This is a genomic window from Gynuella sp. (assembly GCF_050297175.1).
GTDB lineage: Bacteria > Pseudomonadota > Gammaproteobacteria > Pseudomonadales > Natronospirillaceae > Gynuella.
The window spans coordinates 1-229,111 of record NZ_JBNKSF010000034.1; the positions used below are offsets into that span (position 1 = coordinate 1).

Consider the following 229,111-nt stretch of genomic DNA (forward strand, 5'->3'; position numbering starts at 1 on the left):
GAGTTCGCTTACTGATAATTCTCTTATGCGTCTTACCAGCCAGCGCCCACACGAATTGCCTGATTAACTTTTAAAGATCATGCCCAATCAAGGGTCTTAGTTGCTTCAGCGGTTACCCCCGAAGCGAGGCGCGCATTCTACCGAAACGGAGTCAGCTGTCAATACGCAAGTTATTAATTAATCTAATTTTTTTAAAAATAATTTAAAAGCAGACCAAAACTACTTAACAACTTTAAGCGTTGGCTTCGTTTTGGTGGATTCTTCCCGATCAGAATCTGGATCAGGTTCAACAGGAGCCACATCAAAAGCCATACCCTGGCCATTCTCTCTGGCAAAAATAACCATAATGGACTCAACAGGCACAAACAGATGCTGCGCCACACCACTAAATCTGGCTGAGAAACTTAAAAATTCGTTATTGAACTCGTAATCTCTTATCGCCGTAGGAGACACATTCAGTGTGATCTTGCCATCTTTAACAAATTCCTGGGGCACTTCGACCCCAGGATACTGAACATCAACAACCAAATATGGCGTACAGCCATTATCAACGATCCAGTCGTACAACCCTCGAACCAGATATGGTTTATTTGAAGTCATAGCCTGCAAAATCAGTCTCTCATCTCACGTTCGACTTCTGATAGGCTAACCTGGAATGACTCTCTCTCGAAAACCAGATCCATGTACTTAAACAAATGCTTAGACTGTTTTTCCGGCAGCTCAATTCCCAAATCATTTAAACGCCACAAAATAGGCGCAACACAACAGTCTACAAGAGTAAACTCCTCACTCATGAAATACGGTTTTTCTTCAAATATCGGGGCGGTGCTCAAGAGACTCTCTTTCAGCTCTTTTCTTGCCCGATTTACACCTTCTTTGGTCTTCGCCGCAACAATAGTATCTACAAGCTCACACCAATCTCTTTGAATGCGATGCATAAACAACCGACTTTCTGCACGAGCTACAGGATAAACTGGCAGCAATGGAGGATGAGGAAAACGCTCATCAAGATATTCCATCATCACGTTTGGCTCATACAAAACCAACTCACGGTCAATCAATGTCGGTAATGTTTGATAAGGATTTAGCTCTCGAAGTTCTTCAGGAATGTTATCTGGATCGACATCTTTGATCTCAACAGCGACACCTTTCTCAGCCAATACAATACGAACACGATGACTATAATGGCTGGACGGATCAGAAAAAAAAGCCATTGAAGAACGTTTGGTAATAACGCCCATCGAAGTACCTCATAAATATACAGTTAACAAACGAGTGTGGACCTCTATAAGGCCCACACCAAAATCAGCGAATTAAAGACACTATTAATGAATGTCTTTATGCAACTCGCGCGTATACAGGAACGAAACTGCATACAGCACAATTAGAAATGCAAACACCATTATGCCAATTCGCTTTCTATCCATCTGGGCCGGTTCCCCCATATACTGAAGGAAGTTAGTAATATCATAAACGGCGGCGTCATATTCCTCACTACTCAGACTTCCCTGAATTGCATATGACTCACAACTTTCATCAGACATGACATTACCGGTCAAAGGATCAAACTTGGTTTCACCAGATATCTCTGGTGCCGAAGCACACAAACCTTGGAGGCCTATCAATACATGAGGCATTGCCACATCTTTGAACACTGTGTTATTAACCCCCCAAGGGCGGGATTCATCAGCATAAAAGCCTTTTAGGTAGCTATAAATCCAATCAGCACTACGAAACCTTGCTTCCAGAGTCAAATCGGGAGGAGTTGCTCCAAACCATGCCTTAGCGGACTTTGGCGGAATAGAGTTTTCCATCAACTCCCCGGTCTTGGCTCCAGTAAATATCAAATTTTCTGCAAACAAGTCATCAGGAATATCCAGGTCTTTGGCTATCCGATTATAGCGAGCGTACTTAAGACTATGACACCCTATACAATAGTTCATAAAAAGCTTTGCACCATTCTGCAAGGATTCCTTATTGGTCAAATCCGTTTTGATATGGGCCAGCTCCACCTCTTCTTCAGCTGCAAATACAAACAAAGGAGACAGCAGCAACACTACAGCAATAATCACTCTTCTCATCATGAAACCCTCTCTGGAACCGGCTTCGTCTTTTCAATTTTCGTATACCAAGGCATTAGCAGAAAAAAAGCAAAATAAACTGCTGTCGATACACGAGCAATCAATGTATTCAATTCTGTCGCCGGTGCCGTTCCAAGATAAGTCAGTACACAAAAAGCAATTGCAAACAACACAATTGCCAGCTTGCTCAGAATTCCTTTATATCTCCACGACTTCACAGGAGAACGATCAAGCCATGGCAATACAAACATAATCGCAATCGCAGAAGCCATCATAATCACACCGCCCAATTTTGAAGGTATGGCTCTCAAGATGGCGTAGAAGGCGCCATAGTACCAAACAGGTGCAATGTGCGGAGGAGTTTTAAGATTGTTGGCAGGTTCAAAGTTGGCATGTTCCAGGAAGAAACCACCACCTTCCGGATAGAAAAATATAATTCCACAGAATACAAACAGAAAAATAACAACTGCAGGTAACTTACCCAAAGTGAAATAAGGATGGAACGGAACACCATCAAGTGGCACGCCATTTTTATCAAGGTGTTTCTTGATATCAATGCCTTCTGGGTTATTGGAACCAACTTCATGCAACGCGAGAACATGCACCACAACCAACAATGCCAGCACCAGTGGCAACGCAATGACATGTAACGCAAAGAAGCGATTCAGTGTAATTCCAGAAATCAGATAATCACCACGAATCCATTGTTGCAAGCCTTCACCAATATATGGAATGGCTCCGAACAGTGAAATAATAACCTGAGCCCCCCAGTAGGACATGTTGCCCCAGGGCAGGATATAACCCATGAAGCCTTCTGCCATCATGGCAACATAGACAAACATACCAAACAACCAGATCAGCTCACGTGGTTTCTGGTAAGAACCGTATAATACACCGCGAAACATGTGCAAATAGACCACCAGAAAAAACATGGAGGCCCCTGTAGAGTGCATGTAACGGATAAGCCAGCCGAACTCCACATCACGCATGATGTATTCTACAGAACGGAAAGCTTCTTCAGATGATGGCACATAGCTCATTGTGAGCCATATACCCGTAAGAATCTGGTTGGCAAATACAATCATTGCCAACAAACCAAATACATACCACCAGTTAAAGTTTTTAGGAGCGTAATATTTGGACATGTGCTTTTCATAAGCACTGGTGACAGGCAAACGCTGATCAATCCATACCATCAAAGGGTGTTTCTTTGCTGCCATTATGCTGCTCCTCCGTCTTCACCTACGATCAAAGTGGAACCATCATAATGATGTGGCGGCACGACCAGGTTTGCAGGAGCAGGAACCCCCGAAAATACCCTTCCAGACAAATCATATTTTGAACCATGACATGGACAGAAAAATCCGCCAGGCCACTTTGGATCAAAGGACTCCGGTTGAACCTCATAGAATAGTTTGGGCGCACAACCGAGGTGGGTACAGACACCCTCGACAACGAGAATATCGCTGCCATCAATAGCCCGCGCATCATTCTTTGCATAAGCAGGCTGTTGCGCCGCATTATCACTCTCAGGGTCCAACAAGCGACTCTTAAGAGCCTGAGAATCCAATTCTTTCATAACTTCAGGCGAACGTTTAAGAATGTATATAGGCTTGCCTCGCCACTCCTCCGTGATCATTGCACCTACATCTATTTTGGATAAATCAACACTAACGGGACCCCCAACCGCTTTCGCTTTTTCGCTGGGATTCCATGATTTCACAAATGGGACAGCCACCCCGACAACACCAACAGCGCCGACAGCCGCTGTTGCTGCACCAAGGAAACGACGCCGACCCTTATTTACGCCGCCTTGAGTCATTAGATATTCCTCTACCTAAATCTAAGTCTGGAAGATAATAATAGTTATAAGAAAACTGAGGGCATTTATTGGGCACAGCATGGTAAAAAAAAACACATTCGCTTACAAGAACAGTTGTAACTCTCTTGCAAAAAACATTAAGCACATATAAAAACGCCCGCAGTTGCGGGCGTAACCGATACTTAACGTTTTGAGAACTGTGGCTTTTTACGCGCTTTGCGAAGACCCACTTTTTTCCGCTCTACAGAACGGGCATCACGAGTCACATAACCTGCTGCACGCAACGGTGAACGTAAATTCTCATCATATTCAATGAGAGCACGAGTCAGACCATGGCGAATTGCACCCGCCTGACCGTTACCGCCACCACCAACAACATTCACGAATACGTCAAACTTATCAGTCATTTCAACTAGCTCAAGCGGCTGACGAACAACCATTCTCGCGGTTTGACGACCGAAATATTGATCCAGAGGGCGATTATTAACTACGATATCGCCTTTACCGGGACGTAAAAAAACTCTTGCGGTAGAGCTCTTACGACGACCAGTTCCATAGTACTGTTGTGTCATACCAATTCCCCGTTAGATATCCAGTTCTTTAGGTTGTTGAGCAGTATGAGGATGCTCAGAACCTGCATACACTTTGAGCTTTGAAAGCATCGCCCGACCCAGAGGATTACGGGGCATCATACCTTTCACAGCCAGCTCGATTACCTGCTCTGGCTTATGATCGATCAGCTTTTCAAAAGACATCTCTTTGATACCGCCCGGGAAACCTGTGTGACGGTAATACATTTTATCTTTTGACTTCTTGCCTGTGACGCGCACTTTTTCTGCGTTCACAATCACAACATAGTCTCCAGTATCCACATGGGGAGTATACTCCGCCTTGTGCTTACCTTTCAGGCGTCTAGCCACTTCTGTTGCCAGACGTCCCAATGTGCGACCTTCTGCATTTACTACATACCAGTCACGTTTTACTGTTTCATTTTTTGCGTTAAAAGTTTTCATTTAACTCCGCCTACTAGTGTGGGGGGCTCGGGGGAGGTTAAATTCACCGATATTTAAGGACGCGCGATGATACATAAGCTACCCCGGAGACACAAGCCCAAAATACTCTTTTTAGTCTGAACAGGATTGCCAGGAAGTAGCCGAAACATACACTTAAAGAAACTGCTGCTTTTCTTTTAGCTTGATCAACCCCACCGCCAGTACCGCAATACATAATGCAGTTACCACAAACATACCCGCCGTCGACTGCTGAATGCCTTCTGCGACCACCTCCGGATCAATGTGCGGAGCCGCAAAGTATGCTACCGATACAGAGATAAATGTCACAATAAACATCCAGACCATGAAATAGCCCTTTGCATCACGCTCGGTGATTCGACGATGATCAATAGTTCCCTGCAACAGCAAATAACCGCCACCGCTCAACAACAACACCAAAATGACAAGACCAACAAAATAAACCAGCATACTTGTTCACCGTACATGTATGATCATATCAACATTGACGGAGCAACACTGGCCTCACATGAGCCAACAAGCTAATGATTTTTGTATTGTATTCATTGCTTCATCAGCCCAAATGAACGACCTTTTAGTGCTCTCGGGTTTTATCAAAGCGCACTTTGGGATACTTTTCCACCGCCAACTGCAAATTCACCATATTGGGAGCGATATAAGTCAGATTGTCGCCACCATCCAAAGCCAGGTAGTCGTGAGCTTTTTTCTTGAAATCCTCAAGATCAGCTTCACTGTCCGCGCTGACCCAACGCGCCGTGGCTACGCTGATAGACTCATAGCTCGCCTCAACTTTATATTCCGTTTTCAAACGATGCACCACCACATCAAATTGTAGGGTTCCTACAGCGCCGACAATAAGATCATTGTTTTTGAGAGGCCTGAAAACCTGCACAGCACCTTCTTCAGACAACTGAATCAATCCCTTATGCAACTGCTTGGCCTTAAGTGGATCCCGCAACTGGATGCGGCGAAATAACTCGGGCGCAAAATTAGGGATCCCAGTAAAACGAAACATTTCACTTTCAGAAAAAGTATCACCAATCTGTATTGTTCCGTGATTATGCAGACCAATAATATCCCCGGGATAGGCTTCTTCAACCTGTGCTCGGTCTCCCGCCATAAAGGTCAACGCATCTGAAATTCGCACGTCCTTATTAATACGTACGTGCCGAAGCTTCATTCCTTTCTCATACTTACCTGAGCATACCCGTAAAAAGGCAACACGATCGCGGTGATTAGGATCCATGTTTGCCTGAATTTTGAAAACGAAGCCAGAAAAGGAAGAATCTGTCGCAGCAACAGGACCTTTATTAGTCTCTCGCCCAAGAGGGGCAGGCGCCCACTGAACCAGACCGTCAAGCATATGATCAACCCCGAAGTTTCCGAGCGCGGTACCAAAAAACACCGGGGTCATCTGCCCGGCCAGAAACTCTTCAAGGTCAAATTCATGAGAAGCAGCCCTAACCAGCTCAACGGACTCGCGAAGATCATCAATATCGTCTTTCAGCAACTGCGAAGCCTCTTCGGAATCCAGCCCCTTAATAACTCTAAGTTCCTGAATGGTATGCCCCATACCGGACTGATACAGAATGATTTCATCTTTATATAGATGATATACCCCTCTGAAGCCCTTGCCTGAACCAATTGGCCAAGTAATGGGTGCACAGGAAATTTTCAGCACATCTTCCACTTCGTCCATTAACTCGATGGGATCCCTGATATCACGGTCCAGCTTATTCATAAACGTAATAATGGGCGTTTCGCGCAGCCGAGTAACATCCATCAGTTTAATGGTCCGCTCCTCTACCCCTTTGGCAGAGTCGATCACCATCAAACAGGAGTCCACTGCAGTGAGAGTACGGTAAGTATCTTCAGAGAAATCTTCGTGTCCCGGGGTGTCCAGCAGATTGACCAGAGAGCCAGCATATGGAAACTGCATGACTGAGGTTGTCACCGATATACCACGCTCACGCTCCATCTCCATCCAATCTGATTTGGCTGCCTGACCGGACTTTTTACCTTTTACCGTACCCGCTGTCTGCAAGGCCTTTCCAAACAGAAGCACTTTCTCGGTAATGGTGGTCTTACCCGCATCAGGGTGCGAGATGATCGCAAAGGTTCTACGTTTATTGATTTCGTCAAGAAAATTCTGATCTGCCATTTAAACAATCTTTTTTTGGTTTGTTAGCAGGATTTGTCCACCGCCCTGAAAACATTCATTCAGCGCATCAAGCAAACCCAATCCTTCTGGTGGGTGAAATTGGGCGCCATTCTCGCTGATCTCGACCTCTTAGACAATCAGTCCTTTCTATAAACGCACTCACTACAGGACCGCTAAATATCCAATAACCCAAAACAGCAACAAATCAGGATGGTACCGAAATCGCATAAATTATGTACATTGTGTCGAAACGGGCTTATCAATCGACTTACAGAACTAAAGCGGGAAGACCGCTTCGTATCATTGAGTAGTATTTTTTAACACCAGGCTTAAAGATGACCGTTAAACTGCAAACACCTGAGGATTTTCTGCTAGCGGCAAAGCATGCCGAAATCAGAAGCTTCCGACAACTGGCTATAAACTGCGAGCTGACTCTTGGAGTCAGTCTGCTGATACATGCTCTGCAAAGAGAGCGAGGCCTCTCCAACGGCTATCTCAAATCGGTCGGGCAACGATTCAGTCAGCAGCGAATGACTCAAATTGAACTATGCCAGCAAGCAGAACAACAATTTCGCGACTCGCTGAAACTGATCACAGAACCCAACCCGTTTCATGACAGCAGCCGCCTATTAAGTAGCATCGCCTTTGTCATACAGTCGCTCAATGAACTGCCCATATTACGCGAAAAGATAACCTTATTACGATCCAATGCTATTGAGTCCACTCAGGCGATAAGCAGTCTGGTTGCCGGATTACTGGCTGTGGTATTTGAAACGGCAGATATTTCAACTGACCCGGACATTACCCGGGCACTGGCAGCCATGTTTAATTTTATGCAGGGTAAAGAATATGCCGGACAGGAGCGCGCCTGGGGGGCTATAGGTTTTACCGCCGGACAGTTTGAACAGGAGCAGCTCGACCGACTGAAAAACATCCTGCATGCCCAACAACGCTGTTTCGATATATTCGAACAGCTTGCCTCCCCCTCAATCAGCCAAGAGTGGTCACGTCTTGTTTCAAACGACCTTGCGACGGAGATCCAGAAACTGCGTACGGTATTACAACGCCTCTCAGCACAACAAACGGTTTCAACCGAGCTAAGTGAGATCTGGTATGACCTTACAACAGAGCGCATAGACAAGATGCATGTTTTGGAACAACAACTGTCCACCGATCTTATGCAATTGAGCCAATCAAAGTTAAAAGATGCAGAACAAGAACTTAAACACTATCAAAACCGCATTGAAACCAGCGCCGGCATTCAACCACCTACAACAACATTACTGAACCTCCCCTTGGAACCTACAATCCCCCAAGCAGCAGACACTACTATTTACCACCTGCTTCAGGATCAGACCGTCCGTTTGCAACAACTCAGCAACGAACTGGCAGAAGCACGCCAGGCACTGACTGAGCGCAAACTACTGGAAAGAGCTAAAGGCCTGCTGATGCAGTATCGACAATTGACAGAGGAACAGGCTTATAGACAACTACGTGAGAGTGCCATGGAATCCAATCAGACACTTACAGTCGTGGCACAGAAAGTTATCAAAGCAATAAATCACATAAAGTCCTCTCAATGACCTTTGACAGAGCATTGCTCCTGATGCTTGAACCGGAAAAGTGCAAAACCAAGCCGACAAAAATCTTTCATTACACCGACCACTCTTGTAATCCTGCGACATACAAGGATTTTTAAGAGCTGGCACTATCTTTGATTATGCTTACCACGGAAAGGTTAGTTTTATAGCTGATGAATGACTGAAGACATATTGATGACACGGTCGATACGACTTCTACATTTTTTAGGCTGACAATTTAGGTTTTTGGATAACGGTGTCCATCAGTCCTTCTTACATAAAGAGAAGGGTTGGCGGATGCCGTTTTTTTTTGCTTATTCAAAAGAGGCTCCCGGCATGAATAACTTCGGACGCAAAAAGCTGGTTGTGATCGGTAACGGCATGGTCGGCCACCACTTACTGGAAACCCTGGCGGACCAGCAACAGCTGTCTTCCTTTGACATTACGGTTTTCGCTGAAGAACCACGCTTGGCTTACGACAGAGTGCACCTGAGCAGCTACTTCTCCGGCTCAACTGCGGATGATCTGTCACTGGGGTGCCTCGACCAGTACCAACAATGGGGTATTACCGTACAACTAAATGAACAGGTAACAGGAATTGATACTGAGGCACAAGAAATCATTTCTGCATCTGGAGCCGTTACCCACTACGACAAACTGATCCTGGCTACCGGCTCTTATCCCTTTACACCTCCCATTAGCGGCAAGAACGATACAAACAGCTTGGTATATCGAACCATTGAAGACCTTGAGCGAATAAAATCAGCGGCAACTGATAGTCGCGTTGGCGCAGTTATCGGTGGCGGCCTGTTAGGGCTTGAAGCCGCCAAAGCACTGAGGGATCTTGGTTTGGAAACTCATGTAGTGGAATTTGCCCCCCGGTTGATGGCCATCCAACTGGATGAAGATGGCGGCAATCTATTAAAGGAAAAAATCACGGCACTTGGCGTTCAGGTCCATACCGGTAAAAATACGCAAAGCATTGGTCCGGGAGAGCAGCACAAATATCGCCTGAATTTTGCTGATAACTCGGCACTGGAGACTGACCTGATACTATTTTCCGCAGGTATTCGGCCCAGAGATGAACTGGCCAGATCATGTGGTCTCGCCGTTGGTGAACGAGGCGGCATTGTTATAGACAGCAATTGTCTGACATCCGACCCCAACATTTATGCCATTGGCGAGTGTGCCTTGTGGAATGGTCGCATTTTTGGCCTGGTAGCTCCCGGATACAAAATGGCGAAAGTGACCGTTGCCCACCTTACCAATCAAAATGATCAGTTCATTGGTGCAGATATGAGTACCAAGTTAAAACTGCTGGGGGTAGACGTCGGTTCGATTGGCGATGCTCATGGTCACAGCGATGGCTGTATCAACTATCGCTATCTGGATGAGGCCGCGCAAAGTTACCGACGTATCGTGGTCAGCGCCGACAAGAAGCGCCTTCTGGGTGCAGTTCTGGTAGGAGACAACAGTCGTTATGACACACTATTACAATATGCGCTGAATGGGATAGAGCTACCTGCCCAGCCAGAATCTCTGATCCTCCCACTGGCGGAAGGTTCAGCGCCGACTCTTGGTCCCGGCTCACTTCCTGACAGCGCAACCCTTTGTTCCTGCTTGAATGTCACTAAAGGTGATATCCAGGCAGCGATCGATGCCGGCGCCATGAGCCTGACCGATGTTAAAAACACCACCAAAGCATCCAGTGGTTGTGGCGGCTGTGCTGCGTTATTAAAAAGCGTCGTAGATCATGAGCTCGCACAACGTGGAGTCGAAATAAATAAAGATCTCTGTGAGCATTTCAGCTACACACGTCAGGACCTTTACAACCTGGTCCGGGTGGAAAACATTCATTCTTTTGACGAGTTAATTCACAAACATGGAAACGGACTGGGATGCGATATCTGCAAACCCACCGTCGCGTCGATTCTGGCCTCCTGCTGGAACGAACACATCCAGATCCCGAGACACGTACATCTACAGGACACTAACGACACGTTCATGGCTAACATGCAAAAAAATGGTACATATTCCGTTGTACCTAGAATTGCAGGAGGAGAGATCACTCCGGCCAAGCTGAAAGTGCTGGCAGAAGTGGCAGATAAATATCAACTTTATACCAAGATTACCGGTGGTCAGCGCATCGACTTATTCGGTGCACAATTGCATCAATTACCACTGATCTGGGAGGAATTGATTGCAGCCGGTTTTGAGACCGGCCATGCCTATGGTAAAGCCGTACGCACGGTTAAATCCTGTGTTGGCAGCACTTGGTGTCGTTACGGCCAGCAGGACAGCGTTGGTAAAGCAATTGACATTGAACACCGCTATAAAGGCCTGCGAGCACCTCACAAACTAAAATTTGCCGTCTCCGGTTGTACCCGCGAATGCGCTGAAGCTCAAAGCAAGGACATTGGTATCATCGCTACTGAAAATGGCTGGAACTTGTATGTCTGTGGCAATGGCGGTATGAAGCCTCGGCATGCAGATTTATTTGCTACAGATCTCGACGATCAGACACTTATTCGCTACATCGATAGAATTCTAATGTTTTATATCAAAACCGCCGATCGTCTCCAACGCACGTCTACCTGGCTGGATAACCTTGAAGGAGGTTTAAGCTATTTACAAAAAGTTGTTATCGACGACTCTCTAGGCATCTGCCAGTCACTTGAACAACAAATACAGGACACAATCGACACATATCAATGTGAATGGAAAAGTACAGTTGAAAATCCTGAATTACGGAAGCGCTTCCGTACATTTGTAAATGATCCTGGAGGTGATAACCGTATCGTCATGATTGAAGAACGTCAGCAACTACGACCAGCCTAAAACCGGAGGTGATTCAATGAATACGAAAAAACAGTGGACCAAAATCTGCAAAAAAGACGACCTGGTGGCGTGGTCAGGCGTGGCCGCTCTTGTCGACGGACAGCAAATTGCATTGATTTACCTGCCCGACCCATGCGAGCAGGTTTATGCCATCAGTAATATTGACCCATACTCAGGAGCCAGTGTCATGGCTCGCGGCATTGTCGGCAGTCTGAAAGGTAAAACCATCATTACTTCACCTATCTATAAACAACATTTTGATTTGGAAAATGGCCAATGCCTTGAAGATAGCTTGGTAAAAATACCTATCTGGCCTGTACAAATTTCACAACAACATGTGGAGATTGGATTTGAGAACAGGATGTTGTCCGTTAACGACTAACCGACTTCTATCGATAGCCGTTTAAGCGCCAACAAGAAGATAAACTCAACAGAAAACGAGGTACAACATGGCTTACTTAACACCTTCTGAATTCGTGACCAAAATGGTTGACGCTGGCGAGTCTAAGATCTACATGTCGACTCGTGACACCTTGGTAAGAGCCTATATGGCTGGCGCCATTCTAGCTCTGGCGGCCGTTTTTGCAGTGAGCGTTGCCATCGCCACAGGGTCGCATTTAGTAGGCTCTATATTATTCCCGGTCGGATTTTGTATGCTCTATCTAATGGGTTTCGATCTGCTGACCGGTGTCTTCATGCTGACGCCACTGGCATGGCTGGACAAACGCCCCGGAGTCAGCATAGGACAAATTCTTCGCAACTGGGGCCTGGTATTCATCGGTAACTTTGCTGGTGCTCTCACCGTCGCTTTTATGATGTGCTTTATCTTCACGTATGGTTTTAATACCGACGGCGGTGCTATCGCCGAGAAGGTGGCCGGCATTGGAAAAGCACGAACACTGGGCTATGCCGAATATGGACTCGCTGGATGGTTTACTATCTTCATCCGAGGCATGCTATGCAACTGGATGGTTTCTCTTGGTGTTGTAGGTGCGATGGTTTCTTCACATGTGAGTGGTAAGGTACTGGCGATGTGGATGCCCATCATGCTCTTCTTCTTCATGGGGTTTGAACATTCCGTTGTAAATATGTTTTTATTTCCTTTCGGCTTAATGATGGGTGGTGAATTTTCCGTGGCTGATTATTTCATCTGGAATGAAATACCAACCGCACTTGGCAACCTTTTCGGCGGCATTGCATTCACTGGTCTCACACTGTTCAGCACCCACTATAAGACAGCTCCCAAACGAAAACTAACCAGTAGAGCCCGGAACATAGCAGCCTGATAATACCAACATAATGAAGGATAACGCTTAAAGGGTCTCTGAAAAATAGGAATAGTTTTGATGCAGGCGAGAAAGCACCACTCGCAACACCGCAATTTACGGGCGTAAATGAGGGTGTGAGACTGGGGCTGACAACGTCCTTCGCGAAAATAGACCATTTTTTAGAGGCTCCCAAATATTTATTAACCCGACAAAACACGGGTCGGGTTAATAATTCTATTAGCAGAATACTCGAAGCCGCTTTATAAAGACCATTTATTATCAAGGTAAATTAGCGGTCTCAAATTTAGCTACATCCCTTCTCGGTCTGGTCAGATAATCTGCCCAGCGTAAATCTCCATCAAGAAAGGTTTTCTGAAATGCCAGCGCCAGCTCTGCCACATAGTCATTGGCCTGGGTTGGAGTTCCCCATGAAAAATGGCCAGCACTCACCACTTCATAAAACAGTTTAGGGACACCAGATGGAATATTGTCATACACCCCATCAGACTGTCCCAAACCACCTAAAATAGTAAGATCCAGAGCACCATTAAAAAGAATTGTCGGGCATCGGGTTCCATATCCTTTTGAGTCCAGATCTATCGCGGTCAGATTGTGACCCGCCAGTGACATAGCGGTTCGCAAACCATCATATTCGGCAGAATTGATCCATGTTGCTCCACCTCCCATTGACCATCCAACAGCACCCAACCGATCAGTCGCTATCTTGCCATAGAGCGGACTGCCCGCACGGGTATTTTCTTCTTTCATAGTATCCAGGACAGACTTTTGCTGCCGAGCACGAGAATCAACCTGATCCAGTATGGTACGAGTATCCATTGTCACCATAACTATGCCATGAGAAGCAAAAAATGGTCCCCATGCCCGGTACATAATTTGTGTCCCGCTTAAGGGAGGGGTAAAGACCAGTACTGAGAATGGTGGCTCTGCATTGGTTGGGTAGTATACCGACGCACCGCCGGGCGTACTTCCAAACGGCATATTATAATCATCATAACGATAAGGACCTTTATCGCTATACTTCCCTGGTGCCAGATCATATCGACAAATTGCATCAGCCGGGCAATCAACGGCTAACACATCAAATGACCATAGCACCATTAGCATAAACAATAACAACTGGGAAAAATAACTTCTCACCGAAAATTTCATATACAAGCTCTCCTAAGGTTTGTTTTTTATCTCAATCCCTTATCAACTACCTGCGTATAAATGAGAAATATCCACAAAAACATTAAATATGCGTCCCATATATGACATCCGCACACAACTCCAAAAGTCCATAAATAAACGAAATTCATAGACTCAATAAACTACTTGCAACTTAAACAATAAAGTTAACAAGACAACATACTAGAACAAAAAATGTTCAACAACACATCCTACTGTTGATGGATATTTAAAATAAAAAAAACAGAAACCAACAACAGGCAGCAACATTTTTTCAAAAAAATTCAAACCATAATCACTGCAACAACAAAGCAAACTCTCATAAAAAAGGATGACCAAGTAATTTTCACCCAACCTTAAGACCTTGTAATACGCTGATTTAAAAAAGATATGGAATCTCAGAGACGAATGAAAAGCAGGTTTCAGACAGCAATCATCAAAACATGCTTGATTTATGGTGACAGAGGCACTTAAATTACTCCCTAAACCTATTTTAATAACACGCTAACAATCGACCAACTTATGGCTTTCCAATACCATCATGGCTTTATCCAAGAACAAAAATAGAAAGCACAATATTTTTTCTAACAGGCGCAGTATCTATGGCATAGCCATCGGAATCTGCATACTGGGATTAGCTTTTGGTATTTATAATAACGACAAAAAGACGAAAAAAAGTGAAGCCAGCCAACGGATTGAAGCGCCTGTCAAAGACAACGTGCAACCAAAGATAGAACAAAATTCTCTGCTAGCCGGTAACTCATCTCTCCAGAATTCGGAACATCCTGTAGAAAATATTTCTCCAGAACCGCCAAACAATAAGGTTGCATCCTTACTAAAAGATATCCCTAAAGATAAGCAAGGGAATATTGTAGTCAATGGATATTTACTGAGATCGCTAAACCAGCTGTATGACACTCTGCCTCACAGTGAAGATATGACAGAATGTTCGAAGTGGATAGAAAACTCATTAGCCAGTCTGGAGGATCCAGCCAAAGCCCAAACCTCGGAGATACTTAACGCTTACTGTAACTATCGCACAGCCTTGCTCATATCAGCACTCGACTCACAAAAAGCCGAGAATTCAAGCTCTGCAACGAGCCTTAACGATCAAATTTTTGAGTTGCGCCACCAATATTTCGCACCGGATGTTATTAATAAGCTATTTGCAGAGGAAGAGATACAGAGCCGATATATGCTGGCAGCAATGAATACACTGAACGATCCATCTCTAAATGGAGATGAACAGAAAATCCGGCTCCAGGAATTACAAGAGCGTTTTAATTCTGATATCAGCGAAATTGACTCCCCATTGGCAGACATCCAAAGAGCATATGAAGTTGAAAAACTAAGAGAACAAGGAGCATCGGAGTCTGAAATATTTAGTTATAGATCGAGGTCGATGGGGGCCGATTTTGCAATAGAAAAATCTGAAGAAGACCTGAAAATTCGAGAACTCACCTCTCGCTATAACTATTTTCTTGAACAACGACAACAAATTGAAAATTCCGGTCTTGATAGCAACGATGCCAACGAACAAATTTCAACCCTGTTAAAAACCATGTTTACCCCTGAAGAACTTCAGCTTCTTCACACCAGCCATTTCGAACAACTGGAAAACTGATTTTTTAGTAAAAACCAGAAAGAACGATAGCATCACGACCTCTCTATTGATGTGACATTTCCGAGTCAACTCACACCCGGTTTTACCGGCAGCAAAAGCGCACGGGGAAAAAGCACTATATAGACTTTATTTTTAACATAGCAATCACTTATTAACACTCACAGCATTCAGCGATCAAACAAACACTTTTATTTATTTTTCTCAATAGTCACAAAAAAATCGTCAATGTTTCCGTAAATTCACACCTTTATATATTATGTATCCATTTTGTATATTTTTCATACAATCAAGCTACGGCAACAACCATTGTTGCCATCCAGAACGATTTTAAAAATAACAATAAACAGGAACAAATCATGAAAACCTTACCATCAGAAAACCTCAGGAGAGAGAATAAGAAAGTCAGCATCTGTGCCAGATATATTGTCTTGCTCATTGTAAGTAGTTTGATATCGGCGTGCGATGGTATCGGCAGCCTGGTCAGTAACACGACAGTTTCAGAAGCCGATAACAACCAGGTAATCACCATTGGTGACTCAATTTTCGCGTTATCCGGCGAATTACAGGACAATCTCGAGTCATACGCGGGCGAGACATTTCGCCGTTATACGTTATCTGGAGCAGAACTCAGTGGTGGAAACATAGCCACTTCCATAGAAGATCAATATCACAATGCCCGCCAGGATAATTCCGACATTGATCTCGTTCTAATGGATGGGGGCGGTAATGACATTTTGATTCCAGCCATCATGCTGGATCCCTATAACTGCAAGACTCAATGGTATGACTTTGGTCGGCTCAGTCAGCGTTGTATGGAACAGCTTGATGACATCTATGTGGAAACTGTCAATCTGTTGAATCAGATGTATGTAGATGATGTTAAAAGCGTAGTCTTTCTTGGCTATTACTATACCAAGAACGCCCTTCTCCTACTCGACAGCATGGAAGAGGCTATCGATTACGGTGACACGAGGCTATCGCAGGCCTGCGATTTTTCGGTAGTCAGCTGCACATTTATTGACCCAAGAACAGTGATTAATGACAACGATATCATTCTTGACGGCATACACCCGAGTCATTCAGGTTCGCGAAAATTAGCTGACCTCACCTGGCCAGTACTGAAGCAGTTACTGTAAAAAATCTTCAGCGTCTGTATTGAAAACAACAGTCAAAACTGCAGTGTTTACCAATCAACAACTATCAGTTCAGTTGACAGTATGATTGTTGTTTTCCGCCGCATACATCAATATCGATTTCGACAAGACGATAATCATGATAACTAAAATATCAATAATAGCACTCATTGCAGTGATGATGGCCATATGGGCCAGCAATCAAATCCACACACCATACACAGCTGAAGCACAGAGACAGATAACAGACCAAACAAGTGCCTCAGTTCCGACGAAAGAAAGTCAAACTTATGCCACTACTGATAACAGTTTGCATTCTGCACTGGCCCAGAAGTTGACCCGTTTATATGGAGATCGGATAGCCGATATTACGGTACAAATCACGCTATACCAATTGCGCCAGGGTCTAATAAAGAAATATCCTACCTTAGGAACCGAATACTTTAATAGCGCAGTCCGTCAGGCTTTTCCAAATGAAGCCAATGACATTATCGCCTTGATGGAAAAACTGGATCGATATCATGAATGGTTATCAACACAACAGACACAGTTATCAAGGCTTTCATCTCTTGAACGATATGGAACTATATGGAACAAACGCCATGAAATATTCGCAGAGGATGCGGATCTGCTCTGGGCGGAAGAACGCCATGAGATAGAGAGAAAACAACAACAAGTTCAACTGATCCTTTCTCAAGTCGACGCTAATTCCAGAATTTCTTTGGAAGAGAAGTTATACCAACTGAATATTCAGCTTGATGAGTTGCTGTCAGAATCCACGGTTCAATATGGCAATCGCGAAGACCTGATCACACAGGTTTACTTTTCCCTCGATTCTGTTCAACAGACACTCAGTCAATTGCCACCCGATCAACGACAACAACAGATTGACAACCTCCGTCGACAGTCAGGTTATAACGAAACCAAGATCAACGAGCTAAGACATCTCGACCAGAAACGTAACCTACGCTGGCAAAGGGGTCTGGCATATATGAGAAAACGGGAAAAGCTGATTGATCATTTAAACGGAGAAGCACTAGCAAAGGGGCTCAATGACCTGAGAGTGGAGTTTTTCGGTTATGAAGCCAAAACCATAGAACAAGAGGAACTTAGCGGCTTCTTCCGCTATCTCAGACCACGGATGTATGGCCGGAATTAAGCCTGACAGGAACATCATTATACTGACGCTTCTGGATATGACATGCGCTTTCTTCATTCTGGTTGCCAGCATAAGTATTGGCATCAGATAATCGTATGCGTCTCACAGTACAGCAATATATCCATTGATATTTATAATCCATTTTAGCAGTATTGTGGCCTTATAATTCAGCACTCAGTCAGGGACTTGGCCCTATCACGCAAGGATGAATATCATGATACAGAAATGGTCCACCCCCGTTGCCGCCGATTGCGTTCAGCACGAGATGGCCGATGTATTTACCGCCGGTCAGAGAAATCACCATATTTCCAACACTGCATACCCAATTGCTCACGGCACAACCTGGCGTCCATATCGCGTAAAGCAGAGCGAACATGAGTCCAGGATGGTTGAGGCTTTTGAACATCTCACCCACTTTTCTCTGTATTCTCATATTCCGTTTTGTGAAACCCGTTGTTATTTTTGTGAATACACAGTCGTCGGAAAATCAGAACTCGATCAAACCAATGAGTATATGACCGCGCTGAATCGGGAGTTATCTTTGTACGGTCATCTGTTTGGCCGCCGCACATTAATTGGTTTCGACATCGGTGGCGGCACACCATCTTTTGTTGACGCAGGACTGATCGATCAGCATATAAACCAGGTCAACCAGCATTTTACCCTGACCAGCGACTGCAACATTAGCATTGAGACAACCCCCAAAATTGCTTCCCGTGAACCAAACAAAATTCATGCTTATCGTCAGAGCGGCATCAAAAGGATCAGCATGGGTATTCAGGTCACCCAGCCCGATCTGCTGAAAGCATTGGGACGAGAAGGCAATGGCCTTCAACATATTCAAGTTGCAACAGATCATATTCGCCAGGCGGGATTCGACGACTTCAATATCGACCTGATGTATGGTTTCGCTGATCAGAGTATGGCTTCCTGGGAATCCACTCTGGCCTACGCAATAAAGCTCAATCCTGAGCATATCACCCTCTATCGAATGCGTTACAAGCTGACCCGGATATCTCATCAGGCCTCGCAGGTCGAACTGGCCAGGGTGATGGAACAGGCAAAGATGGCAAAGACAATGCTGGCCGCCGCCGGATACCACGCCAATCCCGGCAAAAATACCTATACCCGACTGCAGGGACAGACGGGCACCAGCAGCTACCTGACGAGTCGGGTGATCCAGGGATCCGCTTATCTCGGTATCGGTCTGGGTTCACAAAGTTTTTCCGACACAACGATTAGCTACAATGCAGGAGCAGCTGGAAAAAATCTCTCACCCTACCTCAAGGCCATTCATCACAATGAACTTCCGATCCAGGATTGTTATCAGCTGCCGCAAACGCATATGATGGCCAAAATGGTCGCTGTCAGCCTCTACTTTGGCGAGATCAATCTGCAGTATTTTCAGCACAAATTTGGAGTTTCGCTGGAACAGGCTTATGGCCCGGCAATTGCGTATGCTCTGGAACACGAGCTGATGCAATACACCAATTCTGACAATGGCAATATCTACCAACATTCAACGATTACGGCATTTGGAGCCCACAATCCCCGTTCCCTGTCTCTGACAGTAAAAGGTGCTCAACATTTTGCGGGGACTATTGCATTGTTTTTTGCCCCTTCCGTGCAAACTTTTTTACTCCAAAGAGATCCAAAGCTTGCCGAAGACATGCACAAAAACAAAATAATGGCAGAAAAAGTATTTGCCCGAAGTCAGTAGCAGGCTATTGAAGACATCACCCCTGGAGACCTGGCACGGAAAAACGACAACGGCATCATTAGTAGAAAAATTTTTAACTCATGATGCTTCATCGCAGTCTAATAAATATCTCATATCCATGGCAGTCTTTTGTCATGTTAAAGTCCCGAATCAACGTTACCATTGAGATAACAATCAGGCCGTTCTACATTCTCGTCCCAGGCAACATTAACGCCCGAACGCTTCATGATGGCGTAACATGATAAAGTTTCTGGACATCAAATTACTGACCACCTCCTAAAATTTGTTATACTTTCGCGCCTGGATTTTCCAACCTACCCTCCATCATGCCTTTCCTGGCGTGGGCACTCGATTAACTGAAAAACCAACATATAGAGAAACTGCATGCTTCGTTTTTTTGAAAAACTGACCAATCCATTTCCCATCTCGGAACCGGACCAGCCGCCAGGTAAATTATTGGCCTTTTGTCTGCATTACTCCAAAGGCATGTGGGGATCATTAATTGCCATGTCGATAGTGACTTCACTGATCGCCATCTTTGAAGTCTCGCTGTTTGGCTTTCTGGGTAAGCTGGTGGATTGGCTGGCGGTCAAAAATCCAGCAACATTACTCACGGATGAATGGCCCACACTCACCACCATGGCATCAATCACACTGATCGGCCTGCCTCTGCTGGTGCTACTGCATGGTCTTGTGGTCCACCAGGCACTGCTTGGCAATTTTCCCATGTCCATTCGCTGGCAGGCCCACCGGTATCTGCTGAAGCAAAGCCTGTCATTTTATCAAAATGATTTCGCCGGACGGGTAGCCACTAAAGTCATGCAGACCTCACTCTCATTACGGGAAACCGTTATGAAGTTATTGGATGTCTTGGTGTTTGTCAGTGTTTACTTCGTCACCATGGTCATATTGATTGCCCAGGCCGATATTCGGCTGGTGGCACCGGTTGTACTTTGGTTGCTGGGCTATATCGCCAGCCAGTTATACTTTGTCCCGCGGCTAAAACAGGTATCCGCAGAACAAGCGAACGCCAGAGCCCTCATGACCGGCCGTATCGTTGACAGCTACACCAACATTGCCACCGTCAAACTGTTTTCCCACACCGCGCGGGAATCAGACTATGCCCATGAAGGTATGACTGAGTTTCTCGGTTCAGTCTATCGGCAGATGCGACTGGTGACCGGTTTTAATGTTTCGGTTCAGGTACTGAGCTATGTGCTGACATTTGCAGTGGCAGCGTTGTCGGTTTGGCTTTGGGTAAACGGCAATATCAGTGCCGGCGCCATTGCTATTGCCATCAGCCTGACTCTGCGTCTGAACGGCATGGCACAATGGATCATGTGGGAGGTCAGTTCGTTGTTTGAGAATATTGGTACCGTCGCCGATGGTATGGACACTTTATCCCAACCGCAGCAAATCAATGATGTTAAAGAGGCCCGTCAGCTGACCGTTGATCAGGGAAACATCCAGTACCAGAACATTGGTTTTCACTACGGCAAAGGCTCCGGCATCATTGAAGCTCTGACACTCAACATCAAACCCGGCGAAAAAGTTGGTCTGGTTGGCCGGTCTGGTGCTGGAAAATCGACGCTGGTCAATCTACTGCTCCGTTTCTATGATCTCGAATCCGGAAAGATTCTGATTGATGATCAGGATATCAGCCAAGTCACACAAGAAAGCCTGCGTAGTAAAATCGGCATGGTGACCCAGGATACTTCTTTGCTGCATCGTTCAGTTCGCGACAATATCCTCTATGGCCGTCCGGACGCTACGGAAGAGGAAATGATTGCCGCCGCCAAACAAGCCGAAGCACACGAGTTCATCCTCGGGCTCAGCGATCCTGAAGGACGCACCGGCTATGATGCTCAAGTCGGTGAACGCGGGGTGAAATTATCCGGTGGCCAGCGCCAACGAATCGCCATTGCCCGGGTGTTACTGAAAAACGCTCCTATACTGGTTCTGGACGAAGCGACTTCGGCACTTGATTCAGAAATCGAATCCGCGATTCAGCACAGCTTGTATAAGCTGATGGAAGGCAAAACCGTGATAGCGATTGCTCACCGACTATCCACTATTGCCGCCATGGACCGGTTAATTGTTCTGGATCAGGGGCAAATTGTAGAGCAGGGAACTCACCAGGAGCTGGCCAGGTCCGATGGAATATATGCTCAGCTATGGGCGCACCAGACAGGTGGTTATCTGGGGATAGAAACGGAAGAAGAAACGGTTTGATACACAGGCCCGAATATGGGCCTGAAACGATGAATCCGGCCAGAGCAGACAGCCTGGCCTTAGCTTATTCCGGCTGACTTTCCTGATGCTGCCCCACCAGCATTTCTTCCATCTTCAACCCGGTCATATTCTTTAACTGCGTCATCATGTACCAGAGCCCGGCAAATAGCACCACCATACTGGGCAGAGCAATCACGGGATAACTCAGTGCCGTCATCTTGGCCAATTCTTCGGTATAAGCCTCGGTGCCTGCGGGGCTAACCATAATCCATTTGGCCAGAACATAGTTCAACACCGAAGACAGAAAGAAAGAGCTGGCAATGATGTAGGATACATTTCGTAACTTGCTGGCAAACTCGCTGTCCAGGCCGCGCTCACGAATAATCTCCTTCACTTTGGCAACATCAATCACCTGCTCGTTAAACAGGAATAAGTTGACCAACGGATAACGGCTGCGCTGGCTTAAAATAACCATGATACCGATCAGAGCCGGAATCGTGGCCTCTTTGATGGCGATATATTTGGGGTCCAGTTTAAGTAAACTGATACCGCCGGTGAGAAATACACTGACAATCCCGAGAATGGACATCGGGTTGACCTTACCGGAATCCTTCAGCTCCCAGATTCCATATAGAATCGGGAATGCCAGGGCCACAACAATAGACCACATGGGACCAAGGGAGTCTTCGCCATTAAACTTACTGAGAATGACGACAGGAATAATGATATTAAACGCAAGATTGGCCAGAAAACCCTTCTGTTTCTTGGGCGCTTGCTGTTGTTGACTGCTCATTTGACGGATTACCATACCCACTACGTATTATTCAGCGGCAAATAGTCCTGAAAAACCGCAGCCATTGCAAATAATCTCGCCGGCTTTTCTATTTCATCAATTCCACTGCCTGAATTCACTCCTTCACAAAGTAGATAACACCTTAATATTTATGGGGCCTCTGAAAAATAGGAATAGTGTTGATGCGGGCGAGGCAGCACCACTCGCAACACTGCAATTTACGGGTGTAAATGAGGATGTGAGGCAGGTGCAGACAACGCCCTGCGCGAAAATAGGCTATTTTTCAGAGTTTCCTTATCAAACAGAGTCTCAGATTGCACTGCACTAACGCTTCTGATATATAAGATCTTCACATGCCCATGAGCATGGTTTGAATCACTCCAACAATCATCGTTGAGGTTTTTATGTACCCCAGAACAAAAATACCTGATTGGTACACTCTGGATTTTAAAATCGCCTTCTTCTTTCCTCATATCTGACCTCCTGTCCCTGTACTTCTGCAGTACACAGTCATTGCTGTCATCTCGCTTCTTTTTTTAATGCTTTTGAAGCGGCGGTGATCATTCATCATTTTTTTCACTGATCATCCAGTTGGAGATCGGTACCTGCGTCTGTCCCTGCACAGCCGTTATGAGGATTGAATCATGGAAAACTTTAAACATCTGCCAGAACCTTTTCGCATCCGCGTTATAGAACCCGTTAAACGTACTACCCGTGAATATCGTGAAGACGCTATTCTGAAAGCAGGAATGAACCCTTTTCTACTCGATAGCGAAGATGTGTTTATCGATCTGTTGACTGACAGCGGTACTGGTGCAGTCACCCAGAACATGCAGGCCGCCATGCTATGTGGCGATGAAGCCTACAGTGGCAGTCGCAGTTATCACCGGCTGGCTGCGGCAGTCGGTGACATCTTTGGTTATCAATACACCATTCCCACCCACCAGGGGCGTGGCGCCGAGCAGATCTATATTCCCGTCCTGATTGCCAAGCGCGAGAGGGAAAAAGGCCTGGACCGGAGTAAGATGGTGGCCCTGTCAAATTACTTCTTTGATACCACCCAAGGGCACACTCAACTGAACTGCTGTGTCGCCCGAAATGTGTATACAAACGACGCTTTCAATACCGCTGTTTATGCTGACTTTAAGGGCAACTTTGATCTGCCCAAACTGGAAACGGCTATTCAGGAAATCGGTCCGGCCAATGTGCCTTATATCGTCAGCACCATTACCTGCAACTCTGCAGGTGGGCAGCCGGTATCACTGGCTAACTTGAAAGCAGTTTATGAAATCGCCCAACAATACGATATTCCAGTGGTCATGGATTCTGCACGGTTTGCTGAAAACGCCTATTTCATCCAACAGCGCGAACCTGGCTACCAGAATTGGAGTATTGCCGAGATTACCCGGGAAAGTTATCGCTACGCCGATATCCTGGCCATGTCAGCCAAAAAAGATGCCATGGTCCCGATGGGCGGATTGCTGTGCTTTAAAGACGACACCCTGTTGGAAGCTTACAACGAATGTCGAACCATCTGCGTGGTCCAGGAAGGCTTTCCAACTTATGGCGGCCTGGAAGGTGGTGCCATGGAACGACTGGCGGTTGGCCTTTACGATGGCATGCGCCAGGATTGGCTGGAATACCGCATCAGACAAGTGGCCTATCTGGTAAAAGGTCTGGAAAGTGCAGGCATCGCCTGTCAGCAAGCTGGGGGTCATGCAGCATTCGTAGATGCCGGCCGTCTGCTGCCGCACATTCCGGCAGAACAATTTCCAGCTCATGCGCTGGCCTGTGAACTATATAAAGTGGCCGGGATTCGCGCTGTCGAAATCGGTTCATTGTTACTGGGTCGTGATCCGCTCACCGGCAAGCAACACCCTTGTCCAGCGGAACTACTGCGCCTGACCATTCCCAGAGCCACTTACACCCAAACTCATATGGACTTTATTATTGAGGCGTTTGAACAGGTCAAACGGAATGCCGCTAACATCAAAGGACTGACATTTACTTACGAACCCAAGGTACTGCGTCATTTTACGGCCCGCTTGCAGGAAGTCACTTCTGCTTCCATCCAAACCCGGTCTGAGGAGTGCGAAGCGCTCTGAGTATACAAAAACAGCCACTGAGTTCTGTGGCTGTTTTTTCGAATCGTGAATCAAGTTAACCGAAGGCTCATTACCTGTGTAACTTTGAGCGATTTTGATAAGGAAAAATACCTGATAACGCCAAATTAACCGTTAATTGGAACGGATTACGATACCCAGTCCCACAGAGTTGGCACTATATCCATCCAGAGTGAAGTGAGTGAAGTCCGCATTTACCCCAATTCGATCAGTAAACATATATGAGAGAGATGCATTGGCATAGAGATCCTTTCCATCCTCAGTACTGCTATCATCCCATGTATGCCGATCATCCGATCCTTCGTCAAGAGTCACTCTTATATCTGTAGACGCTTGCCAAAACAATAACCCCAACTTAGGTGAAAAAATCAACGAATCCGTAATATGGAATGGTTTGCGAACATATAGACCTATACCGCTCAGGTTTAGTCTCCCTGTTGCCGACAGCTCTTTATAATAACTACCCCAGTACCTGTCCAGACCTCTATTTTGTTCGACCGTTGCTTCACCAAAGTGATAAAAAGTTGCCCCTATATCGAGAGCACTAAAGGAATAATTTACTCCCACATACATGCCCAGAGAATAAGTATCCTCAGAAGTTCCTTGATCAGAAATGGTGTAATTAGCAGAACTATTCGCGTAGTAATACAAATCAGCATGCATAGAAACCGCACTTGTAGTAATCAATTCTGACTGATCGACTACCATCGGCCCGGCTTCTAGTTGCCATTGTCCACCAGATTGAGATGCACTGTATCCAAAGCTGGAAATGCCTACCATAAGACCCACCAGTATCTGCCCGTGCTGCATATATAAACTCCTTTATATAAAACGCCAACGAAAGGCATAAATGATACCGAAACTGAGATCCAGTAAAAACATATTATTCTCGGACAAAGCCCACTTTATGTCAGCATTTCACCGTTCATCTGGATCTATTTCAATGGGAGCCTCTGAAAAATAGGAATAGTTTTGATGCTGGCGAGAAAATATCACTCGCAACACCGCAATTTACGGGCGTAAATGAGGATGTGAGACGGGGACTAACAACGTCATGCGCGAAAATAAGTCATTTTTCAGAGGTTTCCAATGGTCTTTTTCCATCAAGAACTCAAGCATGACTCAATGGCCGGTTACAAAGTAACCGCTATCGAAGATAACAATCAAAAACCGCTCTACACCAAAAACTATTAGAGTTTCTTATTATCATACAATCGCATCATCAATGCCGGCGAAAGCAGAAAATCAGCAATCAGTGCCAGCGCAATGGTGATTGAAATCAGCAAGCCGAAATTACGGACATTTAACATACTGGAAGCCAACAAAGTACCAAAGCCGCAACAGAGCACAATAGAGGTGGTCAGCATGGCTTTGCCGGAAGTATGCAGGGTTCGGGTTATGGCATCCCGTACATCGTGACCATTACTGTAGTATTCGCGAAAATGGTGCATAAAGTGAACGGTATCGTCCACTGCAATACCAATGGCAATCGACGCAACGAGTATCGTGAACATGTCCAGTGGAATATCCAGATAGTGCATCAATCCCATCATGCACACGATTGGCAACAGGTTGGGAATCATCGCAATGAGTCCGAGACGAATGCTGGATAACATGATCATTAACATGATCGCAATCACCGCAAAAGCAATGGCATAACTGCGTGCGGTGGTGCGGATCACCGAGTAGAGGGTTTTTCCCAACACTGGCGCGACACCGGTAATTCCCACTGTCGCCAGTCCCTCGAACTGCTGTTGCAGTCGGGCTGATATTTCATCCTGAAACGGACGATACAACGTCGTGTCTATCCACGGCATAATTACGACCATTCGGGTTTGCTGAAACTGACTGTCGACAATGCGTTTCAGTTCATCAGCACCAGAGTTTTCAAAGATAAACAGCTCGTTGGCAATGACAGCACGATCATCCGGAATCAAATACTCAGCCGGGTCACCATTATGCAAAGCCTGATTGCTCTCTTTGATCACATAGGTCAGGCCAGACACTTTGGCAACAGCAAAATCACGGGTTTTATAATGCTCAAGCCAGGTTACCGCTGCGTCCATCTGGTGAAGTACATCGGGATTGTACAAACCATTTACAACACCGGTATCAATTATAATTTCCACCGGAATTGAACCCCCCATATGTTCGTCAATGGTTTCAATCGCATGTCTGGCCTCCATATTTTTGGGCAGCCATTTTAACGGGTTATGAGAAAATTCAAGTTGCCTGATCCCCCACCCCGCCAGCAGAAAAAATCCAACCGCAATTACCATAATCGTGACAGGAAAACGAATACTGGTTCGAATATGCCAGTTAATAAACCTGGCAATGACAGTATGGTTTGAAACGGCGGGGATGCTTTTACGTTTTATGTCAAACCGACTGATGAGCGCCGGGATCAGTATCAGAGAATATGACAACGCAATAACAACACCAATTGCAGAGAAAAATCCCAGATAACTAAGAGGAATAATGGGAGCACCAACAAAAGACAACAGCCCGGCCGCCGTTGTCAAACTGGTCAGAATAATCGGAATCGCCGTCAGCCGCATGGTTCGTTTCAATGCTTCCAGCTTCTCCATACCCTGATCATAATAATCAAAAAAAATCGACATGAAGTGAACTGCATCGCCGATGGTCACTGTCAATATGAATGTCGGTACAATCATCATCGGTAGCATGATTGGAACCCGCAACATACAAATTAAACCAGCCAGGGTCAGCATCGTCAGCAACACCACGACCATGGGAAACTGCACACCTTCACGGCGACGGAACAATAACCCCAAAAAGATAACGATAGTGATCATCGCCAGCGGCATGAACAGGAGCATTTCCCGAATCATAGAGCGTGTCAGCCCGTGGGAAACCACAGGCATCCCCCCCATATACACTTCCATTCCCTGCTGTCGGTAGGGTTCGATAACCGCTGCAACCTGATCCACCATGGCATCCAATTTTGCCGCTGGCAACAATGGCCTTTCCACAGCTGTATCCATCAGCTCAGTCATATCACTGCTAAATGCCATATCATCAAATGCATCGCTGGGCACGGCATGTTCATCGATATCATACGTCACCGGTCGGATTGTCATGGTGGTGTAATAACCATCGTCAGAAATCACCAGATCCTGCAACAATGGATCTGCGACGATTTTTTTGCGAATGACATCAAGCTGCTGTTGGGTCTCCGGATAGGGATCAAAGTAATCACCCACCACAAAACCATCACTGGTTCCACGGGTCTCGCGCGCGGTTAGCAAACTGTCGACATCATCCACCCAGCTGACATGATTTTCGAGATCATCCTGCAAAGTCTGAAGACGGGTCAGAAATTCGAAGCTGAAGATTTCATCCGAACGGATAGTCAATAAGATAAAGTCAGAACGACCGTATTGTTCCCGGGAGGCATTCAGCGCCAGAATGTCAGGATCCTGATCTGACAGAAAACTTTCTGTGGAAGTATCAAAACGTACAAACCACAACTGTGTTGCCATTAATAAGGTAAATACAACAACAGCGAGGATAAAACGTTCGGGGTAATGGTGGATAGTTTCCACCAGATGAACCAGTTTCAGTTCGATGATATGTTTCCACTGCTTCATAATTGTCCTGTCAGTCAAGAATGCGCGGGATTCAGAACGCCATGCATGAGCAAGGTTATTTGTGCTTGCGCCAAGCGCTCACGGTTTTCCTCATTGAACGGGTAATCGAGAATTTCCTCACCGATTGGCTGCATGGCTAATGGGAAGATCAATAATGCCGCCAACAGAAAACTCAGCAGCTTTGGATCCTCTGCCGGATCAATCAGGTTATTATTCTGCAGCTTGGCCAACACCTTGCGTAGTCGTAAATTCACTGGCCGGGCCAGTTCATTGACCACCAGATTTTTCAATAACTGATTGTCTGACAGCAGCGTTCTGATAATCAGTCGTGCCATATCTGCCGGGATGCGTCTGGATACTGTCAGCATCAGCTGCTTCAGAAATTCGGGAGAGGGGTCCTGAATGGTCTCATTCAGCAATGTCACCACCGGCGACAGCATTTCCTTCATGGCATTTTCGAACAGGCCGATTTTATTCCCAAAATAATACGCAATCAGTGCCGAATTCACTCCGGCAAGATTAGCTATTTGTCGAGTGGAAACATGATCAAAATCATGCTTTAAAAACAACTCTTGAGCAGCTGCAATCAATGCACTTCTGGCATCTGTTTTTTCGCTCTGCCTGGGTCTGCCGGTTTTCATAGCGGTAACGGTTGCTTTTATTGTAAATAGAAGGACACTACGCCAATCAAGAAACTAAGCAAGCGATTAAATTCATCATTTTTAATCAGCCGATTAATCCCTGCTGATGAATATAGCCTGTTTCAGTGACAATGACATTGCTGAACTCATGGGAAAATGATTTCAGCACCGATTTTCCATATGACGCTACGTAGAGAGCACTGGAAATCATACCAACAATAATATTGGAGGAGACATCATGAACATTTCCACACCTGATTTATGCGACGAATTTGAAGAAAGCCTGAGTATCCTGAGTCCGGGTTTTAAGGATTTTGGTGGTATACACCAGTTTTATGGTCAGGCGGTGACCATTAACTGTCTGAACGATAACTCCAAGATCAAGGCCATGTCCGTCACTTCCGGACATGGCAAAGTTATGGTAGTGGACGGGCAGGCATCGATGGATTATGCCCTGCTGGGCGATATGATCGGTGATGACCTGGTCAAGAATGGCTGGTCCGGTATCATCATCAACGGCTGTATCCGGGATGTAGAAGCACTGAGAACTCTGCAACTCGGTATCAAGGCATTGAACAGCATACCGCGCCGATCACTCAAGCGGGATCAGGGCGAAGTGAATGTTACATTACAGTTCTCAGGTGCCACTATTGATCCGGAAGACTGGGTTTACGCCGATGAAAGCGGCATTGTGGTGTCAAAACATAAGCTCATTTAAAGTATGTTCCAGCAGCTCTCCCCAGCGTTAATCTGGGGATTCTGCTCTGATTCATGAGTAATTCACATCTGCTTGATCATACTGCCCTCCCCAATCCATATTGCGCAAGGACTCCAAGCAGTTATGTTACGTCTCGTGTTACTCGTCCCCATCATTTTGCTCAGTGGGTGCATTTCCACCCGTCCTGATGTTATTCGTTCAAGTTCACTGGACGATGCAGCAGAAACGGCCAGTCGAGAAAACCCGGACGAGCGTCATCTCAACAGCGACGTGACATGGAATGAAGACCAACACCAAGACAGGCCGGCAGAGATTGAAAAAAGTACGTCCACACACTGGATCAGATCACCCAACAGTTTAACTGACGACGACGACGCCATTGGATTTGCGCTGGAACTGGGCACCATCAGCCCATCATTCACAGGTCGCAGCGATGGACGGATCACCGTGGATCAGCAGTATCTGGCCCGAGCCTCAGTGATTTCCCTGATCAATGACCGCTGGCAGGCCAAACTGACCGCCAGCCTGGGAGCGGGTTCAGCGGATATCGATGCACCTGTCAAAAGTGAGAGCTACCTGGAATGGGGATTTGATCTGCTGGCCGTCCGGCAACTCAGCCCGCATCTGGCGGCAGAGTTTGGTGCCGGCTATTTCGGAGGTGCCGTCTATTTTAATTATCAGAACCCCATCATTGATGCCGGCCAAAGCATCAACAGCGATTTACTGGGTTATGACGGAATTCGAACCCCCATCGGCCTGACGCTGAACTATGGCCATTTGACCACCAGCCTGTATGCCCTTCCGGAATTGGCCTTCTACAACGAACATTCTGTCGAAGGTTTCCGTAATGACTGGCAGCAGGTCGATTATCGAATTCGCGCCCAGTGGTTATTCGGCTGGCGTTTCTGACATTTCAGATTGCGGTGCCTTGTGCTGATTCTGGAACCATAACGCTGCAACGATTACCAATAATCCAACCACAGTCAGGCTGCCAATTTTTTCTCCCAGCACCTGACTGATCAGGATCAGCGACACAAACGGTGACAGAAAGATCAGATTGGAGATCATACTGGTCCTACTGGTACTCTTCATTGCTTGCAGCCACAGCACAAACGTAATACCCATTTCAAACAGCCCCACATAAATCCCGGAAAGTGTGCTTTTTAAAGTCCAGACACCCGCCTGATCCTGCAACAAAAACAGCAGCGTGGTGAATGGCAATGCTGCAAGAAAATTCTGAAAGATAGCGGTGGTTGGCTCCCGCTGATCTTTGGAGTTCATCAACCAATAACCCGCCCATAAGAAGGTACTGAATAATGCCAGCGCAACACCGGTCATCGTCACCGGCTGGCCGGACGAACGGCCACCCAGACTGATCAACAGAACACCGCCATAGGCAGCAACCATGCTGATCAGATCGCGACGGCTGAAGCGGTGTCCCAGTACCGGAATTGCCAGCAGCGACAACGTAATGGCCCAGGTATAGTTGATGGGTTGCGCCACCTGCGCCGGAAGACGCTGGTAAGCAGAAAACAATACCAGGTAGTAGCACAGGGGGTTAATGAAGCCCAAAACCAGCGCCATTTTCGCGTGCCGACGAAAATCCCGCAAAGCACTCCCCAAACGACGCTGCAACAACAAAATAACAGCGACAGCGGCAACCGTGGTCAGATCCGCCAGCCACAACAGCTGTATCAGCGACTGCTCCGCCAGAGCCAGCTTAAAAGCAGTGGCAACTGTGGACCACAGGGCAATGGCACAAAGCGCATAAGTCATCGCCTTTTTGTCGTTTACATGCATGCAATATTTCCTGTTGTGACTGCTAAAAAGAACGTAAGCTTATCAGAATCTTCAGACTGTCATTAAAATGGGACCGGCTATGAAACGGGGGATAAAAATTATGTGGGTAGTCATTGGGATTCTACTGTTACTGATCGGTATCGGCTTTGCCAGAATTTATATCCAGAACAACCAGGTTCCGCCATTGGGTCTTCATGCTGGCCAGCTGGCTGCAGTCCCACAATCACCAAATGCAGTCTCCACCCAAACCGATGACCTTGGCAAAAAAGTCAGTCCGTTGCCCTTCAAACATGACCCCGAAAGCACCATGGAAGCCATTATTGCCGCGGTAAAGCAATACGGTGGAGCAAAAATCATCAAACAGGAGCGCGATTATCTCTACGTCGTTTTTACCACACCGCTGATGAGGTTTCATGACGATGCGGAATTCTATCTTGACGAAACCAACCGGCTGGTACATTTCCGTTCCTCCAGCCGGGTTGGATATTCAGATATGGGCCTCAACCGAAAACGCTATGACATGCTGAAAGAATTTTATCTGACAAAATAGGCTGATCAGCGTCGAATGAGTTCCGGCAACAGGGTCATATCATCAAACGAAACAACCTCATCAAACTCGCAGGGCTCATCAAAACGATTAAAGAAAAATGTTCTGGCTCCTGCCCGGTAGCCAGCTTCGACTCCCACTAGCGAATCATCTACCACGGCACACTCGGCAATATCATGACCCATTGCCCGGGCCGCCGCCTGATAGATTCCCGGATCCGGCTTCCAGATACCCAGTTCATAAGAACTGAAAATATTGTCCCCGAAATAATCTGCCAGCCCACACAGTCTCAATGACTGGGCTATTTTGGGTGGCGGGCCGCTGGACACGACCGCCTTGGGATAGGGTAACTGCTCCAACGTGGCAACAATGCCGTCGATTGGTTGCAGCTCTGATTCAAACAAATCGGCAACCACGGCGCGATAAGATGGAATAAAGTCATCATCAAGGGTGAGCCCATATTGCCCGGCAATGGTGGCCAGAGTACGGTCCAGTTTCCAGCCACGATAACGAACCACCAGTTCATCGACATCCAACGTCACCCCCAGGTGTTGAAATTGAATGACCAGCCCAAGATTACACAGCCGTTCACTATCCACCAGGGTGCCGTCACAATCAAACAGAAGACAGCTCGTCATCAAACCTCCGCCATATGCCAAACCAGAAACCACCGGTTAATACCATATTGATGATCAGGAAAACAAGGCCCGGACCTTCGACGAACTGGAGATTAATGGCTTACGACAGAAACCATTCACAGACAGGAAACGTCCGGCAAAAAGCGATTAGTGGATACCGGCGTCACCAGAGCAGCTGGCGAAAGACCAAATTAACAGCGCTCTTCCGGCGCAGCCCCTGTGGTGGGCCCAGGGCTGGATAGTCGTTGCCGGGCCATAGTGCGAACTTCTTCATCCGGATCATTTTGCAACGCGCTCATTAGCGCCTGCGGTGCCCGGGCTGCCACTTCCAAACGCACGGTCCAGTCATCGTCATCAACAAATAACGTCAGCTGCTCGGGCATCAGCCGGCTGGCAACCACACGGCGCACTTCCGGTTCACTATCATCAGCCATCAAGACCAGACTTTCTGCGGGCAATCGCTGGGCGACCACTTTTCGTACCTGCCGGTCCGGATCGCGAATTAACCGGAACAGCCGACCGGCTGGCAGGCGCTGAGCCACATAAGCCCGGACCAGATAATCACTATCGGCCACCAACCGCTCAACCTGATCAATGGCGATCCGATCTGCTACCGTAATTCTGACTTCACGGTCAGGATCATCGATCATCGCCAACAACTGATATTTCGGCAGCCGATAGGCCACCGTCCGGCGTACTGCCTCGTCCGGATCGGCAAACATATGCTTCAAATATTCAACCGGTGCATACCGTGCCGCCAATGCCCGTCGCTGCCAGACAATATCCGTCAAATAGCCTATCGACTCTTCCGGATTAGCGCGGAAGAACCGTTCAATCTGGCGACCACTGATAGACATAACGCAACGATCTCCAGGTTGACAATGGCCTTCCATTAATAGCGTCTGCCGGTGTCGACAAGCTGAACAGTCAACGGATTCAGAGTGAGATTCCAATGTCGCCTTATGACTATCTGCATTGCTCACGACTCACCACTCCTCCCCAATTTCAGCAAAAACGACACCCGACGCATGCTCAGGCTGAGTAGTCAACTGAGCACAATGATCGCTGGAATTCACCAGGTAGACATTAAAGTCATCGCGCTCACGAACCGGTCGGGCATTACCCATGTCGTCATCAAACGCATACGTAAAATGCCAGTCAGGATATACCTGTTTGAGGGAAACAATCGTCGCCTCAGACAAACCAGACCCGGCCACATAAGCAATCACATCATCCAGTTGCTGCTCACTGATCATGACACACATGCCTCCGATTGAGTTTGCGCCATAATTTTTGCCAGCCACGGTGGCGGTGATTCAGCCAGTACCACACGTAACCGTTCGGCCTGCTCAGTCACCGCACCGCTTTTGGGGAATTTTATCGGAAATAATCCGGTCTTGATGACTTTAGCAGCAGCCGGACCACCAATCGACATGGTGTACAACACCTGACAATCGGCAATCACCGCCGCCCGATATTCATTCTTATCTTCGCCTTCCGGTTCCTGATCCGCACTGCGAATAGCGATCAAACGACTCTCTTCGGCAGAGATCTGATAAATCATAAAATATCGGCAGGAACCGAAATGACCGTCAATCTGATCACCGGTGTTGGAACACATGGCAACCCGAATCGATCCCGGCATATCACCATCGTGATAGGGATCTACCTCTGGAAGCCCTGATTTGCCGTCCAGATCCATATCCAGGCCTTTTAAGAAACGCACTGCTTTTTTTAAATACTGGGTATCGACATCGGCAAAAACATCACTGGCCTGTTGCAACCGGTTAACCCGGACTTTTGCCAGCTTACTGGTTGTCAGGGGTTCACCTACCAGTGAAATAAGCGCCTTTAGCAGTGTCGCTACCTCACATTCCGGGATCTCCCGTGCGGCCAGCGCGATACGCAACGCGGCTTCATGGGCAATTGCGCCTTCGCTCATCACTCACCTCCTGCACGCCTGGCCCTGACAGTGACCGGTAACCGGGGCATTTCCGCCATGGGCTCAAAATAGTACTTGCTGCCATCGGACAGCTCGAACTCTCCACCCCAGTTTCCCGGACCTTCAAATTCCATGGCAACGATCACATCTTCAAGATCTTTCTTGGCCACATAACAGGTTAACTGGCCACTTTCATTATTACGCAGTATGACATTCGGCATAATCAAACTCCCAAACAAGAATGAGGGGGCAAACCTCAGTCAGCCCCCTTGAGCATGTAACTACGAACTAACGAACCAGATCGTAGTTGTAGTCAGTGGTTTGCATGCCGCGAGTGTCATCATCCAAACGCTCCAGTACTGCATTAACTAATGTAGTCAATATCTGCATGGCTCCTTCGTAACCGAGAGTGGTTTGACGGTGCAGGTGATGACGATCGAAGATCGGGAAACCGATTCGAATCAATGGCACTTCATGTTCTTTACCCTTATGCAAGGTATCGCGCTGGATAAACTTGCCATAAGAGTTACCGATCATGAAATCCGGCTTGTTGGTAAATACCAGCGAGCGCATGTGCCAGAGATCTTTACCGATATGCACTTCACAATCGTTGCCATACGGTGATTCTGCCAGAATGGCATCCATGGCTTTTTTCCAGCGCTTGTTGGCATTGTTCGCCAGAATATGCGTCGGTTCAGCGCCCAGCTCCAACAGGAACTTGCTCATTCCCATGACAAAATCAGGATCACCCCAAAGTGCATACTTCTTGCCATGCAACCAGGTGTGGGAGTCTGTCATCATATCAACCAACCGACCACGCTCGGTCGCCAGCACTTCAGGGATGTCCTGACCGGTTATCTCGGAAACCTTCATCAGGAATTCATCCGTCCACTCAAGGCCCATAGGAATGCTCAGCTTGGGCACTTCATGATGCCAGGTATTGGTCACATATTTTTTGGACTTATCAGACTGCCAGGGCTGTAAAAAAATCGTGTTGAAAGCATTCGGCGCATCTTTGATTTCGTCCAGAGTTGTGCCACCTTCATACATACGGTACTGGCCATCCGCAGGTGTATCCAGAACTTCGGATGGATCAGACAATAAAGACAGAGAAACTCCCATGTCCGACATCATCCGTCTGATTACCCGGTAGTTACCCAGATAAGTTTCAAACCCTGGCACGATGTTCAACTTGCCATTGCTACCCACTTCTTTGTCTTCCATATAATTGAGGGTAAAGTAACGGGCAATACCTTCGAACATATTATCCCAACCAGTCGTATGACTACCGACAAAACTGGGCGTATGCGCAAAAGGCGTTGGAAACTCTTGGGGAATATGACCTTCATTCTTGGAATTACTGATAAACGCATTGAGGTCATCACCAATCACTTCGGCCATACAGGTGGTGGAAACAGCAATCATTTCCGGTTTGTACATGGCCTTGGCATTTTCCAGACCATCCTTCATGTTACTTTGACCACCAAATACCGCGGCATCTTCAGTCATGGAATCTGAGACACAGGCAACCGGCTCTTTAAAATGACGGTTAAAATAAGTACGGAAATAAGCAACACATCCCTGACTACCATGCACGTAAGGCAGCGTTTTTTCAAACCCCAGAGAACACAATACAGCGCCCAGTGGCTGACAGGCCTTAGCCGGATTGACAGTCAACGCCTGACGCTGAAAGTTAAGCTCCTTATATTCTTCAGTCGTCGTCCACTGAAAAACTTCCTCAATTTTTTCTTGAGAGTGTACTTCTTCAAACTGCTCACGTTTGCTGGCCAGCAGATCGACGTACTCCTGCTCACGGAACAACGGATAGCTGGGTTTGATATCTTCAACTTTCTGACTCATGTTTTTACCCTCCCGCGCCACTAATCTGTGGACTGACGGTTATCGATTTTTCGGGGCAGGCATTGCCGAGACAATGCCCGTTTACAATCACTGTGACATCATTGATCAGGCCGTCGCCGCTTCCAGAATGTCTTCCTCTTCAGTTTTTTTCCAGGGCGCTTCCAGCTTCTTCCAACACGGATTATTCAGGGTCATGTCCATATCCTTGGCAAAAATGGCGAAACCATCAAAGCCATGATAAGGACCGGAATAATCCCAGGAGTGCATTTGTCTGAATGGCACACCCATTTTCTGGAAGATATATTTCTCTTTGATACCAGAACCGATCAGATCCGGTTTGACCTTCTTAACGAACTCTTCAAATTCGTAGCCAGTCACATCGTCATATAACAGCGTTGCACTGCCCATTTCCTTGAGGGTACGGTCATAGTCATCATTGTGGCCAAACTCATATCCGGTACCCACAACTTCCATGCCCAGATCTTCATAAGCCCCGATCACGTGGCGTGGACGCAAACCACCTACATACAGCATTACCCGTTTGCCTTCGAGACGTGGACGGTACTTAGCTACCACCGCTTCCCATTCGGGTTTGTACTTCTCAATCACTTCCTCGCATTTCTGCTGGATGCTTTCATCAAACTGAGCAGCAATTTTACGCAGCGACTCAATGGTTTTGGTGGGACCGAAGAAGTTGTATTCCAACCAGGGGATACCATACTTCTCTTCCATATGACGGGAGATGTAGTTCATGGAACGGTAACAATGCACCAGATTCAGTTTAACTTTCGGTGTCAGCTCCATTTCAGAAATAGTGCCATCACCGGACCACTGTGCAACCACCCGCAACCCCATCTCTTCAAGCAGGATACGGGAAGACCAGGCATCACCACCGATGTTGTAATCACCAATAATTGCAACATCGTAAGGCGTTGTGGCAAAGCTGTTATCATCGTCACGTTTGCTTAAAGCCCAGTCACGAATGGAGTCGTTGGCAATGTGGTGACCCAGAGATTGGGAAACACCACGAAAGCCTTCACAACGAACCGGCACAACGGTTTTTCCGGTTTCTTTGTTTTTCTTCTTGGCAACAGCTTCGATGTCGTCACCGATCAAACCAATCGGACATTCTGACTGAATCGAAATCCCTTTATTCAACGGGAACAACATTTCAATTTCATCAATCAGTTTATCGAGCTTCTTATCACCGCCAAATACGATATCCTTTTCCTGGAAATCAGACGTGAAATTCATAGTCACAAAGGTATTCACTCCGGTGGTGCCGATATAATAATTACGGCGTCCAGCGCGGGAATATTGCCCGCAACCAACGGGGCCATGGGAAATATGAATCATGTCCTTGATAGGTCCCCAGACCACACCTTTGGATCCGGCATAAGCACAACCACGAATGGTCATTACACCTGGAAGGGATTTTTTATTGGAAGTAATACATTTTTTGGACTGTTCAAGCTCAGGGTCATTTGGACTCAAATGCTTGGCGCGGTCTTTCTGTGCTTTCTCAGGATAAACTTCCAATACTTCCTGAATCAAAGCGTCTGTTTCTTCACGAGTCATGCCAGCCATGATCTGTCTCCTATAACTGGGTAACAGGGAGTCGAAATATCAATTATTCCGTCCTGATAGGGCTAATCCGCCCTATCCCGTTTTAAATGTGTTTCACATAATGTGCTGAAACATCTCTTGTCCGGCACTCTCGATACCGGACATATACGCACCTTCTATCAGGCTTCCAGCTCAGTGGCTGTTTTACCAATGATGCTTTCATCCTCTTCATCCAGAATGCCGAATTCCATCAACAGTTCTTCCAACTCATCCATAGTCAAAGGATTGGGGATGACAAACGTTTTGTTTTCAATGATCTTATTGGCCAAAGCCCGGTACTCGTCAGCCTGACCGGCTTTTGGATCGTACTCGATTACAGTCATACGGCGAATTTCCGCGCGTTGTACAACATTGTCACGAGGAACAAAATGAATCATCCGGGTACCAAGCTTGGCAGCCAGCGCTTCGATCAGCTCATCTTCACGATCCGTATTACGTGAATTACAGATCAATCCAGCTAAGCGCACACCACCGGAGTTAGCGTACTTCACAATACCTTTTGAAATGTTGTTGGCAGCATACATTGCCATCATCTCACCGGAGCAAACGATGTAGATTTCCTGAGCCTTGTTTTCACGAATAGGCATGGCAAATCCACCACAAACCACATCACCCAATACATCATAAAAAACGAAGTCTAGATCTTCTTCGTAAGCGCCTTCTTCTTCCAGGAAGTTGATGGCTGTAATCACACCACGACCAGCACATCCGACACCAGGCTCAGGGCCACCGGACTCAACACATTTGACATTGCCGTAACCGGTTTTTAATACATCTTCCAGCTCCAGATCTTCTACGGTACCCGCTTCAGCCGCCATCTCCATAATGGTATTCTGAGCTTTAGAATGCAGCATCAGTCGAGTCGAATCGGCTTTCGGATCACAACCAACGATCATGACTTTTCTACCGGCCTCTGCTAACGCGGCAACCAGGTTTTGAGTAGTGGTAGACTTACCAATACCGCCCTTACCATAAATTGCACATTGACGTAGTCCCATTTTGGAATCTCCTCTGTTGTCGGTCCCCACTCCCATCATGAAAGCAGGGTTAGAAAAATGCCTGGAAGCCACTTACCATACGAACCAACATGCAGGTGGCAGCTTCGGGCCTTACAGGACAACAACACTGGTGCAGGCACTGTGCCACTACACCAGAATCAGATAACTTGTTGATTTTTATTAATTTTTATCAAAACAAGGGCATCAGGATGTATGCTTTCTTCATGACAATGCCACCTGACATCGTGTTGCAATGGTGACAAACCGACACGACAAACAACTGTTCACGGATACTCACCACAATGCCGGTTACTACGGCGTTCTAAGTAAGTACTCGCTGCGTGGAATCCGACCCAGATAGGTTTTTGAGTATCACCGCATCTACGTTCAAAGTCTTACCAGACAACCGCCCGCGAAAAAATTATCAAGCTAAGAAAACATACATCCGAATGCTCCCCCCCTTCTGTCAGCACACTCCCAACTAATGAAGGATGGAAGTTATTTCGCGCGTGTGAAAACATCTCAACTATTATTTAGATTTATCTAATATAAATTGTAATCTACGGAACAATCAAAAATGATCAACGAAATGCTAGGTGGTTCATTAATAGGTATATCCGCTGCGCTACTATGGCTCGGTATTGGCCGGATCAGCGGTGTGAGTGGCATGGTCTCCTCATCATTTACATTGCATATGCCGCGTTATCATTGGGTTATCTGGTTTTTGATCGGCATTATCATAGCTAACCCTGTCTACCGGTTTTCAGGTGGTCAAGTTAACATTCAAATGAACGACAATATTCTGATTCTGTTGTGTGCAGGTCTATTGGTTGGTGCCGGTGCATACATCGGCAATGGTTGTACCAGTGGTCACAGTATCTGCGGTGTTGGCCGGTTATCCGGCAGATCCATCGTTTCAACCATTGTCTTTATAGTAACGGGAATGATAACTGTTGCTATCACAGGTTAGAGGAGAAATTACGAATGACACACACGGACAAACTGTTTGCCAGGGTTTCAATTTCATTGATCAGTGGCGTTGTGTTCGGTCTTGGTCTGCTGATCTCCGGCATGAACAACCCCAGCAAGATTCGTGGTTTTCTGGATATTATGGGACCATGGCAGCCACAGCTGATTGCCGTGATGATTCCAGCAGTGTTGATCTTTGGGTTCGCTTTTCGATATAGCCGAACATTAAATTCTCCCTGGCTGCATGACGTTTTCCATTTGCCCAGTCTGACCGGAGTTTCACTCAGGCTGCTGGCCGGTGCGACACTATTTGGAGTTGGTTGGGGTTTGATAGGACTTTGTCCAGGTCCGGTATTGGTGGACCTGGCAAGTTTTCAATGGCCAGTGTACGGTTTTCTGGTTGCTATGATAGCGGGTAATCGCCTGGCCCATTATTTGATCGGCCCGGCGAAACAAGGCAAAAAACCGTGATAATCATCAGAGTCTAAAGCGACCCACAAGACTGCGCAGTTCATCGGCCTGAGCAAACAGCTGACCGATATTGTCTGATGCATTGGCCGTATGTCGCAGAGTAGTATTACTCACCTCCACGATGTGTTCGAAATTGCGGCTCAACTCTACTGCAGTCGCTCCCTGTTGTTCTGTGGCGGCCGCGATTTGCAGGTTCATGCCTTCTATATTGTCTATAGCAACCGAAATGGCCTGCAACGCCTCATGTGCAGCTTCTGCTTCTTCAACACTTTGTCTGGAGCGCTCCGAACTGGTATGCATGACACTGACGGCACGGGAGATACGTTCCTGCAGCGCTTCAACGGTTTGCTGGATCTGCTGCGTGGATTCATGAGTGCGCCCCGCCAATTGCCGAACTTCATCAGACACCACAGCAAAACCGCGACCGGCATTACCCGCACGGGCAGCTTCAATGGCCGCATTGAGCGCCAGTAGATTGGTTTGCTCAGCGATGCCGCGAATCACTTCCATCACCTGACCGATCTGTTGACCTGACTGTTGCAATGCCGATACTTCATCCGCACTGCTGCGAATCAATTCTGCCTGTTCAATGATGACCTCCCGTACCCGGCCAACCCTCATTGAGCCTTCTCGTGCCTGTGTATTACCTTCCTGCGCGGCAGTCGAAGCCGTCTGTGCGTGAGATGCCACTTCACGAACAGTGCTTTCCATCTCATTCATGGCGGCGGCAATCTGATCCACTTCGGATTGTTGTTTATGTACGTTGTCTGACATGTCATTGCGACCAGTCTGCAACCGTGCGGCGCTGTCATTCAATTGATCGCAGGTCCTCACAACCTGCAGCATTAATTGATGAATACAATTGGCAAACTGATTAAAACCGTCTGCAAGCTGCGCCAGTTCATCGTTACCTTCCACCGGCAGTCGTTGAGTCAAATCACCTTCACCCTCGGCAATATCCTTCAACATATTGGCCACCCGCCGAATCGGTTTGACAATCATCCCCGAGATCCCAATCAATACGATCACCAGCGCAATAAATGCCAGAACCATCAATGTGATAGTGTTTCGCAGAATAGTGTAGGTTGTTTTAGTAAAATTTTTGGCTGGCACGGACAAACCGATCACCCATCCTGGGCTGGCTTTGATTGGAGAAAAAATCATGACGAATTTTTCACCATCTGGACGCCAATAACTGCCAACGCCACTACGACCACTGAGAACTTCCCGACTCAGCACCGTCATGCCATGAAACCCATTTTTATCACCTTGAGTAATATTCAGCTTCATGCGCATCGTCTTATCAGGATGCGCAACCGCAACACCACTGGCATCAACGACCCATCCAAATTCACCGCCCCCGGAACTGTCAGCCAGTTGATTAGCGACATTGGACAGTTCATCCAGTGTCAGGGCGACAGCCAGTATACCAACAGTACGGTTACGCTCTATCACTGGCACTGCAATTACCGCTACGCCATGGCCGGTAGCTCTGGAAATCATTGGCTGGGAAATAATACCCTTACGACTACGACTACTTATCAGCTTCTGAAAATACTCGCGATCACTCAAATCCAAACGTGTGGCGCTTTTTTGCGTGACAGCCTCACCATCTGCATTGGCAAAAAACAAAACGTCAATGGCTGGATCATTGAGCATATAACGCTTCAACCAATTTGACCGTTCTTCATCGGACATCGGCTGCCGGAGAGATTCATTGTTGGCCAGACTGGTGAGCCATTCCATATAACCGGTAAGCCAGCGGGATATTTCTGACGCTCGAGATTCCACATTATTGCTCGTAGCACTTTCATGCATATGAGTCAGCGAAGAATCCAGCTGAAATCCAATGATCGCTGTTAAAATGCCAAATGTCAGTATTATGGGAACAATGACTCCAAACATTAATTTGTGCGAGAGAGTCAGATGCTTCATTCATTACTCCTGTGTTAAAAGGTCAAAATCCCCCCATCATCAGACAGCGTCATAATGTTGGGTTATGCATTAGTTCGATGTACAAAAAACATCACATCATTCGATTATTTAAGAAAATCCTGAACAACAGCATTTTTCATACTGTGTGCGAGGTTTCTGCTGATCAGTATTCCCTCATCGATTTTTCAGCAATACCTATATTTGCAGGTTCTGACAAAGGTGCCACATTCAGCTCGCCTGAAAATTGCGAGAGCCAATCCATTTCATTTTTTCTAAAACCCGTAAAATTATCTTCGTATTCAAGATTTACAATAGGTTTCAAACATTATCCCAATCATAAATATTAGCCTCTGATGCCTCTGCAAATAATTGTTTTGGCACAGGACGTTATCAGGTCTACACCCTCTCCAATCCTCATCGATACCGGTAAACTGCGGTTTGCAAGCGGTGTTTCCTGGGCGGCATCAAAACCATAGCTATTTTTCGGTGACCCCTTAAATTTCCACACAATTGCTCAGGTATTTTGAAATTTCTGAAACCTTTTGAGCACAGTCTATTCCACTAGTTCAAAGCACGGAGTGTTCGAATAAAAGAGACATTATCCTGTGTGTATGCTGGAAATTTATAATTTATAAAGTACGGAAAACAATCGTCTTTTTAGATATTGAACAACATTTATAAAAATCAATAGCTCGTGACACATATTCATATTTTCACTGAAAATTTTCGTAACCGAATATTTACCAACAACATAAATCCGTCACTAAAACCGGCAAAAAAGCGTCATTTTTTCTAACCTTTAAAATTTCTAAACTAGCACAGATATCGCTATTGAAGCATACAGGTCGACGCAGTATTTACCGATTCAGGATTTCATAAAATCAATACAGGAATATCGAAAAACAGGAATATGGAAACGACACTGAATGATACTGACACGAACAGTGATGGTGACTGCCGGATCACGGCAATTGGTTTTTGAGCTTTCGAAATCACAGACAATCAATATGGCTTGCCCTTCTGAAGTGGCACGATGTCTCAACCTTGCCCCTGTCTGTATTGCAGCCATCACAGTAAATGCTCATCGCAGCCAAGTATGAGAAGCGACACATCACAAGCCCCGGCGGAAATACTGGTCACCCCTTATTCAAACAGATTATTTTGATCCATTTGAATAGTTAGGTCAGTATCGGTCTCCCCCTGCTGGACCGTCGCGGTACTCGCCATTGAGGGAAGCTGGCCGTATCATGCAGGTCTTTTTCATCCAGGCGGGAATTCACAGTGCAACAACAGACCCCTACATCCAGTATCAAATTGACAGAATACAGCCATGGTGCCGGCTGCGGCTGCAAGATTTCGCCCAAAATCCTCGACAGTATTCTGACCTCATCGTTATCGATCCCGGCAGATACCAAACTGCTCGTGGGTAACAACAGTAAAGACGATGCTGCAGCCTACGATCTGGGCAACGGCCAGGTGATTTTGAGCACCACGGACTTTTTTATGCCGATCGCAGATGATCCTTTTGATTTTGGCCGTATCGCCGCCACTAACGCCATCAGCGACATCTTTGCCATGGGTGGCAAGCCATTAATGGCCATCGCCATTTTGGGTTGGCCGGTCAATGTACTGGCGCCAGAAGTAGCACAACGCGTAGTGGACGGCGGCCGCCAGGCTTGTGCAGAAGCCGGAATTCTCTTGGCTGGTGGCCACAGTATTGATTCACCGGAACCTATTTTTGGCCTCGCCGTCACAGGCATCGTCGCCAAAGAGCAACTGAAACAGAACAACACAGCCACGCCCGGCTGCCAACTCTACCTGACCAAACCTCTGGGCGTAGGCATACTGACCACTGCCCAGAAACAGAAAAAACTGCGGCCAGAACATGAATTTATGGCCCGTGATGTCATGTGCATGATGAATTCAGTCGGCGCACAGGTATCGCAGTTGGATGGTGTGGAAGCCATTACCGATGTGACCGGTTTTGGTCTGATGGGTCACTTGCTGGAGGTATGCGAAGGTAGTGGTGTAAACGCAGTACTAAGGGAGAGCAGTATTCCCCTGTTAACACCCGTGCGGGAGTACATTGCACTTGGCTGTCTGCCCGGAGGCACCTTACGCAATTTTGATTCGTACGGTTACAAAATTGCGCCATTGTCTGATGAACAGCAGGCATTATTCTGCGACCCCCAGACCAGTGGCGGACTGTTGATCGCAGTTCAGCCTGAACAGGCTTCGGCGTTGGAAAAGCTGCTCACAGATGCCGGCGTATATGCTCAAAGTATTGGCGAACTGGTTAATGCTCGAGACGATTACCGCATTGAGGTTGTTGCATGAGTCGTCCGGATACTGATGACTACGCGGCTATTTTTCTGCACGACACTCCGATGATAGACACCCGTGCACCGGCAGAGTTTCTGAAAGGCGCCTTTCCACACACGGTTAGTCTGCCACTGATGACAGATAGCGAACGGGCCAAAGTCGGTACCTGCTACAAACAGGAAGGCCAACAAAAAGCGATTGAACTCGGGCATCAACTGGTCAGCGGCAAATTGAAAGAAGAACGAATTCAACGCTGGCTCGAATTCGCCCATGCTCATCCGGATGGCTACCTGTATTGCTGGCGGGGAGGCTTACGCAGCCAAATCGTCCAGCAGTGGCTGCAGCAGGCCGGCTGTGATTATCCGAGAATCAAAGGCGGTTATAAGGCGCTGCGACGATTTCTGATCGATACTCAGGAGCGTATTGTCAGCAATACTCGTTTTCGTATACTGGCCGGCCGTACCGGTTGTGCCAAGACCGATCTGCTGACGGCGGTTCCGGGGAGTATTGACCTTGAAGGTCTCGCTCATCACCGCGGCAGTACCTTTGGCAAACGCCCTGCCGGCCAACCGTCACAGATCGACTTTGAAAACCGCCTGGCAATTGCGCTGCTTCGGCAGAACCATAAATATCCGGGAGCCTCAATTCTGCTGGAAGACGAAAGCCGGCTCATCGGTCGCTGTGCCCTGCCGGAAACACTGCGCCGATGCATGGCGGAGGCACCGCTGATCATTGTCGAGAGAACGCTGGAACAACGGGTTGAACACAGTTTCCGCAACTATATCCTGAGTAAGCTGGCGGAATGGCAACAGGCCAAAGGGACTGAGGAAGGGTTTACTGCATTTGCCGAAGACCTGACCACGTCGCTGTTCAAAATTCGTCGCAGATTGGGCGGCTTGCGCTATCAACAGCTGAACGCTCTGCTGGAACAGGCACTGAAACAACAGCAACAGGGTGATGACTCACTGCACCGGGAGTGGATTCGCATACTACTGCGGGACTACTACGACCCCATGTACGATTATCAGTTGTCGCAAAAACAAGGACAGGTGGAATTCCGCGGAACCACCGAAGACATTCAAGAATATCTGTTAACTCACTAAGGTTTGTATTATGAAAAAACTGACCAGGCTGGTAACCACCCTGACCCTGCTGTGCACGGCTTTGACAACCGTTGCCGATACATTTGTATTTACCGCCATTCCGGATGAGGATGAATCCCGGCTGCAGCAACGCTTCAACAAAGTGGCTGACTATCTGGCAGGCGAACTGGGTGTGGAGGTGCAATACGTCCCGGTCAAATCCTATGCGGCAGCCATAACTGCATTCCGCAACAACCAGGTACAACTGGCCTGGTTCGGTGGTTTATCCGGAGTACAGGCCCGTCGTCTGGTACCCGGCTCAAGCGCCATTGCCCAGGGCTATGAAGATCAGTTTTTCAAAACCTATTTTATCGCCCATCACAGCACAGGGTTGCAGAAGACCGATCACCTGACGGACGCTCTGAAAGGCAAAACATTTACCTTTGGGTCGAAAGGCTCCACCTCAGGCCGGCTAATGCCCGAGTTCTATTTACACGAAGCATTTCAAGCGGCACCCGGGGATATTTTCGCCCGGGTCGGGTTTTCTGGTGACCACAGCCGCACCATCGCTCAGGTGCAGTCAGGTGCCTATCAGGTCGGTGCGGTTAACTATACGGTTTGGGAAAACGAACTGGCCGCCGGCAATATTGATCCCGACAAAGTCCAGGTGATCTGGGAAACACCAACCTACCCCGATTATCAATGGACCATACGCGGTGATGTAGACAACGCTTTTGGTGCCGACTTTACCGACAAAGTCCGTGAGGCGTTGCTGAATATGAAAGACCCCGATCTATTGGCCAGCTTCCCCCGGCAATCGTTCGTACCAGCCTCCAATGATGACTACGCACCGATAGAAACCACCGCCAAGGCCATTGGTCTGATTGATTGAGTATCACCGCCCGATGTTGCAGAACGTTCTCAGCACACCGTTGTTTTCTCTCACTCAGGCCAATCTGGACATAGGCAGAACCCGGGTTCTGCACAACATCAGTTTGACGGTTCATTCAGGTGAGAAAATTGTCCTGATCGGACCATCCGGGGCGGGTAAGTCGAGCCTGCTTGAGTGGTTGTATCAACAACAGGCCAGCCGTATTGCTTTGTGCCCACAAGCATCCGGACTGGTGGATAGCTTGTCGTCCTATCAGAATATTTTTATGGGCGGACTGGAACGACATGGTTCTTTTTATAACCTGTGGAATCTGATCAAACCCAGAATCGCTGACCGGCAGCAAATCACCAGCCTGGCCACAGACCTGGGCATCGCCGACCAGTTATGGAAATCCGTGGATCAACTCTCCGGCGGGCAACGGCAGCGGGTGGCCATCGGTCGGGCACTGTTTCGTCAGCAACCAATTTTTTTCGGTGATGAACCGGTCTCGGCACTGGATCCGGCCCAGAGCGAAATCATTCTGCGGCTACTCATGGACCGTCATCAGACATTACTGGTGAGCTTGCATAATCGTCGTCTGGCACTGGATCATTTCGATCGGGTTATCGCCCTCAAACGCGGCCGCATCCAATACGATGGTCCGGTTTCCGGATTAACATCTGAGGCACTGAATGAATTCTATGCCTGAGCGGATGACAGCCCCTCCCGCCAGTACCGGTAAACGTCTGCTCCGCCTCAGCCTGCTGTTGTTGGTCTCCGCAGTCTTATGCCTGCCCTGGGCAGATCTGCAACTTTACCCATCCGAACCCTGGCGGGAACTGGGTCGTATTGGCTGGGGATTTATCACTCCCTGGTGGCATGATCCGTCGACATTGATCAATGCCCTGGGCCAGACCATTGCCTTTGCACTGCTGGCGGTGGTATTGGCAGTACCAGCTGGTTTGCTGTTGGCTATGTACTGGCACTGCCGACTGCTACGCATCCTGGCAGCATCGATACGGGCTGTTCACGAGATCTTCTGGGGATTGTTGTTCATGCAGATCTGGGGATTGAGCGCCACCACTGGATTACTGGCGATTCTGGTACCTTATACCGGTGTGTTTGCCAAAGTCTTCGCAGAAATTTTCTCACGTCAAAACCGCCAGCCGGGACTGGCGATATCTCCAGATTCCCAGCGTCTGAGTCGCTATGCCTATACCTTGATTCCGCAGTCACTGACGGAGTTGTCTCATTATGTTCGCTATCGTTTCGAATGCGCCCTGCGCTCCAGCGCGATACTCGGCTTTATCGGTTTACCCACTCTGGGGTTCCATCTGGAAACCGCGTTTAAGCAAGGCAGTTATAGCGAGGCAGCAGCCCTGTTATGGCTGTTTTTTCTGTTGATCGCCACCATTCGCTGGTGCCTTCGGCCGATACTGATACCCCTCTATACCGTGGTGGCTCTGTGGTTACTACCGGCAATGCCCGCTACTCCCGATGGTCTCTTCTGGCGGTTTGTCTCTGAGGATATCTGGCCGCAATCACTCCAGCAGTTAAACTGGCAGGAAACCCTGCACTGGTACAGTTCTGTCTTCCGTCGTGAGGCCTGGCCGGCACTGCTGCAAACGCTGTTGTTGACACAACTGGCCCTGGTGCTTACCGGCATCCTCGCTCTGGTACTCTATCCTTTTGCCAGTCAGGCCATCGTCGGTAAAGGGCGGGCAGCCGGTCAATGTCTGTTATTAATCATGCGCTCCACACCGGAAATGATCTTTGCATTTATCTTCCTGCTGCTGTTTGGCCCATCAGGTTTGCCAGCGGTACTGGCGCTGGCGGTTCACAATGGTGGTCTGATCGGGTTTCTACTGACCGGTCATAGCGAAAAACAGCCTCATCGCGCCGATGATCCAACCGGACTCAACCGTTATTTGTATCTGCATACACCGCGACTGTATCCGGGGTTTCTGGCGTTTTTGTTGTACCGCTGGGAAGTGATTTTGCGCGAAAGTGCCATCATGGGCATTTTGGGGATTACCACGCTAGGGTTCTATATTGACTCCGCATTTGAGGAAATCCGCTATGACAAAGCTTTTTTTCTGATCCTCATAACCGCCCTGCTGAATGTGTTAGTGGATAGTATATCGAGACAGTTACGTCGGCGTGCAGGTGCAGAAAATATTGGCGACACCAGTTATTAGTGGAATCCCCCCAATAGTGTTCTGCACTCATCACTCATCATCGACAACCGCATAAAACCATTGATAAACCTTCTCTATGACGGTGAAACCAAAGAGCGGTTGGAGAGACAAATGATCTGTACCCAACCCGGCCATATGATCGAGCTCAATACGCTAAGGAACCATCTGAAAAATGGCCTGTTTTCGCGCAGGACGTTGTCAGCACCAGTCTCACCTCCTCATTGACACCGGTAAATTGCAGTGTTGCGAGTGGTGCTTCCTCGCCTGCATCAAAACTATTCCTATTTTTCAGAGGCCACTAACGTAGGGGCTCAAATAAAACGCATATTTAAATGGGCCGCCGAATTCACTTCTCAACTCTACGTTAAGTTCAGCAAACGGCGTCCCACTCTTCGAGAAGCCCTCGATACGCCCACCGCTTCGTTCCAGCTTTTGACAAAGGAATAACCATTGCCTGCGAGCTGCGCCTCGCTGTGAACATCTTGAGGTGCTTTGTTAATATAGGTTTTATTCAAGACACCACACTAACAATCTTCTGCTCTAACAATAGATATGCTTCTCCGGCTTCATTAGAATACGGCTTTTTTCCAGGTATTATTTTTTATGATAAGTGAACTAGTAGGCGGTACCCTGATTGGTACAGCTGCGGCACTGATATGGCTCGGCATTGGCCGGGTCAGCGGAATGACCGGCGTGATCTCATCGTTATTTAGCTTACAGATTTTCCGCTACCGCTGGACATTGTGGTTTCTGGCAGGAGTGATCATTGCCAACCCGCTGTATCGTCTCGCCGGTGGCCGGATATCCATTGACATGAATGACAGTCTGCCATTATGGCTAACCGCTGGCGTGCTGGTCGGATTCGGAACCTACATTGGCAACGGTTGTACCAGCGGACATGGGGTCTGTGGTATCGGTCGCTTATCCCCTCGTTCCATTGTATCAACGGTTACCTTTATCGCGACTGGCATGATCACAGTCACGTTGATGAATGGAGTTGCCGGCTCATGAAACTGAAATCGACCATCACAACTCTGATTCCGTTTTTCGGTGGGACGCTGTTCGGAGTCGGGCTGCTGATTTCCGGAATGAACAACCCCGCCAAGGTTCGTGGGTTTCTGGATATTCTGGGGGCCTGGCAACCAGCCCTGATTGCGGTTATGGCTTCGGCAGTCCTGATTTTCGGGCTGGCATTTCAGTTCAGTAAACGCCGGAAAACACCATGGTTCGGAGATATGTTTCATTTACCAAGCCTGAGTGATATTTCATTCCGACTGCTGGCAGGTGCTGTACTGTTTGGTATCGGCTGGGGATTGATTGGTCTGTGCCCTGGTCCGGCTCTGGTGGATCTGGCCAGTCTGCACTGGCCAGCCATTGGTTTTGTGGTTGCCATGATCACCGGAAATCGCCTGGCGCATTATCTGGTTGGCCCAGCCCGATAATATTTCCTGGTGAATGCCATTGTCGCATTCACCACATTGTGAAAGTCACGTCATAACGACAATCCCTCTGCTCCTTCAAAATTCGGGCTTTCATGCCGGTTCCGAACACTTTCCGGCTGGTCCGGAAATTGCCATACCCCTGTCTGAGAACATACTTTGGAGCACAGCTAATGGATATTCAACAACTTGAATGTTACCGGCAACAAATCGAACAGGGGCACCTGATTCCGTATATCGGCCCAGGTACTTTACGGGGAGTGATCAATCAGGATGACGGTTCGCCGATTCCCGCCGATAGCGATTCACTGATCCTGGCGATGAATAATGGCAGACCCATGGCACCAAAGCTGATGTACGAATTTCCGCGTGCGGCAATGAATCTCGAACTCAAGCGCGGGCGCAGTTTCGTGGAACGTTTTTTGACGCAAACCTATAGTGAAAAACAGTGGAGCCTGTCCACGCTGCATCAATGGCTGGCATCCCTCGAGGCCCCCTATATCATCGATATCAACCGCGATACCCAACTGCAAGACCTATATGCTGACCGCGAATATATTCTGGTGGTCGGTTGTGCCCGCATCAGTGGAACCCAGTATCGTTTTCAGATCTACCATCATTCACACGGTAACTATCAGGTTATCGAACAGCATCAGGTCAATCCCGATCTGCCGGTATTGTTTAAACCCATGGGAACACCGGTTCCTTCACCCAGTTATATCGCCTCTGATGCCGATTATGTGGATTACATTACTGAACTGATGGGAGGCTTTGCTATTCCGGCATTTCTGAAACTGCGCAGACAAAACAAGCAATATCTGTTACTGGGCATGCATTTGAATCGCGATACCGAGCGGATGGTCTTCAGCGACATTATTTATGGTGCAAACGAACAACAGGCCGGCTGGGCACTGATTGAAAATGCCAATGATAAGGAACGGCGCTTTTGTCGTAAAAAACAAATCGAAGTGATTGATCTCGAATACGGCCCAGAACAGGAAGCGGTTGAGGCAGTCTTCTCCTGATACTCCCATTGTCTGGAGAGGGCTTTCCGTCCTCTCCGAAGCCCTGATAGATAATCAACAGCCATGACAGAACTGAACCTTATTTCGCAGTTGGAAGAAAACCTCAAAGCATTCATCAAACTGATTCCGGTTGAACCGGTGTCCAGCCAGTGGCAATTGGAAGTGCAACTATTCTATGCCGGTGAATCGGCCGGAAAAACCAGTTTTAATCTCTATGGATATAACCAGGAAGAAGCGGAAGCTATTGCCCGAGGGGTTAAACAAAATTCTTTTTTGATGAAGGAAATTGACGAATATCTGTGGGGAGACAGTGATTAAGGTCCGGGATAAAGATTCCCGGACGCATCACTTGTAATTTATAAGGCAGTGGATTTTTTCTGCCATTCAGCCGGGGTCATCGCCTTAACAGAGATGGCATGCAACGTACCCGAAGCAATCAGCTCCTGAACACCCGCCAGCACTTTCTGTTGCCGCTTCACCGGTGTCAGACCGGTAAACTCTTCACTAACGACCTGCACAGTAAAATTACACTCTTCCCCCAGGAAGCTGACTTCAGCATTTTCGAACTCTGCTTCAATCAGAGATTTGATCTGTTCCTGCATGATGTTGCACCCTCATTTCTCAAAATCGGGCGCTATTAAACACCGTCAGTCTGTAATAATCCAGCATCGGCCAGCATGGCTTTCAGGCTACCATCGGCCACCATTTCACAGACGACATCACAGCCACCAACCAGCTCTCCCTGCACAAATAGCTGTGGATAGGTCGGCCAGTTGGAAATCGCCGGCAGCTTCTCTCGAATGAATGGTGCCGCCAGCACGTTCACATACGTGAACTCAGTAATAACTGTTTTCAGTGCTGCGGAAGCCGTTTTGGAAAAGCCACATTGAGGCTCTTCCGGTGTGCCTTTCATGTACAACAGCACAGGATGAGTGGCAATCTGTTGCTTGATCTTGGTGGTAGTATCAGACATGTTATTAGTCGCCTTTTGGTATGATCAGGTTGTTCCGCCCCAAATAGCGGACTAACCAGGTGGGTAAATGTGTTCTTCATTGCCATAACAATCATTGAAGCTCTGGCATTCCTGACAGCTCGGTGCCCGGCATACATAGTCTCCACCGCGCTCACACAGCTGCCGGTACAGAAATTTTTTCCACTTCATATCATGGACATTCTGCTGTGCCAGTGATGGAAAATTAGAGCTCAGGAGCTCATTCAGCATAGTGCGATTAGGCAATCCCAGGTCATGCCAGAGATGTCCGCCGCCCATGCAACCGGCCACGACCATCTGTGCGATCCACAACTCTGAATCACATGCCCCCCGACGATGATCCACCAACAAAGCACTCAACTCCTCACACTCGTCCTGTCGTTGCTCCAGCAACAATTGCCGAATATCTTCTTCGACAGGCGGTTTGAGGTAATCGTCGTTGATCAACATCCGGGTCGACACACAACTCTTACAGGCATCTACAAACTGTTCCGGAGTCAGCCCAAGATAGAAAGGCAGACATGACTGCCCCTGCCGCTGGGATGACAACATCTGCCCAAACCAGCGGCAGTTCAACAACCATGGCATGGTTTCGAATGAGTCTTTTGTGGCCAATAACAATTTGGTTCCCTCGCTGTGATCATCAACGAGCCTGGATTTCAGCCATCGCTTTCGCCATCAGCTCCGGCGGAATCCCCGTCAGAGATCCCGGTGGGTTTATGGCTTCTCCCCCGGCATTCAGTATGGCGCCCTCGATCGGACAAATACTGGCGCACTGGGGATCAGCATAATCTCCATCACACTCCGTACATTTTTTCGGGCTGATTTTAAAATGTGTCTCAGCCATGGAAATGGCATTGCTTGGGCAGACATCCACACAGGCCCAGCAGTTTACACAGGATTCGATAATTGACAGCGCCATTGTCTTCTCCTCATTGCGTTCAAAGACAGGGAAGCAGGCTTCCCTGAATATCAACAGATTAAGCTGTTTCAGTCATGACCGTGGCAGCAGGATCCAGTTTTCCAGCGGCATCCATTTCCTGATATACCTGCGCGACAGCTTCTTCGATCGGCTCCATGGCATGCTCGCCATTCGGTTGTATACCGGCCTGTTCCAGTTGTTCCCAGGGCTCATAACCAATTTTGGCACAGAGCACGACCTCGCAACCTTTTAAAGCCCGGATACTGCCCGACAATGCCGATTCCTTTTCACCACAAGTATCATTGCCGATACAATACTGATCGACCTTGCGATGACTGATAAAACGCACACCTGTCGAAGACGCTTCATACACCAAAAACTCAGTGGCATGACCGAAGTGCTGATTGATCAAGTCACTGCCAGTGGTTGCCACGGCCATTAATACCGGGCGTTTTTCCGATTGGCTGGCAGATGATCCAAACATACTGGACAGTCGTGCTTTTTTAGCCCGTTTTTCATCCAGTTCCTGCTCAATGGCGGCATGCACGACAGCGCGTTTTTTCATCGCTTCGTCGTAATCGATGTCCATGGATTCTATTTTGTCGATGGTGAACTCCTCACCACGGTCTTCACCGAGCAGCCCCACGGCATCTGCACGACACTGACGACAATGGCGCATCATATTCATGTCTCCGGCACAGGCATCCTGCAGATCCTGTAACTCCTCCGGTTCTGGTGAACGCTGCCCCATGACACCATAAAACGTACCATGCTCAGCTTCCGCAATCAGCGGCATGACGTTGTGCAGAAAGGCACCCTTTTCTTTGACGATACGACTGACTTCTTTAAGATGCTCATCATTGACACCGGGAATCATGACCGAGTTCACTTTCACCAGAATGCCTCTGGCTACCAGCATTTCCAGGCCTTTCTGTTGTTGTCTGATCAGAATTTTCGCAGCTTTCTCACCGAACACCCGGCGATTATTCCAATAAATCCAGGGATAAATTTGAGCCCCGATTTTGGGATCCACGCAATTAATCGTGATCGTGACATGATCAATATTGTGTTTTGCCAGTTCGTCTACCGATTCTGGCAACGACAACCCATTCGTGGAAACACACAATTTGATATCAGGCGCCTCCTCTGACAAACGCCGGAAGGTATCGAATGTACGTTCAGGGTTCGCCAGTGGATCACCCGGACCGGCAATACCGAGTACCGTCATTTGTGGAATATTGGCAGCAACCGCCTTGGTCTTCGCAACTGCCTGCTCCGGAGTCAGTAACTCCGAAACCACTCCTGGACGGGATTCATTACTGCAATCATATTTACGATTACAGTAGTGACACTGAATATTACAAGCCGGTGCGACTGCCACATGCATTCGTGCAAAATAGTGATGAGCATCCTCTGAATAACAAGGATGGTTGAATACCTTTTGCCGGATTTCTTCCGGCAAATGCGACATTTGATCATCTGTACTGCCGCAGGATCCGGTACTGCACCCGGACGCTTCCGCAGGTTTGGCCGATGAACCGATAACCGTTAATTCCATCCTCTCTCACTCCTCTGGTGGATTGATCCGTCAGAGTTGTTGCAACGCCTGTACCGTTATGGCGACTAACAAAAACATTTTTAATATCAATAGTTTATGGATATTTTCGTGCCCGGCAGGAGTGTTGTATTAATACAGATGTTCGAACAATGTGGGCTTTGTGACAGAAGCAGGACATACTAATGAGATGTTTAAAATAAATATCCCTCGTTTCAGACCAAATGCAGCATGGAGGCTGCATTCGAGCTTATAGAGATGTATTTATGGCAGGCCTGAGACGGGATATATTCATTATTTTTCCCGGTAGCAGCTATCAGACAATCTGGCGGGAAACCCGCCAGGTTCGATGACGCTCACTCAAGACAAAATAAAGCGATTGAAATAATGACGGTTTTTTTCATCCAACGGGGTGGACTTGCGAGTTTCCGGATCCATGGCAACAACAACCGTCTCAGCAGTGGCAACACACTGTTGCTGCTGAAAAATCGCCTGATACATGGTGATTGAACTACGACCAAGGCGCACAATCCCAGTGCCAATTTCAACCTCTCCCGGCCAGGTAATCTCAGCAATGAAATCAAGACTGAGATGCGCCACCACAAACATTGAATTGGCCAGTTCAAACTGTCCTTCCTGATTCCAGAAAATATTCACGCGGCCAGTTTCCAGAAAACTCGCAAATACAGTATTGTTAACATGCCCGAGGCAATCCACGTCACTAAATCGGACATTCTCCCGGCTGCGCGCGGGAAATTCATCAATACTTAATTGTTGCGGTGTTTTGTTTTTCAAACTCTCTGTCATCGTCACATCCGGCATTTATGTTATTAAGGCTTTGATAACACTTTAAAAGACACGCCGTCAAAAATCATGCTTTCCCGTGAGTTGATGACGTTTTGATCACACTCATCCCGTTGCCATACAGATTAGCGCATCGCCGGAAATATTAAACAGGGAGTAATCGACAATCGAATTAAGATTATGGTCGATCAGCCAGCAAATCAGAAACAATATTTTGCCAGGGCTTTTTAACATACCAAACTATAGTGACCCGCCACATTCGTTCACCCCAGGCCTTTACTTCTCTGCCCCAAAAGACTTCCAGACCAGATGAATACGCTGTTAAAAAGTCGTTCTTAAGTATGAATCACACAAATACTCGCATACTTTTTTTTATAAAAATCGTTTTCAACAGTTCTCACAGCAAAATAACTATTTACTATTTTGAGAAAAACCTTATCGTGTTTAGTATGACGTTTAATTTTGAATACTATATAGCCTAATAATTACAAGACATATTCAAAGAAAACTCATTTTATAAATCAGGTGCTCCGTTGAACTTAAGTAGAAGACAGGATCAGCAGCTCAGGGAAGCCATAGACAAACTTCACCACTACGAAGGAAAAAAAAGTGCACCTGCATTATTTAACCAAGTACTCAAAGATCTTGCACACATTACCCAATCCAGGCTTTCTTTTGTTATTCTGATAACAAAAACAGAAGATCAGATCACCCTGTTAAAAATCTCCTGCAGTTATGACAAAAACCGTGATATTGCCATTCAACATGACATATTGCTTGAGCCAAACACCCGAATTTTTAACCGCCTGAATGCAATCAGCAACAGCAATATACCAGAGGTTTTTCAGCGTCCGTCACTATCACAGCTACCATATGACAGACTTGGATGGCATCCGCTTGAAAATATGATTGCCCTGCCCCTTATCGACAGCCAACAAAGCATAGGCATTGTCTGTCTTGGCAACAGTAACAATGGCTATTCCATCGATATGGCAAAGCGGTTCTGGCCACTACTCATTACCACCGTATCTATTTTTAATGGTATCCGTAAAAAGCAGAAAAAAGCTGTTCAACTGCCAAGTAAAGATGAAGAAACAGGTGTCGCATTACAGAAAACCCAATATGACTGCCCATTGGCCACCATCGAAATCAATAAAAACCATAAGATCACCAGTTTCAACCCTGCTGCAGAAAGCCTGTTTGGAGTGACTGAACAGTTTGCCATCGATCGGGAAATCACCTCCTTTCTGCCTGAGCGATTTCCAAACGAACATCGTATTTATACTTTCAGTCCACTCAATCAACAGATCTACTGCCAGGCGATCAATGCCGTCGGCGCGGAATTAATGGTAGATATCACCATAACCCCCTACGAACGGAACGGACAGATACATTATTTGTTGTTCATCCAGAACAACAGCGAACTACGCTCCTTGCGTCAACAGTCCGAGCAGGAAGCCCAACGCTTTGAAGCGGTTTCCAATCTCGCGCCTGTCGGTATTCTACAGATCAATCGAAACTGGGCATGCACCTATGTTAATCATCACTGGTGTGATATTTGTGGATTGACGGAAGAGAAGCTACATGGCCATCAATGGATCAATCTCATTCACCCGGGTGACTTGAAAAACACCATGACGGCACTGCAACAGTCCATTACCCAGAAAAAAGAGTTTTCCATAGAGTGTCGTTTTAATATTCCACGAGGCGACACCATCTGGGTTGAACTGAATGCCAGAGCTTTTTTTGGCATGAATAAAGAGCCAGTGGGGGTTATTGCCACCATCACCGATAATACCTATCGCCATCATGCTGAACGGAAACTGCGGGACATGGCCGAACTTGATCCATTGACCGGGCTTCCCAACCGGACATTGTTTCAGGACCGCCTGGAAAACGCTCTCAATCAGTCATTGCAGGAAAAAGGTATTATTCTTCTTTACCTGGATCTGGATGAATTTAAAAACATCAACGACAGCTTTGGCCATGATGTAGGGGATGAATTGCTAACAGAGGTGACGCACCGATTACAACAATGTGTGCATGCTGATCACACCATTGCCAGAGTTGGGGGCGATGAATTTATGATCCTGATGGAAGGGATCGAACACTCTTGCCTTGCCTCTGAAATGTCAGAAAAAATCATGTCACATCTGGCACAACCTTGTCTGATTCAAGAACATGAACTATTTATCACCACCAGTATCGGCATTACGTTCGCTTTCAACAACGTAAACACCGGTAGCAAAACGCTGATCAAACAAGCGGACATCGCACTTTATCGGGCCAAATCAGAAGGTAGAAATAATTACCAGTTTTATTCACCGGAACTGGAACGGGCTTCCAAAGACCGAACCATTATCCGTAACAGCCTGCACAATGCATTGGATCGTGGGGAAATGGAGGTCTATTACCAGTTACAGGCCGACGTGAACAGTGGCCGTTATGTTGGATCAGAGGCACTGTTGCGCTGGCGCCATCCAACTCGTGGGTTAATCAGCCCCACCTCGTTCATTGCCCAACTGGAGGAAACGCGGTTAATTATTCCTATCAGTCACTGGCTGTTACAGCAGGTTGTGAGCGCTTACCTACAATGGCAGTCAGATGGATTATTGGACCCAACCGCTCACATATCGATAAATCTGTCTCCCCGGCAATTATATGACCGGCATCTGGCGAAATCTTTTAAACAGGTATTAAACGAATCAGGACTACCCGGTGACGCATTGGTAGTGGAGATTACCGAGTCTATCCTGCTGGAAGAATCCTCCAGCACCCTCAAGTTGTTGTCTGATCTCAAGGACCTCGGAATTCAGATCGCACTTGACGATTTTGGCACCGGATATTCATCACTGACTTATTTAAAACGCTATCCGATTGACTATATAAAAATAGATCGCTCCTTTATGAGTGACATTTTGTTCAATCAGGATGACGAATCAATCGTCAAAGTCGTGATTGCGCTGGCGCATTCGCTCAAACTGAAAGTGATTGCCGAAGGTGTGGATAATCATGAGAAAGTGGTTCGCCTTCAGGAACTGGGATGTGACTACTTCCAGGGTTATTTACTGAACAAACCGATGGATATGACTCAAACTGCGAACTTGTTGTTTAAACACAAACAACAGCACATCATTAACCTGAATCATCGTCAAAGCGGATCAGGCAACACATAAGCACCGTGGGACGGTCAGATCTTTTACTCTTAGAATATCGAACTCAAAGCTCATTTCTCAAAGCAGCCCATTTCATAGCGCTGGATGAACAGGATTTCAAAAAAGCGAGACGGGGAAAATAGAAAAACTTCATCGTGAGTATTTTTAAACAGAAAAGGCAGCGTTGTTCACACTGCCTTCAATCACAAGCATGGCAACGAAACTATTTCAGCTGAATTCGCTCATGAACTTTTCGATAGTCTCAATCATTGCCGGTGATCCGACAAAAAATGGCGTACGCTGATGCAATTCAACCGGATCAATCTCCAAGATTCTCTGCCCAGGGCCAGAAATAGCTCTCCCTCCTGCGGCTTCAGCGAGAAATGCCATTGGGTTACATTCATACAACAGCCGTAATTTTCCACTGGGATAACGGCTTGAAGTTGGGTATAGATAAATGCCACCTTTTATCAGATTACGGTGAAAATCAGATACCAAAGAACCGATATAGCGAGATGTGTACGGTCGCTTCGTAGCCTCATCCTCCTCCTGACAATATTTAATGTATTTTTTAACACCATCAGGAAAATGAATGTAATTACCTTCATTGATGGAATACATCGAACCATTATGAGGAAACTTCATGTTTGGATGCGATAGACAAAACACACCCAGTGTGGGGTCGTAGGTGAATCCATTAACATCCTTACCAGCGGAGTAGACCATCATTGTCGATGAACCATAAATAATATAACCGGCGGCTATTTGATTGACACCTTTCTGCAGAAAGTCGGCTTCGGTCACCGGCGTCCCCACCGGGGAGATCCGTCGGTAAATTGAAAAAATGGTACCGACCGATACGTTGACGTCAATATTCGACGACCCATCCAGAGGATCGATCAATACCACATATTTTCCATCGATATTCTTACCCTCTTCAAAGCGGACGAAATCCTCTTCTTCCTCCGATGCCAGTCCACATACGACACCTCTGGCCGCCAGAGCGGTTTTAAATTTTTCGTTTGCGTAAACATCGAGCTTTTGCTGCTGTTCACCCTGAACATTTTCCTCCCCGGCCGCCCCGGTAATATCTGCCAATCCCGCCTTATTGATTTCACGATGCACAACTTTAGACGCAAAGCGTATCGACGCAAATAAAGCAGAAAGCTCACCGGTAGCACCTGGATATTCTGCCTGCCGGTCAATTATGAACTCTCCAAGGGTTTTTATAATTTCCATGTACGTAACTCTCGCGATGCAAAAAATGGAGGAATTAGCTCATTTTGCGGCGAAAATATGTCATGTCAACAAATGAAATTCTGAAACGTTTAAGTAGAAAACAGCAAATGACACATCTATGACAGCATGAAAACGTTTTTAGGGATATAGAAGAAAAATAAAAAAGAAGAGAACAAATGAATATCAGACACTCTGAGACGGACCGGATGGTCCGTCCGGCAAGTAGCTTTATTAAAATAGCAGCTGTACAGACCCGTGCAAATTAACGGACAAACTTGACTCACCAGCTTCAATGGCAGGACCCGCTGCAGAAAAAGAGTTGCCTATTTCAGATCTGAACTTCGCTTGGAAAGGCAACATCTGACCACCTTCATTGATGCTTACATTCACAATCCGATAGTCATTCGCACCCATTTCCTTGACCAGAAGGTCAGCTTTATCTTTAAAAGAGCCTAATGCGTCCTTGATCAAACTATCAGAAACTTTCTTTTGCAGGTCATCACTGACTTTGAACTGCATGTTACTGATATTGAGTTTCTGTTGCAGCCGACCACTCAATTCCGCCAACTTTTCAATCTCACTGCTTTCCAGTCGCAACTGCTGACTGACTGCCCAGGCAATGATCCGGTCATTCCGATATACAGGCTGAGTAGTGTAATTAAGCGTCGACACCTTAAGGGCTGACCGATCCTTAACCTGTGACAACGCCCAATTCATATCCTGATTAACTTCCTTACTGGCATCCTTTGCCTCATCTGACTGATGCCTGGCCACTAACGTAATGACCAGAATATTATTCTCAATTTCTTGCACGGAATTGGTTTGAATTTGATAAATATTGAACTGCTGGTCGTCCGCAAGACCCAACACACTTATACACATACCGGAAAACAGTACGATTGCCTTCACAATTCTTGACATTGTTAATGTTCCGTTGGTGATTGATAAGTCAATGATGGTTTACCAATGCAGGGTCATAACCGAACCAGTCTCCTGCATATCCATCACCCATATATTGCTTAAGGTGCCACTGAATAACTTACGGTGTCGCCAATACCGTATTATAAATCTGCTCAAATCCATCATTTATGGTGAATAAATGTCTGCTTTTACAGATTTTCACTTTGTTCTGACTTCCTCGACGACATAACTCTGAGGATCCTCAAACAAGAACCACTTATAAAAAGTTGCCATAACTTAGGACATGTATTATCGGCCATATACACCTGCCAACCTACTACGCTTATGAAATGCAATCGTAAATATCAGTCAAGATATCATCATGACAACCGGTATAGGACAGATGCCACCCCCACACTGATGATTCAGAACATGCAACATTAAGCAAATATAAGAATCTCCAAGATCACCGATTGTGACATATCTCACGGATTTTCAGCGTTTTATATCAGTAGTTTTGTAGTGATATCACACACTGCTGACAGGTTATCTCAGAAAACTTTATTGTTATTATCTGCATAACCAATAGCACCGGACACCAGTTTGCCCGAATTATTCAGAAAGGCAATAACGACACATAAAAAATAAGGAAAAAAATTCACCAGAGAAGGGAGCTACAGGCACCGAATGGTGCCTGCGTGTTCGTATTAAACAAAAAATTTAAGCTTTGGAGGGTAATGGGTTTCTAAACCTCCGCCATATTACCTTTTTCTTCGAGCCAGCTTTTGCGGTCGCCACTGCGTTTTTTGGCCAGTAGCATATCCATCATTTCAAACGTTTGTTTATCATCTTCGATGGTCAGTCTTACCAGTCTGCGGGTATCCGGGGCCATGGTGGTTTCACGCAGCTGCAAAGGATTCATTTCACCCAGTCCTTTGAATCGGGTTACCTGAGGTTTGGCTTTCTTTTTCTCGGCTTTTATGCGATCCAGAATGCCATTAAGCTCACTCTCATCGAGTGCATAGGCTACTTCTTTGCCCACATCAACACGATATAATGGCGGCATGGCAACATATACATGACCGGCTTCGACCAGGGCGCGAAAATGCCGAACAAACAGTGCACATAGAAGTGTGGAAATATGCAGTCCATCGGAATCGGCATCGGCCAGGATGCATACTTTACCGTAACGCAGGCCTTCGAGGTCATTGGAGTCTGCATCGACTCCCAGCGCGACCGCAATGTCATGAACTTCCTGCGAAGCGAGAATTTCATTGGAGTCCACTTCCCAGGTGTTCAGGATTTTTCCACGCAACGGCAGAATAGCTTGAAATTGACGGTCACGTGCCTGTTTGGCTGATCCGCCGGCGGAATCCCCTTCCACCAGAAACAACTCTCCGGCCATTGCATCCGCACCGGCACAATCAGCTAGTTTACCGGGCAATGCCGGGCCGCTGGTAACCTTTTTACGAACAACTTTTTTGGCGGCCCGCATACGTTTTTGAGCATTATTCACCGCCATTTCGGCAAGCAGGTCGCCGACATCGGTATGCTGGTTCAACCACAGCGCAAACGCATCTTTGACCACTCCGGATATGAATACGGATGACTGCCGGGAAGACAGACGCTCTTTTGTTTGCCCGGCAAACTGTGGGTCTCGCATTTTGGCAGACAACACATAAGAACAACGGTCCCAGATATCTTCCGGTGATAATTTAATGCCTCTGGGCAGCAGGTTGCGGAATTCACAATATTCACGCATGGATTCCAGCAGGCCGGTTCGAAAGCCATTTACGTGAGTTCCACCCTGGGCAGTGGGAATCAGGTTGACATAGCTTTCCTGTAACAGTTCCCCGCCTTCGGGTAACCACTGCACCGCCCAATCCACACCTTCTTCCTCAGAGGAGAAGGAGCCATGAAAAGGCTCTTCAGGTATCGTTTCATAGAGTTGGGTGTTCAACTTGAGATAGTCACGCAGGCCATCTTCATAGAACCACTCATCGTTTTCCTGTTTTTCCTGATTCTCGAACGTGACTCTCAAACCCGGACACAACACCGCCTTGGCGCGCAGAATATGGCGCAATCGGGAAACCAGGAATTTATCAGAATCGAAGTACTTCGGATCAGGCATGAACCGAATCAGGGTACCGGTCGTTTTTTTGCCACAGGTACCGATTTCCTCAAGCTCAACGGCCTTGTCACCGTTTTTGAACCCCATGCGGTATACTTTACCATCACGTTTAATGGTCACTTCGAGTACTTTGGACAGCGCATTGACGACGGAAACCCCCACGCCGTGCAACCCCCCGCTGAACTGATAGTTTTTACCTGAGAATTTTCCACCAGCATGCAACCGGGTCATGATGAGTTCGACACCGGAAACTTTTTCCTCCGGATGAATATCGACAGGCATGCCGCGTCCATTATCTTCAACGGATAACGACCCATCGGAAAATAAGATAACCGCAATGTGGTCAGCATGACCGGCCAGAGCCTCATCCACCGAATTATCAATCACTTCCTGGGCCAGGTGATTGGGGCGGGTGGTGTCGGTATACATCCCGGGGCGCTTACGGACCGGGTCAAGACCGCTCAGGACTTCAATGGATTCAGCGTTGTAGTTTTGATTCGTCATGGAATGTCTATTTATTTAAATTTAAAAAATGACTGATGGCGGGAAGTGTGGTTTCAAACTGTTCAAAGCGATGACTTCCACGGGGCTGAATAAGTGCCTGAGAAACCGGGAACCGGTTAAGTGCATCGCGGTAATCCAACACCTCATCACCTGTCTGCAGCACAAGCATAATCTGTTTGTTTGGTATCCGTCGAGTCTCCCGCCATTTTTTCAGAGTTTCGGTAACGTTTTGATTTATATGGAGTGTTTCACCGGTATAGGGATTTTGAACAGTGTCAGGGTATTGTTGTAAGGAGATATCCGGTTGTACTGCAGGGTTTACCAGTACCGCTTTGACAGCAAACTCTGCCGCTAGTTGCCAGGCAAAAAAACCTCCCAGGGAACTGCCGATAAACACCGGCTCAACATGGTTCCGACGACTCTGCACCACCAGATCAGCCAGCATAACCTGAGCACGCTCCAGATCCAGCGGAATCTGTGGAGCTTCAAAGCCAAGGGCCTGGGGAAACAACTGCAGATTATGACGTAAAATCTGCGCCTTTTCAGAGTCGGGGGAACTCAGGAATCCATGTAGAAAAACGAGTTTTTTCTTCAGAAAACAATCCTGCCCTGGTATTTAGTGAGGGTTTTCAGTAGTGCTCAATAGCCTTTGACGCTGTAATCTATTTCAAATTCCACATTTTGCACTCTGGATACACCGGTTTCTATCGAGCCATCGTCATACAATGTCAGCCAGCGGTAACCGGGTCCGGTTTTATCAATTGAGAAGTCTTTAGAATGAGGCTCAAACTGAACACAGGTGGATGGTGTGGAAATAAATCGCAGTCCATCAATCACCTCATCCCGCTCCTGATGTACGTGCCCCCACAATAGCGCTTTAATATTGGGGTACTTACGAACGATTGCTAACAGCTCACTGCCATTTTTTATTTGCTGATGATCAATCCAATGACTTCCCATTGGCAAAGGATGGTGATGGAAGGCAACCAAAATATGTTTATCAGGGTACTTACCAGCCACCTGATCAACGAGTTCAAACTGGTCATGATCAAAACGACCATATACTTTGTGTGGAACACTGGAATCCAATAATAAAATTACCCAAAAATCTGTCACGATAATTTTTTCAATCAGTTCAGATTTTTCGGCCACCCGGTTCATGGTGTTTTTATTATCATGATTACCCGGGCACCAGCGGATGGTCACTCCAAAACCTTCCAATATGGTTTTAAAGCGCTGATAAGCCTGCAGGGAACTATCCTGTGCGATATCACCTGTTGCTATAAGTGCATCAATAACCGGCTGCTCTTCCCGAATTTTATCGAGTACCAGATCAAGACTTTTCTGTGTCTGTAATCCTAATAAGGTACCCTCTTCGCCTGCGTGAAGATGAGGATCGGTAATTTGAATAAGCTGAAAAGGAATTTTCTGACTCAAAACATACAGTATCCGTTTATCCTAAAGCCATTTTTACATACTTATTTTTATAGTCATAGACTCACAACAGGAAAAAAACCAGGATAGTTATTGTATTTAGAAGTTTTAATCACATTTGTGAAAAAAGTCTATCCAGAACAGCAGACTCTACAATATGACCATCGCTCAGACATTGGCTCAAACATTCTGAGACAAAACGATTCAATTGGGCTTTCTCATCCACCTGATACATTTGCTCATTGGGATACGGATAGACTCCGTTGTGCTGGCGCCCGCTTTCGCCTTTTACAACTTCCGCCATCCTGGCATCCTGATACACCCGGATCAAAATACTTTTGCTCATAGGCATGACCGAACTGATTTCCATCTGTACGGTTGCGGTGTACGAAAAGCACTCTCGAACCTTTAATCGTATTCTGGCATATCTCTGTCTACCGTCATGCAGGTCGAGTTCCAACTGCTGATTCTCCTCCATCTCAGGAAAAATCTTCTGCAATTTGGCATAGTTCCCCTCACACGTGGCCCCATCATGCGCCAGGTCCGGAACATATTTCTTTTTCGGGATACGGAATGAGGACAAGATTCAATGACTCCAGAGTGATTGCAAACGTGTTTTGTGCAATTGTAACCATTGCAAAGCCATAATACCGGCTGCGTTATTGATTTTTCCGTTTTCCAGGGCAGAAAAGGCCTCGGCTGTTGTTAAAACGTGAACTTTAATATCCTCCCCTTCCTCTTCTAGCCCATATATGCCGCCAGCATTGGCACTGTCCACTTCAGCGGCATAGAGAAAGACTTTTTCATTTGAACCGCCAGGAGACGGCAGATAGTCGCAGATTTTCTCCATACGTCCCAGAGAAAGCCCGGCTTCCTCCATGGCTTCACGCCGCCCTACCTGCTCCGGTGTTTCGTCTTTATCAATCAGTCCGGCCACCAGCTCCAGCAGCCAGGGATTGCCGTGAAAACTGGCTGCCACTCTGAACTGCTCCACAAATACCAACTGATCGAGTGTCGGATCAAACAGCAATACACAGACGGCATCTGGCCGCACCATTACTTCACGCACAATTTCTGCGCCCATGCCACCATTAAACAGCTCATGTTGGACCCGAAAACGATCCAACTTATAAAATCCATCAAATACCCGTTCCCGATTAATAATTTTGAATTCCAAAAATAACCTCCATCATGCATACTTTATATTAGAAAAAACAAATATATAAATGAGTTTTTATTTGCTCATTCATACGTTAGATTGGCAAAACACGTCCAAGTGCTGGCAACACATTCGGCAAACCCGACAGTGATTAGATACACAAACGCACATCCTGTCCCACATACACTTTAAAGCGGTGTGTTTAACCCAATTAAGCTGTAAAAGTCGGGTAAACCAAAATTAAAAAATACTGCCTTTTTTATAATCCTGAGGCATTAAGTAAACCAACTATGGAATTCCACATGAGAAAGATCTTAGCACTTTTGTTGGCAGGCACTGCATCCATGAGCTATGCCGAGTCAGATCTCATCAGCTTATACAATCAAGCCGTCGAGTCTTATCCATCCCTGATCATCAATACAAATGACGAAAAAATCGCACAATCCCAGGCAAAACAGGGACTGGCCCGACTCATGCCCAACGTTGCAGGTACCGTCACTTATGGTGCATCTTCCGCCACTGGCGACAATGATGCAGATGTCCGTTTTGACGAAGGGGTCATGAAGTACAAAGTTGAGCTGACCCAGGCTATCTTCAACCTCTATGCGATCAAGTTGTATGATGCCTTCAAAGAAAATGTCACTGCAACCAAATACAAAACCCTTTCCACTCAGCAGACAATGATGGTCAGTGTAGCTGAGAACTATTTCTCAGTTTTGACAGCCAAAGACACGGTTGAATCGGTCAATAGTCAACTGGAAGCCGTCAAACGGCAACTGGAGCAAACAGAGCAACAATATGAGGTTGGTTTAGCAGCCATTACTGACGTACTGGATGCACAGGCTTCATACGACGCCACTCAGGTTTCCCTGATTGAAGCAGAAGCGGCTTATGACACGGCACTGCAGAATTTTGCGGTTTTGACTGGTCAAATACCAGACAAATTGAAGGTACTACCGAAAGAAGTTTCTCTGCCTGCCGTTGAAAACAGTGGTGTCAACGAATGGGTCAGCGTGGCATTAAAAACCCACCCGGATGTCCGCTCTGTCACCCAAACCACCAAGTACGTTGAGAAAAATTATAGTGCCAGTAAGGCAAACCGCCTACCGACTCTTGGCGGTTCGGTGTCTTATACATATTCTGACTATATGAAAGAAAACCCCCTTCTGAGAGCCGAAGACGGCGGTGTCACGGAAGTGGGTATTTCTCTGGCTATTCCAATCTACACTGGTGGACAAACCAGTGCAGAAATTATGGAGGCCGGCCTCAAGTACAATACTGCATTGCAGAATCTGGAATTTACCAAACGTAATGTTGAGTTGGCAGTCAGACAAGCGCATCGTAAGTTGACCGCAGATATTGCAAACGTGGCAGCCAAGAAAAAAGCGGTGGAATCGAGCAGCAAAGCTCTGGATGCAACCCAGGTAGGCTATGATGTAGGCACCCGTAATATCGTTGAAGTATTGTCAGCACAAAGCACCCTTTTTTCCAGCAAGCTGAGTTTTCAGACTGCCCAGTATGACTATCTGCTGGATATCCTGAAGCTGAAGCAGGCCGCGGGTATCATTACTGAAGATGACTTGGTTTCACTGAATAATATGCTGGTGTCAGAGTAATCGGCTTGGCCAGTATAAAGAGATGCTGTGTTATCGCAGCATCTCTTGAATAATATCAAACTGCCGGATAACAGCCCCCCTGCTACGATCGACCACTTGTCTGCCAGCATCTGCCAGCTGTTCTCTGCGTGACGGGGATTGCAGCAGCAAGTCCACCTCCTGAAACAGCGAATCACTCCTTACCCTCACCAACCCACCGGCATCACTCAATTGCTTGCAAATATCTTCACACTTGAACGTTTCTGGCCCCACGAGCACAGGTTTCCCCAAGGCAGCCGGTTCTAACGGGTTATGCCCACCAACGGGTACCAGACTACCACCCACTAAACAAATGTCGCTGGCCTGATAGTAGCTGATCAAGCGACCTAATGTGTCACCCAAAAAAACCTGGGTATCCGGCTGTGGTATCTGTTCCTGGCTGTGACGCACAAAGACCAGACCATGGGACTCAACCTTGTCAGCCACCATATCAAACCGTTCTGGATGCCTGGGTACCAGAATCAGTAAAAGATTCGGATAACTCTGCAGTAATCGTTTGTGCACTTCCAGAGCCAGGTCCTCCTCTCCCTGGTGCGTCGACGCTGCAATCCAGACAGGACGCTGCCACTGCAGCTGCCATTGTTTTCCAACATTGATTTTGTCTTTATCAAACGACTGATCAAATTTTAAATTACCACACAGAATAAGCTGTTCTGAGGCAAAACCAAGGCGTACAAACTGCAGGTAATCACTTTCGGTCTGAACGGCCACTTTTTGAATAGCAGCAAACATCGGCTCAGTCAGAGCCGGTACTTTTAAATATCGACCCGCAGATTTCGGGTTCATCCTTCCATTCGCCAGCAGAACAGAAATATTCTTTTTAACACACTCATGCAGCAGATTTGGCCACATCTCAGTTTCCATGATAATCAATATTTTCGGATTAAGTTTCTGTAGAAATCGGCGAACAACCCATGAATGATCATAAGGCAAGTACTGACGATAAACTCTATCACCAAAATGCTTTTGAATATATTCAGCTCCGGTGGCCGTTGTGTTTGTGATCAAAAATTCAAATGATGTAAGTTCTTGCAGACATCGTTCAATCAAAGGGGTAGCGGCAACGCTTTCACCAAGCGAAACAGCGTGAAACCAGATCACATTCCGATGTTCAGGCACCACGCATTTCCCAAGTCGTTCAGACCATCCTTTTCCATACCCTGGAGATGATCTTGACTTTAACCAAAGACGAATAAAAATAAGAGGCAGAGCAAGGGAAAGCAGAAAGGTGTATAGCCGGCGCAACATGATATGATTTTGTCTTCAAATATGAATCGATGGGAATAATACGGGGATGGTATCTTATTTTGCCTTTAAGATCGTCTTCTACGGCTATGCTGCACAAAAAAAGGGATGGCGGAAAACCATCCCAAAACATGGGCTTAGTTATATCGAATCACTACACTGCTAAATAATAACGGCCATTCTTGAGTCGCGTACCCTGGCCAGACCTTTTACTGAACCGGAAATCGGGGCCCACCGACCATCTGGAACAAAGGTCAGAATCTCATCCCAGCGTGGGATAAAAACGTCCTCACCATTCACAGCTGCCCACATCTGATATGAAGTCCCCTTGGATTCGCTGATAAATAATCCCGGAACCGCATGATAGGACGGATTCTCTTTGATAAAAGCCAGTACATCCAACGCCGAACTGTTAGTCATCTTAATGCTTCCTGCCAGACACTTTTTCATCATTTCTCAACTGCTACTATTTGGAATGATAGAACAAGGCCGTATCATTGCCACTCAATTTGGTGAAAAAATGTTATCCCGAATGTTAAGTAGTTTCCAAAAACGAAATATTTTTTATTATCATGTTAATAATTTCCCACTTTGAAATCCCTGTCATCAAACTCACTATTTTTTTGGTACAGATGGGAATAGCTGGGCAATTTCATCCAATATCTCAGGATTAGCCAGAGCTGATTGGTTTTCAATCGAACGCCCCGTCAATGCATTCAAAGCCGCCAGTTCAACTTTTTTTCCACTGCGGGTATAGGGAATATCCGAAACCTGAAACACATATTTTGGTACATGCCTTGGGCTGGCGCTGCGCCGGATAATACTTTTTATATTTTCGACCAACTCCACCGTAAAAACCGTCTCTGCAGTTAACTTCACCATTAAGACAATCACTATATCTCCGGCCTCCGGCATACCCACCACCAGACTGTCCAGAACACCGGTAATAGTCTCTACCTGCCGATAAATCTCTGCCGTACCAATTCGAACGCCACCAGGATTCAGAGTGGTATCGCTACGTCCATAAATAATCGCACTGCCATCCTGATCAAATTCAATATAATCACCGTGCACCCAAACTCCCGGATAACGGTTAAAATAGCACTCTCGATAACGGTTATGATGTTTATCATTCCAGAAACAGACTGGCATGGATGGAACCGGGTTCAAACAGACCAATTCCCCTTTTTGCCCAATCACTGCGTTTCCGTGATCATCATATGCTCGCAAATTCATGGCCAGTCCGGGCCCCTGGATCCGGCCTCGACGAACTGGAACAAAAGGGTTACCCAGCACAAAACAAGAAACAATGTCAGTTCCACCACTGATTGATGCCAAATGTACTTGCGGCATGTACTGATAAACCCAGTCAAAATCCTCAGGCTGTAATGGTGAGCCCGTTGATAGCAACATTTGCAGAGACGTCATTCGCAACGACGCCACAGGGATATTTTGAATCCTGCAACTGGAAATATATTTTGCACTGGTACCAAGATGTGAGATGTCAAATTGCTCTATCAAGCGCCACAAACGGGTGCTATCAGGATAGCCTGGGTGACCATCAAATATGATGAGTTTCGCCCCCGTTAACAGCGCAGATGCCTGAAAGTTCCACATCATCCAGCCGGTGGTGGTGAAATAACTGAAAACAGAATCCATCGTGAGATTGGTATGCAGCTGCAGTTCCTTGGCATGCTGGAGCAATGTCCCACCGGCACCATGAACAATGCATTTCGGCTTCCCGGTGGTTCCGGATGAAAACAGGATAAAAAGAGGGTGATCAAAAAGACCATGAAAATAATCTATCTTGGCATCCTTATTTGCCTGCACCCCCTGTTCTATAAACTGTTTCCACGATAAAGACTGACATTGGATATCAACAGCAACACCAGACTCAATTGGAATTACACAGCTCAAAGATGGTGACAATGCGTCCACCAGCTCTTTTATCTCCCGTCTGCGATCATACTCTTTACCACCATAACGATAACGGGTGTTGGCAAACACCACTTTCGGTGAGATCTGACCAAAACGATCGATGATACCGGCAGCACCAAAATCCGGTGAGGCAGACGACCAGACAGCACCAATGGCGGTGGTCGCCAGCATAGCCACCAGAGCTTCATGGGAATGGTTCAGGTATCCAGCCACCCGATCTCCGGGTGCTATCCCAAGTGTCCGTAATGCCGACGCAACAGCAGCCACCTGCTGATATAAACATTCGCCGGTAATTTCCCGGGTGACACCTTGTTCATTAACAGTAACCGCGATAACCCGATCCGGTTTCGCAGTCGCAAAGCGCAACAGATTTTCAGCGTAATTAAGCTTTATATCCGGAAACCACCCCCGTTGTTCAGCATTCCCTGGATCTCCGGTAAACCCAACCTTGGGTTCGGTTAATGCTTTCAGATCACTGAAACGCCAGAATTGCAGCCAGAAATCATTCAAATAGTCGATCGACCACTGATGCAACGATGGATAATCACCAAAACGCGGATATCCCTGCGAAAACAGATAATCACAAAATAACTGCATATTAGACTGACGCCGATATTGTTCATCCGGCGTCCATAAGACATCATCCATCGGAGCTTCCTGTTATTATTTTTGTTCTCCAGCGCTTTGCAGGATTTTTCAGGATTTCAGAAATAACTGATGAACATATGTCACCAGACGATCGACATTTGCCGTGCTGGTACCGTTCTTCTCCAGTATCTGAAAACCATGTTCATTCAGCGCCACTCGTACCAGATTTTTATCATCATACTGACCATTATGCATCAGACAAAAGACATAGCCATTAGTCGAATAACCAGGAAAGATCTGTATTTCCCCATGAAACTGACCTAATTGCCATTTCTCGTTATAGCGGTTTAAGCATGATATCGCTTCTTCCACTTCGACCCAGTGCAGTCGTGCACCAGGTTCTGGAGTCAGGTTATGAATATTCTCCAACCGGGTCAGAAAATAGTGCCCTTCAATGCGAAAATGTCGCTGATAAACCGGAGAATAACGACAGTCATCTGCGGCCAACAGATAATTGAACTCGGTTACTGAGGCTCCTAATTCTTCACGAATTTCACGAATCAGGGTCTCGGTCAGATCTTCTCCAGGATCCTGACCGCCACCAGGAAGAAAAAATCCGCTATCTTCCTCAACGACCAATACCTTTCGTTGCGGATCAAAGATGAGACCGTAGGCTCCTGGCCGTGACTGATATTGTTGCTTCTGATCCGCTACGTACAGCAAGGGTCGAAATGAAAGCGGGACAAATGAATTCATGGCAATGCCTTATGTCATGTGATTTACGTGGATACGACTAACCTGGCTTGGGCTGGTGACCCAGGAAGGCACATCCATGGAACACACGATTAACCAAGTATTTATTGTTATCAGGTTAATAGCTTAGTCGGTATTGACGCCAGCTGAATCAATAATCATCTCGCGTCAGTTACCGATAAAATCCCGGTTCTCCTTCAGGTCGCGTTTTAAAGCGCTTATGCAACCATAGATATTGCTCCGGATGTTCCCTGACCCGCTGTTCCAGAAACTGATTATAGAGCCGGGCGTTTTCTTCATCATCATCAGTTTCCGGCCAGGGTGGGTAAAACTTCAACACATAACCGCCGTTTTCACGATGAGCAAAACAAGGCACGACTGTAGCACCACTTAACTGTGCTAACCGCGTGGTGGAGGTTATCGTCGCAGTGGCAATATTGAAAAATGGTACGAATACGCTGTTACGACGACCATAATCCTGATCTGGTGCATACCATAGAAACTTTCCTTTTTTGAGCATCCGGATCATGCCCCGCAGATCCTTACGGGACAAACAATGATGACCGTTACGCTCACGGGCCCGAGTCATAAACAGATTGAACAGTGGGTTGTCATGGCTGCGCTGAACAACTTCCAACCCGGTGTTATGCAGACTGAATAGCGCCGAAGCCAGGTCAAGGATAGCAAAATGACCGCCGGCTAATATTACACCACGGCCATTGCGCTGGGCTTCTTCAAGAATCTCTTCGCCTTCAAAAGTGGTTTTATCTGCCAGTCGTTGAGGATTCAGAAACCAGGACATGGCGGTTTCCATCAGCCCTTTGCCGTAGGAAATAAAAACGCTTTTGACCAACTGCTGCTGCTCTACTGCAGACAGCTCTGGAAAACACATCCGAATATTCACTTCGGTCACCCGCCGGCGACCTTTAACGAGATGATACGCCAACCACCCCAGACCGGCGCCCAACTGCAACTGCATACCCATCGGCAAACGGGTCAGTAACCATAGGCAGGTCAGCATCAGCCAGGTCGGCCAGTAACGCGGGTGAGTGAAATTTCGATAGGACTGCTGATGAACAAGGTCAGAATTTCGATGTATGGACATGAATAATCGATCAATATACTTAACAGGTTTAAGGTAACGGATTTTAACCCACAAAGATCCAAGATACTGGATAAAATTCCAACACCTATGCAAGGGATCTGAAATGGCGGTTGCGACAACTCAGACAATCCACTAGGGTAAACTATTGATATCAATGGAGACTGCATGAATACGATTTCATTATCGTGCTGCAGTCATATGACACCTAAGGACTGTCATAAACAATAACAATAATGGGACGACAGAACTTATTTTTCTAGAGGAAAAGCAGTTGTCGATACGTTTAGCACAAACTCACGATGCCGAAGCAATTTCCCGGCTGTCAGAACAAATGGACTATTCCATCACCCCTGAAACCTGCGCCGAGCACATTGCTTACATGTCTCACCATCCCGATGTTTATCAGCTGCTGGTGCTGGAAAAAGACATGGAAGTGGTCGGCTACATGCAATTAACCGTTGTCAGACATATTCAAACACAAAGTTATGTGGAAATTTCCGCTCTGGTGGTGGACGAGCGGTTTCGCTCACTCGGCATTGGCAGCAAACTGATCCAGACAGCCAAAGCCTGGGCCCAGGAAGTGGGGTACGAGCGCCTGGTCGTCAGAACCAATGAAAACCGTGAGCGGGCTATTCGTTTTTACAGTCGCGGCGGTTTCCGGGAACTGAAAAAACAAACCACCTTTCAGATCAACTTTTAAACAACAACTCTGCCTTGTCGAGTACTGTCTGTGGCTTCATCTGCTCCATGCACACAACCGAATCAGGATCATCCGCGATTTTGCAAATCTTTTTCCGACACGGGAAACAAGGCAGTTCACTACATAGATTATCACTGCGATGTCCGGTAACTCCGGTGTGTTTCGGTGTCGTAGGACCAAACAGCCCCAGGACCGGTTTCTGCATGGCTGAGGCCAGATGAACAAACCCAGTATCCACTCCCACCACCCAGCTGGCATGGGCAATCCACCGCGCCATTTCGGCAAAACTCAGGCGTTCAGAAAACACTTTTGCCGTCGTCTGTTGTTGACTGATCCGTTCAGCCAACAGCCGCTCCTGTGGGCTGCCCCAACCAACATAGACAGCATCATCAATCGTCTGTCGATCCAGAAACTCCAGCCAGTATGACTCCCGCCAGTGTTTGGTTAGCCAGGTAGTACCCGGAAACACCAGCCCATATCGGGCTGGGGCTTCAGTTGGGCGTAACCATTGTTGCGGATCGAGCCCGGATTCAGGCAGATGTAACAACTGTTGCTGATAACCCAACACCTGGGCAAATAACTGGCGGATACGATCCACAGCATGCTGGTCAACGGCTACCGACAATTTGTGCTGATAACACAATGATGCAAGACTTTCCCGAGCTGATGACCAGTCATAACCATAGCGAACCCCATTGAGCCGGTAGCTCAACCAGGCACTTTTCATCAGTCCCTGGGCATCAATAATGTAATCATAACGCTCTTGTCTGAGGCGCCTGAGGGTCTCACGCAATTGCTGCTTTAATTCAGCACTGGCATTTTTCTTAAGAGCCCGAAGGGGAACAGCATGAATTTGTTCCACTCCCGGGTGCCAACCGGCAATTTCAGCGAACTGTTGATCCACCAGCCAGTCTACCCGGGCATCGGGATATATCTGTTTGAGATCGGAGATTGCTGGATAGGTGTGAAAAATATCCCCCATGGAGGAGAGCTTCACTAACAGAATTTTCATGAATAACGCACGGCCTTCAACTTAATAAGCTTGGTAGGATTTTTCTTCAACCAGTTCGGAGCCAAACGCCAGATTGATTTCTTTTTTCACCGCCGCACGCTTGTCGTTAGTGAAATACACACTGCGCGCCAGTTCAACAAATTTTTCCCCAAAATCCTTTTGTCGCTCACAGTCACGAATATCATCTTCAATCTTCCAAAGACTCTGATTGATTTCCTTCAACCGTTGTTTGGGAGATTGCAGTTGGGTGAGCTGCTGTTCATTCATGCATTGATCAATGACCTGTTGCAACTGCGACAGTTCGGCCGAGATGTTTTTCAGCTTGTCAGCATCCGTAATGTTGTCCTGTTTAATTTCCAGGATTGTAATTTTATCGATGACTTCACCCAGCGATACCGGTGTATGAATCAGCATAACAACTCCAAAAAATAATGGCTCCCCAAGCGGAAGCCCGTTCAATTACCCCCCGATATCAGGAGATCAATCATTTAACGTAATGTAACCATTCAGTATTGACGGTACGCTTCCCATTCACCTGGTCAAAGTAACGGCTCTGAATTTGCGTTGTCACAGGTCCACGTCTGCCAGTCCCAATCATACGTCCGTCCACTTCACGAATCGGCGTTACTTCCGCAGCGGTACCGGTAAAAAATGCCTCATCGGCAACGTACACTTCATCGCGGGTGATCCGTTTTTCCCGAACTTCTATGTCGAATTCTTCAGCCAGCTTGAAGATGGTATGTCGGGTAATGCCGTCCAGTGCAGAGGTCAGATCAGGGGTATAGATAATGCCATCGCGCACAATGAACACGTTCTCGCCACTGCCCTCTGCCACATAACCTTCTGTATCCAGCAGCAGAGCTTCTTCGGCACCGCAATCCAGGGCTTCCTGCAGAGCTAACATGGAGTTGATATAGTGACCATTGGCTTTGGCCTTACACATTGAAACGTTCACATGATGACGACTGTAAGAAGAGGTTTTGACCTTGATGCCCAGTTCCTGAGCCTCTGGTGACATATAAGCCGGCCATTCCCACGCCGCAACCATGACATGCGTCTGCAGCTGATCGGGGCGCAAGCCCATGGATTCTGCGCCGTAAAAAACCATCGGTCTCAAGTAAGCATGAGCCAGATCGTTTTTCAGAATCACCATTTTCTGAGCATCATTTATCTGCTCCTTACTGAATGGCATCGGCATTCGCATAATATGGGCACTGCGAAACAGCCGGTCGGTATGTTCCGTCAATCGAAAAATAGCCGGTCCCTGCTCAGTCTGATACGCCCGCACACCTTCAAACACCCCCATTCCATAGTGCAGGGTATTGGTTAGCAAATGTACTTTGGCATCGCGCCAAGGGATCATATCGCCATCAAACCATATGTAGCCATCACGATCGGCCATTGCCGGCATCACCATGTTATCTCTCCTGTCAGACCTGCCGCCTCAGTGCGCCAAGTCGTTGGTTATTCGAGCCGGGCAGTGTATAAACTTACCTCCATATCTGACAACCGGCAGGGATCAAAAAGAACGTCATTTTTTCAACATCCGCAGGGTTCATTCAGCCAGACAGCGACTCTCCTGCTTCCATTACGTTTGTCCATATTTCGCGAACTGCCAGCCGATGTTCATGAAAACGTTCAAGATCCTCAGGCGTTTCAAGCAACGAACTTTTTTGCTGTAACATGCAGTAATGACCCTGAGCCCGATAAGCCAGATAAGCATCCAGCAACTGTCTCGCCTGTTCTGTCGTAAAAAAACCGGCCTGTTCAAGACTTTCAATCAAGCGGACATTATCAGTCCAGCGGGTTAATTCCGGTAACAACTGTGCACGGGCCAGTACGCCGTACTGAACCATAAATTCGATATCGACAATACCGCCTGGATCCTGTTTGAGATGAAACACCTTGGTATCGTTTTTGCCTTTTGCCCGGCTACTAAGATGAGCACTCATCTTTTGGCGCATTTCAACAACTTCGGTGCGCAGCTTTTCAGCATCCCGCGGCATACACAATACCTTATGCCGAACAGCCTCAAACGCGGCTTTCAATTCCTCATCACCGGCAATGCAGCGAGCTCTTACAAGCGCCTGATGCTCCCAGGTCCAGGCATCCTGCAACTGGTATTTTTCAAACGCCGTCAGGCTACTGACAAGCGGGCCTTTGCCACCGGATGGCCGCAGCCGCAAATCCACTTCATACAAGGTGCCGGATGTTGTCAGCGCACTCAGGGTATGGGTCAGCTTTTGTCCCAGGCGGATGAAAAACAGACTGTTTTCAATGACCTTTGGCCCTTCGGTTTCCAATTGACCATGAGCATTGTGGATATACACCAGGTCAAGGTCAGACTCGTAATTGAGTTCGAGACCTCCGAGCTTGCCATACCCCACTACAATAAAATCAGGATTGCAGGGCTCCTCCCGGGTTTTCATTGGTCTGCCATACTTGGCGGTCAACTGCCGCCAGGTGGTCCAGACACTCTGTCCGACCACCGCTTCAGCAGTATGCGCCAGATAGTCACTGATTTTCATCAGTGGCAGCGCATCAGTCAGTTCACAGGCAGCCGCCCGCAATATACGGCCGTGACGAAACTGCCTCAGCACTTCCATCTGTTGTTCCAAATCGTCTTCCGGCCAACGCAGTAGATGTGCCCTTAATTCATCATTCAGCTGCCGCAGGCTGGGCAGCGAATACAATGCTTCCTGATCGGTCAGTTCATCCAACAAATAAGGTTTATCGCGCAGTATTTCAGCCACCCAACTACTCAGACTCATGAGTTTCAGCAATTGTCTCAGAGCATGCGGATGCTCCCGCAGCAACAACATATACACACTGCGCCGAAGTATCGCATCGAGGAATTTCTGGACCCGCTGCCAGACCACCATTGGCTGATTGAACGCTGACAGCTCCTTTAGCAACAGCGGAAACAGCGCGTCCAGTCGCTCACGGCTTTCAGCCTGCATGCGGCCGACCGGATCACTGTTGATGTATGTCTGAATCTCAGCCCGAAGTTCGCTGTCAGGCACCAAACTAAAATCCTGTCGTTGCCAGGCCTCAATCCAAGGTTGATAGGCCTGCCCTTCAGTCACCTCGTCAGCAGCAATGAATCGATCAAAATGATTGGAAATACGCTGTCGACATTGCTGAATGAGTAGCTTGGTTGCTTCAATCCCCGTCAATCCCAACACCGCAGTCAGTCGCAACCAGCCACTATCATCATCGGGTAGCAACTGGGTCTGCTTGTCCTGCCAGGCCTGCTGGGCATGTTCCACCCGACGCAACAGAACATAGTCCTGACGCAGTTCATCAACCACCTCTGCCGGCAGGTACTGATTGTCACTGATCACGTTACAGATGCGCCAGATATTCGGTTGCTGCAGGTTCAAGTCCTGACCACCACGAATCATCTGAACCGCCTGGACGATAAATTCCACTTCCCGAATACCGCCGGCACCGAGTTTAATATTGTTGTCCCGACCCTGTTTGCGGACTTCCGTGGCGATCATGGCTTTCATGCTGCGCAGTGCGGTCAACGCTTGAAAATCCACATAACGCCGATAAACAAATTCATTGAACACTTGCATTAACTCGACACTTGCCTGTTCATTACCCGCAACAACTCTGGCCTTGATTAACGCATAACGTTCCCAGTCCCGCCCCTGTTCCCGGTAGTAATTACGCATAAAGTTGAAATTGGCAGCCACTGGCCCGCTCTGCCCCCAGGGGCGCAGACGAATATCGACCCGATAAACAAAACCATCAGCGGTTTGAGTGTCCAGCAGCTGCACCAGTTTTCGGCTTTGTTTGATGAAATACTCACTATGACTCAAACCACCACTTGCCTCCCCTTCCCGTGGAAACGCAAACATCAGATCGATATCCGACGACAGGTTCAGCTCCATCGCGCCGAACTTACCCATGGCCACCACACACAGTTTCTGTGGTTGTCCTGAATACGGACACAGTGCCGGGGTACCGTGTTTTGCCAAAAATTGCTTTTCTATCCAGAGCAGCGTCTCATTGACGGCTGTTTCGGCCAGATGAGTCAGCTCCGCCGTCAATGCTTCAGGGTCCAATACGCCGTTGAAGTCTTTGAGAATCATCAGTATCTGGTAACGGTTGCGCCAGCCCCGTAACAGTTTCATAACGGCTTTTTCATCATCTTCATCGGCCAGCAGCTGTTGTAACTGCTGTTCCGGGGAAGTTGCCTGACCAAGTTGCTGCTGTAGCCAGTCCAGCCAATCAGGATGGGCTTTGAGCTGCTGCTGCACAAATAACGACAATGGCCAGGCCCGGTTCAACCAGCTCATCAGGGTGTCGGAGACGGTGACGGTCTGGCTCTCCAGCCAGGTTTCAAATTCGGTCATCGGCGCGCCTTAATAAATATTTGAAGGAAAGATACGAATGTGAACAATTGTAGCGGTAATCCGGACGATAAGCAGGTCATGCACAACGCCTGCAGTTAAGGGAACTTTATTGCCCTGCTGCTGTCCCAATACGCAACGACTTTTTTAACCAAGGACATTTCCATGCGCATACGTCTCGCAGTTCTATTTTTTATCGCTTTGACAGCCATACTATCGGGCCACACGCTGGCCGCCGACTGGCAGCAAATTCAACAACAGGCCCGGGGCCAGACAGTCTACTTTAACGCCTGGGGAGGCTCGGAAACCATCAACGATTATATTCGCTGGGCCGGCAAGGAAGTAAACCAGCGTTACGGCATCAAACTTGAGCAGGTCAAAGTCAATGACGCCGCTAATGTCGTCAGTCGTATCCTGGCCGAAAAAACTGCCGGCCGGACCACCGACGGCACTGTCGATCTGATCTGGATAAACGGTGAAAACTTTCGTGCCATGAAAGAGAATGGTCTGTTATATGGTCCGTTTACCCAGGACCTGCCCAACTATGCTCTGGTCGACACTGAACACAAGATCACCACGCTGTATGACTTCACCACCCCGGTGGACAACCTCGAAGCCCCCTGGGGCATGGCACAGCTGGTGTTTATGTACGACTCTGCCAGAATCAGTAAGCCACCACGGAGCATGACAGAACTGCTGGCTTTTGCCCGCCAGCATCCAGGCCGTTTTACCTATCCCGCACCCCCGGCATTTCACGGCACCACATTTCTGAAACAAGCGCTTTATGAGCTGGCTCAGGATCCCTCAGTATTGTCCAAACCGGTCAGTGAAGCGGATTTCGACCAGGTAACCAAACCTTTATGGGACTTCCTGGACCAACTCCATCCACTGATGTGGCGTCAGGGTAAAACCTTTACCTCGGGCTCAGCAGAAATGCAGCAGTTACTGAATGACGGCGAAATTGATATTTCCCTGTCCTTTAACCCCAATGATGCCAGCAACGCAATCGAAAGTGGCGAACTGCCGGACACCATTCGCAGTTATGTGCACCGCAGCGGCACTATCGCCAATACCCACTTTGTCGCCATTCCGTTCAATGCCTCAGCCAAGGCAGCAGCCATGGTTGTCGCTAACTTCCTCATGTCACCACAGGCTCAGGCCCATAAAGCAGACACTCAAATCTGGGGTGACCCCACGGTGCTGTCCATGGACAAGTTAAGCAGTGCTGATAAAGCGTTGTTCGATGCCCTGCCAATCGGCAAAGCGCCACTATCAGCTCAGGATCTGGCCAATGTCATTCCGGAACCCCATGTCAGCTGGGTGGAACCATTGGAACAGGCCTGGCAGCAACGCTATGCACATTAAGGCCTGACTATTGAAAAACAGCCACCTGCGATGGTTTCCACGACTGACACTGGCAGCGTTCCTGCTGCCACTGGGGTTTGGTCTGTTTGCCACCTGGTTGCCGGCAGTGGGATATCTGCCGGCCATTGGGGCTCATCAACTGAGCCTGACACCTCTGCAGCAGGTGTTCAGTCACCCATCGGCCATCAGTGCTCTTTGGCTAACCCTTAAAACCGGATTGTTATCTGCCGTATTCGCCACACTCCTGAGCCTGTTACTGTTAATGCTACTCTACGACACTCGTTTCTGGCGAATCATTCAATGGCTACTGGCACCGGTACTGGCATTTCCCCATGTGGCCTTCGCTGCGGGGCTGGCTCTGCTGATTGCACCGAGTGGTTGGCTGATGCGCTTGATCTCGCCAGGTCTGAGCGGTTTTGAAACACCGCCGGACTGGCTGCTGGTCAAAGATCCGGCCGGTTTCAGCCTGATTCTCACCCTGACCCTCAAAGAGTTACCTTTCCTATTGTTGATGGGTCTGTCTGCGGTTCATCAGCTGGCCATCCGCAAAAGCCTGATAGTTGCCCGCAGCCTGGGTTACGACCGCTGTCAGAGCTGGCTCAAAATTCTGCTACCTCAACTCTGGCCACAACTACGTCTGCCGATACTGGCAGTACTGGTTTATTCGCTGTCGACGGTGGAACTGGCGCTGGTGATCGGGCCAACTACCCCACCAACCTTTGCGGTATTGATCCACCGCTGGTTTAACGACCCGGATTTGCAACAACGACTCACGGCCTCCGCTGCTGCTACGTTATTGCTGCTGATCTGCATAATGGCAGTGGCAACGGTACTGATCGCAGAGAAACTCATGCAACGATACTGTCGTGGCTGGCTGATCAATGGCCGTCGAACCAGTTATCTGAAAATACTCAGACCGCTGGCCGCCCCGGTTGCGGCCGGACTGTTGATCATTACCGGTCTTAATCTACTGGTTACAATACTATGGAGCGTGACCCGGCGCTGGCGCTTTCCCGATGCCCTGCCTTCGCAGTGGAGCGGACGATACTGGCTGGCCAGCCTGGAACAGCTACAGCAGCCACTGTGGAACACCCTACTGGCAGGGATGGGAACGGTGCTGATTGCAATAGTGCTGGTGATCGGTTGTCTCGAATACGAACCGGTTCTTAAGCGTCAAAATACACGTTTTGACCCCAGCCGCACCCTGTGGCTGTTATACCTGCCATTGCTGATCCCACAGATCGCATTTGTGTTCGGGCTGCAGACGTTGTTGCTGACCCTGCACCTGGAAGCCAGCTGGATCAGTCTGATCGGGTCTCACCTGATCTTCGTCTTGCCTTATACTTTTTTAACACTGGCCGGACCTTACCGGGCGTTTGATGAACGTTACCAGACCCTGGCCATCGCTCTGTGCCACTCCCGCTGGCGTGCATTCTGGCAGGTCAAACGAGCGCTGTTGATGCGCCCACTACTGTTGACCATGGCCGTGGGATTTGCCGTCAGCGTGGCGCAATATCTGGTGACGGTGTATGTCGGTGCCGGGCGCATTCCGACCATCACCACCGAAGCCGTCAGTCTGGCCAGCGGCAGTGACCGCCGGGTCGCCTCAGTTTACGTGCTCTGGCAACTGCTGATACCTTTGGCCGGCTATACTTTGGCATTGTGCTGGCCCGCCTACGGAAACCGACATTCATGACCCTGATTCTGCAACAACTGACAATCTCCACAACCGGCCGACCGCCGTTAATCAGGCATTTCGATCTGGACATTCCGGCCGGCACCATCGCTACAGTCATGGGTCCCAGTGGTTGCGGTAAATCTACCCTGCTGGCTGCTATCAATGGCAGCCTAAGCCATGACTTTCTGCTACAGGGACAAATTCTGCTAAATGGCGAAAATATTCATGACCGCCCCATGGAGCACCGACATATCGGCACTCTGTTTCAGGACGACCTGCTGTTCCCACATATGGATGTGTTTGAAAATATGGCCTTCGGTATTCCACCAGGCACTCATCGCAGGGAACGACAGTTACAGATTGAAACAGCCCTTCAGGAAGCGGGTCTGGCAGGGTTCGAACGTCGCCGTATTGATACCCTGTCGGGGGGACAACGAGCGCGAATAAGCCTGTTGAGGACATTACTGTCACAGCCAAAAGCCATCCTCCTCGATGAACCCTTTAACAAACTCGACCAGCAACTACGCTCGCAGTTTCGACAATTTGTATTTGACCAGATCCGCGAGCGACAGATACCGGCGCTGCTGGTGACCCACGATTCCCAAGACCGGCCAGAATCCGGACAACTGATTCAACTGGAGAATAACCATGCTTGACCGCTGGACACTGCCATTGCTGAAACGGCCCTGGCACTTTCTCGCCATCAGAATGGCGGCTGCTGGTATTAAAGCCAATGAAGTTACCCTGGCCGGCTTCACCATTGGCCTGCTGGCCGTACCGTTGCTAGCAACCCAACACTACCTGCTGGCACTGCTGGTCATTGCCCTGAACCGGATCGCCGATGGCCTAGACGGCGAACTGGCACGTCTGCAGGGTAGTACCGATCACGGTGCCTTTCTCGATATCGTCCTGGATTTTATCTTTTATGCCGCCGTGGTATTGGGATTTGCCCTGGCAGCACCGCAGAACAATGCCCTGGCAGCATGTGCGCTGTTATTCGGGTTCATGGGAACAGGGTCAAGCTTTCTGGCATTTGCCATTATGGCGGAAAAGCTTCAGCTGAAAAGCCTGATATATCAGAACAAGGGGTTTCACTATCTGGATGGTTTGGCTGAAGGCACCGAAACCATTCTGTTTTTTGTGGCATTCTGCCTGCTGCCGGAACACTTCACTTTGCTGGCGTGGGTCTTTGCCGGCATCTGCTATGTCACCACCGCCACACGGGTCTGGTCAGGCTTTTTGACCATTCAATCAACAGCTACCCGCGGTAATGTCGCAAGCCACTGCGAAACCAAGAATTAGGGTCAGGATTTGCATCGACGACAAGCGATACTTGGGTGCACAGTATCGCGTCCATGATTTTATCATTGTCGATATTGTTATTCGGGAATGGCAAGAACAGTTGCCAAAATTTCTGACATTTATAGCCAATCCAAACGGCGGGTATCTCAAATGTCACAGCGGCCAGATTAACCTGCTTTCTTGGCCCGGTCGGTCACATTAACATAATAACTATCGTAAACGATTATTTGCCACCGCCCATATAGCCATATAAATGCTAAACCGTGCAGTCTTAATTTGGCAGTTCGCATGGAAAATCAGAACGATCGCGAGCCATCCTGTTCCCACAATTATCAGTCTGACTGAAATTATCCGTGTGATTGTCAAGTACAGCAGATATCCATCAGTCACATGCTGCAAATGAATTTCATTCACACGGGCACTGAATAAAGAAACAACAACTCCAGAGATTATATAAGAGAATACTTGATCCCAAAGTCGTTTAACGGAATCATTCACGCCAATTTTTTAATACTGGCACAGGAACTTCTATGGACATTCTGGAGACTGCACGTAACGTCATCAGTACCGAAATCGATGCGCTGATCAGCATGAACAAACGCCTGGATCAGCGTTTTGAAAAAGCAGTCGAAATTGTTGAGCAGTCAAGAGGGAGGGTTGTCGTAGTGGGAATGGGCAAGTCAGGCATTGTCGGACATAAGATTTCGGCAACACTTGCATCCACTGGAACGCCTTCATTTTTTGTCCATCCTGGCGAAGCGTTTCATGGTGACCTGGGAATGATCCGTCCTATGGATGTTGCTCTGTTAATTTCCAACAGTGGCGAGACCGAAGAAGTGATTCGCCTGCTGTCATTTTTGGAATATCAACAAAATGCGGTCATTGCCATGACTGGAAACCTGGACTCCACCCTGGCCAGACACGCCGATACCGTGCTGGATATTTCGGTTAGTCGTGAAGCCTGTAGTAACAACCTTGCACCCACCTCTTCCACGACTGCCACACTGGTCATGGGGGATGCCCTGGCAGTGACGCTTTCATCACTGAAGAATTTTCAGCCGGAGGATTTTGCCCGTTTTCACCCGGGAGGCAACCTTGGTCGCCGCCTGCTGACCCGGGTCAGGGACGTCATGCACAACCGGTCTCTGCCGGTCTGTTCTCCGGAAGCGACTTTCCGTGAAGTCGTACATGTGATGACAGAGGGACGCTTGGGCGTCGCTCTGATTATGAGTGGGCCATCCTTGCGGGGGATCATTACTGATGGAGATGTCCGGCGCACGCTTGAACGCAACGATAATCCTCTGGCACTACTCGCCTCAGAAGTCATGACCTCAAATCCCAAAACGATCAATGAAAATGAGCGTTTTGCCGTGGCTGAAGAACACATGAACCAAAACAAAATCAATGCTCTGGTCGTAGCGAATGATGAAGGTATAGTGACCGGTATATTGCAAATTTACGATCTGCAAAGAAGTAACCGCTGATTTGCGCAAGGGATAAAATCATTCGATGCTGGGACTGACTTCCAGAGGCATTGCACACATACCATTCCTGAGCCGTTTTCTGGGCGAAGGAGTTATCCGTATCAGGCGCTGGCAACGCTCGTCGATAGTACGGGCAATCATAGGCTGGGGACAACGTCCTTCCACGCGGCGTTCGCGCGCCACAGCAAAACGCCTCAACGTACCATTTATAGCCCTGGAAGATGGCCTATTGCGCTCCTTCGGCACCGGTCGCTATTTTCCACCACTGTCTCTGGTCATCGATCACAGTGGTATTTATTACGATGCCAACAATGCTTCAGATTTGGAAAACCTGTTGAATTCTGATCGCTCACTACTGACGTCAGAGAGTCTCGATATTAAAGCGGAAATATGCCGCTTAAAGCTCAGTAAGTACAATCATGCTCCCGCAACCCAGCTGAAATTAAAGCAACCAGCCATACTGGTGGTCGATCAGACCTGGGGTGATATGGGCGTGACTTTGGCCAATGCAGATGCCCGGACCTTCCAGACCATGCTGGCCGCAGCCATCGCCGAAAACCCTGGCGCAACGATTTATATAAAAACCCACCCGGAAGTTTTATCCGGACAGAAAGCAGGCTATTTAACAGATATCGCAGAAACCGATAAAGTTATCAAAATAACCGGATCAGTGAATCCCATGAGCCTGATTGAACAAACCGATAAAGTGTATGTGGTCAGCTCAACCATGGGATTTGAAGCATTACTGTTGAACAAACCCGTCAGCTGTTTTGGACTTCCCTGGTATGCCGGCTGGGGGGTTACCGAAGATCGCCAGCAATGTCCACGTAGACTGCGACAACGTTCCATCGATGAATTGTTCAGCGCGGCATATTTGCATTACTGCCGTTACCTTGATCCCTACACTCATCAACCCGGACAAATTCGCGATGTCATCCACTGGCTCCAACATCAACAACAAATGACGCATCAATATTCCGGCCGGATGATTGCCATTGGCTGGCGCCGCTGGCGGGCTCACAACCTGAAACCACTATTGTCGCTGTATCCGGAAAAGGTATTGTTCGCCGATACCTGCAACAAAGCGGCAAAACTGAAGCCCCAGCCGGATGACTGTCTGCTGATCTGGGGCCAGAATGAACCAGACGGTTTGCAGCAACTGTCCCAAACCAGTGGTGCCAGAGTCTTGCGTATTGAGGATGGTTTCATTCGCTCAGTAGGTTTAGGGTCTGATCTGATCCGGCCAATGTCTCTGGTATTCGATGAACAGGGTGTATACTTTGATCCGCGCTATCCATCATCCCTTGAAACCATATTGAGCGATAGTCGTTTCGATGACGAAGAACTGTTACGGGCACAAAATGTGCGTACATTTATCGTCAATCATGGCATCAGCAAATACAATGTTGAGAGCCGAAAACCGGTCAACTGGAACAGCCAGGGTAAAAAAATATTACTGGTACCCGGGCAGGTCGAAACAGATGCGTCTATTCTTTATGGATGCACAACTGTGAAGACCAATCTGGGCTTGTTGCAGGCAGCCCGATCTGCTGATCCTGATGCATTCATTGTCTATAAACCGCATCCGGATGTCATGTCACTGAATCGGCGCGGCCGATTGGCAATGACTGCAGCAGCCAAGTGGGCAGACCATATAGAGACTGAATCATCCGTTGTCAGTTGTCTGGATGCCTGTCATGAAGTACATACCATGACATCATTGACAGGATTCGATGCGCTCTTGCGAAATAAGAAAGTCGTTGTATATGGTCAGCCATTTTATGCCGGCTGGGGGTTGACTGTTGATAAAGAAAGTGACGGAATTGCCTTTACCCGCAGACAGCGCATGCTGTCTCTGGATGAACTGGTAGCGGGCTCACTCTTACGCTATCCGATTTATTGGGACTGGTCACTGAATGGCTACACCAGTTGTGAATCGGTCTTAAGAGAAATCGTGGAACAGCGCTCCACACTGGAGCAAAATGGGAGATTGCAAACATTACAACGCGGCTACCTACGACGCCAAGGCCGGAAACTCCGCGTTCTGATCAGCGCCTGGACAGCGAAAGTATGATATCACCGGGAGTGCAGAGCTTCTCCGGTAAGAGAGTTCTGTTGCTGCAGGGACCGATTGGACCTTTTTTCCGTCTTCTTGCAAAAGACTTAAAGACTGTTGGCGCAAAAGTATTCAAGGTCAATTTCAACGCCGGAGATTGGCTATTCTATCCTAAAGATGCCCTGAACTATCGTGGCACTATGGATGATTGGCCTCTGTGGTTTGAAGATCTTGTGCTACGACTGAAAATAGATACAGTTTTGCTGTTTGGAGACTGTCGTCCAATTCATCGTGCTGCCCATGCAATTGCCACCAAACTGAAACTGGATGTCGGCGTATTCGAAGAAGGCTACATACGGCCGGACTACATCACGCTGGAACGCTCTGGCGTTAACGGTCATTCAAAAATTCCCAGACAACCAGAGCTGTTTAAGAAAGTGACAGCCCCGGTTGCACAAACCCATCCCATTCCCAAAACTTATAACCTGATGCTCTGGTATGGCTTCTGTTACTTCACCATTGGCAGCTTTGGTACGCCCTGGTTTCTTCACTACAAACATCATCGCCCTTTGACCATCCTGGAAGCATTACCCTGGCTGCGTTCCGCCTGGCGTAAACTGAAATACAAATGGCTTGAGCATAATCAACAGGATGATTTGGTACAAAACTGGAGCAATCACTTTTTCCTGGTACCTCTGCAGGTATTTAACGACTCACAGATCACCGTTCATGCGGACTGCATCAATATCCGGCATTTTATCAAGCAGACATTGAACTCGTTCGCCACTCATGCACCAGCCAATACGCTACTGGTTTTCAAACATCATCCGATGGACCGTGGTTATTGTAACTACCAGACCCTGATCAAACGGCTGGCTGACCGCGCTGGAATATCCGATAGGGTCCGTTACATTCATGATCAACATCTGCCGACGTTGCTCGATCATGCTCGCGGGGTGGTAGTGGTCAATAGTACGGTAGGGTTTTCTGCGCTTTATCACGATACGCCCACCAAGACCTGTGGCCGGGCCTTTTATGATATGGAAGGACTGACGTACCAGGGATCTCTGGATGATTTCTGGCAACAGGCAGAGAATATTCAACTGGATAAGCTGCTGTATAAAAATGTCCGGAATTACGTGATTACCCGAACCCAACTCAATGGCAGTTTTTATAAAAAAATCAAAAATGCCGGATTCTATTCTGGCGTTATTTTCCCAAACTCACCCAAAACCCGCCCTTAGAGATCGTCCGCTACGATTCGGTTTCCGGCATACTGCCGGACCGGGCAGACCCAATAGGAGCAGTATGACTGTGACAAGCGTTTTTGACAGACAATACAAACCTTCCCACACCAGATACGACAATATGGGCTATCGCCGTTGCGGCGCCAGTGGTGTGCAACTTCCGCCATTATCCCTAGGACTGTGGCAGAATTTTGGTGCCGTGGACTCGTTGGAAAATGCACGTACCATGCTGCGAGGAGCGTTTGATCTTGGTATTACCCATTTTGATCTGGCCAACAACTATGGGCCACCATATGGCTCAGCCGAGCAGACCTTCGGACACATTTTCGCTGAGGACCTGAAACCCTATCGGGATGAACTGATCATTTCCTCAAAAGCTGGTTACGACATGTGGCCCGGTCCTTACGGCATCGGCGGTTCACGTAAATACCTGATTGCCAGTATTGATCAGAGCCTGAAACGTACCGGACTGGACTATTTTGATATTTTCTATAGCCACCGGTTCGACCCGGACACCCCGTTGGAGGAAACCATGGGCGCGCTGGACGCGATCGTCCGCTCGGGCAAGGCCTTATATGTGGGGATTTCCAATTACTCACCCGAACAGACTGAGCAGGCCATTGCCATTCTGAACAACCTCGGTACACCGCTACTGATTCACCAGCCTCGTTATAACCTGTTTGATCGTCACATTGAGAATGGTCTGACCGACACTTTGCGCCAACATAAGGTAGGCTCGATTGTGTTCTCACCACTGGCTCAGGGGCTGCTAACAGATAAGTATCTGCAAGGTGTGCCACAAAACTCAAGGGCCGCCCGTAAAGAACAGATCTATCTGTCAGAACAGGATATCGCTGCCAGCAAGCTGGATAAAGTCAGACAATTGAACGAAATCGCCAACAGCCGAAACCAGAGTCTGGCCCAACTGGCTCTGGCCTGGGTACTGCGCGACGAAGTGGTCACCAGCGCAATCATTGGTGCCAGTCGCCTAAGCCAGATCGAGGACAGCGTTGGAGCGTTGAAGAACCTTTCTTTCAGTGAGGATGAACTGGCAAACATTGAAGCCATTCTCGGCTGATCATCACCAGCTGGCTATCGCAACAAAAAAATGAACTTCAGTTCTTTTTTGGCGCAGGACGTTGTCAGCCCCACTCGCCTGCATCAACACTATTCCGAGTGTTCAGAGGCCCCCTAACGTTTAACAGCTACCAGAACCATCAGTTCTTTTTACCGCCAAACCAGCGTTTAAACCAATTCTGAACCGGTTTGGTAACTTGCCCGGCACAACCATCTTTGGCCTTCGGGGCAGTACCTTCACGAAATGGAATCTGGATGGCATCCGGACAGTTTTTGGAGGTGCGATGTCCGTCTTTGGCATTGACCCACTGCCATTCAATACCTGCCGGTTCACGACTCAGATAAGCTTGCGGCTTTATCGCGCCCATCACGTCAGTCCAGATCCGCAAGGCACCGGTCGATCCGGTTAACGGTGTCATTTTGTTATCATCGTTACCGACCCAGACCACGGCGAGATAATCAGAAGTATAGCCAGCAAACCAGCTGTCGCGTTGATCGTTGGTGGTACCGGTCTTACCGGCAAGTTTTAACTCTGGATCCAATCGTCGATAAGCATATTTACCGGTTCCTTCACGCATGACATCCTGCAACGCATACTGCAACAGTTCCATATCCACCGAGTCCACAACCTGTTTAAAACTGAAATCGAATGTTTCCAGCACACTGTCGTCAGATGTGGTGACAGCACGTATGGATTTGACCGGTGTACGAAAACCATTAGCCGCAAATGTTCCGTACACATTAGCCACCTCCAGCGGACTCATACCTTGTGCCCCCAACAATGTGGCCGGATAGGCATCAATATGTCGTTCAAAACCAAGATCCTGCAAATTAGCCATGAACTTTCCAAGCCCGATCTGCATACCCAACCGCGCGGTCGCCTGGTTATAGGAGTGACTCAGAGCCTGTAACAACAGTGGCTGACCATGACTGCGGTGATCAAAATTCGCTGGCTGCCACTCAGACCCGTCTTTCCCTGAGACCACCAAAGTAGAGTCATCAACAGGCGTGGCCAGGGTGTAGCCATTCTGCAATGCGGTCAGATAAACCACCGGTTTCAATAACGAACCGACAGGACGACGACTGTCCAGAGCCCGGTTATAGCCATCAAAACGAACCCGTCGACCTCCCACCATTGCCAGTACTTCACCTGACTCCGGCTGAGTGATGACAAGCGCTCCCTGAAGGAAATCATCACCCAGTTTATAGTTTTGTTCCAATTGGTGTAGCTGATCAATGACAACCTCTTCGGCCCGGCTCTGAATACGAGGATCCAGAGAGGTATATATTTTCAACCCTTCACTGGTGAGATCTTCTGGGCGATAAAGACTCTGCAACTGACGCCGAACCATGTCCAGAAACGCCGGATAACGAATACGCTGACGGCCGGAACGAATATCCAACGGCTGTTTCTTGGCCCAACCAGCCTGATCAGCCGTTACCACCCCCTGGCCAGCCATAATGTCCAGCACCAGGTTTCGACGCTCCAGCGCACGCTCAGGATGCGTCATTGGGTTATAAACAGCCGGTCCTTTAATCATACCGATCAACAATGCCATTTGGTGCAACCGCAGCTCCCGCAGCGGTGCCCCAAAAAACTCCTGCGCCCCAAGCCCAAAACCATGTATCGCCCGGGCACCATCCTGAGCCAGATACACTTCGTTCATATAGGCTTCGAGAATCTGGTCTTTGGAGTAGTGCCACTCCAGTAACATGGCCATAAGCGCTTCGTTGCCCTTACGCCAAAGTGATCGTTCTGAGCTGAGAAAATAGTTTTTGACCAGCTGTTGAGTCAGCGTACTGCCTCCCTGAGCAACATGCCCGGAAACAACATTGGCCCATAGTGCTCTGAGTATCCCGGTGGGAGAAATGCCAAAATGATGGTAATAGTTGCGATCCTCAACTGAAATCAATCCCTTGATAAAAACATCCGGAACATCGCTTATTTGCAGCAGAATTCGATCTTCTTTCTGACCGGGGTAAATACTGCCGATCTGAAGCGGTTGCAGCCTGGCCAGAATCGCCGGGTCACCATGGTTGTTGACCACCCGTTCAATACCATCACGATTGAAATCCAGTAACAGATGCTGAGATGGATTCACACCATCCCAATGGGTGAACTGGCGGGTAACCATTTCCATGGTCTGGCCGGTAATGGAGTATTCTCCAGAGCGTACCGGGTTGATAACCTTGCGATATCCCAACCGCCGCAACTCCTGTTCCAGATCCCCCCTCCCTATGGTTAGGCCCTGATACAACTCCAGCGGCCGGGCAAACACCCGAGCTGGTTCAGCAAACAACTTACCGGTGAAACCGGTGGTCACTCTGGCATTCAGATAAATCGTCCAACAGATCAGTAGTGCCAGAAAAACAATAACCAGTTTCAGCAACAACCCGAAGATAGAAAACCGTTTACCGGTTTTTCCCTTTCGGGTATTTGGAGGATTGCGTCTGCCAGGTTTCGAGCTTCGGGACGAAACTTTTTTTGCTGGTTTTCTGGTAGTGGATTTACGGGTGTTGCTAGAACGGGGTTTACTTGCCAAGGGGATATCTCAACCATCAAACGAGCGGGCATATTACACGATTAGGTCACAATCTTGCAGGTGACCAGCTACTGAATTCTGTGTTTTTGATAGCATGTGTTATCTTTATCTGAACATATTATTCCACGGATGTTATTAATTGGAGTCATCATGCGTCCATCTCTCATTATTTTGATGTTGCTTGTGTCTGGCATGGGTTATGCGGAAAACAAAATCTATACTTGGGTCGATGCTAACGGCGTCACTCAATACGGTGACCGGCCGCCGATGAGCAGCACGGCCAAAGAAGTTAAAGTGGATGGTTACCAGACAGCACCTGTCAATGTTGACGTTGAAAAGCTGCCCGGTCACTGGAGTCTGGCAGCGACCAGCGGCCAGTTGCAAAAATGGGAAATCCTCAAAGATGGCCAGGTACAGATTGATTACCAAGATAACGGTGATCGCACGATCATTACCGGCAAATGGGTTTTGGAGGGGTCGGTTTTAACCATTGAGAGCAGCTCCATTCAACAACGCATCAATGGCCTGACGACGGTTAGCACCAGCCCGATTCAATACGTTTATAAATTTATTGAATTTGAAGATGATCGTTTCCGGGTTAGTAATAACAGCGGTACCCTGCGTGCCACTCGGAAGTAAGTACCATTCAGCCAGACTAGCCCGTGTAGCACTGACAAGCGTCACTACTGGCTGAAGGCCTTTCGGTTTCAGAGCACTTCGCCCGGCATCGCAGCACACAGGGAATACTGACATCAGGACAACAGTATCTGATTGACGTGCTGCCTGATGCCCTCTGGATTGCCATAAAACAGAGAAATCGGAACAGGCAACAGTTGGCCATTTCGTTCTATTCCCAAGGTGGGATAACCGCTTCCACCAAGCTGCCTCAACCAATCCTGACTGTCATTCAGGTGCTTGTTCAGATCAACGTCATCGTACGCACTGACGAATGCAGGTGGCTCTATTTCCTGCTCTAGAGCCAGATCCACCAGTAATTTTTTGTCACCAACCCAAAGACCATCACGGTAATGTGATTGTTGAATACGGTGCAGCATGGTCAAGCCATTTCCACCAAGCATCACCAAGGCCAGAATGGCACGAATCGGTGGCTCAGAATCGATTCTGAGACGACTATCAAGCAGTAGCTCGTTGAAGTAACGTTCACCGAATGGCTGGCCGGTCAGTGATTCAATACGTTCATCGTGAGGACGAACATAATCCCTTAGTGCTTTGCCCATCGGTTGTCGACGGTTACCGAGCCACAATCCACCTGCATGCAATTCAATGGATACGTCGGATAAAACTGCCAACTCTTCGAGCAATGGGGCTGCGCCATAACACCAGCCACACAAAGGGTCGAATAGGTAGTGTAATTTAACCTGATTCATTCTCTCTTTTATCTCCTGGATCAGACCGTAACCGGCCATCAACAATCACTATGTCTTCTCGCCCAGCACTTATCACCAGAGCATCGTTTACCACTGACGCCCGCTCTATCTCGATAATGAATACCGGTGAGCTTTTGAATTTTGCCAAAACGCAGCGTCTTCATTCGGACAAAAAACCATGGTGTCAGTGCTTTCTGAACATGTATCAGAAATCGTCATGCCATCCGGTAATAACTCTGAATATTTATCGTGAAATCTTCGCTATTTAATTACGATTTCATTCTAATGCAGCGATTTTCGATTAAATACAACATAATACTGACATAACTGTTGCATATTTCGAGCAAATCAAATGGATCGATTAACAGCATTAAATGTATTTGTCTCGGTAGTTGAGCAAGGCAGTCTGACCGCAGCGGCCAACCAGTTGGGTATATCACGGGCCATGACATCCCGTTATCTGGCTGAGCTGGAGGACTGGATGGGCGTAAGATTACTGCACAGAACCACTCGACGGATGAGCCTGACAGGACCCGGAGAAGAGTTTCTCAGACACGCTCGCAGTATGCTGGCTCTGGGTGAAGAAATGGAGCTTATCAGCGCTCGCGCTGAAGGAGTGCCCAAGGGGTTGTTACGGGTAACCTGCAGCTACTCGCTGGCCGAAGCATTTCTGATACCCGCAATTAACGACTACCTGAGGCAGTGGCCTGGAGCTGCTATAGATGTATTGATCATTGATCGGGCCATCAATCTGGTGGAAGAACGCATTGATCTCGCCATTCGTATTACCAATGACTTGGACCCAAACCTGATAGCGCGAAAACTTGGCTACTGTCGCTCGGTCATATGTGCAAGTCCTGACTATATAAACGCCAGTGGTGAACCACACCAAGTACAGGAGCTGGCGTTACACAACTGCCTGACCTATTCATATTTCGGTAAAAGCCTCTGGAGTTTTAATGGCCCGGACGGACCTGAATCGGTACCTGTCAGCGGTAAATTGAGTGGTAATATCTCCAACCTACTACTGGAAGGTGCACTGCTCGGCACCGGCATCACTATGCAACCGCTTTACTCTGCCAGACCCTATCTTCAAAGGGGTGAACTTATTCAATTGCTACAAGACTTTGAACCCGCAGTGTTGGGAATTTATGGGGTGTATTCAAACCGCAAGCAGATGTCTCCCTTATTAAGGAGTTTCATCGACTATCTGGTGGAAAAAATGTCTACAGACCCATTGTGGCAATCACCTGACGGACAAGCCTGTTGACATTAGTGGACTCCAAAACATAAAAACCGCTTTCATGACAGCACTACTGTATAGCGCCTGTTGCTGCCACTCCTGCCAGCCACGACAAATGCAACTTGCGGGACAGCCTCCGAGTAATATTACAACAGTGGAATTTGCTTCTCTGTCAGATTTGCAAACGAATCTCCGGTAAACATGAAAATCGCTTCTGCAATAGGGCGAACCTGTTTCTCCAGATAGAAATCATAGTCCAATGCCGATTGTTGAAACTCCGTTGGCTCCACGCCATTCACAGTCATGACATATTCAATCCGGTTGATCCGCCGATTGGGATAATGCTGCTGCCATAACCGAGCAGCCTGGACATGTGGCGGAACATTTTTTTGATATTGTTCGACCGGCTTGCGTAAACGCCGGCGATAAACCAGCAGATCGTCACTTTGACCCGCAAACAGATCCTGAACAAACTCACTGACATACTGCTGATAGTCCTGTTCGAGAAACACCTTACGATAAAGGTTCTGCTGAAAAATTTTGGCCAGTGCGGTCCAATCGGAACGCACCGATTCCAACCCTTTGAAAACCAATTTGGGTTGCTGCTGGTCATCCACGATCATACCTGCGTAACGTTTTTTACTGCCGGTATTTTCTCCCCGGATGGTCGGCATCAGAAAACGCAGATAATGGGTTTCAAACTGTAGCTCCAGAAAACTGTTCAATTGGTAACGCTGCAATAATTCCTGTTGCCAGCGCACATTCAGATCGTGAGCCAGCTGTTTGCCGATGGACATTGCCTGACCGTGGTCGACATCTTTTTCAACCCAGACAAACACCGAATCCGTATCACCATATATCACCTGATAACCCATCTGCTCTATCCATTGTTTGCTCTGCTGCAGAATCTGATGCCCTCTCTTGGTAATCGAACTGGACAGGCGCGGATCATAAAAGCGGCACAAATGCGATCCCAGTATGCCGTAAAAAGAATTCATGATGATTTTGATTGCCTGGGACAGTGGTTGGTTTTTTTGCAATTTTGCCTGATCCCGCCGGGCCGATAGATCTCTGATCAACCCCGGCAGAATATGCCGCTGACGATCAAACAAAGCACCGTCGAAACCTTCCAGAGGATCATCACTCAAGCCCGCCAACGCTTCGGCCATACCATAAGGATCAACACAGAATGTCTGGATGATACTGGGGTACAGGCTCTTGAAATCCAGCACCAGAACGTTCTGGTAGATTCCCGGTACCGAATCCATCACATAACCTCCGGGGCTGTGAAAGTTCAATACCTGAGAACCCACGCTTGGAGCCACGTAACCGTTACGATGCAAACGTGGCAAGTACAAGTGACTGAATGCGGCTGCACTACCACCAATACGATCCAACGACAGACCGGTGAGATAACTGCGTTCCACCAGAAAATCGAGCAGTTTTAACTGATCAAAGATATCCAGCACCAGCACACAGTCTTCCAGGTTATACGCGACCAGTTGGTCGGTATTCTCATGATAGAGTTGTTCTATTGCCTCAGCCCGATGGTCTCCCTCAAGCAACTTGCCACGCCCCAGCACCTCATTGGCGACTGCATCCAGGGCATAACTGTCAAACTGATAAAAAGCCGTACGCAGTGAGTCAATGCCATCCAGTACCACACGTCCGGAAATATCACAGCGCCATTGATCACGATGATCAAACGGCTGAAACCACCGGATCTTCTGTTGGTCACGACCCATCACAAAATCAAGACCAAGCTTGTCTGCCCATTGCTGTAGTATCCGCAGGTCGAAATTAACCACATTCCAGCCAATAATGATGTCTGGATTCATTTGTTCAACCTGATCCAGAAACGCTCTGAACAGCTGCTCCACGGTGTCATATGCTTGCGCATCGCTATGACGGCATTGCTGCTGTGGCTGCTGACACACCCATCCGACCCATTGCCGTTTTCGGCTGACCAGCGCAATAGAATATAGTTCCGGAAGGGTTCCCGGCTCCCAAAAACTGGTTTCGATGTCCAGCGAGACAACATCGAACTCAGGGCGAACTTCCATTGGTCGGAGCACAACTTTATCTTCCTGGCGGCGAACCTCGACACCGGCTGTAATGAACCGCTCCATCAGATAACGGTCACTGGGGTGAATATCATCTTCCCAGACCCGTATGCCCTTTTTGGCCAGTACGCGAGTAATTTTTCTAAGCTGCGCCCATTGCCGGCAATAGAGCCCGGCCATGGGATGCTGATTGAAATCCTTGAGTGTCAGTGTCCGGATCTCAGCTTCAAAACGCTGTTGGCGCAGTACTCCTTTGACCCGGTCAACATCCTCACTTCTAATGAATCCGACACTGGCTTCGGCAGTAATATCCAGCGACTGGCAGGTTCCCTCACGGGGTTTTAACCAGAAGCGCAGTATCTGACCATCCCCCTGGTAAATCAGTTCCCTGGTTAATACAAATCCATTCTGCTGATCTGGCATATGTTTTTTTTACCGTAAAAAATGGGACGATAGTCTCGCTATTTAACTACAATATTCAACATTGTCTGTGATACGAACTAACATGATATATTGCGACATCAATACCATAGAGGACAGATTCACATGTATTTTTTAGGTGAGCGCCCCGAATATACTGAGCAGCTCTTCAATCGGATTCGTAAGATCAGCAGGCACCTGTTTGCCGATCTTCCTGAACCTGATGAAATTATCAGCTTGGCGGAGGTGGAGGATCTGTACCAGCAGTATGGTTCTGATTCGCTCTACATAGTAGCTGTCGGTACAATTCAGGGTAGTTATGAAGATAACACTGTGATCGTTTATGAAGAAGGCGATTTGATAGGTCTGACCAATTGTTATGATCTACCCAGTCTGACACTGACCAGTGAAGATCAGGTGGAACTGAAAAAATACGATGCTACCAAATTGTTACGATTTGTCACCGAAACCAGAGAGCGCCAGTCTATCTGGACATCTTATCTGGTTTCCATCAATGCCGTGCTGACCGAGAGCTACTCCCGTGATCTGAAATCACAGACCCACTTGAGTACCGGTTTTCTACATTTTTCAAAAGGCGAAGTTATTATCCGGGAGGGTGATGACGCTAACGATGTATACACGATTATGCAGGGCCGTGCCGATGTATTTGTGGAAGGCATAAAAGTCGGTGAGGTATTACGTGATGAGATTTTCGGCGCGATGGCGGTTTTTACCAGCAGCAAACGTTCTGCATCTGTGATTGCTGCCGAGGACTGTACCGTTCTGGCTGTTCCCAAGAATGAATTTGTGTCGTTAATCCAGAATCATCCTGAAACCACCATGACACTGATTGAAAATATGGCCCGGTGCATCATTTCGCTGAACACCCAACTGGCCGAGCATGTGGAGGCAGACCCGAGCAACAATATCATTTAACAAACGATAACATTGTTTAAAATACTCAGTAGCCTGCCTACCTCGCAGCCATTGCAGCACGACAGCAAAGAGATTGAGCCACCATTAAGTCAGCAAGAATGACATCATCCAGCGTGTGCCGATATTCTATAAATCGGCAATCACTTCAAGTACCTGCTGCAATGACTCCAATGACCATAACTGAACATCATCACTTACTTTCTTGGGTTTATTGGCAGCAGGCAGAATGATACGTTTAAAGCCGTGCTTAATGGCTTCCTGTACCCGCTCCTGGCCACTGGGAACAGGACGCAACTCACCCGACAAACCCAACTCACCAAACACCACCAGATCCTGTGGAAGAGCCCGGTCACGCAAGCTCGATAATATGGCCAGCAAGACCGCCAGATCAGCACCCGTTTCACTAATACGGACACCACCGACGACGTTTAGAAACACATCCTGATCACCGGTAAATACCCCCCCATGTCGATTCAATACCGCCAGCAGCATGGCCAGTCGATTGCTGTCCTGACCAACAGCCACCCGGCGGGGATTACCAAATGGACTCTCATCCACCAACGCCTGAATTTCCACCAACAGCGGCCGGGTACCTTCCCAAATGATTGTCACGAGACTCCCCGGCGCAGGCTGACTGGCCCGATTGAGGAAGATGGAACTGGGGTTTTTGACTTCTCTCAAACCGGAATCCAGCATGGCAAACACGCCCAGTTCATTGACCGCACCAAAACGGTTTTTAATGCCTCGAAGGGTGCGAAACCGGGTATCTCCTGAACTTTCTAACATAATGGAGCAATCAATCATGTGCTCCAGCACTTTTGGACCTGCTAGCGAACCATCTTTGGTCACATGACCGACTATAAACACGGCACTGCCAGTCTGCTTGGCAAACCGCGTCAACCATGCAGCCGCCTCACGTACCTGAGAGACCGAACCCGGTGCCGACTCGACATCCGGAACATGCATGACCTGGATAGAGTCCACCACCATGATATCCGGCTTCAGCTCCTGCGCTACCTGACAGATCGCTTCAACGTTAGTCTCTGATAGCATTTTCAGTTTCTGCACCGGCAACCTGAGGCGATTGGCACGCAAAGCCACTTGTTGCAAAGACTCTTCGCCGGTCACATACAGTGCTGAGCGCTGCTCTGCCAGTACACACATGGTCTGCAGCAACAGCGTACTTTTCCCTGCCCCCGGATGGCCTCCCACCAGGATCACAGAACCTTTGACGATGCCACCACCGAGCACCCGGTCAAACTCTTCCATACCGGAACTAAAACGGGGCTGATCCGACAGATCCACATCAGATAACAACTGTACCGATTGGGACAACTGACCTGAATAGCCATTGAAGCTGACGGATCGGCTCTTGCTGCCAGACGCTTCTTTAAACTCTGTCAGAGTATTCCATGCCTTACACTCTGCACATTGCCCCTGCCATTTGGAAAAACTGGCACCACAGTCTGCACAGACAAATGCCAACTTTGCTTTTGCCACAGTTACAGCACCCTGGTTTCAAGTGTAAACCGCTCTTCCAAACTGCAACGCAGTTCATCGCCAGACTGTAATGGTCCGACACCAGCAGGTGTTCCGGTTAAAACCACATCACCGGGCAACAGGGTAAATATGTGACTCATATAAGACAGCAGCATGGGTATTTTGAAGATCATATCTGAGCTGCGGCCATGCTGCTGCAACTTGCCATTCCGGTGTAGGGTAAAGACCTCTTCCCGACGGGCGTCAAAATGCTCCACCTTCACAAAACCGGACAATGGACAGGAACCATCAAATGCCTTGGCCACTTCCCAGGGCTGACCTTTCTGTTTGAGTTCATCCTGAACATCCCGCAATGTCAGATCAAGAGCAAGGCCAATACCACCGACAGCAGCAACGGCCTCTTCCTCAGAAGCCCGGGTCAGCGGTCGGGTAATCAGTAATGCCAACTCCAGTTCATGATGAACGGCGCCTTTATTTTGAGGAATCTGGAAGGGCTGCAGTAGCGAGGTGGCTGCAGTCGACGGTTTGATAAATATCAGCGGTCGTTGTGGTAACGGATTATTGAGCTCTTTGGCGTGCTCCGCATAGTTACGTCCCACACATAGAATTTTCCCCTGCATCAGCCCGGAAAGACTGTTATCGGTATAGCGATGCTCAAACATGAATGCTCACTCATTGTTAAACAGGGCGACAAGATTAGCCGAGATGAACGCTGATGGAAAATGCAGATCCGCAAACGAGCAGAAAAGGCAGCCCGGAACCGGGCTGCCTGGATTAACTCCAGATCAGTGAATTTCGATTTTTTTCACCTCGTGTTCTTCCACCCCTTCCCGGCGAGGTAGGGTCAGCTTCAATACGCCGTCTTTCATACTGGCCTGAATTTCTTCCTCAATCACATCATGAGGTACAGCCAGGGTTCGACAAAATGACCCATAGCTGCGTTCGACCCGATAATAATGGCGGTCTTTTTCTTCTTTCTGTTCCTGTTTCTGACCGGTAATGGTCAGCACTCCGTCTTTTAACTGAATATTCATGTCATCCTGTTTCATTCCCGGTGCTTCAAGGGAAATCTGATAACTTGTTTCATCGCTGGAAATATCCAGTTTTGGACGAAAATCGGCGTTAACAAAATGCCCCATTTCCTCTCCCAAACGACTGGAAAGGGAAGGGAAACCGAATTGCCGCAGGGCATTGTCAAACCAACGATCCATTTCATGATGCATCGAGAACAACGGGTACTCTGAACGACTGCCAGACAAAATGGACGGATCGGTTTTATTGACCGGAAGCTGGCTCAGCTCTTCATGTTTAAACCAGTTCCAGGGGTTGATTCTCTGAAGATCCATAATGCACCTCCAATTAAATTTAAAAATAGCTCCTCTTGATAAAGCACTTAACTAAACCTTCAATACAGGTTTGTTAAACGCCAATATGGGATGACAAAACTAAATTTCAAGACATCACCGCTGCCTCCTTGACGGATGTCATATAACACTGACATCCATAACAGAAGCATCATTTACGGCACTCGTTATGCAGACAACCGCTGGGTTTATTCGTGGTATTTAGGAATCAGAATATCAGGCAGGTAACGAACCAGAAGCAACATCAGGATAACGACTGGCAGCGAATACAACAGTGCAAAAGCAGCAAAATCCCCCCATTGAATATGTTCGTCATTGATAAACTGTGTCGCGCCAATACTCATGGTAAACACATCTGGCTCGGTTAACAGCACCGATGCCAATGGATACTCATTTATGGAAGCAATAAACGAACACAAAGCCACCATTACAAAGGCCCGTGCACAAATAGGCAGATACAGATAACGAAACTGCCCCCAAAGCCCGGCACCGTCGACAATCGCCATTTGGCGCATTTTAAGACTGACACTCCGGAAAGCGTATTTCAATAACCAGACACTGAAGATCACCATCGTCAGATTGAAAATCACCAGCGTCCAGAGGTTGTTAAGACCTCCAACAGTACGGGCAATAACAAACAACACCGGCAGGTAGAGCACACTCGGAAAAAACAGAACACCGCGCAACATGGTCGATAGTGAACGATGCCGGTGACTGTGAATCTGACTAAGTTCCAATGCCGCAGGTGTTGCTATAAGGATAGAAATCACCGCGGTGGCAACACTGACCAGCAACGAGTTGATAATCCAGTTAACTATTTTATATTCAGGCTCACGGACATATAGCTCATCGAATATGGCATGGATATCCCCTTTACTCAAATCACCGATCAGCAGCTCGCCTTCAGCCACCATATTCGGAATAATATATATCACACCATTTTGCATTCTATCCGGCATTTCCGCGACCATCTCCAGAATCTGAATATATCTCGCCAGCAATGTTTCCCCTGTTTTTACCACCAACCCTATCTTCAGTCGCTTCGGTAGATATGTGGCTTCTGGCTCACTTATCGGGGTAAACAGCCACTTTCCCCGCCGACTGAGCTTGACCTCACCAAAACCATTATCAAAGACGATCGTGCTCTTCTTGAAACGCAGCTCCCGCTCAATGACACCGACATATTTTTGGCCCAGCGCTACATACCAATGCTCCAGAGTTGGTTGTTTGGGAATCCAATCATCGACGGCAAAGTTACCTTGTCGGAATGACACTGAAATCAGCGTCACCAACGGTGACAATACCAGTAATATAAATCCACATAGCAGCAAATGTACCCACAGTGCATTAATCCGTCTTAACATTAATGCTCTCCTGCATACCACGCTCGATATCACGCTCAGAACGTCGCAAACGAGTATGAATCAAAATCCATGCCCCCATTAGCAAAAACAGACAACTCGCGAGCGCACTGGCAAGGCCAAAGTTAAAACGGTCATCATCGAATACCATATGATAATTCCAATGCACCAGTGTATCAGTGGAACCAACCGCCGGATTGGAACCAAAGATAACGGGCCCCCCATCTGTCAACAACTGCACCAGTGTCAGATTATTAAAGGAAAACGCAAAAATAATAGACAGCAACGGTAATAACTCCCGCAGCAAAATCGGTAAACGCAGGTTCCACCACTTGCGAAACCAATGGACGCCGTCCAGCGTGGCATGCTCGATGATTGCAACCGGAAGTCGTTGCAGTAGTTTTTCACTGGCAATAAAACAGATGGGATAACAGATCCATATGTTGGCGATAATGACCAACGCACGGCTTAACCAGGGATCATCGAACCAGGGTAGTTCCTGTTTATAAAAATACCCCAGCAATCGATTGATATCACCATAACCACTCCCAAGCAGACCTTTAAACATCTGACTGCTGATGACAACAGGAACCGCCACCGGCAACACCAGAAGCATTCGGTACAGATTTCGAAATGACAGACCGCGATAGTTTATCAATGTTCCCAGTACCAGTCCGATCACGAAGGTTGCAGCTACAGTGACGGATGCCAGAATCAAAGACCAACACAATACCTGCAACAATGGCAACGCCAGATCGGGGTCGGTAAACAGTCGCCCATAATTACTCCAGCCCACCATGGTAATAAAACCCGGCGTCAGCACCCTGTCTGTATCACTCACGTAAAACCCACGTCGTTTGTCGACCCGGTACCGTATCCCGGAAGTGGTCTCAAGCAACGCCCCATCGGACTGCAATTGATAGGCAGGCTGCCCACGATAAAACATTCCTTCCTGATAGATCAGAGTGTCCTGTTCCGGTGTTTGTAAGCGAATATCATTCAGCCAGGGATGATCCAGAGACTCATCCTTCAAAGCCCTGAATTCAGGTTCTGGCTCATGCTCAAGCAGCGACAAAACATTGCCGCCTGATGACGGCGAAAATGACTCTGAGAGATAGGACGTATCGGCTGATACATTCTGTACACGCAGTCTCAACCGATCATCCGGCATGGTCACCAGAGCATAACCAAGCCCCTCCTGATCGTCTTGAACAACCAGCCGGTTTAACAATGCTACTTTCAGTGCCTGATGGCTCAGTAAATGCGAAGAAGAGTAATTGGTGAAACTAACACCCAGAGAATAAGCAATCGGCAATACCGTCACCAGCACGACCACCAGAATCAATGGTGCCAACAGGACACTGCCAGTCTCGTGTATGCGCCAGACGGCAACCACGGACAACAGCACGGCCGCCAAAACCAAAGGTAACAACGTTTGCTGGGTGACACTGTAAATTGCCATAGAGGTCACCATCATCAACATGACAACAGCTAGCAGAAAAGGTTTCAACAATACCCTAAACGTGTTCAACATAATGGAATCTATATACAAGACCGGCGGTAATCCCTGAAAGCTTGGAGAACCTCTGAATAATAGTCTGAGTCGCTGACATTATTCAGAGGCTGCTTTGATATTATGCTTTATCAGGGTAACAGGTATTTCAGAATCTCGGCACTTAACTTTTGTGCTATTGCATTCATTGCCTTGTTGGATGCAATGGCCTCCGTACCGCCAACCCCTTTAGCAGAAACAGCACCTGCCCGGACAATATTATCACTGGCCGACATTTCGAAATTAGCTTCCAGAAACAGATAATAAATATCCTGCTTCTGCACCAGACTCTGCTCACTGTTAATGCTTAACATCAGGTTGCCGTGACTGCTGGCAATCAAGGAACCATAACCATACTTACTCAAAGCTTGAGCAACCTGGCGGCCGAGTGCAGTATTATCCTGATATTCCCTAATCTCTATTTTGATGCGGGAAAACAAGTCACGGGTACTGGCCATTATTTTCCGGGACAGATCATTTTGATCCGACAACCATTCCCGGCCCGATACCAACCGATAGGTCTCTAGTAACTGCCGGCGCTGCTCAACAATGCGCAGATAGGCAGAGTTGTACTGTAACTGTTTGACAGAATTCTCAGAGTAATCTGCCAGCCAGGAGGACAACGTCCTATCCAGCTCCTCAATACGAGCGGTCGTGACCTGTGTCTCCTCAGATTTATCCAAGCCGACCAGCACGAACACCCGATGCTGTTGATCCGAGGTAAATGTTTTCAGCACCTGAATGTTTTGCAGCTCAACTGCTTTCACTTCACTGCGCAATTTCTGCTGAATGTCTTTATTCACGGCACCATTACTGTCGCTGAGGAAAATGGTGGTTGATCCGGACACGGATGTTCTCAGACTTTTTTGCAGATCAAGCCGGGCTCTATCGCGCGCCATCTGTGCTGCCTGGGCTGGATCGCCAGTCCATTCGGCACTTCCGGTACCATACACCCAGCCCGCTCTGACCGGTAACTGAGTGATCCAGTCCGGCCATTGCTCAGCAGCTTCGGTAGTCATCTCGGTCGACGGCGCTTCCGGCGTGGTATGACACCCCCCCAGAAGTACCAGCAACAGCAAATACCCTACACGTCCCATCATTCAGCCTACCGGGTCATCAGTTTCTGTATTTTTTTCTGCCCGATCCAAACTTCACGATTGGTCAGAATATCAATCAGTTTCAGGTCCACCTGATAATAAGTCACCCGCTTGGAATTCAGGCTGTCGACGTAGGAGTTGATCTCTCCGGTCAGCGCATAATCCGCGCCATATTCCTGACCCAGGGCTTTCAAGGTCTCTGCCGATGAATTCAGCTCCTGGTCCAGTTTTTCATCACGGATTTCATCTCGCTCTGCCCCACCGGCCACAAAATCAATCTTACCGGAGCGCAACAGACTGCGTTTGATGTCGTTGATAAAAGTATCCACCGGGATGTGCTCGTGGGACTTATTGCGGATCGTCTGCACAATGACTCTGGGCATGGCATCATCACGACTCATGCGAAAATCCAGATACCACGGAAAGCTCAGCATATCATCCATCATGGCTTCAGCCACTTCTCTCGAATCACGGGCATTCCATTTATCGGTCAATTCAATTTCTTTATTTGCATCCACTCGTTCAAGCTTGGGTTGACTGGTACATGCTGACAGCATTAGCACAAGTAACAAGGACAAATAAGACAAGGCTTTCATGACGTTCTCCTGAGATTTAATAGGCAATTTCTTGTTCTGGGTGAGGATTAATGGTCGCAATTGAAACCACTTGCGTGGTACCCGCCTCAACATCAACACTGAGGCTCTGAGTCTGCTCAAAACCACCATCATCCCAATGGGTAGTTAACGTTAATTCGTGATGACCCGGTGGCAGCGACAAACGCTGCATTCGAATTTCTTTTGGCAGTGTCAGCCAGGCCCGGGTATCAGCACGGGCACTGACAGTTGAAGCAACCTTTCCTGCCGCTGCCGCGAGAAATCCCAATGTGTCATTTTCTTCCGAAAACTGGTTACTGACCTGATAGCTGAGTATGGCCTTTAACAGTTCCCGACCAATGGCTGCGCGTAATTCCCGGTTGGCATCCAGCAGTTGCTGCTGCAGCGCCACTCTGGCTGGCGAAGATGCCAGCAACATCGGCTTGTCGAGATCAGGGGTCCCTGCCAGGGTGATCCGGGTGCTACTGTTATGAGTCATTTCCAATGAAGGATAATAAGGCACGGCGACTCGAATTCCACCAGCCAAAGCTTTATCCAGCTCTGTTTGCTGTACCAGATCCCAAACAGGAAACAAAGGTACCTTTTTGGCAAAGGCAAAGTCATCGACCACCTGAATAATGCCGCCGGACAAATAACGCCCGAGTATATCAGTGAACCCCAAGTCACCGTATTGCATCAAAAACCATGCGGCCTGATCCCGTTGGTTTTCAGACGAGCCCAGAAGTACCGGCTGAATTTCCATCAACTGGCCATACTCCTGCAGGTGTACATAAAGATTCATTTCGCCTTTGCGCGGCATCAGATCAACCAGCTGCACCACCACGACATCGCCCTGATCGGATACAGTTTTGTGCTCCGCCCGGGACTCCGCCGATGCACTTGCCTGCTTGGATAGTTCGATCATGGCCGGATCAAGGTCATACTGTTCGACAGCACCATCCTGATAAGTTCGCAGAGCATCATCAAAAGCGATTCGCGCATCATCCCACTGCCCTGCCATTTCATATGCCAGACCGGACAGATAGTAACCCCAGGCATCACTGCGATAGCGCAGACTCGCCGGATCATTCCAGTTTCCGGTTAGAGTACGTAGCACTTGGGCAATTCTGGCCGCCGGAGTTTCACTCTCATCACGGGCCTGCTGATAATCTCCCAATTCCGTTTCCAGTCGTCGCAGCAGAATATTAAGACGACGAATCTCAACAGCGGCATCGTCCAGGCGTTGCAAACGCTCAGATCCCGCTGAAGTGGTTTCCGCCAACGACAAATAGTTCAGGGCTTTAATGATATTAATGGCAGCACGTTCGTACTCTGCACCATGATAAGTACTGACAGTCGGGTTGGATAATGCCACGGCCACATTTTGCCAGGTGCCATCAGCATAAAGATAATCGGCTAACTGGTAGGCCTGTTCCAGCAGATCGTTACTGGCCTCATACTGACCATCCAAGTGTTTGACCATTCCTAACTCAAGAAAATGCAGCAGCGCATTCTTGCCCTGAGCGGGCAACACCTTGGCAAATTCGGTTTCTGCCTGATCATAAGCTTCAGCCCTGACAGCTGCGACAGCTTCTTCTGTGGCTCCACCATAGGTTGCACAGCCGTGTACAGCCACAATAACAACCAGTCCTAACAGGTACTTCATGCACATAGGTGATTCAGTTCACTCAGTCTAATTTAAGATAATCGCTTGCGGTTTCTGGGACTCCAGGGCAGGCATTAACTGCCCGGGGCCAGCATTCAGATAAGACGGATCCAGCAAGACATAATCATTACCACTTAAACTGAGAGTATAGCCTTTGACCTGTTCATCCCTGTCCAGCACCGCCAGCGCCAGATGATTCGGAAAGCGTACCCCGATGATGGTTTCCGGAGCAATTGCTTTTAAGACACCTTTGAGGAAATAACTGCGATCCTCACAGTCAGAATATGGGTAGAACAGCATTTCCTCAGCCAACAGATAATTTTCTCTGCCAAACTGTTGCTGATCAGTCTGATATGGGAAGCCCTGCTGCACCATTGCCAGCAAAAACCTCCAACGCTGCATGCCAGACATGTGTGCAACCAATGGCCGCAACTGCTGACTGACCGCCTGTTGCAATGAGTCAGGCCAAGGAGTATTGAGATAGTCCTGAAGCTGCAATTGCGGATAAACCTTGGCATGCTCCACCCTATAAACATTATAAGGTAATACCATATGCCACTGGCTCTGCTGGGCAGTAAACTCGATTTCCCGATCACGCCACTGATCTCCAAGATAAAGCTTGGGATGCATTTGCATGTTCAGCGGCTGCAAATCTGCAAAATCAGCAAATTCCGGATACGTCTGAAGATGCAGCACCGCATTACCCTGAACACCAAAAATAAAGTATCGCTTTTGCCCTATCCGAATAAAAGGAACAGCCACAGGAGTCTGTAAACTATTATAACCGACATACCATATTCCCCGGCCTTCCATCAAACGCAAATCCAACCCCAACTGCACCCCCATAAACCATGTCCAGGCAGATCGAGCATTGGGCTGAACCAATACTTGTTGTGACAACTGATTGAGAAAAAACAGCATATCCCAATCATTCAGAAAGTTGGTCTGCTTGAACACCGACAGGGACCGCAACAACTCCGGTGTTACAGACTCAGCCATGGTTTTCCACCACCCTGATAAGTCTGCACGGCGGGATACTGGTTTTCTTAATGATGCTGGAATATCAAACCCGGTATCCAGTCCATAAAATTGCATTTTCACAATATAGGGAGAGGGTTGTGGGGCTTCTGGCTGGGAAGGTTCAACAGGCCGAAAGTCAGGGGTCAGGAAGTGCTGCTGGGCCTTATTGGTGTCGGCTGGCAGGGCGGGTAGCTGATCCGGTTTGGGCAAGGCATCGGGCATAATGGTATCAGCATCTTTGTCAATCCAGTCCTGCGACAACCATTTGGCAAATTCAAGTTGTTGTTGGTCGACGTAATGGTTGAAAGCCTGCTGTTGCTGAGCCAGCCAGGCCCGATACTCCTGATTAGCCAGCGTCTGAACAGTGACCAGACTCAACAGGCATGCTAACAGTCTGATCACAGGAACGCCCCGCCTCACTTGGTATTGGCAATTTCTGTAGCCAATTCATCAAAACCCTTCTGAGCTTTGAATTCCTGCCAAAGAGCTTCATCGTTGCCCATACTGGTCAACAATGCTTTTTGAGCGTTATAAGCGGTGTTTTTTTCATCTATACCAACCAAAACATAAAGATAACCATTCGGACTGGTACGGTTACCAATGATACGGCTCCCCAGCAGGGTTTGATCTGTCACTACTTTGGACACAGATGTTCTGACCTGATCGACGGTCTCGCTATCTGCCACACCGGTCGATTCAACATACTGTTTGACCATATTCATGACATGTACTTCCATTTGTTGTGCCAATCGAACTCTGGCAGCAGTGGCGGCCTGATCCTTCATGAAATCATAACCGGCCGCCGATGGGCTGGCGGAACCAACTGCTGAAACGGGATATTCAGATACAGGTTCGTCACAGACCCATCCTGGGGCTGCAGCGTTAGGGGAATCAGGGAAAGTACAATCAGTAAAGTATTCTGCGGTCTGTTCAGTTTTTTGTTCTTGTTTCGAAGCACATCCATTGAACAAAACAAGCACCAGCAAAACAGGTGTTATAACCTTCATGGCATTAGACATAGCAATTTCTCCATTAAGCATGCAAATCATATAAAGTGAGATGAATTTAACACTAATTCACCAATACTGAATGAGATCTGAACTGTAAGGAAGTGATAGAGGAATCGCAAATTCAGGAAAAATTCTGCGCCCGGCAGACTCGCTCAACGCACGCCTGCCAAGCACCAAAACTTCAGGATCAGAACAATATTCTGGCTTTGATAGTTCCCTTAACATCACGGATCATCTGAAGCGCTTTTGGCCCACAATCCTGGTCAACATCAATCACCACATAGCCTACATTATTGCTGGTTTGCAGATACTGACCGCTGATATTGATGTTGTTTTCAGAGAAGATACGGTTGATCTCTGACATGACTCCCGGAACATTGTGGTGAATATGCAACAGACGGTGTTTACCCGCATGAGCCGGTAACGCAACCTCAGGAAAGTTCACAGCGGAAATAGAAGTGCCGTTATCTGAAAAGGTTATCAGCTTATCGGCAACTTCAACACCAATATTACGTTGCGCTTCGACCGTTGAACCGCCAATGTGCGGGGTTAGAATGACATTGTCCAACCCTCGTAGCGGTGACTTAAATTCATCATCGTTGGTTCTGGGCTCTACTGGAAACACATCGACAGCAGCGCCCAATAATCTATCCCGATCCAAAGCCTCCGCCAGCGCATCGATATCAACCACAGTACCACGGCTGGCATTAATGAAAATGGCGTTTTGCTTCATATGTGCAAACTGTTCGGCACCGATCATCCATTTTGTGGCAGCTGTTTCTGGAACATGCAGACTGATGACATCTGACACCTGTAACAGCTCTGGCAGACTGGCCACCTGCTCAGCATTTCCCAATGGCAATTTAGTCACAACATCATAGAACTTCACCTTCATGCCCAGACCTTCTGCAAGGATACCGAACTGGGTACCAATATTGCCGTAGCCGATAATCCCCAGTACCTTACCTCTGGCTTCAAATGAGTTTTTGGCATTCTTAAGCCAGCCACCGTTATGACAGGAGGTGTTACGTTCAGGGATACGGCGCAGCAGCAGAATAGCCTCTGCCAGAACCAGTTCCGCCACTGAGCGGGTATTGGAATAAGGGGCATTAAATACCACCACACCGGCTTCTGTGGCTGCAGCCAGATCCACCTGATTGGTACCAATACAAAAACAACCGACGGCCACCAGTTTCTCAGCGGCTTCGAAAACTCTGCGGGTCAATTGGGTGCGCGAGCGAATACCCACAAAATGAACATCTCTGATCTTCTCGACAAGAGCATCTTCTGACAAAGATCCGCTAAGGTATTCGATATTTGAATAACCGGCGGCTTCAAAAGTGTCCAATGCAGACTGATGCACGCCCTCTAGCAACAGAATACGAATTTTGCTTTTTTCAAGAGATTTATTGCTCATAACGACCAGTTTCCAAGCAGGAGGTGAATGAAGGGCGCGAATATTAGCATAACTGCCAGACAGGAAGGATATGAATTATTACCATGAAATCATGAAGAATTTGCATAGCCGGGCGTTTGATTCGACCGGCGAAGAAGTTCAGATACTGAGAATATGGGAGTCTGACAGTAAAGAGCTTTTATCCGGATAGCTCTTCTGTGCACCGCTGGAGAGTTCGACCACAATAAAGTCAGACTGACGATCAGGCGCCATGAGCAAAGACAGATCATCCGGCACGATACCTGTCTCTGGCCGAACGTCACATATGACAATATCCGGATGGACCTGAGTGATGATTTCGTTACATTCCTCCTGATCAGACGAAGTAATGATAATGGACTTGGAGGTGAGCACCTTGCCGATGGACTTAATGGTTTCAGGTTCACGCGAGACAATCAGCGTGGTTTTCATTTTGTTACTCTGTTCAATAACAGCCTGAGCCCGTCCACGATTCTTAGCTTTGTACAGTTGTTCATCCGCTATTTTTATACAATCCTGTAACTCCACAAGATTGCGGTCAGGCACAATGACACAAACACCAATACTCAGCGTGACATGATCACTGACCGCAGAATACTCATGGGGAATAGCCGCCTGATCGATTGCTGCCATTATCTCATCGGCAATCATCTGTGCGCCGTTGGCATCACAGTCCTGCAACATAATGATAAACTCTTCGCCACCAAAGCGTGCAACCAGATCGGTATTCCGTCGGACGATTGACTTCAGCACTCTGGAAACCTGTTGAAGACAACTGTCTCCCTGCAAGTGACCATAATTGTCGTTGTAAACTTTAAACTGATCGATATCCATCATCATGATCGCCACAGACAATGCCATACGCCGGGCTGTCTCAAACTGATCAACTGCACGCAGATTAAAGTAACGCCGATTGGACAGACCTGTCAGTGGATCTGTTTCGCTTTGTTCTGATAATTTACGATTTAATTCATGGAGATTGGCCTGCATGTCAGCAATGCGTTGCATGGCAATAATTTTAGCCTGCAACAAGGTCTGGCTGACTGGCTTAACCAGATAATCATCGCCACCGGCATCAATCGCCTTAAGCACGCTGTCATCACTGGAGTTACCCGTCACGAATATGATGGGAACCCAATGATCACACAACGCTTCGCGAAATAGCATAGTAGTTTCATAACCATCCAAGCCTGGCAATTCAATATCCATGATAATCATATCAATGGACAGAGAACCTACCATCTGCAAAGCCTCTTCTCCTGACTTCGCAAAAACAGCGCTATGTCCTAATGAAGCGATCATAGTCTTCATACCGGCTCTTAACGTAGAGCTGTCTTCAACAACTAATATCTGCATAGGTCAGGTAAAAAAAATCCATATAATTCCTTTAACTGTCCGCCTCGAAACCCAAAAAAAATTACCAGGCAGGTTATTGTTAACCTTAGCATTGAAATTCAAAAAAATCCGACAACTACCCTGCAATTATTTAATTATTAACCCGACAACCAAATGCTCCGTTACAGCTTGACGGTTAGCAGGAGAGCCCAATGCTCACCATTGGGCCAGGGGATCAGCGCTTATGCAAAACTTGTTGTCACAAGAAATTATGACCCGGTATGCTGGCGACACAGTTTCAGCCACTCATGCATTCCGGCACTCATATACTTTTGTTTATGCCAGACAAAATAAAAACGTCGGTAAAAGTCATATCCCTCAAGCCAGAGAGGCACCAGACTTTTACGTTTGAACGCTTCCACCAGAGTGATTTTCGACAGACAGCTAATACCCAAACCTGCCTCCACAGCCCTCTTGATCGCTTCAGTGTGCTGCAGCTCAAGACAGATATTCAAACCAGGAAAAACATCCTGAAGACAACGCTCAAACGTCTGTCGAGTGCCTGACCCGGGCTCCCGCATAATCCAGTCAGCTGTCAGCACATCCTGCATGTTGAGCTGAGGTCTACTGGCCAGCGGGTGATCCGGCGCACAAAATATCTGCAGGTGATCTCCCGTCCATGGACTAACTTCCAGCTCTGGATGGCTGACCTCCCCTTCTATCAACCCCAGATCAATCTCATACTGCAACACTTTATCAACAACCAGACGGGTATTGGCAACGTCCAGGGAAACTCTGGTACCGGAATGCATTTCCATATACTTAGCCATCAACGATACGGCAATGTAGTTGCCAAGGGTCAGGGTTGCGCCGATTCTGAGGTTTCCCGGTCGGTTGTGTCCCTCCAGAAATTGATCCATTTCTGCGGCATTTGCGAGCAGCGCTTCTGCCTGCGGTCGTAAAAGTTCTCCAAATTCATTTAGCTTCAATCGCTTGCCAATGCGATCAAACAGTAAAACGGAATACTGTCGCTCCAAATCCTTCAAAGCGCCGGATGCCGCAGATTGAGACATAGAAAGGCTCTCTGCGGCCCTAGTGATGTTTTGATAACGGGCTGCAGCCGTAAATACCTGGAGTTGTCGTAACGAAAATTTCATGTCAATAATCTGTTTTTCCGATATATATTATCAATATTACTTATTTTTCCCATATAAAGTTTTCATATATAGTGCGGTGAATTTCTAACATATATGGGTATTAGACAATGGCAAAAATGGTTCAGGAAACGGTTACCCATGTGCATCACTGGAACGAAACGCTGTTCAGCTTTCGCACTACCCGTGGTGATTCACTCCGTTTTGAAAATGGTCATTTTGTGATGATTGGGCTGGAAGTTGAAAGTCGTCCACTTATGCGTGCGTACAGCATCGCTAGTCCAAATTATCTGGAAGAACTGGAATTTTTCAGCATTAAAGTCCCTGATGGTCCACTGACTTCACGACTCCAGAAAATCAAAGTCGGAGATTCGGTTCTGGTTGGCACCAAACCAACCGGCACCCTGATCAATGGGAATCTGTTACCAGGCAAACACCTGTATTTGATAGCAACCGGAACAGGCCTTGCACCTTTCATGAGCATTATCCAGGATCTGGAGGTGCTGGAAAGTTACGACAAGGTTATTTTGACTCATGGCGTCCGGTACACCTCTGAGTTGGCATATACGGACTTTTTGACCAAAGAGTTGCCTGAGCATGAGTATCTTGGTGAACTGGTACGAGAAAAACTGATCTACTACCCTACGGTCACTCGTGAGCCATTCAAAAACCAGGGGCGATTGACAGACCTGATGACCAGCGGAAAACTATTTGCTGATATCGGTTTGCCCGAACCCACCGTTGCAGATGACCGCTTCATGATTTGTGGAAGCCCATCCATGCTGAAAGACACAGTGAAAATTCTGGAAGACAGAGGCTTCTCAGAAGCCAAGCAGGGAAATCAGGCAGAATATGTCATTGAACGCGCATTTGTAGAACAGTAATTACCATCCCTGGTCAATGCAGAGACGAATCAGCTCTGCATTGACCAAACATCTTATACCTGCCCACCTCGAATTCTCTGCCCTCGGGCGCGCAAATATTCCATAGTGAACAGTAAAAGTGCAGAAACCACCACCAACAACGTGGCAACAGCCAGGATGGTTGGGTTTATCTGCTCACGCAAACCGGAAAACATTTGTCTGGGTATCGTAGTCTGCTGAGGTCCGGCCATAAATAACACAACAACCACTTCATCAAACGATGTCACAAATGCAAACAGTGCCCCTGAAATGACTCCAGGACGAATCAACGGCATAATCACTTTAACGAAAGTATAGAGCGGTTTTGCTCCCATCCCCATCGACGCATTCACCAGCGAATAATCGAATCCAGCGAGTGCGGCATTAACAGTGACCACTACAAATGGCGTACCCAATGCCGCATGGGCGATGATGATTCCCAAATGGCTACCTGCAAGTCCAAACTTACTGTAGAAGAAAAACATCCCGGCAGCCGTAATAATTACCGGTACAATCATCGGTGATAGTAAAACGGCCATAATGAGACGCTGATACGGCATTTTGGGGTTGGTCAATCCAACCGACGCACAGGTTCCTAACACGGTAGCAATCAACGCCGCTGAAATTCCGATGTAGAAACTGTTTTTAATTGCCATCAGCCATTTTTCATCATGAAGAATTTCGGCATACCAGCGCATGGAATAAGCGTCCGGGTGCAGTGACAGCATCTCTTTAGTAAAAGTGAAATATGGTTCAGCATTAAATGATAATGGAATCACGACCAGAATCGGCAGCATGAGAAACATCAATACCAGCCAAGCTGTCAACTTAAGTCCATTGACACCGAGTTTGTGCCAGATCGTATAGTATTTAGGATAATTTGCCATACGCTATACCTCAGCCCAGCTTCAGGTTGCTGACACCAACCAACCGGTCATAAAGCCAATACATCGCCAGAATCAATACCAATAGCAGAGAACCCAATGCCGCCGCCAGTTCCCAGTTATTGGAAGACTGCATATGGAACGCAATCAGATTACTGATCATTTGCCCATCAACACCACCAACCAGTGCTGGGGTAATGTAGTAACCGATGGAAATTATAAAAACCAGCAATGCCCCGGCACTGAATCCTGGAGTAGTCATCGGTAGATAGATACGCATAAAAGCTGGTATCGGTTTTGCCCCAAGCGACAGAGCCGCGCGGAAATAGCTTGGATCAATTCCCTTCATGACACTGTACAATGGCAAAATCATAAATGGCAGCAGAATATGTGTCATGGCAATAATAGTGGAAAACTTCGTATACAGAAGCTCCAGTGGCTCAGAAATAATATGCAATGACTGCAATACAGAATTGATAACTCCGTTCGTCTGCAATAAGGCCATCCATGCGGTAGTACGTACCAGCAGAGAGGTCCAAAATGGTAACAATACAAATACCATCAGAACATTTGCAGTCCTTTCCGGAGCATTGGCAAGATAATATGCTAACGGAAAACCTATTAACCCCGTCAGCAAAGTAATATAGAGTGCAATTCTAAGACTCTTGAGATAAAGATCGGTATAAATCTGGGTTTTTCGCGATACCACCTTCCCATTACTATTGCGTTCCATATCAACAGCCGTCAGGTAATAAGCACCGGTAAATACATTTCCTGCCTTTTTAATGGCACGCCATAAATTGGGGTTAGACCATCGTTTACTGGCACCCAATAAAGCCTGATCTCCTTCGGTTTGCAACTTAACATCATCAAGCCGGCTCATTTTTCGGGCCGTGGATTTTATCAGACTGGATGCTCCAGGCGACGAACGATTAATCTCTTCTGCCAATTTGCCAAACTTCTTAGTCTTTACCAACGTTTTCAGTTCACCAGCAAAAACCTGTAATGCATCCGGTTCGGGAATCGTATTGCTCGCTTCGTCCCAGCCTTTCAGTTTCTGCAGCGTGGCCGGAATAAGTTCCGCGACAACCGGATGATACACACTGCGAAACAACATGGTTCCAATCGGCAACACAAAAGAAACAACAATAAATAACAGCAATGGTGCGACAAACAACAAAGCAGTTCGTCGGGCCTTTCGCTGAGTCCGGTCAAAGGTTCGTTTTTCTGATTGTGTTAGTTCAACCCCAGACATCCAAATTTCCTAAATAATGTATGTTTTCTGAATCAATCGACAGTCCAGAGTTTCTGCAACCCGGACTGTCGACGCTAATCGGCAACGTAGATTATTTCAGCAACCACTCATTGAACTTTTCACCCAATGACTCGCCATAATCGGCCCAGAAAACGCTGGACGCATGCATGCCTTCGTCAAGATGAGCAGATGGCAGTTTGGATACCAGGTCTTTTTCAACATAAGCGTATGAAGACTTACGGGTTGGACCGTATGCAATGGAAGGCATTGCTGCCAATGGCTTGGAGCCAGTCGCAAAACGGATGAAGTCCTCAGCCAGCTTTTTATGCTTGGAACCTTTAACAATGGCCCAGACGTCAAGATCGTATACGTGACCGTCCCAAACCATGACAAACGGCTTTTTATCTTTCTGAATGGCATCAAAGAAACGTCCGTTGGCAGATTGAACCATTACAGCACCACCATCATTGAGTAATTGTGGAGCCTGAGACCAACTGTCAAACCACACGATATCATTTTTGATACTATCCAGTTTGGCAAACGCACGGGCCTGTCCTTCTTCGGTTTCCAACATCTCATACACCTTGTCAGCCGGAACACCATCTGCCAGCAGAGCCCACTCCATATTCACCTGAGGACGCTTACGCAAAGCGCGTTTTCCAGGAAATTTCTTGGTATCAAAAAAGTCTGCCATGGAGGAGGGATGTCCACCACCGATGGTTTCTGTGTTGTAAGCATATAGAATAGTCCAGACAATCTGAGCAACCCCACATGGGTTTTCCAGCGCAGCAGGACTGAAATCTTCTTTAGCTGGCGTACCATCATCTCCTGGAGGCAGGGTATCCATTGGGAACTCCTCCAGTAGTCCTTCGGAGCAAGCCCGTTCCACATCAATAACCTCCATGTCGATGACATCCCATAAAATGTTTCCGCTCTCTACCTGAGACTTCAGTTCTGCAACACCGCCGGAATAACTTTCAAACAACAATTTGTTGCCAGTTTTTTCCATAAACGGTTCCAGCATGGATTTCTGCTGTACGCCACCGTATGCACCGCCAAATGAAACAACCGTCATCTGCTCAGCCAAAGCCGGCAGAGCTGTAGCCGCCAGCGACAAAGCAGCAATTTGAGCAAATCTCTTCATATGTTACGTTCCTTTAGTCTAGTTATCGTTTTTTGCAACTTGAGAAGATTTTTCGCATCTTCAACAATCTGCCAGCGGAACATGGATGTTCCGACAGGATTAATGGTTATTGCAGCATCAACCCTGAACGAAAAACAAAATCGCATGTTTTGTTTTTCATGTTTTGAAACACGTTTTCAACAAACGACAAAGCACCTTGACTACGGCTTGTCCAAAGCCAAACCATTCTTGGTATGCCAAGTCAGTTCAGCTTTCTGGCCCGCGACAAAATGGGGAGCTTCGTGATCGTTCAATACTTTCACCATCAGTTCGGCACCATTCGCCAACTTAAAGAAATAACGAACGGAATCGCCAACATATAACCGGGTAATAAATTCCGCCGACACGACATTTTCATATCTTCGGTCTGCGGACACAATGAACAGCTTTTCAGGTCGTATAGCCAGCGCACAGGGCTGCCCCACAGCAGGACAATTAAGGGTCGCATCTGAGTTAATGACCGAACCATCAAAAAGTTTTATGGTTGCCACACCATCGTTAATTTGCTGCACCGTACCAGCGATATGGTTGTTTTCACCAATAAAATCCGCCACAAAACTGTTTGCCGGACGCTCATATAACTCTGCTGGAGGGGCACATTGCTGAACCACACCATCATTGAAGACGGCAATACGGTCAGACATGGTTAATGCTTCAGTTTGATCATGAGTCACGTAAATAGCGGTAAAACCAAACTGTTCGTGTAATCGTTTGATTTCAAACTGCATTTGCTCACGTAGGTTTTTATCGAGTGCACCCAGAGGCTCATCCATTAACACAATGCTGGGCTCAAAAATTAAGGACCTGGCCAGCGCAACACGCTGCTTCTGTCCACCAGACAACTGCCCCGGATAGCGATCACCGTAACGACTCAACTCCACCAGATCCAGTGATGCCTGCACGGCCGTATTTATGTCTGAGGAACTCATCTTGCGGACTTTAAGAGGATAAGCAAGATTTTCTGCAATCGTCATGTGAGGGAATAATGCATAGTGCTGAAACACCATGCCAATATTTCGGTGATAAGGCGCTATGTCCTGAACAGATCTACCATTAATTTCAATACTTCCGCTTGTAACATCCTCGAAACCGGCAAGCATCATAAGACACGTTGTTTTGCCAGAACCTGATGGTCCTAGCAGAGTCACAAATTCACCTTTTTGAATGTCCAGGCTGAAATCCTTAACAACCAGATTTTTGTTATCGTAGCTCTTCTTAACGTTCACAAACCGGACATACTTGTCATCTTCGCTAAGCACTGCCGTCACAGTAATACCTCTATTATTATAATTACCCTTATATAAAAGACATCTAAGGCCCAATAGTGGACAGAGTCTTTATTGGTTATGCATCTGGTTACGCTGTTATACAACTTCCATGCCTAGATAGCCGAAACAATGGTTATAGTGTTTTCAACCAAATACCCCCCCAAAAAAACCATATTTGTTTTGCGGTTTCACAAAAAAAAGTTTTTTTGTACATCTGGCAAAATTTCAGCACCTGTGAAATGTAAAAGCATCCAGGTTTCTGACCTTATGCACCCCAAATTGGTGCATATTCCCTGTTCCAATCAGTAACAATTATTCAAGCACTCAGATCAATAAGTTCTTAATTACACGAAGATATACAGAGATACATGAAACGGCAGCGTGCCAATGGAAGACCTTAATCATCCAATACAACAACCAAAGAAGAGTATTCATAGATTGGAAAAAGTATTTGCCCTGAAGCATTTATCAGGTTTTCAGGGCAAACAATGAACTATTCAATCGCGCTGATAGGTACCAACCAAACGATTCATACCAAGAGCATAAGGCTCTACTGCGTCCAACAATTGCCACAGAGTCAGTCCGGCTGGCAATTTTGGTGCATCTTTCAAAGCAATTACCCAAAAATAGTAATGATGAAGCCCATGACCATTGGGAGGCATGGGTCCGGTATATCCTGTGCTACCCGCGTCATGAACACCTTGGGTAAACAGCTCTGTCGCCTCCTCGAGGTGGGTGACATCTGCGGGAATGTTGTACAGCACCCAATGAACAAATCCGTAACTGCCGCCTCGAGATATCAGGGGTGCATCCGGATCATGGCAAATGACAGCATACCCATTTGTGCCATCCGGGGAGTTTTTCCAGGATAATGATGGCGAAACATTTTCAGCCTCGCCTGTATGTTTTGCAGGTATTTTTCCGACATTATCAAAAGCATCGCTTTGAAGTTGCATCGCTGATAGCGCAAAACCCATAAATAGACCTCCTATAATAAAGCTCAGTAATATTCCGGCTCCTGGGCTGGGGCGTATGCTCCAGCCCTTTCACCAGACGTTATTGGAAAGGAATTCACTCAACCTGTCACCATCGTCAAAAATTCGGTAAAACGTTGCCACGATTTTTCATCAGCATCTTTCCGGTATGAAGGTGCCCCAAAAACTGTAAATGCATGAGGCGCACCACTGAAAGTAGTCATCTCATGCTGAATACCAGCCTGCTCAAGCTCTGTGGCCAACTGCGCAAACTGACCCATGGAAACAACGGTATCTGCGGTACCATGAAGAATCTGCAAACTACCTTGGGCTTTACTGTAATCTTGACCTTCTGGCGTTTGTAAACCACCATGAAATGTTACATAACCTTTAGCCGGTACTCCTGAGCGGGCCATCTCCAGCGCCGCAGCTCCACCAAAGCAGTACCCCATTACAACCAAATTATCGATATTGCCTCCCTGGTCACCTGCGGTTTGTAATGCACCAACCAGCAAGGTTCGCATACGATGACGATCCTGATATAGCTCTCCAGTGTGTTGACGCTTGTCCGCGACGAGAGTTGGGCGGATGCCGGCACCAAACAGATCTGCAGCAAATACCGAATACCCCATTTCTGCCAACATATCGGCTCGCTGCATCTCGTAATCCGTCAATCCATCCCAATCGTGGAGCAGAAGTACCAATGGTGCGTTTTTTCCTGAATGAACATAGTACCCCTGAAAGGATTCATCCGCGACGGTATAAGTTATGTCCTTTCCTGATGCCGCAAACAGCAGCGGCGAACACAACATAATAATCAAAAAGGCCAATATATGTTTCATAATCCATCTCCAGTTACGTTGATCAAAAACTCTGAAAACACTATTTGAAACAGCGCCAGTGTTTAATTTCTCAAATCTTCATTACTGCAGAAAGACTTCGGCTAAGTGACGGATACGTCCCCATCAGTGATACGTGTCTTAGTCTACACAACACTGTTGTGCTTTCAGAGACTCATGGAAGTTATGCTTATTTTCAGTGCCTGCCAAATGTACTAACCCACACAAGGAATTCATAGGATCCGGCCTCATCAATATCTGTCACTGCGACTTTTTTGGGACCTCTACCACCTCCAACACAAGCAGGTGACGATAGTCTAAAACGATTTCTGAGGTTCATGACAAGCTTTTTGCGCAGGATTTGCAGTCATGATAGAAATCACACATCCGGGAGCAGCCATCTTCGATGAAGATGGCCGAAGATTGACACATAACACGAGAGAAACGTTATCAATACGCACAAAACTGAAATCAGGTAAGAGCGGAAACGGCTTATTTAAGCCGTTCGATCAGAATATCAACTTTTTGCTGCAACACCTGAATCTGTTCTGCCATATCCGCACGTTCCTGATGAGCATTGGCTTGTTCACGCGCATTCTGCTCCGCACTCATGACTTCCAAAATCGCACCAACCATCATATTCAAAAATACAAATGCGGTCAGAAATATAAATGTCAGATAATAAATCCAGCTGAGTGGATAGGTATCCATGGTTTCATACATGACATCAGTCCAGTCCTCAAAAGTTGCCACCCTAAAAAGAGTCAACATGGAGATAGTGACATCCCCCCACAAAACTTCATTAATTGAGTGGAAAAACAACGACCCGATCGCAGCGTAGATATAGAAAATAATAAACATCAGTACGGCAATATATCCCATCCTTGGAATCGCTTTGAACAGAGAGTTAATCAGAAAGCGCAGGTCTGGAATCACAGAAACCAATCGTAATACCCGGAAGATTCTTAATAACCGGCCAATCAGCACTGCATCAGCATTCTCCAGTGGGATCAGACTACCGACAACAACCAATGTATCAAAGATATTCCAACCATCGAGAAAAAACCGCTTTTTATTATCATGCACAATAAAACGCAAAAGAATTTCCACCAGAAAGAAAAACGTAATCGCAGTATCGAGTCCTTCGAGCACATGCTCGAAAACAGTCGGCAAATTATAGGTTTTGGCCCCGGTGGTCAGCGCGGACAAAACGATAATCGCAATCACCCCACCCTGAAATAGCTTGCTCGCCTCTACCTGCTTGAGGCTGTTAAATATCAAGTTCTGCTGTTGTGTCACTAATTGGTTCTCATATTACGGTTAGCACCAAAGCCATTGATTATGGTTTTCTGAATACTCCTCCCAACAAACCTTATAAAAACCAAGGATATGCAGAAGGATCAACGGGATCTCAAAGAGCGCAAGGAGCAGCACACAGACGACCCTTCCATAGACATAAAAAAGGCTCCCGAGGGAGCCTTTTTTATCATTGATTAACGAAAAATCAATAACGATCAATACAATTCAGTTCAGCGAATGCCTGTTCCAGTCGCTTAACCATGCCATCCTGAGCCTTACGCAACCAGACACGCGGGTCATAAAACTTCTTATTGGGCTTGTCGTCACCCTCAGGATTACCGATTTGCCCCTGCAGATAGGCTTCATTGGCCTGGTAGTACTCACGTACACCATTCCAGGTAGCCCACTGGGTATCGGTATCAATGTTCATTTTGATGACACCATAGGAAATGGATTCCTCGATTTCAGCAGCAGAGGAACCGGAGCCACCATGGAATACAAAGTTGAGGCTCTTTTCTGCAAGACCGAATTTTTCGGAACAGAATTTTTGTGAGTTATCCAGAATTTTTGGCGTCAGTTTCACATTACCAGGCTTGTATACACCATGAACATTTCCGAATGATGCCGCAATGGTAAAACGAGGGCTGACAGCACTCAGTTTTTCATAGGCATAGGCAACTTCTTCAGGTTTGGTGTACAGGTCAGCGGTGTCCACACTGCTGTTATCAACACCATCTTCTTCACCACCGGTTACACCCAGTTCGATTTCCAAAGTCATGCCTATTTTGGACATGCGCTCAAGATAACGGGCTGAAATTTCCATGTTTTCTTCCAGAGACTCTTCTGACAGATCGAGCATATGAGAAGAAAACAAAGGCTTACCGGTTTCCGCAAAGTGCTTTTCACCAGCGTCAAGCAATCCATCGATCCATGGCAACAGTTTTTTGGCAGCATGGTCAGTATGCAGAATTACGGGAACACCATAAGCCTCTGCAACAGTATGTACATGCTTAGCACCAGCAATAGCACCAAGTATCTGTGCGCCCTGACCTTCCAACTTAACGCCCTTACCGGCAAAAAAACCAGCACCGCCGTTAGAGAACTGCACGATCACAGGAGAATTGACTTTTGCGGCCGCTTCCATCACTGCATTAACAGAATCAGTACCCACACAATTGACAGCCGGGAGTGCAAAATGGCCGGCTTTGGCCAGTTCAAAGATTTTCTGTACATCATCACCAGTGGCGACACCGGGTTTTACAAAATCGGATATTTTCTGTGACATATCGAATTCCTGATTGTTACAAGAGTTTATAAATCGTCGTAATCAGCTGGGCTTGTTTGTCTCAGCCTTTAGCCCGTTCTTCCAGAATCGCAACCGCCGGCAGTTTCTTTCCTTCCACAAACTCAAGGAATGCACCACCACCTGTTGAGATATAAGAGAACCGGTCTTCCATATCAAACTTCTGAACGGCTGCAATTACGTCTCCACCACCCAACACAGAAAATGCATCACTGGCTGCAATTGCTTCGGCGATATCTTTGGTTCCCTGAGCAAAATTGTCAAACTCAAATACGCCACAGGGGCCATTCCACAGAATGGTTTTGGCGCCCTTGATGACTTCTGCAAATTTAGCAGCCGTTTCGGGCCCAAGGTCCATGATTTCTTCGTCATCAAGTACCTGATCAACCGGTTTGACAACCGCTTCAGCCGCCGCGCTGAATTCTTTACCAACACGCACATCAACGGGCTCTGGAATATCCAGTTCCGCCATCAGTTTCTGAGCCTGAGGAATCAGATCAGCTTCGTGCAGAGATTTACCAACGTTATAGCCACGCGCGGCCACAAACGTGTTGGAGATGCCGCCACCCACAATCAACTGATCGCAGACTTTGGAAAGGCTTTCCAGCACGGTCAGTTTGGTTGAAACTTTGGAACCACCAACAATGGCAACCATCGGACGGGCAGGATTATCCATCGCCTTACCCAGAGCATCAAGCTCACCAGCCAGCAGCGGACCTGCACAAGCAACCGGTGCAAACTTGGCAACCCCATGAGTAGAAGCCTGAGCCCGGTGGGCAGTGCCGAAAGCATCCATTACATATACATCGCACAACGCCGCCATCTTTTTCGACAGCTCGTCATCGTTTTTCTTTTCACCCTTATTAAAACGGACGTTTTCCAGCATCACCAGGTCTGCATCCACATCGAATCCATCCACCCAGTCTTTAACCACCGGAATGTCACGCCCCATTAATTTGCCCAGATAAGCAGCCACAGGCTTAAGAGAGCTGGCTTCGTCATAGACGCCTTCTTCAGGACGTCCCAAATGACTCATCACCATCACTTTGGCACCTTTGGCCAGAGCTTCTTCAATGGTGGGTAAGGACGCTTTAATACGCTTGTCACTGGTGACATCGCCGGCTTCGTTCAAGGGAACGTTAAGGTCCTGACGAATGAGAACGCGCTTACCTGCCAGATCCAAATCAGACATTTTTATCACAGACATGTTGATTTCCTTTGATATGTAATGGAAAGGGATGTGCGGCTATTCTAACTCACATACTCAAGGCAGACACAAGGGATGTAGTAAAATTACATTTTTGAGTGACCTTTATCAGTAAACTGACGATGTTTTAACCAACACACACAGCTGAAACGATATTGCATTTTATAAATACTACAAAAAACACGAATTTTTTAGCTCATGCACAACCAAACTGCAGTGAATCATTTGTCGATACCGGACATCATGAATAAAATACGCCAAACCTGTTGTGAGTTTCATATTTATGTCCCCCATTTTCATCGGCATCACTGGTGCATCAGCATCAGGTAAGAGCCTTTTATCTGCCACTATTTATCAGGAACTCAAGGAAGAAGTTGGTGCCCACCACATTGGCATCATTAAAGAAGACTCTTACTACAAAGACCAGTCTCACATGCCGATGGACGAGCGCCTGAAAACCAACTATGACCACCCCAATGCCTTTGACCATCACTTACTGATAGAGCATCTGGACCAGTTGAGCAAAGGATCCCACGTTGACATCCCAGTCTACGATTACACCGAACATACACGCGCCAGCGATACCATAGATATGGAGCCACGGCGGGTGGTAATCGTCGAAGGGATATTATTACTGACCGATCCTGATATCCGTGAGCGTCTGCATACCAGCATCTATATTGATACCCCGCTGGATATCTGTCTGGTTCGGCGTTTAAAACGGGATATTGAAAGTCGCGGCCGGTCTCTCGAATCGGTGATCAGCCAATACCGTAAAACCGTCAGACCGATGTTTATGCAGTTCGTTGAACCATCCAAACAATTTGCGGACCTGATCGTGCCAAGAGGTGGAAAGAACCGTGTAGCCATTGAAATGATCAAAGCCCGCATCAAGCAATTACTGGAATAACACCATGATATTTGACCGACCTTTGAGCAGTCATCTGCTGGTACTGATTCAGGGCGCAGGAATGCTGTTGGCAACTTTTCCCGATGGGCCTCTGAGCCATCATCCGGCACCACTGATGCTTTCTCTGGCTGGCCTGGTTCTGGCACTTTGGACGGTCTATCATAACCGGATTGGCAACTTTTCTGTTTACCCGGAAATCAAACAGGGAGCAAGGCTCATTACCAGTGGCCCGTATCGATGGATACGGCATCCGATGTATCTGAGCCTGTTCTTACTGATGGCCGGGATAACGATTTTTAACTATGGCTGGTACAACTGGATAGGGTTGCTACTGGTGGCAACGGTCATTGTTCTGAAGATTGAAAAAGAAGAAAAGTATCTGCTGCACACCTTCCCTGGTTATACAGAATACCGGCAGAAGACCTGTAAGATTTTCTGGCCGGTTTATTGATTAACGCAATAACAATAATGGCTGCTGGGTTTTTAACAGCATTTTTACCGTAAAGCTGCCAATGATCAGATCACGAATACGGTTATGACTGAAAGCACCCATCAAGGTCAAATCGATATTTTCCTGTTGCTGATAATTGCACAGCACTTCCTGCGGGTCCCCTTCCAATTCTGCCACTGTCACATCAAACCCGGCACCGCGAAGCTCTTCGGCTGCATGAGAAATCGGATATTCCTGACTGACCTGTTTGTGGTTAACATTTACCAGATGGCAGGCAGTACCTTTAAACAAAGGCCGCTGGGCTATCATGTCCAAGGCTTTTTTGGCGCCTACACTGCCATCAAATGCCAGCATGATTTTTTTCGGTTCGGTAAATCGGCGGTTTACCACCAGTATTGGCTTGTGCAGCGCCCGGGCCACCGTTTCCAGATGTCCACCCAACTGATCATCATAAGCCTCTTTGCTTTCGCCACGAATACCCATGACCAGCAACCGGATTTCGTGCTCGCAATCGACCAGAGTTTCTGGCAGCGAACCGTGCCGCTGCCGTAGAATCGGTTCACCATATCCGCGTGCGTTTATTCGCTCACGAACCTGAGAGAGCATTTTTTTACCTTCTTCCAGAACAATTTTACTACGCTGTTCTTCCAACGAGACCAGCTCATTCAGCAAATGTTCCTGTGCTCCAAAACCAATACTGCCACTTAGATCCATTGGTGAAATATCGCGATATTCGATGTTATGTAACAGCTTTAAAGGAACACCAATGCGCTGGCTGGCCCAAGCTGCATAATCGCTAACATCATTGGTATACATGGAACCGTCGACACAAGCGACGACCATTTCCTGATTCTGATTATCCATTAATGACCTCCCAACACTTTATCAAGCTCTTCCGGCTTATCATGAACCCCAAAACGATCAACAATGGTTTCACTGGCTTCATTCATTCCAATCACGTTGACTCTGGCACCTTCACGACGGAACTTGATAACCACTTTGTCGAGCGCCCCAACGGCGGTTATATCCCAGAAATGTGCCCGGCTGAGATCAATGGTGACCTCCGCCAACGCTTCTTTATAATCAAACGACCGGTTGAATTTATCAGATGAGGCAAAAAATACCTGTCCCACCACCCGATAAACTCTGGACTCTCCATCTGCCGACAAATCCGAGTCAATATACATGAAGTGCCCGATTTTGTTGGCAAAAAACAAGGCTGCCATCAGCACCCCGGCAAGTACGCCATAGGCGAGATTATGCGTCCAGACCACCACAATAACGGTCAGGATCATGACAATATTAGTGGACAGCGGCAACGTTTTTAAGTCTCGAATCGATCCCCAATTGAATGTACCGATAGATACCATGATCATCACCGCTACCAACGCCGCCATGGGAATAATAGAAACCCAATCACTCAGAAACACGACCAGCGTCAGCAACATAGAACCTGCGATAAAGGTCGATAACCGTCCCCGCCCACCGGATTTTACGTTAATAACAGACTGACCGATCATGGCACAACCGGCCATACCACCAAAGAATCCTGCGACAATGTTCGCAATGCCCTGCCCCTTACACTCCCGGTTTTTATCACTCGAGGTATCTGTCAGGTCATCAACGATGGTTGCTGTCATCAACGATTCCAACAGTCCAACTACGGCCATCGCTGCCGAGTAAGGAAAAATTATTTTCAGCGTTGATAAGTCCAGTGGAACATCAGGCCATAAAAAAATCGGCAGCGCATCCGGCAGCTCCCCCATATCACCCACAGTGCGAACATTCAGTCCAAGTAACATTGAGACTGCAGTCAGTGACAAAATACAGACTAACGGTGAAGGGATGGTTTTATTGATCAGCGGAAAGGTATAAATAATCAGCAACCCGGCGGCAGTGAGAGCATAAACATGCCAGGTTACATTTATCAGCTCTGGCAACTGCGCCATAAAGATCAGAATCGCCAGTGCATTCACAAAACCGGTGACTACTGCGCGGGACACAAAGCGCATCAGATTGGCCAACTGCAGATAGCCGGCGACGATCTGCAATACACCAGTCAACAATGTAGCCGCCAGCAGGTATTGTAGGCCATGATCCTTTACCAGGTTTACCATCAACAACGCCATTGCGCCGGTGGCGGCTGAAATCATGCCCGGCCGGCCACCAACAAATGCAGTGATCACGGCAATACAGAACGACGCATAGAGACCAACTTTCGGATGCACTCCGGCAATAATAGAAAATGCGATGGCTTCTGGGATTAACGCCAGGGCCACAACGAGACCAGCTAAAACATCAGCGCGAACATTACCAAGCCAGTCCTGTTTTCTGGATAACAAAAGCATAGTTTTCCTGTGGTTTTTGTCTGGAGAGTGAACAAAGGGCGCGGATCATACCTGTCCATGCCCGAAAGCACAAAAGTAAGCAAGTATGATGTCAGACAGATTAATCCTCGCAAACGGCTTACCAGAGAGCCGTAACCGCCCTATTCAATTACTCTGCTATCCATCACTGCTTACAACTACAGCGACATTTACAGCAGCATTTGGGCCTGTCTGGCCAGCTTCAGATGAAACTCTGGATCTGCCTTGGCTTTGGCATGCTGGGCAAGGGTCAGTTTCCGCATGACACCGATCCGGGCTTCCTGACCTTCCACCAGGCGATAATTAGTATCGAAAGAAACAGCCCTTTGCCAGGCCTGTCGTGACCATTCACAGGCCGATTGCAGGTACCTTGAACGAAAACCGGAAAAGTCATCATATTGATCCAGCTGCTCCTGCAGGACCCTTACATGTCCGAGTGCCACGCTCATTCCTTGACCATAAATTGGATTAAAACTGGTGATCGTATCCCCAACTGGCACATACCCGGCTGGCAACTGGTCATTCAAATCAAAACGTCGAAACGTGGATGTCGGTTTTTTAAACACCCGCACCTCACTAACGGGTCGGGCATCACGTATGCGCTGCCATATCCTGTCATCAGGCAATGACCGTGCCGCTTCCATCCACTCGCTCATGGTTCGAGGTGGCGGAGCACCATTACGGCCATGCAATGATACACACCAGGACTCGTGCTCCACCGAAATCAACGAACCACCAATATCGCCAACACCGGGTTCCGGAATAATCAGGATATTTTCCTGCATTCCACGCCACTTAGCGTTTTTTTCAAAATGAACCGTGGAATAAAAAATATTGGTTGGAAACGTATCGACCTGAACCGCTTCCGCTAACTGAGCATTAAGCCGGGATATAAACGGACCGGCGTTACCCGCCGCATCGACAATCAAACTGGCGGTCAATTGTTCCCCGTCTGCCAGAATAACCGTTGGCTCAGAAACCGGATGCACGTCCGGCAGCAACAAACTCGACACGGCAGATCGATCCCTGATGTCGACATTATCAATCGCATCCGTGTATTCCAATACCGCACGTTCCAGTAACGGGCGCGATTGCGACAGAAAGTAAACATCAAGATCCCGCTCCGGCATCCATTCGCCGAATTCAAAAATCTGCTGATCCACCCCTAGTTGAATACGGACAGATCCGCGCGCTTCCAGCGTTTGAGAAATACCCGGATATACAGACTCCAGTACATCCAGCCCGGCACGCAACAGGATATGGATATGTCCACCTTGAGGAACGGCCTTGCGTACTCCTTTAGGAAATCCTTCATCAGGGGGCAGCAGACAATCCTTATCCAGCACAGTCACCTTGTTAAAATATGCAGACAGAACTGCAGCCGAACTCAGACCGGCCATTCCCGCACCTATAACAATGGCATGATCAAATTTTTCCATGATGACCTGTTCCTTTGCTTCAGTGGTTAATCATCTGCGCCTGGCGAAACAGACGTTTGTGCGCTTCAGGGTCAGCAATCGCTTCGTTCTGTTTTTTTAACGACAATGATCGCAGTATCTGAAAATTCTTTTGTCGTGATAACTCATCCCCTTTAAAAGAAGAATCGTAGGCGGCACATACGCGCCAAGCTTTTTGTGACCAGTCTGCCGCCGCTTTCAAGTAATGTTTCTGAATAAGCTCGTCAGAACCACCGGCTGCAAATGCATCATTTAACGCCACCGCGTGACCAAACCCCAAAGTCATACCCTGCCCAAAGGTTGGATTCACACTGGTAATAACATCCCCAAGTGGAAAATAACCACTGGGAAAATCAGTCATCAAATCAAAACGCCGCCAGATAGAAAGCGGTTTTTTGTATACCGAAACCGGGTGAATGTATTCCGCCTGTGTCAGACGTTGATAGATTCGATCAGCAGGAAGGCTACGGGCAAATGATTTCCATGCTTCCGGATCAGTTGGCGGCACAACTCCATTACGACCATGCAGGGACACACACCAGCGATTCCCTTCAACATCGATCAGTGCACCGCCGGCAGAGGCTCCTGGTTCAGCGATAATTAAAATATTTTCCTGTTGCCCTACCAGCGCCTGAGGCTTATCTACAAATGCCGATGCATAAACAATGTTGGACTGAATTTCATCCACCCGATCCATATCTGGAAAAAAATTCGACAGTTGACGAACAAACTTTCCTGCCCGCCCGGAACAATCCACTACCAGATCTGCCAGCAGCTCTTGGGTATCACTTGAGTCCCCGCTTCCCACTGCACCAACCACAGTTTTGCCAGTCGATAAAATCAACTGCTCAATACGCCAATGGTCATCGATTACCACGTTATCCAGCCGGGCCACCCGGTTACGAATGACATGCTCAAGCAGATAACGAGACTGAGCCAGAATCTCAAAACCAAGATCACGTTCGGGTAACCATACGCCATATTCATGGATCTGCTGATCCAGTCCGGCCCGAAGAGTTTTTGATCCTGCCTGGCGAAGATCGTCAGCGATACCGGGTAAAAAGCGCTCCAATATCTGCAGCCCGCCCAATAGCAGACTATGCAAATGTGCTGCCTGCCCAACCCCCTTCCGAACAGCAGGTGACAATGGCAGGCTATCTTTTTCCACCACCTGAACCGTTTTAAAGTAGGGCGATAATGCGGCGGCAGCAAGCAATCCGCCGGTACCGGCACCGATGATCAACGCTTTATTCTTGCCTTGCTTATCTGGCATATGACATATTCCCTTTGTTGATTGCGTTAAATGGCGTATGAGCAAGTCACTGTCATTTAGCCATAATTTGGTCTTATTTGTCAGACGTTAATTTTTCCCCGGATACTGACTTCAGTGTTTGCAGTCGTTATGTAAAACCGAAGCAGTCCAACTACTTAACATGCAAAAATTATGAACCTTCTAAATAACATAAATCAGATATTGCCTGCCATTCGCAATAACGCTGCCGAAGCAGAAAACATTGCCATGGTACCGCAAGAAAATATCAACCTGCTCAGACAGGCCGGATTTTTTCGCGCCCTGCAGCCAAAAGCATTTGGTGGATTAGAAGTAAGTTATCCGGAATATGCAAACTGTATCGCCAGGATTGCAGAGGCCTGCGCTTCTACCGCATGGGCGACCGGACTGCTGGCCAACCATTCTCATGCCATTGCCTTGTTTTCACCCAAACTACAAAACGAAATCTGGGGCGAAAATCCAGAAGCCCTGATCAGTTCATCGGTGGCGCCGTTAGGACAATGGGAAAAAACTGAAGACGGCATTCGCCTGTCCGGCACATTTGGCTGGTCATCCGGCTGTGATCATGCGGACTGGGCAGTACTTGGATACATGGGAACAAATAATATGGGCCAACCCGGCCCTTGTTTTGCAGTGGTTCCCCGCAGTGATTATGAAATTCTGGATGATTGGGATACTGCCGCTTTACGCGGTACTGGCAGCAAATCTCTCGTATTGAAAGACGTGTTCGTACCGGAATATCGTACCGAATCACTGTTTGGCCTGAACTTTGGTCTGAGCCGTGGCTACAAGAGTCATAGTGGCGATATTTTTTACACTCCGTTCTCACCGGTGTTCTCAATTGGTTTTGCAGCAGTGTCTCTGGGAATTGCCAAACGCTTTATTGAACTGTTTACCGAAAAGACCAAAACACGCATCAGAGCGTACTCCGGGGCCAGGGAAATCAATAATGCACCTGCACAGATGTATCTGGCCGAATCCGTTAACCAAACAAAAACGGCGCAGCTTTTGCTAGAGAATGACTGGAGGGAAATGATGGATCGCGCCAGTCATCAACGATTACCTTCTCCGGACGATGTGCTGAATTGGAGATGTCAGCAATCCTATGCCATAAAAATTCTGATTGAAGCCGTTAACAGGCTATCTATGGCATCCGGTGGTAACGCGTGGTTCAGCAATAACGAAATGCAGCGTCTGTTTCGGGATATCCGTATTACCGGTTGTCATGCCCAGACGGATTACACCATTGCATCACAAACCTTTGGCAGGCATCTGCTGGGTCTTGGAATGGACGCAAAATACTACTGAATTATCCTAAGGCGCCTCTGAAAAATAGGAATAGTTTTGATGCAGGCCAGGAAGCACTGCTCATCAAACCGTAGTTTACTGACGTAAATGAGGGTTAGAGCATGGAGCTTCCAAGCCTGTATAAAAATGAGCTTTTTTTAAGGTCTCTAATTTGCCGTCATCAACAAACTTTCGTTCTGCCGTTGCAGAATTGGCAAGCCCTGACAAAAACAGCGGCTCCAAAGTGTTGCCATACGGTTAAGTCAGGATAGTTCGAAAGAACCAGGAGCCAGGCTGTCAGCTATGATACCCAATGAACATCCACGTCTGGATGATGTGATTCTGAACTACGCGGAAACATCACCAGACAAACCAGCAATCCGTTTTCAGAACAGGGTTATCAGCTACGCAGAGCTGAACCAGCGGGTCAACGCGCTGTCACTGTACTTATACGCTGCAGGCGTCAAACCCGGTAAATTTGTCGCTGTTATGCTGGACCCATCGGAAGACATTATCGTATCCATGCTATCCATATTCAGGGTGGGAGCCATTTATGCTCCGCTGGATCCTGAACATCCGGATATTCAGATCAAAGAACGGCTGGACACAATCATTCCCACAGTGCTGATCACTCAAAGTCATTATCAGAGCAGGGCCAACGATTTCAATGTAGCGACCATTTATATTGATGGAATGAGTGCCACAGAGGTTCACGAAACAACCCGACTCGATGGCCTGCCTGATGACCCGGCCTGTATCTTTTTTACTTCTGGCAGCACAGGGAAAGCTAAAGGTGTTCTTGGCAGCTACAAGAGCCTGTCGGCCTCCATCATTGAACCATCATCAGCGCTGGGTATTACCTCTGCGGACACAGTTGATTCTATCGCCCGTTATGCCTGGAGTATCAGCATGCTGGAACTGATGAGTGCGCTGGTACAGGGAGGAACCACACTAATACTGGAGCGCCAAAAAGCCCTGGATCTCAACTGGCTGGCACAGCAGGCCAGTCAATGTACCGCCTTTCACTGCCCGCCTGCGCTATTAAAGAATTTGTCTGAACACATTGAGCAAATGACAGATCAGTCCGCTTTCTCCAATATCCAGCTGGTTTGGTATGGCGGTGACGTATTCAGCAGACAATCCATTGACCGCCTGCACCGGGTATTTCCAAATGCGCGGGTCGCCACAGCCTATGGCACTACCGAAATTTTCGGATTGAGTCACTGCTATTTTTATCATCGAACTCAGGCTGATGAAAAAGTACTGATCGGCAAGCCGGTGGGCGCAATGGAACAACTGTTGTTAAAACCAGATCGGATGCCCGCCGAGACAGGAGAACCCGGCGAGTTGTATCTTGGTGGCTCCCGTATTGCGATGGAATATTATCAGCAACCCGAACTGACCACTGAAAAGTTCCCTGTCATTAATGGCCGACGTTATTTTTATACCGGGGATTTCGCAAGCATGGATGAATCCGGCAACCTGCAATATCTGCAACGCACGGACAGCCAGGTCAAGATCCGTGGCATCAGAATTGATCTGGGGGAAATTGATTACCACCTGAATGCTCATGAGCGGGTCAAGGAAGCAGCCGTCATTGCCAAAGAAGATGATCATGGCGACAAGACCCTGCATGGTTTTGTCGTCTTTCATAACCCGGACACTGACAACCTAAAAACCATCAGAGAACATCTACTGGCAGTACTGCCCGACTACATGGTGCCAACAAGCCTTACTGAACTTGAGCACTTACCATATACCGAAAACTTCAAGATTGATCGTAAAGCGTTGACAGGCCATCAGACGGAACCAGTCAGCAGCCCACAATCATTCAAGGACCCGCTGACATCACAGTTGGCTTTTTACTGGCAACAGACGGCACACATCTCTCCGGCCTCTGACCAAGACCATTTCTTCGAAATTGGCGGCAACAGCATGTCAGCTATCGTTCTGGCTTCCACATTGAGTCGGGATTTCAATATTTCTGTGGAAGTTGCGGATATTTACCGTGCACCCACCCTTGCCGGCCAGAGTCATCTGATCAATGAACTCAACCAGACTGCGGCAAGTACCATAACTAACGAGTTGCACGGTTGTCTGGCGCAGGTGGGCCTGTTTTTCCGCGAATTACTGGAACACCGTGATGCATCAATCACCTGTACCCGTTACATCACCCGGCCAGCAGGGTTTGACGATGATCTGCTTAAAAAAGCGCTGGCCATGCTGATCGAGCGCTACCGTACACTCAGAACATCAGTGACCCCAGCCGCCGGCCATCTTAAACTGACGTTCATGGATCCTCCAGATGAATCAGACATGATCGTGAACCGGATACCCGGAATCTGGAGCCTGCAGGACCAACGGGATATTCCAACGGTTGCCAAGCAAACATTCAAATTCAATCTACGCAAAGGTCCATTGATTGCAGCATCCTGCTGCCAGCTGGATAGTGGTGAAGAATTATTACAGCTGACCGTTCATCATATTGCAGCAGACGACAACTCAACCGGGCGATTGGCAGAAGACCTGATTCGGATTTACGACGCTCTGCTAAATAATCGAGCCATGGTTCTACAACCTCTGCGTAGCGTCTATGACGATTATCTTGCAGAACAGCAAAAGCGCCTGGATAGTGGCCAGTACGATAAACCGGCTCGCGACATTGCTCAAAAGCTACTCCAGCAACTGGATGATAATGAAGCCAATCCTCTGATTAAAACAGATAATCACTTGACCACTCCATTGTTTGATATCGCTTCTCTGAAGTCTGGCATGGCTGGCAGTTACAGCTTTACCGATGTCGTCGCTGCCATGTCATGGGCGTTTTATCATCAGTTTGGTCGCAACCGGTTCGTCTTCTGTGCTCACGTAGCCTTACGTCGGGACACCGAGGACAATCCACAGGTAGGTATGTTTGTGAACCTGCTACCGGTATTTTTATCTGTGAATCCTGAACACAACGAACGACGGCATGCTGAGCAGACCCGCCATGAGTTTGAGCAGGCAATGGGCAACAGCGACGTCCCCTATGAACTAATATTGCGAAGCCAGGAAAAACTGCGCAGATTAGGGCGTTACCCATTCGATGGTTTCGTTAATGAATTACGGTTCGAGGACGAATACCCAAATGGCTACAACAACGTCGTTGTACAACGGGCATTTGCAACCGACGGTCATGAGATCAGTATGTCGTTGATTCGCTCTCCTGACGGTGACGCCATCAAGCTAGAAAGTCCCGCGTTCGATGATGGTCAAAACATACTGCATCAACTGAATCTTCTGATCAGTCATTATCTCACCAAACTGATGGAGTGAATAATGACAACTGGAACCCAGCTGATTCAGCAATTACAGCAGTTTGCCGACTCTCAACCAAACCGAATAGCATTATCAGATACTCAGGGCACGCAAATAACCTATCGGCAGCTCTGGCAAAGAGGGTGCCAGATTGCCGCCATACTGGATCAGTACCAGGACAAAAATGATTTTTCCTTCGTACTTGCCAACAAAGGGATCTTACAGGCGGTCGCTATTATTGGCGGATTAATCAGCCAACACCCATTGGCCATCATCGACCTGCGTCAGGGCTCTGCTCGCGTCGCAGAGATGTTACAACAAGGCCGCAACCTGGTTGGCCTGATCGATAGCAACGGCCGCAAACTGCTGGACCAGTTGACTGTTAGCAACACACCGCTGCCGACAATTCATTGCCATAGCATCGACTATGAAGATCCGTCAGACGATGTCCAGACAATTGCGGGCACATTTAATCATCCGGCTTCCATGGTAACGGATATCGTTCCACCGAAAACCGCGTTAATTATTTATACATCAGGCTCCACCGGAATGCCTAAAGGGGTCTGTATTGGCAGCCCGGATCTCGATGCCCGACTGACAACAGAACAACAGTGGTTTGAAATCAATGCTCAGGAATGCATCCTGGGGGTGCTTCCGGTGAATTTCGACGTAGGCCTGACCCAACTGTTGGGCACCTTATTTGCCGGCGCAGAATATGTTTTTTGTTATTCCTGGTTTCCTGCCGATATCATCAAGCAGATTACATTGGTTAGCCCATCAGGACTGGCAATGTCGCCAATGATCTGGAAAGGGCTATTGCGGTTCAAAGATCAGGAACTGCTTTGGCAAACTCTGAATCAACTGCGATACGTAACCTTGTCTGGTGGTGCAATTGACCTGGCAGATCAGCAGAAAATCATACGTCACCTGCGACAAGCCCGGCTAATCAAAACTTACGGGCAGACAGAAATGTTTCGTATAGCCGCCCACAAAGTAGCACCCGACACGGATGCTCTTAACAGTGTCGGCCAGGCTTATCCGGGTGTCAGCTTTGTGATTCTGGATGAGCGGGGCCAACCGCTTCCAGCCGGAGAAACCGGAGTTGTAGCAGCGTGGGGAATGGGGAAGATGCTTGGTTATGTGGGTAACCAGAAAAATGATGAACCCGCCTCTATGATTCTGACAGGCGATCTCGGCCATATCGATGAACAGGGACGACTGACCATATCCGGGCGTCAAAATGATATGGTAAAAATACTGGATCAACGGGTTTTTCCTCAGGATGTCGCCCATAATCTCAAAGCCATCCTGAATGTCGCTGATGCCGTTGTCGTCGCCACAGAAGAAGCCGAGCCAAGACTGATAGCAGTGCTTGAATACGGGTCGGACCATTACCTGAGTAAACAGGCAATGCTAAAAATATTGCGCCAGCAACTTGCTTCACATCTGATTCCAAAACATTTGTATCAAATTGATAAAATTCCAGCGACGTTAAATGGAAAAGTTAACATGACGGCCATCAAAGCCTTTATTCGGGAACAAGAACAACATGCATGACCTTCAACCTCTTTTGTTCATTCAGAGCCCTTTTAAACAGCTCGCTGTCCACGAAACCGTATCAGGATAGAAACCATATGAACTTTGACAGCTATCCCCTGAAACCTGCCCTGGAAGCAAGTGGGCGTTTTGAGACACCTTTTTATCTATATAACCTGGATATTCTGGAAGACAATATAAACACACTGAAACAGGCCACCGAAGGGTTTAAATTGCGTTACGCGGTCAAAACCAACCCAAATCCAATGATCCTCAGTTGGATGAAAAACAAGGTGGAATCTGTTGATGTTTCTTCTTCTGGTGAAATCACACTGGCACGTAAGCAGGGCTGGCAGGGCCGCGACATCGAATTTACCGGTCCGGCAAAAACCGTAAAAGATCTACAACTGGCACTGCAGGAACAGATCCATTCGATTGTTATTGAAGATTTAAGTGAAGCTGAATTGCTGAATGATATCGCCAGACAACAGGGAATCACGGCCCGCATACTGATCAGAATTGCACCGGCACTGGCAGAAGAAAATTTCGGTGTCAGACTGGCTGGCAGGCCTACACAATTTGGCATTGACGAAGATAAGTTGCCACAAACGTTGTCTGCTTTACAACAATTGACACACCTGCATCTGGCTGGTTTTCATATCTACTCCGGCAGCCAATGTCTCAATGATGAATCCCTGGCTAACCATTTCGCCAACATGTGGATTATCTTCCAACGGGCCATGCAGCTCTGGTCACAACCAATCGAAGAACTCGTGTTTGGTGCTGGGATGGGGATTCCATATCATGATGGTGATAACAGCCTGAAACTCACTCACCTACCCGCAATTGCGCAGCAAATCCGTCAGGATATCGCCAGCCGCAACCTGAGTATCGAGTGCTTTATTGAAGTAGGACGTTTCCTGATCGGTACTGCCGGTTTGTTTGTTACCCGCGTGGTTCGGGTAAAAGAATCAAAAAATACCAAAATAGCCATATGCGATGGTGGCATGAATCATAATCTCGGAGCCTGTGGCCATTTAGGTGGTATTTCGCATCGTCACTATTCCATGATGAATCTGACAGGCTCTGACAAAAATATGGAAAAATATCGAATTGTCGGGCCACTATGTACTGCAATCGATACGCTAGCCCATCGGATTGAAATGCCTGAAATTTCAAGCGGGGATCTTCTAGCCATAGGCTGTGCAGGTAGTTATGGTCCGACAGCCAGTCCATTGTTTTTTATATCCCATACATTGCCAACAGAAATTTTATATTCACAAAAAGAAACCGAGAGTGGTGAATTTATTCGAGCTGATTGGTTGACACCTCCCCAACCTTAAAAGAGTTTGCGCGTATGTTAACCAATCCGGATTACACGATAACAGTCTGTCGATTTTTGTTACTGCAAAAAAAGCATCATTAACAATGTCCGCCACATACGGATTTTGAGGTCCACAGAGGTCATAAATATGCCTTTTAAGAATATTCAGTGCAGCATTACTCTCAACAAAGCATAAATCAGCAAACTGCCTGGAATCAAATTTTAAAAAAGGTATGACGGTTAAATATCAAACACATTAAATTACCCAGATAATAAAATAATTCAGGACAAGAACAGTGCATACTGAGACGAAACCAGCCATACTCTTAAATGGAAAGCTTTTATTACAAAGAGATATTTTTTACTAAAAAACAGAAATATACTAACATTCAGGAAATACTTTTAAATCCAGTATTTTTTTGCACCCGCTGACAGATATTTGTAAAAATATTCGGCACATTGTCTAAAATAAAAGAGTACGTCCGGGGGATCGCAGCAAGTAACTTTATAGATCCAGGCTAGAATATGTAGCATGTGTTTTTACCACACTAAAAACATGGAATTGCATATCGAAATTAGGACGGACTGACAACCTTTTTATTCAACCAGGTTGTACAGGACTTAAATTATGGACACGATGAGAACAACGAAGGAACACACGGTAAAGGACATGACCAAACAAGTACTCAATAAAAAAAGTCTGGTCCTTTCACTGGATAATAAACCAGTGGAAAACACAATACCCATTTTTAAGATCTCCGGCATTGGTGGTCATGTTATTTCATCACAGTTAATTGCCCGTGGTCTGTCAGACAAATGGAAAACTTATGGCTTGCTCCACCCTGTTTTCAGAGGTTATGAATACAACACCATTGAAGACAATGCACGTCTGATGGCCGAACAGATATTAGAAAGTCACCCTGAGGGTCCATATTATCTGATTGGCTATTCCATGGGAGGATTGATAGCCATTGAGATCGCCCGAATTTTGAAGAATTCATCTCATGATGCACGAGTCGTCCTGCTTGATACCAAACCACCTAACCTTCCTCCACTGAAGCCTTTAATCGTTCGGCTGCCAATCTATGCACGTTGGTATGCAGAAAAATTATATGCACAATATTTTAATAAGGGTAAATTGGACACGAAGAAAAAAGCCATTGTCACTTACGAAGACCATAATTCGATTCCAAATCTGCCTAAAACTATTAGAAAGGCATTTCAGCTTGGCAGAGAAGCTGTTAACAATTATGTTGCGTCTTATTGTCCCGTCAATACTGTACTGGTACGCAGCGAAGAGATTGCCTGGTGGGATAATCTGAGAAAATGGACACCGGATTACGGTTGGACTGAATATGTCAACCTTAAGGCTGTCATTCCCTGCCCGGGAGATCATCTCGACATGATAAGAGCAGACCAATACTGGAAAACAACGGGCGAAGCGCTAGAACAGGCATTGGATATGCTACATAATAATCCAGATACGTAATTAGCCATCAATAATTCATGAGAAATGTAAATGAGTGATTATCAAAGTAAAATCAGAGAACACATCGCTTCCGAACTCGGCATAGACTTATCATCTGTTAACGATTCAGATCCATTGTTTACCAGCGGCCTGATTGACAGCTTCGCACTGATAGAACTGCTGGCTTTTCTGGAACAGGAATTGGGCGCAGACATAGATATCGCAGATATCGATATTGACAAAATCGACACTATCGACGCCATCGCTAAATTAGTTTCCTAAACCATCTGCCCTTGGCAAAAAGGACGCACCATAAGGAGGCGGCAGTCATGATTTACAGTCTGGATATTTTTGATACTTTACTCCTAAGAACAGAACCAGCAGAAACCACGCTGCTGCGACTGCCAAAAGACTTCAGAAAAGCCAGACTGGCATTACACAGAGAGCACTATCAAAGCCAGACAATCGACCAGTTTTATCAGGACATCGGCGAGGATATTCAGCAGGAACTCAACCTTGAAGGCCAGTACTTAATAGTTAACAAGGAAATTCTAGATTTTGTCACGAGTCATCCTGATGATACTTTCGTACTAACCTCGGACATGTATCTGAATTCTCAGCACCTTCGTTATATTCTCGAAACCCTTAATGTTCCAGACTTTTATCAGAAAATATTTGTCTCCTGTGAGCAGGGTTGCTCGAAAGAAGGATTTGGCAAACTATTTGATTGTGTTGCCAAAGAATACGGAAATGAGGTCACTCATATTGGCGACAACATCCAAAGTGATTTTCAGTTTGGCTCGATCAAACTGGCACCCGCCATACATTATATGCCTGGTCTCAATACATATAACGCTGATCATTCAGATCACGAACAATATTATCGAACGTACATCAGCCAGGTTATTACGCCTCTGCTGCATATCAGCCTGCAGAAAATCAAAACACTGGTTCAACAGCAGGGTATTGAGCAATTTATTATCCTAGGCAGCGTATTTGATTTTTACAGGGATTTACTTGCACCTGAATTCCCTAATATCGACATTAAAAAGTTAGAGATTTCCCGATATAACATTCGGTTTATCAGCTATAAATATTGTTCCCATAAAGAATTCTCCCGCCTGTTTCATACCGAAAGTTTCTTAAAATATTATTTTGCCCACCACTTCAATCATGCAACAACATCTTACGTGAACGTGTTGGATAAACTCAAACATTTAGAACAGGTCATTGAGCAGGAACAAGACACACTTAGAAAAACATCTGAAAACATAGAACAAGAATTCATTCAACAGCTTAAAGAGCTGGGTATTGGTCATAAAAAAACCTTGATTATCGACTTTGGTTATCAAGGGACTTTTTGTGAACTCATGGAAAACCTGAGTATATTGAATAATAACAGCACCCACTTCTTTTTAACTGTTAAAGAGGCTAATAAATTTACCTGCCATACAGGTGTAACAATCCCATCACTTAAACTGCCAACAAAAGATTTTCGAGATCCATTCTGGATACTGGATACTGAAATCATCTTAAAAAAGGCCAGCAAAACACCTCTGGCAGGAACCGGGTATCATCAAAACAGCACAGGCTGGCCCGAAATGTACGAATATCTGCTTGCATGTATTCGACAGCATAGCTCGTCACTTTCCATTTATCAGCAGGAACAACAGGTCACAGGGTTAATATTGAAACACATTGTGAGTATAGACCGTCATTATCTGGAGTCGTTTAACTGGTTGTGCCGAAATGTTCGCTATAACAAATACAGCATCGCAGCCAATGACTCAGCCATGATTAACAAAATGAGTGGTTTTGTGCAGGTTGACATTGATGAAATTGTCAACTTTGAAAACAAAACATACAATGAAGTTTTTATCGATCCACCAGCCAATATCGACACCCTACTAACCAATAAAAAACACCCTTTCTATCACTATTATTGCTATTTAAACTCTATTCGATGGATCCACAACAATCTCAACCAAATGGATGGTGAATAGGGTAATAACTCAATCAACTTATCTTGATCAATAAAACACAATACGACATCCACTCCCCTCAGCTCCTGTAAATGACAAGATTACACTGGATAAAAAAACGTAACTCATTTCAGGCAAGCACCATCACATAGACTGGAGTTCCTCTAGCGCAGACAGACCCGAGCAGGGATGCAAGCATCAGCGGAGTATATTTGGCATCTAAAGACGTTGATCTTTTTGATGAGATAGAAATTTCACTAAAATATCTGGAGTCTTTCGAACAATTTAAAAGCGATATCCTACTGACCGGATAAGAGACTCAGAAATTTTTCAATAAATCCTGATAAAAACAGTTACCGCTAGGCCGCTTTAGTTAATGAAACGGAAAATATCCTCAAAAATGGGCAGCAGTAAGCTCACCGTGACATGTTCGAGAGATATGCCAGCGTCAAGGACAATATTAGTTACCCTCTATTGGAGCGAATCGACCTACACCAGCACCCGAAACTCCGTTGCAACACTGAATTATATTGGCAACCTGGAGTCATCCGAGACAATACCCTCAATGCATTTATATACGGCCTTTATGTTCTTAGGGATGTTGCTAATAATTGAGATGATGAGTTAGCAAAAGGACTGACTGTCTGGAAGTGGTACCGTTTGATATCTCCTCAGTATGAGGAGATCGTACTCAAACAATCTTTACGACTTACGCTGCACAGGAACGATGTTACAGATTCACAACCTAAGCTGGCCAGTGTCGTACTTGGAGAAGTCTGCCAATAAACTTCTCCTACCCTTCATCAGGATAAAACCGCTCCATATTCGCGACCAGCTTCCTGCAACCATAACCATAGATAATCCGCAAAGCTGCGTCGAACCACCAGCTCCCACTGGTGTTCGTCACAACGACGCAGTAACACCTGAGTTTTGGCAAATACAGACGTGACCACCTTACCTATCGGGAAATTACTTTCGTGGACATCATAAGGCGTCGATTTTTTCAGAATGTTTAGCGCCTCAGAGCCTGACAGCTGTATTATCGTCTGTCCCCCTGAGACATTAACAATCGCAAAATGACCACTCATCTCCGCGCGCAAGGCACATTCTATCGTAAATGCCTGTTCGATCGGTAAGGTCAGCAACCATTCATCAGGAGAAACCCAGCGTATGGTAAACTCGCCCTGAACCGCACTCAATAATACATCTGGCAACGACAATCCCGTCACTTTCTCAAGTGCTGCACTCAGGCCGCTATCCTTGTCTCCACGCAACACCAGATGCCCCAGCAGAGCATTTTCCCATAGCTGAACAGCTGCCGACGATTTTTGCGCTGTCTTATCCACATGGTGCAAAGGACTCAGTCCCGTCACACTGGGAGACCATTGGTCCATGACCACTGCATTTGTATCAGACATTTTGATGTTCCCCCTGTGGATCAATAAATACCGGGCTACAGATCTCCGCCTCAATAACACGGCCATCCGACAATGGATAAAACACCGTTTGTCCTGTTTTTTCGTGCCCTCCAACGATAAATCCCAAGGCGATACTGCGCCCGAGATTGGCACTGTAGTAACTGGATGATATATGCCCAATCATCTTCATTGGAACAGCCTGATTGGGATCAGCAACGGCCTGCGCGCCTTCGGGCAGTACGACTTGAGGATCTTTAGTCAACAAACCAACCAGTTGCTTTCTATTTGGGCGCTGACAATCATCTCTGGCCATACCACGCTTACCAACAAAACTGAACGGCTTTTTGGGTGCTACGGCCCATGGCATTCCCAAGTCATAGGGATGGACTGATCCATCAGTATCCTGACCAGCAATAATGAAACCTTTTTCTGCTCTGAGAACATGCATGGTTTCAGTACCGTAGGGTGTTAGTTTATATGCCTGACCACGCTCTATAAGTGCTTCCCAAACCTGCATGCCATAATTAGCCTGGACATTGATTTCAAACGAAAGCTCTCCAGTAAACGAGATTCTGAAAACCCTAGCAGGCACACCTGCAACCGTGCCCTGACGCCAGTCCATAAAACCGAAAGAATCACGATCCAAATCGATATCGTCACATAATTCAGCCAATAAGCGACGGCTGTCCGGACCGGATATGGTCATAGTGGCCCAATGGTCAGTCACGCTGGTAAAATATACCTCAAGTTCTGGCCACTCGGTTTGATGATACAACTCCAGCCACTGCAGTACCCGGGCTGCGCCACCGGTGGTGGTTGTCATGAGAAAATGATGCTCTCCCAGGCAAGATGTTACCCCGTCATCGAACACCATCCCGTCTTCACCACACATCAGGCCATAACGACATTTACCCACAGCAAGCTTGGCCCAGGCGTTGGTATAAATCCGCCCCAGAAACTCTCGCGCGTCGCGCCCCTGTATATCTATTTTACCAAGCGTAGAGGCATCCAGAATCCCAACCCCCTGACGCACCGCCAGGCACTCACGATTCACAGCAACGGCCATAGACTCTCCAGCTTTAGGGTAGTACCAGGGGCGTTTCCACTGCCCAACGTCCTCAAACATGGCATTATTACGAAGATGCCAATCATGCATAGCCGTGTAGCGTTCAGGATCAAACAGGTCATCACAATTCCGCCCGGCAATGGCACCAAATGTCACCGGCGTATAGTTAGGGCGAAACACAGTGGTTCCGGTTTCTGGAATTGAACGTCCCAGGGCTTTGGCAGCGATGGCCATGCCATTAATGTTTCCAAGCTTGCCCTGATCTGTGCCGAATCCCATAGCGGTATATCGCTTAACATGCTCAATGGACTCGAAGCCCTCTCTGACTGCCAGCTCTATTGCCGCTGCGGTCACATCATTCTGATAATCAACAAACTGTTTTGGGGCTCGGCTGGTTGGCTTTTGATGGGGAATATGAAACAACGCCATCGGCGGCGAGATACGAATATCAGCCACTTCCAGTTGTTCAGATAACGTCACAGAGAAACCACAATTACCGGCTGCTTCAGCCCCCATGCGCAGCCCCTCATCAAGACAGGCTGATAACGAATATGTGCCGTTAATACCACCTGCAGTCAGTTGTTTCTGTACCGTTTCACCGGGAACGAATCCGATTACGTCGTCTCGCCATACAGGTCTGCTACCGGTATGACAGGACAAATGCACCACCGGACTCCAGCCCCCGGAACTGGCAACCGTATCACATTCCAGATTTTCTATTGGTCCTTGAATTTTTTCAGAAGAAGAATTTAACTTAGCAACAGAAACAGCGGAAACCCGTGTTTTACCATGTGCTTCAGTGATCGCCGATCCCGTTATAATCCGAATACCACACTGGCGCGCCTGCTCGACAAGTTCACCATCTGCTGCGGGACGAGTATCGACAATGGCAACCACTTCGCGACCGGCATTTTGCCAGTCCATCGCAGTCTGATAGCCATAATCATTGGTTGTCATCAGAACCAACCGCTGCCCTGGAACGACAGCGTAGCGACGAATGTAAATAGATACTGCTGATGCCAGCATGCAACCGGGAATATCATTGTTACCAAAGACCAAAGGCCGCTCCTGAGCTCCAGTCGCCAGGATAACCCATTTGGCCCGGATCCTGTGCATACGCTGGCGAACCATACCGCTAGGTGCCTTATCCGCCAAGTGATCGGTTAAGCGTTCATGTACTGTCAAAAAATTATGATCATGATAACCATTGGCCGTGGATCTCGGCAGCAGCAGAACATTGTCACAGCCCTGTAATTCACTCACCGTCTGCTTCACCCAGTCTATAGCCGGAGCTCCGTCTATTTGCTCAAGACTGTGCAATAAAGAACCACCGAACTCGGCCTGTTCGTCCGCAATGATCACCCTCGCACCTGACGCTGCAACGACTTTCGCAGCTGCCAAGCCTGCCGGACCAGCACCGACAATCATGACATCAGTATGATGATTCATATGATCATACATATCCGGGTCCGCTTCGGTCGGAGATGACCCCAGACCTGCAGCTTTACGAATGTATTTTTCATAGGTTGGCCACATGGACGGTGGAGACATAAAAGTTTTGTAGTAAAACCCCGGAGGCATCATTTTTCCTCCGATTTTTCCAACTGCTCCCATCAGGTCAAATTCGACGCTTGGCCAACCATTAGTGGAACGGCAGACCAGACCGTTATAAAGCTCCTGTTGAGTCGCCCTTACATTGGGCACCTGGGTAGCAGCGGTCGCTCCCAATTGCAGTACCGCGTTGGGTTCTTCTGCTCCAGCAGCAACAATGCCGCGCGGCCGACTGTATTTGAAGCTGCGCCCCACGATATCGATACCATTGGCCAATAGTGCTGAGGCCACAGTATCGCCATGAAATCCAGAGTAAGGCTTACCGTTGTAGGTGAATATCAGCGCTTTACTGCGGTCAATGCGACCTCCTGAACCAAGACGGTTTTTTTGAGTCGTCACGATGCGGTTACCTCTGGGCGTTCACCAATTTTATAGCTTTCATGAATCACGTAAGTCACGGTATCACGAGTAACATTGAAATATTTACGACAGCCTGCCGCATGCATCCACAGCTCATGATGCAGGCCTTTTGGATTGGAACGGAAAAACAGATACCGCCCCCATTCTTCATCACTACAGGCATCTGGATTTTCCGGTCTGGTAATGTGCGCCTGACCCGCCACGTGAAACTCTTCTTCCTCACGATATTCCCGACAATGGGGACAATAGATTTGCAACATAATCAGTGACTCCTGCTAGTGGGCAACGGCCGCCGCGCCATGCTCATCGATCAATGATCCATCATAAAAACGAAACATATTGAAAGGCTTGGCCAGTTCATGTGCTTCACCCTTGGCCAATGTTGCGGCAAAAACGTTGCCTGATCCCGGTGTTGCCTTAAAACCACCGGTTCCCCAACCACAATTAAAAAACAGATTTTCCACTGGTGTAGCGGATATGATCGGACAAGCATCTGGCGTAGTATCGACGATTCCTCCCCACTGCCTGTTCATACGTACCCGACTGAAGACAGGAAACAATTCGACGATGGCCTGAATGGTATGTTCGATGGTTGGATAGGAACCACGCTGACCGTAACCATTGTAACCGTCGATACCGGCACCAATGACTAAATCACCTTTGTCCGACTGAGAAACATACCCATGGACATGATTCGACATCACCACTGTATCCAGAACCGGTTTTATAGGTTCTGACACCAACGCCTGCAATGGATGCGATTCCAGCGGTAGTTCGAAGCCCGCCATCTTCGCCATCACACTGGAATTACCAGCGGTCACACAACCGATGCGATTCGCTTTGATAACCCCTTGATTACGCGTCTGCACACCAACAGCGGCACCATCTTCAATGACAATATCGGTCACCTCACACTGTTGTATCAGGTCCACCCCTAGCGCATCTGCCGCACGGGCATATCCCCAGGCGACTGCATCATGCCTTGCCACACCGGCCCGTGGCTGCCAGGAAGCTCCCAATACCGGATAACGGCGGTTGGCAGAACAATCCATGAGCGGCACCAGCTCTTGAACCTGACGGGTATCAAGTACCTCCCCATCGACACCATTCAAACGATTGGCATTAACCCGACGCTCGATATCACGCATATCCTGCAAGGTATGGCCAAGATTCAACACCCCCCGCTGGGAAAACATAACATTGTAATTCAGGTCCTGTGACAACCCTTCCCATAATTGCATGGCATGTTCATACAGACGTGTGGCTTCATCCCAGAGGTAGTTTGAACGGACAATGGTGGTATTCCGGGCCGTATTACCTCCCCCGAGATACCCTTTTTCAATTACCGCAACATTACTGATGTTATGTTCTTTAGCGAGGTAATAGGCAGTTGCAAGACCATGCCCACCACCACCGATAATCACCACATCGTAATGTTTTCCGGGTTTAGGATTGCGCCATACCCGCTGCCAGTTTTCATGATAACTCAGAGCATGTTGAATCAGCCCAAAGCCGGAATATTTTTGCATATTTGCTCCTCACAACAATGACCGGTTCAATGAAACCGGCAACAGCCCTTCTGGCTCCTGGGCTAGACTGATGCGATTGTGCGGACAGCACCGACAGGGGAGTTAACCAATTACGACATGGATTTGTTTGTTCAGGAACATATCGGCTGAAAGCCGACAAATCATCCCTAAACGGCACAGCTATAAAATGCGACACCACAGAAGTGATAAGCTTGAGGATATTTTGCAGCGGACAGCAAACGAGTCACCATCCACTCGGGGGAGCATCTGTCAACGATGATTCTGAACAGTCGGTGGCACCACATGACCGGTAGCCTGCATAGTCAGTGCCTGAGGGTTTTTTTGATAATGCCGGCGTACAGCCTCAGCCAAACGCTCCTTGGTAACATCAACAATCTCGGCCCCTGGATCTTCTGGAATTTCCGCCACGATGGCATCCAGCAGTTCATCCTGAGGAGAGGGCATCTGCGCGCGCCAACTGCTTAACAACGCTTTATTCACCCGCGCCGGCAGAGACGCCAGTATGCCAATATCATTCTGGCTATGCACCAGCAGCCCAGAGGTGGTGCCACGATCCAAAGTCAGTACCTGAAACAGGTACAATGTGTGGTAATCCAATTGCTTTTGACGCGCTTCGTCTGAGTATTCGGGGCGGGTGTCTAAAGCCCGGGCCAGGATCTGGACATAGGTATCAATGGCCGTTTCCCCCATTCTCCGGGCCAGCTGATAATCTGCATTGGCATCTTCCGTCCGATACGCTTCAAGGTAAAAGTGACTGACTCCACGATGCCGCTTTAATGCGGGGATATAAAAATACTTATCCCCTTGCGCAGCACCTTCCTGATATATATTTCCGGCGACTGCCTGCAGACGTTGCTCAAACAGTTGGCGATCTTCTTCAACTGGATTGGACGGATTCAAGTCAGCCATAATTCGCCAATAACCTTCACCGTTTTTCATTTCGGTCCAACTGATATGGATATGAACCGACGGGGCATTTGGACTTATGGGATGAATAATCGTAGAAATGGCCGTAGCGGAATCAAGGGACTTTTCCGGATTACCACTGTAATGCACATGCGAGACATTAACCGATCCACGGTTAAAGATACCCATGGTGGGTGCCATGTAGCGAATTCCTCCTCCGTACAGGCCACCATCCCGCAGCCATTCAAAAGGCTCAAAGACACCTTTATCACCATGGCTTTGATCCAGCGCTTCAAGCTTGTTAACGAAACGCTGTTGCAGGGAAGTCACCAACCCATTGGCACGCTGGGCAGTGACTGATTCGGAATAGGTTCTTAACATAACTGTGCTCTGCTAGCTTCTAACGATAATACGGAGTATATCCCAACATTGGTGAGGCATGCCCGTCCGGTTGACAGAAGTTGTGGCCTGTTTACATAACCTGCCTGACACGTTATAGACCCCTTAAAACTTGGCTTATCTCACGCAGAACGTGTCAACTCCGCCCATAGGCAGCTCCCTCTTAAAGCCGCGTTGACATGACGAAGCAACTTTCAAAGCGACACTAAAAATACCAGAGCCCAGTCAATTTACCGCTTAACTGATCATCTCCCCAGCGTTGATAGGATAACTCTGAACGCAAAGCCAAGTTTCGCTGAATACTCCACTGCCAGGTTGCGGTAATTTCGGAGTGGTCAGGGGTGGCAGAGTTAAACAGTGCCAGCCACTCACCTTCAACCCCCAGACGATGAGAGCTCCCCCCTGGCACGAGCACTCCAGCTCGTATTCCCAACCCTGGTTCAACCTCGTCATCCGTTAGCGCACCATAATTGATTTCTTCCGCTACCAGGCCATAGAGATGCAGACCGTCTGCTGCTCCAAAAGCCTTACCAAACCCCAGCTGTGCCAGACCTCTCCCATACTGGCCAGGGCCCTGGCGGTCATAACCGGCCTTCACACTCCAAGCCAGACTACTGAATATTCGATTGCTCGGAGCCAAAGCCATGGAATCAACCAGATAAAAACGATCCAGGCGCAAGTGCCAGTCCTCGTCCAGACTGGCCTGAGCATCAAAGAAACTGATTTTTGCTCCTGGAATATAACCTGCCGGATTATCGAACATATCGTGATACGCCGCGCGCCACTCGAACCCAATACGGTTTGAATCATGCTGATAGGCGTTGTAGGAAAAGCCAAGCCGGGTGGATCCATGTCCCTGCTCTGGTGACACGTCTGGCCGATGTACAGGTGAAAACGGAGAACCTGAATCAAGCATACTGCGCTGATACAGCAATCGAGTTAACTGTTTCGCCGTAACATCCCGCGCCAACCCTTCATCATATAACTCAAAATTCAACCATTCATAGGCAAACTCAATAATGGCTGCTCGTTCTCTTTCGGTAAACTCTTCTGCCGACGGATAGATCCCCTGTTTGGCCAATTTTGCGGCAGCAAACAATCGATCATCAATTTCCCGGTACTCATGCAGCAAACGGGTTCCAAATGCCGGCCGATAAGCTGGCGGTTGCGTCAGGCCTGAGTGCACTAACTTTGCAACAGTATTAGACGGAATTGCGGCAATATCAAAACCATCTACTAACGACAAATCATCACGTGCCAACTGTAATAGAGCCAGCAACTGATAAGAGCAGTTTTCATCCAGAAAAAAATAGTCAAATTCAGCCTGCTGCATTTCCCATAGATGCAACAGCACGCGCTCCACTTCCTCGGGAGTAAACAAAAGTTTGTACTCCCAGATATCACGCGACTCAATATCATTGTACTCACGTACTTTGCGGTAATAAGGCATGACCGTAAAACGTCCAGGATAACTACCAATCAACCCCTTTAACGCATATACAGCGGGATTGTCATGAGTATCCGGTTCAGCAGCAAAGTTAATCGCAAATGCAACCAATTCCCGGCTACGAGTTTGGTCGCGGGCATCAACACGCAACAGCGTATGACCAAACATGGAAGAAGGGTTGTTCATGTAAGCGGTCGGAAACACCAGAGTTAGCCCCTCAGGATCAAGGGCCTGTCGCCAAGTATCAAGTTCAGGACAATTCAACTCCGCATCACGTTCCTGCTGCGCTTCCAACCATGTATAACGTGCCGGAAACTTACATCGCATGGCTGTTGCTGCAGCGATATCATCGCTGTATAAGGCTTTTAGAGTGGCATTAAGTTCTGACAATGGATCATATTTGCCTCCATCTGCCAAAAAAAAAGAATCCGAATCCGCGGTACTCACATAACCCGAAAAACGTCCCTGCAAATAGTGTCCGAGCTTTAACCAGTATTGACTATGAGCAAGCTGCTGAATATCAAGATCAGGCGGAGCCGCCTGTGCGTGAGAAAATAAATTGACTGAACCCAGAAAAAACGTCGAAATAAATATTAGTCTGATCACATTCGTTCACAAATAAAAAGTGCCCTCTACGGGCACTTAAATGGATGTTTTCTGAATGAATTAAATTGCGTAAACAGAAAGAGCTTCGTCTTTGGCAACCAAAATATTCAGATTGTTCAGAACTTCATTGGAAGTCACATTCTCTGAACTGAACACCTTCACAAAATTTTCTTTAGCCAATTGATTGAATGCTGGCTTATCAGCTTCCTGAACGCCCCAGACTTCAGACAAAGTTGAAAGCGTTTCACCTTCACCTTTGGCAATATCACGTGCCAGGTTATCCATATTGCCGTCAATGAACAAAGCCAGTTTTTCAGCAGAATCAACTGTACCTGTTCCATCACAACCCAATGTACCAAAAGTAATACCGAAGGTCTGGTTACCAGAAGTACCATTGGTGGTTGCACCGAGAACTTTATACACCTTGCCGGTTTTTCCATCAAAGATCATTGTACCGAGACCACAACCGATATCTTCATCAGCCATTGCAAAATGAGACAATGGAAGTGTCGTAGCCAAAGCAGCTACCGCAAGCAGTTTTTTCATCATTACTCCTTATGAATATTGCCTAATCTTGAATGTAACAAAATTGTTACCATCCTCAGATTAACTTAAGATATTAACAAATTCAAAGTTTATGTTTGCCGACTCGTTTTTCTCACTTCATTCTGCTACAGACATCTAAAAATCCATGAGTTTTTTTGAGTCATAACTATCAAAGTAGCAGGTTTTACAAAATGTGATAAAAAAATTCAGCTGGCAAACAGTCAAAAAAAGGTCGGAGAAATATTTTCGGTTCAGCTAACACGCTAAGAACATGATTCATTTCTCATTTTTTAACACATGCTCTGCCTGGATAATTATATCTCCTGACCGTTCAGTCAGATAATATTTATAAAACTGAGTAGTTTCAAAAAACCACTCTTGAACTTGGCCAAAACAGCAAGACATGTTTAGCACTCAATGACATTCACGGCCAATCCACCGCGTGAAGTTTCTTTATATTTTTCCAGCATATCCCGACCAGTATCACGCATGGTCTTGATCACTTTATCAAGGGAAACAAAGTGCTCTCCATTGCCTCGAAGTGCCAGCGCGGCGGCATTAATAGCCTTCAGGGAGGCCATAGCATTTCGCTCTATACACGGGACTTGTACCAGCCCACCTATCGGATCACAAGTCAGCCCTAGGTTATGTTCCATACCAATCTCAGCCGCATTTTCAACCTGAAGAGGGCTCCCTCCGGTCGCTTCGGCCAAACCTGCAGCGGCCATAGCGCAGGCAGACCCAACTTCTCCCTGACACCCTACTTCTGCACCCGAAATCGAAGCATTTTCTTTAAATAAAATACCTATTGCCGCTGCACTCAGGAGGAACTGAACAATACCGTCCTCGTCTGAATTAGGGCAAAAATTATTATAATAGTGTAATACCGCAGGAATAATCCCAGCTGCACCATTGGTCGGAGCAGTCACTACCCGTCCTCCAGCAGCATTTTCTTCGTTGACCGCCAGCGCATAAAGGTTCACCCAATCCATAGCTCCCAACGATGGAGTGATCATATCCATACGGGTACGGTTTTTCAGTTCACGATGCAACGAAGGGGCACGCCGTTTGACTTTTAGTCCACCCGGCAAAATACCTTCCTGGCGAATACCACGGGCAACACAATCCTGCATCACCTGCCATATTTGCAGAATGCCCTCCCGAATTTCCGCTTCAGTACGCCAGACCTGCTCGTTAGCCATCATAATGTCCGCAATCGTCAATCCCGTCTGTTCACAGATTTCCAACAACTCCTTGGCAGTGGAAAACGAATATGGCAACGACGTGGAATCCTCAACAATCCGATCAGCACCTGCAGCTTCTTCATCAACAACAAATCCTCCGCCCACGGAATAATAGATCTTATGTACAAGTTGATGACCACTGGCATCCCAAACCGTAAAGGTCATACCATTAGCATGATATGGTAGTGATGTCTGGCGATGGTAGACCAGATCATCAGCTTCAATAAAAGGCAGTTCATGTTCTCCCATCAGCAAAATCCTGCCACCAGCCAGGATTTCATGGCTACGAGGCTCGATAATGTCCGGGTCGACGGTATCCGGCAAATGCCCCTCCAGCCCGAGCAATATGGCTGGTCCGGAACCATGCCCTTTACCGGTCGCACCAAGAGAGCCATACAATTCCACTTTAATTCGGGCTGCTTGAGACAGAAGCCCAGCATCCACCAAGGCACTGACGAACATCTGAGCCGCTTTCATAGGCCCCACGGTATGAGAACTAGAGGGTCCAATACCGATCTTAAACATATCAAATAAACTAATTGCCATTTTTCAATGCCTTGAACAAACGAGTAAAGCGATATCATGACGGAATGTTATATCGGTATGCAATCAGTAAGATCAAGTATCAATGAACACACAATACAAGTGATCAAAACCTCATGCCTACATCCATTTTATGACAAGGCTATATTGCCACCACCGCAGGGTTATGGCAGATTGCCAGACTACCCTGTGGGATGACTCAGAATATGTTTGCCAAGCTTGGTTTGGTCATACTTATTGTTTTGTTTGGTGCCAGTCTCTTTGTCGCCGGGACGATGGCACCTGAAAATATTGCCGACCCTGTTCGGGAAACAGGTAAAAAGATTGTTAACTGGCTTGGCGGGCAGGATACAGAACAAACTGACAACCCTCATCAAGGTGACTCCACTATCATCACTTACAGCAGTTTAATTCCTGCAGCCGGCAGCTCTGAAAACCAGAGCTACGGTATTCAGATAGGCTTGTATGCTACACAAAAAGAAGCGGACACAGCAGCGCTGCAACTCACTGCCAATAATTATGATTTTAAGGAAATACAGGTCAGGGATAAGCTCGATATTGAACGCTATCTGTTGATTGCGGGCCCTTTTCCTACTCTGAGTTTGGTACAATTCCAACAACAGAGACTTCCTCAGATACTGGGGTTAAGCGCACCGCTCAATATTCTGTTGTTCCCACAATAACAAAAACCTTACTAAACGGTTTGATGGTATGTCGCTAATAACTGGATGGATGAATTGCCAGCTCAAAGGGCCTGAATAGAAAGAGAAATACAACTTTCTCGTGTGCTGATAGATCACTCCCAACGTTTACACGTAAACAAATCATTCATTTATAGCAACTCTCCAATCACTTCAAAACAGAACGGCACAATAGGTCTGGTCTCTCATAAACCTACTCGTGCCGCTAAATATAAAATTGAGTTACACTTGGGTTTTCGTTGGTTCAGGTTGTCGATCCAAAAACAGGATACTTAGTTGATCGTTTTCATCAACATCCAGCAACAGAATATCGGGGACATCTCCCTCTGCAATGTAATGCAACAGTTGATTGGCTATGCCAGGCATAAGCTGCTGCTCAATAATGCGGTTAACCAGGCGCGCACCTGATTCACTGACCCGGCACAAGTTCAATAATTGCTCCATCGCACGGTTGTCACATCGCAGTTCAATTTTATACTCCTGCTGTAAACGCTGTGCCAACTGATCCAGCTTCAATTGAATAATACCTGTCAGCGCATCCTGATCCAGAGCCATAAAAGGGACCAACTGCATCCTGGCTGCCAGTGCTGGTGCAAAGTGTGCCGATACAACTGGTTGAATCAACGAAACCAATTCCCCCGCTGTAGGCGGGATAAATGCCGTTTCCTCTGAAGAGTTGGTTTGTTCTGCCGCCTCTTCAACAACCTCATTCTGTTCCTCCAGCGGTGCGGGTACACATCTGTTCTGAATCAGGTTAGAGCCGAGATTCGACGTCATCAGAATAATAGTGTTTTTAAAGTCTATTTCACGTCCTTCGCCGTCCCGCATAAAGCCACGATCAAATACCTGGTAAAACAGGTTCATGACATCAACATGCGCTTTTTCAACTTCATCCAGAAGCACAACAGAATAGGGCTTTTGTCGGACAGCTTCTGTCAGAATCCCGCCCTGACCGTAACCAACATATCCCGGTGGTGAGCCTTTAAGCTGGGAAACCGTATGAGCTTCCTGATACTCACTCATGTTGATAACCGTCAGAGAACGTTCACTTCCAAACAGATGCTCTGCAATTTTCCGTGCGGTCTCTGTTTTACCGACACCACTAGGACCTGCCAATAAAAACACCCCTTGCGGACCATCAGTCGTTCTGAGATTTGCTTTGCTCGACCGCAAGCTTTGACCAATGATTCTGAGCGCATCCCCCTGACCAATAATTGCTCCACTCAAAGCGGACTCGAACGTCAACAGGTTGTGGAGTTCATCTTTGACCATACTACCAACAGGAATACCGGTCCAATCGGCAATAACATCGGCAATCGCCATATCGTTTACTTCAGGCTGTACCCACGGGCGCCCCTGCTGGATTTCAGACAATGCTGCACGTTTTGCCTTGGCCTGTTGCAACAACTCCGTGACATCCTGTTCTGCTCCGGAAACAATTGCCTGCGTATCCGACTGAATCTGTCGGACCAAATCATTCTGGGAACGCCATTCAAGTTCAGCCGTAGTAGCTTCGGACAGAGTATTGGCCAACTCTTCTTTTAACTGGCGGATCACATCCACATCAGCCACCAATCCCTGTTTGTCTTCTTTTTCCAAGTGACCTAGACGGTCTTCCAGATAAACAATGCGAGACTTTAGTCCTTCCAGATATTGAGGTTGTAAAGACTGCCCCATTTTCACCCGTGCGGCCGCTGTATCGATCAGGTCAATCGCCTTATCTGGCAGATAGCGACCATTAATATAGCGATCAGACAACCTGACGGCAGACTCAATGGCTTTATCCGTTATATGAATCTGATGATGCGATTCATAGGCCTGTTTTAATCCTGACAACATATGTATGGCGGCTTCAATAGTAGGCTCTTCAACCTTGACCATTTGAAAACGACGTGCAAGCGCAGGATCCCGTTCAAAGTATTGTTTATATTCACTCCAGGTCGTCGCGGCTATCGTTCTCAATTCACCTCTCGCCAAAGCAGGCTTCAACAGGTTGGCGGCATCGCTCATACCTGCTTCACCACCCGCCCCGATCAAGGTGTGGGCTTCATCGATGAACAGCATGACTGGCATTTCAGCACGAGTAACTTCTTCAATTACCTGCTTCAGTCGACGCTCAAACTCACCTTTTACACCTGCCCCTGCCTGCAATAGGCCCAGATCGAGAACACATATGCGAATATTCTTAAGGAATTCAGGAACATCGCCTTCCACGATACGCAAAGCCAGCCCTTCCACAACGGCCGTTTTACCGACTCCCGGTTCACCGACCAGAATTGGGTTGTTCTTGCGCCGACGACACAGAATATCAATGGCCATCCGAATTTCATCATGACGACCGTTAATAGGATCTAACCCACCACTTCTGGCTTTTTCCGTCAGGTCTGTAGTGAACTGGTCAAGGGCTGTCTGCTCTCCTTTATTCTTTTGCGACGCAGAAGAGGAGTGTGGTGTGGTTCTGGATGATCCACCCCGTCCTTCCTCAGAAGAAGAAGTGATCTGATCGAACTGTTCATGCAAGGCTTCCAGCTGAATTTTATCCAGTGGAGCAAAGGCATTATAGCTTGGCCAAGTTGCGGCCAATTGAATAATTGCTTCCAGAACTCCGGCTGAATCGATGATCTCCGGAGTATAGTGCAATGCATTAACTAAGCAGGCTTTTTCCAGCAGTTGATATAGCATCGCTGAAATCGCAGGCTTACCCTCATGAAAGGTCCGCTGCTGGTTGATGTTTTCAATCAGGTTATTCCAAAGCCTATCCTGATCCACCGAAAAATACTCAAGGATACTATCGATATGACCGCGACTGCCCTCTTCTAAAAGCTTCAACAACAAGTGTTCTGGCAATATTTCTTTATGCCCACGACTGGCAGCAAAACCGGCCGCAGCCTCCATAGCCAGTCCGCAATGTGAATTTAGTTTGTCAATTAGTACGCGTAATGTACGATTATCCATAATATAGTACTCCCTTAATCATAAAATTTGGTGATACACATCTTTTAGCCGTATTTATCATTAAATATCTGTTAATTCCATCTGCTAAAAACAAGTGAGTCAGCATTTAAAAATTAACACTTCAGGCTGCATATCGTTGATCTGAATATCGGTATTCCGGATGTTTATAGTGATGGTCTGAAAAAACCATCCGATAAGGATGTGCACCATCTTCTCCCAGTAATATAGGTTGCCCAAAACACAACTCTTCTTCACCCAGTCGAAAAGGAGTGTTCTGATTGGGAGCCAAGACAATAACCACTTCGTAAGTGACACCTTGAGGCAAGTAGTATTCCAATACTTCCCGCGTCCTTTTCCCCAACTCACCATCTGGCCGCAATAGCGCAGCTTTTTCTTTCGTTACCATCCCGGTTTGAATTTGGATAGCATGCCCTAATACCGCAACGTGATCTCCGAGAACAGTTTCTTCTCCTAAAGCTTGCTGTCCATTCAAAGATAGAGTCTGTTCTATTTCAATGTTAGAAATTATTTGATCATCTACAGCCAAGTCCGGAAGCTGCAAGGTATCTCTTAATACCGCCTCGATACCAACTGCACTACGACACCGATTAGCCAAAGAACCTGCTGCCCATCCGGAAAGTTTGTGACGTTCGAAGTACACTCCGGCCAATGAGGTTGCAAGCCTCACGAAAAGGTTATTTTCCCCCGCGTGTTGTAATAGATGAAACTTTCTCCAACCCTGATGTAATAGCCAATATGCTTGTTGATTGAAAATATCGAGGAACGCCTGGAGCCTTTTTCCATCTTCATCCTGATAAGTAATGTCCTGCAAAAAATACTGAGGCAATGGTGCATCCACGCCGTAAAATCCAAAGAAGGTGGATTCAACTTCGATTTTTTCTGACGGTAATACTGAAACCTTTCGGACATCCGATGCAGGAAAAGACAACCAGTCCGAAGGTTTCAATTTTAACCATGAAGGGCAGTTACGAGCTTCAACCCCATCACAAATATCCAACAACGTTTCTATCAGCTGATGGAAGTGATACTCAGTCGCCTGCTCCGTAATACGCGCTATATGATCAGTCTTCTGCCAATATTTGGTTTCCATGCCCATTCCTTATACGATGGCAACGCTGTTACGCGCGTTTCAACATATTCCGTGATATTTGCGTAGTCACTGAAAAATTGATGCAGCACCGTACCAAACAAATAGATATCTGATCTGGAACTGAAACCAGATTCGTTGATCTCCAGACTGATCTCCAAACCCTGACACAAAATTCCTTTGGTAATCTTATGCTTTAATTGAACATCAACTTTCTCTATGGCGAGAATTCTATTTTTGTTCTCTTCCTGGTCACTCCAGTCAAACAAACTTAACAGAGTCTTTAGTTTATCGACTTCACCGAGAGAAGATAATGCAAGAGACATCAATGAGATAAGCTGCCATTGGTAGTCATGTATCTCTGGAGCACTTAACATTCTGCTAGGCCGGGTAATATTACGCACTTCCAAATTCTGATCGATGTCACTTGCAAGCTCTTTAAGTTTGCCAATATCGAGATACTGTCTGGGATAATCTTCATTTGATGCCAATACATCTACAGAGAGAATTTCCGTTGCGATGGCAGTGTGCCCCGATACAGAAATAAAATGCCTTCTCTTGCCATTTGGCATGTTGCGATTATAAGTAGCATAGGTTGGATCACCTGCACGGCGGTACGTCAGATTTTGCAGAGGCTGGTATTCTCGGGTATGTCCAGTCTGCGGATTTCTACCAGTAACATGTTGTACGCTATAAACGTTTGCGCAGTTTCTATAACTGTGATCGACCAGTAACGGATAATCTGGCAGCTTACCATTGACAACAACAGGCTCGGCCTGTGCATCGAACAAATTGACTGCCGGAATACAATTTAATTGAAATGTGTCTTTGCCAATATTATGTCCAGCAGGCAATGCGGTCGGCGTCTCAATGACCAACTTTATTGTGCTTGCAGACTGCGGCCAATTTTCCGGCTGAAATCCATCTACCTCTATAAATAAAAATTTATCGCGGGCATTAAAATAATCATGTAACAGATTGAATGCCACATGCCCTCTACTCCCTGAAGGAAGCAGGCTATCATAGGGGCGTAATAGCGCAGGTCTCACAGTCAGCCTGTTTACAGATGAAGCCCCTTCAACAGAGACAGAAGCCTCGCCCTTCACATTCGTCAAACACTCATATAAGGCGTACGCCAGCGCGTGATCACAATGGAGGTGAAGCAGCAGGCTAGTCAGATCAAGATCTTCCCATTCAAAATTTGATAGTTTCTGAATATCAATCTGCACCCGGGTGCCACCACCAAGCTTGTCCATTGCAGAAGCATGGGTAATCACAAGTGGCTGAACCTTAAGTACGGAGGTCGTTACATATTCGCAACGAACTTCTTCCGGCCCCACGTTAGAAGCGGCCAAATTGGTTCCTTTGCCTATTTCGATCGTCTTTTTGTGTTGACGAGAAGGGGAAAACTGAACCAAGGTATATGATGGAAAAGGGCGACACAGCGATGGATTAATCTGATCAAGAAGATTTTCGCTCAGTTCAGGAACACCGTCATCTATTCTTTCCCGGACTTTAGCAGTTAGAAATGCCATCCCTTCAAGCAAACGCTCAACATAAGGGTCTCTATCCTTAACAGCGTTCAAATTCAACATGGCAGCCTGCTCAGGATATGCTTCTGCGAATTCCTGCGCAGCATCCTGGAGCAATCTCATTTCGGCTTCAAAATATTCTTTCATCTGACACGCTTTTCCCTGATTAAACCATGCTACCTGAGACTAGATGATCCCGAAATCTCAGCAATGCCACTGCTTTTAAAATGCGTCTGAAACGAAACCTGACGACCACTACCAACCCAACCTGTAATATTCATAGTAACGACGGCGGTATTATAATCTCGTGATTGTGGTATGACCTGTACTCTGGACAAACGAGGTTCATATTTTTCCACAATATTTTTTATAGCAATTGCCATATCTGACTCAGAATAAGGCAATTCCTGATAAAGGCGATTCAAGTCCGGCATTCCATAGTCCGGCAGATGACCTAAAACCCCTTGCCTTGCATTTAGCAACCTAATCAAATGATCATGAATACTATGCAAATGATCATCTTCTGACGGATAAACTGACAACGCCTGGCCATTCAGATTTTTCTGCTTGAGCACTTCGTAAATTGTCCACATATCAATCCGTCAATATCTTTCATTAATTAGGAAGGGCATGCAAGAGCATGCCCGATTTTAACTGTGACTTAACGACCTTCGACCCATGAGTCAGAGAATTCGATGTTACCATCAAGGTAAGTCCAGGTGACTTTCTGATAACGAATAGCCACCTCTTCCAAGTGAGGATAACGCTCTTTATCAAGATCTTTGACGTTGGCCATAGTAGGATTAACTGAAGTAACTTTCACGCCTTCCAAAGTATGGCGGAAATACTCAACTTCAGTTCCTGTCTCATCGATTTTGTACCAGCTTAAAACCAGGCTCTGCAGAGTCTGACCATTACTACAAGCTTTGTACAAATACGGTGTAGCCGCGTCATAGGCCTTTGTAATAACAAAGGGCTCATGCTTACGAGTACCGGTTAATTCACCAGTATCACCATCCGTAGGAATACGGAGCTGATGCTGGAAAGCCAATACTTCGATAGAGCCTTCACGTCCAGATACACTAACGGAACCTTGAACGTTGTTGCCTTGATCGTCTGTGAGCCACATATAGGCAGGAATTGCCATGAATAATCTCCTTTTAAAAAAATTTTCCTACAATAGATAGGTTTAAGTTGTTACTGATTAATACAGTAATTCCCCAACACAAAAACACTGTGCCAACTTAAGGAGAATTCAGAAGGGATACAATTTGAAAGCGATCGATCCCTGAAATACTTATCCTTTTTCTTGAACGGTTTCCCTGGTATTTGGCGGCTGATTCCGAATCAGCCAACCAGGTAACGAAATTTATTTTACCTCGTTATGAATCAAAAACATGAGACTCATGTCATAATTCAGGCATCTGAGAAACCAAAGATAAACGCACATCCACACCTTCAACCTGAAAGTGCGGTTGAACATACATGTTCACCGAATAATAGCCTGGGTTGTCTTCAGACTCCTGTACAGATACAGCACCATCCTTAAGTGGATGAGTCGCCGCCAGATCCGGGTCAGGATTATTCATCTTGGTTACCAAGCGCTGCAACCACGCATTAAGTTCATTTTCTAAATCCTGTCGAGACTTCAATGAACCGATACTTTCACGTTGTAATACTTTCAAATACTGTGCAATCCGAGACACCAGAAAGATATATGGCAAACGTGCATTTATACGTGAATTTGCCGTTGCATTAGCATCATCATACTCAACAGGCTTTTGTGCAGAGTTGGCAGAAAAGAAGCAAGCATAGTCACTATTTTTATAGTAACTAAGTGGTATGAAACCATGATCAGCAAACTCCAGCTCCTTGGTTTCTGAGATCAAAACTTCCGTTGGTATTTTTGATTCAGTACCTCTGCCTGATTCATAAAAATGAATCGGCAATCCGTCCAACTTACCACCTGACTCAGGCCCTCTGATGTTTACAGTCCAACCGTTTGTCTTGAAGCTTCTAACCATGTTCGAAGCAAAAGCAAATGCAGAGTTACCCCAAAGGTAACGGTCATGCTGCTCACCCAAGACGCCCTCTTTATAATTGAAACTGCGAATTGGATTTTCTTCGCCATAAGGCAGACGCAACAGAAAACGAGGGAAAACCAAACCGACATACCTTGAATCTTCGCGCTCCCTAAACCCTTTCCAGCGAATATATTCGGCTCTGTCCATATAACTGGAAACATCCTGAATCTTGGGAATTTCCTCAACACTGTCCTTACCAAAAAATTGAGGTCCGACAGCACTGATAAAAGGACAGTGGGCCGCACTTGCAACTTTAGAAACTTCGGTCAGCAATTCGACATCTGGTGCAGATCTGTCAAACGCGTAATTGGCAATCATCGCAGAAATAGGCTCTCCCCCTGGAGTATCATATTCCTGAGTGTAAATATGACTGAACAGACCAGACTGTGTAGTATCGGGGGACTCTTCGAAATCCTCGCGCAATTCTTCTTTGTCACAGTCCAATATTTCTATTTTAACATTACCTTTGAAATCAGTACGGTCTGTTAAAAACTTCAAACCACGCCAGGTAGACTCGACCTTTTGAAACAGTGGGTGATGAAGCACTTCGTCCAATTGACGGCTAATTGTCTCATCAATTTTAGCGATGTACTGATCGAGCAACGTTTTATCAATACGTTCGATTTGCTGCCCAGCTTCAAGTGCTATTTCAAAAAAAACATTAAGCGCAGCAGTAATACGTTGACTGGCATCGACTTCCGCCATTGCCTTAGGATCTTGAAATTGATTGATATCTATCGGCTGACTGACCGGAGGCATATCAACCAGACTACAAAGGCGCTGATATATAGAGCCATCTTCAACAACCTCAGTTGTCGATTTATTTTGTTGTTCCTGCTGAGTCATCATTGCCTCCTTATTCTTCCGACTCTTTGTTAGCCTGCTCAGCCATTAATGACTTGAGCTCAGTTTTTAATGAGTCCATATCCGGCCCTGAGTTCAGGATACGCTCGACCTCTTTTCTGAAAGAACTGTTGTCCAAAAGATTGGATTTCAAATCCTTAAGCAGATTCCTCATTGACAATAACTCTCTCAACTCAGGAATCTGTGATACAACATGCTCCGGATGAAAAGACCGAAATTTTGTTGCGGTCAAGTTCACAGAGATTTCCCCGCCATCTTCCTTAATTCGATTTGGCACACTAAAGTTCATTTTAGGGGCCAGATTTCCCATAACCTGCTCAAGATTAGAGCTGTTGATGTTAATACGCTCACGCTCACTGACATCACCCTCACCTTCGCCATTACTGAAATCTCCGAGTACCAATAATTTCATTGGCAACTCTTTCTTAACTCCAGCACCACCTGTTTCCAGATCCAGTGCAATGTTTACTCTGGCTCGAGGGACTTCGTTTTGAAAACTATCGGACATGTTACCTTCTCCTTTCATTTAAGATGGGATAACAGATCAGCCAGATCTGATACTTCCCTGTTGTACATTGATTTATAACCATTCAATTGCCAACGATACATCTGTTGCACACATTAACGACTGCAAGCGAGATATATCTGCTTCGTAAGCACTCTGCTGTTCTACGTCAACCTGGGCTTTCAGATCTTTCATAACAAGCCACTTCTGACGCCAGACAGACATCGCAAATTCAGGCATAAATCTTTCAAGTCTGTGTTCCTGGACATATATATCCAACCGATCAAGAATTGGAAATGCTTTCGCTGCCTCACCCGATTCATGACACAATTGCGCCTGGATCAAACATATTTTCTGCGCAGTAACTTCTGAACTTCCCCCCTGACTTTTAAGCCACTTCAAGGCATCTGTCAGATTCTTTTCTTCTTTAATCTTTCTCGCTTCTGCGAGAAACTCCATCGTAGGATCATACACTTGCGACCCGCCTTCTGCGGGCATGATTTGTTCAATCCATGCGATAACAGAACCCGCCAGAAAAGGATCGCCATTCTCATAAGTCAACTGCTTTATTTTAGGTAACCGCGATAACAATGACAGGAAATTATCTTCAATAATTTTAGCTGCACTGTTGTATCCAGCTTTGCGAGCGGCTAACGCACTCAGTCGTTGAAGCTCAAAGCAAAATATTCCGCCGGGTTCTAAAAATGCATCTTCGGCAGAAAAAAAAGCTGCTGTCCACTCTTCATTCTCAAAAGCGACTTTCACCTTATTAAGGCTAGACTCTCTTGGGGCGGGAATTCGGGTTTTGCCGCTTTCATTAGGGGGCAACTTTAAGTCTCCCCACTTCATGCTTCTCGATAACCCAGCCATGACGCCGTATTGTTTTTTTTCCCGATAATAACCGAGCAACTGCTTGCTGATCTGCAACAGCTGCGTTTCTGACTGGATAGACGAAACAGTCATGTCAGAGGCAGCTTGATCAGCGTTTCCACCAACAATAGTCAGAGGTTCAGATGTTTTCTGCTGGGGCTCAGGGTCCTTCTCTGCTGGTTTAACTGCTATGTTCTGAGACAACCACTTACGAAGATCCGGCCAGCCATAGTCACTGATTTCAGGCTTAACCAAATTACACAAAGAGTCAAAAGCCGCCAAGGTCGCTTCATACAAATCATTGCCAGCATTTTTAGTATGAGCCTGAACAAATGTTAATACTCTGGATTGTAGTGGCCATCTCAGTGCAGCCTGGCGGGCCTTGCTTTTCTGTGGATGGCATTGATCGCCAAACTTCTCTAGCAAACCATGAAACAGCACAAGACCTTTATAGAAACCATCCAGACCATGAAGGCGACTGGCCGCAAGAACATAATATCCAGCAGCTCGCAAATCTTTTGCGTTCTCTGTCAGAACTTGTAAAGACAATGATTCAATAAGATGGAAATTTATATCCTGGCGTTTTTCAACTTCAGCTTTCAAACTACTAAAAGCTTCGCTATAACGAGGATCGTCACCAACAAAACTGGCGCCAAGGGGAAATAGATAGGGTTCTAACCACTGATTCCATTCAGAATTGCCTTCCATTGCGACGGTCATACCATTTGACTCCAACTAATTGCTACATCCAATAACAAACGCTGCCGATGAGACAGCAACTGTTCCGCCCATTTAAGACCATGATCGAAACCCGATGCTGACTGTGGAGAATACTCATCTTTAATAGAATACGCACCCACCAATTGGTCTAAACGAGAAGCAGTTATCGGCTTTGCAAGAATATTTAGTAATGAAGACTGTTCGTTTAGTAACCAAATAATATCAGGCCGCCACTGCACCGGCCTCACTAATCCAGACAACAGGTGCAGCCAGAACAACATGCTATATGGAGCCAGTTCTGATGCACCTAAAGGCAACTTCAGATCAATATTGAAGTTTTTCTCGAAATAATATTGGATTTGATTTCGCCAACCAGCCAATGCCATCTTCTGAGTCTGAATGTCAGGGCCAACCATTGCAATCAACCACTCCTCAAAAGTCATCTCTGTCATAACTGACATGGAGTCAGACATTAATCGCTTTCCAGAAGGTAACTGCGTTAACAAATGTTGCGATTTCAGCTTTTCCAATACCGGCTCGCCAGGAAGATCCAAAGGCCAGGATAACTCAGGATCCGCCTGCTCAAATATTCTGCTGCTACCGTAAAACAATGATGCCGGTTTAAAATACAGATCAACATCAGAACATCTGACAAAATAAAAAAAAGGATATCTTCGCCCATGACTGTCCTGACTCGGAAACAAATATCCGCTCAACCCCTGCCGGTCATGCCCTCCAACCATCAGAAAACCAATGGCAGAACTTTTTATTGAGGATTGCGGCGTCAAAGCATTTTGCATCAGCATCCAGTCACGAAGGCACATATCCAGGGTCGCAACTTCACGAAACTCGGAGCAATACTTTAGAAAATCAGGGCGACTCTCTAATTTCCCCAGAAAACCAATCTCCACCCTGGCCGTCAAGGGAACCTTTTTTTCTTTGTCACCGCCAAAGCCAAACATTAGCCAGCTCCAAATAGCTTCCGAGGCAATCCGAGATTGCTGAACATACCGGTATTGAGAACACTGCCTTCTCTATCAGCACGGACACGATATTTCACGAAGATGGGCTCTCCCTGCGGACCAAACGACCACTTAAGCTCAAATTCGGTTCCCTGGATATGTTTGACATCAGCCTTCTGTAAGAGTCGGATGAGAGCCCATTGACCACCAACCTCAATAGAAAACGGAGATGGTTGATTTCCCTGACGAACCACAACCCTGGCATTATTATGGTTTTCTGACGGCAACCATAAAAATTCTCTCCATTCCTGCGGTTCGTTGCGATATCGATACGTATTGCCATCTACTTCTATGATGGACTCCGTAACTCCTGGAACAGGGATTGGATAAAGGGCATATGCCATACCCATTTCTGATGCGCCTGGTTTAAACAATGCTCGGGATAATCTATCCGCACCTATCAGACCATCAAAAAACGCAGAATTAAAAGTTAATCCTTGGTTTAACCAAGTGCGACTTCTCCAACGCCCTTTTGAAAACTTAATAAATGGTTCAAGTTCATCCTGAACAAAACGCCAAAGCTCCCCGGTTTGGGGTGTCAGCAATGTTTGGACATCCAGAGGAGCAGCATCTACCTGACTTTGTGAGAATGGAAAACGCCCTTGAATTTTCTCAGCATAAGATTGATATACCTGTGTTTCCCATTGCTGCTGCAGGGCTGCCCGAGCACTACTGAGTAATGCAGCCCAGGTATAATTCAATGGTGCCTTGAAAGGCTTCTCAACCCATTTGCTTGCTCCAGGGTCCATCTCCAACAAAATGTTATTGACCGCGATCCAGGAAGCATAAAGCTGTCTTCCACTTACATCCTTGCCGGCAACCAAAGATTTAGAATATTCTTTTGCCTCCCGGTTAACGTCTGAGGATGCCAGGATAAATTCCAACTCCTCGCCCAATGCTGCAATCGCTTCCTGGTATTGACCCCAGGCTACATTCGTCGAAACGTAGTTGTCTGGTTTAACCAGCTCAGCAAGGGGTTTGGTTGCTGCTCTAAACGCCGGAATAACAGGCACAGGGGCCCTATCCAGCACACCTTCCTTACCAGCAGCATCATTGGCTGCTGCAACTTCTGCAATCAACTGCCGATCAAGCTCTGGCTCTGTTAAGGTCAACTCATCAGCAACACGATTAAACAACTTCAACCATGGGGATTGCTCGTTACCCAGAATCTTTAAGGCCTGAACTGCTTCCGCAAGATTTTTATAAGGCTTGACCGCAGTATTGCGCAGCATCTCCGACCATTCACGAGAAAAATCCTCAAAATACAGATTACGCACATCAGCACGAAGCTGAAGCATCAGTTTTTCATCGAGCCCTTCTTTTGACTGACTCTGCTCGGCACCTAACACCCAGTCGCCCCGACTGGCAGTATCAGTCATCTCATCAATCTGCTTGGAAATATATGTTCTCCAGGCATTTTTTGTATATATACCATCTACCTGCCGGGAAGAACCGATGACAGAACGTCCTTCCCTACCAATGATATTGTCTACGGTTACGACTGGAAATTTGTTCAGCGAAGAGGCGACCAGACGGTCATAAATGGTTTGGGCGTTTGCCTTAGTCGTCAGATTTAGCTGGGAAGCTGTTACCAGATCGACACCGGCCAACCATGGATTGGTATGAGTTTCATCTATATGTCCAAACACTTCTGTCAGATACAAACCCATCATCTCTTGTAGCAGAGGCTGTTGCTCTTTATAGCTAAGCAACAAATCAGTATCACTATAGCTCTCATACCAGATCTGACTTAAATAAGGGTCGAGAAATTCAGTATCCAGTTGGTCCGCATTACTCGTCAGCATTAAGTAGGCTCTTAACGCGAAATAGTATTTATCCTGACTGGCACTTTTTTCAGCTTCCGAAAGCTTGCTCCAGTTTTCCGTATAATTGGTCAATCTAGCCTTTAATGCCGGAACAACATGAGCATTCACAGTATTGGTCAAAGTATCCAGTAACAACCGCTTCATCGGCACAGCATGAGATTCAATTAAGGAATATCGATGTATCAACTGCAGTGGAGAATAGGTTTGTATCTGCTCCAGCCGCTGGTAATGTTGATAAAGTCCAACCAACGCATCCAATTGCTGCTGTTCGGTAGAATTAGGGTCATTAACCCTGCTAATAAGCGTAGATGCCTTCTTTTCATAGTCAGAGATGAGCATCTGGTTGGCGGTATAGGTACTAAATAGCCCAACTCCCGATACAATCAATACTGCTGATATAAAGACAAAGGTAACAACTTTCGCCATTCGGTCCCATCGTTGCTTTTTGCGATTCCCCCTGACTGCATTTTTCAACGGAAAAATAACATCTGAGAAAAACTTATCGATAAAGTAACTGCGGGTTATTGAGTCAGTTCGAGGTAAACTGATATTTACCTTGGAAAACATATTCTTTAAAGCATTTGAACGGCGCTCCAGCAACACCCCTTCCTGGGTACTGGAGGTAAAATATATGCCTGCAAACCACGGGTTTTCATGGTAAGGATTGTTCTTGAATAGTAAGGACAAAAGCTCAGACAGTTTTTCTTTGGCACCGGCAAACTGATTGGGAAACTGGAAAATCTCCACCTTGTCAGAGGTACTTTTTGCCAGATTAATCTTCTGCGCACTTTGCTCCAACAAACGGTGGTAAAGCTGCTCAAGTCTTTCTTCTACCAGATTTAAGATATTGATGGATTTATCTTCAGTATCCTCCAGCAGATACACTCCCCACGGCCGCTTCCTTTCGACCTCGCTTAAGTCATTGAAAAACGCTTCAAATCCTTTCAGCAAATCAACCTTGGTTATTACGATATAAATTGGAAACGTAACACCCAGTTCGGAAATCAACTCATGTAGTCTGTTCTTCAGATATTTGACATGTTGTTCAAGCGTATCCCGATCCGAGGTTAATATCTCATCCAATGGCAAAGCCAGCAAAAGCCCATTAATCGGTAACTTGGAACGACTTGACTTTAACACCCGTAGGAAATTCAACCACTCTTGGTTATCTTCATCACTGGTATAACGACCAGCGGTATCAATCAAAATAGCCTGGTCTGAAAACCACCAGTCACAATCACGAGTACCGCCGATTCCCTGAACATGAAAACGTTCGTCATCCTTCAGCGGAAATTCCAGTCCGGATCTCGCAAACAAAGTACTTTTTCCGGCTGCAGACGGACCGATCACCATATACCAGGGCAAAGCATATAAGGCCCTGTCACCACGATAACGGGCACCGAGGTGCGTAGATTTAAGTGCGGCCAAAACATCGGATATTTTTGCCTGAAAGGTATCAGGACTGCTATCCCCTGCAACACTATCGAGTTGCTTTTTGAATTTGCGCCCACGAATAGAAAGAAACAACAAACGCAGAATCAGGAACACCACAAAGATCAAAACTACCGCCACCATGGCAATGACCTTTAATTTGACAGACGTCAAACCAACGTGTGCGCCCAAAAACCAAATCAACACAAGAATCGCCAATACACCAGCAGCCACCCCTGTCATCTTCGATAACACAAATCCTTTTAAGACATTTATCAACGACTTAAACATCCTTATCACCCTCTTTCACTATACGCAGAGTCAATTCCTTTTGAGTCAACCGCTCAGCACTGTCAACAATGGATCGTTTCATAATAGATCCATAGGCCAGTACCATTGTCACGAGTATTGCAGCCCCAATCGAAACCATAACCCAATAAGGTTGGCTACCACTGATTCTATATACCAGCTTACTTTCCGGAACAGCAGAATCCGCCAACTCTCTGGGAACCGCTCCTTGCGAATCCTCTAGCTGTGACCGCAGTGACACCAGGTAGGCTTGCAATTGGTCGTATCCTTTAATTCGATACACTCCCTGATATCCAAACTGTAGACAGGTGTAAAAAAGCCCAATCACCAGGCGGTTTTTGGCAAACTCCTGGCGCAATTCATTTAAACGGTTAAAAAATACCTCACCGGCGTTACTTTCACCAAAATACTCAATACATAGAGGCTTAACCATCCAGTCGAACTTTTTTGGCCAGCGGGAGGACATGACCAATTCATCCACATAGGCAGCCATAGCAAACCGGATATCTCGGGTAATTGTAGCTGGCCATTGTTTTTCAAACGCTCTGCGCTCGAGATCAATAAATGCCTGCTCAATATCCACTCGCAGAGATTCCGGTACCTGATCAGCAAATTCAGGAATATTCAAAGGCTCAACCAGATTAAAAATAGGTGCTGTACTTTCAACCAATGTCGCTTCCATTTCGCACAACGATTCTTCCATAACACTTATTCCTCAACAGCAATCAATTCGACCTTGGCCTTTGCAAATTCTCCGAAAGCAAACGCAGAAAATTGCTGGTCACGACAGATACTCGCCCACACATCCCCACTTTTTGTAATCAAGAAATATTCATAGCCGGATTTAATGCGTATTTTTTGAGGAACGCGCTGAGTATGAACCAGTTGAACCCCTGGTGTGGCACTAGCCACCATATTTTCAATCAGAGATGGAGATGCAACTTTAAAGAAGGTGGGGAATTGAGCAATCCATGAAGTATCGCTGGCATCAATATAAACCGACAAGTAAAACGAACACTTATCAAATGCTTCTTGGGAGATTTTTGTGGATTGGAATCGCCCGGGAGACAAAGCCTCAATTGCGATACCAGCTTCAGCCCGTTTACGCTCAGCACCTAAAACAGCCCGTACTGACTGATATAGTGTATTAAAAGACCTAGTCAGATCGTCGTGTTCATAAGTACCACTAAAAGGCACTTTTTCAGGAGCAAGGTGCAGAGCAATACGATCGTGATAGCGCCGCAGCAAGCGATAGAAATCAATCACCGGTACTGCCTTGTTGTCGCCCATCACCCGCAGTTCTGCCAGCGCCTCAGTCAACTCCGACTGCAACAGAAAATCGGCCAGATCAGAAGACAAAAAAGAACCAACATCTCCAAGCCCAACACGCTTCTCGTGCAAAGACCTAAACTGAGACTGCAATATATCGATGACGCTGCCCAATTGCTCAGATAACACTGGCGCAGCATCCAGGCTCAAGACAGGAGGGATATAGTTTTTGTCCAACTCAAAAGCATTATCGTAACTACGAATCACCCTAACGACATTCAGTGAAATATTATTGGCACGGTCTTCACCTGAAATATGCAAATGCATATTAGGTTGACCAAGCAATACATCACGTTTTCTTGATGGATCATACTGATCAGGCACATCAACATGCTCTGAGTGCCATCCGACAGCACTGCCAGATGGAGCATAACCAGTGATACTGTCAGCCATATCATTACTGGGAAAAGAGAGCGCAAATACCTGAGATTCTGAATTCAGTGTCGACAGATCGTAGCTGACCGGTTTGTCATACTTCCGGTCATAATCAATCAAGCTACCATCTGGAAAAACGGCCAGGCATCTCACAAGTTCAAGACGACTGTTCTGGAGAGCTGCTTCATTCCATTCGAGCTCTTTAACTCCCCAGAAATGCGGCTCATATATTCTTGTCTTTAATTTTTGATAATGAGACTGGTAGGTATCCCAGGCTTGAAAATGTTGCTGTCCAAGAAATACACCTTCAGCCCAAATGACTTTGCGAAAACCTTTCATAAACGATCCCTGAATACAGAAACCCAGAACCCTTTTCAGACCTCCAGGTTTTAATAATTCTATCTAATGATTGAGCAGGAAGAACTATCGGTACTGCATATTGATGTTAGATCCTGTTACGTTCAGCTTGAGTTTTGCAGACTTGCTGAACACTCCGGATTTAACTTTTTGATATACCTTCCATGAACCTTCCCGTGAGCGGAAGAAGGCCATTACGCCAACATATTCGGCACCGCGCTTCTTATCAATATTCAGAACCCCCTCGAAACCTGGCTGAACAGTGAATTCATGAACTGAAATCAATGTATCAGCAAGCATATCGGGACCTGTTTTCCAAAGCTCATCGTAGGGAGCACGATCAAACAGGCGAGGATCTGTCAATTGATAAACCCGCACGATAACAGCGTAATTATTTCCTTGAACATCAGGATTCAGAGTCTCTGAGGACTCTACTTGGAATTTCAAATTGGATGTTGCACAAGAACTGAACAACACAATTGAGATTAGAACGAGTATAGTGGTTTGGAACAACTGTTTGAGCATCCTAGCCCTTCTCCACGCCAGATTTCCAGCAGTTAATAATTAATGGGTTAATCATATGGTATCTAACAAGCCCGCAAAAGTTTGTGATATGGTTCCTGTATTTTAAAAACCAGCGATAATTCTTTTGGCACTATGACGCGATCCAGGAAAACAGCATAGTGTGACAGACCTTCTAAGTAAAGCCTCACAGCATAAGACCATTGCTTCCAACTTATGCACCAAGGAATGATACGCAACCTGCAGGAATAGAAAAGCAAAATCCCCATAACAGGCAACTTACCCCAGGGTCGCTGATGTATATTATTTAGACTATTAAGACAAGGCAGCATCGTTGATATATCCGCTGGAACGGATGTGCCTTATCCTTGTGTAACAATGATCGAGACATAAGATGTGCCGCCCCAAACCGGAGCTTATAAAACAGAAATGACCGATCTGAGCGATACTCTGCCCTTCCCAAATTGACGCCACCGTCCATTGTTCGACGACTCATTCACAAGCACTGGAACCAAGAAGCACCGATATTGTGAACCCTTGCATGGCGCAATCATGCATCCCTTTATTATTTGATATCCACAATTCTGCCTGACTCTTTCAATACCAGGAGGCCTTGAATTTGTTTCAGACAGGAAGCCAAGTAAAGTTCACCAAACAAATTCAGATGATTCAGGAGGTGGTACAAGTTGTATAGTAGCTTTCGATATCTATATCCATCATCCAAAGGCCAGACCTCCTGGTATTCGCGATAAAACTCCGCATCAAACCCAGAAAATAATTCAGTCAGCGCAACATCTGTTTCCCGGTCGCCAAAATAGCATGCGGGATCAAATATTACTGGCGTGGTGTCCTTGAGATACCCTTTGTTACCACCCCACAGATCTCCATGCAACAAAGAAGGAACAGGCTGATGATCATGTAGCAGTTGCTGACAAACATCATTCAGAGGACGAACATATTTCTCTACTGCGCTCGAAAATCCTTGATCACAAGCCATCTGTAACTGAGGTAATAGCCGATTGTTCCACCAGAATACAGACCACCTTTCCTCTGCTGTATTTTTCTGAAACGTACGACCGATATAGTTATCATATTCAAGCCCATAAACTGACCCCGTGTGTCGATGAAGTGCCGCCAACCGCCGCCCCAGCTGGCAATCATGGGTACTTCCAGCCAAATCAAGATACTCCATCACAAGCAATGTATCATTTTCGTGAAAAGACACAGATTTTGCCTCTGGTACACGAATTTCAGCTCTTGCATGCAGTAACTGTAAGTTTTTGAATTCTGCCCGCAGTAAGTCGCCATCCTGCGCAGAACATCGTTTGACGAACAACGGGCCAATATTAGTCTGTGCTTTGAAGCTGTCACAAATATCCCCGCCACTGACTCGGCTCAACTGTCGGACCTGCACCGCCTGACCCATCACAACAGACATTTCCGTACCAACGATGCTCGCAATTCGTTTAATCATCGGGGTTGACCTCTTTATCATCAGAATCAACAGATAGTCGGAATCAGGACGTCACATCACTTAGGCGGTCGACCTTACGTAAGGCTGGAAACCATCGCATCCATAGCCCGACAATCAGTATCGTCCCAACACCCCCAATTATTGCCGCCGGTACGACTCCAAACCAGGCCGCGGTAGTACCGGATTCAAATTCTCCCAGCTCGTTCGAGGCACCGATAAATAGCATATTAACCGCGCTGACCCGCCCCCGCATGGCATCAGGAGTAGCCATCTGAATCAGACTGGCGCGAACATATACACTCACCATATCGCTGGCCCCAATAATGAACAGCGCCGATAACGACAAGACAAAACTGGTTGAAAGCGCGAATACCACTGTCGCCAAACCAAATACAGCCACACTGGCAAACATTATCAATCCTGCATGACGCCTGATGGACAAATACCCGAGGAAAATACCGACGACAAACGCTCCGGCCGCCATTGCACTGCGCAATGCTCCCAACCCACCAGGGCCCACATGGAGTATGTCCTTCGCATAAATTGGCAACAGGGCAGTAGCACCTCCCAATAAAACCGCAAACAGATCCAGTGACAATGCTCCGAGCACAATTGGGCGATGACGGACATAACTAACCCCTTCTTTCAAACGCTCCAATGCCGACGCACCCGAAGGGCCTTTTTGCTGTTGAAGCTGTGGGGTTATAAAGTAAATAGCCAGCGCCCCAATACAGAACATCACACTGCATAGACCAAACGCAAAATCCGCCCCAAGCAGATACACAAGCCCACCAAGAGCCGGGCCAGCGATGACCGCAATTTGAAAAGCCGAAGAGTTCCAGGCAATTCCCTGAGGTAACAGTTTTTTGGGAACAACCAGCGGAAGCAGAGACTGCATGGAGGGTCCGGCAAATGCCCTGCCGATGCCAAATAATGCCAGCGCAGCATAAAAGGGCCACAAAACATCGGTATGGAACAATGTCAGCATTAGCAGGATGATCGCCGCACAGCCCTGAATCAGCCAAGCTAACGTTAACAGCAACCGTCGATCAAAGCGATCCGCCAAGTCTCCCGCAGGCAACGTGAACAATGCCATAGGAACAAACTGAGCCAGCCCGACATACCCCAGAGCCAGAGGATCATTCGTCAACGCATAAAGATGCCAAGCCACGACAACCGCTTGAATCTGCATAGCAATTGTGCCGATCAAACGACCTGCAGCCAGATTTAAAAACCCTGGACAATCGATTAACCGCCCGGGAAAGGGATCTTTTTCTTGTGACACGATGGTTCTCAAATCAGAAAGGAAAGTACCGCAAGTCACTTCCGCTACAACCGCCTATTCAAGTTTTTTCAGCAGTTAGGGAAGGTGCTAAAGAGAAAATTTTGCGAAAGGCAAATATATGCAGTCAATATCTGCCATTCACAACGCCGGGTTCAACTACCGTGACGGCGGGTTGAATTACGAATAACCAGCTCGGGTTTAAAGCGCAAAACAACGTCATCCTGTTGTTCACCTGACAACTGCAAAGCCATCAGACCAGCCTGACGACCAAACTCAGAAACCGGGATGATCACCGAAGTCAAAGACGGCTCCACGTAACGGGCCATGATAATGTCATCATAGCCAATGATACTGACATCATTCGGGACAGAAACCCCTTTACCTTTTAACCATCCCATCGCACCAATGGCCATATGATCATTATGTGCAAAAATAGCGGAATAAGAGAGATTACGCTCCTGAAGCTCCTTAACTGCGACCTTGCCACCCTCTTCGGTATAATCGGATTCGACAATAAGATGCTCTTTATAATCGACTCCGGCTTCCGTGAGTGCACGACGATAGCCGTTTAAGCGGGAGCGGGAATCACTTTTGTAGATCGGGCCAGCAATACATGCAATGGAATGATGTCCCTGTTCAAGCAAATGTTTAGTGGCAATATAACCACCCAGTTCGTTATCAATGGAAATACACTGTTCTTCCATTGTGGGAACCAGTCGATTAACGATAACCACCGGTATCCGCAATTGTTCACTCAGTTCAATCAACTTATCGTCAGGCATCGCATCGAGGTGCAGAATCAAAACATCCACTCGCCGCTGTAACAAAAATTCGATAGCCTCACTTTCGCTTTCGACCGTACCATGACTACTGGTAATAATCAGATGTTTGTCAGCCATACGCACAACCTGCTCTGCAGACTGCATCATCTCACCAAAGAACGGACCACTTAAGTCCCCAACGACCATACCAACGGTCTGTGATTTGTTCGTTGCCAGAGAGCGAGCAAAAGAGTTTGGCTGATAACCAAGTTCTTTCATGGCAGCAAGTACTTTTTTGCGAGTCTCGTCAGATACCCACCGGCTACCGTTAATTACCCGGCTGACGGTCGCTACAGAAACACTTGCATACTTGGATACATCGCGGATTGTGATCATGCAGATATTCCCTGCTATTGGTGTTGAGTGCCAAACATTTAATTAGAGTGATGCAATAGAATATAGCGCACCACATAATGACGGAGCTGTGCCGTACATTCTAGCCAGCAGACAGCAAATATCATAGTGCCATGTGCCTGATGATGAAATTAATGTGACTAAAATCTCTCCCCATGCAGGCGACGGGCTGACCACCTACCCACCACAAAAGAAAGATGGGGAGAGAAGTCAGATCACCCCATGGTCACCGTGACCCGATGCTCAGTACCCGGTTCAAACATAGGCAGAATATTACCCGTTATAGGTTCGCCATCTACAACAACGGAAGTCACGCCCTTGCTGACACTTTTCGGATTAAAGATATCGATGTGGTAAGTCACATCCCTGAACTGCCTGACGACAGAATAGTGGGTCCAGGCTTTTGGTATGCAGGGGTCAACCTGTAGTCCATCATATTGTGGTTTGATACCAAGAATAGCCTGAGTAATGGCTACATAATTCCAGGCAGCGGTACCTGTTAACCAGGAATTTTTGGCCTGTCCCGGAGTTGCTGCTTCTTTGCCGGCAATCATCTGGGCATACACATAAGGTTCGGTTTTATGCAGCCGGACTTTATCATCCTGATAGGCGGGAGCAATCTTGGTGTAATATTCAAATGCACGATCACCATTACCCTGAACGGTTTCACCAATCATGATCCACGGGTTGTTATGACAGAAAATTCCACCATTTTCCTTATAGCCCTGAGGATAAGTAGAAATTTCACCGTACTCGACGTAATAGCGTGTAAAAGCCGGATAATTCAGCACAATGCCATAATCACAAGCCAGATATTTATTGACCGAATCAAGAGACTTACTGACCAACCCCTCCTTCAGACCAACACCAGCCATCGTGCAAAAACCTTGTGACTCGATAAATATCTTGCTTTCCTCTGCCTCATGAGTGCCGATCTTTTTACCAAATGCATCATAAGCACGAAGGAACCATTCACCATCCCAGCCGTGCTTTTTGATGGCTTCAATCATCGCATCAATATGCCCACTGGCTCTTTCGGCCTCTTCATGTTGGTCCCGATAACGACATAACTCGACATAATCGTTACCAAACAAAACGAACTGACCGGCTATCATGACAGATTCAGCACGACCACCCTCGCGGTTTTCTGTTGTCTGAAAACTCTCATTGGGCTCCATGGAAAAACAGTTCAGATTCAAGCAATCATTCCAGTCCGCACGGCCAATCAGAGGTAATCCATGCTCACCCAGATTACGGGTTACAAAGTTAAAGGAACGACCCAAATGCTCAAATAATGTTGCACAATTGTTTTCATCATTATCAAAAGGTACTGACTCATCAAGAATGGAAAAATCACCGGTTTCTTTCAGATAAACAGTTACCGCCTGCACCAGCCACATGGGGTCATCATTAAAGTTACCACCAATGGCCGCATTTCCCCGTTTGGTCAACGGTTGATATTGATGATAAGCGGAGCCATCTTCAAACTGAGTAGCCGCAATATCGAGAATACGTTGACGAGCCCGTTCTGGTACCAGATGAACAAAGCCGATCAAATCCTGATTGGAATCGCGGAATCCCATGCCACGGCCAATACCGGACTCAAAATAGGATGCCGAACGTGACATATTGAAAGTCACCATATTCTGATACTGATTCCAGATATTTACCCCTCGATTCAATCGCGGATCATCGGTCGTCACAATGTATTTGTTGAGCAGATGATCCCAGTAATCCTTGAGTTCCCGGAATGCCAAATGAACCTGATCAACGCTGTTGAAACGGTCAATCATGTCTCGTGCTTTGCTCTTGTTGATAATGCCAGGTTCTTCCCATTTCTGGTCTTCGGGCATTTCGACATAACCAAGAGTAAAGATCAGTTCTTTCACCTCACCGGGTGCCAGAATGATTTCCAGATAATGGGACGCAACCGGTGACCAACCATGAGCAATGGAGTAATTGGACTCACCTTTATCAACTACGGCCGGGGTATCGAAACCATTATGTTCACCGAGAAATCCATCCCGATCGGTATCAAAACCGTCTACTTTCTGGTTCACAGAATAGAACGCATAATGATTTCTACGCTCACGATATTCGGTTTTGTGATAAATCACAGAATCTTTAACTTCCACCTGACCGGTAGAAAAATTACGCTGAAAATTGGTCATGTCATCTTCAGCATTCCACAGACACCACTCCACCAACGAAAACACTTTAATGGTTTTGATCTCATCACTGAGGTTAGTCAGTGTCATCTGTTGAATTTCGATGTCTTCATTACGGGGAACAAAAAACAATACTGAGCTGCGCAGTCCATTTTTCTCTCCGGTAATACGGCTATAACCCATACCATGGCGACATTCGTATTTGTCCAGAGGTGTACGCATAGGCTTCCAGCCGGGCGACCAGGCCACATCGCCATCTTTGATATAAAAATATTTACCACCGGTATCGACCGGAACATTGTTATAACGATAACGGGTGAGACGACGGAACTTGGCATCCTTATAAAAACTGTACCCACCTCCGGTATTCGACAGCAATGAAAAAAATGCCGTATCCCCCAGATAGTTTATCCATGGGTATGGTGTTTTGGGCTCCGTGATGACGTACTCCCGATGGGCATCATCAAAATAGCCGTATTGTCTTTCTGCTTGTATCGACATAATGAACTCACCTGCACAATCATTTGTGCGTTTTAATTCTTACCTGCCACAGCGCCTGCTGCACCCCTGATTTCTGCATTAGGACCGAGCATTCGTTTCTGCTCATTTGTATTCCACGCCCAATAAACTGCTTCAATCCCGTCTATTACCGTTAGGCAATTTTGACGGCGGATATTTAATCGCATAATCTCGCCCCTGTAAACGGTTACATATAAACTGATATAAGTCTTTACCTGATCACTGAACAAGAGAGGGGAGGCCAGAAATCAAGCCGATTCCCTGACGACAACCTGATCCAACTCACTGCCGGCACGAAAGAGAGAACAAGAATATTTATCAATCTTATTCAGGTCAGATATGACACCAACCTGATAACTTCTGAAAACCGTTAGGTAGGCTATAGGCAAAAACTACACTGCTGAAAATGCAGCCACGCTTGATACCAGAGTGTGCCGGCAATCGACCACATAACAGCAGCGATCAACACATCCAGAACTTTCCAGGCTATTGGTTGGCTGAATAACGGACTCAATCGGACAGCACCGTAAGCCAACATAAAGAACCATACTGCCGAAGCTGAAACAGCACCAAAACCGAACCAGTAGCGCAAAGGAGCCTCATACTGACCACCGATACTCCCTACCAGCAATACCGTGTCGAGATAAACATGTGGATTCAGCAATGACAATCCCAGCGTTACAGCAATCGCACTGGAGTGTGATTGCAAAGATATCGCACTACGTTCCATTCTTTGAGACGTTATGGCACTCCGTAACGACCGGGCACCATAAACCGTAAGAAACAATGCACCTCCCGCCGAAGCGACCAATAACAATACCGGATTCGATGAAATCAACACCCCCAACCCTGTAATACCGGAAAAAATCAGCCCCATATCCAGCAACGTACAGGTTACGGCAATGGTTCCGATATATTGCCGCCGTACCCCCTGGGTCAGCACAAACGCATTTTGGGCACCAATTGCCACAATCAGACTTCCCCCGGTCATAAACCCCTTAAGAAAAACCGCTACAAAATCCATCAACGAAATACCCTCACTCAATGTTGGCAGAAGTGTATTTCTTTACATAAAATCAATTAAATTAATAATTTTACGGATTCATTAATAATACTAATGATAGATATTCGCCAATTACAGGCTCTGGCTTGTGTAATAGATGAAAAGGGGTTTGATAAGGCAGCCAGGAAGCTCGGACTCACTCAGTCTGCGGTGTCTCAGCGAATCAAACAATTAGAACGACAGCTCGGAAAAGTTCTATTGATACGCTCCACTCCGCCAAACCTGACTCATGACGGACATATCGTGATGAAATACTTTCGGCAGATGGAGCACCTCCAACATGAGATGCTCAACCACTACCAACCGCCTGCCGGACAACTACGCACACTGGCAATCGGAGTCAACGCCGACAGCCTGGCCACCTGGTTACTAGACGCACTGGACCCCTTGATCAAATCCGAACAGTTATTGATTGATATCAGAGTCGACGACCAGGATCGTACTCACGACCTGCTTCTCAGTGGTGAAGTACTGGGGTGTGTCAGTTCAAGCAACTCTCCTGTTAATGGATGTAACTGCTACAGCCTTGGCACTATGACTTACCTGTGTCTGATCGCACCGGAATTCAAACAGCGTCATCAAATTTACGACGATATTTCCGCCACTCAGCTACAAACTCTGCCATGCCTCGAATTCAACCAGGAGGATGGTCTGGAAAAGCGCTACCTTGAGCACTACTTCGGCATTACCGGGCCAGTTCCCACCCACCGCATCCCATCCGTAGAGTCCTACCTGGATTTTATTTGTCGTGGCCACGCATGGGGCATGATTCCCGCCCCGCAGGCTTATCCAGCCATAGCAAACGGAGACCTGATAGAACTGAAACCCGGCACCGACCTGCAAGTTCCACTGTTTTGGCATATTTGGGACCTGAAAAGCGAGCTCAGCCGCAAACTTACAGAAACCCTGACCCGTTATGCTGGTCACTTCGTCCACTGAACACAGGAAAGAATCCCACGCCGCCAGTGCACCAGATATCCCATCACCATTCCCCAGAATGCGCTGCCAATACCAAACACGACAACCCCCGATACCGTCGCCAGCAGTGTGACCAGTGCAGCCTCACGGTCTTCTTCATCACACAGGGAAACCAACAGACTGCTGGCAATCGTTGGCAATAAGGCCAGCCCAGCCAAAGTTGCCAGATATGCAGCGGGAACGGACGCAAAAAAGGCAACCACAGTACCTGCCATCACCCCCAACAATAAATAGAATACGCCTGCAGAAATGGCGGCAATATACCGTTTATCTTTATCGGCATGGGCATCTTCCGTCACACAAATCGCAGCGGTAATCGCAGCCAAATTTAAAGCAAAAGCACCAAAAGGTGCCAACATCAAGGTAGTGGCACCGGTCCATTTCAGCATCGAAGAACTGGGAGCGCGGTAACCGCTACTCACCAATACCGCAATACCGGGGAGGTTTTGGGAAGCCATGGTCACCAAAAATAATGGCACTGTCAGACTCAGAAAAGCCCGCAGTGAAAATTCCGGTGACTGCCACACCGGGTAGCCGAAACTCAGGCTTAATGTCTGCACCTGAATCTGACCCTGCATCCACGCGACCACCAATCCCAGTACGGCCACGACCAGAACCGCATACTTAGGTTGCCATAGACGAAACAAGAAATAGCTACCAATCATACTGAGTACCAGCACTGGTTGCTCTGTTATCGCCGAAAAGACACGAATACCAAAGGGCAGCAACACCCCTGCCAACATAGCGTTGGCAATGGCGGGTGAAAGCGAGCGGGTCAGGCGTTCAAACTGACCGCTCCAGCCAGCCAACAATATCAAGACTGCGGTCATCACAAATGCACCAATGGCCTGTTCAAGACTAAAACCCGCCAAACTGGCAATGAGAGCTGCGGCTCCGGGTGTAGACCATGCGGTAACCAACGGAATACGATGCTGTAATGACAAGCCGATGGAAGTAATCCCGATTCCCAGCCCTAACGCCCAAAGCCATGAAGCAGCTTGCTCACCAGAGGCACCAGCTGCCTCTGCGGCCTGAAACACCACCACGGCTGAACTGCTAAACCCCACAATGACTGCGATCAGACCAGCACAGATGTTACTGACAGACAAATCCCTGAACATTCAGAATCTCCAAAATACCAATTAGCTGACGCAGCCTATCACCGTGCGTTATAACGCACAAGAAGATTAATCTAACGCTAAGCAAAAAAGAACTACGCTAACCTCAGAACCTCCCTGCCAACACATTTACAACGATAATTCATCTATGGATCCAGCCGAAAGTTATCACGAAAACTTAATGCCACATAATGTCACGCGTGAGATATTCATTAACGCATGTGTTATAACTTGCCTGTTTATTCACCCCGTAGATAACAGACGGTGATATCGAATCAACAGCATTGGAGTCATCTTGATGGAATTTTCGCAAAAGGTTGCCAGTGGCCTTAAAGAACTCAGAAAACAAAATCAATGGAGTCTGGATACCGCCGCCAAGAAGACGGGTGTCAGTAAAGCGATGCTGGGTCAAATCGAACGAGGTGAATCTAGCCCTACTCTCAATACCCTCTGGAAGATTGCACGCGGCTATGAGCTATCATTATCACAATTGATGGCACTGACTGCCGGTACAGAAGGCAATCGCTCTGGCACCTTATATCAACCTGCCGGCAGCCTGTTACGGGTACAACCATTAATACCCTATGATCCACAAATGAAAATTGAGTTGCTGCAACTGGAACTGATGCCAGGATACATGCGCAAATCGACAGCTCACGAACCCGGCGTCATTGAACACGTGATGGTCATCAGTGGCCATTTATCGATACTCAGTGAAGATATCTGGCACCCACTTCAGCCCGGCCAGACGTTTCATTTTGATGCCAATCGCGAACACGGGTATCGCAATGACTCCGATCTCGAAAGCACTATATTTCACAACCTTATTTTTTATCCCCAGGGGCGCATTCAGCTAAATTCCAACGACTCCTGAACAATACTCCCCTGCCCGCAACATCAGAGTGATCAGTCACGATATGATTCTGTTCTGCACTTAAGTTTGTTTTAAGGCTCCGCAATTAAGCTGGCGGTAATTTATTAACAAGAGCGCAGAACATGACTCAACCTAGCAACACGACCATTAAAGTCTGGGATCCTCTGATTCGGGTATTTCACTGGTCCCTCGCCAGTTTTTTCATCATCGCCTATCTGACCGAAGGCGAAGTTATGCCATTACACGCTTATGCCGGCTATGGGATCGTCTCTCTGGTGGCCTTCCGTCTGATCTGGGGCATAATCGGCACTCATCATGCCCGGTTCCGCAACTTCGTGACCGGTCCAGGCACAACCATCAACTACCTCAAGGACATTACCCAAGGTAAGGCCAAACGCTTTATTGGCCACAATCCTGCCGGTGCTGCCATGATCGTAGCACTGTTGCTGATGGTCACCCTGACCGCCTTTTCAGGCATGGCACTGCTTTCTGTCGACGGTGAAGGTCCTCTGGCCAATAGCTTTTTTGCCACCATGAACGAACATGACCTCAAAGAGGTTCATGAATTGTTTGCCAACCTTACAGTTTTACTGGTCGCCTTACATGTTGCCGGAGTCATTGCCAGCAGCTGGCTACACAAGGAAAACCTGGTCAGAGCCATGTTAAATGGCAAAAAAAGCAGTGATCACACCTCTCATTGATCGGAGCCAGCCATGTCGACTCATCTGCTCAAAACACTCATTTTACTATCGACCATCATGGCTGGTTCGGCCTATGCAGACAGTACTGTAGATAATCTACTGACCGCCTTTAGCCAGCAGGGGGCAGGACCATTTACAGCCGCAGCCGGAGGTGAACTCTGGCAGCAGGATCATAATGGCCGCAGTTGCTCTTTGTGTCATGGTCAGGATGTCAGTAAACCTGGCAAGCATGCCAATACCGGCAAGCTCATCGACCCAATGGCCCCATCGGTAAACCCGGACCGACTGACGGACCAGGCAAAGGTTGAAAAATGGCTGTTTCGCAATTGTCGCTGGACCCTTGGGCGGGAATGCACAGCCCAGGAAAAAGGCGATGTTCTGACGTGGTTAAGTCAACAATAAGGTAATCAAAATATGAATACGGAAATGAACAAATGGCAATGGTTCGTGGGCGTCCTGATAATGGGCCTGGTTCTGACCGTCAGTATCAGCAGTATGGTATTCGCTGCCGGACCGTTATCCAGCCTCTTCGGCGAACATGAAGATGACGAAGACGAAGACGATGGTCTGACTCTGGCGTTCAACGACCGGTCGCTCGTCACCCCAAATGCCACTTATTCGGAGGAATGCGGGGCCTGCCATATGGCTTATCCTGCCAAGCTGCTTCCAATGTCAAGCTGGACTCAAATCATGAATGGACTGGATAACCACTTCGGGGATAATGCCGAACTGGACGATACCACCCGACAAACGATTCTGAGCTATCTTGAACAGGAGTCGAATCGCAAAGGCAGAATTGGCAGAATCCTCAGCAAACTGCCAGCAAATCCGCCACTGAGAATTACTGAATTGCCATACCATAAGCGCAAACATCATGAGATTCCGAAAAAAATGGTTCAGAACAACCCCAAAGTAGGTTCACTGAGCAACTGTAACGCCTGTCACGACAAGGCAGAACAAGGTATTTTTGATGAAGATACGGTGGATATTCCTGGTTTTGGCCATTGGGATGATTAGCCCTCAGGGGCACTCTCACGAACGGGAAGATGACGAAGCCCACGATCGCGATAGTGATCGCGTTCATAGCTGGGTCAAGGAAGGCAAAACCCTACCTCTGACCCAGATTCTCAAGAAAAACAAGATCGAAGGCCGGTTGTTGGATGTAGAGGTCAAAAAACAGGGGGACACCATCATTTATGAACTGGAGATCATTAACCCAGATTCGGTGGTTTATACACTGAAAGTGAATGCACGCAATGGCCAATTGATGAACAATCACCATAACTCTAATCAGGACAATCAGATTTGAAACTGCTGCTGGTCGAAGACGACATCACCCTGGTACAACAGCTGAAACCCAGACTGAACCGCGCCGGGTATACCGTAGAGGTCGCCAATAACGGTGTGGATGGAGAGTTCCTGGGTACCGAAGAAGCTTTTGACATTGTGATTCTCGACCTCGGGCTACCCCAAAAAAACGGCCTGGAAGTGCTACGACACTGGCGCCGGCTAAACCTGAACATGCCGGTTATTATTCTGACCGCCCGCGATGCCTGGCATGAACGGGTTGATGGCCTAAAAGCCGGTGCCGACGACTATCTTGGCAAACCATTTCACGGAGAAGAACTGCTGGCACGTCTGGAAGTGCTGATCCGACGCCGCTTTGGCAGCAGTGGTAGTCAGCTATGTTGTTCTGGCATCACTCTGAACACTGATCGGCAACAAGTGACCAACGGCGATGGAGAAACGTTTGAACTGACCGGAATCGAATACCGGTTGCTACACTACCTGATGAGCAATCCCGGAAAAGTCATTTCCAAAACCGAACTCAGTGAACGAATGTATGAAGAAGACCAATTGAAAGACAGCAATGTGATCGAGGTATATATTAACAGGCTGCGCAAGATGCTCGGTAAGTCCACTATCGAAACCCGACGTGGTCAGGGCTACTGCTTTAAATTTCAATAGGGCGGCACGTGTATTCCCTTAAACGCAATCTGCACATCAATCTGCTGTTGACCATTTCTCTACCACTGATCATTCTGATCTCGGTACTTGCCTACAGTTTTGAAAAATTTACGCTGAACTATATTGAAAGTCGGCTGCTACATGATGCAGACAATATCATCACCGCACTGAGCCTGGATGATCAGCAACACTGGCAACTGAATAGCAAGGTTCTGTCTGACCTCTATCTGCGTGTTAATTCCGGTCACTATTTTGTCGTCAAGGCCGATGATCAGACATTCCGCTCCCGCTCTCTGTTTGATCTCGATATCACACCTTTCTGGGAAAAAAACCATTGCCAGGAAATCGATGAACAATGGTATGCCTGCTTGGTTTCACTGACCAAGAACGACCGGCCGGTGAGCATTTGGGTTGCAGAGGATATCCGACCTATCGAACAGTCCCAGCGCGGGATTGTGCTACTGGTTATCGTCATGTCGATTTTTACCATGCTGCTGCTGGCTTATCTGCAATATCGGGTACTGGAGCGCGGATTCAGCAAATTGGATACCATCCGACAAATGGTCAGAAACATTCATCTGGGGGAATCCAAACCCGATTCGCAAAAACTGCCGATCGAAATTCAGCCACTGATGGACGAGATAGAACGCTTACTGGCCCAACTCGAACAACGCATCCAACGTTCCAGAAATGCTGTTGGCAACGTCGCTCACGAACTCAAACGCCCGCTTCAACGTTTTCGTTCTCTGCTGGAACACTTACCAACAGACCAGGAAACCGAAGGCGAACGAATCTTGTCGGAATTCCATCATATTATTGAACGGGAACTGAAACGTGCCCGAATTGCCGGCATGGCCACACCAGGACGGTACGCGGTTCTGAACGAAGATATTGAACAACTGATCAAGATCTTCAATACCTTATATCCAAACATAAAAAGCTCTGTCAGTTATCCTCAGCAACTGGTTATCCCTCAGGATCGCGATGATATTTTGGAACTGCTGGGCAATCTACTCGACAACGCTAATAAATTCGCCCACAGCCATATTTACCTTTCCATCACCAGCACATCTCAGGGCTGGAAAACCATTATAGAAGATGATGGAAGAGGCGTTTCCGAGTCCGACCTACAGATGATCACCAACCGCGGGATAAGACTGGATGAAAGCATTTCCGGACACGGCCTTGGCTTATCCATGTGTCACGATATCGTTAACGGATACTCAGGAAAGATGACTTTTTCCGTCTCATCCCACGGTGGATTAAAGGTGGAGGTTTTCATGCCTCTATCTGACGCCTAACATTTTCCACTATACTGCTGACTATAAACACATTCGGGATTATCTCCATTACCACCATAGGGCCTTTCCGCCTTGGTATGTACGTGTTGTCACGGTTTTCCCGTTTTAATCACCATCAATAAGACATTCTGTAGCTAGGACCAAAGCCGATGCTTTGCTTAATCATCCGGCTTGGAAGAGGTTAATATGTCCAATCGTATTTACCACCAGAATCATCAAACCGTAGCGCCAAAAGACAGTCATCATCTGTATCAACTGGAACGGTTACGGCAATGGCTTAGCAAAGCTCTGATTCACGGCAAAAACGAGACTTCACTACTAATGGAGGTCTGTCGTCTGGTTGTGGAAGTTGGCAACTATCCCAGTTGCAGCCTCATAATGTATACACCGGATCAGAACTTCGAACGGGGTGCACGCTATCCCGATAGTTCACCAGCACACTCTGAGTTCGATCACTCACTCTATGAACAGGCATTGCACGATCTCCGGACTTATCATGTCATACACCCGGAACAGCAAACACCGCCCGCTTCCTTCAACAAACAGCCAGTCATATTAATACCGCTGTCCGACCTCAGCTCCACCATATTCGGAATCCTGGAAATTTGCCTGCCATCCGCAGAACAGGACCTGCGGGAGAATTCCATGCTGAAAGCCATTGCCGATGACATTGCCTGTCGCCTGTCCGAGTTACGGCAGATTAACGGCTACCAGCAACAGATCAAACGCCTGAATACCGAGAAAAAGCGTCAGGGTGAGTTTTTAAGCTATCTGCAACGCATCGATCAGATTACCCGGATTCTGCAATCAGCAGGTGATCCCCAATACATTATGCGCAGAGCATTGGATTTGATCCTGGACATTTTCAGAGTCAGTAAAGCCTTATTGTCCGGCCCATGCGATCCGGCCGCAAAATACTGGAGCATCAGAGTCATGGCTCACACGGATGAACAGCCTCCTCTCATGAAACAAAACAGCCAGTACCCACTGTTGGAAGAAGGAGTCGACTTTTTCAACCGCCTGCTGGCCAGCCAGGACCCGGTAATGTTTGGTGAAGGTTCAGAGCAGCCCGTTCCCTCACAATTACAGCAACAATACGATAATCCGCCGCCTATATCCGGCATGGCAATCGCCGTTTATCCGTTGACAGGAGAACCATGGACACTGACGATTATAACTATTGGCAGCAAACGTACCTGGTCCACTCTTGACCAGAAAATATTCAAAGAGATTGGCCGCCGCCTATCGATGGGCCTTACCACCTGGCTCAACTATCAGCATCTCGAAGCGCGTGAAGCAGAATTGCAATCACTGGTGAGAGCCATTCCGGATCTCGCCTGGCAAAAAGACCGGGAAGGTCACTTTCGCAATTGCAATCAGGAGCTGGAAAACCTGTTCGGTACATCCAAAGAAAACATCATTGGCCGTACAGCTGCTGATTTCTATCCTCCGGAACAGGCCAGAATTTTCGATGAAGAAGATCTCTGGGTCATCAACCAGGGCCAACCACTGCACATAGAACACTGGATTACATTTACCAAGACCGGACATAAAGGTCTGTTCGAACTGAGCAAAAACCCAGTATTTGACAGCCGGGGGAATGTCATCGGCCTGGTCGGTATTGGTCACGATGTCACCGAACGCAGGCGTGCAGAACAGGAACTCAGAATTGCCGCCACGACATTCAACAGCCAGGAAGCCATTGCCATCACGGATGCTGAGAACCGTATTCTGCGGGTGAATCAGGCCTTCTGCGACATCAGCGGTTACAGCTGTGAGGACGTGGTTGGCAAAACCCCCAACCTTCTGTCATCCGGACGCCATGACAGCGCTTTTTATGACAGCATGTGGCAACAACTGAATGAATTTGGGCATTGGCAGGGAGAAATCTGGAACCGCCGCAAAAATGGGGAAATCTATCCTGAATGGTTAAGTATCAACGTCGTCAGGGACAATCAGGGAGAAATCACCAACTATGTGGGAACTTTTCTCGATCTGACTTCCAACAAACAGGCTGAACAGGAAATAGAGCGCCTGGCCTTTTATGACCTCTTAACCGGACTCCCTAACCGCCGCCTGTTTATGGATCGCCTGCGACAGGCGCAGACCAACCGGGCCCGTAGCAACCATAACAATGCCGTCATCCTGGTTGATCTGGATAACTTCAAAGTACTCAACGACAGTGGCAGCCATGACATAGGTGACCAACTGCTGGTACAGGTCGCAGAACGACTTCAGAACTTTATTTTCGAGGGCGATACCGCCGCCCGACTGGGGGGAGATGAGTTTATAGTGCTGCTGGAAGAACTGAGCGATAATCCCCATCACGCTGCCAGTCAGGCCAAACAGGTTGCCGAGCAGATTCAGCAGCTGCTGACTCTCCCCTACACAATTGCCGACCAGATATATCACAGCACACCCAGTATCGGCGTCACAATGATGGTATCTACAGATGAGCAAGCTGAAGACCTGGTAAGACAAGCTGATATCGCCATGTATCAGGCCAAGAATGCCGGTCGTAATACCATTCGTTTTTTTGACCCCCAGATGCAATCGGTACTGACTCAGCGAGCCACACTGGAGTCTGAACTGCGGGCAGCCGTCGACAACGGCGAGTTTCAATTGCACTACCAGCCACAAGTGGATAGCACCGGCATCATCATCGGCGCTGAAGCTCTGATCCGCTGGCGTCATCCAGTACGTGGCATTATTTATCCCGATCAGTTTATTCCACTGTCGGAACAGACCGGCTTGATTGAGCTTTTAGGTCAATGGGCATTGGAACAGGCCTGCCGCCAGTTAATGCGCTGGTCAGAGGAAGACCGGACTCAAAACCTGATACTGGCGGTCAACGTCAGCGCCCGTCAGTTTCACCAGGACAACTTTGTGGAACAGGTCAGTCAGGCCATCAGCGACAGTGGAGCCTGCATCAACCGCCTGAAACTTGAAATGACCGAGACCATGATTCTCGGTGATGTTCCAGGCGCCATCACCAAAATGAAACAGCTGCAAAGCATGGGAATTGGGTTCTCACTCGATGACTTTGGCACCGGATACTCATCACTGTCCTACCTGACCCAATTACCATTGGAGCAAGTCAAAATAGATCGATCGTTCATACAAAGCCTGCCCCACAACGAAAACAATGCCACCGTCGTACAGACAATCATTTCGCTGACCCGTAGCCTGGGCTTGAAAGTGATTGCTGAAGGCGTGGAAACCGAAGCTCAGAGACAGTTTCTAAATCAGCATGGCTGCCTGCACTGCCAGGGTTATTTGTTCAGTCGCCCGGTACCGATCGAACGATTCGAACAGCTGTTGGATGTGCATGACAACCACCGTCACGGATAGAGCTGAACAATACCGCTTTGTCCTTCACGGTCCGCGACAATCCATATCTGCTCAAACGGATGCACTCCAGGCACTTCAATCCGATGAACCAGCTGTTCGATATCGTCGCGGTGCCAGCTGGGGTTCATATTACGAATTACCAGCCAGGCGCGTTGGCTGTTGTAAGTTTTTTCCGCCTTATTGGCCAGAATACGATTAAGGGCCTGTAATAGCCGCGTTGCAATATCTGTCTGTTCAAGGTTTCTGAGCTCCTCAAGCGTCTTATCATCCAGTTCACGCGCGAGTATCTTCATGGCCTCCGTATCCGAGCCATACAAATGAGCAATTTCGAGATCCAGTTTTTCACCCTGCAAAAAACACGAAACGTCTGGCTTCTGTGGCTGGTTATGCCAGATATGACGGATCGCTTCTCCGGTGTTTTTTTCATACCAGCGCATGAACAGTTTGGCGGCCTGATGTTCCAAACGAAGTTTTTCCGACTCACTGGGTGTCATGGTTTGACCTGTCAAACTCCTCAATCAACGCTGGAGAAATACCACGTGACGGAGCATCAATCAAATGACACCAGAAACATTCGAGTTTTTCTTCGTTTGCAGCACTCTCTCATGAATGGAAGTATTTTCTGATATCACCGGTCTTTCGAACAGCGTCGACAATCAGATAAAGGGATCCTCTGAAAAATAGCCTATTTTCGCGCAGGACGTTGTCAGCCCACGTCTCACATCCTCATTGAAGCCCGTAAATTGCGGTGTTGCGAGTGGTGCTTCCTCATCTGCATCAAAACTATTGCTATTTTTCAGAAGCCCCAAAGAGAAAAGCAGTATTCAAAAAATCAATCATCTATGCACCACACTGTTAGAGATAGAACCGCATCGTAGGTATACAAACAGATAAGAAAGCATACATTTCCGTGTTGATTCAGGAGTATGCCAAAGCCAATGCGATTTCAATACGAATAAGGATAAAGTCTTTCCAGCCATTTTGTGAGGAATCAAAACAGAGTGTTGGTTCTTATGAGTGGTCGTTTGAATACCACTCATAAAAATACCAAGCAGTTATTTGAAATGAACACATATTCTCTCAGCCCTTATGCTTGCAAAAATACAAAGCGATTGGCATTAACAGAAAAATGAAAATCGTAAGTTCACTTTCATGTTTAGAAAAAGGCAAACAGTTTTTTGCAATCTGACAGGGTAGATCCGAAAACCTGTACGCCTCATCAAGGTTCACAAATAACGTATACGCCCTAGATAGGTGCTTTGCCTGACCCGGTTTTGGTAATCCACCGGTGTAGTACTGACCAGTTTTTTAAACTCGCGAAGAAAGTGCGATTGATCGCTGTAGCCGAGCGTTGCAGCCAGATCAGAAAACACCACCTGGCCCTGCTGATTGATGTCGTAAACAGCGGATTGGCAGCGTATCAGCCGACTGAACAATTTCGGCGACAGGCCGGTATCATTACGAAAACGGGTTTGTAATGTTCTGGTGGTGTAACCCGTCAGGGCTTCCAGATCCTTGATGCGAATATTGCCCTTCTGACGGCATATTTCCTGGATAATCTGCGTGGTTAACGCTGATGACTCACGAACACAGTCCCTGGCAATAAAGTTATCAAACAACGCCACCTGCCTGGCAAATTCCGGCTGACTGACTATTTGCTCAAATATAGCACTGACATCTGCAGCCACTTCCAGAAAATTATGACTCTGCTCAATTAATTCATCGGCCGCCAATTGCAACAAACCCGGTATCACGCCTGGTGCGAATCGAACACCAAAGTAACGATGACTGTAGCAAAACCGGGTATGACGAGCCTCCAGAGTTGTACCGTAAACCATTGCGCTGGGCTCGGACTCGTTGCAATCAAACAATATGTCCACACAACCATCTGGAATGGCGACGGTGACATCGGCAGACTCACTGGCTTCAAAGCTATAGTAGTGTGATATCGCCCGATTATTCGACGACATCAGAGAAAAATCGCTGGCAGAATTAAGAACAAACCAGGGCTGTTTGGAATGAATCTTCGCAACATCACAACGCGCAGATGACTGAAGCATGATCTTAACCCGCTAGGTAATACGACAAAATCTTTTAATAGCAAATCAGAGACCACTTTTTGTTTTTACAGCGCCTTTGTTTTTTTGATTTTCATTTCGCAAAAATTCAATACCAACATAACTAAGCGCCATACCATCAATTCTCATACGTGCATTCAAGCGCTGTTTTCAAACAGCAAAATGAATAGCGAGCCAAGAAAAGTAATTGATATATATAGCGGGGATGTTATGTCCGACAATACCAAAATTGATTTTATCTATCTTTCCGAGCAGGACATGATTCGGGCGGGGGTTACAGATATGCCACGCTGTGTCGACACCATGGAAGAGATGTTTAAACTGCTCTATCAGGGTGACTATCGCATGGCCGGAGCCAATAACGATTCACACGGTGCCATGATTACCTTTCCGGAGCAATCCCCGTTTCCAAGCATGCCAAAACCAACCGCTGACCGGCGGTTAATGGCAATGCCGGCTTACCTGGGCGGCAACTTTCAAACCTGTGGGGTGAAGTGGTATGGCTCTAACATCGCCAATCGGGAAAAAGGCCTGCCGCGCTCCATTTTGATGTTTATTCTGAACGACATTGAAACCGGTGCACCGTTGGCCTATATGTCCGCTAATCTACTGTCAGCTTATCGTACCGGTGCGATTCCCGGCGTCGGTGCACGTCACCTGGCGCGTCAGGATGCCAAAGTCATTGGCCTGCTGGGTCCCGGAGTTATGGGTAAAACGTCCGTGGCAGCATTTATGGCCGTAAGACCGAACATCGATACCATTAAAGTCAAAGGCCGCGGCCAGAAAAGTATGGATAGTTTCCTTACCTGGCTCACCGCCACCTTTCCTCAGATCACCAATGTTCAGGTCGTCGATAGTGTTGAAGAGGTCGTGCGTGATGCCGACATCATCACCTATTGCAACTCTGGCGAAGTCGGCGATCCGTCCACGTATCCCATCGTAAAACGAGAATGGTTGAAGCCCGGCGCGTTTCTCGCCATGCCTGCAAGCTGCCGTCTGGACGATGCCATGGAGCAGTTGGATGTGCGCAAAGTATTCGATAACACTGGCTTGTATCAGGCCTGGTATGAAGAAGTCCCCAAACCCGCACACAACCATATCCCTCTGGTTGGTGTTCGTTTTATGGACATGATTGCCGAAGGCAAGATGACGATCGAAGACGTTGAAGACCTCGGAAAAATCGTCGCGGGTGATACCCCTGCACGCCAAAATGACGATGAAATTATCGTCCTGTCAGTCGGAGGCATGCCGGTAGAAGATGTTGCCTGGGCAACCATTGTGTATCGCAACGCAATAGCAAACGGCATTGGTGTCAATCTTAACCTTTGGGATACCCCGGTACTTCGCTGAAGCAAAGGTCTATGCACCTACCTTACGCAAGTTCGGGCGTTAAACAGACGTTTCCACAGCACACGTATGTCGCTTTTTTCGTACTTAACCACGGGCGAAATTCAAGGTTTGCAGCGAGTTTCACCTTGATGGTACTGACGGAACGAAACGTCTTTAAAACCACCCAAAATAATTTCAGGACTCCTTGAAAGAGTCCTCAATCCGAGTACCCACATGACCAAGATTATAAAACTGAAGACCGGTTCCAAATTTGAAGAAATAGGCAGCTACTCACGTGCCGTGTGCGTGGATAACTGGATATTTGTCTCCAACACTGCCGGGCGTAATCCGAATACCCAGGAAATACCGGAAGATGTCATCGAACAGACCGAGCAGGTTTTTCGCAATATTGAAACCGCACTGGCCGCAGTGGATGCCACACTCGGCGATGTCGTTGCGTCCCGGGTATTTATTCAGGATCCGGCACATATCCATCAGGTTATGACGTTTATCGGTCAAAAATATCAAGGTATCTGTCCGGCCAATACTGCTACCTGCCCGCCACTTGGATCGATGAATTACAAAGTTGAAATCGAAGTGACGGCTTACCGGGGCGCCGCCTCAGCTGAGGTTGAACAAATAACCCTTGCATAGTTTGACGATTTAACAATCACGTTTTTTTTAGGAATCCGGCAATGACAACAACACTTGAATCCATCACCACAGACAATGCTTTACCGTCGTCCACTGCAGTGGTCATTATTGGCGGCGGCATCATCGGTGTGACGGCGGCGTTGACACTGGCTGAACGTAATATTCCCGTGGTATTGCTGGAAAAAGGCCATATTGCTGGCGAACAATCGTCGCGTAACCTGGGTTGGATACGCAAGACCAGCCGCCACCTGCATGACGTTCCGATGGCATTGGCAGCCGACCGGCTCTGGGCACAGATGCCGGAACGTATTGGACGTTCAGTCGGCTACCAGCAGGCCGGTATTATGTTTCTGGCAAAGACAGAACAGCAAATGGCCATACATGAAGACTGGCTGAAGTCGGTTGCGTCACTGTCATTGGACTCAACTCTGCTGAGTCCGAAAGACATCCGTGATCGCGTACCCGGTGGCCAAGGCAATTGGGCCGGTGCTATTTTTACCGCCTCAGATGGACGCGCCGAACCAGCCATCGCCACAACCGCACTGGCCAATGCCGCCATCGCCAAAGGCGCAAAAATCATTCAACACTGCGCCGTGCGTGCATTATCCACTGCGGCAGGAAAAGTCTGTGGGGTGATCACAGAACAAGGCGAGATTCGTTGTGATCAGGTATTGCTCGCTGCCGGGGCATGGTCACGAAGATTCTTAGGCAATCAAGGTATCTCGTTACCCACTCTGCCGCTCATCTGTTCAGTGTTGCGCACCCAGCCAATGAAGGGCCCAACGGATATCGCCGTTGGCGCGCCGAACTTTTCTTTTCGAAAACATCAGGATGGTGGTTTTGTCATTACCCAGCGCGGCAAGCTGGATGCACCATTGAGTCTTGATCATCTGTTGCTTGGTTATCGCTATCTCAGTCAGTTGCGACACCAGGCAAGTTTCTTACGGATATCCCTGGGACGTTATTTTCTTAATGACCTCACCATGTCACGCCGTTGGGGCAGTAATGCTTCGCCATTTGAACAGCATCGCACGACCAATCCTCCCGTCAATGCACAACTGAATCAGGATGCCCTGAACAACCTGCGTCAAGCGTGGCCTGCCTTCGAACAGGCGACCATTGCTGAAAGCTGGGCAGGTCTGATCGATGTAACACCCGATTCAAATCCGGTGATAGACCATATTCAGTCTCTCCCCGGTTTGACCATCGCCACTGGCTTCTCTGGCCATGGCTTTGGCACTGGCCCAGCTGCGGGGCAACTTGCAGCAGATCTGGTGTCCAACACACAACCAATCATTGATCCAACACCCTATCGCTTTAACCGGCTTTGAAATCGTTACAAGGTCTTATCTAAACAGGAAAGAGAACATGAACGATATAACTCAATCAAACCACATGACAAACGCCGCTAAATCGGCCACTCCTACCGTCAAGAAAATGGGTCTGCCAACGATGATCGCCATCTGTACAGGGCTGGTCATTGTTCAGGGCGCCATGATTTCAGCTACCCAAGGCATCGGCATTGGTGGCATGGCATTCATCGCCGCAATGGTTTCAGCCATGATCCTGGCGCAATTCAACGCCATGAGCTTCGCGGAACTATCGCTGATGTTTCCCCAAGAAGGCACACTGGCCACTTACACGCAAAAAGCCATTGGTCATTTCCCGGCCATTGTGTCAGTGTTCGCCGGTTATGTCGTCGTCGCGATTCTTGCGATGCCGGTTGAAATGTTTCTGGTGGATGCCATGCTTGAGCAATTGCTGCCGGGCATTCTTCCCGCAAAAGTGACACCATTGCTCTTATTGCTCACACTGACCTTCACCAACCTGCTGGGCGCTGATGTGTTTTCCAAAATACAGAATATTCTGGCATTTATTCTGATCAGTGCCTTGATCCTGGTTGGCTTTGTCGCTATCACCGGTACCAGCGAACCGCACCCAGTATTAACCGGCACAACAGTAGACTGGAGTTTTGGCGGTGTGCTCGATGGCAGTTTTATCGGATTGATTGCCCTGGCCATGTGGATGATGGTCGGTGTGGAATTTATCTGCCCAATGATCAGCGAGGTTAAAAATCCCGAGAAAGATATTCCCCGAGCCATGCATCTGTCATTGTTTATAATCTTCGGTATTTTTGTGGCCTTTGCTTATGGTGCCAGCCTGTACCTGAATGTCGATACACTGGTGGGCTCCCCCATCCCTTACCTTGATTACGTAAGTGCGGTATTTGGCAAAAGCGGCCTGTTGATCGCAACAGTCATGGCACTGGCGGCCACCGCGAGTACAATGAATACCGTGCTGGCATCGGTACCAAGAATGCTGCATGGCATGGCAATGCAGGGCCAGGCATTTCCGCAACTGAAAGCCGTCAATCGTTTTAATATGCCCTGGGCTGGTATCGTCATGATTGCTGTCTGCACGATTGTTCCATACCTGGTATTCGATATTGACTCACTGCTGGTATTGGTTATCGCAGCAACGACCAGCTGGCTGCTCGCTTACATTGTTGCCCATATCAATGTGGTCGTACTGCGCAAACGCCTGCCAAACCACAAACGCCCTTACAAAACACCTTTTTATCCACTGCCACAAATCATAGGCATTCTGGCCATGCTGTATATAGCGGTGAATAATTCTCCATCACCAGAGATGACCAAAATGGTTTACAGCATCTCCGGTGGCATTATATTGATACTCAGCATCATTGGTGCGGTATGGGTAAAATTCGTGATGAAACGTGGATTGTTTGAGCCGGATATGGATTAAAACTTCAGCAGGACCGAGTAAACCAGATAGTCAAAATCGTCAGTGACTATTAGGCAAGAAATAATCATGAATGGACTTTACCAAAGCCTGTTCACAGTAATTTCATCGGTCCGTTGAAAGCCAGTTTCACTCAGGTCCAGGCGTAAGGCATGATATCCGCAGGCCTAAGGGGCCTCAAAAAATAGGAATAGTTTTTGAGGCAGGCAAGGAAGCACCACTCGCAACACCGCAATTTACGGACGTAAATGAGGATGTGAGACTGGGGCTGACAACGTCCTGCGCGAAAATAGGCCATTTTTCAAAGGTTCCCTAAACAAACGACGAGTTGAGTAAAACTGGCCGTATCCATCAATGGAGTTCCTCAAATCACTCATCCTGAGTGGTTTGAGGAATCTCACAAAAGCCATGCATCCACACATCATCCTGGGCGCATATAGCAAACACCCCTCAGGTGATTAAAACGCACCGGCCGTAGTCACCGTAGATCCAGCGGCCCCACTAGTAACCACATGGTTGGCACCAGACTCCCATTCGATACCCGCTGACGGATTGGCTTCTTCCCGTTTCAGACATTTCCATTCAATGGTGGTATTTGCCGGCACTGCAATCGTTTTGCTCCAGGAGGGATACGCAGAAGCCGACATCACAACGGCAGAGGCCGGATTCCAGTTACCCAGTTCAGCCAGATTGCCAATGACATACACACTTTGCCCCCAATAGGTATAGCCATTGGCACAACTGAATGCGACATTCGCGACAGAACCGGCGGCATGAAAATTCTGAATAAAACTGGTGTATCGGTTTTGACCGGTACCACCATTGGTCACATCACCGATACGCAGTATCGTCAGCCCTGCATATCCACTCCAGGTAAAGGCATTCTCGATATTATTCCAGCCATTGTCAGAAGCCACTCCACCGGCCAGCGCATTTTCACCCTTGATCGTCACCCCCTGTGCCGTAGCGCCATCAGCCACCCAGAACACCAGGTCTTTAGCCAGACTGTATTGCGGCGACCAGTTCTGGTTATCCATTTCCAGCGCGGTAAAATGCAGCACAATATTCCGGCCACTGTTGTTGTAGCTGGCGGCAACACCAATAATGCTGCTATAACCGTGTGCAGTGGCAGTCGAATTAAGATCAACATCGGTTGGAATCAGGCCTGCTGCAATTTCAGCAGAACGACGATAATTACCGGCCACCCCCATCTGCCAGTGTACTCCAGGAATTTTAAAGCCAAGCTCCGCATCCGAAAATGCCGAATCAAATGCCTGGATCGCAGCGTTCATCATTGTAACCCCATGAGCTTTCAGACTCTCATGATACCAACGGACAAAATCGCGCCCATATTGAAGATTATACTGATCACCATTGGCAATGAACGCTGTTGCATCAGCGGGTGGGTTTACCTGCGTCATCGAGCTCAGAGATACCCCCCAGGCCGAATTAATAGCCGTCAGAGAACCGTATTTATTTAATGTCCAGTCGCGAAAATCAGCGACAGCATTCTCATTGTACGATTGGAAAGCTCCGCGAGTTGGGTAGCCAGTATTACTGTCATGGCTGTTATAAGATGGATAGCGCAATTCACCAGCCGGGCCCATGGATATATTGATTTCATCAGTCATATAAGCCTTTGTGGCAAAGTGACTTTCGAATGCATTCATAAATTCCAGATATTCGTCCACTACCAGATCATCAGACCACAATGACACGGTTTCGGTAGAATAGTTATCCTGCTCACTGCGATATTTCAGGGCGTTGGCATCAACACCGGGATAGTGATTCCAGATCCAGGTGGGAATCGGAATATCACACTCATCTCCAACGTTACCACCGCATTGATGAAAGGACATGATCGGAACCCAATGCAGACCGGCATTTTCAATGGCGCTGACCACGCTGTCATAATAGCTCCAGTCAAACTGTTGATCACCAGCCGCCTCAACCTTACCCCACCAGATATCCACCGAGACTGCATCGACGCCTATATTTTTGGCAGTGGCCAACTGACTGTTGAAACCGCTCCAATCGCTGATTTCCAAAGGTGCCATGACATTGGCAGAGGATGCTTCATTCGACCAGGCCGTTTCGGCCGCCAGAATGGCTGAAACAAAACCGACGATTTTTATAATGTTATGAAAATACATATATCTCTCCTTTTATTGTTGTTGTACTGCAGCGACGACATTCAGTATTGAAACACTGAATCAGAAACAGGAAGGCATATTGACCGAAAGGTCAAAAACAAGAGAGATTCTGCACCAATGAATGACATTCGAAAACGCCAATCGGACTAAAAAAACAATAAGTTAGCCTATAAATCAAAATTAAGTGAAAGATCAGAAAAAGTAAAAATCTGAAATATTTCAGTTATCACCATTGGTTTTAAAAAACCCGCTTACGACCAGATTCAGCACCCTGACGTCGCCGGCTGCAAAGCCCTATATCAGCGCATTACAGATATAGTTGGGCGGAAGACTCTGCATAAAATCAGGCTTGTCATTAGAAATGATAATTATTATTATTTAGTGGCAACCCAACTCGAGTATTTGATGTGGAAGAATCTGTAACCTCTCTGACCCAAACATCCATCCCGACAGACACTCTCACAGCAGCTTCCAGTACTGATAAAGTGGTCGAATGGCTTACAATCGGTGGCCCTGTAGTTTGGATTCTACTGTTATTCTCCGTTATTGCCCTGACGATTACCTTATACAAAATCTGGCAATATTCAGCGCTTGGTGTCTGGCGCCACAACACTCCGGCCAACTATTTGAGTGAGCTTGGCAGAGGCAAAGCCATCGCATCCCGCATTCAGGCCTGTCGGCATCCCGTGGTTAAGGTTATGGCCACAGCGCTGGATCACAACGCCAACCTCAAACCGGATTCCCCCTTGCTGCGTGAAGAAATCCAGCGAGTAGCCGCAGAACAACTGCAGTCATTAAGAGCAATGTTGAAGCCCCTGGAGCTGATTGCCGCGCTGAGTCCGTTACTGGGTCTGTTGGGAACCGTATTAGGTATGATCACCGCCTTTCAGCAACTGGAATCTCTTGGCAACCAGGTAGACCCCTCTGCGCTGTCCGGCGGGATCTGGCAGGCACTACTGACGACAGCGGTTGGTTTGATTGTCGCAATTCCCGCATTGATCGCCCACAACTGGTTTGAACGCACTATCGAAATCTGTGGTCACCATATGGGCGATTCTGTCACCCGTCTTTTTACCACTCATCCGTCCTGAGGCTTTAACCATGGAACTTGGTTACCGGGCACGTAAAGCATCTATCAGCCTGACGCCATTGATCGATGTAGTCTTTATTCTGTTACTGTTTTTTATGCTGTCGAGCCGATTTCAGCTTGATCACGGGATCGCACTTAAGCTGCCAGCACAAAACCGAACAGCACCAGTCAATACCGATAACATCAAACCATTAAGGGTACGAGTGGATAGTTTCGGCCTGCTGCATTCTGAAGACAGAACCTTCTCTGCCGAACAGCTGGCGTTTGAATTTCCCGAACGCAGCCAAAAAGGTGTCATTGTTGCTGCGGAAAGCGGCGTCAACACCCAAAAGCTGCTGACCGCAATGGAAGAATTGCAGGCCCAGGGACTTGAGAATATCAAGTTGGAGCGGCCCCATGCACATTAATGAGACTCTGCCCAAACCGGCACCATCCCTTGATGATCACATGATCCCTCTGATCAACATCGTGTTTCTAATGCTGGTGTTCTTTATGATTGCCGGCCAGATACTCCCGGCCGATGTATTCAAGCTGAATACTCTGCAGTTAAGCCAGGCTGAAAACCTGAAGACTCATCAGCAAACCCTATTAATTGACAAGCACGGCAACCTGGCCTGGGACCAGCATGAAATTGCCCTATCCCAACTGACTTCGACCCTAACGCCGCTGCACCTGCCAGAACTGCGAATCAAAGCGGATGCCGGGCTTCCGGCAGACACCTTCATCAGCATTCTTGACCAGCTAAACAAGGCCGGTATCGATCACTTTGTCATTATCGCCGAACAGGAAGCCGGTTGATGCACAATCCTAAAGTTACCATTGCCCTACTGGCCTCCATTTCCTTACATACGGCTGCAGCCGTGTGGTTTTTCCGGACCACAGAAGCAACCAGTGAATTACCTCGGGCGGCCAATTCGAACAGCCATACCATGACCCTGTCCATGGCTGATTTTATCGCACCTGTAGAGGTTCCAGCACAAGTGGATGTGATGCCAGTCCCGAACCTCCCAGACACCACTGCGGTGACAAAACCGGAACCTGACATCACACCCGAGCCAGCACCAAAACCTGAACCGGATGTCACTCCCGAGCCGGAACCAAAACCTGAACCTGACGTCACACCCGAGCCGGAACCAAACCCTGAACCTGACGTCACTCCCAAGCCGGAACCAAAATCGACGGCCAAACAGCCCTCCATGGCAAAGCCGATAACAAAACTGTCTGCGTCACCACAACCAACAGCAACGTCTGCTACCACTATGACCCAAATTGCCTCACTGTCTTCAAACACCCCTGGCGCCGTAACCTCAGATGCCCAGACCGGAGACAATGCAGATACCGATGAATCTGCACGGTATATGGCCATGATCAATGCGCTGATCCAAAGGAGCCATCGCTATCCCGATGAAGCCAGACAACGCGGACAGCAGGGACAAGTAAAACTGACCATCATGGTCAAACCCAACGGCAAGATCAAAAAAATCAAAATCGATAAAAGTTCAGGTTATGCATTACTGGACAGAGAAGCGCTTGCCATTGCCAGAAGAATCAATCCTCTACCTGATTTTCCACCCTCCATGAAACAAGAACTTCTGGAACTGACATTTCCCATAGAATTCGTGCTGAACTGACCGTCTAAAAAACTCAAGCGAGTTGCAAAGGTTGCCAGACTTGTGACCAGTTCTCAGACAAATCATTGATCCGGTTTCGGAATCAATACAAAATAGCTCCATCAATACCTATCCTAATGCACCATTACCAGCTCTGGAGTTGTTTCAGCGGTCACCAGAGCCATCATACAAATACTGGTAAGCGGTGAAGCAATCCTGGGTCTGTTACGCCATTCGCCACACAGCCTAATTAGCCGAGGATCGCAGCGAGTTCTGAGATAATTGGAACAACAGACGATTTCACGTCCATTAGGTTTTATCTGGCATTCCAATTCCCGTAGTATTCACGCTCGCCAGCAAAGTATCATAATTGGCCTGTACACCAATCGAGCTAAAGGAGAACAACAGAGGTTTGCATGAAAGCAACGAACAAATTGACATTGAAAGAAGTCGCTCGCACTTTAGGCGTATCACGGACAACCGTCAGCAATGCTTATAATCGCCCGGATCAGCTATCCGCAGAGTTACGGGAGTACATTTTCCAGCATGCAGCAGAAATTGGATATCACGGCCCTAACCCGGCGGGAAGATTACTGAGAACCGGAAAAACAGATGCGATAGGCCTGATTTTTTACGACCGTTTCAGCTCAGTATTTGAAGACGAGCAGGCAGTTGAATTGATCAGGGGAATTACGTCTGTATTGGAAAAAAATGGTACCAGCCTGGTCATGATTCCCACTATGAGCACGAAACAGGAGACAAACAACACGCTCAGCGCATTGGTCGATGGCTTTATCATTTTCAGCGGTTACCATGACGAAAACTCACCGTTTCTGCCGATTCTGAAATCACGGGGATTGCCAGCCGTTTCCATCGACCATAAGTACGATGGTCTGCCGTCGGTAGGTATTAACGACTATTCTGCAGCCCGTCTGGTAGCCAGCAAGGTCATCGAATCCGGTCATACGGATGTGATTGTCATGTCACTGGCTCTGGCACGGGATCACTATCGTGGTTTTATTTCCGCACAACGCTATCTTGATAAACCAGAGTCGACGGCAGTTAATCGCATATATGGTTATATGGAAATTTTCGACGCATACTCTAACGTCAATGTGGACATTTTCGAAACCTCCGAAACTGACCTGACATCAGATAATCTGGTGAACATTGCCGAACAGATGCTTCGTGAAAAACCCAATGTAACAGCAATTGTCTGCATGTCAGATTTTATGGCTGAAGCGGTGATACGCGCGGCCAAAAATCTTCACAAACGCGTGCCGGAGCAGTTGTCCATCGTCGGTTTTGATGGTATTCGCAGCGGGCAGTTAATGAAAAATCCATTAACAACCATACGTCAGCCGATGTTCGAAAAAGGTCGCAAAGTTGCCAGAATGATGCTTGGTTTCGAAGTCGCCAAAGACCGCAAGCTGGAGTTTGACTGGCTTGAAGGTGCCACCTTGAGCAAACGTAACTAACGCTTCTATTCTATTGTAAACGTGATGCCGTCGGTATTTCTGGGGTTATCCCTGATGGCAGCGCATCACTCCCTCCGCTTCAGTATTCCGCCGCAGGTGCACCTTGTCTGCATATCAGCTTTAGACATTTTTTGTCGGTCAGATGTGATTTCACTGGAATACACAACCATAGATCTGGCATTCTTCTGAATCGATACAGTCAACTACATTATTCAGGAACTTTCCTAAGTAATGACTGCAAGGAAGCCTGAGTAGAGAGCAAAGAATCAGCCGCTAAGCCATTAGATGTGGGTCAGGACAATTTTAAACACTGTAGTGGCAGAACCGGGAATTACTCAGCTTCCTAAGGAGTCTCTGAAAAATAGGCATAGTTTTGATGCAGGCGAGGAAGCACCACTCGCAACACCGCAATTTACGGGTGTCAATGAGGATGTGAGACGGAGGCTGACGACGTCCTGCGCGAAAATAGGCCATTTTTCAGAGGCTCCCTAAGGTATTCAATGTTATGAACAACACAACTCAAGCACAGGAGCAACAACCCGTGAAAGGCAATCAACCCTGGTGGCAGGGCGCAACCATTTACCAAATCTATCCCCGCAGTTTTTACGACAGTAACGGTGACGGTATCGGTGATCTGGCGGGAATCGGGCAAAAACTGGGATACATTGCCAGCCTGGGAGTGGATGCCATCTGGATCTCACCATTCTTCAAATCGCCAATGAAAGATTTCGGTTATGACATTTCAGACTATCGCGATGTGGATACCATTTTCGGCTCGCTGGCGGATTGTCAGGCCATGATAAACCGGGCTCATACACTCGGCCTGAAAGTCATCATCGATAAGGTTGTCAGTCACACCTCAGACCAGCACCCATGGTTTCAACAAAGCCGGCAGAACAAAACCAACCCTAAGTCAGACTGGTATGTCTGGGCAGAGCCGAAACCTGACGGCACTCCTCCAACCAACTGGCAAAGCGTGTTTGGCGGCAGCGCCTGGGAATGGGAACCACGACGCAAGCAATATTATCTGCATAACTTTCTGTCCAGTCAGCCGGACCTGAACTACCACAACGATGAGGTTCAGCAACAGATTCTGGAGGAATTCCGTTTCTGGCTGGATCTCGGCATCGATGGATTTCGCCTGGATACCGCAAATTATTACTACCATGACGCACTGTTGCGCGATAACCCACCACGGGATCAAAGTCTGAAACCGTCTTTCATGGCGACATCGGGTACCCCTTATGGCTACCAGGAACATATTTACGACAAAAACCGCCCGGAAAATATTCTTTGGCTGCAACGCATGCGGGCTTTACTCGACAGCTATCAGGACAGGATGCTGGTCGGTGAAATCGGTGACAGTGATGCCGAAAGCCTGATGGGCGAATACACCCGGGGCAATGATCGCCTGCATATGGCATATAGTTTTCAGTTTCTCACCACACGTCATGATGCGGATTTTATCTGTGCGTCCATACGGCAACTTGAAGACAGTATTCAGGACGGCTGGCCAACCTGGGCCATGAGCAATCATGATGTGCCAAGAGTTGCCAGTCGCTGGCTCAATCCGCAATATGACCCTCTGCCGCAAAACAAACTACACCTGGCTTTATTGATTGCTCTGCGTGGCAGCCTGTGCATTTATAACGGCGAAGAACTCGGGCTGACAGAAGCCGAACTGACCTATGAGCAACTGCAGGATCCATATGGCATCACGTTCTGGCCCGACTTTAAAGGCCGCGACGGTTGCCGGACGCCCATGCCCTGGCATCGCCATCAACCACACGCAGGCTTCTCAAAACAGTCTCCCTGGCTGCCAGTGCCGCCAGAACATCAACAACTTGCGGTTGACGAGCAGCATGGCAATGCTGACTCAATGCTGTCTTTCAGTCGTCAGATCATTCAATGGCGCAAACACCAGCCGCAGCTGTGTATCGGTGACATCAGTGCCGTCGATGCACAAAATAACATCCTGAGTTTTAGGCGTACCCTGCCCCATCACACCGAAATATTGTGCGTATTCAATCTGGCCGCCAACTCACAAACCCTGACCGTACCGGCCGGAGCAAAATTGATGTCTGCACCAGGGCAACCGGCAAAACTGGACCAACAGTTGGACCTGCCGGCTTTTGGTTTTGCATTTCTAGAGGGCCTCTGAAAAATAGGAATAGCTTTGAGGGAGGCGAGGAAACACCACTCGCAACACCGCAATTTACGGGTGTAAATGAGGATGTGAGACGGGGGCTGACAACGTCCTGCGCGAAAATAGGCCATTTTCCGGAGTTTCCCTAAGCCTTAAATAATACACGCTGACTGCCTTGCCCAGGTTCCAGATTTGCCGGTCAATAAACGGATGGAATTTAGAGATGTCCGAATACTGTCGGCAAAGAAGCCTGGGAAAGGTAAAATTCACCTGCGACTTACGAACAGACTCAAGCTATTCGCTGATCAGCGACGGCCGAAATCGTATTACTGCCGGCTATCTCCGCCCTTAAAAAACATTCAAACGATACATCCCACATCGGACTATTTTCAGAGTTTCCCGATGTTTTTATTTTGCGTTGAGATAATCAAACTCCTTAACTTACACCGCCAATCAACGCATAACATAACAATATCCGTCACCTGATAGCGTTGTTCTAAAAAAATCACAGAACCTGATTGACCCGACACTCCTACCAATGCCTGTTGGTGAGGTGACAGGAAATCTGATATTTATTAGCGCGAATCAACACATTGCAGATTTGTGTTGTATTGGAGTCGGCACGTGTGAGTCATTCATCGATTAAAACGTGCCTGTCACCATCATTAATATCTTGTTCAGTCATTATTGCTCCCAGGAGCCTTTTTTTACCCGGCTTTGCCGGGTTTTTTTATGGATACTCAGAAGGTGATATTCCATATAAAGTCATGAAATGCGACAAAAAAAATTAAAAAAAGAGACACTCGTTTCAAGGCTATTACCGCAATGTCATTTTTATCGATAAGATATGGCGATTATCGTTAGTCGTCATTTGACGTTTAATGATGAAAGAGGAACAACTCGTACCAACGCGGGAAATTCCTGAAGCATTTCTATTCCCAAGGAGTATTAAGACATGCGTAACTTATTCTGCGCTTTGTGCCTGACCCTATTGTCTATTGCCGGTTATGCACATAATGAATCACCTGTTCCTTACCGTTTGGTCGACCTCACCATTCAGTATCAGGCACCTGCACTCATCACATTTGAAAGCCGCTGGCAGGAAGGTGACAACCCCCTGAATCAATTTCGAATCAAACGTATCACCCACCTGAACCATCAGACCCACACCCTTAAACCACTGTTATTGGTCGCTCCATTTAATGCCACATTGGAGCACTATGCGTTGTCGAGCACTGGTCGCTATCAGGACAGTTTTGAAGCCACCCTTGCACTGGCAGGGTTTGATGTCTGGGTCGTGGAAGACCGAATTTTTACCGGTGATCCGTCAGACTGCAACTGGCTCGATTGCAGCATTATGGGTACCTGGGGGCTGCAGCTTCGTGGTCGGGATATCGAATTTACCCGACAACTTATTCAGCATGCCACGCACGTGGCAAACCCGGTAATTGGCGGAACCACCGGTGGCGGGATGGCGGCGATCGCCTCTGTCAATGCCAACAATACACATTACCGTGCACTGTTCAGTACCGGCGGCCTGTACTCCAGCGATGACCTCATTCGTCAACACAACCAGGTGGCCTGTGACAGTTTTCACGATCAAATCGATACCGGTAATCTCTATCGTGATTCGTTAGGCGGTCTGGATGTGCTGATTGCCGCTGCCCGAGATTTTCCCGATTCGCCATCCGCTGCTGATCCGTCCGTCAGTAATTACCAATTTGTGGTGAATATCTTAACGTCTTCCGGTGGAATGGGATTCCTCGCATTCACCCCAACCTATCGCTTTGCTGCCCCTACGGCCACACTCGATGACTACCAATATATGAAAGCAGACATGTTTTTTAAAGATACCGAGTATTTTGGCACCCTGGTCAGCAATAATCATTTTGCCAACCTCAATTGTTCCGTCGCCGGAGACCGGACATTTACCGGTAATTTAAATAAATTTACCGGCGACGTTTTGTTTCTGGGGGGAGGAGAATCCCAGGCACCGCTGGAAATCGATACCGCCAGTCTGTTTGAACACGCCAGTGTACAAGTCATCGTTGACCCTGCTGACGGCGGTGAAGCAGATAACTACCTGGTGAACTACTCATTACGCCAGGAAGTGCTGGATCAACCTCTGATAAACTGGTTGCAACAACAGTACGATTAAGACAGATGACGAACATGGGTGGACAAATGAGTCCGCCCTATATTGATAGAAATCAGGTTACCCTAGAACCTGATGGACTTTATTTTAGGCCATGACCCACTCCTTCAAATTTAAACAAAACATCGTGTTAACGCGTAGTATTGTGAGGATCAAAGGTAGTCAATAATTCGGTCATGTTTTGGGATTACTTTTCTCTGTCATCCCGGACGATCATCGTGGATAAAACCTATCTGCATCAAAAAATTCTTGCAGTCAGCTGGTAATGGCACTCCTGACCTTCGATACATCTCAGTGAGAAACATTCACTCGAAATATTTTTTGGTCAACCGTGCAATGATTTGAACCTGTAGCAACATAATGACTGGGAACAGACAGTGAACAATACGACTGCCTAAAGTTTTGAGAAGAAGGGGGAAAGCATTGATAACCAGGAAAGTGGGCTGAATAAGTAGCAGGCGGACAAAATGTCCACCTGCTTTTGTGAGGTTAATTACCCCATTTATTTTGAATGGCCTGATACTCAGACGCGGTCACTGGTAATACTGTTCCATGGCGCGGTCTGGATGGCAGGCTGTAATTGGAGGACGCAGCCCATTGACCAGAGTCGAGATTCGTGGTTTCGAACGGAATATATCCGCGTCCACCAAATTCATCGATAAACATATACCATTTTTCTTCGGTATTGGATTTAAAGATCAGCGGACCTTCACCCGCACCGATTGCTCCCTTGCCAATACACTCCGTCAGGAAACTCCAGTTGAGGTTGCTCAGTGAAGAAGAGGTTTCAGCCAGAATGAATTTGCCGCAGGCTGACTCCGATGCGGACCGTTCATCCTTGGTGAACCGATAATACAGTCCGTTGTGTTTGGTAATGGTTGAATCAATGGTGGAATAACCTGCATCCACCCAGATTTTGGCCTCACTGAAGTGCACAAAATCGCGAGTGGTGGCATATAACATTTTGTTATAGGTGCTATTGGAATGAGTTTCATCGTCATAGATTTTCGATGCCCAGAAGACGACATAACTCTGCGACTCAGGGTCCCAGAATGCTTCCGGTGCCCAGGTATTACCAGCGGTATTAGGCGATACTTTTACCAACCGCGCGTCACTCCAGTTCACCAGATCGTTGGATTCCCAGACCAGCAACGATTGCGAGCCCCAGGTTTGTGAACGACCCCAATCACCATTGCCATAGATTTTCAGATCTGTGGCGATCATATAGAACTTATCACCTTCTGGAGAGCGCAGAATGAACGGATCACGAGCCCCTTGTTCTCCCAGAGTCGTTCTCAATACCGGGTTATCACCATTCAGTGTTTTCCAACTCAACGGGTTATTACCATTGGAAAGGCCAAAATAGATCTGCTCACCATCAGCACTGCCTTCGCCGGTGAAATAGGTAAACATATATCCTTCAAACGCCGCCAATGTCTTCAACGGCGGAACGGTCGTCTGAAAAGTCCTGGTGGCAGATTCGCGACCCTTGCTGACGGTGGCGCTTAACGTCACATAACGGGTTTGGCCACAGCCAGATGGGGTACCAGGGCTGGTACAGGCCGGCGCACGATGCACGATGCCGTCAGTCGCAATCACCGTACTGGCACTGGTTTGCCATTGAATAGTGGTTCCGTTGTCACCGGTTTGTGGCAGATAAAGATGACCGCGAACATCGTTCGCATTCACAACCGTCAACGCTGCAGAATCAACACTGACGGACTCTGCGTCGGTCAGCTCGACATCCGCGAGTGCAGCGTTGGCTGCCGTGGCAATTGCACTGGCACTCAACGCACCGTTCCAAATCTGAAAGTCATCGATCCGGCCATTAAGGTAGTTATCTGCGCTGTAGAGAGAACGACCCAAAAAGTTGGCTGTCGTCATACCGGAGCCGATTTGCGCCGGGGTCAACGTGACATTACTGTTACGGGCCACTTCAGTGCCGTCCAGATAAAGCGTGCCAACATTGTTTGCCAGCGTATAGGCAAGGTGATGCCATTGTCCTCTGGAAAGATTTTGTCCCGACACACCGGTATTCTGTTCACAACTCCAGTGACAACTGGAAATCGTCGTACGGTAATAATTACCGGTGGTAAACAGATACCCGTTGCCGCGATCTCCGGATATGTTACCCATTCCATAAATAAAATAAGGCGAGGCCTGATTGTTTTCGATATACACTTTGGTGGTCACAGAAATAGCATCCAGACCCGCCATGATATTGTCGGGCATATCGATATAACCGCTGCTGCCATCCAGTGTTGCCACATCCCCATTAAGAGCGACACCGCCCACTACAGTGCCGTTATGACCATGGCCGGAAGCATCCGTCACAACAGTTGAAGAAGCATTATCTGTAAATGGATACCACAATACCTGCTGTGGCACGCTGGCGGCAATTTCTGCAGCGGAGAGCACGCCATTCCAAACCTGGAAATCGCCAATAGCGCCATGAAAATAACGATCCGCACTGTATAGAGAGCGACCCAAAAAGTTCTCCACCGTGGTACCGGAGCCAATGTCCCCGGGCGAGATGGTTATCGATTCATTGCGGGCCACTTCTTTGCCGTCTATATATAAAACACCAACACCATTACCCAGCGTATAAGCAATATGAATCCACTGACCACGTGGTAAACCTGCATTCGGAGTGGCCGTGTTCTGTTCACATGACCAATGGCAGGTGGAGATGCTCGTACGGTAATGATTACCGGTCGTGAACAGATAGCCGTTACCCTGATCACCAGAGATATTTCCCATCCCATATATGAAATATGGCGTCGGCTGATCCGGTTCAATATAAACCTCTGCCGTCACAGAAATGGCATTCAGTCCGGTCATAATATTGTCAGGCATATCAATATAGCCATTTGAACCATCTAAATAGGCAGCATCACCCGTTAAGGTTACCCCGCCTTTCACTATTCCGTTGCGGGCATTTCCGGACGCATCGGTCACCACCGTTGACCCGGATGCATCATCAAACGGATACCACAGAATTTGTTGAGCCGCAGAGACAGCGGTGGATACAGCTAATACAGAGAAAACGCCTATTAGCGGTTTACATATATGGCTTTTCAGCCATGTATTTTTTTTCATTAAGGTACTTTCAGAACATAAGGTCATGATTTGTATCCTGTGGGTATTTTTTATTTTTGTTGTGCCGGATTACAGCCACATCAGCATAGGCACTCTAATTGCCAAAGCCCACAGAAATTTCTGCTGCATATTTAGACGATTTAATTTTTCTGATTTACAAAATTAATCGATAGGCAGATTGGCTACTTCAGACATACATGAATACCTGCCAGAATGGCAGACAACGCACAATCAGTACTGATGAAATGCAATGAAAATATCATTTCGCTGTGAAATACTGAGCCTGCGTTTTTTCCACTGACATTGCCGGAGCTCCTGAATGGAACCCAAGAAAACTGCATCGAAAACAGATCGAAGCCTGCTTGAACAGGCATTGGTAAAAAGTGCAACATTAACCCGCTGCGCCGTAAACGGTACCGAACCGGACCCCAACCATGTTGTCATGAAAACTGAAGGGGAAGTGGCCATGTTCGACAAAGGTGTCACGATCTGGAAACTGGATGTCAACTCACCCGAAACGCTGATACCAGCCACAACCGACACCCCCTATGTTGAAGTCGAAGCCACCTGGTTAAACACTCAGCAGGCTCTGGAACAGAATGTAGACGTTATTCATGGCGGGAGCGCTAATACGTTTGGCGGAGTAGGTGCATTATTATTGCCTGACGATTTCAGAATTCCCGCGGTCGTTGCGGATAAAGACAATGTTCGTCACTATGATCTGCAATTGCTGGCCAACGATGAGGTGTTCTCACCCTCTTCAAAGGACTATGAAATTGTCATGATGCGCTATGAATACAGTAAGGATTATAAAAAAGATTTTCTGATGCAAACCTATGGTGGCGGTGGTGTTTTTGTAGAAACCCATGACTTTCCACACATCCATATTCCCCTCGATAACAACAGCGGCGGATACATTGTTATCGGAAAACTACTGAGTAATGGCCGCTATCAGTTTACCGCTTTCAACATTCCATTTGGCTACGCACTCTATACACCCTCTTATACCATACATGGCGATGGAACCCTGGTAGGAAAATACGGTATTACAGTCGGAGATTCTGCTTTCGTCTCGGCAAACACAGTATTAATGTATAACAAAAATTCACTCACGATGGCGCTCGATGTCGTTCCGGACTGGCAGGGCTAACAGGTAACATGAAGCTTCGGTGGCATTAACCATAACCACGTATTATGGAATTAAATACCATATTTCATGGGTAATAGGATTTCGTTTATGGTTATACTGCTACCGTTGTTATTCTGCGAGGCAGGTACATGACTACAATCAGTGAAGACAAAGACGGGCTGTACAAAACCCTGCTTGAGTCAACCAAAGCAATCCCCTGGAAACTGAACTGGGTAACCAAAGAGTTTGAATATATTGGTCCGCAGATTGAATCCCTGCTGGGATGGACTCAACATAGTTGGGCAACTGCGCAAGACTGGATTGACCGGATACATCCCGATGAACGGGAGCAGACAGCCAACCTGTGTATCTCGCAATCGGATTTCGGCGTCGACCATGAAGCCGACTACCGCGCACTGACTGCCGATGGTGGCTATGTATGGGTTCGGGATGTGGTACATGTGATTCGGGAAAATGGTGTAACAACCGCACTGGTAGGCTTCATCTTCGACATTTCCGAGCGCAAGAAGATGGAAGATGTCCTGCTTCGTCTGAACAAGCAACTGGAGTCCCTGTCCTTCCACGACTCGCTGACCGGTATTGCCAACCGGCGAATGTACGACCGCGCATTACAGGTCGCATGGACACGGGCGCAGCGCAACCAGGATCCCATCTCATTGGTCATTTTCGATATCGACCAGTTCAAACAGTATAACGATCATTATGGTCATGCAGCGGGTGATAAATGCATCATCGAGGTTGCCGATACCCTCAACAACAGCATCATTCGCACAACGGATCTACTGGCCCGATACGGCGGTGAAGAGTTTGTACTGCTGCTTGCCAACACCGGCAAAAACGAAGCAATCGATATGGCGGAAACCTGCCGGCGGTTAATCGTCAACAAGCGGATTCCCCATGCCTCCTCCACCGTATCGGACTTTATCACCGTGAGTGCCGGGGTTTGCACGATAATCCCAACGGATCATTCTGATCCGATCTCTCTGTTTGAAGCCGCAGATAAAATGCTCTATGCAGCCAAGCAAAAAGGCCGCAACTGCATCGAATATGCAGGACCCAGACTATCTGTCAGCAACAAGCAGGCCAGCACTTAAAAACCTCTCGTGCATGGACGCATTCGAACACACCAAAAGTATCTGATAGCTGAACGACCATCACGACCACACGGATGTCCCGGTCAATCGGCACATATTTTTGCGCATACAAAACATCTGTCCGCCCACAATAGCATCACCAGTCCGTGTAACTCTGCTCGGTTTAGTATTTAAAAATATGTTCGGGTTTGATGACCTGATCCAGGGTTCGAAAAATATCGAAAGAGACTAATTGCATACAGACTCAAAGCACGTCAAAGGCGTTTTTAGATCCCGAAAAATGTACTTATGCTGCACACTACCACCTTCCTTCATGGTCGGATGGCGACTTCTAACCATTCCAATCGATATTGACTAACCAGTCTTCCAGCGAATCCGAAGTGCCCGGTTCACTGGAATCAGCGACGCCTCCTCGCGGAGGGAATTATGGGGCCTCTGAAATTTTCAGAGGTTCCTTATTGATAGTCGACCCAAATCCCCCCCTGATCAGCCGACCGAACACAATTTTCAACCCAACGCACCCCCTCATAACCAGCATCAGCAGTTGGGATACACAACTCATCAATCAAATCTGGATTACCGTTATCCATCGCCTCAATGGCCATGGCAAAGCGGTAATACAGATTGGACCATGCCTCGAAGTAGCCTTCCGGATGACCGCCACCTACCCGATCATCCACCTGCGCTTCCGGATACAGATACCCCATCCCACGCTCAATCACTCGTGCCGGCTCACCCTGTATTTCATAACGCAGCTGATTGGGATGCTCATCCCACCATTCAATGCTGGCTTTGGAACCGACCACCCGCACTTTCTGCTGATGCATCGAACCGGCATTGACCGCCGAAATCCACATGGACGCCATAGCTCCGGTATCATATTCCATCATCACAAAGGCATTGTCCTCCAGCGGCGCACGGGTTTTCACAAAACTCTGGCGCGAGCACAACAACTTTTTAATCTGCAACTGCGGCAACATCACCTCAGACAAATACAGTGGATGGGTGCCAAGATCACCGAGCACATAACTTGGTCCGGCCACCTCCGGATTCACCCGCCAACGGGTACTGGGACTGGCCAGCTCAACGGGCTCGCTGTGAAAGCCATGGGCAAAGCTCATCTGCACAATGCGAATATCACCCAGATCCCCCTGCGCAATCATTGCTCTGGCCTGACGAATCATCTGATGCCCGGCATAACCGTAGGTCACGCAAATCAAACGGTTTTGCTGCGCTGCCAAATCCCGCAACTCTTTCGCTTCCGCCACCGTAAAACACAAGGGTTTCTCGCAGATAACATGCAGACCCGCCAACAACGCTGCCCGGGTAATGGTGTAATGGGTATTATTGGGTGTGGCAATGGTCACCGCTTCAATACCATCGGCTCTTTTGGCCTCCTCGGCAAACATGGTCTGATAATTGGCATAGCAGCGACCTGGGGATACCAGCAGCGTCTCACCAAAAGCCTTCCCGGCCTCAGGGTCAATATCGAATGCGCCGGCCAGCAGTTGAAACGAGTTATCCCGCAAAGCCGCGGATCGATGACTGTAACCAACCTGGGCGCCTCTGCCACCCCCGACCATCCCCCAACGAACGGGCCGGCGTGTTTTGATTTCACCAAAAAGCATAATTCACCTCATAAAAATGAGCCGCTGTAAAAGCCGGGCGGACATCACGTCACCTGCGGGATATATCAGTACCGTACTACGGTGAGTTAACAAACCAACCGCTCCAATTTCGACAAGACTCTGCTGTTATTGTTGTTTGATAAAGAATTTTTATTTCGAAAAATTGGATTTTGAAATATTTAAACTGAAGTCAGGTACTTTAGAAACCCCTGTCCCGAAAATAATTCAATCAGGGGGTGTTTGGCAGGGCTCAAAGCTGACGAGTAACAAATCTGGCAAAGTCATCATAGCAGACCGACGCAGAACCGCTCCCGGTCACCGTCAGCACAGACGGCAGACCGGAAGCTGGAGAAAGCTGTCACTCTCTCCATCGATGACTACTGCTTCAGATAGAAGCGCGCAAAGCCATCATCCATGACACTGTCGAACACCAGATGATCATTGGCCAACGTCTTGGCTTTCGGTGACGTTCTGAACGTCACCCGGGCACTCCCCAGGGTATTAGCAAACTGCCAGTTACCGTCTGCCGCTGGATCGAAAGTCTTCTGAGTCAACAGGTAGTTAGCGATCACATCGCGGTTTTTATCCGGCGCATCGATCACAATGCTCGAACCATCCAAGCCGGGGAAATGACCACCGCCACCAGCACGATAATTATTGGTTGCCACCAGAAACTCGGCATTCATATCAATCGGCTTGCCTTCAAAGGTCAGATTGACGATACGCTCACTACCTGGATTTTGCAGTTCACCCTTACTGCTGTAGCGGGCTGGCTGAGTGACATCGATCTGATAACGAACCCCATCGATCACATCAAAGTTATAGGTAGGGAAATTCTCGTTCACCAAATTCTGATCCACTCCGGCAGCCGGGTCGATCTGGTTGAATTGACCGGCAGACATCTCCAGCCACTCTTTCACTTCAGCTCCGCTCAGCTTCACGACTTTCAGATCATTCGGATAGATGTACAGATCACTGACGTTACGCAAAGCGATATCACCAGCAGGTACATCAGTGTAGTAATCCGCGCCACCGCGACCACCCGCTTTAAACGGTGCCGCTGCCGACAGAACCGGCAGACCTTCATAAGAAGTTCCCTGAATGATTTCCTTCACGTACCAGGTCTGGGCATTGCTGACCACCTGTACCGATGGATCATCCTGTACCAGGGCAAAGAAACTATTGATGTCAGAGGTCGATTCACCGACTTTCTGACGCATGTAGGCAATCGTCCCTTGATGATCAAACTGAACAGCGGTATTGATTTCGCTGGCTGCCTGCACCAATGGAATCACATCACGACCTTCACGCTTGTAAATCGGCCGGGCTTCAGACTTACCATTCACCACATTCCAGCGGCCTTTGTCATTATTCAGAGTCAGATCAACCACTCCGAGATGGCTGCCCCAGAATCCTGGCATAACGGCCGGTACCCCATACACGGTACCTTTATCGGCATCCACCCCCTCGTAATCGGCAAAAGCTTCATCGCCTGGAAACACCAAGTGCGAATGACCGAACAGAATGGCATCGATACCCGGTACTTTGGCCAGATAGTAAGTGGCATTCTCATCCATTCCCTGGCGCGGATTGTTGTACATGCCGCTATGCGGGACCGCGATCACGATGTCGGCACCTTTGGCTTTCATTTCCGGTACAAACTTTTTCGCACTCTCAACGATGTCCCTGGCCACCACCCGACCGGTCAGATTGCTCTGGTCCCAGGTCATGATCTGAGGCGGGACAAAACCGATATACCCGATTTTCAGAAACTGCTCATTGCCATCCGTATCCACTACTTTTTTGGTTTTGATGATATAAGGCTGAAAATAATTCTGATCGTTGTCAGGATTACCATCATGATCATCCACATACACATTGGCATTCACATACGGAAAAGCGGCACCGCTCAAAGCCTTCATCAAAAAATCCAGACCATAATTGAACTCATGGTTACCAATATTGCCGACATCGTAATCCATCAGGTTCATAGCTTTGTAAGCCGGATGTGTTTCCCCAAACCGCAGCACCCTGCCTTTGGCCACATAATCCCCCAGAGGATTGCCCTGAATCAGGTCACCGTTATCCACCAGCACCGAGTTTTCAGCTTCCTTTCGTGCCTGTTTGATTAAGGTATACACTTTTGAAAGGCCCACAGTGTCGCTTTCAGCATCGCGATAGTAGTCATAATTGGTGATATGCATATGGATATCGGTCGTTTCCATCACCCGCAGATTCACCGTCGCGCTGTACGCTGGTGCGGTAATAATGGAAGCAATAGCCAGTGCTAAAACTTTTTTCATGGTGAACTCCAATTTTTCGGTGTTGCTGCATTCGAGGCAGTCTTGGTTGTTATCTGATCAGTTATGGTGCTATTCAACAATTGAAATATGAAAAAAACATGACCAGATGGTCATATTCGCGCCTGAGAGCCATACAGGCAAGGGATATGCCGTGTTATGGTGATTTTGTTCCGGTCAGGCAACAATAGTTTGACCTATACACACCATCTCTCAAACATCTGCTCATCGGTGAACAAACACCATCACCATAAATGCCAAACAGCGATAACTTAAGGTGAAAACTAAAGCGTTACTGTCGTTACAAGGTTTTTGGGCTGCCCTTGTGCATACGCCGCTACATTTTCAAACGCCGTACGGAAATAAAGCTCATAACTGTTGCGTTCCACATAGCCCAGATGCGGCAGAGCCGTGACATTCGGCAAAGACAGCAGCGGCTCGTTCGCCCGTGTTGCCGGCTCAACCTCATACACATCGAGCGCAGCCTGTTTACCCGGATGCGCCAGCATCTCTTCATACACGGCCCCGGTCTCCACCAGATCAGAGCGACTGGTGTTCACAAACAAAGAGTCAGCTTTCATCTGTTGCAGATCGGCCTTGGTCACACAGCCTCTGGTCGCTTCATTCAGACGCAAATGCAGAGTCACAATATCAGCCGTTGAAAAGAACTCTGCTTTTGATCCTGCAGCAGTAAAACCATCCTGCTGAGCAGCCAGGCGTGACGACTCACTGCCCCAAACCAGCACCGTCATCTCAAAAGCTTTGGCATATTGCGCCACCCGTCGACCAATTTTGCCATATCCCCAGATGCCCAAGGTCAACCCGTTCAGTGTCCGGCCCAGTCCGCGTCCACCGGAACACTGCCAGTGATCATCCTGAAGCTGGGCAGCATAGGCCGGAATATGTCTGGATGCCGCCATAATCAATGCCCAGCACAATTCTGCCGGCGCCACCGGAGAGCCCACACCCTCGGCGATATCCACACTATATTTTTGACACACGGATTGATTAAGATGATGGCTGATTTTACCGGTCTGACTGATCAATCGCAGCTTGGGAAGTTTTGATAGCAAAGACTCGGTGATGACCGTACGCTCACGAATCAGCACCAGCGCTTCCACATCGGCCAGCTTTGCCACCAACACTTCTTCCGGATATGTCTCTGTCAAAACCAACACCTCGTGATCGACCAGAAGATCAAAACAATCGAGATTTCTTACCACATCCTGGTAATCATCCAAAATAGCGACTTTCATGGCAGTTTCCTTGGTAATGAGATTATTGAAATCATTTGATAGTGAAAGTATTCGGTGATGTCAGTCGGTTATACCGCACGAATCAGTTGCCAGCATAAGCTCAGACAAAAATGCAGTATACCGATAGCCGTTAAAAAACCCGAATCAGGCGCTGCCGAAGTTGGCTCTAAAGAAGGTCGATCAGAATAGATATGAAATAGAAAAGTACAAAACAAAAAGGCTGGTTTCAAATCAGATTAAAACCAGCCTCTATTACGATAAAACGTTTGTGTATTCATCCTGCAATCAAATCATCTCTCTGATTGCAGGGTGATTCATTATGGTTTCCAGGCAGACACTTTTTTGAAGAACGCCAGAGTTTCATGTTCTGCATCATCCATCTCTTCCTGTGGAAAGTAACTGAGTTTAACAATCACAGTATTGGTATCAGGATCGATATAGACAAACTGTCCCTGCAACCCGATTGCCGAAAATGCGTTTGAACTGCCAATGGTCCACCATTGATAGCCATAACCTCCCATATTCGGATCTTCAGGCAGAACGGAATGAGTCGCCTTCTGAATATAATCGGCACTTACGAAGCGATGACCATTATATTCACCCTTCTGCAACACCATCTGTCCCAACCGGGCCCAGTCCCGCAATGTTGCATTGAAGCCGGCCCCCGTAAACTCACGGCCCTCACCCGGTGCACCATCCATGATGAAAAACCCGTTCTGCTCAGCACCGAGGGGCTCCCAGACTTTTTGAGCAGCGTAGGATGCAACGTTTGACCCATCCAGAACCCGCTCCAGTAACCACCCAAGTACAGCGGTATCAATCGTTTTGTACTCAAATACGGTACCCGGTTCATTTTTGCGTTCGAGATTTTTAGCCATATCCGCAAAACGCGACACATTCTTCACCAGCGCCAGAATATGGTTTCTGGCCGCGGTGCCCGGATTCGCGAAATCGTAGCGCTCTTCATACTTCACTCCCGACGCCATGGACAATATCTGACGAATGGTGACTCCCTTGTAAGCGCCTTCTGACAATTCAGGGATATAGTCGGTGATCGGTGCATCCAGTGATTTGATTCTCCCCTCTTCATGAGCAATGCCAATCAAAATAGAGACGAGTGACTTAGTCATGGACCAACCAATGTGACGGGTTTCAGGACGCATATTATTTAAATAGCGCTCATACACAATGTGGCCATCCTTCATCACCAGCATGGCATTGGTGTAGGTACGATCCAAAAACTCTTCGGCAGTATATGTCTTGCCGTTGAAGGTATAGGTCAGATCCATATCGGATTCAATTTTGGGTAGCACGGAAATGTCACCGGAACGCGCCACCTGACGAGTGGTAAATAAAGTATCCATGCTACGGAATGTCAGGGAATTCACGCTACGGTCCAACATATTCCAACGCAGATTTTGTACAGCGACAGGGACCTCAGACTCAGGCCCCACATTTGCAACCAACGGATCAATCACATTCTCAGCAGTAGATTGAAACGCCAGCAAAGAGCCGGACAATATACCTAATAACAGAGTTTTTTTAGGGAAGCTTCTTATGTTCATTTATGTTCCTCAAGATGGCTTTTAATAATTGTATTGTCGTGAATGAGCGTCCACTCAGATTCCACGGATGCCAGGATCAACACCATGTTTGCCATTTTTCGCCTGCCTGTCATATCCCATACAGGATAATGACAGGCATCAATAGGTAGGAGGAACCGTGCTTGCAAAAACCGAAGACCAGAGCCTACGTACCAACTCCGGCTGCCGGTTAATATTCATTTTGGAAAAAATACTCTTCAGCTGAATTCTCGCCGTGCCAATACTCACCCCTTTTTGATCCGCATATTCAGCCAGTGTCTGTCCCTCAGCCAAGGCAACGGCAATGCTCGACTCCGCTGGCGTCAGATCATACAAATGCTGAACTTCGGTGGGGTTAAGAGGCGCCTGATCCTGCCCTCGGAGATACACCACAACATGCCGTATACGCTTCAAACCAGGCTCAGCATCATCATTGGCCAACTCCGGCACCGGTGCCAGCATGAACTCTATCGGGCCTGAGGTGGTGGTATTAATCGTCGTAATATGCCGGGTATGCATGGTCTTCATAGCCAGCATTTCACTCATACTTCCAGAGAAGAAGCTCTTGTCTCTGGGTTTTGCGAAGTGTAACTGTTGGTTATGAAGCATCAACGCATCGGAATGGGCAATCAAATGCTGCGCTGCCTCATTGTGCCAGGTGACATTGGCGTATTGATCCAACACGATAATTCCGGCCCGCAAATGGTTGAGAACATTTTCGAGCATCTTATTTTGCCCACTGAGCTGACGAAAACTCTGCATCAACTGAACTGCCTGAGACAAGTGCGGTGCCAGCGAATGCAGAAACTGCTCTATGTCCTGACCGTATGGTCGTTCATCGTCACGGTGGCGATGAACAATAAGGCTTAAAAAGGTTCTGTCCGATATTTCGATATCCATCATAATGCCGGTATTCAAACCGGCACACGCCAGTCGTTCCACAAAGCGATTGTATTTCGGGCAACTCGAAGAAAACACATCTTCATCCCGGAGTATTTGCAGGGGGGAACGCAATTCGATCTGTAAACGGGGGTTTTCGCTGTTATTCACCCATTTATCATGCAGCTTGGCATGCTGAAGAGAAAACGAATCCCTGGCCCCCCAAATCAGTTCGCAGTAACCGGAATTATGTTTTCTGAAAACCTGCAACGCGACACTGGTCACATCCATATGATCTCTGATGGTATCCAGCGTTTCCACCCAGGCCCCGGGCGACATAACCCCGCGATAAATATCAGCAAATAGCTGATTGTCTTGTAGTGATTGCATACAAAATCCCCGCTATTCTTATTTTTATATGCCAAGTTCACCGATGAAAACCGCATCTCTCCACAACTGCAGTGAATCTCAGGTCAAACCTTTGGCAATAGGTTTCCAGCTTTTTATGGCAGAAAAATTGCTGTTTATTTCAAGGTAAACAGGTGATTAACAACCTTACCCCAAGGCCGCCTACTCGTATATGAAGACGCTACGAACAACATATCGCACACAAAACAAAGGTATCATCTTCGTCCGCAAGCATCTAAAATCCGAGAAATCACAGATTCCGATAAACAGATATTTTCCGAATAACCATTCCCGGTCAGCGTCAAAACCCTATTATTTTTCAGAAAGCCCCCGGCAAGTGCTGAACGATTGTTCTTTTTATAGATGCCGTGAGCAATCTTGTTGTGCCCTTTCTCAATGACTGCCCGTCACAATTGATTACATAGCCCGCAAGACCTTATTGACCATAAATCACGCAAAATGCAATCTCAAAACCGACCGTTCACTGTCTAGTAACACTCCTCCAGAAAGTCCGTTGTACCAGCTAACGCGATATCAAACAATACCAACCATATTTATGACCGTAATTGTTTTTAACTATGGAAATTCGCCGGATGATGGCAAGTCGAGGATACCTCCCTCGCAGGCGCTGACAGACCGGACCGGATTAATGATTTCCGGCAACAGCTCTGTGACGGTGGCCACAAATATTCACGGGGTAATTAATATAAGTGGCCTGAGTCATGAGGGCTTCTGATACAGACTCACCATCAATGCGATACTAGTCCGCAATCTCTCCGGTCATCACAAAACCACACCGAAAATACAGTCTTTTAGCTGGCAGGTTGTTGGATAACACTTGCAGATCGAGCCAATCGATCCATGGGTTACCACGACAAAAATTAAACGCCGTATTCACCAGTCTTGTACCAACACCCGGTGACAACAGAGTTCATCGCCCTAACGGCGCAAATCCATATGACTCATAATTTGGCCGTCGGCACTTTTCGCCAGCCACAACTTGCGCTAATCGGCAGACTCATACTCGATATCGATGCCCTTTTGAAACTTCTCGCAAGCCTCTGGTCGCGGAGTACTCTGGCACCTTAAGACCGGTTGGAACAATAGGGTCTGTTGGGTGCTGTTATTCTGTAGTTGACGCTCCGGGTATTCCAGAAAAGGCGGTAAACCAGCATTATCTGCCAGTACGATATTCATATGATGCTTCTGAGGTTGTTCTTTGGGTACGCATTATTGGACGTCCATTCAGCCAGAGCAGCCAGACTTGAAGAGCAGGGTTAACACGTATGACACCGGTACGTTAGAATTTGTCGCCGACATTATGCAAATGCCACAGATAGATTTTATCAAACCCATAACACCAGACTTCACCGCCCAAGCACCGATATACAGATATTTTCCGTCTTTCATCGCTTTGGCGGTTATGTATCAAGGCAAGGAGCCACACAAGGCTCCGATGATGGAAATCGCAGTGGCCCGGTATTACGAAAACACGCTCGGTATCGGTACATCGCCCAGATCAAAATCAGATACGACATCAGTACCCATTAGTCCCAAGTGCTCGCGAAGAGCCGCCATCATATGTAACACATTCAGTCGAGTGCCGTTGCTATCGTGCTTTCCTGTGACAAAGTTGATAGGTTGCTCACCATAACTGTCACTGGTTTCACCAAAAACACGTCCGCCCAAACCAGAACTTTTCGGATGCAACACCATCATCCCAGTGGTCGTGCCATGGTCTTTGCCTCCATCCGCATTGTATTTGCCGGCTCGACCGATATCAGAAGCCACCACGACAGTGGTTTGTTCTTCAATTCCAAAAAATTTTAATGCTTCCATAAGAGTATGGATTCCCTCAACCAGATCTCCCATCTGGCTGAACTGACGATCATTATTATAATGTGTATCAAATCCCGGCCAGGTCAGAGAAGCACAACAGGACGTACCCGTGGCAAAACTGGCCGCAGTGATCCGCGCCTGAAGTTTCAAAGAGGCTGCCCGATCACTATACCAATCAGGGTTGAAACCATTGCCACTGTTCAAACTATTGAGATTCTGCTGCAGAGGCAAAAACATGTTGACCTGCAGCCGCTCCGCTAACAACTGCTCCATCTTTTTCGCATATAAAGGAAATCCGCCAGCGCTGTTTTCCTTCATGATCTGTCGCTCAAGCCGTGCCAGATGTTTTTGAATAATCATCTGATAAACAGCATCGTCCTGACCCAGAGCTGGATCGGCCATCTGATCAATTAAACTGCCATCGCCCAACAAAGCCTTGGTAACATCCAGTTCGGCAGTATAATCCGCACCACCGTACGCGCTTCCAAACGTCAAATAAGCCAACGGTAAGCCTGAACCATAGGCAGCGCCATATAGAGCACTTAAACTCGGATAGTTCCCGGCTGAGCCGCTGAGCTTAAGACGTGAGCCCACAGAATGGCTGACAGTCATGGCATTTAACCCGCGAATAATGGTCAACTGATCATCATACGTGGTAAAAAATTTCTGATACTGATCGGCAACCCGTGCCTGAATATCACTGCCAACACTACCCGGTACCGCACTCCAGCGAATACCGTTCGGAGTAACGAGGGTATCATCCAGGTCCACATTGTTTACCCCCTTGGCCTGCCCTTTAGGGTCAAACAGACTCGTGGTATCCCAACCGCCATCTGCACCGATCGTTACCAGAAACTGGTTAGTACCACCAGCACCTGCGGCATAACCTTTACGGGTGATCACGGGCAGGCAGCCAACAGCCAGTCCGGAAAGAGCCAATAATTTTATAAAGTCACGTCTGTTCATAATGCGGTCCAATTCTGAATAAGCTGATGAATCATGTTGTTACTGTGAATAAGGCAATCAGTCATGTAAAAACTTTGCGTCCAGCAGCAGATAATTCATCACCGCCATCCAGGGCTTGATCGTATAGAAAGTGTCGTTCTTAATTTGCCTGGACGGTTCCAGCCAAATACGATACTGACCTCTTTGCTTCTCATACTCGCGGTTAACGATCGCCTGGCATTCGCTGTCCAGACTGGAGTTACCGGCATCCCGGTAATATTCATAGGCGGTCAAAAACAGGTCATATGTTTCATTGATTTCATCACTGTCCACACTCAGGGTTTCACCTACCAACCAGTCATGCAGATAAACGATATTGTTTTTAATCTTTGCTATTTCCGCCTCACTTTCCGGCTGGTCAGTGATCAAAACGTCAGGAAAAAGCACTCGATCCTGTACATCTTTGCGAAAATCATTGGTTACCGATTGACATGCCATTTCAGCAGCCATACGTTCCGAAAAGGCCTCTGATACACCGTTGATATTTGTCAGTCGCGTGGTATAAGCATCCGAATCAATCCCCCCATACAATACCTGCACTGAAGAGTTTTTCAGGACCGCCCAATTCAGATTGGTCGAGCTGTATATTTTGCGTGCCAGCATTTCCGGTGTAAGCAGACGGATGGAACGGACCTCATCCTCTCCCTCTCCCTCTCCCTCTCCGGATTGGGTGATACCATTAATACGATAATCATCAAGCTTGATCAGCGCCAAAACCAAATCGTTAATATAGTTGGTTTCAACGCCACTCGCAGAGAACTGGTCGTATATCGAACGAAAATACTCTGGGTTGTCATACTCACCCAATAAACCGTTATAGAGCGTGCGAATAATGGCACTGGTATAGTATCGTTTCTGAGCGACCACCTGCTTTGCCATCCATTGCAATGGGTCTACACCTTCCGGAGCATCCTGTGCAATACCGTCGATATTGAAGCCTGCCGGCAACATGCCCTCATAGTTCCAGAAATTGGAATCATATACCTGTTGTTCCTGAGTCCGCTCATGATAAATACTGGAATAAGAGAAATGCTCACGATCTGGCCAGTAAGTTCCATCGTTGAGCCAATGACGGAAGGAAGATGCGATCGGATCCATTACAACGTGACAAGCGGTACAATTGGGATCTTCCATAATGGGGTTATCGAACCCCTCACTCTCAATCGCATCCACCTGACTGGCCCCTATATCGATGTCGAGAAAAAACTTGAGCACCTTGGACGCACGCAAACGATTACGGTTACCACTGTTGGTTGGATAACGCTCCAGAAACATTTCTGATGTTAAAACGCCCGCCATCGGTAATGGATCGGTTTCGTCTACCTGATAAGTCAACAATGGAGGGTTTTTACTGGTGGCACCATTAATTTTTTTCGGCAATATGGCTGGTTGAAAATCATTAAAATCATAAAAATACAGATTATCTCCCGATGCCGGTTCCCGACCAGAGCTGGCCAGATTTTCATCCGTGTATTTGTATTCATTGCAGAAAAAAGACTTCGTCGTTTCTCCATCGTACTTCACATATTTGAAGTCATCACCGGTAAACAGGCTGCCATCCAGTTTGCGACCATGTATTTTATCGCGCTGGGTATAATAATTTACCATACGATAGTTCGCAGTCAGGATCTGTTCGATATCGAGATCGTTCATGGCAATATAACGGATTAACTCCAACGGCTCTTGGGAGAAAGACCAGTTAACCAGCTTGGTATAACAGCGGGTATCAAAATAAATATTACGCTCAAGGTAAGGGCTGGATGTGTTTTCCAAACCAGACGTGCTGGAGTAATTGGAATAATTGATCATGGAGCTGGCATTACCTACATATTTGTTGGTAAACAGAAGATCATTGAATGTGGTTTTCAGCCATACACCAAACTCAAATTCGGTCATCATTTCACGAACAACCTGATCAAAACCCGCCTCCGTCTCCGCGAGTGCATATTCAGCATCGGTAGGACGACGGTTAATGACGGTGGTAGAAAACCTGCGAAGCGTCTCCGGCAATGTCAGTATCGTATATTCCAGTTTCTGAGTTGAACTATCCGCGGTTTGCGTACTGAAATTATTCATAATATATCCAGCAACATCTTCCGCACAGGTACCAGTACAGGCACTTACAGATGCGATGGGCATGGTATCATTGATGACCTGTGTTAATTTCTTATACGAAGAACAGTTCTGGCAGCCTAATAAAGGTCCACCAACACCACCCGTGCCTTTATTGCCATGACACCCTGCACACATAGATTGATAGAGAGATTCGCCAGACCTTAGATCTGCCTCAATATAGGAGGCCGTATCAGTCGTTACGGTATCAATGTTACCCGTACTGCCTGATTCCCTGTCCGCCGGATTTGCAGACATATTACAGCCCGTTAGAAACAGCACGCAGGCACATATAATGGTTGATAAAAATATTCTCATAGACACCTTTTCAAATTTTACAATAGTCCTGTCGGTATGCCGGTTCCAGGCACAGCCTACAGCCATTTATTTTTATCATGAATATTCAAATAAAGTCGTGGGACAAAAAACTGGCAAAAACGGGGGAAAACAACGTGAAATAAATGATTGACTCAAGATTGCAACTCCTTAGCAAACAGCTTAAAAAGATCAAAATCTGTTAACAATTCTTACTGATAACATCAGTTTCAACATGCTCTTTCAATGCAATCTGAAAATCTGCATGACTGATCCACCACATCCGAAAACCAGACATTAATCTTAAACATTTTAATATTCATAATTTATGTTACTTTTCGCTGACAGGCCAAGTACTAAATGTCCACTTATTAAAATATAGTGACCTACTTAACAAACAGCCTGAAGATACAGAAAAAAAAAAGACCATAAACGTTTAAAACTGACTATTTGGAGCAACATACTCTTCACCCAAAACCGGTCTTCCTGTTTTTTTGCCCTGTATACCAGACAAATATCCAAAGGCTCGCCCCCACAACACATTTCATCGGTAGATGTTGTCAAAACACCCGGATAAACCAGCACAAATCAACACAACAGGACAATAGCGATACATTTCGAATAATTTAAATATGACAATGCAGCTCATACTGATACAAAACGATAACGTTCATGCGCGCTTAGCTTCTAAGGCATTGAAAGCTGAACCAGGGAATTTCAATCATCTGATGGCTCAAGGGCAAGATAGAGATTTCAAAAAAATAGACGTCATTTGACGGGTGATGCGCATCTATCCGCTCAAACCGCCTCAATATTTTTGTGCAATTGCGTTTGAACGACATTGATATATTTATAAGGCGTCAGCAGGCAGACATCGCCCCCTTAGTTTGCAGCCTGCACTGGCATCCGGATAGAGATCATCAATCTGCAACGCCGAGCCGGTCGCGGGTTACCTGGGTAGTGTCGCTTGTGTCATAAAGGTTTCTGATACAGACTCACCATCAATGCGATAATAATCCGCAATTTCTCCAGTAATCACAAAACCACACCGCAAATACAGTTGTTTGGCTGGTAGATTGTTGGATAACACCTGCAGATCAAGCCAATCAACAAATTGGTTATCACGACAAAAATCTAACACCGTATTCACCAGTTTAGTACCAACGCCCTGCTGACGATAGTTGTGATCAACGCCCATACCCAATAACACCCGGTGACGACAGAGTTCATCGCCGTAGTGGCGCAAATCCACATGACCCATAATTTGGCCGTCGGCACTTTTCGCCAGCCACAATTTGCGCCAATCGGCAGACTCGTACACGGCATTGATGCCCTTTTGAAACTTCTCGCGAGTCTCTGGCGGCAGAGTATTCTGGTACCTTGAGACGGGTTGGAACAACGGAGTCTGTTGGGTGCCGTTATCCTGTAGTTGACGCTCCAGGTATTCCAGAAAAGGCGATAAATCGGCTCTATCCGCCAGCACTATATTCATATGATTCGTCTGAGGTCGTTGTTTGGGTGCGTATCATACATTGCTTAGCGAAGCCTACGACACTTATGCCAGCCGGACAGAGCAGAAGCCGGAGCGTTTTCTCCCATGCCAGATTTGCCATCGTGCCAGGGCTTTGAGCCCTCGACGGCAAGCGCCATCCCCTTTACTCACCCCCGGCATCGGGTTAATGTACGGCCGCGCTGGCAAAATCCAGCGCCGGGACTTCTCAACCCCGAAAACCTACAGGCGGTCCAGAGCACAGATTTTTTCTGCGCTTCTGGCACCGACGCTTTGGCGTGCCCATTTGTTTTGGCAGGCCGGGCGGGCCAGCTTCGGCTGGGCCGTCTCCTGTAGGACGGTGTTGAGAACCCGTTTCGGCCTGCCCCCAACAGCTCTCAACCTGCTGGGGGTAGAAAGTATTCCTACAGGAACTCTATCTATGTCTGAAATCCGCCTTTCTGAAGTTCAATCTCTCGCGCTGTATCGGCGCAATTATCTCTCTGCGGTTGATTTTGCCGGCCAGCCACTGGTATTGCTGGATATCCATGCCTTTGGTTTATCTGATCAATCGACTGACGTGGCAACCCAGGTCAGTTCGATACTGGCCTATGTGCAACGGTTGTTGTCGGTGCATGAAGAACTGGAACTATTTGAGCTGGACCGGGACGCAGCAAAAGGCCTGACTGTGATTCTGAATCTGTGCCGTACCTTGCTCACCCTGCCGGGAGATCTGACGCCACAGGCGCATCGATAGGCTGCCGGAGCAGTTTTTCAGTGAGTGCTCACTCACCGGCAAATATCGGCATAGGCCAGGGATGGTCGAGGCGTTCATGAGTGTATCCAACAAACCCGTTTGAGTTGTTGCCGCACTCGCAGATTCAAGGAATCAGGCCGCACCCTCGTGCTATTCAATCGCTATAACTGTTCTGTCAGCAAATAGCAGATCTATGCTTCGTCCGGCGAAGCCGGCCACACACCATTTATGGCAGCTGTGCGATGGCGGCATTAAGGTAAGTACTCACTCAACAGGAAACACCGCCGCTGATCTTTTCTTATCTCAGCCTGGCCCTCTCAGGCTGATTGCTTTATGAACAATCTAAAAAAGCGATCAGAAAGATCGATTTTATTCAATTTATCAAATCACCACTGACTCGTAATATGCCTCCCAACGCTGGCACACAAGATCAGCATAGTTAAACCACAAGAGGAAAATGTTTACATGTCTATTATCAACAAAGAAATCCCCGAATTTTCAGTTCAGGCGTTCCACAATGGTGAATTCAAAACCATCACTTCTGAAGATGTGAAAGGCAGCTGGGCCATTTTCATTTTCTATCCTGCGGAT

190 protein-coding genes are annotated in these 229,111 nt (G+C 47.4%); 73 read left to right on the forward strand and 117 right to left on the reverse strand.

The genetic code is table 11. The annotated features are described in order from the left end of the window. Positions 1-219: 219 nt before the first annotated feature. The 9 genes from ACQY6I_RS12210 to prfC all read right to left on the reverse strand — a co-directional run bounded on the left by ACQY6I_RS12210 (position 220) and on the right by prfC (position 7,095). Complete coding sequence (locus tag ACQY6I_RS12210) at positions 220-600, reverse strand: ClpXP protease specificity-enhancing factor (protein WP_428241763.1); 381 nt, start codon at positions 598-600, stop codon at positions 220-222. A gap of 11 nt (positions 601-611) precedes the next feature. Continuing rightward, a complete protein-coding gene (gene sspA / locus ACQY6I_RS12215) occupies positions 612-1,241 on the reverse strand; it encodes a stringent starvation protein SspA (protein ID WP_428241764.1) in 630 nt (209 codons plus the stop codon). A gap of 84 nt (positions 1,242-1,325) precedes the next feature. Further along, a complete protein-coding gene (locus ACQY6I_RS12220; RefSeq protein ID WP_428241765.1) occupies positions 1,326-2,084 on the reverse strand; it encodes a cytochrome c1 in 759 nt (252 codons plus the stop codon). After that, complete coding sequence (locus ACQY6I_RS12225) at positions 2,081-3,301, reverse strand: cytochrome b (RefSeq protein ID WP_428241766.1); 1,221 nt, start codon at positions 3,299-3,301, stop codon at positions 2,081-2,083. The genes ACQY6I_RS12220 and ACQY6I_RS12225 overlap by 4 nt, the downstream gene beginning before the upstream one ends. After that, entirely contained in the window at positions 3,301-3,903 is a 603-nt protein-coding gene (petA, locus tag ACQY6I_RS12230; RefSeq protein ID WP_428241767.1) for a ubiquinol-cytochrome c reductase iron-sulfur subunit, read from the reverse strand. The genes ACQY6I_RS12225 and petA overlap by 1 nt, the downstream gene beginning before the upstream one ends. 182 nt (positions 3,904-4,085) lie before the next feature. Continuing rightward, positions 4,086-4,475 (reverse strand): 30S ribosomal protein S9, encoded by a 390-nt coding sequence (gene rpsI / locus ACQY6I_RS12235; protein WP_044616616.1) that lies wholly within the window; start codon positions 4,473-4,475, stop codon positions 4,086-4,088. Between the two features lie 12 nt (positions 4,476-4,487). Beyond that, positions 4,488-4,916: a 50S ribosomal protein L13 gene (gene rplM, locus ACQY6I_RS12240; protein WP_428241768.1), complete on the reverse strand. Its 429-nt coding sequence runs from the start codon at positions 4,914-4,916 to the stop codon at positions 4,488-4,490. Between the two features lie 153 nt (positions 4,917-5,069). After that, positions 5,070-5,384: a hypothetical protein gene (locus ACQY6I_RS12245; protein ID WP_428241769.1), complete on the reverse strand. Its 315-nt coding sequence runs from the start codon at positions 5,382-5,384 to the stop codon at positions 5,070-5,072. Positions 5,385-5,508: 124 nt separating this feature from the next. After that, on the reverse strand, positions 5,509-7,095 hold the full coding sequence (gene prfC / locus ACQY6I_RS12250; RefSeq protein WP_428241770.1) for a peptide chain release factor 3: 1,587 nt from the start codon (positions 7,093-7,095) through the stop codon (positions 5,509-5,511). A 335-nt stretch (positions 7,096-7,430) separates the two neighbouring features. Here prfC and ACQY6I_RS12255 point away from each other — a divergent pair, with 335 nt between their 5' ends. The 4 genes from ACQY6I_RS12255 (at position 7,431) to ACQY6I_RS12270 (ending at position 12,799) form a co-directional block, all read left to right on the forward strand. After that, on the forward strand, positions 7,431-8,678 hold the full coding sequence (locus ACQY6I_RS12255; protein ID WP_428241771.1) for a nitrate- and nitrite sensing domain-containing protein: 1,248 nt from the start codon (positions 7,431-7,433) through the stop codon (positions 8,676-8,678). Between the two features lie 333 nt (positions 8,679-9,011). Continuing rightward, positions 9,012-11,513 (forward strand): nitrite reductase large subunit NirB, encoded by a 2,502-nt coding sequence (nirB, locus tag ACQY6I_RS12260; RefSeq protein WP_428241772.1) that lies wholly within the window; start codon positions 9,012-9,014, stop codon positions 11,511-11,513. Between the two features lie 16 nt (positions 11,514-11,529). Further along, entirely contained in the window at positions 11,530-11,895 is a 366-nt protein-coding gene (nirD, locus tag ACQY6I_RS12265; protein ID WP_428241773.1) for a nitrite reductase small subunit NirD, read from the forward strand. A 67-nt stretch (positions 11,896-11,962) separates the two neighbouring features. Then, positions 11,963-12,799: a formate/nitrite transporter family protein gene (locus tag ACQY6I_RS12270; protein ID WP_428241774.1), complete on the forward strand. Its 837-nt coding sequence runs from the start codon at positions 11,963-11,965 to the stop codon at positions 12,797-12,799. 261 nt (positions 12,800-13,060) lie between these two features. On the opposite strand, the gene ACQY6I_RS12275 is transcribed toward ACQY6I_RS12270, so the two are convergent. Further along, on the reverse strand, positions 13,061-13,951 hold the full coding sequence (locus ACQY6I_RS12275) for a dienelactone hydrolase family protein (protein WP_428241775.1): 891 nt from the start codon (positions 13,949-13,951) through the stop codon (positions 13,061-13,063). A 559-nt stretch (positions 13,952-14,510) separates the two neighbouring features. Between ACQY6I_RS12275 and ACQY6I_RS12280 the strand changes: the two genes are divergently transcribed. The 5 genes from ACQY6I_RS12280 (at position 14,511) to ACQY6I_RS12300 (ending at position 21,837) form a co-directional block, all read left to right on the forward strand. After that, positions 14,511-15,593, forward strand: a complete 1,083-nt coding sequence (locus ACQY6I_RS12280; protein ID WP_428241776.1) for a lipase secretion chaperone — start codon at positions 14,511-14,513, stop codon at positions 15,591-15,593. A gap of 356 nt (positions 15,594-15,949) precedes the next feature. Next, positions 15,950-16,729, forward strand: a complete 780-nt coding sequence (locus ACQY6I_RS12285; protein ID WP_428241777.1) for an SGNH/GDSL hydrolase family protein — start codon at positions 15,950-15,952, stop codon at positions 16,727-16,729. Positions 16,730-17,036: 307 nt separating this feature from the next. Then, a complete protein-coding gene (locus ACQY6I_RS12290; protein WP_428241778.1) occupies positions 17,037-17,885 on the forward strand; it encodes a hypothetical protein in 849 nt (282 codons plus the stop codon). Between the two features lie 214 nt (positions 17,886-18,099). Then, positions 18,100-19,605 (forward strand): coproporphyrinogen-III oxidase family protein, encoded by a 1,506-nt coding sequence (locus ACQY6I_RS12295; RefSeq protein WP_428241779.1) that lies wholly within the window; start codon positions 18,100-18,102, stop codon positions 19,603-19,605. A 384-nt stretch (positions 19,606-19,989) separates the two neighbouring features. Further along, positions 19,990-21,837 (forward strand): ABC transporter ATP-binding protein, encoded by a 1,848-nt coding sequence (locus ACQY6I_RS12300; RefSeq protein ID WP_428241780.1) that lies wholly within the window; start codon positions 19,990-19,992, stop codon positions 21,835-21,837. A gap of 64 nt (positions 21,838-21,901) precedes the next feature. On the opposite strand, the gene ACQY6I_RS12305 is transcribed toward ACQY6I_RS12300, so the two are convergent. Next, positions 21,902-22,630 carry a VC0807 family protein gene (locus ACQY6I_RS12305; RefSeq protein WP_428241781.1) on the reverse strand — a complete coding sequence of 243 codons (729 nt, stop codon included), beginning with the start codon at positions 22,628-22,630 and terminating at the stop codon, positions 21,902-21,904. Between the two features lie 644 nt (positions 22,631-23,274). Between ACQY6I_RS12305 and tnaA the strand changes: the two genes are divergently transcribed. Beyond that, the gene (tnaA, locus tag ACQY6I_RS12310) at positions 23,275-24,735 is read left to right on the forward strand and encodes a tryptophanase (protein ID WP_428241782.1); all 1,461 of its coding nucleotides are present in this window, start codon (positions 23,275-23,277) and stop codon (positions 24,733-24,735) included. A 132-nt stretch (positions 24,736-24,867) separates the two neighbouring features. On the opposite strand, the gene ACQY6I_RS12315 is transcribed toward tnaA, so the two are convergent. The 3 genes from ACQY6I_RS12315 to ACQY6I_RS12325 form a co-directional block, all read right to left on the reverse strand. Beyond that, positions 24,868-25,563: a hypothetical protein gene (locus ACQY6I_RS12315; RefSeq protein ID WP_428241783.1), complete on the reverse strand. Its 696-nt coding sequence runs from the start codon at positions 25,561-25,563 to the stop codon at positions 24,868-24,870. Between the two features lie 380 nt (positions 25,564-25,943). Continuing rightward, positions 25,944-28,364 (reverse strand): efflux RND transporter permease subunit, encoded by a 2,421-nt coding sequence (locus ACQY6I_RS12320; RefSeq protein ID WP_428241784.1) that lies wholly within the window; start codon positions 28,362-28,364, stop codon positions 25,944-25,946. 14 nt (positions 28,365-28,378) lie between these two features. Then, positions 28,379-29,005: a TetR/AcrR family transcriptional regulator gene (locus ACQY6I_RS12325; RefSeq protein ID WP_428241785.1), complete on the reverse strand. Its 627-nt coding sequence runs from the start codon at positions 29,003-29,005 to the stop codon at positions 28,379-28,381. Between the two features lie 238 nt (positions 29,006-29,243). Here ACQY6I_RS12325 and ACQY6I_RS12330 point away from each other — a divergent pair, with 238 nt between their 5' ends. Both ACQY6I_RS12330 and ACQY6I_RS12335 read left to right on the forward strand, forming a co-directional pair. Continuing rightward, the gene (locus tag ACQY6I_RS12330; RefSeq protein ID WP_428241786.1) at positions 29,244-29,723 is read left to right on the forward strand and encodes a putative 4-hydroxy-4-methyl-2-oxoglutarate aldolase; all 480 of its coding nucleotides are present in this window, start codon (positions 29,244-29,246) and stop codon (positions 29,721-29,723) included. Between the two features lie 123 nt (positions 29,724-29,846). Further along, positions 29,847-30,632 carry a hypothetical protein gene (locus tag ACQY6I_RS12335; RefSeq protein ID WP_428241787.1) on the forward strand — a complete coding sequence of 262 codons (786 nt, stop codon included), beginning with the start codon at positions 29,847-29,849 and terminating at the stop codon, positions 30,630-30,632. Here the strand turns inward: ACQY6I_RS12335 and ACQY6I_RS12340 are convergent. Further along, the gene (locus ACQY6I_RS12340; protein WP_428241788.1) at positions 30,612-31,523 is read right to left on the reverse strand and encodes a DMT family transporter; all 912 of its coding nucleotides are present in this window, start codon (positions 31,521-31,523) and stop codon (positions 30,612-30,614) included. The two genes, ACQY6I_RS12335 and ACQY6I_RS12340, sit on opposite strands and share 21 nt — an antisense overlap. A 100-nt stretch (positions 31,524-31,623) precedes the next feature. On the opposite strand from ACQY6I_RS12340, the gene ACQY6I_RS12345 reads away from it, so the two are divergent. After that, entirely contained in the window at positions 31,624-32,073 is a 450-nt protein-coding gene (locus ACQY6I_RS12345) for a DUF1499 domain-containing protein (protein ID WP_428241789.1), read from the forward strand. A gap of 5 nt (positions 32,074-32,078) precedes the next feature. Here the strand turns inward: ACQY6I_RS12345 and ACQY6I_RS12350 are convergent, their stop codons facing one another. The 8 genes from ACQY6I_RS12350 to nifH all read right to left on the reverse strand — a co-directional run bounded on the left by ACQY6I_RS12350 (position 32,079) and on the right by nifH (position 39,134). Further along, on the reverse strand, positions 32,079-32,708 hold the full coding sequence (locus tag ACQY6I_RS12350; RefSeq protein WP_428241790.1) for an HAD-IA family hydrolase: 630 nt from the start codon (positions 32,706-32,708) through the stop codon (positions 32,079-32,081). Positions 32,709-32,899: 191 nt separating this feature from the next. Continuing rightward, on the reverse strand, positions 32,900-33,691 hold the full coding sequence (locus ACQY6I_RS12355; protein ID WP_428241791.1) for a 4Fe4S-binding leucine-rich repeat protein: 792 nt from the start codon (positions 33,689-33,691) through the stop codon (positions 32,900-32,902). 3 nt (positions 33,692-33,694) lie between these two features. After that, a complete protein-coding gene (locus tag ACQY6I_RS12360; RefSeq protein WP_428241792.1) occupies positions 33,695-33,964 on the reverse strand; it encodes a hypothetical protein in 270 nt (89 codons plus the stop codon). Next, positions 33,961-34,650, reverse strand: a complete 690-nt coding sequence (locus ACQY6I_RS12365) for a dinitrogenase iron-molybdenum cofactor N-terminal domain-containing protein (protein WP_428241793.1) — start codon at positions 34,648-34,650, stop codon at positions 33,961-33,963. The genes ACQY6I_RS12360 and ACQY6I_RS12365 overlap by 4 nt, the downstream gene beginning before the upstream one ends. Next, positions 34,650-34,871 carry a putative nitrogen fixation protein NifT gene (gene nifT / locus ACQY6I_RS12370; protein WP_428241794.1) on the reverse strand — a complete coding sequence of 74 codons (222 nt, stop codon included), beginning with the start codon at positions 34,869-34,871 and terminating at the stop codon, positions 34,650-34,652. Before nifT ends, ACQY6I_RS12365 begins: the two co-directional genes overlap by 1 nt. Positions 34,872-34,938: 67 nt before the next feature. Next, entirely contained in the window at positions 34,939-36,510 is a 1,572-nt protein-coding gene (gene nifK / locus ACQY6I_RS12375) for a nitrogenase molybdenum-iron protein subunit beta (RefSeq protein ID WP_428241795.1), read from the reverse strand. 105 nt (positions 36,511-36,615) lie between these two features. Next, positions 36,616-38,097 (reverse strand): nitrogenase molybdenum-iron protein alpha chain, encoded by a 1,482-nt coding sequence (gene nifD, locus ACQY6I_RS12380; protein ID WP_428241796.1) that lies wholly within the window; start codon positions 38,095-38,097, stop codon positions 36,616-36,618. A 158-nt stretch (positions 38,098-38,255) separates the two neighbouring features. Then, positions 38,256-39,134 carry a nitrogenase iron protein gene (nifH, locus tag ACQY6I_RS12385; RefSeq protein ID WP_428241797.1) on the reverse strand — a complete coding sequence of 293 codons (879 nt, stop codon included), beginning with the start codon at positions 39,132-39,134 and terminating at the stop codon, positions 38,256-38,258. A gap of 577 nt (positions 39,135-39,711) precedes the next feature. On the opposite strand from nifH, the gene ACQY6I_RS12390 reads away from it, so the two are divergent. Both ACQY6I_RS12390 and ACQY6I_RS12395 read left to right on the forward strand, forming a co-directional pair. After that, positions 39,712-40,104 (forward strand): YeeE/YedE family protein, encoded by a 393-nt coding sequence (locus tag ACQY6I_RS12390; RefSeq protein WP_428241798.1) that lies wholly within the window; start codon positions 39,712-39,714, stop codon positions 40,102-40,104. A 14-nt stretch (positions 40,105-40,118) separates the two neighbouring features. After that, on the forward strand, positions 40,119-40,574 hold the full coding sequence (locus tag ACQY6I_RS12395) for a DUF6691 family protein (protein ID WP_428241799.1): 456 nt from the start codon (positions 40,119-40,121) through the stop codon (positions 40,572-40,574). 6 nt (positions 40,575-40,580) lie between these two features. Here the strand turns inward: ACQY6I_RS12395 and ACQY6I_RS12400 are convergent, their stop codons facing one another. Next, positions 40,581-42,509: a methyl-accepting chemotaxis protein gene (locus ACQY6I_RS12400; RefSeq protein WP_428241800.1), complete on the reverse strand. Its 1,929-nt coding sequence runs from the start codon at positions 42,507-42,509 to the stop codon at positions 40,581-40,583. Positions 42,510-42,672: 163 nt separating this feature from the next. Then, positions 42,673-42,831 carry a hypothetical protein gene (locus ACQY6I_RS12405; protein WP_428241801.1) on the reverse strand — a complete coding sequence of 53 codons (159 nt, stop codon included), beginning with the start codon at positions 42,829-42,831 and terminating at the stop codon, positions 42,673-42,675. 986 nt (positions 42,832-43,817) lie between these two features. Here ACQY6I_RS12405 and selD point away from each other — a divergent pair. The 9 genes from selD to ACQY6I_RS12450 all read left to right on the forward strand — a co-directional run bounded on the left by selD (position 43,818) and on the right by ACQY6I_RS12450 (position 51,764). Further along, positions 43,818-44,846, forward strand: a complete 1,029-nt coding sequence (gene selD, locus ACQY6I_RS12410; protein WP_428241948.1) for a selenide, water dikinase SelD — start codon at positions 43,818-43,820, stop codon at positions 44,844-44,846. Then, a complete protein-coding gene (mnmH, locus tag ACQY6I_RS12415) occupies positions 44,843-45,934 on the forward strand; it encodes a tRNA 2-selenouridine(34) synthase MnmH (protein ID WP_428241802.1) in 1,092 nt (363 codons plus the stop codon). Before selD ends, mnmH begins: the two co-directional genes overlap by 4 nt. 10 nt (positions 45,935-45,944) lie before the next feature. After that, positions 45,945-46,805, forward strand: coding sequence for a putative selenate ABC transporter substrate-binding protein (locus ACQY6I_RS12420; RefSeq protein WP_428241803.1), 861 nt, complete (start codon positions 45,945-45,947; stop codon positions 46,803-46,805). Between the two features lie 13 nt (positions 46,806-46,818). Continuing rightward, complete coding sequence (locus ACQY6I_RS12425) at positions 46,819-47,493, forward strand: ATP-binding cassette domain-containing protein (protein WP_428241804.1); 675 nt, start codon at positions 46,819-46,821, stop codon at positions 47,491-47,493. Further along, positions 47,477-48,982 carry a PhnE/PtxC family ABC transporter permease gene (locus ACQY6I_RS12430; protein ID WP_428241805.1) on the forward strand — a complete coding sequence of 502 codons (1,506 nt, stop codon included), beginning with the start codon at positions 47,477-47,479 and terminating at the stop codon, positions 48,980-48,982. Before ACQY6I_RS12425 ends, ACQY6I_RS12430 begins: the two co-directional genes overlap by 17 nt. 603 nt (positions 48,983-49,585) lie before the next feature. Continuing rightward, the gene (locus tag ACQY6I_RS12435) at positions 49,586-49,993 is read left to right on the forward strand and encodes a YeeE/YedE family protein (protein ID WP_428241806.1); all 408 of its coding nucleotides are present in this window, start codon (positions 49,586-49,588) and stop codon (positions 49,991-49,993) included. Beyond that, entirely contained in the window at positions 49,990-50,424 is a 435-nt protein-coding gene (locus ACQY6I_RS12440) for a DUF6691 family protein (RefSeq protein ID WP_428241807.1), read from the forward strand. Before ACQY6I_RS12435 ends, ACQY6I_RS12440 begins: the two co-directional genes overlap by 4 nt. A 170-nt stretch (positions 50,425-50,594) precedes the next feature. Beyond that, on the forward strand, positions 50,595-51,446 hold the full coding sequence (locus ACQY6I_RS12445) for an SIR2 family protein (protein WP_428241808.1): 852 nt from the start codon (positions 50,595-50,597) through the stop codon (positions 51,444-51,446). 63 nt (positions 51,447-51,509) lie between these two features. Then, on the forward strand, positions 51,510-51,764 hold the full coding sequence (locus ACQY6I_RS12450; RefSeq protein ID WP_428241809.1) for a hypothetical protein: 255 nt from the start codon (positions 51,510-51,512) through the stop codon (positions 51,762-51,764). A 38-nt stretch (positions 51,765-51,802) separates the two neighbouring features. Here the strand turns inward: ACQY6I_RS12450 and ACQY6I_RS12455 are convergent, their stop codons facing one another. The 6 genes from ACQY6I_RS12455 to ACQY6I_RS12480 all read right to left on the reverse strand — a co-directional run bounded on the left by ACQY6I_RS12455 (position 51,803) and on the right by ACQY6I_RS12480 (position 55,721). Beyond that, complete coding sequence (locus ACQY6I_RS12455; protein WP_428241810.1) at positions 51,803-52,048, reverse strand: BolA family protein; 246 nt, start codon at positions 52,046-52,048, stop codon at positions 51,803-51,805. 35 nt (positions 52,049-52,083) lie between these two features. Further along, complete coding sequence (grxD, locus tag ACQY6I_RS12460) at positions 52,084-52,419, reverse strand: Grx4 family monothiol glutaredoxin (RefSeq protein ID WP_428241811.1); 336 nt, start codon at positions 52,417-52,419, stop codon at positions 52,084-52,086. A 51-nt stretch (positions 52,420-52,470) separates the two neighbouring features. Then, positions 52,471-53,058: a nitrogen fixation protein NifQ gene (locus tag ACQY6I_RS12465; RefSeq protein WP_428241812.1), complete on the reverse strand. Its 588-nt coding sequence runs from the start codon at positions 53,056-53,058 to the stop codon at positions 52,471-52,473. Between the two features lie 22 nt (positions 53,059-53,080). Beyond that, positions 53,081-53,359 (reverse strand): 4Fe-4S dicluster domain-containing protein, encoded by a 279-nt coding sequence (locus ACQY6I_RS12470; RefSeq protein ID WP_428241813.1) that lies wholly within the window; start codon positions 53,357-53,359, stop codon positions 53,081-53,083. Positions 53,360-53,417: 58 nt separating this feature from the next. Beyond that, positions 53,418-54,917 carry a nitrogenase cofactor biosynthesis protein NifB gene (gene nifB, locus ACQY6I_RS12475; protein WP_428241814.1) on the reverse strand — a complete coding sequence of 500 codons (1,500 nt, stop codon included), beginning with the start codon at positions 54,915-54,917 and terminating at the stop codon, positions 53,418-53,420. Between the two features lie 357 nt (positions 54,918-55,274). Further along, on the reverse strand, positions 55,275-55,721 hold the full coding sequence (locus tag ACQY6I_RS12480; protein ID WP_428241815.1) for an acyl-CoA thioesterase: 447 nt from the start codon (positions 55,719-55,721) through the stop codon (positions 55,275-55,277). Positions 55,722-56,251: 530 nt separating this feature from the next. On the opposite strand from ACQY6I_RS12480, the gene ACQY6I_RS12485 reads away from it, so the two are divergent. Next, entirely contained in the window at positions 56,252-58,894 is a 2,643-nt protein-coding gene (locus ACQY6I_RS12485) for an EAL domain-containing protein (RefSeq protein WP_428241816.1), read from the forward strand. A gap of 207 nt (positions 58,895-59,101) precedes the next feature. On the opposite strand, the gene fbp is transcribed toward ACQY6I_RS12485, so the two are convergent. The 7 genes from fbp to ACQY6I_RS12520 all read right to left on the reverse strand — a co-directional run bounded on the left by fbp (position 59,102) and on the right by ACQY6I_RS12520 (position 66,258). Further along, the gene (gene fbp / locus ACQY6I_RS12490) at positions 59,102-60,112 is read right to left on the reverse strand and encodes a class 1 fructose-bisphosphatase (RefSeq protein ID WP_428241817.1); all 1,011 of its coding nucleotides are present in this window, start codon (positions 60,110-60,112) and stop codon (positions 59,102-59,104) included. Between the two features lie 231 nt (positions 60,113-60,343). Then, positions 60,344-61,033: an SIMPL domain-containing protein gene (locus tag ACQY6I_RS12495; RefSeq protein WP_428241818.1), complete on the reverse strand. Its 690-nt coding sequence runs from the start codon at positions 61,031-61,033 to the stop codon at positions 60,344-60,346. Positions 61,034-61,757: 724 nt separating this feature from the next. Next, positions 61,758-63,647 (reverse strand): DNA topoisomerase IV subunit B, encoded by a 1,890-nt coding sequence (gene parE, locus ACQY6I_RS12500; protein ID WP_428241819.1) that lies wholly within the window; start codon positions 63,645-63,647, stop codon positions 61,758-61,760. A gap of 7 nt (positions 63,648-63,654) precedes the next feature. Then, on the reverse strand, positions 63,655-64,263 hold the full coding sequence (locus ACQY6I_RS12505) for a YqiA/YcfP family alpha/beta fold hydrolase (protein ID WP_428241949.1): 609 nt from the start codon (positions 64,261-64,263) through the stop codon (positions 63,655-63,657). Positions 64,264-64,286: 23 nt separating this feature from the next. Continuing rightward, positions 64,287-65,084: a 3',5'-cyclic-AMP phosphodiesterase gene (gene cpdA, locus ACQY6I_RS12510; protein WP_428241820.1), complete on the reverse strand. Its 798-nt coding sequence runs from the start codon at positions 65,082-65,084 to the stop codon at positions 64,287-64,289. A 109-nt stretch (positions 65,085-65,193) separates the two neighbouring features. Then, entirely contained in the window at positions 65,194-65,664 is a 471-nt protein-coding gene (locus tag ACQY6I_RS12515) for a DUF1249 domain-containing protein (protein ID WP_428241821.1), read from the reverse strand. 3 nt (positions 65,665-65,667) lie between these two features. After that, positions 65,668-66,258 carry an NUDIX domain-containing protein gene (locus ACQY6I_RS12520; RefSeq protein WP_428241822.1) on the reverse strand — a complete coding sequence of 197 codons (591 nt, stop codon included), beginning with the start codon at positions 66,256-66,258 and terminating at the stop codon, positions 65,668-65,670. Between the two features lie 284 nt (positions 66,259-66,542). Between ACQY6I_RS12520 and ACQY6I_RS12525 the strand changes: the two genes are divergently transcribed. Further along, positions 66,543-67,856: a TolC family outer membrane protein gene (locus ACQY6I_RS12525; RefSeq protein WP_428241823.1), complete on the forward strand. Its 1,314-nt coding sequence runs from the start codon at positions 66,543-66,545 to the stop codon at positions 67,854-67,856. Positions 67,857-67,886: 30 nt separating this feature from the next. Here ACQY6I_RS12525 and waaA read toward each other — a convergent pair whose 3' ends face one another. From waaA to lpxL, 5 genes are all read right to left on the reverse strand, one after another. Next, positions 67,887-69,143, reverse strand: coding sequence for a lipid IV(A) 3-deoxy-D-manno-octulosonic acid transferase (gene waaA, locus ACQY6I_RS12530; RefSeq protein WP_428241824.1), 1,257 nt, complete (start codon positions 69,141-69,143; stop codon positions 67,887-67,889). Between the two features lie 159 nt (positions 69,144-69,302). Next, positions 69,303-69,560 carry a hypothetical protein gene (locus tag ACQY6I_RS12535; RefSeq protein WP_428241825.1) on the reverse strand — a complete coding sequence of 86 codons (258 nt, stop codon included), beginning with the start codon at positions 69,558-69,560 and terminating at the stop codon, positions 69,303-69,305. A 195-nt stretch (positions 69,561-69,755) separates the two neighbouring features. After that, positions 69,756-71,726: an acetoacetate--CoA ligase gene (locus ACQY6I_RS12540; RefSeq protein ID WP_428241826.1), complete on the reverse strand. Its 1,971-nt coding sequence runs from the start codon at positions 71,724-71,726 to the stop codon at positions 69,756-69,758. Positions 71,727-71,774: 48 nt separating this feature from the next. Next, on the reverse strand, positions 71,775-72,422 hold the full coding sequence (locus ACQY6I_RS12545) for an NUDIX domain-containing protein (protein WP_428241827.1): 648 nt from the start codon (positions 72,420-72,422) through the stop codon (positions 71,775-71,777). Between the two features lie 169 nt (positions 72,423-72,591). Further along, positions 72,592-73,524, reverse strand: a complete 933-nt coding sequence (gene lpxL, locus ACQY6I_RS12550; protein ID WP_428241828.1) for an LpxL/LpxP family Kdo(2)-lipid IV(A) lauroyl/palmitoleoyl acyltransferase — start codon at positions 73,522-73,524, stop codon at positions 72,592-72,594. Positions 73,525-73,795: 271 nt separating this feature from the next. Between lpxL and ACQY6I_RS12555 the strand changes: the two genes are divergently transcribed. Next, positions 73,796-74,224, forward strand: a complete 429-nt coding sequence (locus ACQY6I_RS12555) for a GNAT family N-acetyltransferase (protein ID WP_428241829.1) — start codon at positions 73,796-73,798, stop codon at positions 74,222-74,224. On the opposite strand, the gene waaC is transcribed toward ACQY6I_RS12555, so the two are convergent. From waaC to glnE, 4 genes are all read right to left on the reverse strand, one after another. After that, entirely contained in the window at positions 74,214-75,236 is a 1,023-nt protein-coding gene (gene waaC, locus ACQY6I_RS12560; RefSeq protein ID WP_428241830.1) for a lipopolysaccharide heptosyltransferase I, read from the reverse strand. The genes ACQY6I_RS12555 and waaC overlap by 11 nt on opposite strands. A 21-nt stretch (positions 75,237-75,257) precedes the next feature. Then, entirely contained in the window at positions 75,258-75,650 is a 393-nt protein-coding gene (locus ACQY6I_RS12565) for a DUF6165 family protein (protein WP_428241831.1), read from the reverse strand. Between the two features lie 70 nt (positions 75,651-75,720). Continuing rightward, positions 75,721-76,653 carry a branched-chain amino acid transaminase gene (locus tag ACQY6I_RS12570; RefSeq protein WP_428241832.1) on the reverse strand — a complete coding sequence of 311 codons (933 nt, stop codon included), beginning with the start codon at positions 76,651-76,653 and terminating at the stop codon, positions 75,721-75,723. A gap of 142 nt (positions 76,654-76,795) precedes the next feature. Beyond that, complete coding sequence (gene glnE, locus ACQY6I_RS12575; RefSeq protein ID WP_428241833.1) at positions 76,796-79,600, reverse strand: bifunctional [glutamate--ammonia ligase]-adenylyl-L-tyrosine phosphorylase/[glutamate--ammonia-ligase] adenylyltransferase; 2,805 nt, start codon at positions 79,598-79,600, stop codon at positions 76,796-76,798. 162 nt (positions 79,601-79,762) lie between these two features. Between glnE and ACQY6I_RS12580 the strand changes: the two genes are divergently transcribed. The 8 genes from ACQY6I_RS12580 (at position 79,763) to mgrA (ending at position 89,807) form a co-directional block, all read left to right on the forward strand. Continuing rightward, positions 79,763-80,962, forward strand: a complete 1,200-nt coding sequence (locus ACQY6I_RS12580; protein ID WP_428241834.1) for an ABC transporter substrate-binding protein — start codon at positions 79,763-79,765, stop codon at positions 80,960-80,962. A 10-nt stretch (positions 80,963-80,972) separates the two neighbouring features. After that, entirely contained in the window at positions 80,973-82,658 is a 1,686-nt protein-coding gene (locus ACQY6I_RS12585; protein ID WP_428241835.1) for an ABC transporter permease, read from the forward strand. Then, on the forward strand, positions 82,655-83,296 hold the full coding sequence (locus ACQY6I_RS12590; protein WP_428241836.1) for an ATP-binding cassette domain-containing protein: 642 nt from the start codon (positions 82,655-82,657) through the stop codon (positions 83,294-83,296). The genes ACQY6I_RS12585 and ACQY6I_RS12590 overlap by 4 nt, the downstream gene beginning before the upstream one ends. After that, positions 83,289-83,942, forward strand: coding sequence for a CDP-alcohol phosphatidyltransferase family protein (locus ACQY6I_RS12595; protein ID WP_428241837.1), 654 nt, complete (start codon positions 83,289-83,291; stop codon positions 83,940-83,942). The genes ACQY6I_RS12590 and ACQY6I_RS12595 overlap by 8 nt, the downstream gene beginning before the upstream one ends. A 530-nt stretch (positions 83,943-84,472) precedes the next feature. Next, positions 84,473-85,426: a KpsF/GutQ family sugar-phosphate isomerase gene (locus ACQY6I_RS12600; protein WP_428241838.1), complete on the forward strand. Its 954-nt coding sequence runs from the start codon at positions 84,473-84,475 to the stop codon at positions 85,424-85,426. A gap of 25 nt (positions 85,427-85,451) precedes the next feature. Beyond that, positions 85,452-87,500 carry a capsular polysaccharide biosynthesis protein gene (locus ACQY6I_RS12605; RefSeq protein ID WP_428241839.1) on the forward strand — a complete coding sequence of 683 codons (2,049 nt, stop codon included), beginning with the start codon at positions 85,452-85,454 and terminating at the stop codon, positions 87,498-87,500. Next, a complete protein-coding gene (locus tag ACQY6I_RS12610) occupies positions 87,497-88,726 on the forward strand; it encodes a capsule biosynthesis protein (RefSeq protein WP_428241840.1) in 1,230 nt (409 codons plus the stop codon). The genes ACQY6I_RS12605 and ACQY6I_RS12610 overlap by 4 nt, the downstream gene beginning before the upstream one ends. Before the next feature lie 64 nt (positions 88,727-88,790). Continuing rightward, positions 88,791-89,807 (forward strand): L-glyceraldehyde 3-phosphate reductase, encoded by a 1,017-nt coding sequence (gene mgrA, locus ACQY6I_RS12615; protein ID WP_428241841.1) that lies wholly within the window; start codon positions 88,791-88,793, stop codon positions 89,805-89,807. Between the two features lie 139 nt (positions 89,808-89,946). Here mgrA and mrcB read toward each other — a convergent pair whose 3' ends face one another. Continuing rightward, entirely contained in the window at positions 89,947-92,349 is a 2,403-nt protein-coding gene (mrcB, locus tag ACQY6I_RS12620) for a penicillin-binding protein 1B (RefSeq protein WP_428241842.1), read from the reverse strand. Positions 92,350-92,499: 150 nt separating this feature from the next. On the opposite strand from mrcB, the gene ACQY6I_RS12625 reads away from it, so the two are divergent. Next, entirely contained in the window at positions 92,500-92,988 is a 489-nt protein-coding gene (locus tag ACQY6I_RS12625) for a DUF4124 domain-containing protein (RefSeq protein ID WP_428241843.1), read from the forward strand. Positions 92,989-93,101: 113 nt separating this feature from the next. On the opposite strand, the gene ACQY6I_RS12630 is transcribed toward ACQY6I_RS12625, so the two are convergent. Then, positions 93,102-93,737 (reverse strand): DsbA family protein, encoded by a 636-nt coding sequence (locus tag ACQY6I_RS12630; RefSeq protein ID WP_428241844.1) that lies wholly within the window; start codon positions 93,735-93,737, stop codon positions 93,102-93,104. Positions 93,738-94,089: 352 nt separating this feature from the next. On the opposite strand from ACQY6I_RS12630, the gene ACQY6I_RS12635 reads away from it, so the two are divergent. After that, the gene (locus ACQY6I_RS12635; protein WP_428241845.1) at positions 94,090-95,007 is read left to right on the forward strand and encodes a LysR family transcriptional regulator; all 918 of its coding nucleotides are present in this window, start codon (positions 94,090-94,092) and stop codon (positions 95,005-95,007) included. A gap of 119 nt (positions 95,008-95,126) precedes the next feature. On the opposite strand, the gene ACQY6I_RS12640 is transcribed toward ACQY6I_RS12635, so the two are convergent. Continuing rightward, complete coding sequence (locus ACQY6I_RS12640; protein ID WP_428241846.1) at positions 95,127-97,466, reverse strand: DNA polymerase II; 2,340 nt, start codon at positions 97,464-97,466, stop codon at positions 95,127-95,129. A gap of 123 nt (positions 97,467-97,589) precedes the next feature. Between ACQY6I_RS12640 and ACQY6I_RS12645 the strand changes: the two genes are divergently transcribed. Next, on the forward strand, positions 97,590-98,399 hold the full coding sequence (locus tag ACQY6I_RS12645) for a cyclic nucleotide-binding domain-containing protein (RefSeq protein WP_428241847.1): 810 nt from the start codon (positions 97,590-97,592) through the stop codon (positions 98,397-98,399). A gap of 126 nt (positions 98,400-98,525) precedes the next feature. On the opposite strand, the gene radA is transcribed toward ACQY6I_RS12645, so the two are convergent. The 13 genes from radA to ACQY6I_RS12710 form a co-directional block, all read right to left on the reverse strand. Continuing rightward, entirely contained in the window at positions 98,526-99,899 is a 1,374-nt protein-coding gene (radA, locus tag ACQY6I_RS12650) for a DNA repair protein RadA (protein ID WP_428241848.1), read from the reverse strand. Positions 99,900-99,901: 2 nt separating this feature from the next. Next, positions 99,902-100,561: a fumarylacetoacetate hydrolase family protein gene (locus ACQY6I_RS12655; protein ID WP_428241849.1), complete on the reverse strand. Its 660-nt coding sequence runs from the start codon at positions 100,559-100,561 to the stop codon at positions 99,902-99,904. Positions 100,562-100,684: 123 nt separating this feature from the next. Further along, entirely contained in the window at positions 100,685-101,245 is a 561-nt protein-coding gene (locus ACQY6I_RS12660) for an Hsp20/alpha crystallin family protein (RefSeq protein ID WP_428241850.1), read from the reverse strand. A 206-nt stretch (positions 101,246-101,451) separates the two neighbouring features. Continuing rightward, positions 101,452-102,627: an ABC transporter permease subunit gene (locus tag ACQY6I_RS12665; protein ID WP_428241851.1), complete on the reverse strand. Its 1,176-nt coding sequence runs from the start codon at positions 102,625-102,627 to the stop codon at positions 101,452-101,454. Next, positions 102,611-104,086 carry an ABC transporter permease subunit gene (locus ACQY6I_RS12670; RefSeq protein WP_428241852.1) on the reverse strand — a complete coding sequence of 492 codons (1,476 nt, stop codon included), beginning with the start codon at positions 104,084-104,086 and terminating at the stop codon, positions 102,611-102,613. The genes ACQY6I_RS12665 and ACQY6I_RS12670 overlap by 17 nt, the downstream gene beginning before the upstream one ends. Positions 104,087-104,268: 182 nt before the next feature. Beyond that, on the reverse strand, positions 104,269-105,276 hold the full coding sequence (locus ACQY6I_RS12675; RefSeq protein WP_428241853.1) for a hypothetical protein: 1,008 nt from the start codon (positions 105,274-105,276) through the stop codon (positions 104,269-104,271). A gap of 5 nt (positions 105,277-105,281) precedes the next feature. After that, a complete protein-coding gene (locus ACQY6I_RS12680; RefSeq protein ID WP_428241854.1) occupies positions 105,282-105,869 on the reverse strand; it encodes a penicillin-binding protein activator LpoB in 588 nt (195 codons plus the stop codon). A gap of 16 nt (positions 105,870-105,885) precedes the next feature. After that, positions 105,886-107,532: a hypothetical protein gene (locus ACQY6I_RS12685; RefSeq protein WP_428241855.1), complete on the reverse strand. Its 1,647-nt coding sequence runs from the start codon at positions 107,530-107,532 to the stop codon at positions 105,886-105,888. Between the two features lie 27 nt (positions 107,533-107,559). Next, a complete protein-coding gene (locus ACQY6I_RS12690; protein ID WP_428241856.1) occupies positions 107,560-108,954 on the reverse strand; it encodes a hypothetical protein in 1,395 nt (464 codons plus the stop codon). A gap of 14 nt (positions 108,955-108,968) precedes the next feature. Then, entirely contained in the window at positions 108,969-109,571 is a 603-nt protein-coding gene (locus ACQY6I_RS12695; protein ID WP_428241857.1) for an LPP20 family lipoprotein, read from the reverse strand. 178 nt (positions 109,572-109,749) lie between these two features. After that, entirely contained in the window at positions 109,750-110,979 is a 1,230-nt protein-coding gene (gene serA, locus ACQY6I_RS12700; RefSeq protein WP_428241858.1) for a phosphoglycerate dehydrogenase, read from the reverse strand. 138 nt (positions 110,980-111,117) lie between these two features. Beyond that, on the reverse strand, positions 111,118-112,353 hold the full coding sequence (locus ACQY6I_RS12705) for a GGDEF domain-containing response regulator (RefSeq protein ID WP_428241859.1): 1,236 nt from the start codon (positions 112,351-112,353) through the stop codon (positions 111,118-111,120). A gap of 248 nt (positions 112,354-112,601) precedes the next feature. Next, positions 112,602-113,489, reverse strand: a complete 888-nt coding sequence (locus ACQY6I_RS12710) for a LysR substrate-binding domain-containing protein (protein WP_428241860.1) — start codon at positions 113,487-113,489, stop codon at positions 112,602-112,604. Positions 113,490-113,596: 107 nt separating this feature from the next. Between ACQY6I_RS12710 and ACQY6I_RS12715 the strand changes: the two genes are divergently transcribed. Next, positions 113,597-114,370 (forward strand): ferredoxin--NADP reductase, encoded by a 774-nt coding sequence (locus tag ACQY6I_RS12715; RefSeq protein ID WP_428241861.1) that lies wholly within the window; start codon positions 113,597-113,599, stop codon positions 114,368-114,370. A gap of 53 nt (positions 114,371-114,423) precedes the next feature. Here the strand turns inward: ACQY6I_RS12715 and ACQY6I_RS12720 are convergent, their stop codons facing one another. From ACQY6I_RS12720 to ACQY6I_RS12760, 9 genes are all read right to left on the reverse strand, one after another. Continuing rightward, positions 114,424-115,275, reverse strand: coding sequence for an ABC transporter permease (locus tag ACQY6I_RS12720; RefSeq protein WP_428241862.1), 852 nt, complete (start codon positions 115,273-115,275; stop codon positions 114,424-114,426). A gap of 10 nt (positions 115,276-115,285) precedes the next feature. Then, complete coding sequence (locus ACQY6I_RS12725; RefSeq protein ID WP_428241863.1) at positions 115,286-116,527, reverse strand: ABC transporter permease; 1,242 nt, start codon at positions 116,525-116,527, stop codon at positions 115,286-115,288. 91 nt (positions 116,528-116,618) lie between these two features. After that, positions 116,619-117,671 carry an ABC transporter substrate-binding protein gene (locus tag ACQY6I_RS12730; RefSeq protein WP_428241864.1) on the reverse strand — a complete coding sequence of 351 codons (1,053 nt, stop codon included), beginning with the start codon at positions 117,669-117,671 and terminating at the stop codon, positions 116,619-116,621. Between the two features lie 200 nt (positions 117,672-117,871). Beyond that, positions 117,872-118,978: an ABC transporter ATP-binding protein gene (locus ACQY6I_RS12735; RefSeq protein ID WP_428241865.1), complete on the reverse strand. Its 1,107-nt coding sequence runs from the start codon at positions 118,976-118,978 to the stop codon at positions 117,872-117,874. A 497-nt stretch (positions 118,979-119,475) separates the two neighbouring features. Continuing rightward, positions 119,476-119,955, reverse strand: coding sequence for a YbhB/YbcL family Raf kinase inhibitor-like protein (locus tag ACQY6I_RS12740; RefSeq protein WP_428241866.1), 480 nt, complete (start codon positions 119,953-119,955; stop codon positions 119,476-119,478). 98 nt (positions 119,956-120,053) lie between these two features. Then, a complete protein-coding gene (locus ACQY6I_RS12745; protein ID WP_428241867.1) occupies positions 120,054-120,794 on the reverse strand; it encodes a dienelactone hydrolase family protein in 741 nt (246 codons plus the stop codon). A gap of 489 nt (positions 120,795-121,283) precedes the next feature. Then, entirely contained in the window at positions 121,284-122,090 is an 807-nt protein-coding gene (locus ACQY6I_RS12750; protein WP_428241868.1) for an ion transporter, read from the reverse strand. Between the two features lie 205 nt (positions 122,091-122,295). Continuing rightward, on the reverse strand, positions 122,296-123,375 hold the full coding sequence (gene fbaA, locus ACQY6I_RS12755; RefSeq protein ID WP_428241869.1) for a class II fructose-bisphosphate aldolase: 1,080 nt from the start codon (positions 123,373-123,375) through the stop codon (positions 122,296-122,298). A 61-nt stretch (positions 123,376-123,436) separates the two neighbouring features. After that, complete coding sequence (locus ACQY6I_RS12760) at positions 123,437-124,600, reverse strand: phosphoglycerate kinase (RefSeq protein ID WP_428241870.1); 1,164 nt, start codon at positions 124,598-124,600, stop codon at positions 123,437-123,439. A 283-nt stretch (positions 124,601-124,883) separates the two neighbouring features. On the opposite strand from ACQY6I_RS12760, the gene udk reads away from it, so the two are divergent. Both udk and ACQY6I_RS12770 read left to right on the forward strand, forming a co-directional pair. Next, complete coding sequence (gene udk / locus ACQY6I_RS12765; RefSeq protein WP_428241871.1) at positions 124,884-125,510, forward strand: uridine kinase; 627 nt, start codon at positions 124,884-124,886, stop codon at positions 125,508-125,510. Positions 125,511-125,514: 4 nt separating this feature from the next. Beyond that, positions 125,515-125,961 (forward strand): methyltransferase family protein, encoded by a 447-nt coding sequence (locus ACQY6I_RS12770; protein ID WP_428241872.1) that lies wholly within the window; start codon positions 125,515-125,517, stop codon positions 125,959-125,961. Here ACQY6I_RS12770 and ACQY6I_RS12775 read toward each other — a convergent pair whose 3' ends face one another. The 4 genes from ACQY6I_RS12775 to ACQY6I_RS12790 all read right to left on the reverse strand — a co-directional run bounded on the left by ACQY6I_RS12775 (position 125,962) and on the right by ACQY6I_RS12790 (position 131,057). After that, complete coding sequence (locus ACQY6I_RS12775; protein ID WP_428241873.1) at positions 125,962-126,825, reverse strand: universal stress protein; 864 nt, start codon at positions 126,823-126,825, stop codon at positions 125,962-125,964. Further along, a complete protein-coding gene (locus ACQY6I_RS12780; protein ID WP_428241874.1) occupies positions 126,825-128,309 on the reverse strand; it encodes a SulP family inorganic anion transporter in 1,485 nt (494 codons plus the stop codon). Before ACQY6I_RS12780 ends, ACQY6I_RS12775 begins: the two co-directional genes overlap by 1 nt. Before the next feature lie 188 nt (positions 128,310-128,497). Next, complete coding sequence (locus ACQY6I_RS12785) at positions 128,498-129,766, reverse strand: FAD-dependent oxidoreductase (protein WP_428241875.1); 1,269 nt, start codon at positions 129,764-129,766, stop codon at positions 128,498-128,500. Positions 129,767-129,785: 19 nt separating this feature from the next. Then, positions 129,786-131,057, reverse strand: a complete 1,272-nt coding sequence (locus ACQY6I_RS12790) for an FAD-dependent oxidoreductase (protein ID WP_428241876.1) — start codon at positions 131,055-131,057, stop codon at positions 129,786-129,788. 171 nt (positions 131,058-131,228) lie between these two features. On the opposite strand from ACQY6I_RS12790, the gene ACQY6I_RS12795 reads away from it, so the two are divergent. The 7 genes from ACQY6I_RS12795 to ACQY6I_RS12825 all read left to right on the forward strand — a co-directional run bounded on the left by ACQY6I_RS12795 (position 131,229) and on the right by ACQY6I_RS12825 (position 141,990). Then, positions 131,229-132,383 (forward strand): flavin-dependent monooxygenase, encoded by a 1,155-nt coding sequence (locus ACQY6I_RS12795; RefSeq protein WP_428241877.1) that lies wholly within the window; start codon positions 131,229-131,231, stop codon positions 132,381-132,383. 282 nt (positions 132,384-132,665) lie between these two features. Further along, positions 132,666-135,677: an AMP-binding protein gene (locus tag ACQY6I_RS12800; RefSeq protein WP_428241878.1), complete on the forward strand. Its 3,012-nt coding sequence runs from the start codon at positions 132,666-132,668 to the stop codon at positions 135,675-135,677. A 3-nt stretch (positions 135,678-135,680) separates the two neighbouring features. Next, on the forward strand, positions 135,681-137,216 hold the full coding sequence (locus ACQY6I_RS12805) for a class I adenylate-forming enzyme family protein (RefSeq protein ID WP_428241879.1): 1,536 nt from the start codon (positions 135,681-135,683) through the stop codon (positions 137,214-137,216). Between the two features lie 77 nt (positions 137,217-137,293). Next, the gene (locus tag ACQY6I_RS12810) at positions 137,294-138,538 is read left to right on the forward strand and encodes an alanine racemase (protein ID WP_428241880.1); all 1,245 of its coding nucleotides are present in this window, start codon (positions 137,294-137,296) and stop codon (positions 138,536-138,538) included. A 651-nt stretch (positions 138,539-139,189) separates the two neighbouring features. After that, positions 139,190-140,008 carry an alpha/beta fold hydrolase gene (locus ACQY6I_RS12815; RefSeq protein WP_428241881.1) on the forward strand — a complete coding sequence of 273 codons (819 nt, stop codon included), beginning with the start codon at positions 139,190-139,192 and terminating at the stop codon, positions 140,006-140,008. Between the two features lie 30 nt (positions 140,009-140,038). Beyond that, positions 140,039-140,269 (forward strand): acyl carrier protein, encoded by a 231-nt coding sequence (locus ACQY6I_RS12820; protein ID WP_428241882.1) that lies wholly within the window; start codon positions 140,039-140,041, stop codon positions 140,267-140,269. Positions 140,270-140,316: 47 nt separating this feature from the next. Beyond that, positions 140,317-141,990 carry a hypothetical protein gene (locus ACQY6I_RS12825; protein WP_428241883.1) on the forward strand — a complete coding sequence of 558 codons (1,674 nt, stop codon included), beginning with the start codon at positions 140,317-140,319 and terminating at the stop codon, positions 141,988-141,990. A gap of 782 nt (positions 141,991-142,772) precedes the next feature. On the opposite strand, the gene ACQY6I_RS12830 is transcribed toward ACQY6I_RS12825, so the two are convergent. From ACQY6I_RS12830 to ACQY6I_RS12865, 8 genes are all read right to left on the reverse strand, one after another. Continuing rightward, positions 142,773-143,387, reverse strand: coding sequence for a sarcosine oxidase subunit gamma (locus ACQY6I_RS12830; RefSeq protein WP_428241884.1), 615 nt, complete (start codon positions 143,385-143,387; stop codon positions 142,773-142,775). Beyond that, complete coding sequence (locus ACQY6I_RS12835) at positions 143,380-146,403, reverse strand: sarcosine oxidase subunit alpha (RefSeq protein ID WP_428241885.1); 3,024 nt, start codon at positions 146,401-146,403, stop codon at positions 143,380-143,382. The genes ACQY6I_RS12830 and ACQY6I_RS12835 overlap by 8 nt, the downstream gene beginning before the upstream one ends. Beyond that, complete coding sequence (locus ACQY6I_RS12840; RefSeq protein ID WP_428241886.1) at positions 146,400-146,684, reverse strand: sarcosine oxidase subunit delta; 285 nt, start codon at positions 146,682-146,684, stop codon at positions 146,400-146,402. The genes ACQY6I_RS12835 and ACQY6I_RS12840 overlap by 4 nt, the downstream gene beginning before the upstream one ends. A 15-nt stretch (positions 146,685-146,699) precedes the next feature. After that, positions 146,700-147,953, reverse strand: coding sequence for a sarcosine oxidase subunit beta family protein (locus tag ACQY6I_RS12845; RefSeq protein ID WP_428241887.1), 1,254 nt, complete (start codon positions 147,951-147,953; stop codon positions 146,700-146,702). Between the two features lie 270 nt (positions 147,954-148,223). After that, complete coding sequence (locus tag ACQY6I_RS12850; protein WP_428241888.1) at positions 148,224-149,261, reverse strand: coproporphyrinogen III oxidase; 1,038 nt, start codon at positions 149,259-149,261, stop codon at positions 148,224-148,226. A gap of 223 nt (positions 149,262-149,484) precedes the next feature. Further along, positions 149,485-151,332 (reverse strand): DUF4105 domain-containing protein, encoded by a 1,848-nt coding sequence (locus ACQY6I_RS12855; protein ID WP_428241889.1) that lies wholly within the window; start codon positions 151,330-151,332, stop codon positions 149,485-149,487. Between the two features lie 60 nt (positions 151,333-151,392). Next, the gene (locus ACQY6I_RS12860; RefSeq protein WP_428241890.1) at positions 151,393-151,878 is read right to left on the reverse strand and encodes a DUF3015 domain-containing protein; all 486 of its coding nucleotides are present in this window, start codon (positions 151,876-151,878) and stop codon (positions 151,393-151,395) included. A gap of 407 nt (positions 151,879-152,285) precedes the next feature. Further along, a complete protein-coding gene (locus ACQY6I_RS12865) occupies positions 152,286-153,668 on the reverse strand; it encodes an L-serine ammonia-lyase (RefSeq protein ID WP_428241891.1) in 1,383 nt (460 codons plus the stop codon). A 203-nt stretch (positions 153,669-153,871) separates the two neighbouring features. Between ACQY6I_RS12865 and ACQY6I_RS12870 the strand changes: the two genes are divergently transcribed. After that, positions 153,872-154,348: an SPOR domain-containing protein gene (locus ACQY6I_RS12870; protein WP_428241892.1), complete on the forward strand. Its 477-nt coding sequence runs from the start codon at positions 153,872-153,874 to the stop codon at positions 154,346-154,348. A gap of 240 nt (positions 154,349-154,588) precedes the next feature. Here the strand turns inward: ACQY6I_RS12870 and tssH are convergent, their stop codons facing one another. The 18 genes from tssH to ACQY6I_RS12960 all read right to left on the reverse strand — a co-directional run bounded on the left by tssH (position 154,589) and on the right by ACQY6I_RS12960 (position 179,820). Continuing rightward, positions 154,589-157,321: a type VI secretion system ATPase TssH gene (gene tssH / locus ACQY6I_RS12875; RefSeq protein ID WP_428241893.1), complete on the reverse strand. Its 2,733-nt coding sequence runs from the start codon at positions 157,319-157,321 to the stop codon at positions 154,589-154,591. Positions 157,322-157,442: 121 nt separating this feature from the next. Then, on the reverse strand, positions 157,443-158,432 hold the full coding sequence (locus tag ACQY6I_RS12880) for a type VI secretion system baseplate subunit TssG (protein ID WP_428241894.1): 990 nt from the start codon (positions 158,430-158,432) through the stop codon (positions 157,443-157,445). Beyond that, a complete protein-coding gene (gene tssF / locus ACQY6I_RS12885) occupies positions 158,396-160,108 on the reverse strand; it encodes a type VI secretion system baseplate subunit TssF (RefSeq protein ID WP_428241895.1) in 1,713 nt (570 codons plus the stop codon). Before tssF ends, ACQY6I_RS12880 begins: the two co-directional genes overlap by 37 nt. 29 nt (positions 160,109-160,137) lie before the next feature. Then, the gene (gene tssE / locus ACQY6I_RS12890) at positions 160,138-160,536 is read right to left on the reverse strand and encodes a type VI secretion system baseplate subunit TssE (protein WP_428241896.1); all 399 of its coding nucleotides are present in this window, start codon (positions 160,534-160,536) and stop codon (positions 160,138-160,140) included. 86 nt (positions 160,537-160,622) lie between these two features. After that, positions 160,623-161,108 (reverse strand): Hcp family type VI secretion system effector, encoded by a 486-nt coding sequence (locus ACQY6I_RS12895; RefSeq protein WP_428241897.1) that lies wholly within the window; start codon positions 161,106-161,108, stop codon positions 160,623-160,625. Between the two features lie 262 nt (positions 161,109-161,370). After that, on the reverse strand, positions 161,371-162,891 hold the full coding sequence (tssC, locus tag ACQY6I_RS12900; protein WP_428241898.1) for a type VI secretion system contractile sheath large subunit: 1,521 nt from the start codon (positions 162,889-162,891) through the stop codon (positions 161,371-161,373). Positions 162,892-162,901: 10 nt separating this feature from the next. After that, positions 162,902-163,417: a type VI secretion system contractile sheath small subunit gene (tssB, locus tag ACQY6I_RS12905; protein WP_428241899.1), complete on the reverse strand. Its 516-nt coding sequence runs from the start codon at positions 163,415-163,417 to the stop codon at positions 162,902-162,904. A gap of 72 nt (positions 163,418-163,489) precedes the next feature. Then, on the reverse strand, positions 163,490-165,004 hold the full coding sequence (locus tag ACQY6I_RS12910) for a TssA family type VI secretion system protein (protein ID WP_428241900.1): 1,515 nt from the start codon (positions 165,002-165,004) through the stop codon (positions 163,490-163,492). Next, positions 165,001-165,966, reverse strand: a complete 966-nt coding sequence (locus ACQY6I_RS12915; RefSeq protein WP_428241901.1) for a TagF domain-containing protein — start codon at positions 165,964-165,966, stop codon at positions 165,001-165,003. Before ACQY6I_RS12915 ends, ACQY6I_RS12910 begins: the two co-directional genes overlap by 4 nt. Beyond that, entirely contained in the window at positions 165,966-169,574 is a 3,609-nt protein-coding gene (gene tssM, locus ACQY6I_RS12920) for a type VI secretion system membrane subunit TssM (protein ID WP_428241902.1), read from the reverse strand. The genes ACQY6I_RS12915 and tssM overlap by 1 nt, the downstream gene beginning before the upstream one ends. Then, a complete protein-coding gene (gene icmH, locus ACQY6I_RS12925) occupies positions 169,567-170,295 on the reverse strand; it encodes a type IVB secretion system protein IcmH/DotU (RefSeq protein WP_428241903.1) in 729 nt (242 codons plus the stop codon). Before icmH ends, tssM begins: the two co-directional genes overlap by 8 nt. Positions 170,296-170,300: 5 nt before the next feature. Further along, positions 170,301-171,635 (reverse strand): type VI secretion system baseplate subunit TssK, encoded by a 1,335-nt coding sequence (gene tssK, locus ACQY6I_RS12930; protein ID WP_428241904.1) that lies wholly within the window; start codon positions 171,633-171,635, stop codon positions 170,301-170,303. Positions 171,636-171,719: 84 nt separating this feature from the next. Next, positions 171,720-172,178 carry a type VI secretion system lipoprotein TssJ gene (tssJ, locus tag ACQY6I_RS12935; RefSeq protein WP_052830146.1) on the reverse strand — a complete coding sequence of 153 codons (459 nt, stop codon included), beginning with the start codon at positions 172,176-172,178 and terminating at the stop codon, positions 171,720-171,722. Positions 172,179-172,740: 562 nt separating this feature from the next. Continuing rightward, complete coding sequence (locus ACQY6I_RS12940; RefSeq protein ID WP_428241905.1) at positions 172,741-173,649, reverse strand: fructosamine kinase family protein; 909 nt, start codon at positions 173,647-173,649, stop codon at positions 172,741-172,743. Positions 173,650-173,692: 43 nt separating this feature from the next. Beyond that, on the reverse strand, positions 173,693-174,934 hold the full coding sequence (locus ACQY6I_RS12945; protein WP_428241906.1) for an MFS transporter: 1,242 nt from the start codon (positions 174,932-174,934) through the stop codon (positions 173,693-173,695). 152 nt (positions 174,935-175,086) lie between these two features. After that, on the reverse strand, positions 175,087-176,091 hold the full coding sequence (locus tag ACQY6I_RS12950) for a LacI family DNA-binding transcriptional regulator (RefSeq protein WP_428241907.1): 1,005 nt from the start codon (positions 176,089-176,091) through the stop codon (positions 175,087-175,089). A gap of 233 nt (positions 176,092-176,324) precedes the next feature. Then, positions 176,325-178,778 carry a GH36-type glycosyl hydrolase domain-containing protein gene (locus tag ACQY6I_RS12955; RefSeq protein WP_428241908.1) on the reverse strand — a complete coding sequence of 818 codons (2,454 nt, stop codon included), beginning with the start codon at positions 178,776-178,778 and terminating at the stop codon, positions 176,325-176,327. A gap of 397 nt (positions 178,779-179,175) precedes the next feature. Then, positions 179,176-179,820 (reverse strand): LysE/ArgO family amino acid transporter, encoded by a 645-nt coding sequence (locus tag ACQY6I_RS12960; RefSeq protein WP_428241909.1) that lies wholly within the window; start codon positions 179,818-179,820, stop codon positions 179,176-179,178. Between the two features lie 93 nt (positions 179,821-179,913). Here ACQY6I_RS12960 and ACQY6I_RS12965 point away from each other — a divergent pair, with 93 nt between their 5' ends. Then, a complete protein-coding gene (locus ACQY6I_RS12965) occupies positions 179,914-180,798 on the forward strand; it encodes a LysR family transcriptional regulator ArgP (RefSeq protein ID WP_428241910.1) in 885 nt (294 codons plus the stop codon). Here ACQY6I_RS12965 and ACQY6I_RS12970 read toward each other — a convergent pair. Then, complete coding sequence (locus ACQY6I_RS12970) at positions 180,783-181,958, reverse strand: benzoate/H(+) symporter BenE family transporter (protein WP_428241911.1); 1,176 nt, start codon at positions 181,956-181,958, stop codon at positions 180,783-180,785. The genes ACQY6I_RS12965 and ACQY6I_RS12970 overlap by 16 nt on opposite strands. Positions 181,959-182,253: 295 nt before the next feature. Between ACQY6I_RS12970 and ACQY6I_RS12975 the strand changes: the two genes are divergently transcribed. From ACQY6I_RS12975 to ACQY6I_RS13010, 8 genes are all read left to right on the forward strand, one after another. Continuing rightward, positions 182,254-182,829 carry a helix-turn-helix domain-containing protein gene (locus ACQY6I_RS12975; protein ID WP_428241912.1) on the forward strand — a complete coding sequence of 192 codons (576 nt, stop codon included), beginning with the start codon at positions 182,254-182,256 and terminating at the stop codon, positions 182,827-182,829. Positions 182,830-182,951: 122 nt separating this feature from the next. Next, positions 182,952-183,530: a cytochrome b/b6 domain-containing protein gene (locus tag ACQY6I_RS12980; protein ID WP_428241913.1), complete on the forward strand. Its 579-nt coding sequence runs from the start codon at positions 182,952-182,954 to the stop codon at positions 183,528-183,530. 12 nt (positions 183,531-183,542) lie between these two features. After that, positions 183,543-183,932 (forward strand): DUF1924 domain-containing protein, encoded by a 390-nt coding sequence (locus ACQY6I_RS12985; RefSeq protein ID WP_428241914.1) that lies wholly within the window; start codon positions 183,543-183,545, stop codon positions 183,930-183,932. Positions 183,933-183,944: 12 nt separating this feature from the next. Then, positions 183,945-184,547 carry a diheme cytochrome c gene (locus ACQY6I_RS12990; protein ID WP_428241915.1) on the forward strand — a complete coding sequence of 201 codons (603 nt, stop codon included), beginning with the start codon at positions 183,945-183,947 and terminating at the stop codon, positions 184,545-184,547. Next, positions 184,540-184,839, forward strand: coding sequence for a PepSY domain-containing protein (locus ACQY6I_RS12995; RefSeq protein ID WP_428241916.1), 300 nt, complete (start codon positions 184,540-184,542; stop codon positions 184,837-184,839). Before ACQY6I_RS12990 ends, ACQY6I_RS12995 begins: the two co-directional genes overlap by 8 nt. Beyond that, complete coding sequence (locus tag ACQY6I_RS13000; protein ID WP_428241917.1) at positions 184,836-185,498, forward strand: response regulator transcription factor; 663 nt, start codon at positions 184,836-184,838, stop codon at positions 185,496-185,498. Before ACQY6I_RS12995 ends, ACQY6I_RS13000 begins: the two co-directional genes overlap by 4 nt. A gap of 8 nt (positions 185,499-185,506) precedes the next feature. Beyond that, positions 185,507-186,799, forward strand: coding sequence for a sensor histidine kinase (locus ACQY6I_RS13005; protein ID WP_428241918.1), 1,293 nt, complete (start codon positions 185,507-185,509; stop codon positions 186,797-186,799). 186 nt (positions 186,800-186,985) lie between these two features. Then, a complete protein-coding gene (locus ACQY6I_RS13010; RefSeq protein ID WP_428241919.1) occupies positions 186,986-190,150 on the forward strand; it encodes a sensor domain-containing protein in 3,165 nt (1,054 codons plus the stop codon). Here the strand turns inward: ACQY6I_RS13010 and ACQY6I_RS13015 are convergent. Together ACQY6I_RS13015 and ACQY6I_RS13020 are read right to left on the reverse strand one after the other, a co-directional pair. Continuing rightward, positions 190,141-190,644 (reverse strand): hypothetical protein, encoded by a 504-nt coding sequence (locus ACQY6I_RS13015; protein ID WP_428241920.1) that lies wholly within the window; start codon positions 190,642-190,644, stop codon positions 190,141-190,143. The two genes, ACQY6I_RS13010 and ACQY6I_RS13015, sit on opposite strands and share 10 nt — an antisense overlap. A 732-nt stretch (positions 190,645-191,376) precedes the next feature. Beyond that, positions 191,377-192,210: a helix-turn-helix domain-containing protein gene (locus ACQY6I_RS13020; RefSeq protein ID WP_428241921.1), complete on the reverse strand. Its 834-nt coding sequence runs from the start codon at positions 192,208-192,210 to the stop codon at positions 191,377-191,379. A 228-nt stretch (positions 192,211-192,438) separates the two neighbouring features. Here ACQY6I_RS13020 and ACQY6I_RS13025 point away from each other — a divergent pair, with 228 nt between their 5' ends. From ACQY6I_RS13025 to ACQY6I_RS13040, 4 genes are all read left to right on the forward strand, one after another. Continuing rightward, entirely contained in the window at positions 192,439-193,578 is a 1,140-nt protein-coding gene (locus ACQY6I_RS13025; RefSeq protein WP_428241922.1) for a tyramine oxidase subunit B, read from the forward strand. Positions 193,579-193,791: 213 nt separating this feature from the next. Beyond that, entirely contained in the window at positions 193,792-194,211 is a 420-nt protein-coding gene (locus tag ACQY6I_RS13030; protein ID WP_428241923.1) for a RidA family protein, read from the forward strand. Between the two features lie 41 nt (positions 194,212-194,252). Beyond that, positions 194,253-195,542, forward strand: coding sequence for an NAD(P)/FAD-dependent oxidoreductase (locus tag ACQY6I_RS13035; RefSeq protein WP_428241924.1), 1,290 nt, complete (start codon positions 194,253-194,255; stop codon positions 195,540-195,542). Positions 195,543-195,579: 37 nt separating this feature from the next. Then, positions 195,580-196,977 (forward strand): APC family permease, encoded by a 1,398-nt coding sequence (locus tag ACQY6I_RS13040; RefSeq protein WP_428241925.1) that lies wholly within the window; start codon positions 195,580-195,582, stop codon positions 196,975-196,977. Between the two features lie 455 nt (positions 196,978-197,432). Here ACQY6I_RS13040 and ACQY6I_RS13045 read toward each other — a convergent pair whose 3' ends face one another. After that, complete coding sequence (locus tag ACQY6I_RS13045; RefSeq protein ID WP_428241926.1) at positions 197,433-199,127, reverse strand: family 14 glycosylhydrolase; 1,695 nt, start codon at positions 199,125-199,127, stop codon at positions 197,433-197,435. Between the two features lie 407 nt (positions 199,128-199,534). Between ACQY6I_RS13045 and ACQY6I_RS13050 the strand changes: the two genes are divergently transcribed. The 7 genes from ACQY6I_RS13050 (at position 199,535) to ACQY6I_RS13080 (ending at position 207,609) form a co-directional block, all read left to right on the forward strand. Then, on the forward strand, positions 199,535-200,218 hold the full coding sequence (locus ACQY6I_RS13050) for a MotA/TolQ/ExbB proton channel family protein (RefSeq protein ID WP_428241927.1): 684 nt from the start codon (positions 199,535-199,537) through the stop codon (positions 200,216-200,218). Between the two features lie 10 nt (positions 200,219-200,228). Beyond that, positions 200,229-200,624: an ExbD/TolR family protein gene (locus ACQY6I_RS13055; protein WP_428241928.1), complete on the forward strand. Its 396-nt coding sequence runs from the start codon at positions 200,229-200,231 to the stop codon at positions 200,622-200,624. Continuing rightward, positions 200,614-201,015, forward strand: coding sequence for an ExbD/TolR family protein (locus ACQY6I_RS13060; protein ID WP_428241929.1), 402 nt, complete (start codon positions 200,614-200,616; stop codon positions 201,013-201,015). The genes ACQY6I_RS13055 and ACQY6I_RS13060 overlap by 11 nt, the downstream gene beginning before the upstream one ends. Continuing rightward, the gene (locus ACQY6I_RS13065; RefSeq protein WP_428241930.1) at positions 201,015-201,848 is read left to right on the forward strand and encodes a TonB family protein; all 834 of its coding nucleotides are present in this window, start codon (positions 201,015-201,017) and stop codon (positions 201,846-201,848) included. Before ACQY6I_RS13060 ends, ACQY6I_RS13065 begins: the two co-directional genes overlap by 1 nt. A 395-nt stretch (positions 201,849-202,243) precedes the next feature. Beyond that, positions 202,244-203,305, forward strand: a complete 1,062-nt coding sequence (locus ACQY6I_RS13070) for a LacI family DNA-binding transcriptional regulator (RefSeq protein WP_428241931.1) — start codon at positions 202,244-202,246, stop codon at positions 203,303-203,305. 505 nt (positions 203,306-203,810) lie between these two features. After that, positions 203,811-205,466 (forward strand): alpha-glucosidase, encoded by a 1,656-nt coding sequence (locus tag ACQY6I_RS13075; protein WP_428241932.1) that lies wholly within the window; start codon positions 203,811-203,813, stop codon positions 205,464-205,466. Positions 205,467-206,406: 940 nt separating this feature from the next. Continuing rightward, complete coding sequence (locus ACQY6I_RS13080; RefSeq protein WP_428241933.1) at positions 206,407-207,609, forward strand: hypothetical protein; 1,203 nt, start codon at positions 206,407-206,409, stop codon at positions 207,607-207,609. A gap of 486 nt (positions 207,610-208,095) precedes the next feature. On the opposite strand, the gene ACQY6I_RS13085 is transcribed toward ACQY6I_RS13080, so the two are convergent. Further along, positions 208,096-210,732: a LamG-like jellyroll fold domain-containing protein gene (locus ACQY6I_RS13085; RefSeq protein ID WP_428241934.1), complete on the reverse strand. Its 2,637-nt coding sequence runs from the start codon at positions 210,730-210,732 to the stop codon at positions 208,096-208,098. A 292-nt stretch (positions 210,733-211,024) separates the two neighbouring features. On the opposite strand from ACQY6I_RS13085, the gene ACQY6I_RS13090 reads away from it, so the two are divergent. Beyond that, positions 211,025-211,855 (forward strand): hypothetical protein, encoded by an 831-nt coding sequence (locus ACQY6I_RS13090; protein WP_428241935.1) that lies wholly within the window; start codon positions 211,025-211,027, stop codon positions 211,853-211,855. Positions 211,856-211,983: 128 nt separating this feature from the next. Beyond that, the gene (locus ACQY6I_RS13095) at positions 211,984-212,949 is read left to right on the forward strand and encodes a GGDEF domain-containing protein (RefSeq protein ID WP_428241936.1); all 966 of its coding nucleotides are present in this window, start codon (positions 211,984-211,986) and stop codon (positions 212,947-212,949) included. Positions 212,950-213,404: 455 nt separating this feature from the next. On the opposite strand, the gene ACQY6I_RS13100 is transcribed toward ACQY6I_RS13095, so the two are convergent. The 10 genes from ACQY6I_RS13100 to ACQY6I_RS13145 form a co-directional block, all read right to left on the reverse strand. Then, complete coding sequence (locus tag ACQY6I_RS13100; RefSeq protein WP_428241937.1) at positions 213,405-214,577, reverse strand: Gfo/Idh/MocA family protein; 1,173 nt, start codon at positions 214,575-214,577, stop codon at positions 213,405-213,407. Positions 214,578-214,954: 377 nt separating this feature from the next. Further along, on the reverse strand, positions 214,955-216,880 hold the full coding sequence (locus ACQY6I_RS13105; protein ID WP_428241938.1) for a bifunctional 2',3'-cyclic-nucleotide 2'-phosphodiesterase/3'-nucleotidase: 1,926 nt from the start codon (positions 216,878-216,880) through the stop codon (positions 214,955-214,957). Positions 216,881-217,161: 281 nt separating this feature from the next. Beyond that, positions 217,162-218,133, reverse strand: a complete 972-nt coding sequence (locus tag ACQY6I_RS13110; protein ID WP_428241939.1) for a D-2-hydroxyacid dehydrogenase family protein — start codon at positions 218,131-218,133, stop codon at positions 217,162-217,164. Positions 218,134-218,450: 317 nt separating this feature from the next. Next, positions 218,451-219,698 carry a serine hydrolase domain-containing protein gene (locus ACQY6I_RS13115; RefSeq protein ID WP_428241940.1) on the reverse strand — a complete coding sequence of 416 codons (1,248 nt, stop codon included), beginning with the start codon at positions 219,696-219,698 and terminating at the stop codon, positions 218,451-218,453. A gap of 138 nt (positions 219,699-219,836) precedes the next feature. Then, positions 219,837-220,985, reverse strand: a complete 1,149-nt coding sequence (locus tag ACQY6I_RS13120; RefSeq protein ID WP_428241941.1) for a helix-turn-helix transcriptional regulator — start codon at positions 220,983-220,985, stop codon at positions 219,837-219,839. 778 nt (positions 220,986-221,763) lie between these two features. Continuing rightward, positions 221,764-221,928 carry a GNAT family N-acetyltransferase gene (locus ACQY6I_RS13125; protein ID WP_428241942.1) on the reverse strand — a complete coding sequence of 55 codons (165 nt, stop codon included), beginning with the start codon at positions 221,926-221,928 and terminating at the stop codon, positions 221,764-221,766. Positions 221,929-222,008: 80 nt separating this feature from the next. Further along, positions 222,009-222,200 carry a hypothetical protein gene (locus ACQY6I_RS13130; protein WP_428241943.1) on the reverse strand — a complete coding sequence of 64 codons (192 nt, stop codon included), beginning with the start codon at positions 222,198-222,200 and terminating at the stop codon, positions 222,009-222,011. A gap of 285 nt (positions 222,201-222,485) precedes the next feature. Next, the gene (locus tag ACQY6I_RS13135; protein WP_428241944.1) at positions 222,486-223,808 is read right to left on the reverse strand and encodes a DUF1501 domain-containing protein; all 1,323 of its coding nucleotides are present in this window, start codon (positions 223,806-223,808) and stop codon (positions 222,486-222,488) included. A gap of 57 nt (positions 223,809-223,865) precedes the next feature. Continuing rightward, the gene (locus ACQY6I_RS13140; protein ID WP_428241945.1) at positions 223,866-226,217 is read right to left on the reverse strand and encodes a c-type cytochrome; all 2,352 of its coding nucleotides are present in this window, start codon (positions 226,215-226,217) and stop codon (positions 223,866-223,868) included. A 1,006-nt stretch (positions 226,218-227,223) separates the two neighbouring features. Then, positions 227,224-227,766 carry a GNAT family N-acetyltransferase gene (locus ACQY6I_RS13145; protein WP_428241946.1) on the reverse strand — a complete coding sequence of 181 codons (543 nt, stop codon included), beginning with the start codon at positions 227,764-227,766 and terminating at the stop codon, positions 227,224-227,226. 22 nt (positions 227,767-227,788) lie between these two features. Here ACQY6I_RS13145 and ACQY6I_RS13150 point away from each other — a divergent pair, with 22 nt between their 5' ends. Beyond that, the gene (locus ACQY6I_RS13150; protein WP_428241947.1) at positions 227,789-228,520 is read left to right on the forward strand and encodes a hypothetical protein; all 732 of its coding nucleotides are present in this window, start codon (positions 227,789-227,791) and stop codon (positions 228,518-228,520) included. A gap of 471 nt (positions 228,521-228,991) precedes the next feature. Beyond that, positions 228,992-229,111, forward strand: a 120-nt coding sequence (locus tag ACQY6I_RS13155; RefSeq protein WP_428241950.1) for a redoxin domain-containing protein, incomplete at its 3' end; no start/stop codon positions are given.

Excerpts from the sequence above, each read along its gene's own strand:
- ACQY6I_RS12710 (WP_428241860.1), bottom strand. The coding sequence starts at position 113,489 with ATGAAATTTTCGTTACGACAACTCCAGGTATTTACGGCTGCAGCCCGT.
- ACQY6I_RS13100 (WP_428241937.1), bottom strand. The coding sequence starts at position 214,577 with ATGCTTTTTGGTGAAATCAAAACACGCCGGCCCGTTCGTTGGGGGATG.
- ACQY6I_RS12980 (WP_428241913.1), top strand. The coding sequence starts at position 182,952 with ATGACTCAACCTAGCAACACGACCATTAAAGTCTGGGATCCTCTGATT.
- ACQY6I_RS12390 (WP_428241798.1), top strand. The coding sequence starts at position 39,712 with ATGATCAACGAAATGCTAGGTGGTTCATTAATAGGTATATCCGCTGCG.
- nirD (WP_428241773.1), top strand. The coding sequence starts at position 11,530 with ATGAATACGAAAAAACAGTGGACCAAAATCTGCAAAAAAGACGACCTG.
- ACQY6I_RS12955 (WP_428241908.1), bottom strand. The coding sequence starts at position 178,778 with ATGTCGATACAAGCAGAAAGACAATACGGCTATTTTGATGATGCCCAT.
- ACQY6I_RS13025 (WP_428241922.1), top strand. The coding sequence starts at position 192,439 with ATGTCCGACAATACCAAAATTGATTTTATCTATCTTTCCGAGCAGGAC.
- nifH (WP_428241797.1), bottom strand. The coding sequence starts at position 39,134 with ATGGGACTACGTCAATGTGCAATTTATGGTAAGGGCGGTATTGGTAAG.
- ACQY6I_RS13055 (WP_428241928.1), top strand. The coding sequence starts at position 200,229 with ATGGAACTTGGTTACCGGGCACGTAAAGCATCTATCAGCCTGACGCCA.
- tssB (WP_428241899.1), bottom strand. The coding sequence starts at position 163,417 with ATGTCCGATAGTTTTCAAAACGAAGTCCCTCGAGCCAGAGTAAACATT.
- ACQY6I_RS12245 (WP_428241769.1), bottom strand. The coding sequence starts at position 5,384 with ATGCTGGTTTATTTTGTTGGTCTTGTCATTTTGGTGTTGTTGTTGAGC.
- udk (WP_428241871.1), top strand. The coding sequence starts at position 124,884 with ATGTCCCCCATTTTCATCGGCATCACTGGTGCATCAGCATCAGGTAAG.
- ACQY6I_RS12740 (WP_428241866.1), bottom strand. The coding sequence starts at position 119,955 with ATGGGTTTTGCGCTATCAGCGATGCAACTTCAAAGCGATGCTTTTGAT.
- ACQY6I_RS12625 (WP_428241843.1), top strand. The coding sequence starts at position 92,500 with ATGCGTCCATCTCTCATTATTTTGATGTTGCTTGTGTCTGGCATGGGT.
- ACQY6I_RS12400 (WP_428241800.1), bottom strand. The coding sequence starts at position 42,509 with ATGAAGCATCTGACTCTCTCGCACAAATTAATGTTTGGAGTCATTGTT.
- ACQY6I_RS12990 (WP_428241915.1), top strand. The coding sequence starts at position 183,945 with ATGAATACGGAAATGAACAAATGGCAATGGTTCGTGGGCGTCCTGATA.
- rpsI (WP_044616616.1), bottom strand. The coding sequence starts at position 4,475 with ATGACACAACAGTACTATGGAACTGGTCGTCGTAAGAGCTCTACCGCA.
- ACQY6I_RS13110 (WP_428241939.1), bottom strand. The coding sequence starts at position 218,133 with ATGAAAGTCGCTATTTTGGATGATTACCAGGATGTGGTAAGAAATCTC.
- ACQY6I_RS13105 (WP_428241938.1), bottom strand. The coding sequence starts at position 216,880 with ATGAAAAAAGTTTTAGCACTGGCTATTGCTTCCATTATTACCGCACCA.
- ACQY6I_RS13030 (WP_428241923.1), top strand. The coding sequence starts at position 193,792 with ATGACCAAGATTATAAAACTGAAGACCGGTTCCAAATTTGAAGAAATA.
- ACQY6I_RS12545 (WP_428241827.1), bottom strand. The coding sequence starts at position 72,422 with ATGAATTCATTTGTCCCGCTTTCATTTCGACCCTTGCTGTACGTAGCG.
- ACQY6I_RS12695 (WP_428241857.1), bottom strand. The coding sequence starts at position 109,571 with ATGTCTAATGCCATGAAGGTTATAACACCTGTTTTGCTGGTGCTTGTT.
- ACQY6I_RS12815 (WP_428241881.1), top strand. The coding sequence starts at position 139,190 with ATGACCAAACAAGTACTCAATAAAAAAAGTCTGGTCCTTTCACTGGAT.
- ACQY6I_RS12965 (WP_428241910.1), top strand. The coding sequence starts at position 179,914 with ATGATAGATATTCGCCAATTACAGGCTCTGGCTTGTGTAATAGATGAA.
- ACQY6I_RS12950 (WP_428241907.1), bottom strand. The coding sequence starts at position 176,091 with ATGATCACAATCCGCGATGTATCCAAGTATGCAAGTGTTTCTGTAGCG.
- ACQY6I_RS13020 (WP_428241921.1), bottom strand. The coding sequence starts at position 192,210 with ATGCTTCAGTCATCTGCGCGTTGTGATGTTGCGAAGATTCATTCCAAA.
- ACQY6I_RS12775 (WP_428241873.1), bottom strand. The coding sequence starts at position 126,825 with ATGGATAATCAGAATCAGGAAATGGTCGTCGCTTGTGTCGACGGTTCC.
- ACQY6I_RS13115 (WP_428241940.1), bottom strand. The coding sequence starts at position 219,698 with ATGAACATAAGAAGCTTCCCTAAAAAAACTCTGTTATTAGGTATATTG.
- ACQY6I_RS12675 (WP_428241853.1), bottom strand. The coding sequence starts at position 105,276 with ATGATGGGACGTGTAGGGTATTTGCTGTTGCTGGTACTTCTGGGGGGG.
- tnaA (WP_428241782.1), top strand. The coding sequence starts at position 23,275 with ATGGAAAACTTTAAACATCTGCCAGAACCTTTTCGCATCCGCGTTATA.
- glnE (WP_428241833.1), bottom strand. The coding sequence starts at position 79,600 with ATGACCGAATTTGAAACCTGGCTGGAGAGCCAGACCGTCACCGTCTCC.
- ACQY6I_RS12670 (WP_428241852.1), bottom strand. The coding sequence starts at position 104,086 with ATGGCAATTTACAGTGTCACCCAGCAAACGTTGTTACCTTTGGTTTTG.
- ACQY6I_RS12330 (WP_428241786.1), top strand. The coding sequence starts at position 29,244 with ATGAACATTTCCACACCTGATTTATGCGACGAATTTGAAGAAAGCCTG.
- ACQY6I_RS12715 (WP_428241861.1), top strand. The coding sequence starts at position 113,597 with ATGGCAAAAATGGTTCAGGAAACGGTTACCCATGTGCATCACTGGAAC.
- ACQY6I_RS12210 (WP_428241763.1), bottom strand. The coding sequence starts at position 600 with ATGACTTCAAATAAACCATATCTGGTTCGAGGGTTGTACGACTGGATC.
- ACQY6I_RS12315 (WP_428241783.1), bottom strand. The coding sequence starts at position 25,563 with ATGCAGCACGGGCAGATACTGGTGGGTCTTATGGTAGGCATTTCCAGC.
- ACQY6I_RS12880 (WP_428241894.1), bottom strand. The coding sequence starts at position 158,432 with ATGGAAACCAAATATTGGCAGAAGACTGATCATATAGCGCGTATTACG.
- ACQY6I_RS13045 (WP_428241926.1), bottom strand. The coding sequence starts at position 199,127 with ATGTATTTTCATAACATTATAAAAATCGTCGGTTTTGTTTCAGCCATT.
- ACQY6I_RS12725 (WP_428241863.1), bottom strand. The coding sequence starts at position 116,527 with ATGTCTGGGGTTGAACTAACACAATCAGAAAAACGAACCTTTGACCGG.
- ACQY6I_RS12975 (WP_428241912.1), top strand. The coding sequence starts at position 182,254 with ATGGAATTTTCGCAAAAGGTTGCCAGTGGCCTTAAAGAACTCAGAAAA.
- ACQY6I_RS12350 (WP_428241790.1), bottom strand. The coding sequence starts at position 32,708 with ATGACGAGCTGTCTTCTGTTTGATTGTGACGGCACCCTGGTGGATAGT.
- nifK (WP_428241795.1), bottom strand. The coding sequence starts at position 36,510 with ATGAGTCAGAAAGTTGAAGATATCAAACCCAGCTATCCGTTGTTCCGT.
- ACQY6I_RS12525 (WP_428241823.1), top strand. The coding sequence starts at position 66,543 with ATGAGAAAGATCTTAGCACTTTTGTTGGCAGGCACTGCATCCATGAGC.
- ACQY6I_RS12660 (WP_428241850.1), bottom strand. The coding sequence starts at position 101,245 with ATGGATCTTCAGAGAATCAACCCCTGGAACTGGTTTAAACATGAAGAG.
- ACQY6I_RS12630 (WP_428241844.1), bottom strand. The coding sequence starts at position 93,737 with ATGAATCAGGTTAAATTACACTACCTATTCGACCCTTTGTGTGGCTGG.
- tssM (WP_428241902.1), bottom strand. The coding sequence starts at position 169,574 with ATGTTTAAGTCGTTGATAAATGTCTTAAAAGGATTTGTGTTATCGAAG.
- ACQY6I_RS12635 (WP_428241845.1), top strand. The coding sequence starts at position 94,090 with ATGGATCGATTAACAGCATTAAATGTATTTGTCTCGGTAGTTGAGCAA.
- ACQY6I_RS12275 (WP_428241775.1), bottom strand. The coding sequence starts at position 13,951 with ATGAAATTTTCGGTGAGAAGTTATTTTTCCCAGTTGTTATTGTTTATG.
- ACQY6I_RS12340 (WP_428241788.1), bottom strand. The coding sequence starts at position 31,523 with ATGCATGTAAACGACAAAAAGGCGATGACTTATGCGCTTTGTGCCATT.
- ACQY6I_RS12570 (WP_428241832.1), bottom strand. The coding sequence starts at position 76,653 with ATGGTGATGCCGGCAATGGCCGATCGTGATGGCTACATATGGTTTGAT.
- ACQY6I_RS12455 (WP_428241810.1), bottom strand. The coding sequence starts at position 52,048 with ATGCAGGAACAGATCAAATCTCTGATTGAAGCAGAGTTCGAAAATGCT.
- ACQY6I_RS12760 (WP_428241870.1), bottom strand. The coding sequence starts at position 124,600 with ATGTCTGTGATAAAAATGTCTGATTTGGATCTGGCAGGTAAGCGCGTT.
- ACQY6I_RS12745 (WP_428241867.1), bottom strand. The coding sequence starts at position 120,794 with ATGAAACATATATTGGCCTTTTTGATTATTATGTTGTGTTCGCCGCTG.
- ACQY6I_RS12435 (WP_428241806.1), top strand. The coding sequence starts at position 49,586 with ATGATAAGTGAACTAGTAGGCGGTACCCTGATTGGTACAGCTGCGGCA.
- nifD (WP_428241796.1), bottom strand. The coding sequence starts at position 38,097 with ATGGCTGGCATGACTCGTGAAGAAACAGACGCTTTGATTCAGGAAGTA.
- ACQY6I_RS12770 (WP_428241872.1), top strand. The coding sequence starts at position 125,515 with ATGATATTTGACCGACCTTTGAGCAGTCATCTGCTGGTACTGATTCAG.
- ACQY6I_RS12865 (WP_428241891.1), bottom strand. The coding sequence starts at position 153,668 with ATGGCAATTAGTTTATTTGATATGTTTAAGATCGGTATTGGACCCTCT.
- ACQY6I_RS12280 (WP_428241776.1), top strand. The coding sequence starts at position 14,511 with ATGGCTTTATCCAAGAACAAAAATAGAAAGCACAATATTTTTTCTAAC.
- tssK (WP_428241904.1), bottom strand. The coding sequence starts at position 171,635 with ATGAAAGGTTTTCGCAAAGTCATTTGGGCTGAAGGTGTATTTCTTGGA.
- ACQY6I_RS12785 (WP_428241875.1), bottom strand. The coding sequence starts at position 129,766 with ATGGAAAAATTTGATCATGCCATTGTTATAGGTGCGGGAATGGCCGGT.
- ACQY6I_RS12335 (WP_428241787.1), top strand. The coding sequence starts at position 29,847 with ATGTTACGTCTCGTGTTACTCGTCCCCATCATTTTGCTCAGTGGGTGC.
- ACQY6I_RS12360 (WP_428241792.1), bottom strand. The coding sequence starts at position 33,964 with ATGATCAGTGAGCAGCAACTGGATGATGTGATTGCTTATGTGGCCGGG.
- ACQY6I_RS12830 (WP_428241884.1), bottom strand. The coding sequence starts at position 143,387 with ATGTCTGATACAAATGCAGTGGTCATGGACCAATGGTCTCCCAGTGTG.
- tssJ (WP_052830146.1), bottom strand. The coding sequence starts at position 172,178 with ATGCTCAAACAGTTGTTCCAAACCACTATACTCGTTCTAATCTCAATT.
- ACQY6I_RS12450 (WP_428241809.1), top strand. The coding sequence starts at position 51,510 with ATGACAGAACTGAACCTTATTTCGCAGTTGGAAGAAAACCTCAAAGCA.
- ACQY6I_RS12535 (WP_428241825.1), bottom strand. The coding sequence starts at position 69,560 with ATGACTAACAGTTCGGCGTTGGATGTACTGGCTTTTATCAAAGAGAAT.
- ACQY6I_RS12270 (WP_428241774.1), top strand. The coding sequence starts at position 11,963 with ATGGCTTACTTAACACCTTCTGAATTCGTGACCAAAATGGTTGACGCT.
- rplM (WP_428241768.1), bottom strand. The coding sequence starts at position 4,916 with ATGAAAACTTTTAACGCAAAAAATGAAACAGTAAAACGTGACTGGTAT.
- ACQY6I_RS12910 (WP_428241900.1), bottom strand. The coding sequence starts at position 165,004 with ATGACCGTCGCAATGGAAGGCAATTCTGAATGGAATCAGTGGTTAGAA.
- ACQY6I_RS12540 (WP_428241826.1), bottom strand. The coding sequence starts at position 71,726 with ATGGATGATGTCTTATGGACGCCGGATGAACAATATCGGCGTCAGTCT.
- ACQY6I_RS12845 (WP_428241887.1), bottom strand. The coding sequence starts at position 147,953 with ATGCAAAAATATTCCGGCTTTGGGCTGATTCAACATGCTCTGAGTTAT.
- ACQY6I_RS12895 (WP_428241897.1), bottom strand. The coding sequence starts at position 161,108 with ATGGCAATTCCTGCCTATATGTGGCTCACAGACGATCAAGGCAACAAC.
- ACQY6I_RS12780 (WP_428241874.1), bottom strand. The coding sequence starts at position 128,309 with ATGCTTTTGTTATCCAGAAAACAGGACTGGCTTGGTAATGTTCGCGCT.
- mnmH (WP_428241802.1), top strand. The coding sequence starts at position 44,843 with ATGAGTCGTCCGGATACTGATGACTACGCGGCTATTTTTCTGCACGAC.
- tssH (WP_428241893.1), bottom strand. The coding sequence starts at position 157,321 with ATGGATAATCGTACATTACGCGTACTAATTGACAAACTAAATTCACAT.
- ACQY6I_RS12320 (WP_428241784.1), bottom strand. The coding sequence starts at position 28,364 with ATGAAGCAGTGGAAACATATCATCGAACTGAAACTGGTTCATCTGGTG.
- ACQY6I_RS13060 (WP_428241929.1), top strand. The coding sequence starts at position 200,614 with ATGCACATTAATGAGACTCTGCCCAAACCGGCACCATCCCTTGATGAT.
- ACQY6I_RS12940 (WP_428241905.1), bottom strand. The coding sequence starts at position 173,649 with ATGATTAAACGAATTGCGAGCATCGTTGGTACGGAAATGTCTGTTGTG.
- ACQY6I_RS12430 (WP_428241805.1), top strand. The coding sequence starts at position 47,477 with ATGAATTCTATGCCTGAGCGGATGACAGCCCCTCCCGCCAGTACCGGT.
- parE (WP_428241819.1), bottom strand. The coding sequence starts at position 63,647 with ATGACGAATCAAAACTACAACGCTGAATCCATTGAAGTCCTGAGCGGT.
- ACQY6I_RS13035 (WP_428241924.1), top strand. The coding sequence starts at position 194,253 with ATGACAACAACACTTGAATCCATCACCACAGACAATGCTTTACCGTCG.
- ACQY6I_RS12730 (WP_428241864.1), bottom strand. The coding sequence starts at position 117,671 with ATGAAGAGATTTGCTCAAATTGCTGCTTTGTCGCTGGCGGCTACAGCT.
- ACQY6I_RS12610 (WP_428241840.1), top strand. The coding sequence starts at position 87,497 with ATGATATCACCGGGAGTGCAGAGCTTCTCCGGTAAGAGAGTTCTGTTG.
- ACQY6I_RS12680 (WP_428241854.1), bottom strand. The coding sequence starts at position 105,869 with ATGAAAGCCTTGTCTTATTTGTCCTTGTTACTTGTGCTAATGCTGTCA.
- grxD (WP_428241811.1), bottom strand. The coding sequence starts at position 52,419 with ATGTCTGATACTACCACCAAGATCAAGCAACAGATTGCCACTCATCCT.
- ACQY6I_RS12970 (WP_428241911.1), bottom strand. The coding sequence starts at position 181,958 with ATGTTCAGGGATTTGTCTGTCAGTAACATCTGTGCTGGTCTGATCGCA.
- waaC (WP_428241830.1), bottom strand. The coding sequence starts at position 75,236 with ATGAAAATTCTGTTAGTGAAGCTCTCCTCCATGGGGGATATTTTTCAC.
- ACQY6I_RS13095 (WP_428241936.1), top strand. The coding sequence starts at position 211,984 with ATGACTACAATCAGTGAAGACAAAGACGGGCTGTACAAAACCCTGCTT.
- ACQY6I_RS13130 (WP_428241943.1), bottom strand. The coding sequence starts at position 222,200 with ATGAATATCGTACTGGCAGATAATGCTGGTTTACCGCCTTTTCTGGAA.
- ACQY6I_RS13085 (WP_428241934.1), bottom strand. The coding sequence starts at position 210,732 with ATGACCTTATGTTCTGAAAGTACCTTAATGAAAAAAAATACATGGCTG.
- ACQY6I_RS12470 (WP_428241813.1), bottom strand. The coding sequence starts at position 53,359 with ATGGCGCTGTCAATTATCGAATCCTGTGTAAACTGCTGGGCCTGTGTG.
- lpxL (WP_428241828.1), bottom strand. The coding sequence starts at position 73,524 with ATGTCCATACATCGAAATTCTGACCTTGTTCATCAGCAGTCCTATCGA.
- ACQY6I_RS13080 (WP_428241933.1), top strand. The coding sequence starts at position 206,407 with ATGCGTAACTTATTCTGCGCTTTGTGCCTGACCCTATTGTCTATTGCC.
- ACQY6I_RS13075 (WP_428241932.1), top strand. The coding sequence starts at position 203,811 with ATGAACAACACAACTCAAGCACAGGAGCAACAACCCGTGAAAGGCAAT.
- ACQY6I_RS12440 (WP_428241807.1), top strand. The coding sequence starts at position 49,990 with ATGAAACTGAAATCGACCATCACAACTCTGATTCCGTTTTTCGGTGGG.
- ACQY6I_RS13065 (WP_428241930.1), top strand. The coding sequence starts at position 201,015 with ATGCACAATCCTAAAGTTACCATTGCCCTACTGGCCTCCATTTCCTTA.
- ACQY6I_RS12915 (WP_428241901.1), bottom strand. The coding sequence starts at position 165,966 with ATGTTTGGCTTTGGCGGTGACAAAGAAAAAAAGGTTCCCTTGACGGCC.
- ACQY6I_RS12720 (WP_428241862.1), bottom strand. The coding sequence starts at position 115,275 with ATGGCAAATTATCCTAAATACTATACGATCTGGCACAAACTCGGTGTC.
- ACQY6I_RS12840 (WP_428241886.1), bottom strand. The coding sequence starts at position 146,684 with ATGTTGCAAATCTATTGTCCCCATTGTCGGGAATATCGTGAGGAAGAA.
- ACQY6I_RS12220 (WP_428241765.1), bottom strand. The coding sequence starts at position 2,084 with ATGATGAGAAGAGTGATTATTGCTGTAGTGTTGCTGCTGTCTCCTTTG.
- ACQY6I_RS12255 (WP_428241771.1), top strand. The coding sequence starts at position 7,431 with ATGACCGTTAAACTGCAAACACCTGAGGATTTTCTGCTAGCGGCAAAG.
- waaA (WP_428241824.1), bottom strand. The coding sequence starts at position 69,143 with ATGTTGCGCCGGCTATACACCTTTCTGCTTTCCCTTGCTCTGCCTCTT.
- petA (WP_428241767.1), bottom strand. The coding sequence starts at position 3,903 with ATGACTCAAGGCGGCGTAAATAAGGGTCGGCGTCGTTTCCTTGGTGCA.
- ACQY6I_RS12995 (WP_428241916.1), top strand. The coding sequence starts at position 184,540 with ATGATTAGCCCTCAGGGGCACTCTCACGAACGGGAAGATGACGAAGCC.
- ACQY6I_RS12225 (WP_428241766.1), bottom strand. The coding sequence starts at position 3,301 with ATGGCAGCAAAGAAACACCCTTTGATGGTATGGATTGATCAGCGTTTG.
- ACQY6I_RS12565 (WP_428241831.1), bottom strand. The coding sequence starts at position 75,650 with ATGCTGATTCATACACCGGTATCGCTGGGTGAAGTCATCGATAAAATT.
- ACQY6I_RS12305 (WP_428241781.1), bottom strand. The coding sequence starts at position 22,630 with ATGAGCAGTCAACAACAGCAAGCGCCCAAGAAACAGAAGGGTTTTCTG.
- ACQY6I_RS13040 (WP_428241925.1), top strand. The coding sequence starts at position 195,580 with ATGAACGATATAACTCAATCAAACCACATGACAAACGCCGCTAAATCG.
- ACQY6I_RS12395 (WP_428241799.1), top strand. The coding sequence starts at position 40,119 with ATGACACACACGGACAAACTGTTTGCCAGGGTTTCAATTTCATTGATC.
- ACQY6I_RS12590 (WP_428241836.1), top strand. The coding sequence starts at position 82,655 with ATGACCCTGATTCTGCAACAACTGACAATCTCCACAACCGGCCGACCG.
- ACQY6I_RS12665 (WP_428241851.1), bottom strand. The coding sequence starts at position 102,627 with ATGTTAAGACGGATTAATGCACTGTGGGTACATTTGCTGCTATGTGGA.
- ACQY6I_RS13145 (WP_428241946.1), bottom strand. The coding sequence starts at position 227,766 with ATGAATATAGTGCTGGCGGATAGAGCCGATTTATCGCCTTTTCTGGAA.
- mgrA (WP_428241841.1), top strand. The coding sequence starts at position 88,791 with ATGACTGTGACAAGCGTTTTTGACAGACAATACAAACCTTCCCACACC.
- ACQY6I_RS12825 (WP_428241883.1), top strand. The coding sequence starts at position 140,317 with ATGATTTACAGTCTGGATATTTTTGATACTTTACTCCTAAGAACAGAA.
- ACQY6I_RS12325 (WP_428241785.1), bottom strand. The coding sequence starts at position 29,005 with ATGAAAACCGGCAGACCCAGGCAGAGCGAAAAAACAGATGCCAGAAGT.
- ACQY6I_RS12645 (WP_428241847.1), top strand. The coding sequence starts at position 97,590 with ATGTATTTTTTAGGTGAGCGCCCCGAATATACTGAGCAGCTCTTCAAT.
- ACQY6I_RS12790 (WP_428241876.1), bottom strand. The coding sequence starts at position 131,057 with ATGCCAGATAAGCAAGGCAAGAATAAAGCGTTGATCATCGGTGCCGGT.
- tssC (WP_428241898.1), bottom strand. The coding sequence starts at position 162,891 with ATGACTCAGCAGGAACAACAAAATAAATCGACAACTGAGGTTGTTGAA.
- ACQY6I_RS12365 (WP_428241793.1), bottom strand. The coding sequence starts at position 34,650 with ATGAGCGAAGGCGCAATTGCCCATGAAGCCGCGTTGCGTATCGCGCTG.
- ACQY6I_RS12595 (WP_428241837.1), top strand. The coding sequence starts at position 83,289 with ATGCTTGACCGCTGGACACTGCCATTGCTGAAACGGCCCTGGCACTTT.
- ACQY6I_RS13140 (WP_428241945.1), bottom strand. The coding sequence starts at position 226,217 with ATGTCTGCAAATCCGGCGGACAGGGAATCAGGCAGTACGGGTAACATT.
- ACQY6I_RS12685 (WP_428241855.1), bottom strand. The coding sequence starts at position 107,532 with ATGAAGTACCTGTTAGGACTGGTTGTTATTGTGGCTGTACACGGCTGT.
- ACQY6I_RS12795 (WP_428241877.1), top strand. The coding sequence starts at position 131,229 with ATGAACCTTCTAAATAACATAAATCAGATATTGCCTGCCATTCGCAAT.
- ACQY6I_RS12420 (WP_428241803.1), top strand. The coding sequence starts at position 45,945 with ATGAAAAAACTGACCAGGCTGGTAACCACCCTGACCCTGCTGTGCACG.
- nifB (WP_428241814.1), bottom strand. The coding sequence starts at position 54,917 with ATGGAATTAACGGTTATCGGTTCATCGGCCAAACCTGCGGAAGCGTCC.
- tssF (WP_428241895.1), bottom strand. The coding sequence starts at position 160,108 with ATGAAAGAATATTTTGAAGCCGAAATGAGATTGCTCCAGGATGCTGCG.
- ACQY6I_RS13120 (WP_428241941.1), bottom strand. The coding sequence starts at position 220,985 with ATGCAATCACTACAAGACAATCAGCTATTTGCTGATATTTATCGCGGG.
- ACQY6I_RS12850 (WP_428241888.1), bottom strand. The coding sequence starts at position 149,261 with ATGTTAAGAACCTATTCCGAATCAGTCACTGCCCAGCGTGCCAATGGG.
- nirB (WP_428241772.1), top strand. The coding sequence starts at position 9,012 with ATGAATAACTTCGGACGCAAAAAGCTGGTTGTGATCGGTAACGGCATG.
- ACQY6I_RS12425 (WP_428241804.1), top strand. The coding sequence starts at position 46,819 with ATGTTGCAGAACGTTCTCAGCACACCGTTGTTTTCTCTCACTCAGGCC.
- ACQY6I_RS12300 (WP_428241780.1), top strand. The coding sequence starts at position 19,990 with ATGCTTCGTTTTTTTGAAAAACTGACCAATCCATTTCCCATCTCGGAA.
- fbaA (WP_428241869.1), bottom strand. The coding sequence starts at position 123,375 with ATGTCACAGAAAATATCCGATTTTGTAAAACCCGGTGTCGCCACTGGT.
- icmH (WP_428241903.1), bottom strand. The coding sequence starts at position 170,295 with ATGGAAGAATCGTTGTGCGAAATGGAAGCGACATTGGTTGAAAGTACA.
- ACQY6I_RS13015 (WP_428241920.1), bottom strand. The coding sequence starts at position 190,644 with ATGACACCCAGTGAGTCGGAAAAACTTCGTTTGGAACATCAGGCCGCC.
- ACQY6I_RS12655 (WP_428241849.1), bottom strand. The coding sequence starts at position 100,561 with ATGTTTGAGCATCGCTATACCGATAACAGTCTTTCCGGGCTGATGCAG.
- nifT (WP_428241794.1), bottom strand. The coding sequence starts at position 34,871 with ATGCCGAATGTCATACTGCGTAATAATGAAAGTGGCCAGTTAACCTGT.
- ACQY6I_RS12580 (WP_428241834.1), top strand. The coding sequence starts at position 79,763 with ATGCGCATACGTCTCGCAGTTCTATTTTTTATCGCTTTGACAGCCATA.
- ACQY6I_RS12960 (WP_428241909.1), bottom strand. The coding sequence starts at position 179,820 with ATGGATTTTGTAGCGGTTTTTCTTAAGGGGTTTATGACCGGGGGAAGT.
- sspA (WP_428241764.1), bottom strand. The coding sequence starts at position 1,241 with ATGGGCGTTATTACCAAACGTTCTTCAATGGCTTTTTTTTCTGATCCG.
- ACQY6I_RS12870 (WP_428241892.1), top strand. The coding sequence starts at position 153,872 with ATGTTTGCCAAGCTTGGTTTGGTCATACTTATTGTTTTGTTTGGTGCC.
- ACQY6I_RS13070 (WP_428241931.1), top strand. The coding sequence starts at position 202,244 with ATGAAAGCAACGAACAAATTGACATTGAAAGAAGTCGCTCGCACTTTA.
- ACQY6I_RS12705 (WP_428241859.1), bottom strand. The coding sequence starts at position 112,353 with ATGCAGATATTAGTTGTTGAAGACAGCTCTACGTTAAGAGCCGGTATG.
- ACQY6I_RS12445 (WP_428241808.1), top strand. The coding sequence starts at position 50,595 with ATGGATATTCAACAACTTGAATGTTACCGGCAACAAATCGAACAGGGG.
- ACQY6I_RS12805 (WP_428241879.1), top strand. The coding sequence starts at position 135,681 with ATGACAACTGGAACCCAGCTGATTCAGCAATTACAGCAGTTTGCCGAC.
- ACQY6I_RS12860 (WP_428241890.1), bottom strand. The coding sequence starts at position 151,878 with ATGAAAAAACTGCTTGCGGTAGCTGCTTTGGCTACGACACTTCCATTG.
- fbp (WP_428241817.1), bottom strand. The coding sequence starts at position 60,112 with ATGGAAATTATAAAAACCCTTGGAGAGTTCATAATTGACCGGCAGGCA.
- ACQY6I_RS12800 (WP_428241878.1), top strand. The coding sequence starts at position 132,666 with ATGATACCCAATGAACATCCACGTCTGGATGATGTGATTCTGAACTAC.
- ACQY6I_RS12985 (WP_428241914.1), top strand. The coding sequence starts at position 183,543 with ATGTCGACTCATCTGCTCAAAACACTCATTTTACTATCGACCATCATG.
- ACQY6I_RS12285 (WP_428241777.1), top strand. The coding sequence starts at position 15,950 with ATGAAAACCTTACCATCAGAAAACCTCAGGAGAGAGAATAAGAAAGTC.
- ACQY6I_RS13135 (WP_428241944.1), bottom strand. The coding sequence starts at position 223,808 with ATGAACAGACGTGACTTTATAAAATTATTGGCTCTTTCCGGACTGGCT.
- ACQY6I_RS12820 (WP_428241882.1), top strand. The coding sequence starts at position 140,039 with ATGAGTGATTATCAAAGTAAAATCAGAGAACACATCGCTTCCGAACTC.
- ACQY6I_RS12295 (WP_428241779.1), top strand. The coding sequence starts at position 18,100 with ATGATACAGAAATGGTCCACCCCCGTTGCCGCCGATTGCGTTCAGCAC.
- ACQY6I_RS12480 (WP_428241815.1), bottom strand. The coding sequence starts at position 55,721 with ATGACAGAGAGTTTGAAAAACAAAACACCGCAACAATTAAGTATTGAT.
- ACQY6I_RS12605 (WP_428241839.1), top strand. The coding sequence starts at position 85,452 with ATGCTGGGACTGACTTCCAGAGGCATTGCACACATACCATTCCTGAGC.
- ACQY6I_RS12640 (WP_428241846.1), bottom strand. The coding sequence starts at position 97,466 with ATGCCAGATCAGCAGAATGGATTTGTATTAACCAGGGAACTGATTTAC.
- serA (WP_428241858.1), bottom strand. The coding sequence starts at position 110,979 with ATGAGCAATAAATCTCTTGAAAAAAGCAAAATTCGTATTCTGTTGCTA.
- ACQY6I_RS13090 (WP_428241935.1), top strand. The coding sequence starts at position 211,025 with ATGGAACCCAAGAAAACTGCATCGAAAACAGATCGAAGCCTGCTTGAA.
- ACQY6I_RS13010 (WP_428241919.1), top strand. The coding sequence starts at position 186,986 with ATGTCCAATCGTATTTACCACCAGAATCATCAAACCGTAGCGCCAAAA.
- ACQY6I_RS12495 (WP_428241818.1), bottom strand. The coding sequence starts at position 61,033 with ATGTCAAGAATTGTGAAGGCAATCGTACTGTTTTCCGGTATGTGTATA.
- ACQY6I_RS12810 (WP_428241880.1), top strand. The coding sequence starts at position 137,294 with ATGAACTTTGACAGCTATCCCCTGAAACCTGCCCTGGAAGCAAGTGGG.
- ACQY6I_RS12345 (WP_428241789.1), top strand. The coding sequence starts at position 31,624 with ATGTGGGTAGTCATTGGGATTCTACTGTTACTGATCGGTATCGGCTTT.
- ACQY6I_RS12600 (WP_428241838.1), top strand. The coding sequence starts at position 84,473 with ATGGACATTCTGGAGACTGCACGTAACGTCATCAGTACCGAAATCGAT.
- prfC (WP_428241770.1), bottom strand. The coding sequence starts at position 7,095 with ATGGCAGATCAGAATTTTCTTGACGAAATCAATAAACGTAGAACCTTT.